The sequence below is a fragment of the Streptomyces sp. AK02-01A genome (genome assembly GCF_033795305.1).
Taxonomy (GTDB): domain Bacteria; phylum Actinomycetota; class Actinomycetes; order Streptomycetales; family Streptomycetaceae; genus Streptomyces.
Genome location: NZ_JARBAE010000003.1, coordinates 1 through 226,672, shown reverse-complemented (window position 1 = coordinate 226,672; position 226,672 = coordinate 1). Strand labels below are relative to the sequence as shown.

Annotated in this window: 206 protein-coding genes and 4 pseudogenes; 78 read left to right on the top strand and 132 right to left on the bottom strand. The window is 70.3% G+C overall.

Annotated features, from left to right (window positions below):
* Positions 1–15: 15 nt before the first annotated feature.
* From PV679_RS05870 to yicI, 7 genes are all read left to right on the top strand, one after another.
* Positions 16–894, top strand: a complete 879-nt coding sequence (locus PV679_RS05870; protein WP_319678948.1) for a polysaccharide deacetylase — start codon at positions 16–18, stop codon at positions 892–894.
* Positions 895–1,135: 241 nt separating this feature from the next.
* Entirely contained in the window at positions 1,136–2,209 is a 1,074-nt protein-coding gene (locus PV679_RS05865) for a LacI family DNA-binding transcriptional regulator (RefSeq protein WP_319678947.1), read from the top strand.
* A gap of 416 nt (positions 2,210–2,625) precedes the next feature.
* On the top strand, positions 2,626–3,855 hold the full coding sequence (locus tag PV679_RS05860) for an extracellular solute-binding protein (RefSeq protein WP_319678946.1): 1,230 nt from the start codon (positions 2,626–2,628) through the stop codon (positions 3,853–3,855).
* Between the two features lie 10 nt (positions 3,856–3,865).
* A complete protein-coding gene (locus PV679_RS05855) occupies positions 3,866–4,819 on the top strand; it encodes a sugar ABC transporter permease (protein ID WP_319678945.1) in 954 nt (317 codons plus the stop codon).
* A 5-nt stretch (positions 4,820–4,824) separates the two neighbouring features.
* Complete coding sequence (locus PV679_RS05850; protein ID WP_319678944.1) at positions 4,825–5,640, top strand: carbohydrate ABC transporter permease; 816 nt, start codon at positions 4,825–4,827, stop codon at positions 5,638–5,640.
* Between the two features lie 48 nt (positions 5,641–5,688).
* Positions 5,689–7,107, top strand: coding sequence for a GH1 family beta-glucosidase (locus PV679_RS05845; RefSeq protein ID WP_319678943.1), 1,419 nt, complete (start codon positions 5,689–5,691; stop codon positions 7,105–7,107).
* On the top strand, positions 7,107–9,419 hold the full coding sequence (gene yicI, locus PV679_RS05840; RefSeq protein WP_319678942.1) for an alpha-xylosidase: 2,313 nt from the start codon (positions 7,107–7,109) through the stop codon (positions 9,417–9,419). The genes PV679_RS05845 and yicI overlap by 1 nt, the downstream gene beginning before the upstream one ends.
* Positions 9,420–9,521: 102 nt before the next feature.
* On the opposite strand, the gene PV679_RS05835 is transcribed toward yicI, so the two are convergent.
* From PV679_RS05835 to PV679_RS05780, 12 genes are all read right to left on the bottom strand, one after another.
* Positions 9,522–10,238 carry a TetR/AcrR family transcriptional regulator gene (locus tag PV679_RS05835; protein ID WP_319678941.1) on the bottom strand — a complete coding sequence of 239 codons (717 nt, stop codon included), beginning with the start codon at positions 10,236–10,238 and terminating at the stop codon, positions 9,522–9,524.
* Between the two features lie 93 nt (positions 10,239–10,331).
* Positions 10,332–11,195, bottom strand: a complete 864-nt coding sequence (locus tag PV679_RS05830) for an oxidoreductase (protein ID WP_319678940.1) — start codon at positions 11,193–11,195, stop codon at positions 10,332–10,334.
* A gap of 288 nt (positions 11,196–11,483) precedes the next feature.
* Positions 11,484–12,311, bottom strand: a complete 828-nt coding sequence (locus PV679_RS05825; RefSeq protein ID WP_319678939.1) for an alpha-L-glutamate ligase — start codon at positions 12,309–12,311, stop codon at positions 11,484–11,486.
* On the bottom strand, positions 12,308–13,198 hold the full coding sequence (locus PV679_RS05820) for a hypothetical protein (RefSeq protein WP_319678938.1): 891 nt from the start codon (positions 13,196–13,198) through the stop codon (positions 12,308–12,310). Before PV679_RS05820 ends, PV679_RS05825 begins: the two co-directional genes overlap by 4 nt.
* A 243-nt stretch (positions 13,199–13,441) precedes the next feature.
* Positions 13,442–14,710, bottom strand: coding sequence for an ATP-binding protein (locus PV679_RS05815; RefSeq protein WP_319678937.1), 1,269 nt, complete (start codon positions 14,708–14,710; stop codon positions 13,442–13,444).
* A gap of 126 nt (positions 14,711–14,836) precedes the next feature.
* Positions 14,837–15,979 (bottom strand): SGNH/GDSL hydrolase family protein, encoded by a 1,143-nt coding sequence (locus PV679_RS05810; RefSeq protein WP_319679022.1) that lies wholly within the window; start codon positions 15,977–15,979, stop codon positions 14,837–14,839.
* A 104-nt stretch (positions 15,980–16,083) separates the two neighbouring features.
* A complete protein-coding gene (locus PV679_RS05805; RefSeq protein WP_416069659.1) occupies positions 16,084–18,513 on the bottom strand; it encodes a glycosyl hydrolase family 95 catalytic domain-containing protein in 2,430 nt (809 codons plus the stop codon).
* Between the two features lie 82 nt (positions 18,514–18,595).
* Positions 18,596–20,422: a carbohydrate-binding protein gene (locus tag PV679_RS05800; protein WP_319678935.1), complete on the bottom strand. Its 1,827-nt coding sequence runs from the start codon at positions 20,420–20,422 to the stop codon at positions 18,596–18,598.
* A gap of 99 nt (positions 20,423–20,521) precedes the next feature.
* Positions 20,522–21,448, bottom strand: coding sequence for a carbohydrate ABC transporter permease (locus tag PV679_RS05795; protein WP_416069658.1), 927 nt, complete (start codon positions 21,446–21,448; stop codon positions 20,522–20,524).
* Positions 21,445–22,386 (bottom strand): sugar ABC transporter permease, encoded by a 942-nt coding sequence (locus PV679_RS05790; RefSeq protein ID WP_319678934.1) that lies wholly within the window; start codon positions 22,384–22,386, stop codon positions 21,445–21,447. Before PV679_RS05790 ends, PV679_RS05795 begins: the two co-directional genes overlap by 4 nt.
* Before the next feature lie 21 nt (positions 22,387–22,407).
* Entirely contained in the window at positions 22,408–23,721 is a 1,314-nt protein-coding gene (locus tag PV679_RS05785; RefSeq protein ID WP_319678933.1) for an ABC transporter substrate-binding protein, read from the bottom strand.
* An 8-nt stretch (positions 23,722–23,729) separates the two neighbouring features.
* Entirely contained in the window at positions 23,730–24,905 is a 1,176-nt protein-coding gene (locus PV679_RS05780; protein WP_319678932.1) for an ROK family transcriptional regulator, read from the bottom strand.
* Between the two features lie 179 nt (positions 24,906–25,084).
* Between PV679_RS05780 and PV679_RS05775 the strand changes: the two genes are divergently transcribed.
* Positions 25,085–27,226 (top strand): alpha-galactosidase, encoded by a 2,142-nt coding sequence (locus tag PV679_RS05775; RefSeq protein WP_319678931.1) that lies wholly within the window; start codon positions 25,085–25,087, stop codon positions 27,224–27,226.
* Between the two features lie 90 nt (positions 27,227–27,316).
* Here the strand turns inward: PV679_RS05775 and PV679_RS05770 are convergent, their stop codons facing one another.
* Positions 27,317–28,186 carry an aldo/keto reductase gene (locus PV679_RS05770; RefSeq protein ID WP_319678930.1) on the bottom strand — a complete coding sequence of 290 codons (870 nt, stop codon included), beginning with the start codon at positions 28,184–28,186 and terminating at the stop codon, positions 27,317–27,319.
* A gap of 310 nt (positions 28,187–28,496) precedes the next feature.
* Complete coding sequence (locus PV679_RS05765) at positions 28,497–29,846, bottom strand: FAD-dependent oxidoreductase (RefSeq protein WP_319678929.1); 1,350 nt, start codon at positions 29,844–29,846, stop codon at positions 28,497–28,499.
* Between the two features lie 116 nt (positions 29,847–29,962).
* Between PV679_RS05765 and PV679_RS05760 the strand changes: the two genes are divergently transcribed.
* On the top strand, positions 29,963–32,011 hold the full coding sequence (locus PV679_RS05760; protein WP_319678928.1) for an ATP-binding protein: 2,049 nt from the start codon (positions 29,963–29,965) through the stop codon (positions 32,009–32,011).
* Between the two features lie 174 nt (positions 32,012–32,185).
* Here the strand turns inward: PV679_RS05760 and PV679_RS05755 are convergent, their stop codons facing one another.
* Entirely contained in the window at positions 32,186–32,893 is a 708-nt protein-coding gene (locus PV679_RS05755; RefSeq protein ID WP_319678927.1) for a DUF4232 domain-containing protein, read from the bottom strand.
* Between the two features lie 162 nt (positions 32,894–33,055).
* Here PV679_RS05755 and PV679_RS05750 point away from each other — a divergent pair, with 162 nt between their 5' ends.
* On the top strand, positions 33,056–34,279 hold the full coding sequence (locus PV679_RS05750) for a PP2C family protein-serine/threonine phosphatase (RefSeq protein WP_319678926.1): 1,224 nt from the start codon (positions 33,056–33,058) through the stop codon (positions 34,277–34,279).
* Between the two features lie 9 nt (positions 34,280–34,288).
* On the opposite strand, the gene PV679_RS05745 is transcribed toward PV679_RS05750, so the two are convergent.
* The 7 genes from PV679_RS05745 to PV679_RS05715 form a co-directional block, all read right to left on the bottom strand.
* The gene (locus PV679_RS05745; protein ID WP_319678925.1) at positions 34,289–35,557 is read right to left on the bottom strand and encodes a glycosyltransferase 87 family protein; all 1,269 of its coding nucleotides are present in this window, start codon (positions 35,555–35,557) and stop codon (positions 34,289–34,291) included.
* A complete protein-coding gene (gene mptB, locus PV679_RS05740; RefSeq protein ID WP_319678924.1) occupies positions 35,554–36,981 on the bottom strand; it encodes a polyprenol phosphomannose-dependent alpha 1,6 mannosyltransferase MptB in 1,428 nt (475 codons plus the stop codon). The genes PV679_RS05745 and mptB overlap by 4 nt, the downstream gene beginning before the upstream one ends.
* A 131-nt stretch (positions 36,982–37,112) precedes the next feature.
* Positions 37,113–37,490: a fic family toxin-antitoxin system, toxin component gene (locus PV679_RS05735; RefSeq protein ID WP_319678923.1), complete on the bottom strand. Its 378-nt coding sequence runs from the start codon at positions 37,488–37,490 to the stop codon at positions 37,113–37,115.
* Entirely contained in the window at positions 37,490–37,729 is a 240-nt protein-coding gene (locus PV679_RS05730) for a hypothetical protein (protein ID WP_319678922.1), read from the bottom strand. Before PV679_RS05730 ends, PV679_RS05735 begins: the two co-directional genes overlap by 1 nt.
* 168 nt (positions 37,730–37,897) lie before the next feature.
* A complete protein-coding gene (locus PV679_RS05725) occupies positions 37,898–39,625 on the bottom strand; it encodes a ThuA domain-containing protein (RefSeq protein WP_319678921.1) in 1,728 nt (575 codons plus the stop codon).
* Positions 39,626–39,645: 20 nt separating this feature from the next.
* Positions 39,646–42,492: a carbohydrate-binding protein gene (locus PV679_RS05720; RefSeq protein WP_319678920.1), complete on the bottom strand. Its 2,847-nt coding sequence runs from the start codon at positions 42,490–42,492 to the stop codon at positions 39,646–39,648.
* A gap of 822 nt (positions 42,493–43,314) precedes the next feature.
* A complete protein-coding gene (locus PV679_RS05715) occupies positions 43,315–44,082 on the bottom strand; it encodes an SDR family oxidoreductase (protein ID WP_319678919.1) in 768 nt (255 codons plus the stop codon).
* A 116-nt stretch (positions 44,083–44,198) separates the two neighbouring features.
* Between PV679_RS05715 and PV679_RS05710 the strand changes: the two genes are divergently transcribed.
* The 11 genes and pseudogenes from PV679_RS05710 (at position 44,199) to PV679_RS36140 (ending at position 54,323) form a co-directional block, all read left to right on the top strand.
* Positions 44,199–44,813 (top strand): TetR/AcrR family transcriptional regulator, encoded by a 615-nt coding sequence (locus PV679_RS05710; protein WP_319678918.1) that lies wholly within the window; start codon positions 44,199–44,201, stop codon positions 44,811–44,813.
* A 158-nt stretch (positions 44,814–44,971) separates the two neighbouring features.
* Entirely contained in the window at positions 44,972–46,117 is a 1,146-nt protein-coding gene (locus PV679_RS05705) for an inorganic phosphate transporter (protein ID WP_319678917.1), read from the top strand.
* 14 nt (positions 46,118–46,131) lie between these two features.
* Complete coding sequence (locus PV679_RS05700; protein ID WP_319678916.1) at positions 46,132–46,383, top strand: hypothetical protein; 252 nt, start codon at positions 46,132–46,134, stop codon at positions 46,381–46,383.
* A 160-nt stretch (positions 46,384–46,543) separates the two neighbouring features.
* Positions 46,544–47,632: a hydrogenase expression protein HypE gene (locus tag PV679_RS05695; RefSeq protein ID WP_319678915.1), complete on the top strand. Its 1,089-nt coding sequence runs from the start codon at positions 46,544–46,546 to the stop codon at positions 47,630–47,632.
* A 122-nt stretch (positions 47,633–47,754) separates the two neighbouring features.
* Positions 47,755–49,539, top strand: a complete 1,785-nt coding sequence (locus PV679_RS05690; protein ID WP_319678914.1) for a nickel-dependent hydrogenase large subunit — start codon at positions 47,755–47,757, stop codon at positions 49,537–49,539.
* A gap of 87 nt (positions 49,540–49,626) precedes the next feature.
* Positions 49,627–50,559: a NifU family protein gene (locus tag PV679_RS05685; RefSeq protein WP_319678913.1), complete on the top strand. Its 933-nt coding sequence runs from the start codon at positions 49,627–49,629 to the stop codon at positions 50,557–50,559.
* Positions 50,556–51,299, top strand: a complete 744-nt coding sequence (locus tag PV679_RS05680; RefSeq protein WP_416069657.1) for a DUF5947 family protein — start codon at positions 50,556–50,558, stop codon at positions 51,297–51,299. The genes PV679_RS05685 and PV679_RS05680 overlap by 4 nt, the downstream gene beginning before the upstream one ends.
* Positions 51,296–52,009 carry a DUF6084 family protein gene (locus tag PV679_RS05675; RefSeq protein ID WP_319678912.1) on the top strand — a complete coding sequence of 238 codons (714 nt, stop codon included), beginning with the start codon at positions 51,296–51,298 and terminating at the stop codon, positions 52,007–52,009. Before PV679_RS05680 ends, PV679_RS05675 begins: the two co-directional genes overlap by 4 nt.
* A complete protein-coding gene (locus PV679_RS05670; RefSeq protein ID WP_319678911.1) occupies positions 52,006–53,562 on the top strand; it encodes a hypothetical protein in 1,557 nt (518 codons plus the stop codon). The genes PV679_RS05675 and PV679_RS05670 overlap by 4 nt, the downstream gene beginning before the upstream one ends.
* Before the next feature lies 1 nt (position 53,563).
* Positions 53,564–54,082 (top strand): annotated as a pseudogene (locus PV679_RS36145) (hydrogenase maturation protease); the annotation flags it as partial.
* 82 nt (positions 54,083–54,164) lie between these two features.
* Positions 54,165–54,323, top strand: a complete 159-nt coding sequence (locus PV679_RS36140) for a DUF6893 family small protein (RefSeq protein WP_416069662.1) — start codon at positions 54,165–54,167, stop codon at positions 54,321–54,323.
* A gap of 109 nt (positions 54,324–54,432) precedes the next feature.
* Here PV679_RS36140 and PV679_RS05660 read toward each other — a convergent pair whose 3' ends face one another.
* Positions 54,433–54,828 (bottom strand): helix-turn-helix transcriptional regulator, encoded by a 396-nt coding sequence (locus tag PV679_RS05660; protein WP_319678909.1) that lies wholly within the window; start codon positions 54,826–54,828, stop codon positions 54,433–54,435.
* Between the two features lie 161 nt (positions 54,829–54,989).
* On the opposite strand from PV679_RS05660, the gene PV679_RS05655 reads away from it, so the two are divergent.
* From PV679_RS05655 to hypE, 6 genes are all read left to right on the top strand, one after another.
* On the top strand, positions 54,990–55,412 hold the full coding sequence (locus PV679_RS05655; RefSeq protein ID WP_319678908.1) for a hydrogenase maturation nickel metallochaperone HypA: 423 nt from the start codon (positions 54,990–54,992) through the stop codon (positions 55,410–55,412).
* Entirely contained in the window at positions 55,396–56,193 is a 798-nt protein-coding gene (gene hypB / locus PV679_RS05650; RefSeq protein ID WP_319678907.1) for a hydrogenase nickel incorporation protein HypB, read from the top strand. Before PV679_RS05655 ends, hypB begins: the two co-directional genes overlap by 17 nt.
* Entirely contained in the window at positions 56,190–58,721 is a 2,532-nt protein-coding gene (gene hypF / locus PV679_RS05645; protein WP_319678906.1) for a carbamoyltransferase HypF, read from the top strand. Before hypB ends, hypF begins: the two co-directional genes overlap by 4 nt.
* Before the next feature lie 30 nt (positions 58,722–58,751).
* A complete protein-coding gene (locus PV679_RS05640; RefSeq protein ID WP_319678905.1) occupies positions 58,752–59,159 on the top strand; it encodes a HypC/HybG/HupF family hydrogenase formation chaperone in 408 nt (135 codons plus the stop codon).
* On the top strand, positions 59,156–60,298 hold the full coding sequence (gene hypD / locus PV679_RS05635; RefSeq protein ID WP_319678904.1) for a hydrogenase formation protein HypD: 1,143 nt from the start codon (positions 59,156–59,158) through the stop codon (positions 60,296–60,298). Before PV679_RS05640 ends, hypD begins: the two co-directional genes overlap by 4 nt.
* A 112-nt stretch (positions 60,299–60,410) precedes the next feature.
* Positions 60,411–61,400: a hydrogenase expression/formation protein HypE gene (hypE, locus tag PV679_RS05630; protein WP_319679018.1), complete on the top strand. Its 990-nt coding sequence runs from the start codon at positions 60,411–60,413 to the stop codon at positions 61,398–61,400.
* Between the two features lie 65 nt (positions 61,401–61,465).
* On the opposite strand, the gene PV679_RS05625 is transcribed toward hypE, so the two are convergent.
* The 6 genes from PV679_RS05625 to PV679_RS05600 all read right to left on the bottom strand — a co-directional run bounded on the left by PV679_RS05625 (position 61,466) and on the right by PV679_RS05600 (position 68,797).
* A complete protein-coding gene (locus tag PV679_RS05625) occupies positions 61,466–62,725 on the bottom strand; it encodes an NAD(P)/FAD-dependent oxidoreductase (RefSeq protein WP_319678903.1) in 1,260 nt (419 codons plus the stop codon).
* A 147-nt stretch (positions 62,726–62,872) separates the two neighbouring features.
* Positions 62,873–63,601 (bottom strand): SGNH/GDSL hydrolase family protein, encoded by a 729-nt coding sequence (locus PV679_RS05620; protein ID WP_319678902.1) that lies wholly within the window; start codon positions 63,599–63,601, stop codon positions 62,873–62,875.
* A gap of 230 nt (positions 63,602–63,831) precedes the next feature.
* Complete coding sequence (locus tag PV679_RS05615; protein WP_319678901.1) at positions 63,832–65,280, bottom strand: GH1 family beta-glucosidase; 1,449 nt, start codon at positions 65,278–65,280, stop codon at positions 63,832–63,834.
* 69 nt (positions 65,281–65,349) lie between these two features.
* Positions 65,350–66,276, bottom strand: a complete 927-nt coding sequence (locus PV679_RS05610; RefSeq protein WP_319678900.1) for a carbohydrate ABC transporter permease — start codon at positions 66,274–66,276, stop codon at positions 65,350–65,352.
* A gap of 17 nt (positions 66,277–66,293) precedes the next feature.
* A complete protein-coding gene (locus tag PV679_RS05605; protein ID WP_319678899.1) occupies positions 66,294–67,310 on the bottom strand; it encodes a sugar ABC transporter permease in 1,017 nt (338 codons plus the stop codon).
* 176 nt (positions 67,311–67,486) lie between these two features.
* Positions 67,487–68,797, bottom strand: coding sequence for an ABC transporter substrate-binding protein (locus tag PV679_RS05600; RefSeq protein ID WP_319678898.1), 1,311 nt, complete (start codon positions 68,795–68,797; stop codon positions 67,487–67,489).
* Positions 68,798–69,068: 271 nt separating this feature from the next.
* On the opposite strand from PV679_RS05600, the gene PV679_RS05595 reads away from it, so the two are divergent.
* Entirely contained in the window at positions 69,069–70,097 is a 1,029-nt protein-coding gene (locus PV679_RS05595; protein WP_319678897.1) for a LacI family DNA-binding transcriptional regulator, read from the top strand.
* 83 nt (positions 70,098–70,180) lie between these two features.
* Here the strand turns inward: PV679_RS05595 and PV679_RS05590 are convergent, their stop codons facing one another.
* The gene (locus PV679_RS05590) at positions 70,181–71,146 is read right to left on the bottom strand and encodes an SDR family NAD(P)-dependent oxidoreductase (protein ID WP_319678896.1); all 966 of its coding nucleotides are present in this window, start codon (positions 71,144–71,146) and stop codon (positions 70,181–70,183) included.
* Positions 71,147–71,278: 132 nt separating this feature from the next.
* On the opposite strand from PV679_RS05590, the gene PV679_RS05585 reads away from it, so the two are divergent.
* Positions 71,279–72,064 carry a hypothetical protein gene (locus PV679_RS05585; RefSeq protein WP_319678895.1) on the top strand — a complete coding sequence of 262 codons (786 nt, stop codon included), beginning with the start codon at positions 71,279–71,281 and terminating at the stop codon, positions 72,062–72,064.
* Positions 72,065–72,322: 258 nt separating this feature from the next.
* Positions 72,323–73,318, top strand: coding sequence for an alpha/beta hydrolase (locus PV679_RS05580; protein WP_319678894.1), 996 nt, complete (start codon positions 72,323–72,325; stop codon positions 73,316–73,318).
* Positions 73,319–73,478: 160 nt separating this feature from the next.
* Here PV679_RS05580 and PV679_RS05575 read toward each other — a convergent pair whose 3' ends face one another.
* From PV679_RS05575 to PV679_RS05500, 16 genes and pseudogenes are all read right to left on the bottom strand, one after another.
* Positions 73,479–74,192 carry a DUF305 domain-containing protein gene (locus PV679_RS05575; protein ID WP_319678893.1) on the bottom strand — a complete coding sequence of 238 codons (714 nt, stop codon included), beginning with the start codon at positions 74,190–74,192 and terminating at the stop codon, positions 73,479–73,481.
* Positions 74,168–75,118 carry a DUF1996 domain-containing protein gene (locus tag PV679_RS05570; RefSeq protein WP_319678892.1) on the bottom strand — a complete coding sequence of 317 codons (951 nt, stop codon included), beginning with the start codon at positions 75,116–75,118 and terminating at the stop codon, positions 74,168–74,170. The genes PV679_RS05575 and PV679_RS05570 overlap by 25 nt, the downstream gene beginning before the upstream one ends.
* Before the next feature lie 494 nt (positions 75,119–75,612).
* A complete protein-coding gene (locus PV679_RS05565; protein ID WP_319678891.1) occupies positions 75,613–77,412 on the bottom strand; it encodes a SpoIIE family protein phosphatase in 1,800 nt (599 codons plus the stop codon).
* A 230-nt stretch (positions 77,413–77,642) separates the two neighbouring features.
* Positions 77,643–78,398: pseudogene (locus PV679_RS05560) on the bottom strand (YqjF family protein).
* A 53-nt stretch (positions 78,399–78,451) separates the two neighbouring features.
* On the bottom strand, positions 78,452–78,988 hold the full coding sequence (locus PV679_RS05555) for a flavin reductase family protein (RefSeq protein ID WP_319678890.1): 537 nt from the start codon (positions 78,986–78,988) through the stop codon (positions 78,452–78,454).
* A gap of 105 nt (positions 78,989–79,093) precedes the next feature.
* Entirely contained in the window at positions 79,094–79,873 is a 780-nt protein-coding gene (locus tag PV679_RS05550; protein ID WP_319678889.1) for an alpha/beta hydrolase, read from the bottom strand.
* Positions 79,870–81,036 carry an LLM class flavin-dependent oxidoreductase gene (locus PV679_RS05545; RefSeq protein ID WP_319678888.1) on the bottom strand — a complete coding sequence of 389 codons (1,167 nt, stop codon included), beginning with the start codon at positions 81,034–81,036 and terminating at the stop codon, positions 79,870–79,872. The genes PV679_RS05550 and PV679_RS05545 overlap by 4 nt, the downstream gene beginning before the upstream one ends.
* A 1-nt stretch (position 81,037) precedes the next feature.
* Positions 81,038–82,243 (bottom strand): acyl-CoA dehydrogenase family protein, encoded by a 1,206-nt coding sequence (locus PV679_RS05540; RefSeq protein WP_319678887.1) that lies wholly within the window; start codon positions 82,241–82,243, stop codon positions 81,038–81,040.
* Entirely contained in the window at positions 82,240–83,379 is a 1,140-nt protein-coding gene (locus tag PV679_RS05535) for an LLM class flavin-dependent oxidoreductase (RefSeq protein ID WP_319678886.1), read from the bottom strand. The genes PV679_RS05540 and PV679_RS05535 overlap by 4 nt, the downstream gene beginning before the upstream one ends.
* Before the next feature lie 18 nt (positions 83,380–83,397).
* On the bottom strand, positions 83,398–84,438 hold the full coding sequence (locus tag PV679_RS05530) for an ABC transporter ATP-binding protein (RefSeq protein ID WP_319678885.1): 1,041 nt from the start codon (positions 84,436–84,438) through the stop codon (positions 83,398–83,400).
* Entirely contained in the window at positions 84,435–85,469 is a 1,035-nt protein-coding gene (locus tag PV679_RS05525; RefSeq protein ID WP_319678884.1) for an ABC transporter ATP-binding protein, read from the bottom strand. The genes PV679_RS05530 and PV679_RS05525 overlap by 4 nt, the downstream gene beginning before the upstream one ends.
* Positions 85,453–86,424 carry an ABC transporter permease gene (locus tag PV679_RS05520; protein WP_319678883.1) on the bottom strand — a complete coding sequence of 324 codons (972 nt, stop codon included), beginning with the start codon at positions 86,422–86,424 and terminating at the stop codon, positions 85,453–85,455. The genes PV679_RS05525 and PV679_RS05520 overlap by 17 nt, the downstream gene beginning before the upstream one ends.
* Positions 86,421–87,482: an ABC transporter permease gene (locus PV679_RS05515; RefSeq protein WP_319678882.1), complete on the bottom strand. Its 1,062-nt coding sequence runs from the start codon at positions 87,480–87,482 to the stop codon at positions 86,421–86,423. The genes PV679_RS05520 and PV679_RS05515 overlap by 4 nt, the downstream gene beginning before the upstream one ends.
* Positions 87,479–89,080: an ABC transporter substrate-binding protein gene (locus PV679_RS05510; RefSeq protein ID WP_319678881.1), complete on the bottom strand. Its 1,602-nt coding sequence runs from the start codon at positions 89,078–89,080 to the stop codon at positions 87,479–87,481. The genes PV679_RS05515 and PV679_RS05510 overlap by 4 nt, the downstream gene beginning before the upstream one ends.
* Before the next feature lie 634 nt (positions 89,081–89,714).
* The gene (locus PV679_RS05505) at positions 89,715–90,668 is read right to left on the bottom strand and encodes a DsbA family protein (RefSeq protein ID WP_319678880.1); all 954 of its coding nucleotides are present in this window, start codon (positions 90,666–90,668) and stop codon (positions 89,715–89,717) included.
* On the bottom strand, positions 90,665–91,144 hold the full coding sequence (locus tag PV679_RS05500) for an Rrf2 family transcriptional regulator (RefSeq protein WP_319678879.1): 480 nt from the start codon (positions 91,142–91,144) through the stop codon (positions 90,665–90,667). Before PV679_RS05500 ends, PV679_RS05505 begins: the two co-directional genes overlap by 4 nt.
* Positions 91,145–91,316: 172 nt before the next feature.
* On the opposite strand from PV679_RS05500, the gene PV679_RS05495 reads away from it, so the two are divergent.
* Positions 91,317–91,889, top strand: coding sequence for a cupin domain-containing protein (locus tag PV679_RS05495; RefSeq protein WP_319678878.1), 573 nt, complete (start codon positions 91,317–91,319; stop codon positions 91,887–91,889).
* 34 nt (positions 91,890–91,923) lie between these two features.
* Here the strand turns inward: PV679_RS05495 and PV679_RS05490 are convergent, their stop codons facing one another.
* The 7 genes and pseudogenes from PV679_RS05490 to rpmG form a co-directional block, all read right to left on the bottom strand.
* Complete coding sequence (locus PV679_RS05490) at positions 91,924–93,417, bottom strand: UDP-N-acetylmuramoyl-L-alanyl-D-glutamate--2,6-diaminopimelate ligase (protein WP_319678877.1); 1,494 nt, start codon at positions 93,415–93,417, stop codon at positions 91,924–91,926.
* A gap of 542 nt (positions 93,418–93,959) precedes the next feature.
* A complete protein-coding gene (locus tag PV679_RS05485) occupies positions 93,960–94,922 on the bottom strand; it encodes a DUF2510 domain-containing protein (RefSeq protein WP_319678876.1) in 963 nt (320 codons plus the stop codon).
* Positions 94,923–94,974: 52 nt separating this feature from the next.
* Positions 94,975–96,390, bottom strand: coding sequence for a carboxyl transferase domain-containing protein (locus PV679_RS05480; protein WP_319678875.1), 1,416 nt, complete (start codon positions 96,388–96,390; stop codon positions 94,975–94,977).
* A complete protein-coding gene (locus tag PV679_RS05475) occupies positions 96,383–97,849 on the bottom strand; it encodes an acyl-CoA synthetase (protein WP_319678874.1) in 1,467 nt (488 codons plus the stop codon). Before PV679_RS05475 ends, PV679_RS05480 begins: the two co-directional genes overlap by 8 nt.
* Positions 97,850–98,342: 493 nt before the next feature.
* Positions 98,343–99,167: pseudogene (locus PV679_RS05470) on the bottom strand (aldo/keto reductase).
* A gap of 252 nt (positions 99,168–99,419) precedes the next feature.
* On the bottom strand, positions 99,420–99,683 hold the full coding sequence (locus PV679_RS05465; RefSeq protein WP_319678873.1) for a type B 50S ribosomal protein L31: 264 nt from the start codon (positions 99,681–99,683) through the stop codon (positions 99,420–99,422).
* A gap of 62 nt (positions 99,684–99,745) precedes the next feature.
* Positions 99,746–99,910, bottom strand: a complete 165-nt coding sequence (rpmG, locus tag PV679_RS05460; protein WP_319678872.1) for a 50S ribosomal protein L33 — start codon at positions 99,908–99,910, stop codon at positions 99,746–99,748.
* A 285-nt stretch (positions 99,911–100,195) separates the two neighbouring features.
* Here rpmG and PV679_RS05455 point away from each other — a divergent pair, with 285 nt between their 5' ends.
* A complete protein-coding gene (locus PV679_RS05455) occupies positions 100,196–100,837 on the top strand; it encodes a histidine phosphatase family protein (RefSeq protein WP_319678871.1) in 642 nt (213 codons plus the stop codon).
* Between the two features lie 103 nt (positions 100,838–100,940).
* Here the strand turns inward: PV679_RS05455 and PV679_RS05450 are convergent, their stop codons facing one another.
* Positions 100,941–101,366 (bottom strand): pyridoxamine 5'-phosphate oxidase family protein, encoded by a 426-nt coding sequence (locus tag PV679_RS05450; RefSeq protein WP_319678870.1) that lies wholly within the window; start codon positions 101,364–101,366, stop codon positions 100,941–100,943.
* Positions 101,367–101,575: 209 nt separating this feature from the next.
* Between PV679_RS05450 and PV679_RS05445 the strand changes: the two genes are divergently transcribed.
* Positions 101,576–103,066 (top strand): MFS transporter, encoded by a 1,491-nt coding sequence (locus PV679_RS05445; RefSeq protein WP_319678869.1) that lies wholly within the window; start codon positions 101,576–101,578, stop codon positions 103,064–103,066.
* A gap of 132 nt (positions 103,067–103,198) precedes the next feature.
* Here PV679_RS05445 and PV679_RS05440 read toward each other — a convergent pair whose 3' ends face one another.
* Positions 103,199–103,402, bottom strand: a complete 204-nt coding sequence (locus PV679_RS05440; protein ID WP_167022364.1) for a cold-shock protein — start codon at positions 103,400–103,402, stop codon at positions 103,199–103,201.
* A gap of 290 nt (positions 103,403–103,692) precedes the next feature.
* Between PV679_RS05440 and PV679_RS05435 the strand changes: the two genes are divergently transcribed.
* Positions 103,693–104,247 carry a MarR family winged helix-turn-helix transcriptional regulator gene (locus PV679_RS05435; RefSeq protein WP_319678868.1) on the top strand — a complete coding sequence of 185 codons (555 nt, stop codon included), beginning with the start codon at positions 103,693–103,695 and terminating at the stop codon, positions 104,245–104,247.
* A gap of 87 nt (positions 104,248–104,334) precedes the next feature.
* On the opposite strand, the gene PV679_RS05430 is transcribed toward PV679_RS05435, so the two are convergent.
* Positions 104,335–105,318, bottom strand: a complete 984-nt coding sequence (locus PV679_RS05430; protein ID WP_319678867.1) for an aldo/keto reductase — start codon at positions 105,316–105,318, stop codon at positions 104,335–104,337.
* A 64-nt stretch (positions 105,319–105,382) separates the two neighbouring features.
* Here PV679_RS05430 and PV679_RS05425 point away from each other — a divergent pair, with 64 nt between their 5' ends.
* The gene (locus PV679_RS05425) at positions 105,383–106,033 is read left to right on the top strand and encodes a TetR/AcrR family transcriptional regulator (protein ID WP_319679017.1); all 651 of its coding nucleotides are present in this window, start codon (positions 105,383–105,385) and stop codon (positions 106,031–106,033) included.
* 87 nt (positions 106,034–106,120) lie between these two features.
* Complete coding sequence (locus tag PV679_RS05420; RefSeq protein ID WP_416069661.1) at positions 106,121–107,695, top strand: MDR family MFS transporter; 1,575 nt, start codon at positions 106,121–106,123, stop codon at positions 107,693–107,695.
* A 103-nt stretch (positions 107,696–107,798) separates the two neighbouring features.
* Here the strand turns inward: PV679_RS05420 and PV679_RS05415 are convergent, their stop codons facing one another.
* The 15 genes from PV679_RS05415 to PV679_RS05345 form a co-directional block, all read right to left on the bottom strand.
* Entirely contained in the window at positions 107,799–108,095 is a 297-nt protein-coding gene (locus PV679_RS05415; RefSeq protein WP_319678865.1) for a hypothetical protein, read from the bottom strand.
* A 216-nt stretch (positions 108,096–108,311) separates the two neighbouring features.
* Complete coding sequence (locus tag PV679_RS05410) at positions 108,312–108,926, bottom strand: DUF1772 domain-containing protein (RefSeq protein ID WP_319678864.1); 615 nt, start codon at positions 108,924–108,926, stop codon at positions 108,312–108,314.
* 505 nt (positions 108,927–109,431) lie between these two features.
* Complete coding sequence (gene metF / locus PV679_RS05405; protein WP_319678863.1) at positions 109,432–110,376, bottom strand: methylenetetrahydrofolate reductase [NAD(P)H]; 945 nt, start codon at positions 110,374–110,376, stop codon at positions 109,432–109,434.
* A gap of 146 nt (positions 110,377–110,522) precedes the next feature.
* Positions 110,523–111,410: an alpha/beta hydrolase gene (locus tag PV679_RS05400; protein ID WP_319678862.1), complete on the bottom strand. Its 888-nt coding sequence runs from the start codon at positions 111,408–111,410 to the stop codon at positions 110,523–110,525.
* Positions 111,407–112,132, bottom strand: a complete 726-nt coding sequence (locus tag PV679_RS05395; protein WP_319678861.1) for an indole-3-glycerol-phosphate synthase — start codon at positions 112,130–112,132, stop codon at positions 111,407–111,409. Before PV679_RS05395 ends, PV679_RS05400 begins: the two co-directional genes overlap by 4 nt.
* Positions 112,129–112,872 (bottom strand): N-(5'-phosphoribosyl)anthranilate isomerase, encoded by a 744-nt coding sequence (locus PV679_RS05390; RefSeq protein ID WP_319678860.1) that lies wholly within the window; start codon positions 112,870–112,872, stop codon positions 112,129–112,131. Before PV679_RS05390 ends, PV679_RS05395 begins: the two co-directional genes overlap by 4 nt.
* Positions 112,869–114,014: an acyl-CoA dehydrogenase family protein gene (locus tag PV679_RS05385; RefSeq protein ID WP_319678859.1), complete on the bottom strand. Its 1,146-nt coding sequence runs from the start codon at positions 114,012–114,014 to the stop codon at positions 112,869–112,871. Before PV679_RS05385 ends, PV679_RS05390 begins: the two co-directional genes overlap by 4 nt.
* Before the next feature lie 67 nt (positions 114,015–114,081).
* A complete protein-coding gene (locus PV679_RS05380; protein ID WP_319678858.1) occupies positions 114,082–114,456 on the bottom strand; it encodes an ectoine synthase in 375 nt (124 codons plus the stop codon).
* Positions 114,457–114,458: 2 nt separating this feature from the next.
* A complete protein-coding gene (gene trpA, locus PV679_RS05375) occupies positions 114,459–115,283 on the bottom strand; it encodes a tryptophan synthase subunit alpha (RefSeq protein WP_319678857.1) in 825 nt (274 codons plus the stop codon).
* Between the two features lie 44 nt (positions 115,284–115,327).
* Positions 115,328–116,377 (bottom strand): hypothetical protein, encoded by a 1,050-nt coding sequence (locus PV679_RS05370; RefSeq protein WP_319678856.1) that lies wholly within the window; start codon positions 116,375–116,377, stop codon positions 115,328–115,330.
* A gap of 56 nt (positions 116,378–116,433) precedes the next feature.
* Positions 116,434–116,697, bottom strand: coding sequence for an acyl carrier protein (locus tag PV679_RS05365; RefSeq protein WP_319678855.1), 264 nt, complete (start codon positions 116,695–116,697; stop codon positions 116,434–116,436).
* Positions 116,694–118,199, bottom strand: coding sequence for an AMP-binding protein (locus PV679_RS05360; RefSeq protein ID WP_319678854.1), 1,506 nt, complete (start codon positions 118,197–118,199; stop codon positions 116,694–116,696). Before PV679_RS05360 ends, PV679_RS05365 begins: the two co-directional genes overlap by 4 nt.
* The gene (locus tag PV679_RS05355; protein WP_319678853.1) at positions 118,189–119,067 is read right to left on the bottom strand and encodes a MaoC/PaaZ C-terminal domain-containing protein; all 879 of its coding nucleotides are present in this window, start codon (positions 119,065–119,067) and stop codon (positions 118,189–118,191) included. Before PV679_RS05355 ends, PV679_RS05360 begins: the two co-directional genes overlap by 11 nt.
* On the bottom strand, positions 119,064–120,287 hold the full coding sequence (locus tag PV679_RS05350; protein WP_319678852.1) for a beta-ketoacyl-[acyl-carrier-protein] synthase family protein: 1,224 nt from the start codon (positions 120,285–120,287) through the stop codon (positions 119,064–119,066). The genes PV679_RS05355 and PV679_RS05350 overlap by 4 nt, the downstream gene beginning before the upstream one ends.
* Before the next feature lie 104 nt (positions 120,288–120,391).
* On the bottom strand, positions 120,392–121,609 hold the full coding sequence (locus PV679_RS05345; protein WP_319678851.1) for an aminotransferase class I/II-fold pyridoxal phosphate-dependent enzyme: 1,218 nt from the start codon (positions 121,607–121,609) through the stop codon (positions 120,392–120,394).
* Between the two features lie 390 nt (positions 121,610–121,999).
* On the opposite strand from PV679_RS05345, the gene PV679_RS05340 reads away from it, so the two are divergent.
* Positions 122,000–122,929: a bacterial transcriptional activator domain-containing protein gene (locus tag PV679_RS05340; protein WP_319678850.1), complete on the top strand. Its 930-nt coding sequence runs from the start codon at positions 122,000–122,002 to the stop codon at positions 122,927–122,929.
* A gap of 168 nt (positions 122,930–123,097) precedes the next feature.
* On the opposite strand, the gene PV679_RS05335 is transcribed toward PV679_RS05340, so the two are convergent.
* Genes PV679_RS05335 through PV679_RS05325 form a run of 3 tightly spaced genes read right to left on the bottom strand, consistent with a single transcriptional unit; the run spans position 123,098 to position 125,106 of the window.
* A complete protein-coding gene (locus tag PV679_RS05335; RefSeq protein ID WP_319678849.1) occupies positions 123,098–123,853 on the bottom strand; it encodes an SDR family NAD(P)-dependent oxidoreductase in 756 nt (251 codons plus the stop codon).
* Positions 123,850–124,836 carry a ketoacyl-ACP synthase III gene (locus PV679_RS05330; RefSeq protein WP_319678848.1) on the bottom strand — a complete coding sequence of 329 codons (987 nt, stop codon included), beginning with the start codon at positions 124,834–124,836 and terminating at the stop codon, positions 123,850–123,852. Before PV679_RS05330 ends, PV679_RS05335 begins: the two co-directional genes overlap by 4 nt.
* A 9-nt stretch (positions 124,837–124,845) precedes the next feature.
* Positions 124,846–125,106: a hypothetical protein gene (locus PV679_RS05325; protein ID WP_046502425.1), complete on the bottom strand. Its 261-nt coding sequence runs from the start codon at positions 125,104–125,106 to the stop codon at positions 124,846–124,848.
* Between the two features lie 189 nt (positions 125,107–125,295).
* On the opposite strand from PV679_RS05325, the gene PV679_RS05320 reads away from it, so the two are divergent.
* The 6 genes from PV679_RS05320 (at position 125,296) to PV679_RS05295 (ending at position 131,453) form a co-directional block, all read left to right on the top strand.
* Positions 125,296–126,180 carry a class I SAM-dependent methyltransferase gene (locus PV679_RS05320; protein WP_319678847.1) on the top strand — a complete coding sequence of 295 codons (885 nt, stop codon included), beginning with the start codon at positions 125,296–125,298 and terminating at the stop codon, positions 126,178–126,180.
* A gap of 10 nt (positions 126,181–126,190) precedes the next feature.
* Positions 126,191–127,753, top strand: a complete 1,563-nt coding sequence (locus tag PV679_RS05315) for a flavin-containing monooxygenase (RefSeq protein ID WP_416069656.1) — start codon at positions 126,191–126,193, stop codon at positions 127,751–127,753.
* A complete protein-coding gene (locus tag PV679_RS05310) occupies positions 127,750–129,303 on the top strand; it encodes an FAD-binding protein (RefSeq protein WP_319678845.1) in 1,554 nt (517 codons plus the stop codon). Before PV679_RS05315 ends, PV679_RS05310 begins: the two co-directional genes overlap by 4 nt.
* A gap of 124 nt (positions 129,304–129,427) precedes the next feature.
* Positions 129,428–129,910 carry an SRPBCC family protein gene (locus PV679_RS05305; protein ID WP_319678844.1) on the top strand — a complete coding sequence of 161 codons (483 nt, stop codon included), beginning with the start codon at positions 129,428–129,430 and terminating at the stop codon, positions 129,908–129,910.
* Complete coding sequence (locus PV679_RS05300; RefSeq protein ID WP_319678843.1) at positions 129,907–130,782, top strand: alpha/beta hydrolase; 876 nt, start codon at positions 129,907–129,909, stop codon at positions 130,780–130,782. The genes PV679_RS05305 and PV679_RS05300 overlap by 4 nt, the downstream gene beginning before the upstream one ends.
* Positions 130,779–131,453, top strand: a complete 675-nt coding sequence (locus PV679_RS05295) for a 4'-phosphopantetheinyl transferase family protein (protein WP_319678842.1) — start codon at positions 130,779–130,781, stop codon at positions 131,451–131,453. Before PV679_RS05300 ends, PV679_RS05295 begins: the two co-directional genes overlap by 4 nt.
* A 98-nt stretch (positions 131,454–131,551) precedes the next feature.
* On the opposite strand, the gene PV679_RS05290 is transcribed toward PV679_RS05295, so the two are convergent.
* The 8 genes from PV679_RS05290 to PV679_RS05255 form a co-directional block, all read right to left on the bottom strand.
* Positions 131,552–132,544: an AraC family transcriptional regulator gene (locus tag PV679_RS05290; protein WP_319678841.1), complete on the bottom strand. Its 993-nt coding sequence runs from the start codon at positions 132,542–132,544 to the stop codon at positions 131,552–131,554.
* Between the two features lie 175 nt (positions 132,545–132,719).
* Positions 132,720–133,283: a DUF1772 domain-containing protein gene (locus PV679_RS05285; protein WP_319678840.1), complete on the bottom strand. Its 564-nt coding sequence runs from the start codon at positions 133,281–133,283 to the stop codon at positions 132,720–132,722.
* 64 nt (positions 133,284–133,347) lie between these two features.
* Complete coding sequence (locus tag PV679_RS05280) at positions 133,348–133,992, bottom strand: hemerythrin domain-containing protein (RefSeq protein WP_319678839.1); 645 nt, start codon at positions 133,990–133,992, stop codon at positions 133,348–133,350.
* 100 nt (positions 133,993–134,092) lie between these two features.
* Complete coding sequence (locus PV679_RS05275) at positions 134,093–134,932, bottom strand: NAD(P)H-binding protein (protein WP_319678838.1); 840 nt, start codon at positions 134,930–134,932, stop codon at positions 134,093–134,095.
* A gap of 139 nt (positions 134,933–135,071) precedes the next feature.
* Positions 135,072–135,857 carry a 3-oxoacyl-ACP reductase FabG gene (fabG, locus tag PV679_RS05270; RefSeq protein WP_319678837.1) on the bottom strand — a complete coding sequence of 262 codons (786 nt, stop codon included), beginning with the start codon at positions 135,855–135,857 and terminating at the stop codon, positions 135,072–135,074.
* 514 nt (positions 135,858–136,371) lie between these two features.
* Positions 136,372–137,202: an AfsR/SARP family transcriptional regulator gene (locus PV679_RS05265; protein ID WP_319678836.1), complete on the bottom strand. Its 831-nt coding sequence runs from the start codon at positions 137,200–137,202 to the stop codon at positions 136,372–136,374.
* A gap of 196 nt (positions 137,203–137,398) precedes the next feature.
* Positions 137,399–138,058, bottom strand: coding sequence for a ScbR family autoregulator-binding transcription factor (locus tag PV679_RS05260; RefSeq protein WP_319678835.1), 660 nt, complete (start codon positions 138,056–138,058; stop codon positions 137,399–137,401).
* 303 nt (positions 138,059–138,361) lie between these two features.
* Entirely contained in the window at positions 138,362–139,066 is a 705-nt protein-coding gene (locus PV679_RS05255; RefSeq protein ID WP_319678834.1) for a ScbR family autoregulator-binding transcription factor, read from the bottom strand.
* A gap of 167 nt (positions 139,067–139,233) precedes the next feature.
* Between PV679_RS05255 and PV679_RS05250 the strand changes: the two genes are divergently transcribed.
* Positions 139,234–140,220, top strand: coding sequence for a ScbA/BarX family gamma-butyrolactone biosynthesis protein (locus tag PV679_RS05250; protein ID WP_319678833.1), 987 nt, complete (start codon positions 139,234–139,236; stop codon positions 140,218–140,220).
* Between the two features lie 83 nt (positions 140,221–140,303).
* Here the strand turns inward: PV679_RS05250 and PV679_RS05245 are convergent, their stop codons facing one another.
* The 5 genes from PV679_RS05245 to PV679_RS05225 all read right to left on the bottom strand — a co-directional run bounded on the left by PV679_RS05245 (position 140,304) and on the right by PV679_RS05225 (position 144,716).
* The gene (locus tag PV679_RS05245) at positions 140,304–141,077 is read right to left on the bottom strand and encodes a glucose 1-dehydrogenase (protein WP_319678832.1); all 774 of its coding nucleotides are present in this window, start codon (positions 141,075–141,077) and stop codon (positions 140,304–140,306) included.
* Between the two features lie 141 nt (positions 141,078–141,218).
* On the bottom strand, positions 141,219–142,265 hold the full coding sequence (locus PV679_RS05240; RefSeq protein ID WP_319678831.1) for a PrsW family intramembrane metalloprotease: 1,047 nt from the start codon (positions 142,263–142,265) through the stop codon (positions 141,219–141,221).
* The gene (locus PV679_RS05235; protein WP_319678830.1) at positions 142,262–142,864 is read right to left on the bottom strand and encodes a hypothetical protein; all 603 of its coding nucleotides are present in this window, start codon (positions 142,862–142,864) and stop codon (positions 142,262–142,264) included. Before PV679_RS05235 ends, PV679_RS05240 begins: the two co-directional genes overlap by 4 nt.
* 84 nt (positions 142,865–142,948) lie before the next feature.
* Entirely contained in the window at positions 142,949–143,491 is a 543-nt protein-coding gene (locus PV679_RS05230) for a cupin domain-containing protein (protein WP_319678829.1), read from the bottom strand.
* Positions 143,492–143,567: 76 nt separating this feature from the next.
* Positions 143,568–144,716 (bottom strand): type III polyketide synthase, encoded by a 1,149-nt coding sequence (locus PV679_RS05225; protein WP_319678828.1) that lies wholly within the window; start codon positions 144,714–144,716, stop codon positions 143,568–143,570.
* Positions 144,717–145,263: 547 nt separating this feature from the next.
* On the opposite strand from PV679_RS05225, the gene PV679_RS05220 reads away from it, so the two are divergent.
* Both PV679_RS05220 and PV679_RS05215 read left to right on the top strand, forming a co-directional pair.
* A complete protein-coding gene (locus PV679_RS05220) occupies positions 145,264–145,905 on the top strand; it encodes a ScbR family autoregulator-binding transcription factor (protein ID WP_319678827.1) in 642 nt (213 codons plus the stop codon).
* A 3-nt stretch (positions 145,906–145,908) separates the two neighbouring features.
* Positions 145,909–146,763 (top strand): NAD(P)H-binding protein, encoded by an 855-nt coding sequence (locus tag PV679_RS05215; protein WP_319678826.1) that lies wholly within the window; start codon positions 145,909–145,911, stop codon positions 146,761–146,763.
* Positions 146,764–146,781: 18 nt separating this feature from the next.
* Here PV679_RS05215 and PV679_RS05210 read toward each other — a convergent pair whose 3' ends face one another.
* From PV679_RS05210 to PV679_RS05195, 4 genes are all read right to left on the bottom strand, one after another.
* Positions 146,782–147,948 carry an ROK family transcriptional regulator gene (locus PV679_RS05210; protein ID WP_416069655.1) on the bottom strand — a complete coding sequence of 389 codons (1,167 nt, stop codon included), beginning with the start codon at positions 147,946–147,948 and terminating at the stop codon, positions 146,782–146,784.
* A 240-nt stretch (positions 147,949–148,188) separates the two neighbouring features.
* Positions 148,189–151,488, bottom strand: a complete 3,300-nt coding sequence (locus PV679_RS05205; protein ID WP_319678825.1) for a PQQ-dependent sugar dehydrogenase — start codon at positions 151,486–151,488, stop codon at positions 148,189–148,191.
* Between the two features lie 173 nt (positions 151,489–151,661).
* Positions 151,662–152,627 carry a sugar phosphate isomerase/epimerase gene (locus PV679_RS05200; RefSeq protein ID WP_319678824.1) on the bottom strand — a complete coding sequence of 322 codons (966 nt, stop codon included), beginning with the start codon at positions 152,625–152,627 and terminating at the stop codon, positions 151,662–151,664.
* Between the two features lie 236 nt (positions 152,628–152,863).
* Complete coding sequence (locus tag PV679_RS05195) at positions 152,864–153,814, bottom strand: hypothetical protein (protein WP_319678823.1); 951 nt, start codon at positions 153,812–153,814, stop codon at positions 152,864–152,866.
* Positions 153,815–154,330: 516 nt separating this feature from the next.
* On the opposite strand from PV679_RS05195, the gene PV679_RS05190 reads away from it, so the two are divergent.
* Together PV679_RS05190 and PV679_RS05185 are read left to right on the top strand one after the other, a co-directional pair.
* Entirely contained in the window at positions 154,331–154,708 is a 378-nt protein-coding gene (locus PV679_RS05190; RefSeq protein WP_319678822.1) for a nuclear transport factor 2 family protein, read from the top strand.
* A 130-nt stretch (positions 154,709–154,838) separates the two neighbouring features.
* Entirely contained in the window at positions 154,839–155,483 is a 645-nt protein-coding gene (locus PV679_RS05185; protein ID WP_416069654.1) for a GNAT family N-acetyltransferase, read from the top strand.
* A gap of 20 nt (positions 155,484–155,503) precedes the next feature.
* Here the strand turns inward: PV679_RS05185 and PV679_RS05180 are convergent, their stop codons facing one another.
* Together PV679_RS05180 and PV679_RS05175 are read right to left on the bottom strand one after the other, a co-directional pair.
* Positions 155,504–156,472, bottom strand: coding sequence for an aldo/keto reductase (locus tag PV679_RS05180; RefSeq protein ID WP_319678820.1), 969 nt, complete (start codon positions 156,470–156,472; stop codon positions 155,504–155,506).
* The gene (locus tag PV679_RS05175; protein WP_319678819.1) at positions 156,469–156,882 is read right to left on the bottom strand and encodes a MerR family transcriptional regulator; all 414 of its coding nucleotides are present in this window, start codon (positions 156,880–156,882) and stop codon (positions 156,469–156,471) included. Before PV679_RS05175 ends, PV679_RS05180 begins: the two co-directional genes overlap by 4 nt.
* 229 nt (positions 156,883–157,111) lie before the next feature.
* Between PV679_RS05175 and PV679_RS05170 the strand changes: the two genes are divergently transcribed.
* Positions 157,112–157,705, top strand: a complete 594-nt coding sequence (locus PV679_RS05170; RefSeq protein WP_319678818.1) for a DUF1349 domain-containing protein — start codon at positions 157,112–157,114, stop codon at positions 157,703–157,705.
* Positions 157,706–157,844: 139 nt separating this feature from the next.
* Here the strand turns inward: PV679_RS05170 and PV679_RS05165 are convergent, their stop codons facing one another.
* On the bottom strand, positions 157,845–161,324 hold the full coding sequence (locus PV679_RS05165; RefSeq protein ID WP_319678817.1) for a phosphodiester glycosidase family protein: 3,480 nt from the start codon (positions 161,322–161,324) through the stop codon (positions 157,845–157,847).
* A 295-nt stretch (positions 161,325–161,619) separates the two neighbouring features.
* Here PV679_RS05165 and PV679_RS05160 point away from each other — a divergent pair, with 295 nt between their 5' ends.
* A complete protein-coding gene (locus PV679_RS05160; protein WP_319678816.1) occupies positions 161,620–163,407 on the top strand; it encodes an ABC transporter ATP-binding protein in 1,788 nt (595 codons plus the stop codon).
* Here PV679_RS05160 and PV679_RS05155 read toward each other — a convergent pair.
* Positions 163,404–163,910, bottom strand: coding sequence for an Lrp/AsnC family transcriptional regulator (locus PV679_RS05155; protein ID WP_319678815.1), 507 nt, complete (start codon positions 163,908–163,910; stop codon positions 163,404–163,406). The two genes, PV679_RS05160 and PV679_RS05155, sit on opposite strands and share 4 nt — an antisense overlap.
* A gap of 94 nt (positions 163,911–164,004) precedes the next feature.
* Here PV679_RS05155 and PV679_RS05150 point away from each other — a divergent pair, with 94 nt between their 5' ends.
* Both PV679_RS05150 and PV679_RS05145 read left to right on the top strand, forming a co-directional pair.
* Positions 164,005–164,469, top strand: a complete 465-nt coding sequence (locus tag PV679_RS05150; protein WP_319678814.1) for a DUF2000 domain-containing protein — start codon at positions 164,005–164,007, stop codon at positions 164,467–164,469.
* 138 nt (positions 164,470–164,607) lie between these two features.
* Positions 164,608–164,898 carry a chaplin gene (locus PV679_RS05145; RefSeq protein WP_319678813.1) on the top strand — a complete coding sequence of 97 codons (291 nt, stop codon included), beginning with the start codon at positions 164,608–164,610 and terminating at the stop codon, positions 164,896–164,898.
* A 165-nt stretch (positions 164,899–165,063) separates the two neighbouring features.
* Here the strand turns inward: PV679_RS05145 and PV679_RS05140 are convergent, their stop codons facing one another.
* The 5 genes from PV679_RS05140 to PV679_RS05120 all read right to left on the bottom strand — a co-directional run bounded on the left by PV679_RS05140 (position 165,064) and on the right by PV679_RS05120 (position 168,436).
* Entirely contained in the window at positions 165,064–165,924 is an 861-nt protein-coding gene (locus PV679_RS05140; protein WP_319679014.1) for a tyrosinase family protein, read from the bottom strand.
* Between the two features lie 19 nt (positions 165,925–165,943).
* Entirely contained in the window at positions 165,944–166,519 is a 576-nt protein-coding gene (locus tag PV679_RS05135; RefSeq protein WP_319678812.1) for a tyrosinase family oxidase copper chaperone, read from the bottom strand.
* A gap of 206 nt (positions 166,520–166,725) precedes the next feature.
* Entirely contained in the window at positions 166,726–167,094 is a 369-nt protein-coding gene (locus tag PV679_RS05130; RefSeq protein WP_319678811.1) for an Asp23/Gls24 family envelope stress response protein, read from the bottom strand.
* On the bottom strand, positions 167,091–167,816 hold the full coding sequence (locus PV679_RS05125) for a hypothetical protein (RefSeq protein ID WP_319678810.1): 726 nt from the start codon (positions 167,814–167,816) through the stop codon (positions 167,091–167,093). The genes PV679_RS05130 and PV679_RS05125 overlap by 4 nt, the downstream gene beginning before the upstream one ends.
* Positions 167,807–168,436: an RNA polymerase sigma factor gene (locus tag PV679_RS05120; RefSeq protein ID WP_319678809.1), complete on the bottom strand. Its 630-nt coding sequence runs from the start codon at positions 168,434–168,436 to the stop codon at positions 167,807–167,809. Before PV679_RS05120 ends, PV679_RS05125 begins: the two co-directional genes overlap by 10 nt.
* A gap of 247 nt (positions 168,437–168,683) precedes the next feature.
* Here PV679_RS05120 and PV679_RS05115 point away from each other — a divergent pair, with 247 nt between their 5' ends.
* From PV679_RS05115 to PV679_RS05105, 3 genes are all read left to right on the top strand, one after another.
* Positions 168,684–169,190: an Asp23/Gls24 family envelope stress response protein gene (locus tag PV679_RS05115; RefSeq protein ID WP_319678808.1), complete on the top strand. Its 507-nt coding sequence runs from the start codon at positions 168,684–168,686 to the stop codon at positions 169,188–169,190.
* Between the two features lie 20 nt (positions 169,191–169,210).
* Positions 169,211–169,393 (top strand): hypothetical protein, encoded by a 183-nt coding sequence (locus PV679_RS05110; protein WP_319678807.1) that lies wholly within the window; start codon positions 169,211–169,213, stop codon positions 169,391–169,393.
* A 186-nt stretch (positions 169,394–169,579) separates the two neighbouring features.
* Positions 169,580–170,608 (top strand): YihY/virulence factor BrkB family protein, encoded by a 1,029-nt coding sequence (locus PV679_RS05105; protein WP_319678806.1) that lies wholly within the window; start codon positions 169,580–169,582, stop codon positions 170,606–170,608.
* Between the two features lie 30 nt (positions 170,609–170,638).
* Here the strand turns inward: PV679_RS05105 and PV679_RS05100 are convergent, their stop codons facing one another.
* From PV679_RS05100 to PV679_RS05070, 7 genes are all read right to left on the bottom strand, one after another.
* Positions 170,639–171,712 (bottom strand): glycoside hydrolase family 19 protein, encoded by a 1,074-nt coding sequence (locus PV679_RS05100; protein WP_319678805.1) that lies wholly within the window; start codon positions 171,710–171,712, stop codon positions 170,639–170,641.
* Positions 171,713–171,872: 160 nt separating this feature from the next.
* Complete coding sequence (locus PV679_RS05095; RefSeq protein WP_319678804.1) at positions 171,873–172,898, bottom strand: LacI family DNA-binding transcriptional regulator; 1,026 nt, start codon at positions 172,896–172,898, stop codon at positions 171,873–171,875.
* The gene (locus tag PV679_RS05090) at positions 172,898–174,322 is read right to left on the bottom strand and encodes an L-fucose/L-arabinose isomerase family protein (RefSeq protein WP_319678803.1); all 1,425 of its coding nucleotides are present in this window, start codon (positions 174,320–174,322) and stop codon (positions 172,898–172,900) included. The genes PV679_RS05095 and PV679_RS05090 overlap by 1 nt, the downstream gene beginning before the upstream one ends.
* 49 nt (positions 174,323–174,371) lie before the next feature.
* Positions 174,372–175,457 (bottom strand): rhamnose ABC transporter substrate-binding protein, encoded by a 1,086-nt coding sequence (rhaS, locus tag PV679_RS05085; RefSeq protein ID WP_319678802.1) that lies wholly within the window; start codon positions 175,455–175,457, stop codon positions 174,372–174,374.
* Positions 175,458–175,483: 26 nt separating this feature from the next.
* Positions 175,484–176,566, bottom strand: a complete 1,083-nt coding sequence (locus PV679_RS05080; protein ID WP_319678801.1) for an ABC transporter permease — start codon at positions 176,564–176,566, stop codon at positions 175,484–175,486.
* A complete protein-coding gene (locus PV679_RS05075) occupies positions 176,550–177,599 on the bottom strand; it encodes an ABC transporter permease (protein WP_319678800.1) in 1,050 nt (349 codons plus the stop codon). Before PV679_RS05075 ends, PV679_RS05080 begins: the two co-directional genes overlap by 17 nt.
* A complete protein-coding gene (locus PV679_RS05070) occupies positions 177,596–179,143 on the bottom strand; it encodes a sugar ABC transporter ATP-binding protein (RefSeq protein WP_319678799.1) in 1,548 nt (515 codons plus the stop codon). Before PV679_RS05070 ends, PV679_RS05075 begins: the two co-directional genes overlap by 4 nt.
* 275 nt (positions 179,144–179,418) lie before the next feature.
* Between PV679_RS05070 and rhaI the strand changes: the two genes are divergently transcribed.
* The 5 genes from rhaI to PV679_RS05045 all read left to right on the top strand — a co-directional run bounded on the left by rhaI (position 179,419) and on the right by PV679_RS05045 (position 186,574).
* A complete protein-coding gene (rhaI, locus tag PV679_RS05065; RefSeq protein ID WP_319678798.1) occupies positions 179,419–180,588 on the top strand; it encodes an L-rhamnose isomerase in 1,170 nt (389 codons plus the stop codon).
* Positions 180,589–180,645: 57 nt separating this feature from the next.
* Positions 180,646–182,709: a bifunctional aldolase/short-chain dehydrogenase gene (locus tag PV679_RS05060; RefSeq protein ID WP_319678797.1), complete on the top strand. Its 2,064-nt coding sequence runs from the start codon at positions 180,646–180,648 to the stop codon at positions 182,707–182,709.
* A gap of 319 nt (positions 182,710–183,028) precedes the next feature.
* Positions 183,029–184,555, top strand: a complete 1,527-nt coding sequence (locus PV679_RS05055) for a rhamnulokinase (protein ID WP_416069660.1) — start codon at positions 183,029–183,031, stop codon at positions 184,553–184,555.
* 132 nt (positions 184,556–184,687) lie between these two features.
* Positions 184,688–185,704 carry a LacI family DNA-binding transcriptional regulator gene (locus PV679_RS05050; protein WP_319678795.1) on the top strand — a complete coding sequence of 339 codons (1,017 nt, stop codon included), beginning with the start codon at positions 184,688–184,690 and terminating at the stop codon, positions 185,702–185,704.
* 123 nt (positions 185,705–185,827) lie between these two features.
* A complete protein-coding gene (locus PV679_RS05045) occupies positions 185,828–186,574 on the top strand; it encodes a carbonic anhydrase (protein ID WP_319678794.1) in 747 nt (248 codons plus the stop codon).
* Between the two features lie 156 nt (positions 186,575–186,730).
* On the opposite strand, the gene PV679_RS05040 is transcribed toward PV679_RS05045, so the two are convergent.
* Positions 186,731–187,525: an SDR family oxidoreductase gene (locus PV679_RS05040; protein ID WP_319678793.1), complete on the bottom strand. Its 795-nt coding sequence runs from the start codon at positions 187,523–187,525 to the stop codon at positions 186,731–186,733.
* A 291-nt stretch (positions 187,526–187,816) separates the two neighbouring features.
* Here PV679_RS05040 and PV679_RS05035 point away from each other — a divergent pair, with 291 nt between their 5' ends.
* Positions 187,817–188,788, top strand: coding sequence for a fibronectin type III domain-containing protein (locus PV679_RS05035; protein WP_319678792.1), 972 nt, complete (start codon positions 187,817–187,819; stop codon positions 188,786–188,788).
* Between the two features lie 11 nt (positions 188,789–188,799).
* Positions 188,800–188,934 (top strand): annotated as a pseudogene (locus PV679_RS05030) (NADP-dependent oxidoreductase); the annotation flags it as partial.
* A gap of 44 nt (positions 188,935–188,978) precedes the next feature.
* Here the strand turns inward: PV679_RS05030 and PV679_RS05025 are convergent.
* The 3 genes from PV679_RS05025 to PV679_RS05015 all read right to left on the bottom strand — a co-directional run bounded on the left by PV679_RS05025 (position 188,979) and on the right by PV679_RS05015 (position 191,138).
* Positions 188,979–189,362, bottom strand: coding sequence for a hypothetical protein (locus tag PV679_RS05025; protein ID WP_319678791.1), 384 nt, complete (start codon positions 189,360–189,362; stop codon positions 188,979–188,981).
* A 159-nt stretch (positions 189,363–189,521) separates the two neighbouring features.
* Positions 189,522–190,433 carry a DUF6397 family protein gene (locus tag PV679_RS05020; protein WP_319678790.1) on the bottom strand — a complete coding sequence of 304 codons (912 nt, stop codon included), beginning with the start codon at positions 190,431–190,433 and terminating at the stop codon, positions 189,522–189,524.
* A 303-nt stretch (positions 190,434–190,736) separates the two neighbouring features.
* Positions 190,737–191,138 carry a roadblock/LC7 domain-containing protein gene (locus PV679_RS05015; RefSeq protein WP_319678789.1) on the bottom strand — a complete coding sequence of 134 codons (402 nt, stop codon included), beginning with the start codon at positions 191,136–191,138 and terminating at the stop codon, positions 190,737–190,739.
* Between the two features lie 140 nt (positions 191,139–191,278).
* Here PV679_RS05015 and PV679_RS05010 point away from each other — a divergent pair, with 140 nt between their 5' ends.
* Positions 191,279–191,707, top strand: a complete 429-nt coding sequence (locus PV679_RS05010) for a PPOX class F420-dependent oxidoreductase (RefSeq protein ID WP_319678788.1) — start codon at positions 191,279–191,281, stop codon at positions 191,705–191,707.
* Positions 191,708–191,791: 84 nt separating this feature from the next.
* Here the strand turns inward: PV679_RS05010 and PV679_RS05005 are convergent, their stop codons facing one another.
* From PV679_RS05005 to PV679_RS04995, 3 genes are all read right to left on the bottom strand, one after another.
* Positions 191,792–192,457, bottom strand: coding sequence for a 4'-phosphopantetheinyl transferase family protein (locus PV679_RS05005; protein ID WP_319678787.1), 666 nt, complete (start codon positions 192,455–192,457; stop codon positions 191,792–191,794).
* A gap of 169 nt (positions 192,458–192,626) precedes the next feature.
* Positions 192,627–193,949 (bottom strand): RNA polymerase sigma factor, encoded by a 1,323-nt coding sequence (locus tag PV679_RS05000; protein WP_319678786.1) that lies wholly within the window; start codon positions 193,947–193,949, stop codon positions 192,627–192,629.
* 56 nt (positions 193,950–194,005) lie between these two features.
* Positions 194,006–194,407, bottom strand: a complete 402-nt coding sequence (locus tag PV679_RS04995) for a YciI family protein (protein ID WP_319678785.1) — start codon at positions 194,405–194,407, stop codon at positions 194,006–194,008.
* A 158-nt stretch (positions 194,408–194,565) separates the two neighbouring features.
* Here PV679_RS04995 and PV679_RS04990 point away from each other — a divergent pair, with 158 nt between their 5' ends.
* The 4 genes from PV679_RS04990 to PV679_RS04975 all read left to right on the top strand — a co-directional run bounded on the left by PV679_RS04990 (position 194,566) and on the right by PV679_RS04975 (position 198,315).
* Complete coding sequence (locus PV679_RS04990; protein WP_319678784.1) at positions 194,566–195,165, top strand: class I SAM-dependent methyltransferase; 600 nt, start codon at positions 194,566–194,568, stop codon at positions 195,163–195,165.
* 214 nt (positions 195,166–195,379) lie between these two features.
* Positions 195,380–195,670, top strand: coding sequence for a hypothetical protein (locus PV679_RS04985; protein WP_416069653.1), 291 nt, complete (start codon positions 195,380–195,382; stop codon positions 195,668–195,670).
* A gap of 118 nt (positions 195,671–195,788) precedes the next feature.
* The gene (locus tag PV679_RS04980) at positions 195,789–196,694 is read left to right on the top strand and encodes a hypothetical protein (protein WP_319678783.1); all 906 of its coding nucleotides are present in this window, start codon (positions 195,789–195,791) and stop codon (positions 196,692–196,694) included.
* Positions 196,695–196,932: 238 nt separating this feature from the next.
* Complete coding sequence (locus PV679_RS04975) at positions 196,933–198,315, top strand: tannase/feruloyl esterase family alpha/beta hydrolase (protein WP_319678782.1); 1,383 nt, start codon at positions 196,933–196,935, stop codon at positions 198,313–198,315.
* A 127-nt stretch (positions 198,316–198,442) separates the two neighbouring features.
* Here the strand turns inward: PV679_RS04975 and PV679_RS04970 are convergent, their stop codons facing one another.
* Positions 198,443–198,625 (bottom strand): hypothetical protein, encoded by a 183-nt coding sequence (locus PV679_RS04970; RefSeq protein WP_319678781.1) that lies wholly within the window; start codon positions 198,623–198,625, stop codon positions 198,443–198,445.
* A gap of 69 nt (positions 198,626–198,694) precedes the next feature.
* Entirely contained in the window at positions 198,695–199,768 is a 1,074-nt protein-coding gene (locus PV679_RS04965) for an acyl-CoA desaturase (RefSeq protein ID WP_319678780.1), read from the bottom strand.
* 274 nt (positions 199,769–200,042) lie between these two features.
* Here PV679_RS04965 and PV679_RS04960 point away from each other — a divergent pair, with 274 nt between their 5' ends.
* The 3 genes from PV679_RS04960 (at position 200,043) to PV679_RS04950 (ending at position 205,252) form a co-directional block, all read left to right on the top strand.
* The gene (locus PV679_RS04960; RefSeq protein WP_319678779.1) at positions 200,043–202,973 is read left to right on the top strand and encodes a DEAD/DEAH box helicase; all 2,931 of its coding nucleotides are present in this window, start codon (positions 200,043–200,045) and stop codon (positions 202,971–202,973) included.
* Entirely contained in the window at positions 202,970–204,256 is a 1,287-nt protein-coding gene (locus PV679_RS04955) for an SWF or SNF family helicase (protein ID WP_319678778.1), read from the top strand. Before PV679_RS04960 ends, PV679_RS04955 begins: the two co-directional genes overlap by 4 nt.
* Before the next feature lie 240 nt (positions 204,257–204,496).
* Positions 204,497–205,252: an SDR family oxidoreductase gene (locus PV679_RS04950; RefSeq protein WP_319678777.1), complete on the top strand. Its 756-nt coding sequence runs from the start codon at positions 204,497–204,499 to the stop codon at positions 205,250–205,252.
* Between the two features lie 185 nt (positions 205,253–205,437).
* On the opposite strand, the gene PV679_RS04945 is transcribed toward PV679_RS04950, so the two are convergent.
* The 9 genes from PV679_RS04945 to PV679_RS04905 form a co-directional block, all read right to left on the bottom strand.
* Positions 205,438–205,788 carry a helix-turn-helix domain-containing protein gene (locus tag PV679_RS04945; RefSeq protein ID WP_319678776.1) on the bottom strand — a complete coding sequence of 117 codons (351 nt, stop codon included), beginning with the start codon at positions 205,786–205,788 and terminating at the stop codon, positions 205,438–205,440.
* 328 nt (positions 205,789–206,116) lie between these two features.
* Positions 206,117–206,842, bottom strand: coding sequence for an alpha/beta hydrolase (locus tag PV679_RS04940; protein ID WP_319678775.1), 726 nt, complete (start codon positions 206,840–206,842; stop codon positions 206,117–206,119).
* Between the two features lie 888 nt (positions 206,843–207,730).
* Complete coding sequence (locus PV679_RS04935) at positions 207,731–208,135, bottom strand: response regulator transcription factor (protein WP_319678774.1); 405 nt, start codon at positions 208,133–208,135, stop codon at positions 207,731–207,733.
* On the bottom strand, positions 208,132–209,241 hold the full coding sequence (locus PV679_RS04930; RefSeq protein WP_319678773.1) for a PAS domain S-box protein: 1,110 nt from the start codon (positions 209,239–209,241) through the stop codon (positions 208,132–208,134). The genes PV679_RS04935 and PV679_RS04930 overlap by 4 nt, the downstream gene beginning before the upstream one ends.
* Positions 209,238–209,894 carry a response regulator transcription factor gene (locus PV679_RS04925; RefSeq protein WP_319678772.1) on the bottom strand — a complete coding sequence of 219 codons (657 nt, stop codon included), beginning with the start codon at positions 209,892–209,894 and terminating at the stop codon, positions 209,238–209,240. The genes PV679_RS04930 and PV679_RS04925 overlap by 4 nt, the downstream gene beginning before the upstream one ends.
* Before the next feature lie 79 nt (positions 209,895–209,973).
* Positions 209,974–210,333 (bottom strand): STAS domain-containing protein, encoded by a 360-nt coding sequence (locus PV679_RS04920; RefSeq protein ID WP_319678771.1) that lies wholly within the window; start codon positions 210,331–210,333, stop codon positions 209,974–209,976.
* A gap of 358 nt (positions 210,334–210,691) precedes the next feature.
* Positions 210,692–211,675 (bottom strand): zinc-binding dehydrogenase, encoded by a 984-nt coding sequence (locus PV679_RS04915; RefSeq protein WP_319678770.1) that lies wholly within the window; start codon positions 211,673–211,675, stop codon positions 210,692–210,694.
* A 20-nt stretch (positions 211,676–211,695) separates the two neighbouring features.
* Positions 211,696–212,412 (bottom strand): SDR family oxidoreductase, encoded by a 717-nt coding sequence (locus PV679_RS04910; protein ID WP_319678769.1) that lies wholly within the window; start codon positions 212,410–212,412, stop codon positions 211,696–211,698.
* Positions 212,413–212,627: 215 nt separating this feature from the next.
* Complete coding sequence (locus PV679_RS04905; RefSeq protein ID WP_319678768.1) at positions 212,628–213,488, bottom strand: DUF427 domain-containing protein; 861 nt, start codon at positions 213,486–213,488, stop codon at positions 212,628–212,630.
* Between the two features lie 211 nt (positions 213,489–213,699).
* Between PV679_RS04905 and PV679_RS04900 the strand changes: the two genes are divergently transcribed.
* Together PV679_RS04900 and PV679_RS04895 are read left to right on the top strand one after the other, a co-directional pair.
* On the top strand, positions 213,700–214,299 hold the full coding sequence (locus PV679_RS04900; protein ID WP_319678767.1) for a CGNR zinc finger domain-containing protein: 600 nt from the start codon (positions 213,700–213,702) through the stop codon (positions 214,297–214,299).
* Between the two features lie 73 nt (positions 214,300–214,372).
* Positions 214,373–215,296: a pyridoxamine 5'-phosphate oxidase family protein gene (locus PV679_RS04895; protein ID WP_319678766.1), complete on the top strand. Its 924-nt coding sequence runs from the start codon at positions 214,373–214,375 to the stop codon at positions 215,294–215,296.
* Positions 215,297–215,385: 89 nt separating this feature from the next.
* Here PV679_RS04895 and PV679_RS04890 read toward each other — a convergent pair whose 3' ends face one another.
* Together PV679_RS04890 and PV679_RS04885 are read right to left on the bottom strand one after the other, a co-directional pair.
* The gene (locus tag PV679_RS04890; protein ID WP_319678765.1) at positions 215,386–216,459 is read right to left on the bottom strand and encodes a FecCD family ABC transporter permease; all 1,074 of its coding nucleotides are present in this window, start codon (positions 216,457–216,459) and stop codon (positions 215,386–215,388) included.
* Positions 216,456–217,526 carry an iron ABC transporter permease gene (locus tag PV679_RS04885; RefSeq protein ID WP_319678764.1) on the bottom strand — a complete coding sequence of 357 codons (1,071 nt, stop codon included), beginning with the start codon at positions 217,524–217,526 and terminating at the stop codon, positions 216,456–216,458. Before PV679_RS04885 ends, PV679_RS04890 begins: the two co-directional genes overlap by 4 nt.
* A 54-nt stretch (positions 217,527–217,580) precedes the next feature.
* Between PV679_RS04885 and PV679_RS04880 the strand changes: the two genes are divergently transcribed.
* Both PV679_RS04880 and PV679_RS04875 read left to right on the top strand, forming a co-directional pair.
* Positions 217,581–218,630 (top strand): iron-siderophore ABC transporter substrate-binding protein, encoded by a 1,050-nt coding sequence (locus PV679_RS04880; RefSeq protein ID WP_319678763.1) that lies wholly within the window; start codon positions 217,581–217,583, stop codon positions 218,628–218,630.
* Between the two features lie 69 nt (positions 218,631–218,699).
* A complete protein-coding gene (locus tag PV679_RS04875) occupies positions 218,700–219,509 on the top strand; it encodes an ABC transporter permease (RefSeq protein WP_319678762.1) in 810 nt (269 codons plus the stop codon).
* A gap of 97 nt (positions 219,510–219,606) precedes the next feature.
* Here the strand turns inward: PV679_RS04875 and PV679_RS04870 are convergent, their stop codons facing one another.
* Genes PV679_RS04870 through PV679_RS04855 form a run of 4 tightly spaced genes read right to left on the bottom strand, consistent with a single transcriptional unit; the run spans position 219,607 to position 221,993 of the window.
* Positions 219,607–220,338: a 2OG-Fe(II) oxygenase gene (locus tag PV679_RS04870; protein WP_319678761.1), complete on the bottom strand. Its 732-nt coding sequence runs from the start codon at positions 220,336–220,338 to the stop codon at positions 219,607–219,609.
* Positions 220,335–220,955, bottom strand: coding sequence for a methylated-DNA--[protein]-cysteine S-methyltransferase (locus PV679_RS04865; protein WP_319678760.1), 621 nt, complete (start codon positions 220,953–220,955; stop codon positions 220,335–220,337). The genes PV679_RS04870 and PV679_RS04865 overlap by 4 nt, the downstream gene beginning before the upstream one ends.
* A complete protein-coding gene (locus PV679_RS04860) occupies positions 220,952–221,452 on the bottom strand; it encodes a sigma-70 family RNA polymerase sigma factor (protein WP_319678759.1) in 501 nt (166 codons plus the stop codon). The genes PV679_RS04865 and PV679_RS04860 overlap by 4 nt, the downstream gene beginning before the upstream one ends.
* Positions 221,453–221,495: 43 nt before the next feature.
* Positions 221,496–221,993, bottom strand: coding sequence for a methylated-DNA--[protein]-cysteine S-methyltransferase (locus tag PV679_RS04855; RefSeq protein ID WP_319678758.1), 498 nt, complete (start codon positions 221,991–221,993; stop codon positions 221,496–221,498).
* Between the two features lie 933 nt (positions 221,994–222,926).
* Here PV679_RS04855 and PV679_RS04850 point away from each other — a divergent pair.
* The 3 genes from PV679_RS04850 (at position 222,927) to PV679_RS04840 (ending at position 224,342) form a co-directional block, all read left to right on the top strand.
* A complete protein-coding gene (locus tag PV679_RS04850; protein WP_319678757.1) occupies positions 222,927–223,331 on the top strand; it encodes a hypothetical protein in 405 nt (134 codons plus the stop codon).
* A 530-nt stretch (positions 223,332–223,861) separates the two neighbouring features.
* Positions 223,862–224,113: a DUF6400 family protein gene (locus PV679_RS04845; RefSeq protein ID WP_319678756.1), complete on the top strand. Its 252-nt coding sequence runs from the start codon at positions 223,862–223,864 to the stop codon at positions 224,111–224,113.
* Positions 224,097–224,342, top strand: a complete 246-nt coding sequence (locus PV679_RS04840) for a hypothetical protein (protein ID WP_319678755.1) — start codon at positions 224,097–224,099, stop codon at positions 224,340–224,342. Before PV679_RS04845 ends, PV679_RS04840 begins: the two co-directional genes overlap by 17 nt.
* An 82-nt stretch (positions 224,343–224,424) precedes the next feature.
* Here the strand turns inward: PV679_RS04840 and PV679_RS04835 are convergent, their stop codons facing one another.
* Positions 224,425–225,396, bottom strand: a complete 972-nt coding sequence (locus tag PV679_RS04835; RefSeq protein WP_319678754.1) for an SDR family NAD(P)-dependent oxidoreductase — start codon at positions 225,394–225,396, stop codon at positions 224,425–224,427.
* A gap of 119 nt (positions 225,397–225,515) precedes the next feature.
* Between PV679_RS04835 and PV679_RS04830 the strand changes: the two genes are divergently transcribed.
* Complete coding sequence (locus PV679_RS04830) at positions 225,516–226,433, top strand: AraC family transcriptional regulator (protein ID WP_319678753.1); 918 nt, start codon at positions 225,516–225,518, stop codon at positions 226,431–226,433.
* Positions 226,434–226,672 lie beyond the last annotated feature (239 nt).

Sequence of the window (226,672 nt, the reverse complement as noted above, 5' to 3'; positions counted from 1 at the left end):
GCAGGGGAGCCCGGAATGACACAAGAGATCCTGGTGGCCTACGGGGTCGATGTCGACGCGGTCGGCGGCTGGCTCGGCTCGTACGGAGGAGCCGACTCGCCCTGCGACATCTCCCGGGGCCTGTTCGCGGGCGAGGTGGGTGTGCCGCGGATGCTGGAACTGTTCCGGCGCCGCGGGCTGGTCGCCACCTGGTTCTGGCCCGGTCACTCGGTGGAGACTTTCCCGGAGCAGTTCGAGGCGTGCGTGGCCGCCGGGCACGAGATCGGAGTGCACGGCTACAGCCACGAGAATCCGATCGCGATGAGCCGGGCCCAGGAGTCCGATGTCCTCGACCACTGTGTCGGTCTCATCAGCAGCCGCGCCGGGCGGCGTCCCACCGGTTATGTCGCACCCTGGTGGGAGTTTTCCACGGTCACCAACGAACTGCTGCTGGAGCGCGGGATCACCTATGACCACTCCCTGATGCACCGTGACTTCGAGCCCTACTACGTACGGGTCGGCGACACCTGGACAAAGATCGATTACGACCGTCCGGCGCGGGAGTGGATGAAGCCGCTGGAGCGCGGCGAGGAGACCGGCCTGGTGGAGATCCCGGCGAACTGGTATCTCGACGATCTGCCTCCGATGATGTTCATCAAGGCCAGCGCCAACAGCCATGGCTTCGTCAGCCCCAGGGACATCGAGCGGATGTGGCGCGACCAGTTCGACTGGGTCTACCGCGAGCACGAGTACGCCGTCTTCACCATGACCGTCCATCCCGATGTCTCCGGCCGGCCGCAGAACCTGCTGATGCACGAACGGCTGATCGACCACATCAGCGGTCATCCGGGAGTGCGCTGGGCCACCTTCGACGAGATCGCCACCGATTTCGTCCGCCGCCGCCCGCGCGCCTGACGCGCCGTCATCTCCGCTCCCCCGGTACTCCGCTCCGGCCGGTGACATCACCGGCCCGGACTGAACGGACTAACCGCCTATATCATCCCAAAAATTACCACATCGGACCAAATAGCCTTTCGCTGTGGTCCGTTCACCGGTCAGGGTGCTCCGGACCATCGCACGGAGCCGTTCGATACGATGACGAATCGCCGCTTCAGCACGTTCGCCGGCGTCGCGCCCGCATCACCGAAGAGGTCGAATGGCTACCATCAGGGACGTCGCCCAGCGGGCAGGGGTCGCGCCCAGCACCGTCTCCTATGTGTTCAACGGATCCCGGAGCATCTCCGAGGAGACGCGTGTGCGCGTACAGGAGGCCGTCGACGCCCTCGGCTATCACCCGCGCGCGAGCGCGCGGACCCTGCGCAGCAGCCGTACCCATGTGCTCGCCCTCGCCCTGCCGCGCGCCGCCGGTCTGCAGCACTCCGTGGACGGCCGGTTCGCGATAGACGTCAGCGACGCCGCCAACAGCCTCGGATACGACCTGCTGCTCACCACCTCCCGGGACAAGGCCGAGGGTCTGCGGCGGGTCGCACTCAGCGGTCTGGCGGACGCGGCCGTCCTGATGGCCGTCGACATGGAGGACGCGCGCATCGATGTCGTGCGGGAACTCGCCTTCCCGGCGGCTCTCATCGGGCGGCCCGCCGACGAGGACGCCCTGCCGTGGACCGACCTGGACTGGGAGGAGGCCGCCGTCCTGGCGGTGCGCGAACTGGCCGCGGCGGGACACCACGACGTGGTGTATCTCGCTCCCGCCGAATCCGAGGTGCTGGGCCGGCGCAGTTACGCGCTCCGCGGCATCGCCGGCGCCCACCGGGGCGCCCGTGCCACCGGCACCGCCGTCCAGGTGGTCCATTCGGTCAACGACGCGGCCGGACTCGCCCGCCGGCTCCACACCCTGCTCGCGGACCGCGCACACCGCGGCGTCCGGAAGCCGCCGACCGCCCTTGTCGTGCAGCATCCCTCCGCGCACCACCACATCCTGACCTCGGTGGCCGCGGCCGGACTCCGCGTGCCGGAGGACCTCACCGTCGTCGTCATCGGCGCCCTTCCCGGCGACCCGTCCAGCCAGCGGCTGTCCCGCGTCGAACTGCCGGTGGAGACGCTGGCCTCCGGAGTCACCAGCCTCGCCGTGTCCGCCGCGGCGGCGCTGCGTGAGTCGACGGCGAAGAACGCGGAACCCGGTACGGGCCTGCTGGCCGAGTCCGTCGGCCATCTGCTGATCGCACCGGTGCTGCTGCCGGGCACCGCGCCCCTCGCCCCGCCGCGGGACTGACCGCGCGGCCGGTCCTCGCCGAGGGCCTTCGCGCTGTCCTCTTTCTCACTCCGCTCCAACCCTTGTCGCCGTCTTGATGAACACCTAGCATCACTGCAGCACGCCGTCGAATCGATTCGACACGTCGATTCGACACCAAAAGCCGGGAGCCAAGTTGAGTACAAAATTGGGCATCGCGCACAAAGCGACCCGGCTTACCGGCGCACCGTACGGCCCCGCCCCGCCCGTGGGCCGGTATGGCGGCTGACAGTCATCCGCCCGTTCCCACGGCGTGCCGGGCACACGCCTCGCCGCTCTTTTCCCGGCTGTTCACCGACACCGGCGCCGACGGCACACCACCTGTGTCCGCCGCCGCGCTGTCCTCGCACGACCTCCGTCTCCTTACAGAGCCGTAGACCGAACGGAGAGCAACCTCCATGCAATCGCCTCGCCGCCGCCTCCGGGCGCCGGCCATGATCCTGACCGCTCTGCTGCCCGCGATCACCCTCGCGGGGTGTGCGAACGAGCCCGATCCCAACACCGTCACGGTGCTGAACTCGGCCACGGACACCCTTGAGCACGAAGCGCAGCAGAAGTACTTCGACAGGTGCGCCAAGCCTCTGGGAGTGAAGGTCGAGCAGACCAGCGTCCCCGCCAGCCAGGTGGTGTCCAAGGCACTCCGGATGGCCTCGTCCCACTCACTGACGGACATCCTGGAGCTGGACGGCTCCGAGCTGGCCCAGTTCGCCGACACCGGTGGCCTTGTCCCGCTGAAGACCGCGGGCGTGGATGTGTCCGGAATGTCCACTGGGGCCGTGAGCCTGGGCACCTTCAAGGGAACCCAGTACGGCATCGCCCGGTCGGTCAACTCGCTGGCCCTGATCTACAACAAGGATCTGTTGCGGCAGGCCGGGGTCACGCCGCCCACCACCTGGGACGAGCTCAAGACGACGGCCGCGAAGCTCACCCGGGGCAGGACGTACGGGATGGCCTTCAGCGCGACGCCCGACGCGGACGGGGTCTACCAGTTCCTGCCGTTCTTCTGGTCCGGCGGCGGCGACGAGGCCCATCTCGACAACGGCAAGGGCGCCGCCGCCCTCCAGCTCTGGAAGGATCTGATCGACAGCAAGTCCGCCTCCAGCGCCGCGGTCACCTGGAACCAGCAGGACGTCAACGACCAGTTCATCGCCGGGCGGGCCGCGATGATGATCAACGGCCCCTGGCAGGTTCCTGTCCTCAGCGAGCACAAGGATCTGAACTGGGCGGTCGCCTCCATACCGGTACCCGTGGCAGGCAAGCCCCCGGTGCCGCCGATCGGCGGCACCGTCATGGCCCTGCCTCGCACCGAGGACACCGGACGCCAGGGAACGGCCGCGAAGATCCTCAACTGTCTCAACGAGCAGCGGAACCAGGTCGCGTGGGGCGAGTCCGTCAACAACGTACCCACCCGTGCCACGGCCGCGGCCGAGTACAAGGCGGAGAACCCGAAGCTCGCCGCGTTCGCCGATGTGGTGGCCACAGCCCGTTCGCGCACCGCGCGCGTCGGCTCCCGGTGGCCGGTCATCTCCGATGCGCTGTCCGGCGCCTTCCAGTCCGTTCTGACCGGCGGCTCCACACCCGAAGCAGCCCTGAAGCAGGCCCAGTCACGGGCCACGGCCGGCGAGTGAGGAGACCGACATGACTGTCACCGCCACCCTTCCGGCACCCTCCGCGGAAGCCACCAGGAACACCCACCGCACACGCGGCCGGCGCGCCTCGCTGGCGCGCTGGTTCTTTGTCGCGCCCGCGGTCCTCTACATGCTGGCGTTCTTCGGCTATCCGCTCATACGCAATGTCGTCATGAGCTTCCAGCACTACACACCGCGCACCTTCTTCACCGGCGAGGCGCCCTTCAACGGCTTCGACAACTGGCGCGGTGTGTTCGACAATCCGCTGTTCACCAGCTCGCTCTGGCACACGCTCGTCTTCACGCTCGGCTCACTGCTCGGCCAGTTCGTCCTGGGTCTGGCGCTCGCCGTGTTCTTCTCCCGCACGTTCCGGCTGTCCGGTCTCGCCCGCGCGGTGCTGCTGCTGCCGTGGCTCGTGCCCATGGTGGTCTCGGCCGTCGTCTGGCGAAAGCTTCTCGACCAGGACACCGGGGTGCTCAACACCCTGCTGATGAATCTGCACCTCACCTCCTCCCCGGTGCCCTGGCTCAGCAGTCCGAGCGCGGCCCTGTTCTCCGCCGTCCTGGTCAACATCTGGGTCGGCATCCCGTTCAACATGGTGATCCTGTACGGCGGGCTGCAGGAGATCCCGCGTGATCTGTACGAGGCCGCCTCACTCGACGGCGCGGGTCCGTGGCGTACGTTCCGAAGCGTCACACTGCCGCTGCTGCGCCCGGTCATCACCGTGGTGCTGGTGCTCGGATTCATGTCGACGGTGAAGATCCTCGACCTGATCCTCGCGCTGACCGGCGGCGGGCCCGCCGACTCCACCCAGACCCTCGGCACCGTCACGTATCAGCTCTCCTTCCAGCAGCTCGACTTCGGACAGGGCGCCGTCGTCGGCAACATCCTCATCCTCGTCAGCGCGGTGTTCGCCGTGTTCTATCTCCGGGCCAACCGGTCCGACTTCGGCCAGGGGAAGTGATCGCCATGTCCACCCGCAACCTGCGCCGGGGCGGCAACACCGTCATCGCTCTGATCATTCTGCTCGTCCTGCTCTTTCCGCTGTACTGGATGCTCAACATCGCTCTCCAGCCCGGCGAGAGCCTCGCCTCGACAAGCTGGCTGCCGACCTCGCCGGGCTGGGACAACTTCAGCCGCGCGCTGAGCAGCCAGGGCGGCTCGCTGGGGACCAGCCTGCTGGTCGCGCTCGGCGCCGTCGTGGTCTGTCTGGCGCTCGCGGCCCCGGCGGCGTACGGGCTGGCCCAGCTCGGCCTGCACGGCAGCCGCACGATGGTGTTCGGCACACTGATCACACAGATGGTGCCCGGCATCGTCATCGCCAACGCTCTCTACAGCGCCTACGTCGATCTGAACCTGGTCAATTCCCTGCCGGGACTGATCCTGGCGGACGCCTCGCTCGGACTGCCGTTCTCCATCGTGCTGCTGCGGGCGTTCATGGTGTCGATCCCGAAAGAGGTCGTGGAGGCGGCGATGGTGGACGGCGCGAACCGCTTCACCGCGTTCGTCCGGATCGTGCTGCCGATGAGCCGCAACGCACTGATCACTGCGGGGCTGTTCACCTTCCTCTTCGCCTGGTCGGACTTCATGTTCGCGCTGACCCTGAACACCACGGACGACGTCAAGCCGATCACTCTCAGCATGTACGAGTACATCGGCGCCCACGTCAGCGACTGGGGCGCGGTCATGGCGACCGCCGTCGTCTCCGCCATTCCCGCCGCGATCCTGCTGGTGCTGGCCCAGAAGTATGTCGCCGCCGGGATCACCGGCGGCTCCATCAAGTAGCCCGGCAGACCGTACAGACCCGCACAGACCCGAAAGGGCCGCAACACAATGAGCACCACTTCTCCCGCCCCCTCAGCCTCCGCTGCTTTTCCGGTCTTTCCGCCGGGCTTCACCTTCGGCACCGCGACCGCCAGTTACCAGATCGAGGGCGCGCACGACGAGGACGGCCGCGGGCCGTCCATCTGGGACACCTTCAGCCACACTCCCGGCCGCACCCTCGGCGGCGCGACGGGCGATGTCGCATGCGACCACTACCACCGGTATCCGGAGGACGTGGAGCTGCTGCGCCGCCTCGGAGTGGACTCGTACCGCTTCTCCGTCGCCTGGCCGCGCATCCAGCCACAGGGCACAGGCCCCGTCAACGAGAAGGGACTGGACTTCTACGACCGGCTCACCGACTCGCTGCTCGCCGCCGGTGTCTCTCCCGCCGTCACCCTCTACCACTGGGATCTGCCGCAGGCACTGGAGGACCGCGGCGGCTGGCGTGTCCGGGAGACCGCCGAGCACTTCGCCGAGTACACCCGGGCCGTGGTGGCACGCCTCGGTGACCGCGTCGGACGCTGGATCACCCTCAACGAGCCGTTCTGCACCGCCTTCGTCGGGTACGCGGAGGGCCGTCACGCGCCGGGCGCCCGTGAGGGCACTCCCGCCCTGGCCGCCGCACACCATCTGCTGCTCGGCCACGGCTACGCGGTACGGGCCCTGCGCGAGGCGGGCGCCCGGGAGATCGGCATCACACTGAATCTCGACCGGATCGAGGCGGCCGGCTCCGCTCCGGCGGACCTGGCCGCGCTGCGCCGCGCCGAGACGCTGCACAACGAGGTGTGGACGGAGCCGCTGTTCGCCGGGCGCTACCCGGTCGCGGAGGCCGAGACCTGGGGCGCCCTGGCCGACGGTTCGTACCGCCGGGACGGCGACCTCGATGTGATCGGCGCTCCGCTGGACTTCGTGGGTCTGAACTTCTACCGCCCGCTGACCGTCGCCGACGCGCCGCACGCCGAGGCCGATCCCGGCCTGCGCACCGCCACGGACATCGGCGTCGTCGAGACCGATCCGTACGGCACCCGGCACACCACCATGGGCTGGCCCGTCGTACCCGAGTCCTTCACCGACCTGCTTGTCGCTCTGCACGAGCGTTATCCGGGCCTGCCTCCGATCCACATCACCGAGAACGGCTCCGCCGAGGCCGACACGCTCTCCGCGGACGGGGCCGTGCACGACGCGGACCGGGTGAGCTATCTGCGCGACCATCTCCGGGCGCTGTCGGCGGCGATCGACGCCGGAGTGGACGTGCGCGGCTACTACGTGTGGTCGCTGCTCGACAATTTCGAATGGGCCCGCGGCTACGACCAGCGCTTCGGCATCGTGCGTGTCGACTACGACACCCTGGAACGCACACCGAAGGACAGTTACCTCTGGTTCCGCGATCTGATCGCCGCCCACCGCGCACAAGAGCAGGAGCACTGATGAAATTCACCGACGGCTACTGGCTGATGCGCCCGGGTGTCACCGCGCGCTACGCGGCCGCCGTGGCCGACGCCGTTGTCGCCGACGACCGGATCACGCTCTACGCGCCGGTCAAGGAGGTGAAACGGCGAGGCGACACACTCAACAGTCCTCTGCTGACCGTGGAGTGCTGGTCGCCCGCCGAGGGAGTGATCGGCGTGCGCACCACTCATCACGCCGGCGGCGTCCCTCGCCGACCGGAGTTCGCGCTCACGTCCGGCCCGGAGGAAACGCGGGCCACGGTGTCCCGGGAAGGCTCGGCGATCGAGCTGACGTCCGGTGAGCTGTCTCTACGGGTCGACACCGCCGCCCCGTGGGCGCTGGACTTCTCCGCCGGCGGACAGCTCCTGACCTCCGTCGGCAAGCGCGGTACCGGCTTCGCCACCGACGCCGAGAACCGGCATTTCATGGTCGCGCAGTTGCCGTTGGGCGTCGGCGAGGGTGTGTACGGGCTCGGTGAACGCTTCACTCCGTATGTGAAGAACGGCCAGACCGTCGACATCTGGCAGGCGGACGGCGGGACGAGCAGCGAGCAGGCGTACAAGAACGTCCCGTTCCATCTCACCGACCGGGGATACGGCGTCTTCGTCAACCACCCGGGCCGGGTGTCCTACGAGGTGGGCTCGGAGTCGGTCGGGCGTGTGCAGTTCAGCGTCGAGGACCAGTCCCTGGAGTACTTCATCATCCACGGCCCCACTCCGAAGGAGATCCTCGCCCGGTACACCGCGCTCACCGGCCGTCCCGCGCTGCCGCCGGACTGGTCCTTCGGTCTGTGGCTGTCCACCTCCTTCACCACGTCGTACGACGAGGCGACGGTCACGCGCTTCGTGAAGGGCATGGCGGACGCGGAGATCCCGCTGAGCGTCTTCCACTTCGACTGCTTCTGGATGCGCGAGTACCAGTGGAGCGACTTCGTCTGGGATCCGGACGTGTTTCCGGACCCGGAAGGAATGCTCGCCCGGCTGAAGCGGCAGGGGCTGCGCGTCTGCGTCTGGATCAATCCGTACATCGCCCAGAAGTCACCGCTGTTCGCGGAGGGCATGGCCGAGGGCTATCTGCTCAGGAAGCCGGACGGCGCTGTCTGGCAGTGGGACCAGTGGCAGGCCGGTATGGCACTGGTCGACTTCACCAACCCCGCCGCCCGCGAGTGGTACGCGAGCAAGCTGCGCGTCCTGCTCGACCAGGGCGTGGACTGCTTCAAGACCGACTTCGGCGAGCGCGTGCCCGTCGATGTGGCGTGGCACGACGGCTCCGACCCGGAGCGGATGCACAACTACTACACGCAGCTCTACAACGAGACCGTCTTCGACCTGCTGCGGGAGGAACGCGGCGAGGGTGAGGCGGTCCTCTTCGCCCGGTCGGCGACGGCCGGCGGGCAGCGCCTTCCCGTGCACTGGGGCGGCGACTGCGAATCGTCGTTCGGAGCGATGGCCGAGTCACTGCGCGGCGGGCTGTCGCTGGGGCTCTCCGGCTTCGGCTTCTGGAGTCATGACATCGGCGGCTTCGAAGGCACTCCGGCGCCGGCGGTCTTCAAGCGCTGGGTGCAGTTCGGGCTGCTGTCGTCGCACAGCAGGCTGCACGGCAGCAAGTCCTACCGGGTGCCGTGGGACTACGGTGACGAGGCGGTCGAGGTCACCCGCGCCTTCACTCGGCTCAAGCACCGGCTGATGCCGTATCTCTACGGTGCGGCGGTGGGGGCCAGGGACTTCGGCACGCCGATGATGCGCGCCATGCTGCTGGAGTTCCCCGGCGATCCCGCCTGCCGGCCGCTCGACCGGCAGTACATGCTCGGCGGCGATCTGCTGGTGGCGCCGGTCTTCACCGAGGACGGCACGGTCGAGTACTACGTACCCGAGGGCACCTGGACCAATGTGCTCACCGGTGCGCGGGTCTCAGGACCCGGCTGGCAGCGTGAGACACACGGTTTCCACACGCTGCCGCTGCTGGCCCGGCCCGGCTCGGTCATTCCGTTCGGCGCCGTGAGCGACCGGCCCGGATACGGCTGGGCGGACGGTGTGACCCTGCGCGTGTACGCGCCGGCCGAGGACTCGGAAACGGTCACGGCCATCCCCACCCGGGACGGCTCGGGCACCGCGGCGGTCTTCACCACGCGGCGGACGGGCGAGGAGATCGTCGTCGAGACGGAGAGCGAGCTGCCGTGGCAGGTGCTGCTCGTCGGAGCCACCGCCGACGAGGACGGTGTCCAGGACCCGCTCGGCGCGCTGTACACCTGCCCGGCCGGCACACACCGGCTGACGGCCCGTTGGTCATGATCCCCGCGATTACCGGGAACTGAGCCCTCGTCAGCATGGGAGCGGGGCGGCGCCGCCGCCCCGCTCCCGGCTTCTCCTCGCGCCGCACGCGCCGACGCCGTGTCAGTACGGCCCAGCGCCGCGTCCGTGCTTCTCCCGGCCGGGATCGGCGAGCAGCCCGGTGATGGTCAGGAGCATGGCGCGGCCCAGTCTCTCGGCGAAGTCGACGCGGGAACGGGCCAGGCGCGGGTCCTGGACGGCCTCGGTGACGGAGGGCGAGGGGTTGGCGAAGGGCCACAGGCCCGCGATGAGGAGCACGGAGATCGCGACGAGTTCTCGCGCGGCGTCCTGGTCGAGCTCCGGAACACGCTCGCTGACCAGGCGGGCCAGCCGTTGCTGCTGCTCCGCGTTGGCCAGCTTGAACGCCCGGACGGACTCGGCGGAGATATTGCGTTCGAGCACCGTGCCGAGTGAACTCCACAGTTCGCAGATGAGCGGCCGGCCGGCCACGGAGCGGGCCCAGGTGTCGACCAGGAGCGCGGGAGGCACGGGGCGGCCGGTCGTGGCGGCCGGCGGAGGCAGCTCTTCTTCCAGCTCTTCCAGCCATTCGTGGAGAAGCTGGTTGAGCAGTTCGAAGAAGACGGCCTCGCGGGTCTCGAAGTAGCGGACCACATTGGATTTCGACAGCCCGACTCTGCGGCTCAGTTCGCGCAGACTCACCTCCGCCACCGGCATCTCGCCGAGCAGGGTCTCCGCGGCGTCGAGGATCGCCCGTCTGCGCGCCTCGCGCTGTTCGGGCCGCCGGGCCCGCTGGAACGCCGGTTCCTGGTCGTCGGTCACGGGCCGCCTCCTTCATGAGCGGCATGATTTTAGCAGGCCAGTGGCCTCTTGCCCGGTTCCGGCGGTCCGTTCGCCCCGGGCACGCCTGCGTCGTCAGCCGCGCGCGCCGCCGGCTTCGGCGACGTGGCCGGTGGCGAAGTCGATGGACTCGCTCACCTCTCGCCACGTGGCGTCCGAGGAGGCCAGGCCCTCCGCCATGGCGGCGGCCACCCGGACGGCGTCGCTGCCGAGCAGCAGACGCACCGGCGGATCGTCGACCTCGGTGATACGGATGATGACCTGGGCGGCGCGGGCCGGGTCGCCCGACTGCGCTCCGTCGGCCTTGCGCATGCGTTCGACCACGGGCTCGATCACGGGCTTGTAGGCGTCGCTGATCGGCGGTGTGTTCATCGAGGAGCCGGCCCAGTTGGTGCGCAGGCCGCCTGGCTCGATGACCGTGACCTTGACGCCGAAGGCGGCGACTTCCTTGGCGAGGACTTCGGAGAAGCCTCCGACGGCCCATTTGGCGGCCTGGTAGGCGCCCAGCCCGGCGCCGCCGACGCGGCCGCCGACGGAGGAGATCTGGACGATATGGCCGCCGCCCTGCGCGCGCAGGATCGGCAGCGCCGCCCTGGAGACATGGACGACACCATAGAAATTGGCGTCTATCTGAGCGCGGAAGTCCGCCTCGGCGAAGTCCTCGATGGAGGCGACGTCCGCGTAGCCGGCGTTGTTGACGACGACGTCCAGGCTTCCGAAGGCGTCGACCGCGGACCGGACGGCGGCCCTGGCGGCCGCGGCGTCGGTGACATCGAGGGCGACGGCGCGCACCCGCTCGCCGTACCGCTCGACCAGGTCGTCGAGCTGATCGGGTCGGCGGGCGGTGGCCACCAGGCGGTGACCGGCGGCCAGCACGGCCTCGGCGAGTTCACGGCCCAGGCCGCGGGAGCTTCCAGTGATGAGCCAGGTCTTGGACACGGTGGTGCCTCTCTGTTCTTTCGGTGTTCCGGGACGAGCGGGGCGCCGGCGGTCTCGTACGGCGCGCCGCCCGCGGCGGCCACACTTAGCGGACCGCTGGAACTTTATGGCTCCAACGTAACAGGCCAGTGGTCCGCTATCAACAGACCACTGGCCTTTTGTTAGCCGGATCACCGGTCGCCGATGGCGCCGATGCACGAAAGCCCGTCCTGTCGGCCGGCGGACAGCGCCCTCCCTCGTCCCCGGCTCACCGCGCCGCCGGCTCGGGAACGCATGAGCCGGCGGAACTCAGCGAGCCGCGGCGGCGCCCCGTTCGGCCGAGCGCAACGCCAGTGCCGCCAGCGCCTCCGGCGCGCCCGCCTGTCCGCGCACTCCGGGAAAGGCGTTGATGTCCACGATCAGCGGTACGCCGTCGCCCGCGTCGATCAGGTCCACTCCGTACACCTCCAGCGCGAAGACCGACCCCACCCGGCGTACCAGATCCGGCCAGCCGCCGGGCAGATCACCGAGCGCGAGCGGCAGCGTCGGCCCCCGGCCGCCGTCCGCCAGCTCGGAGCGGCGCAGCGCGCAGAAGACCTGATCCGCGATCACCCACAGTTTGTGGTCCCAGCCGCTGTTCGCCGTGTACGGCTGCACCACCACCGGCTCGTCCGGCCATGCCTCCGCCAGGGCGCCCAGGCGCCCGGCGTCGTCGACCCGGGCGACAAGGTCGTGCCGCCTGCTGTGTCTGCTCTTGACCACGAACGGAAAGACGGACTCCGTCTCCGCCGTGAGCCGCCGGAGCTCCGGCACGGTACGAGTGCTCGCGAACGGCAGCCCGGCGGAGCGGGCCAGCGCGGCCATCGCTGTCCGGTCCTGGCACAGCGCGGTCGCCGCGGCCGAGTTCACCACGGGAGCACCGCGCTTCTCCAGCGACCGGGCCAGGGCCAGCGAGCGCGGTGTCCGCGCCTTCAGCAGATAGACATCGGCGAGCGCGCCGGATGCGACCAGGTCCTCCGGCGGGCCGTCGGCCGCGTCCGGCGCCAGCGACTCCACCTGGTGGCGCGGCGTCAGCAGCGCGGCGGTGGCGGAGAGCAGCGGATGATCGGGCCTGGGCGTGATCAGACAGATCCTCATCTGCCGTCGCCGGCCGCCGCGGGAATCTGCGCGGGGACCCGCCGTGGCTCCGGCCGAGGCGGCGCGGGCTGCGCGCCGCCCGTACGGGCCAGCTCCAGAATGGCCCGCGCCACCCGGCCCGCCGCGTCCGGCACCTGCCGGAAGCTCGGGAAGTCGTTCACATCGACGACCACAGGACCGTCGGGACCGAGCAGCACATCGACCCCGTACAGATCCAGTCCGTAGACGACACCGACCTCGGCGACGATCCCGGCCACCTCTGCGGAGAGCGGCACAGGCCGCTCCCGCGTCGGCCGGTCCGGATGGAGCGGCGAGCTCCGCTCAGTGGCGTACAACTCGCCGCCGACGCAGTAGACCTTGAGGTCCAGTCCCGAGTTCGGCACGTACGGCTGGGCTATCAGCATCCCCTCCCCCGCGAGTTCGGGCTGGAGCTCGGCCAGCCGGTCCGGTGACGGCACCAGCCGCACCGCCCGCCCGGAGCTGCCGTCGGCCGGCTTGACCACCAGTGGGAACTCCGCGTCCGGTATCTCCGCCAAGGACTCCGGACGGGCCGCCGCGTAGGTCAGCGGCACCGGCAGGCCCCGGCTGCGGCCGATCGCCGCCGCCAGCGACTTGTCCCGTACGCCACGGATCGACCGGGCGTCATTGACCGTTGTCAGGCCGACCGCCGCGGCGGCCTCCAGAAGCGCCAGCCCCGGGCCACCGGACACCGTCTTGAGCACCCAGGCGTCGTGACTGCCGGCCCGTATCTCCTCGGACACCCGTATCAGCGAACTGCCGGGCCGGAGCACGTCCACCCGGTGGCCCCAGGCGGTGAGCCGGCTGATCACCTCTACGGGCATGCCGTCGTAGCGGTACTGCTCCTCCACCAGAAAGCAGAGTCTCATCGACCTTCCCCGTAACTCCGGACGCCCGAGGCTCTGTCCGGCGAGCTGTGACACCTCAGCGGTCATGATCCGCCCATCCGACAAGTGTCCCTCTACCGACCCCCCGTCAACTGCTCTGCCGAGACCGACGACCGGGCCGGGCAGGCTGGTTGCGGCGGAGGAGGTTCCGGCCGGAACGGTCTCCGCCGCAACCAGCCTGCCCACCGGTGGCTCGCGGACGCGCCGTGCGAGGCGATCGGTCGTTCAGGTGCGGCCGTAGCGGATCGTGTGGTCGGCGAACTCCAGCGCCATGTCATTGGTGACGGTGGGCCGAGTCCGGCGGATCGTGCGGAGATAGTCCTCAGTGGTGGGCCTGTCCTGCTCACCACTGTCAAGCGTGCGCTCGAAGACGGCCTGGGCGACCGTACGGGCGGCCTGCTTGATGTCGGCGGGAGTGAACCCGTCGCTGGCGTCGGCGAGTACCGCGGTGTCGGCCTCGGCGCCGGCCTTGGCTATGTAACTCGTCCACAGGGCGTTGCGGGCCTCGTGGTCGGGCGGGCCCACGGGCAGGACGTAGTCGAAGCGGCCGTGGCGCAGAAACGCCGGGTCGAGCGCGGCGACGGCGTTGGTGGCGCAGATGAGGAGTCTGCCCCCGCGATCGCGGAACCGTACGATCGATTTCAGGAGTTCGTTGACCACGCCGACGGAGACCGGATCGGCGAGGTTACGGGTGCCCGCGACCTCTTCGACCTCGTCGATGAAGACGAGCACATGCTCCAGTTGCGCGATCTCCTCGAAGCGGCGGCTCAGTCCGTTCGCCAGGCCGTCCTCCAGCGCGATCCGGGACGGGAAGAGCTCGACGAACGGCCAGCCGAGCCGGCTGGCCACCGCCTTGGCGAAGGTGCTTTTGCCGGTGCCCGGCGGGCCGAACAACACAACGGCCTGTGGTGGTTCCACACCGTGCTGGTCCGCGAGTTCCGGTTTGGCCAGCGGCAGCACCAGGCGTCGTTCGATGAGCTGCTTCTCGTCGGCCATCCCGGTGAGCTGGTCCCAGAGTCCGGCCGCGGGCACCATCGCGCCGAGCGAGGACAGAACCGCGTTGTCCTGGGCGGTCACGGACCGTGCCTTCTCGAAATACGTGAGTCCCCGGTGCGGGTGGAAGCCGGAGTTGCCGAGCGCGGTGGCACCCGGCTCGTCCTCGTGCTGCACCGCGGCCATCGTCTTGGCCCCGGCGCTCTGCAGGCGGTGTTCCAGCGCGGAGAGCAGCGCGGTGCCCAGACCGAGATTGCGCCAGGCCGGATGCAGTCCGATACGGAGCACCCAGGCCCGGTCGCCGTCGACCCGGCCGACCGCCGCGCCCACCAGATGACCGTCCGCGATCGCGACGACGCAGGGATGCTGCGCCTGGAGCGCGGCGACGACCTCGGAGAGGCGGAAGACGGCGGGCCGGTCGCTGGTGGTGCTCTCGGTGTCCAGTCGCACCACCGCTTCCAGATCGTCCGGGGCGAAATCACGTACGTGCCACACGGCCATGGCCCAGCCTCACGTTGCTTACCTGGCGCTTCCATCATGGGGCAGGCTCAGCCGGGTCGCCTGTTCAGGTGACAGCGCCGGCCCGGGACACCCGCCGTACGCGGCGGACGTCCCGGGCCGGACCGCTCAGCCGGCGTCGTCGCAGCGCAGAGCGGCCAGATCGACCGAATCGGCCATCGCCTGCATGCCCTTGTCGTTGGGATGCACATGGTCGCCGCCGTCGAAGACGGGCAGCATCCGCTCCTGGTCGTACGGGCTGCGTACGACCTTGTCGAAGTCGGTGACGGCGTCGAACTCACCGCTGTCGCGGATGAAGTCGTTCACACCCCGGCGCACGGCCTCACCTTCGGCGTCCCATTCTGACCAGCCCTTGTACGGCATCACGGTCGCGCCGACCACACACTTCCCCGCCGCGTGCGCCCGGTCGACGATCTCCCGGTAGCCGGCGATCAGATCGTCCACCGTGACACCGGTGTGCGCCTTGATGTCGTTGATGCCCTCGAACAGGAACACCGTACGGACCCCGGGCTGGGAGAGCACATCGCGCTGGAGGCGGTTCAGCGCGCTCTGCCCGGCACCGTCCGCCAGCACCTTGTTGCCCGAGATCCCTTCGTTGGCGATCCCCTTGACGCCGGTCCCGCTCGCGCTCTGGAGACGCCGCGAGAGATAGTCGGGCCACCGGCGGTTCTTGTCGGTGCTGGACTGCCAGCCGTCGGTGATGGAGTCGCCCAGGGTGACCACGGCGCCCGTGCCGGCCGGTGTCTCCACGCTGACCGCGTCGAGGTAGTACCAGGAGCTGGTCCGGTCGGTCCAGCTCGCGGCTCCTTCCTCGGCCGCGTGGTCGCCGGCGGTCGCGTAGGACGTCTGCATGGCCATGCCGTGGCCGGTCGTCGGGCCGGCCGAGTCGGCCACATGGAAGCTGACGACCAGATCGCTCTGGGCCGCCAGCCGTCCGGACAGCGGATCGCTCGTCACGGCAACGCCCGGCGCGACCGTGACGGACCGCGCACCGCCGAAGGTCAGCGGACGGTTGCTGCCGCGGACGAGCTCCGCGCCCTCCTTCCGCTGTCCGGCGTAGACACTGTCGAAGGTCACCGGGTGGTCACCGAACGCGTTGGTCAGCCGGATGCGGGCATGGGCGCCGCCGACACTGGTGCGGACGACCATCCGGTAGCTGCGGTCGGTGGGTCCCTCGCCCTGCCGGTCGGCGCTCGCGCCCCAGGTGACCACCTGGTGTGTGCCTGGCCGCGTCGTCGTCGGCCCGGGCATCGGCGCCTGTGCCCGCACCGTCGTGGCCGGCGCGCACAGCGTGATCAGCAGCGCGCCGGCCACACCGGCCGCTCCGCCACCGGAGCACCACCGGCGGAGCCTGCTCACGCGAGGTCCCGCAGAGTGACCGAGCCGCCCGGCTTGAGGCTGACCTTCCGGGTGGTTCCTCCGAAGGACACCGTGGTGGTGCGGCCGCCGACGCTGCGCAGCCGCGCCTCGGTGACCTTTCCGGCCCGCCAGCTCAGATCGACGACGAATCCGCCGCGTACTCCGACACCGGCGATCGCACCGGCGCGTGCCCAGGCCTCGGGCAGCGCGGGCAGCAGCTCGACATGGCCCGGCCGGGAGTAGACGAGCATCTCGACCATCGCCGCCGCGGTGCCGAAGTTGGACTCGATCTGGAAGATCCCGCGGCCCTTCTCGACCTCGTAGATGTCGAAGAGGTTCATCGCGGATCCGTTGGTGCCGCCGACGGACGGCCGCAGGTTCCGTACGACGAGTTCGTACGCCTTGTCCGCGTTCTTCAGCCGGGCCCAGCACAGGCTCCGCCAGGCGTTCGCCCAGCCGAAGCTGTCCATGCCACGCGCGGTCAGCAGCGCGGTGGCGCCGTCGACGATCTCCTTCGGAGTGGATGCGTCGGGGCGGACGCGGTCGCCGGGAAAGAGCCCGATCAGCGGCGAGAGATGGCGGTGCGTGGTCTCGCCGAGGTTGTCGGGCGACATCCACTCCTCCAGCCAGCCCGACACCGGGCTCACGCGGGGAAGGTACAGGCGCTCCCGCAGCGCGTCCACGGTCCTGCCATGGGCGGTGTCCTTGCCCAGCACCGTGCACGCCGTGCGGTAGTTGGCGAAGAGCGCCCAGACCAGTTCCTGCGCGTAGGTCATCCCCTTCGCGTCCTGCGGGCCGTGCTCCGGCGACCAGTCGCTGTCGTCGATGAGCACCTCGCGGGACGCGCCGGTCGCCGGATCGGTCACGGTCGTGGTGATCAGCCGTGCCTCCCAGAACTCGACGGCTCCCTTGAGCAGCGGCTGGATCCTGGCGAGATACGCCTTGTCCTGGGTGTACTCGTAGTGCTCGAAGAGGGTGTTGGCCAGCCAGGCGTTGCCGGCCGGGTGCCACCACCAGCCGCTGCCGCCATGGACATTGGTGGAGAACGCGACGGCCCAGCCCGCCACCTTGCCGGTGGAGTTCCGGAAGCGGTTGCGCGGGTCCTGGAAGAGGTCACGGGTGAGCTTGGTCCAGGAGGGAAACTGCGCCAGGCAGTAGTCGGCGTAGGCGTCGAAGCTGCCGGAGAGACCCGCCCGGTCGGCCATCCAGTAGTTCATCTGGATGTTGATGTCGGTGTGGTAGTCGCCCATCCAGTCCGGGTCGTTGCCGTCCAGCCACAGCCCCTGAAGGTTGAGAGGAAGGCTGTCCCGGGATCCGGCGATCATCAGATAGCGGCCGAACTGGAGGTACGCGGCTTCGAGTTCGGGGTCGGCCTCGCCGTCCGTGTAGCGCGCCTGGAGCCGCTCCCAGGTGTCGAGACCACGCTGGTACGAGGACGATTCGCCGAGGGTGAGATCGAGCTGTTCGTAGAGTTTCCTGTGATCGGCCACATGCGTGTGCAGCAGTGAGGTGGCGGAGTGGCGGGCGGCGGCCTGGACCTTGGTCCTGGCGAGCCGCTGCGGGTCGAGGGCGGGATCGCGGTAGCCGGCGGCCTCGTCGGGCGCGTAGTTGGTGCCGCCGCTGACGACGACCGTGAGTTCCCGGCAGCCGCTGAAGGAGATGGCGGAGCCGTCGACTCTCACCGTGCCGGTGGAGCTGTACGCGGTCACCGCGGCGCCGTAGCGCAGCCCGCCGTCCGGGAAGGCGGCGCCGAACGAGGCGTAGCCGTGCCGGGGATCCGCCGCGGTGGTCTCGTTGTGCGTGCCGTCCAGCGAGACGGTACCGGTGTAACGTCCGCCGCCCCGCTGGGAGAAGTGCAGGACGATGGCGTCGTCGGGATGGCTGGCGAAGATCTGCCGCTCGTAGGTGACACCAGCGACGCGGTACGAGGAGCTGACCACTCCCTGGCTGATGTCGAGGTCACGGCGGTAGCCGGAGACCGCCGACAGGTCGTGGTCCGGGATCTCGACGGTGAGGCGCGCGAGCAGGGTGAAGGAGCCGAAGTTCTCCCGGGCGTAGGGGAACTGGCCGTCCGCGTCGAGTTCGCCGTTGAGCCCGCCGGTCCACATGGTGGCGTCGGTGATCAGGAGCAGTTCGCGTGCGGGGTCATTGCTGGTGAGCGCGCCGAGGCGGCCGTTGCCCACCGGCAGGCCCTGCTCGATCATCGTGGTGTCGCCGGCCGGCGCCTGGTACCAGAAGCGGGTCGTCGAGGATTCGGACAGCATCGGAGAGGCGGCCGGCCGTCGCGGCGGCGCGGAGGCGGCGAAGGCGGGCAGCCCGCCGAGCGCGGTGAAGGTGCCCGTCGCGGCGGCGAGGGAGAGTACGTCCCGCCGGCTCGGCCGGCGGGCGGATGAGGCGGTGTGCTGGTCGTCCACGGAGCACTCCATTCCGGAGGGCCGGTGCGGGGCTCGGGACTTCAGGGCCCCGCACCGGTGTTCAGGAGGGTTCGGAAGAGATTCTGAGAACGGATCAGAGCTTCGGCACGGCGATCCGGTCGATGTCCGGTGCGTAGTCGTCACCGCTGTCGACGGTGATGGTGTTGGCACCCGCCTTGAGCGTCACGGGCACACCGACGGTCTCGACGGTCCCCCAGTCGGCGGTGGCCGGGAACCTGAGCGCGGTGGGCCCACCGCCGTTGGCGGAGAGCTTCGCCGGGCGCGCGTCACCGCTGATGTACGACACGTCGATCACATACCGGCCGGCCTTCTTCACCACGATGTCGTTGAACTGGACCTTGCCGCCCTGGTAGAGGTTGCCGGCCTTCTTGCCGCCCGAGCACGCGCCGCAGTCGCTCACCGAGGCGTTGCCGCTGAGCGTGTTGGCCGGGGACTCCGCCTCGTACGCCGTCCGCTGGAAGGCGGTGCCGCGCGGGGTGACGGTGAACAGGCGCGAGCCGTGGGCCGGCAGGGCCTGCGTCACCTTGTCCTTGTAGGTGCCGAGGTCTTCCTTGTTCCAGAGGTCGCGGACCGTGGCCTGGCCGGTGAAGCCGAGGGACTGCCAGTCGGCGGTCACGGCGGCGGGCCCGTCGGCCAGGTTGAACAGGGCCACGGTGTAGGTGCCGTCGGTGTTCTTCGTCGTCCAGACCTGCTGGTCGCCGGCGGCGGTCACCGGACGGGCCGGCGGCGCGCTGCCCTGGTTGATCGCGAGGACATCGCGGTTGGTCAGCAGCGAGACGCCGTAGTCGTCGAGGCGGGTGAGGTCGTCACCGGTGTAGAGAGGCGACTTGGCGATGGCCCACAGCGTCATATAGCTCTGCCGCTCGGCCTTGGTGAGGCCGTCCATCTCGCCGTTGCCGACATCGATGGAGTCGAGGTCGTTCCAGCCGCCGGGGCCGGCGTGCCGGGTCCACTTGGGCGTGTCGTCCCACCGGTCGTCGACCGAGTTCTCCCACGACACGAGTGTGTTGCAGTAGCACTCGACGTCGGTGTCGATCCGCCAGCCGTTGGAGTACTTCTTCCAGTCCTCGGCGTGGCCGATGTCGAGCGACCAGGAGATTTCGAGGTGGATCGGGCGGCCCGCGGTGGCGATGGCCTGCTGCCAGGCGGCGACGTCGGCGACATTGTCGTAATTATCACCGCCCTTGCCCGAGCCCGGCCCGACGCCGTCCAGCTTGAGGAAGTCGTAGCCCCAGTCGGCGAACATCCGCGCCTGCGAGTCGACGTACTTCTGCGCGCAGGGACGGGAGAAGTCGAGCTTGTAGGCGCTGTCCCAGCCGTTGGTGGTGCGCAGGTCGGGATGGACGATGTCGGCGGTGGTGCACTCCGGCGCGTCGAAGACCGGGACCTTGCCCTCGCCGTACGCCTCCTTCTCCAGACCGACCGGCAGATAGATACCGGCCTTGAGACCCTTGGCATGGATGTCGTCCGCGACCGGCTTCATCCCGCGCGGAAACCGGCCGGGGTCGGGTGCCTGCCGGGCGTACGCGTCGAACTCCGGCTTCCACGCCAGGTCACGCCACCAGCCGGCGTCTATGTTGACGTATTCGTAGCCGTACTTCTTGAGTCTGGACGCCAGCGCGGCGGTCTGCTTGAGCACGTTCTTCTCGGTCAGATAGCTGTAGTCGCCGTCCGGGTTGAGGCCCGGATACTTCGAGGACTGCATGCTCCAGCTCGTCCAGCCCATGTACGGCTTCGAGGCGGGACCGGCCGGGGCCGGCGCCTCGGTGACAGTGGGCGCGGCGGCGGGCGCGGCGGCGGCCGTGGGAGCGGCCGCCATCGCGGTGGGCACGGCCGTGGTGAGACCGGCGGCGAGGGCGAGGACAAGAACGGCTCTGAGGGGGTGCGAGGGTGACCGCATGGGTCGGGACCTCCTGTTGTCGGAGCATGGACGTGCACGGGGTGTTGCGGTGGTGCGAGGGGACGGCGGTACGGACCTGACAGCCGTACGGCCGCCGGTTCAGCCCTTGCCGGAACCGATGGTCAAGCCGCTGATGAACTGGCGCTGGAGCGCGAAGTACACCAGCAGCGTCGGGATCGCGGTCATGAGCGCGCCGGCCGCGATGAGATTGGGGTTGGTGAAGTACTGGCCCTGGAGGTTGGCCAGCGCCGAGGTGATCGGGCGTTTGTCACCGGTCTCGATCAGCGCGAGCGACCAGAAGAAGTCGTTGTAGATCCAGATCGATTCGAGGGTCGCGAGCGCCGCGAAGGCGGGCCGGCACAGCGGGAGCACGATCTGGAAGAACTGCCGCCACACGGGAGCGCCGTCGACCAGCGCCGCCTCGGAGATCTCCTTCGGGATCGTCCTCATGTAGTTGCTGAGTACGAAGGTGCAGAAACCGCACTGGTAGGCGATGTGGATGGCGATGATGCCCCACATCGAGTTGTAGAGCAGAAACGAGTCGCTCATCCAGCCCGGCAGCGGAATCAGCAGGTAGAGCCGGTACAGCGGCGTGATGAGCACCTGGGCCGGCAGCAGATTGCCCGCGGTGAACAGCATCAGCAGCACGACGTTCCAGCGGAAGTCGAAGCGCGATACGAAGAAGGCGACGGCGGCGGAGAAGAGCAGGGTGCCGAGGACGGCCGGAATCGTGATGAGGACGGAGTTCCAGAAGAAGTGCGGCATCCCGGATCCGGTCCAGGCGTCCGAGAAGTTCTCCAGGCTGAGGCCGCGCGGCCACGAGAGATAGCCGTTTCTGCTGGTGTCCGAGTACGGCCGCAGCGAGGTGTAGACCGCCCAGAGCAGCGGGACGAGCCAGAGCAGGGCGATACCGCCGAGGAGTATGTGCCGGCCGGCCTGGCTCTTCGGGCGTGAGGGGCCGCCGCCGGCGGGCGGTACGCGACGGATGCGTGAGCCGGCGGCCGGCGGTGTGACGGTCGCGGTCACTGGTCCTCCTTGCGGAAGGTCTGGACGAGGAAGGTCCCGATGGCGGCCAGCGAGACGACGAGGAGGACGACCGCGAGGGCGGAGCCGTAACCGATGTGGCTGGTCTCGCCGATGATGTTGTCGGTGATCAGGAGCGAGAGGAGTTCCATGCCGGGTTTGCTGCCGACGCCGCCGCCGAGCACATAGACGATGTCGAACGCCCGCAGCGACTCCATGACGGTCACGACGAGGATGATGATGTTGACCGGCTTGAGCGCGGGGAAGACCACGCGCAGGAAGGTCTGGCGTCCGTTGGCGCCGTCGAGTGCCGCCGCCTCCTTGAGCGCGGGGTCGAAGCCCTTCAGGCCGGCCAGGTAGAGGATCATGATGTAGCCGGTGTGCCGCCAGGCCGAAGCGACCAGCACGGCCCAGAGGTTGAGGTCCGGATCGCCCAGCCAGTCGATGTGGTGACCGGGCGCCATCGCGTTCAGGGCTCCGTTGAGAAGCCCGTTGTCGGGGTTGTAGATGATCTCCCAGATGAAGCCGACGACCGCGAGCGAGAGCACCATGGGCAGGAAGATCGCGGTCTGGTAGATCCTGGTGAAGCGGATCTTCCGGTCGAGCTGGTAGGCGAGGAAGATACCGAACGGTGTCGGCAGCAGCGCCGTGAAGAGCAGCCACACCACGTTGTGCCGCACGGCCGGCCAGAACGGCGGGTAGTTGGTGAGGATCTCGTGGTAGTTGTCCAGTCCGGTCCAGTGGATGTCGGACAGATAGATGCCGTCCCAGCTCGTGAAGGACAGCCCGACGGAGGCCAGCGCCGGCAGCCAGACGAAGACCAGCAGGGCGAGGAGCGGAATCCCGACGATGACCGTGAGGAAGAGGCGGTCACCACGGCCGAGCCGCCGGGGGCGCGGGACGCGCGACGTGGAGGGCGCTGCGGAGCGCACGGAGGACATGGTGAACCTTCCCGGTCCTGATCAGGCCGTGAAGAAGCGTGAGCGCTGGGACTCGATCTTCTTCAGCAGGGCCGAGCCGTCGTCGGGATGGCCCAGCCACTGGGTCAGTCCCGGCAGCACGACCGTGGAGATGAAGCCCGGGTCGCTGTCGCGGTCGCCGAACTGGGTGATGTGCTTGGCCGACGCGATGAGTTCGGCGGACTTCTTCTGCAGGGCGTTGTAGGAGCTGGTGTCCGCCTGCGCGTTGACCGCCACATTGCTCGGGTCGACACCCATGTACAGGTTCTCGGCCTTCGCGCCGGCGAGGAACTCCAGCAGCCGGTTGGCGCCGTCCGGGTTCTTCGGCCGGCGGCTGAGCATGAAGCCGTCGGTGGGCGCCTCGACGGTGTCCTGGCCCTGGGCCGGGTCGATCTCCGGGAACGGGAAGAAGTCGATGTCGTCACGGAGCGCGTCGTCGGTGATCTGCTGGCCGAGAAAGAGGCCGATGACCGCCATCCCGGACTTCTTGTCGAGCAGTGACTGCGCCGCGTCCTGCCAGGAGCGGCCGCCCGCGCCCTGCTGGTAGTACGGGCTCAGCTCGCGCCAGAGGTCGAGTGTCGCGGTGGTACGCCGGTCGGTCCAGGAGACCTCGCCGCGCATCAGCGACATGTGGAAGTCGTAGCCGTTGGCGCGGAGGTTCAGATAGTCGAAGGCGCCGAGGATGGACCAACTGTCGCCGCCGCCGTACCCGGAGGCGATCGGTGACAGGCCGTCCTTCTTCATCCGCTTGGCCAGCGCGGTGAACTCGCTCCAGGTACGCGGCGTCTGGTAGCCGCGCTCCTTGAACAGGCTCTTGCGGTAGAAGACCGCCCACGGATAGTTGTACAGCGGGACGAAGTAGTACTTCCCGTCCTCGCCGCGGGAGAGCTGCTTGGCCGCCTCGCTGAAGCCGGAGCCTATTTTCTCCCACACGTCGTCGACGGGGTGGGCCAGGCCCTTCTTGGCGAAGTACTGCATGCGGTAGCCGGCGAACCAGGTGAAGACGTCGTCCGGCGTGCCCTGGAGGTAGTTGGAGATGCTCTTCTGGAAGGTGTCGTGGTCCACGGTGTTGGTCTTCACCTTGAGACCGGTGTCCGCGGTGAAGCCCTTGGTCACCGCGGCGTAGGCGGCCTTGGGTGTGGCGTCGGCGCCGTTCGACCCGAAGGTCACCGTCTTCGGATCGCCGGACGGTCCTCCGCCGCACGCGGAGAGTGCGGGTGCGGCCAGCGCGGCGGCGCCGAATCCGAACAGTCCGTTGACGACCTTTCTGCGGCTGGGTCCGCCCGCGGGCGGGAAGGTGCGGCTCTGCGGCGTCATCGCTACTCCTAATACGTGTCGGTTCCGATGAACGACTGGATCGAGGTGGCCGCGGCCCCGCGCGCCCATTCCTCGAAGGGCAGCGGACGTGTCATCACGTCGCACTGCGCGGCGGTACCGAAGGCGGAGGCGGCGAACGCGTCGCGGATCTGCTCGGCGAACAGGTCGTACGCCGCCAGGCCCTCGCCGGAGATGATCACCCGCTGCGGTCCCAGGACATTGACCACCGCACCGATGGCACGGCCGATCGCCTCCCCGGCCCGCGCGTACGCCTCCTTGGCGCCGGGATCGCCCCGGTGCGCGAGCTCCAGAGCACCCGCGGAGTCGGTGACCGGCAGGCCGGTCACCTCCCGGACCCGGCGGACGATCGCCGAGTCGCCGGCGATCGCCTCCACACAGCCGGTGTTGCCGCAGTGGCACGGCGGCCCCAGCGGATCGATGGGCAGATGCCCGATCTCACCGGCCACACCGTGCGCGCCGGAGACCACCCGGCCGTGGACCACCAGACCGCAGCCGATGCCGGCGCCCACGGTCACCAGGGCGAAGTCGGACAGGCCCACCCCGGCCCCGAACCACTGCTCGGCGACGGTCAGCGCGCGTACGTCGTTGTCGACCGTGACCGGCAACCCGGTGACCGTCGCGGCCAGTTCGGCGAGCGGGACATCGCGCCAGTCCAGGAACGGCGAGTAACGCACCACTCCGGCCGCGCGGTCCACATCACCGGAGACGGCGAGGCCGAGTCCGCGGACCTGGACGCCGAAGCCGTCCGCCTCCGTGAGCAGCTCCTGCACCAGGCCGGTGATCGAGGCGAGTACGGGCCCGGGACGGCGGTCCTTCAGCGGCAGATGGCGTGCCACCCGGACGCGGCAGCAGAGATCGGTCAGGACGGCGATGATCTCGTCGCCGGTCACCTTGACCCCGATGAACAGGGCCCGGCCGCCGTCGACCCGTACGAGATTGGCGGGACGGCCGAGGGCCGGACGCGCGTCCTCGGCCACGCCTTCGATCAGGTATCCGGCCTCCATCAGTGGGCGTACGGCCTTGGTGACCGCGGCCGAGGAGAGCACGGTCCGCCGGGCTATCTCCAGCCGGGTGAGCGGGCCGTGGGACAGCACGGTGGTGAAGACCAGGGAAGCGGCCGGTGTGGGAGCCGGGACAGCTTCGGCACGAGGGGTCGAGCGCATGGCCGAAACGTAGGGGGTGTTCTTTTCCGCTGTCAATGAAAGAAGCAGAGTCCTTTCGAAGTGCCAACTCGATGGAGCCAAAGCTTGCAAATAAGCGATACCGCACGGGTATTGACAGGTGATCGAAGGAAGGGTTGGCTGCCGACTGCTCCCGTGGCGCTACCCGAACGTGAGGATCAATGCCTGTGATCTCCTTCGCTCCGGACTCCGGGGTCTGGCTGCTCTCCACTCCACGCACGTCGTACGCGCTACGGATCGACGAGACGGGAGCGCCCTGCCATCTCGCCTGGGGTCCTCGGCTGACGCTCGCGGAGGCCGAGGAGTTCGCCACTCCGCCGGTCCCGGCGGACAGCAGTTTCGAAGGAAGACCTCCGAGCGGGGAGGAGCTGCCCGTCGACGGCGGAACCCGCTACGGACCTCCCTCGCTCCAGGTGCGGTTCGCCGACGGCACCCGGGCCTTCGAGTGGGAGACCACCGGTCATCGCGTGCTGGAACCGGCGCCGGGAGAGAGCGAGCTGGTCCTGGAATTCCGTGACCGCCACTACCCTCTGGCCGTCTCACTCCACTACCGCGTCCATGACCACTGCGATGTCATCGAACGCTGGACCGTCCTGCGCAACACCGGTGCCGAGACCGTGGTCCTCCAGCGCGCCGACTCCGCGGCCTGGACGCTTCCGCCGAGGGACGACTACCGGCTCAGCCATGTGACGGGTCAGTGGGCCGCGGAGTCCCAACTGCACCGGGAGCGGCTGGCGTTCGGCGAGACGGTCCTCACCAGCCGGCGGGGCGTCACCAGCCATCACACGAATCCATGGGTGATGCTGGACGCGGGCGACGCGACCGAGGACCACGGCCAGGTGTGGAGTGCGGCCCTGGCCTGGAGCGGGAGCTGGCGCGTCACGGTGCAGCGCACCCCCGACGGCCGCGCGGGCCTGACCGGCGGAGCCGGACACGAGGGAACGGCCCTGCCACTCGCGCCGGGCGAGGAGTTCACCGCCCCGCGCTTCGCCGGTCTTCACACCGACGGCGGCTTCGGAGCCGCGAGCCGTGCCTGGCACGCCCATGTGCTGGCCCATGTGCTGCCGCACCCGGACGAGCTGCGGCCGGTGCTCTACAACTCGTGGGAGGCGACCGGCTTCGATGTCGACGAGCCGGGCCAGAGGGCTCTCGCGGGACGAGCGGCGGCGCTCGGCGTGGAGCTGTACGTCATGGACGACGGCTGGTTCGGCGCGCGCCGCAGCGACCGGGCCGGCCTCGGCGACTGGACGCCGTCCCCGGACCGCTTTCCCGACGGCCTCACCCCGCTCGTGCGCGAGGTGCACCGGCTCGGCATGCGCTTCGGTCTGTGGGTGGAGCCGGAGATGGTCAATCCGGACAGCGATCTGTACCGGCTGCATCCGGACTGGGTGCTGCATTTCCCGCACCGTGCCCGCACCGAGCTGCGCCATCAGCTCGTCCTCAACTTCGCCCGGCGTGAGGTCGCGGACTGGGCGTACGACTGGCTGACCGCGCTGGTGGCCGACCACGGCATCGATTTCCTGAAGTGGGACATGAACCGCGCGTTCAGCGAAGCCGGCTGGCCGGACCGGACGGACGGCTCGGACCGGCTGTGGACGGAGTACACGCGCAATCTCTACGCGGTCATCGACCGGCTGCGCGCCGACCATCCCGGGCTGCGGATCGAGACATGCAGCGGCGGTGGCGGCCGGGTGGATCTGGGCATCCTGTCCCGCACCGACCAGGCGTGGGCCTCGGACAACACCGACGCGGCGGACCGTATCTCCATCCAGCACGGCTACGGCCAGATCTATCCGGCGCGGACCATGGCGGCCTGGGTGACCGACGTCCCCAACCAGTTCACCGCCCGGTCGGTGCCGCTGCGCTTCCGGTTCCATGTCGCGATGGCCGGGGTGCTGGGCATCGGCGGCGACCTCGGCCGCTGGTCGGACGGCGAACTCGCGGAGGGCGCGGCCCTGGTGGCCGAGTACAAGCGGGTGCGCCATCTCGTACAGCACGGTGTCCTGCACCGGCCGCGCGGTCCGGTCGACGACGGTCCGACCGCGGTGCAGTACACCGCGCCGGACCGGAGCGAGGCCCTGCTGCTGGTCTGGCGACGCGCGCCCCATCGCGGACGCCCGCGGCTCCCGGTCAGACTGGCCGGCCTCGACCCCGCCGCCCGCTACCGCGACGCCAGGACCGGGAAGGTCCATCACGCGAAGGTGCTGACCGGGTACGGGCTGCTGCCCGAGCTGCCGCCCGGCGACTGGTCGAGCGCGGCGGTGCACCTGGTCCGGGAGCCGGAGAGGAGAACAGCACCGTAGGCGCCGGTACGGAGGCACATACAAGAAGGCGCGGTGTGCCTCTTCCGGGCCTTATCGGCGCGGGAAGAGGCGACACCGCTCCGGCGTCCGTCAGCCGGCCGCGTGGGAGAGCGTCTCGAACTCCTCGTCGGTCAGTTCGATGGTCGCGCCCTCCACGTTCTCCTCCAGATGGGCCACCGAGGAGGTGCCGGGGATCGGGATCATCACCGGCGACCGCCGCAGCAGCCAGGCCAGCGCGAGCTGCGACGGTGCCACGCCCCGGTCGGCGGCGATCTTCGACAGCACGCTTCCCTCGGCGACGAGCGCTCCGGTCGCCAGCGGGAACCACGGAATGAACGCCTTGTCGTTGGCCTCCGCGTAATCCAGTACGTCCTCGGAGGCACGGTCGGCGAGGTTGAAGCGGTTCTGCACCGACACGATATGGGCGGTCTTCTCGGCCTCCGCCATCTCGGCGACGGAGACCTCGCTCAGTCCGATGTGCCGGATCTTGCCTTCGCTCCGCAGCGCCGCCAGCTCGCCGAGCTGCTCCGCGAGCGGCACCTTCGGGTCGATGCGGTGGAGCTGGAGCAGGTCGATCCGTTCCAGGCCGAGATGGCGCAGGCTCAGCTCGACCTGCTGACGCAGATACTCGGGGCGCCCGACCGGCACCCAGGCGTCGGGCCCGGTACGCGCGAAGCCGGCCTTGGTGGCGATCACCAGGTCGTCCGGGTACGGGTGGAGCGCCTTCTTCACCAGGAGTTCGGCGACGAAGGGGCCGTACGAGTCGGCGGTGTCGATGAAGTTGATCCCCAGCTCGATGGCTCGGCGCAGGACCCGTACGGCTTCCTCCGGATCCTTCGGGTCTCCCCAGACGCCGGGACCGGTGAGCTGCATGGTTCCGTAGCCGAGCCGGGTGACGGGCAGGTCGCCGCCGAGGAGGAAGGTGCCTGCCGCGCGGGCGGGCTGCTGGGTAACGGTCATGATCGGGCTCCTAAGTGAACTGCACGTTCAGTTTACGGAGTGGAGAACACGAGGCCGCGGCTGGATGTTCCCCGCGCCTGGTGACGGCTTTCCCGGGCGCACCGGGAGGCTCGGGACCGGCCGAGCGCCGCCGTCGAGGAACCGAACCGCGCGGCCGACGGCGGGCGCGTACGGCCTCGTGTCCGGCCTCGCGCGTCCTCATGGCCGCTCACCGTCGGCGGCCATGGCTTCATGCCCGTTCGAGTGTATCGGCTCGGTGTGACGTACTCCACGTGAAGCGATCCCGCCGCCTTTCGCCGCGACGGCCTTCCTACCGTCCGGCGGGCGAGTCCGTCGGCGCCGCCGCCATGACCCGCTGGACGAAGGCCGGATCCATCAGGGCCTCAGGACCTTCCAGAAGACTGATCAGTCGTACGACGACCCGTCCGACCTCAGGGTCCCGGGACGCGGCGGCGTGCACCTGGGCCATGAAGGCATGGACCTGTTCAAGCTGTTCGGTACGGGGGCCCTCGACCTCGGGATAGCGCAGGTCGCCGCCGACCACCACGTCCCACAGGGCGTCGCTGATGCGGGCGGCCTGCTCGAAGAACCGGGGCGCCAGCTTCGCGGTCCCGTCGCGCAGGCAGTCGCGCAACAGGACCGCTTCCAGCGCCGCGACCGTCATGCCCTGGGCGTAGACGGGGTTGAAGCTGCACATCGCGTCACCGACGACGAGGTAGCCCTCGGGAAACCGCTCCAGCCGCTCGTAGTGATGGCGCGTGCCGGCGGGAAACCTGAAGGCGACGGCCTCACCGATCGGCTCGGCGTCGCGGATCACCTCGTGGATGTCGGGTACCGCCAGGCGTGCGGCGAAGTCCCTGAAGCCTTCGAGGTCGAGAGGCGGCTCCTCGTCCAGATAGCCGTGCACGGTGACCAGCCAGCGGTCGTTCTCCTGCGCGAGCATGACGCCGCCGCGCCGGATGTCGTCGGTGACCGCGACGATGACACCCAGGTCGCCGTCGACGTCTTCCGGCCGGCGGCGGAAGTGACGCGTGGCGTAGCGCAGTCCGATCCGTACGCTGTCCCGCTCCGGTACCGGGTAGCCGAGCTCCGCGAGCCAGACCGGTCCCCGGGCGCCACGGCCGGTGGCGTCCACGACCAGATCGGCGGAGACGGACCGCTCCTCGCTTCCGGGCTCTCCGGACACGACACGCAGCCCGGTCACCCGCTCGCCGTCCTGGCCGGCGATCAGACCGACCGCCTCGCAGCCGTCGGTGAACCGGATGTTGTCCATGGCACGCAGCCGGTCCCGGACCAGGCTCTCCAGCAGCGGGCGGCTGCCGAGCAGGGCGTCCAGACCGATCGGCGCCTGCCGCAGCAGCAGCCCCTCGTTGTACCAGCGGGTCTGGCCCTGCAGATCGGCACGCAGTCCGCCGCGAGCGGTCATCTCGTCCGAGAAGCCGGGAAACAGCTCCTCCAGGACCTCGATGCCACGCGCCAGCAGCGAGTGTCCGTGCCGGCCCTGCGACACACCGCGCCGGTGCCCGGCGGACGGCGGGAGGATGTCCCGTTCGATCACCGTGACCAGGCCGTACCGGTCGGCCAGGACACGGGCCGCGAGCAGACCGGCCATACCGGCCCCGAGGACGACGGCGTGCTGCTGCCCGGACTGTGACTGCATGGTGTTTCTCCTGATGTTCCGGAAGCGAAAGTGCTGCCGCAGATCCTGCGGCCGGCGACTGCTCACTTCCCAGACCACTCGCTGTCCACGGCTGCTCACCTGGGTAAAGTCGCCGCATGCGCCACGACGACCAGTTGCCCGCTCCCCGGCTCGCCGAACGGCTGCGATCGGCCCGGGAGGAGACGTTCGTCGGCCGCCGCGCGGAGCTGGAATCGTTCCGCGAGGCACTGGCCGCGAGCGCGGGAAGCTGGGCCGTGCTGTACGCGCACGGTGCCGGCGGGATCGGCAAGTCGGCGCTGCTGCGACGTTTCGCCGACCAGGCGCGGGCCGCCGGACGCCCGGTGTACGAGATCGACGGGCACACCGTGGATCCGGACCCGGCGGCGTTCGAATCCGAGGCGGCCGGCGCGCTCACCGATGAGCGTCCGGTGCTCCTGGTCGACGGTTTCGACCGGTGCCAGGGACTCGAAGCATGGCTGCGGGAACGATTTCTCCCTCGTCTGCCCGGAGACGCGCTGGTCGTCGTCGCGAGCCGCCGGCCGCCGGATCCGGAATGGACCTCGGACCCCGGCTGGGCGGGCGTGCTGCGGGTCACCGCGCTGGGCCGCCTGGAGCCGCGCGACGCGACCGCTCTGCTATGCGTCCTCGGAGTGGGCCCGGCCCTGCACGAATCCGTACTCGGATACGCGGACGGGCACCCGCTGGCGCTGTGCCTGGCCGCCGAGGTCGCGCTGCGGGACCGGGCCTGGGCGGCGCCCTCGCACGATCTGATCGCGGCCCTGCTCAGCCGGCTGGTCGGCGAGCTGCCCTCGGCCGTTCACCGGCACGCCCTGGAGGTGTGCGCGCACGCCCGCACCACCACCGAGGACCTGCTGAGGGCCGCTCTGCCCGGCGAAGACACGGGAAGCCTGTTCGCGTGGCTGCGCGCCCAGCCGTATGTCGGGACCGGGCGCCATGGCGTGTTCCCGCACGAGGTCGTACGGGACGCGCTCGACGCCGATCTGCGCTGGCGGGATCCACGTGGCTACGAATCCATGCACCGGCGCATGCGGGTCCATCTGCTGGAGCGGGCCCGGGCCGCGTCCGGGCGCGCACTGCTGCCGGCCGTCGAAGCCGTCAAATACCTGCACCGCAGCGGCAATGTCACGCCTGCCTTCTTCACCTTCAGCGGCGACGGCGAGGTGTCCGAGGACATCTTCCGGCCGGAGGACCGTCCGGATCTTCTGGCGCTGGCGGCGCGGGCCGAGGGCGAGGAGTCGGCGGCCCTCGTGGACTTCTGGCTCGACCGCCGGCCCCAGGACTTCCGGGTCCACCGCCGATCCGACTCCGGCCGGCCGGCCGCCTTCATGGCCTGGCTGCGGCTCACCGCGCCGGACGAGGCGGAGCTCGCGGCCGACCCGGTGGTGGCGGCCGTGTGGAAGCACTGCCGCGGCGCGGGTCCACTGCGCGGCGGTGAGCACCTCGCTGTCGCCCGCTTCATGGTGGATCCGGCCGCCTACCAGCGGCCGTCGGCCGTCATGGATCTGATGCTCCACCGGATCGTCGCCGAGTTCCTGCACCAGGAACGGCTCGCCTGGACCTATGTCACCTGGACCCGGGCGACGTTCTGGGAGCCGCTCATGACGTACTCGGACCACCATCCGGTAGCGGATCCGCCCGTCGCCGGCGGCTCTCCGCGAGCCCTCTACGCCCACGACTGGCGGGTCATGCCGCTGGCCGACTGGCTGGACTTCACCGGCGCCGAGGAACTCTTCGGCCCGCCCGCCGGATCCGGCGCCGAGGAGCGCCCGGCTCCGTTCGAGGTGCTCTCCCGGCCCGGCTTCGACGCGGCGGTGCGCGACGCGCTGCGTATGTGGCGGCGACCCGACGCTCTGGCGGCGAACCCGCTGATCCGCGGCAGGCTGATCGCGCACAGTGATCCCACCGACCCGGCCGGCCCGGCCGAGACGCTGCGAGAGGTGCTGACGGACGCCGTGGACGCCCTGCGTGACGATCCTCACCGGGCCGTCCTCCACCGGGTCGTGGCGGTCACCTATTTCCACGGCACGCCGACCCAGGAGGCGGCCGCCGCGCAGCTCGGTATGGCCTTCAGCACCTACCGCCGGCGCCTCGGCCGGGCTCTGGAGCACATCAGTGACCGGCTGTGGGTCTTGGAGACGGGCTGACGCGGACGGCCGAACCGAAGGCGTCCCGTGGCGCGGAAGAGCCGCCGCACTCGCCCGCACCAGGAGGGCGGAACCGTCGCGCGGGCCCGTGACGTTCTTGACGTTCCCGTGACGTTCTTGACGTTCTCCGGGCGGCGCCACCGGAAGCGGCGCCTCCGCCGTGGTGTGTTCTCCTCAGCCCGGCCGCATCGCCGTCACGGTGAAGGTGTCACCGCAGACGACGGGTGCGGAGGCACGCAGGGTCAGTGCGTCCTTGGAGCCGGGCGGATAGATCTTGAGCAGGCTGGGCGCGGGCCGGCAGGCCGAGCCCTTGATGCCTTTGTTCAGGGTGTGCAGCGTGGCGTGCGCGCCGGCGCCCGGGGCCAGCTTCACCGCCTTGAGCTGCCGGCCCTCGCGGGTGGCCGGCTCGCCGATCGTGGCGCCGTCGCCCGCGAGCAGCGAGACACCGGGGAAGCCCAGCAGTGTGCAGGTGCCCGGCCCCTTGTTGGTGAGCCGCAGGTCGTAGCGGATATTTCCGGCGCCCGCGTCCGGAGCGCCGAGGCTCAGGCCCAGCCGGTCCGCCGTACACCGAGGTGACGCGGAGGACACCGGCCGTCCGCCGTCGGACCCGGACGAGGGATCCGACTTCACCGGGGCCGCCGAGGACGGCGCGCCGGGCGTACCGCTATTCCCGTCACCGCCGGTCGCGGAGGAGGAGCCGGCGAGAGAGGAACTCCCGGGACCGGGCACGGCGGAGCCGCCGCTTCCGCACGCGGCGGTGGCGGCGAGCAGGGCCACCGCGGCGGCCATGGTGGCCGCGCGCCGTGTCCTGCGCGCCTTCAAGGACCGTGTCCCGTCCGCGCCGCGGGCCGACATCCTGGAGGTCCGGCAGATATCGGACATGTGTTCCACCCACCCATCCGCATTGGTCGTATGCCCGTCGTACGTATACCCGGAAGGGCATTGATCCCTCCTGGCTCCGCAGAAGGAGCCGGGCCCGGTCTCCGGTCCGGCCGGGCGGAACGCGACGGGCGGTGTGAGACTGCCGTTGAGGAGGTGACCACCATGGGGAAAGAGTCACCTGAAGCCCACCTCGGATCCGGCCCCGGCCCCGGGCCCGGCGAATGCCTCCTCGAAGGATTCCTCGCCGAGGCACACGCGGCGGCGCCGATGGACCTTCCGGCGCTGGTGAACCGGTGCGCCACCGCGATCGGCACCGAGCACGTCGTGGTCTGTCTCGTCGACCTCCAGCAGCGCCATCTGGTCCCGCTCACCGACGGGCAGCCCATCCTCGGCGTGGACTCCTCCACCGCGGGTCTGGCCTACCGTGCCCTCGCGCTGCGTATCGAGGAGTCCGGGGACGGACGGCTCATCGCCTGGCTGCCCATGGTCGACGGAGCCGAGCGGCTCGGCGTCATCGGCGTGCGGACGACATCACTCGACGCCACCCGGCTGCGGCGCTGCCGCATGCTCGCCTCCGTCCTCGCCATGGCGATCACGTCCAAACGCTCGTACAGCGACAGCTTCGCGCGGCTCACCCGCACCGAACTGATGGAGCTGCCCGCGGAGATGCTCCGGGCCTTTCTGCCGCCGCGGACCGTCGGCAACGCCCGGGCCCTCTCGACCGCGGTGCTGGAACCGGCGTACAAGATCGGCGGCGACGCCTTCGACCACTCGCTGACCCAGTCGACGCTGCATGCCGAGATCTTCGACGCCATGGGCCACGACCTGGCCTCGGGGCTGACCATCGCGGTCGTCACGGCGGGATGCCGTAACGCCCGCCGCTCCGGCGCCGACCTGCCCGAGCTCGTCGGCACGATCGACCGTGCGCTCGCGCAGTGGCTGCCCGACAAGTACTGCACCGGTGTCGTCACTCAGCTCGACGTGGCCGACGGCACCTTCCGTTGGTGCAATTGCGGACATCCGCCACCGCTGCTCATCCGTGACCAGCGCGTGCTCGACAAGGCGCTGGAGCGTCCGGCACAGCCGCCGATGGGTCTGCCGGCACTGCTCTCCGACACGCCTCGCGAGGCGTACGAGGCCGAGCTGCGCCCCGGTGACCGGGTGCTGCTCTACACGGACGGCGTGACCGAGGCGCGTATGGAGGGCGGCGCGGAGTTCGGGCTCGGACGTTTCACCGACACCATCATCCGGGCGACCGCGGCCGGTGAACCGGCTCCCGAGGCACTGCGCCTGCTGATCCACTCGCTTCTCGACCGCCAGAGCGACCGGCTGCGCGACGACGCCACGATGCTGCTCGTCGAGTGGCGGCCGCCCTGTACGGAATGACGCGAGCGGTCACGGCTCGGCGTCGGCGGCCACCTGTTCACGGCCGCCGCCGACGACACGGGCCGCGCGGGTGGTACGGACCGGGGCGGTGTCCTCGGACAGTCGCCGGGAGCGCGGTCCCGGTCGGACGACCAGCAGCCCGAGAGTGATCCAGACATAGGTGTTCGCGCCGAGGAAGGCGTCCGGACCGGTCGAGTCCCAGCGCCACAGCCAGACGACACTGCTGCACAGGACGACATACAGCGCGGCGCAGACCGCCAGCAGCACCCGGCGGTCCCGGTCACCATGTCGACGGCTCAGAGAGGTGTCCGTCAGTACGACGAGAGCCGGGATCACCCAGACCAGATGGTGAACCCAGGTCACGGGGCTGACCAGGCAGGCGGCGAGGCCGGTGAGCGCGAACCCGGCCCGGTCGTCGCCGTCGCGGACGGCCGCGCGGGTCCGGTACGCCCAGACCGCGAGGACGGCGAGAACACACACCAGCCATACCGCGCCGCCCGGATGGTCCGGCCGCAGCCGGGCCAGGACTCCTTGCAGTGACTGGTTGGAGACATAGCTGAGCGATCCGACCCGGTCGGTGTTCCACAGCGCCTCGGTCCAGAAGGCCCGGGAGGCTCCGGGGTCGACCAGTGCGGCGAGCAGTGTGGCGGCGCCGGCCGTGCCGGCCGCGAGACCGGCCTGCCGGCGGCGGCCGGTGATCAGCAGATAGCCGATGAAGAGCGCGGGCGTGAGCTTGATCGCGGTCGCCAGGCCGATGCCGATGCCCGCGTACCGGCCGCGGCCGGTCGCCAGCAGCCGCGCGTCGGCGAAGACCAGCGCGACGAGCAGCAGGTTGACCTGTCCGAAGCTGAAGGTGTCACGGACCGGTTCGAACAGCGCGAACAGACAGCCGGCCACGACGAAGGCGAACCACCGGTGCCGGGCCTCGCGTTCGATGACCGGACTCGCCAGCCAGCGCAGCAGCAGCGCCGACGCCACAACGCCCAGTCCGACGCTGATCCCGACGGCCACGGGCCAGGAGACGAGCGCCATCGGCAGCATGGACACCGCGGCGAAGGGCGGATAGGTGAAGCCGTACTGGGTGCCGGGGCTGAGGTAGTCGTAGATCCGCCCGTCGTGGTGGACCCAGTCGTTGACCGTGCCGTAGTAGACGCCGACGTCGAAGAAGTCCCGGTGCAGCGGGACGGTCGCGAGGAACACCGCGGTGGCCACGACCAGGCACACGGCCGCGGTCGTCCGGCGCGCGGGCGTGGCGACGGCGCGTCGCGGCCACCTCATGACGCGGTCCGCGGCCGGGCGGCGACGGCGCTCGGATCCGACATCTCGAACATCCACCACAGCGCGAGCAGCGCGAGCGCGCCGCCGCCCACCGCCAGCGTGAGCTGCATGCCGTCCGGCGGCGATCCGCTGGGCAGCAGGCCCAGCGCGAGTATCCCGCTGCCGGCCGCCGCCCAGCGCCGTACGCGACCGTCTGGCGCGGCGGCGGCGATCAGGAACAGTCCCCACAGCGCGTACCACGGCCGGAACGCCGGGCCGAGCGCGAAGACCGCCAGCAGACTCAGCGCCAGCGCGTAGACGGGTCCCAGGCGCACCCGTCTCAGCCAGAGCACCGCCACGGCCACGGCGGTGGCCGCGAGGCCGAACCACCGCCACACCGGTACGGCCAGGTCGGCCAGGCCGCTGCCCACGCTCTCCAGCAGCGCTCCGCTGAGCCGGCCGAGACCGCTGGTCAGCGACCAGTTGTCGGGCGAGACGGGGGTGGAGAGCGTACCGAGCCAGCCGTAGCCCGTGCCGGTGGCGGCCGTCACCAGTGCCGTGGTGGCCAGAGCGACGGCCCAGGTCAGCGCGGCGGCTCTGACCGTACGGGCCCGGCCGGTGAAGCGGGCCGACCAGAGTCCGGCCACCGCCAGCAGGCCCAGCGCGGCGGGCGCCTTCACCAGCGCGGCCAGCGCCACGAGGACCGCGGCCCTGGCCGGCCAGCCGCCGAGGGCCGCCACGAGCCCGGCCCCGAGCAGCCCGAGCATCAGTGCGTCGTTGTGGGCTCCCGCGACGAGATGGAGCAGCACCAGCGGGTTGAGCGCGCCGAGCCAGAGAGCGGCGGACGGTTCGACACCGCAGCGGCGGGCGAGCCTGGGCAGAAAGGCGATCATCAGTCCGACACCGAGCAGGGCGACGAGCCGCATGCCGAGAATTCCGGTGGGCGTGTCGATACGGGCCAGATAGGCGGCCTTCGAGGCGAGCGCGAGGAAGACCGGGCCGTACGGCGCCGGAGTGTGCCGCCAGACGGGCGCCACCTCGGTCGCGAGAGGGCCGCCGAGGTGCGAGGGACCGTACGCGTACACGTCGATCCGCGCGTCGACCATGGCTCCCTGCGCCAGATAGCTGTACACGTCCCGGCTGAACAGCGGCGGTCCGAGCAGCAGCGGCGCCGCCCATGTCCCGAGGGTCAGCAGGAGTTCCCGCGGAGCCGGCGGGCGCGGGCCGCGCACCGCGCGGCCCAGCCACCACCAGGCCGCGACGAGCAGGACGAGGCCGAAGTACGCGCAGACCACGCCCAGTGCGGCCCGCCCCGACGAGGGCAGGAGTGCCTCCCGCACCGGCAGTGCGCCCGCGGTCAGCCCGCCGCCCATGAGAGCGACGGATCCCACGAGCCCCAGTACTCGGCACCGGTCCGGGTTCACATCAGCGTTCAGGGCGAGCATCTGTGGAGGTTCGCAGGAGGTGGTGGCCGGGAGGCGACCACCGGCCCACGGTCCGGTGGCATGAGCGTAGCCACCGTCTTACGGAGAGCGGTTCCGGCAGCCTCGCGCGGCCTCTTTCCGCGCGGGGCAGGTCAGGTGACGGTGGGCCAGGTGCGCAGCAGCGCGGCGACCGCGGCGGCCGTGCAGGCCGGGTCCAGCAGCAGATCGCGGAGCGCGACGGCCTCGTCCCTGCCGGGCTTGACCGAGACGCCGGACGCTTCCAGATACATCACGCCGGTGGCGGCGGCGACGGAGAGATTGGACCGCTCCAGCCACCGGCAGCGTCCGAGAGTGTGCACGAGCGCCGCGGCGCGGGCGTACGGGCCCCGGTAGACGGGTTCACCGAGAATCTCGGCCTGGTGCCGGGCACAGGCCGCGACGGGAACCCCGTAGTCGTCGGGCGCGGGATCCTGGGCGCCGGCGAGCTGGGCCACCTCAAGGATCCACGCGACATCGATATGCGTCTCCATTACGCGGCGCGCACTCCCGGAGCGGACCGCTGCGCGTCCTCCGCCTCGTCGAAGACCGACCCGTGCTCCTCCAGGAACCGGGCGGCGGCGGCGAGTGAGCGCCGGCGGATGCCGTCGGCGTCCTCACGTACGAGCTGCGCCAGATAGTCACCGAGCGACATCCCGCGGTCCGCCGCTCTGCTCCGGGCGAGTTTCGCCACGTCTTCGTCCACTCGGGCACCGAGCTGTTCTTTGGCCATGACCGAGAGGGTAACACGTGTTACCAGTCGGCCGGACCGGGAGCTCCGTCGCCGGACGACACGGCGGAGGCGGGCCCCGGCGCTTCCCGGGACCCGCCCCTTTCACGAGCGGCCGATCCGATGTCCGAGGCGCCGGCGCGCGGTTCGCGCGCCGGCGTCTGGGACCGGCTACCTCCCCAGCGTGAAGGTGTCGATGTCGAACAGCGAGCCCGCACCGCCGGTGAAGGTGAGGAACACCGGTCCGGTCGGTGTGCCCGTCAAGGGCGTGGAGACGGTCTGGAAGGTTTCCCAGCCTCCCGTGTTGCTGACGCCGACCGAGCCGATCACCGGTCCGGTGGCCGAGCCGGAGCGCACCTGGATGGTGCCGCCGGCCCCGGCCGACGAGACCTTGGCGCTGAAGGTCCTGGCTCCCGCGAGCTGCGCCTGGGAGTATCCGGCCCAGTCGCCGTTCTCGATGTAGCCGAGGGTCCTGCCGCCGCTGGCCGGTCCGTGGTCGGCGGGCTGGACACCCTGGGACGAGGTGTAGGACTCGCCCTCGTAGGTCGACGACTGCGGTGGGGTGGTGCCGCCCAGTTCCTTGATCCGGATGTTGCGGAAGGACACGTCGTCACCGGTGCCGTGGTTCTGGATGCCGATGTATCCCTGCGCGAGCGACCGGACCGGGTCGGTGTTCGTGAAGTCGTTGATCTTCACACCGTTGAGGAAGACCTGGAGCCGCTCCCCCTCCACCCGGATCTCGTAGCCGTTCCACTGCCCCGGCGGATTGAGCGCGCCGTCCCGCGCGGCGATGTCGGCCGACTTGAAGCCGTAGACGGAGCCCGTGGTCTTGTCCGCCGTGTCCGTGGCGTCGATCTGGATCTCATAGCCCTGGTTGACCGCGGAGTTGGGATCGTCGGAGGACGGGAAGCCCACGAAGACACCGGAGTTGTCGTCTCCCGGCATCCGCCAGTCCAGCTTCAGCGAGTACGAGGCGTACTCCTTCGTCCGGTACCAGTAGAGGCCCATACCGCCCTGCGAGGTCAGGGTGGCGTCGGTGTTGGTGAAGCTGCCGGGGCCCGCCTGCGACCAGCCGGTGGTCGAGCCGTTGTAGAGACTGGTGTAGCCGGTCTCCGCGCGGCAGTCGGCCTTGGCGAAGCCCGCCGCGTACCGGATGCCGCCGAGCAGCAGCGTACGGAACGCGGGGTCGGCGTAGGACTCCTGAGTGTGGCCGAGTCCGGTGTAGAACGCGCGGCCGTTGCCCTGCGGGTGGCACCAGGTGATCGGGTGGTCGCCGCTCATCTCCCCGCCGCTGTAGCTGCCTTCGTCGAGGCTCTGCAGCACTCGAACGTTGGCCCGGGGGTTGGTGCGGTAGTTGTACCACTCGTCGGTACGGGACCAGGTCTGGCCGAGATGCGAGGTGGCCGCGTTGGCCCGGTCCTCGGTCCGCACCGTGGCCTGCTGGATCGCCGGGTGGCTCTTGAACCAGGCACCCGCGATCTGTTCGTACTGCGGCCAGTCGTACTCGGTGTCGGCCGCCGCGTGTACGCCGAAGTAGCCGCCGCCGCCGTCGAGGTACGACTGGAGGGCCGACTGCTGGGTGGCGTTGAGGACGTCGCCGGTGGTGCTCAGGAACACCACCGCCTTGAACTGCGCCAGATTGGCTGTGGTGAAGGCGGTGCTGTCCTCGGTGGCCGTGACCGTGAAGTTGTTGGCCGCGCCCAGGTCACGGATGGTCTGAGTGCCGACCGGGATGGAGTCGTGCCGGAAGCCCGCCGTCTTGGAGAAGACGAGCACCTTGTAGGCGGGATCCGCCGCCCGCGCGCTCTCGGCCGGCGCCAGGAACGCGCCGGCGAGGGCGAGCGTGACGACCACGGCCGAGGCCGCGGCCTTCGGGATCCGCCGTAGCTGATGAAGCATCACTGTCCCTTTCCCGCGCTTCACTTGGTGAGGGTGAGGGTGTCGATGTCGAACAGGGATCCGGCGCCACCGGTGAAGGTGAGGAACAGCGCTCCGGACGAGGCCGTACCGGTGAGAGCGGTGGAGACATTGGCGAAGGTCTCCCAGCCGCCGGTGGACTGGACGGCGACGGATCCGAGCACGGCGCCGGTCGCCGAGCCCGAGCGGATCTGGATGGTGCCGCCGGCCCCGGCGGAGGAGACCTTCGCGCTGAAGGTCTTGGTCCCGGCCGTCGGGACGGAGGCGTAGCCCGCCCAGTCGCCGTTCTCGATGTAGCCGAGTGTCTTGCCTCCACTGGCCGGTGCGTGGTCGGCGGCCTGGACACCCTGGGACGAGGTGAACGACTCACCTTCCACCGTCTGGCTGGAGGCTCCGTTGCCGGTGGTGAAGGTGAAGGCGTCGAGGTCGAAGAGGTTGCCCTGGCCCGTCGGTCCCTTGAAGACGAGGAACAGCTCCGTGGACCCCGAAGGCGCGTTGGTCAGGTTGGCGGACACATCGACGAAGTTCTCCCAGCCGCCGGTCGGTGCCACGGTCGCGGTACCGAGCAGGGTGCCGGTGGCCGAGCCGGCCCGTACCTCGATCGTGCCGCCGACGCCTCCGGAGGAGACCCGGGCGGTGATCCTGTTGGCGTTGCCGAGGACGTACGGCTTGAAGGAGATCCAGTCGCCGTTGTCGGTGAACCCGACGGTGTTGCCGCCCTCCGCGGTGCCGTGCGCGGCGACCTGGATGCCGGACTGGGCCGCGAAGTGCTCGCCCTGCCGGTGGCGGGGCTGGAGGATGCGCGCGCTGTGCGTGGTCAGGCCGGCGGCGTCGGTGTACTCGGCGTCGAAGACCCCGTAGATGTTGGCCGCGCTGTCGTGCTCACCGTCGGCCGGCACGGAGAGATTGCCCGAGCAGCCGGTGGCCTGGGTGATCTGGTGGCGGTGTTCGTCATGGCCGAGGAGGTAGGTGACCTTGACCTTCGAGCAGTCGATGGCACCGTCCTCGGGGTCGCTGACGGACACCTGGAAGGGCACGGTGTCACCGAAGGAGAAGAGCTGGCCGTCACCGGGGCTCTGGAGGTTGACCGTCGGGGCGGTGTTGCCCGCCGTCACGACGAGACTCGCGCTGCCGGTCAGGCCCTCCGGGTCCCTGACCGTCAGGGTGGGCCGGAACGTGCCCTGGGCGGTGTAGGTGTGGCTCGGGTTGGCGGCGGTGGAGCTGGTGCCGTCACCGAAGTCCCAGGCATAGGTGAGGGCCTTGCCCTCGGGGTCGGAGCTGCCCGCCGAGGAGAACGCGACCGTCAGCGGCGTCGGACCCGACACCTTGTCGGCGGCGGCCTTGGCGACCGGGTTGCGGTTGCTGCCGCCGATGTACTCGATGCGGTAGAGCGCCTGGTTGTTGGCGCCGGTGCCGTAGTCGAGGACGTACAGCGCGCCGTCGGGGCCGAACGCCTGGTCCATGACCTGCGTACCGGTCCACGGGAAGGTCTCGATGACGCCGGGGCTGCCGTCGGCCTTGACCTCGATCGGCTTGATCCACTTGCGGCCGTACTCGGCGGCGAAGAAACGGCCGTCGAGGGACTGCGGGAACTTCACGTTCGAGTTCAGCCCGGCGTCGTAGCGGTAGACCGGGCCGCCCATGGGCGACTCGGAGCCGCCGCCGAACTCGGGCGGGGAGCCGGCGTCACCGCCGTACTTGATCCAACTGGCCTTGACCGGAGGCAGGGTGGTCTGCCCGGTGTTGCGGAACGAGTTGTTGGCCGGGCCGCCGGCGCAGTTGTACTTGCCCGCGGAGGGGCCGTTCGGGAAGGCGTACTCGCCGTATGTCTCCGTGGCCGTGTTGGTGCCGGTGCAGTACGGCCAGCCGTAGTTGCCGGGCCCGGTGATGCGGTTGAACTCGACCTGGCCGCTGGGGCCGCGGCTGCCGTCGGTGACTCCGGCGTCCGGGCCGTAGTCGCCGAGGTAGACGATGCCGGTGGGCTTGTCCACGGACATGCGGAAGGGGTTGCGGAAGCCCATCGCGTAGATCTCGGGACGGGTGTTGGCCGTGCCGGGAGCGAAGAGGTTGCCGGCCGGGACGGTGTAACCGCCGGCCGCCGTCGGCTTGATCCGCAGGACCTTGCCGCGCAGGTCGTTGGTGTTGCCGGAGGACCGCTGGGCGTCGAACTGCGGGTTGCGGTCGGTCCGTTCGTCGATCGGCGAGTAACCGCTCGACTCGAAGGGGTTGGTGTCGTCGCCGGTGGTCAGGTAGAGGTTCCCGGCGGCGTCGAAGTCGATGTCACCACCGACGTGGCAGCACTGGCCGCGGTCGTTCGCCACTTCGAGGACGACCTTCTCGCTGGCCATGTCGAGCGTGCCGTCGGTCTTCAGCGTGAAGCGGGAAAGGTTGAGGTGGCCCTTCCACGGCTCGAAGGCGGCGGCGTTTCCGGTCACGGGCGCGTCTCCGCCCGGGGTGTTCAGCTTGGGCGAGTAGTACAGGTAGAGGTAGCGGTTCGTGGCGAAGGCCGGGTCGGCGGCCACGCCCTGAAGGCCCTCCTCGTCATGCGTGTAGACGTCCAGCTTGCCGGCCGTCTTGGTGTTGCCGGCGGCGTCCGTGTAGCGGAGCGTGCCGTCACGAGCCGTGTGGACGACCGCGCGGTCCGGGAGGACCGCGAGAGACATCGCCTCGCCCAACTCGGCGCCGCCGAGAGCGAGTTGTACCTGCTGGTAATCACTCGCCGGAATCGCGGCCGGGGCGGCACTGGCCGCCGGTCCGACGACGACGCCGCCGGCCAGTACCAGCGCCAGCGCGGTGAGCCATCTCAACCACGTCTGTCTCTGCCTTGGGAGTACTGAGAGTCCTGACATGGAGCTTCCTTCCTTGCGGGCGGGGGTGAGTCAGGCATGGGCACGCGGAACCGCGCTGCCGTGTCACTGGGGTGTCGCTGGAAGTGCCGGGGGAGGAGCCTGCCGCCCGGGTGATGTCCCGTCACCCGGGGAGCAGCCGTACCGTTCTGGCGGAGAAGTTCCGATGCGGCATCAAGGTATTTGCAGAAACTCGCGAGAGTTTTGCATGTTGGCAACGGCGCCTTAATTTGTCAAGGCCGTGTCAAAATTGCCGGAACCCTCTCCGGACTCGTGCATGAGGCAACGAGACGGCCATCGCGAGAGCGGGCGATGACGGCTTCGGAAGTTATTGCGACCGCACACGGAGCACATCGGTCCGGCCGCCGGAACACCCGTTACGGCGACGGCTCTCGCACCGCGCGGCCGACGGCCCGGTGAGCGTCCCGCGCGTGCGGCGCGCGGGGCCGATGGTCCCGGCCGGCCGGAGCCGGGAGAGGGACGCGGCGGACCTGCCGGAGGTACCGACCACCCCGAGCCCGGCACTCCTTCTCCCCCGGCTCTCTTCCGGTTGCAGACGCACAGGAGGCCGGTGCGCGCTCGCTCGCCGCCGGCTCGATCCGCGCTCTCCGGCCCGCCTCGGGCCGAGGTCACCGGGCCCGGAGACGCGGCCTCGACGATCATCAGACGTACGGTCCCGCACGCCGCCGTCCGGCCTCCGGCGACCGAGCGGGCCGGCCTGCGCGCCATGGCCCGGAGGCCCATGGATGCCACGCACATGTATACGACTTCACGGCGCGCGGTGGCGGTGCCCGTCCGTCGCCGCCACCGCGCGCGGGCCGGACCTCAGTTCAGCTTGGGGCCGGGCCGGGTCGCCAGCACACCGCCGTCCACGACCAGCGTCGTGCCGTGCACATAACCCGCCTCGTCACTCGCCAGATAGGCCGCCGCGTGGGCGATGTCCTCGACGCTCCCGGCGTGCCCGGCCGGCGAGTTCTCCACCATCCGGTGCCGCCGGGCGGCTTCCGGCGCCTCGGGGTCGGAGACGATGACCCCGGGCGCGATGGCATTGACGCGGATCCCCCGGCTGCCGAACTCGGAGGCCCAGCCGCGAGTGAGCTGTTCGAGCGTCGCCTTGCTCGCCGAGTAGAGCGCTCCGCCTATGAAGCCCACCTGGGCCACCCAGGAGCCCATGTTGATGATGACGCCGTCACCGCGGTCGAGCATCGAGGGCAGCAGGGCCTGGGTCAGAAAGATAGGACCCCGGACATTGACATCCATCACCTTGGCGTACGTCGCCTCGTCGAGGCCGAGGGTCGATGTCGCGGGAAAGACGCCGGCGTTGTTCACCAGGATGTCCACCCGCCCGTCGGCGAGGCCGAGCGCGGTGTCCGCCAGCGCCCGCGCGTCCCGCGCCGTGGCCAGATCGGCCGCGGCGAAGTCGGCCCGACCACCCGTGGCACGGATCGCGGACACCACGGCCTGCCCCCGGCCGGTATCGCGACCGCTCACGATGACATGTGCGCCCTCGGCCGCGAGCCGCACCGCGATGGCGCGCCCGATCCCGCTGGTGGAGCCGGTCACCAGCGCTGTCCTGCCGTCCAGATTTCCCATGGTCACGGACCTTCTCACTCATTTTATGGACTGACGGGTTCAATGTAAGTCTCCTGGACCCACCAGTCCACTCTCCGGCCACGGCCCTGGACCTTACGGTCCAGTAGGCTTGCCTCATGGAGCAGAGAGCGGCCGGACGGAAGCTGACGGAGAAGGGGCTCGCGACCCGTGGCCGGATCATCGAGGGCGCCGTCCGCGAGGTACGCGCCCGTGGCGTGGCGGCCACCACGCTCGATGACGTCCGGAACGCGACCAGGACGAGCAAGAGCCAGCTCTTCCACTACTTCCCGGAGGGCAAGTCCGGGCTGCTGCTCGCGGTCGCCCGCTGGGAGGCGGACCTCGTCCTGTCCGATCAGCAGCCGTATCTGGACGAACTCACCTCGTGGGATGCCTGGAAGTCGTGGCGCGACGTAGTGGTGCGGCGCTATCGGGAGCAGGGGCAGCAGTGTCCTCTGAGTACGCTGCTGTCGGGGATCGGCCGAAGTGAGCCGGAGAGCCGCGACATCGTCGTCGGTCTGCTGTCGAGCTGGCAGGAGCGGCTCGCCACGGGCATTCGCCGTATGCGCGATCAGGGCGAGGTCGGAGCCGGCGTCGACGCCGACAGGTCGGCGGCCGCGCTGCTGGCCGGACTTCAGGGCGGGGTCGTGGTCATGCTCGCGACGGGCAGCGTGACCCATCTCGAAATAGCGATCGATTCGGCGATCGAACAACTGCGCGCGAGCGCGGACTGAGGGCTGTCCGCCGGTCCGCCGTCGAGGGGAGCCAACTGAGGCCGCGCTCCGGTCGGACACCGCTGTCGTTACCTCCTCTAAGCCTTTGGGAGGAAGCGCCTGGGTGTCTCCACACCGCCTTTCCCGAGCTCACGCGTGGCTGCGCTTGGATGAAGTCAATGGACCACATGACCTTTCTTGTGGGAGTGGTGATCGTAACCGCTCTGGCATTCGACTTCACCAACGGATTCCATGACACCGCGAATGCGATGGCGACGTCGATCGCCACCGGGGCGCTCCGCCCCAGGATTGCCGTCCTCATCAGCGGTGTACTCAATGTGGCGGGTGCTTTCCTGTCCACCGCGGTCGCGAAAACCATTTCCGGCGGGATCGTGGACGACAAGCTGGTCACGCCGGGTATGATCTTCGCCGGTCTTATCGGTGCCATCCTGTGGAATTTGACGACATGGCTGCTGGGGCTGCCCTCCAGCTCCTCGCACGCCCTGTTCGGCGGGCTGATCGGGGCCGTATGGGTGGGTGCGGGCCAGCACGGTGTGAATTTCGAGAAGGTGATCGAGAAGGTCATCGTCCCGGCGTTCGCTTCCCCGGTGGTGGCGGGGATCGCCGCGCTGGCCGCCACATATCTCGCCTACCGGCTGACCGCGGGTGGCCGGAAATCCTCGGTCGACCGGGGCTTCCGCTTCGGACAGATCGCCTCCGCCTCGCTGGTCTCCCTGGCGCACGGCACCAATGACGCCCAGAAGACCATGGGCGTCATCACGCTCACCCTGGTCTCCGTGGGCGCGCTCGGACAGGACACGGGTCCGCCGCTGTGGGTCATCGGCTCCTCCGGCCTGGCCATCGGTCTCGGGACCTATCTCGGCGGCTGGCGGATCATCAGAACCATGGGCAGGGGCCTCACCGATATCCGCCCGCCACAGGGCTTCGCCGCGGAATCCGCCGCGGCGACCGTCATTCTGACCTCCGCGCATCTCGGCTTCGCCCTTTCCACCACGCAGGTCTGCTCCGGCAGCATCATCGGCGCGGGCCTCGGCCGGAAACCGGCGCGAGTGCGCTGGCGCACCGCCGGCCGGATGACCGTCGCCTGGTGTGTCACCCTTCCCGCCGCCGGATGCGTCGGCGCACTCGCCTCGGTCGTGGTGAGGTACGGCGGCACCATCGGCACCGCCGCCATCGCCGTGGCGGCCGCCACGGCGGCGGCCTTCATCATCTTCCTCTCCCGTCGGAATCCGGTCACCTCCCGCAATGTCAACAACGACCGCGCCGTGACGATCCGCACCACCACGATCAAGGCGAACGTCTGAAGGGAGCGGGCGGAATGCACCTGAACTGGAGCTCCCTGGGCGAGGTGGTCGCCGTCAGTATCGGCGCCACCCTGGGCATCGTGATCGTCTTCGCGCTGGGTGTGCGCGCCCTCGCGTCGGCCGGAAGGACAAAGGTCCGCGCGCGCGGCGGCGCGGGCGCCAAGGGCCTTGCCGCGCTCTCCAGGGCCTTCGCCGGACTGTGTTTTCTCGCCTGCGCGGCCGCCGTCGGCTACGGGCTGTATCTGATCGTCTCGCAGGTCCGCTGAGCGCCGGCGCCCGCGCGCCGCCGGCTCCGGAACACGGTTCATAGGTCCATCCCGCACTTACCGGACGCGCCCGGGTCGGATATCCAGGTAGAGAAGCTCCTCATACGTGTGCGTACTCCTCCCAGGAGGGCTCGCCGCAATCCTCGACGAGGAGGGGATGATGGATACCGCTGCACCAGTCTCCGAAGGACGATCGACTCCCGGCGGAGAAAGCGAGGAAGAAACCCCCACGGTCCATATCCTCTGGATCAACGCGGGCCTGAGCTGTGACGGCGATTCGGTGTCCCTCACCGCCGCCACTCAGCCGAGCATCGAGGAGATCGCTCTGGGCGCCCTGCCGGGACTGCCCAAAGTGGCCGTTCACTGGCCTCTGATCGACTTCGAGTGCGGTCCCGTACAGGGCGCCGACAATTTCATCGAATGGTTCTTCAAGGCCGACCGCGGGGAGATCGAGCCCTTCGTTCTGGTCATCGAGGGATCCATTCCGAACGAGGCGATCAAGAACGAGGGCTACTGGTCGGGGTTCGGCGACAATCCCGAGACCGGTCAGCCGATCACCACCAGCGAGTGGATCGACCGCCTCGCGCCCAAGGCGCTGGCCGTCGTGGCCATCGGCACCTGTGCGGCATACGGCGGAATCCACGCCATGGCGGGCAATCCCACCGGAGCGATGGGCGTGCCCGACTATCTGGGCTGGGACTGGAAGTCCGGGGCCGGCATCCCGATCGTCTGCATCCCCGGCTGCCCGGTCCATCCGGACAACGCGTCGGAGACTCTGCTGTATCTGCTCTACCAGGCCGCCGGATCGGCGCCGATGATCCCGCTCGACGAACAGCTCCGTCCCACCTGGCTGTTCGGCGCGACCGTGCACGAGGGATGCGACCGGGCCGGCTACTACGAGCAGGGCCAGTTCGCGACCGAGTACGACTCACCGCAGTGTCTGGTGAAGCTGGGCTGCTGGGGTCCGGTGGTCAAGTGCAATGTCCCCAAGCGGGGCTGGATCAACGGCGTCGGCGGCTGTCCCAATGTCGGCGGCATCTGCATCGCCTGCACGATGCCGGGCTTCCCGGACAAGTTCATGCCCTTCATGGACGAACCACCGGGCGGTCATGTCTCGGCCGCCGCCAGCGGCGCGTACGGGAAGGTCATCCGGGGGCTGCGCGCCGTCACGGCCAGGACCGTCGACAAGGAACCGAAGTGGCGGCGCAAGGGCGACAAGGTCCTGACCGGCTACCACCCTCCGTGGTGAGTCACGGTTCGCCGACGCGGTGATGGTCCGCCGCACAGCTTCCGACCGGCACAGCGCGGAACACGACGGCAGAGCACGACGGCAGAGCAAGCCCCCACACCGTTGAGGAAGGTGCGCACGCCATGGCGCCGACGACGAGGCAAACCGAGGACGGCAGCGGCCTGATGGAGATGTCCTGGGATCCGATCACCCGGATCGTGGGCAGTCTCGGCATCCACACGAAGATCGACTTCAAGCAGAAGCGGGTGGCCGAGTGCTACAGCACGTCGTCCGTCTTCCGCGGCTACAGCGTCTTCATGCGGGGCAAGGACCCGCGGGACGCGCACTTCATCACCAGCCGCATCTGCGGTATCTGCGGTGACAACCACGCGACATGCTCGGTGTACGCGCAGAACATGGCGTACGGCGTGAAGCCGCCGCACCTCGGCGAGTGGATCATCAACCTCGGCGAGGCCGCGGAGTTCATGTTCGACCACAACATCTTCCAGGAGAACCTGGTCGGCGTGGACTACTGCGAGAAGATGGTCCGCGAGACCAATCCCGGCGTGCTGGAACTGGCCGAACGCACCGCGGCGCCGCACGCGGGCGACCACGGCTACCGCACCATCGCCGACATCATGCGCTCGCTCAACCCGCTGGAAGGCGAGTTCTACCGGGAGGCGCTCCAGGTCAGCCGCAGCACCCGGGAGATGTTCTGCCTGATGGAGGGACGCCATGTGCACCCCTCCACGCTCTACCCCGGCGGGGTCGGGACCGTGGCCACCATCCAGCTCTTCACGGACTATCTGACGCGGCTCATGCGCTACGTCGAGTTCATGAAGCGTGTCGTGCCGCTCCACGACGACCTGTTCGACTTCTTCTACGAGGCGCAGCCCGGGTACGAGGAGGTCGGCCGGCGCCGCATCCTGCTCGGCTGCTGGGGCGCGCTCAACGACCCGGAGTACTGCGACTTCACCTACCGGAACATGTCCGAGTGGGGCCGGCGCATGTTCGTCACACCCGGCGTCATCGTCGACGGCAAGCTGATCACCAACGATCTCGTCGACATCAACCTCGGCATCCGCATCCTGCTCGGCAGCTCGTACTACGACGACTGGGCGGGCCAGGAGATGTTCGTCGAGCGTGACCCGCTGGGCAATCCGATCGACCCACGCCATCCGTGGAACCAGCACACCATCCCCGCCCCGCAGAAGCGCGACTTCGCGGACAAGTACAGCTGGGTGATGTCCCCGCGCTGGTTCGACGGTACGGACCATCTCGCGCTGGACACCGGCGGCGGCCCGCTCGCACGCCTGTGGTCCACCGCGCTGTCCGGGCTGGTCGACATCGGCTATGTGCAGGCCACCGGGCACAGCGTCAAGATCAATCTGCCGCGCACGATGACCAAGCCGGAGGCCACCTTCGAGTGGCGGATCCCGCGGTGGAGCAACACCCTGGAGCGCAATCGCGCACGCACCTACTTCCAGGCGTACGTGGCCGCCGCCGCCCTGCACTTCGCCGAGCGTGCGATGGAGGAGATCCGCTCCGGGAACACCAGGACCTGGGAGAGCTTCGAGGTGCCCGACGAGGGTCTCGGGGTCGGCTTCACCGAGGCGGTGCGGGGCGTGCTGTCGCACCACATGGTGATCAGGGACGGCAAGATCGCCAACTACCATCCGTACCCGCCCACTCCGTGGAACGCGAGCGTGCGCGATTCCTACGGCACGCCGGGACCGTACGAGGACGCGGTGCAGAACACGCCGATCTTCGAGGAGAACGCCCCGGAGGACTTCAAGGGCATCGACATCATGCGCACCGTGCGCAGCTTCGACCCGTGTCTGCCCTGTGGCGTCCATATGTACGTCGGCGGCGGCCGGACCATCCAGGAGACCCATCTGCCCACCGGGCTCAGCGGGCTGGCGGGCTGATCCGCGCAGAGCTCCGCGAAGGTCCCACCGAGGAGCGGGACGGCCGCCGTGCCGGGGCCGTCCCCACCGGAGGAAAGGCATCCTGACATGGCAGCAACGGCCAAGGAGCAACAGGCCGGTGAGCGCATCACCGCGCTCCTCGACGAGCTCGGCAGGTCGACGGGACCGGCGGGACGCGATCTCGCGGACGAACTCGTGCGCAGCATCGTGGAGTTCTACGGAACCGGCCTGGCCCGTGTCGTCGAGCTGCTGGACGGCGCGCCGGACGGTACCGACCCGCTGGAGCTGCTCGGCGCCGATGAACTCGTCGGCGGACTGCTGGTGCTGCACGATCTCCATCCCGAGGACACCATGACCCGGGTGGGCCGGGCGCTGGACGAGGTCCGGCCGTATCTCGGGTCGCACGCGGGCGATGTGGACGTCGCCGGAATCGTGCCGGACGAGGAGGCGGACGGAGCCGGCGGGCAGATCCTGCGGCTGCGGCTGCGCGGTAGCTGCGACGGCTGTCCGTCCTCCGCGCAGACCGTGCGGTGGACGATCGAGGAGGCGGTGGCACGGCGCGCTCCCGAGATCTCGCGGGTGGAGGTCGAGGGTGTGGCGGAGGAGAAGCCGGGGCCGAAGCTGCTGCAGATCATGTCCCGGCCACCGGACGACGCCACGGGAGCACGGCCCGCCGGGCCGGCCGAGGACGCTCCGGCCGAGTGGCATCCGCTGCCGGCGTTCTCTTCCCTGGCCGACGGCGAGAGCACGGTGTGCGAGGTGGCGGGCACGCCGCTGGTGCTGGTCCGGCTGCCCGGCGATCTCTACGCGTACCGCGACCACTGCCCGGCCTGCGCGGGCCGGCTGGGCGCGGCGGCGGTGGACGGCGGCCGGCTGCGCTGCCCGTCCTGTGCGGCTGAGTACGACATCCGAGGCGCCGGACAGGGTGACCGGGGCCGTCTGGGGCCCGTACCTCTGCTGGAGGAGAACGGCTCCGTACGTGTGGCGCTGCCGGGCGTCCTGCTGGCGGCGAGGCCGTGAACGCCCGCCCCGCCGAGGTCCCGGCCGCCTCCTCGCCGCTCGCGGGACTGCGCGGATTCACCCGCCGCCCGCCGCCCGCGCGGGAACGGTGCGAGCTGTGCACCGAGCCACTGACCGGCGAACACCGGCATCTCGTGGACACCGGGAAGCGGTCGCTGATGTGCGCGTGCACCGGCTGCTATCTGCTCTTCACCCGTCCGGGCGCGGGTTCGGGCCGCTTCCGCGCGGTGCCGGACCGGTATCTGGCCGATCCTGGCTTCACGCTGGACGAGGAGAGCTGGAACCGGCTCCAGATCCCCGTCGGGCTCGCGTTCTTCTTCCGCAACTCCGAACTGGACCGGCTGGCCGCGTTCTATCCCAGCCCGGCGGGCGCCACGGAGAGCGAGCTCGACCCGGAGACCTGGCGCGATGTGCTCGGCCACAGCCGGCTGGCCGGTCTGCTGCGGCCCGACACCGAGGCGCTGCTGATACGGCGGGAACGCGACGGCGGGACCGGCTCCGGCGAGTGCTGTCTGGTGCCGGTGGACGCCTGTTATGAGCTGGTGGGCCGGATGCGGCTGCACTGGCAGGGATTCGACGGCGGCGCGGAGGCCCGTGCCGATCTGACGGAGTTCTTCGCGCGGGTCCGTGCGGCGGCCCGGCCACCGACGGACGAGGACCTCGCGGAGGCCGCCGACGCCCGAGGCGCGGATCAGGACACGGGCCGGGCCGGGAACGGCAGTGGAGAGGAGGCGTCATGACCGATCTGGCGTTCTCCTGCACCGGCGTACGACCGGAGCCGTACGGCGCGGGCCCGACACTGCTGTTCCGGCTGCGGATCGAGGCGGCCGACGGCGCGCGGATCCACGCGGTCGCGCTGCGCTGCCAGATCCGGATCGAGCCCGTCCAGCGCCGCTACGCACCGGCCGAGGTGGAGATGCTCGGTGACCTCTTCGGCGAGCCCGACCGCTGGAGCACCACCCTCAAGCCCCTCCAGTTCGCCCATGCTTCGGTGACCCTGCCGGGCTTCACGGGCTCGACGGAGATCGAGCTGCCGGTGACCTGCACATACGACATGGAGGTGGCCTCGGCCAAGTACTTCCGCGCTCTCGCCGACGGCGAGGTGCCGCTGCTCATGCTGTTCTCCGGCACCGTCTTCACCGGCGACCGCGGCTTTGTGGCGGAGCCGGTTCCCTGGCACAAGGAGACCGCCTTCCGGATGCCGGTCAAGGTCTGGCAGGACATGATCGACCAGTACTTTCCCGGCTCCGGCTGGCTTCGGATCAGCGACGACTGCCTGGACTCCCTGCGCCGTTACCGCTCGGAGCGGGCCCTGCCGTCCTGGGAACGGGCCTTCGAGGAACTGCTGCGTACCGCCGGGCCGCCGGCTCCGGACGGCACCGGCCGACCGGCCGACCGGATCGGCGGCCGGCACTCGGGCGGACACTCCGGCCGAGGAGAGCGGCCATGACCGAGGACTCCATGGACCGCGTGAGCGCGGGCTTCAACGAGGCACGCCGGGTCGCCGACGCCCTGCTGTTCGAGGGCTATGTGCTGTATCCGTACCGGGCCTCCGCGCGGAAGAACCAACTGCGCTGGCAGTTCGGGGTGTTGGTGCCACCGGCCTGGCAGGAGGCACACGGCGAGCACGCCGGGCAGCGTACGGAGTGTCTTCTGGAACCTCGCCGCGCCGACCGGATCCTGGTCGAGCTGCGCTTTCTGCAGGTGCGCCGCCGGACGGTCGAGTGCCCCTCGCCGGACGGTGAGGGATGGACCGAGGTGCCGGAACTCGACCTCGCCGACCGGGTGCTGGTCCCGTGGGACGAGGGCGAGGAGGAGCGGATCGAGTTCCAGGTGCCGCTCGACCGGCTCGCCGGCGAAGGGCACACACTGCGGTTCGACCGTCCGGGCGGAGTCGGGCGCGAGCCGGTGCACGACGACGCGGGACGCGTGGTGGGTCGTCTGGTACGGCGCAGCCGGCCGCTGGCCGGTGAGATCCTGCTGGCCACCGAACCGCTGCCCGGCCCGTTCGGAGCGCTGCGGCTGACCGCGACGGTCCGGAACGTGTCGGGCTGGGCACCGGACCGGCGGGAGCACGGCGACCGTGAAGCCGCTCTGCCGCACAGCCTGATCGGAGCGCATCTGCTGCTCGGACTGCCCGGTGGACGGTTCCTGTCGATGACGGATCCGCCGGAGTGGGCGAAACCCGCCGCGCGCCTCTGCCGCAACGAGCACACCTGGCCGGTGCTGGCCTGTGGCGAGGGCCGTGATGACGTACTGCTGTCGTCGCCGATCATTCTCGACGACCATCCGGCGGTCGCCGCGGAGAGCCCCGGCCCGCTCTACGACGCCACCGAGATCGACGAGATCCTGTCACTGCGGACCGCCGCGCTCACCGACCGGGAGAAACGTGAGGCGCGCGGTACGGACGCCCGCGCCGCCGAGGTGATCGATCTGGTGGACGGGATGCCGGCCGAGGTCATGGAGCGCCTGCACGGAGCCATTCGCGGTCTGCGCGAGGTGACGGGCGAGGCGACCGGCGAGAGCGCGCGGCGGCCGGATCCGGACGCGGCCGCCACGACGCCGTCCACCGGTCTCACGCTGCCGACCGGCCCCGGGCTGCCGTGGTGGGACCCGGCACAGGACGGCGGGCAAAGTCCCGGCCAGGACACCGTGACCGTCGACGGGCAGCGGCTCGGGGTGGGCAGCAGGGTCGTACTGCGGCCCGGACTGCGCCGGTCCGACGCCCAGGACATCTTTCTGGCGGGACGCGCGGCGACGGTCGAGGCGGTGCTCCAGGACTTCGACGGCGAGACCCATATCGCGGTGACGGTCGACGGTGACCCCGGCATCGATGTGCGGCGTCAGCAGGGCCGGTTCCTGTACTTCCGTCCCGACGAGGTCGATCCGGCGGAGGTATCCACGCACGAACCGGAAACGCACGAACCGGAAACGCACAAGCCGGAAGCGCACGAACCGGAAACGCACAAGCCGGAAGCGCACAAGCCGGAAGGAAGGAGCTGACATGGACGCCGTTCCGCTGCCCGACAGCGCGCCCGACGCCGCACTCGTCGGCGCACCGGGCAGCGCGCCCGGCCGGACCCTGGTCGCGGGCATCGGCAATATCTTCCTCGGCGACGACGGATTCGGCGTGGAGGCCGTGCGGCTGCTGACCGGACGGCCGCTGCCGTCCGGCGTGGACCTGATGGACGCGGGCATCCGAGGGATCCATCTCGCCTACCGGCTCCTCGACGGCTACCGCAGGCTCGTACTGGTCGACACGGTCGACCGCGGCGTTCCGCCGGGCACGGTCTGTGTGATCGACGTCGACCCGCTCCAGTCGGGACCGGCGTCGACCGCCCGGCTGGACGGACACGGCATGGACCCGGCGGCGGTGCTCTGCCTCGTCCGGGAGTTGCACGCCCAGGCCGGCGGCACGCTCCCGGAGCAGGTCCTGGTCGTGGGCTGCCAGCCGCTCACCGCGGAGGAGGGCATCGGGCTGAGCGAGCCGGTGGCCGCCGCCGTCGGACCGGCGGCGGAGCTGGTCCTCGATCTGGTACGTCGTCCGCCGGGCACGGCGCTCCCCACGGACGGGAGCGCGACCGCGCGGGACGAAGACGAAGGAGATGAGCTGGATGAACTGGATGAAGACGGCGCATCCCGCCAAGGAACCGGATCTGACATGGCTGTGGGTCTGCGCCGGAGTGGCCGCGGCCGGGATGGCGTACGGAACGGCGAAGTCCGTACCGGACCTGCGCCGCTATCTGCGGATGCGCCGGATGTGACGGCGGAACCCGGTGACGGCGCGCGGAGGACCGGCCGATGACATCGGCCCTCCGCCGTGTTCCGGTTGCGCCGTCCGGCGCACGGACGGCGCCGCCTGTGGAGCGCGCCCTATCTGCCCGTGGCCGGCGGATGCCCGGACAGCGGCCGAGGTACGTCGCTGGAGCCCGTCCCGGTGAGCTGGATATAGCGCTCCAGGAAGAGATGGAGCGTGCTGTGCAGCTCGCCCAGCCGGACGAACGACAGCGCGAGACTCATCGAGCCGGCCGGCGTGATCTTGTACTCGCGGCGAGCCGGTCCGGAGGCCGAGGCCCGCCACTGGGAGGTGATCTGACCGCATTTCTCCATGCCGCGCAGCAGCCGGTACACATGCGCGGACTCCGCCTCGGCCCAGCCGAAGGCTCCCAGACGCTGCGTCAGTTCGTAGCCGTGGCCGGGACGCTCGGCGAGCAGCAGCAGGATGACCGGGGTCAGCAGCGCGCGTCGTTCGCTGTCGTGCGTCGTCATGGCTGCGCTCTCCTGACGTGGCCGTGCGACCGGGCCGTGCATCCGTCCCACGTTCCACGCTAACCATGCCCGACCCGGCGGGCCAGCCGTCGGGCGCCGTCCGCGCCGGGTACGGCCGGGCTCGCGGCCGGCGCCGCGCACATCGCAGCGAGGTGAGATCCGTGCATGAACTGTCCATCGCCATGGCCGTGGTGACCCAGGTGGAGGAGGCCGTCCACGCCCATGGCGGCGGGCGGGTCGCGTCATTGCGGCTGAGGATCGGCGAACTGGCCGGTGTGGTGCCGGAGGCGCTCCGCTTCTCCTTCGGTCTGGCGAGCGAGGGCACCGTCCTCGCCGGTGCCCGCCTGGACATCGACACCGTCCCCGGCCGGGCCCGCTGCACCGGCTGCGGCCGGGAGAGTGATGTCGGCATGCCGCCCGTGCTGTGGTGCGACGGCTGCGCACGGCCGCTGGAGGAGCTGCTGTCGGGGCGGGAACTGGAGATCGCCGGTGTCGTCCTGCACGGTCCTTCGGATGCGCCTCACGCGGTCAACGGAGACGATCGGGATACGCCCGAGGAGGCAACTCATGTGCCGAGTCGTTGATCTGCGCCAGGCGGTACTGGCCAAGAATGACGCGAGTGCCCTGGAACTGCGCGAGTATCTCGCCGCACAGGGCACAGCGGAGGTGAATCTGCTGTCCAGTCCGGGCAGCGGCAAGACGGCCCTGCTGGAGCTGCTGCTCGCCGGAGCGGTCGCGGCCGGCGTCCCGGTCGCGGCGGTGACCGCCGATCTGGCCACCGAGAACGACGCGCGGCGTCTGGCGCGCGCCGGAGCGCCGGTCAAGCAGGTACTCACCGACGGGCTCTGCCATCTGGAGGCCGGGATGCTCAGCGGCCATCTGGACGGGTGGCTCCCGGCGGACACCCAGGTGCTCTTCGTGGAGAACGTCGGCAATCTGGTCTGTCCCGCCTCCTACGACCTCGGCGAGAGCCTGCGGATCGTGCTGTGCTCGGTGACCGAGGGCGAGGACAAGCCGCTGAAGTACCCGACGGCGTTCGGCTCTGCCCAGCTCGTGGTGATCACCAAGACCGATATCGCCGAGGCCGTCGAGTTCGACGGAGCGGCGTTCCGCCGGAATGTGCGTCAGGTGAACCCGGGCGTACCGGTGGTGGAGACCTCGGCGCGCACCGGTGGCGGTGTCGGTGAGCTGCTGGCCCTCGTCATCGGATGCGCCGACGGTGTTCCCGTCCACCAGCCGGTGCTGGCCGCTCAGCACGGGCGGTCCAAGCACCACCAGCACGGCGACGACGACCATGGATCTGACGGCAACAGCGGTCACGAGCACCCCGCCTCCGCCGAGCGAGGAGCGACAGAGGCACGATGAGCCGACCTCTCGCCGCTCCCGCTTCCCGCCCCGCTCCTTCCGCCTTCTCCGACTCGTCCGGCGTCGCGTGCGAACGCCGCCGCGTCCAGGTGCGCGGCGTGGTCCAGGGCGTCGGCTTCCGTCCGTTCGTGTACGCGCTCGCCAGTGAACTCGGCCTGGCGGGCTGGGTCAGCAACAACGCCGACGGTGTCGAGACGGAGGTGGAGGGTCCGGGCCGGCAGGTGGCGGCGTTCTGCGCGCGGGTGGCCACCGACGCACCGCCGCTCGCCGTCGTGGAGTCCGTACGGCACCGTGGCGTCCCGGCCACCGGAGGCAGCGGATTCACGATCCGCGCGTCCGCCGGAGGCGCCGGGCGCACGCTGGTCGCTCCCGACACGGCGACCTGCGACGCCTGTCTGAGCGAGCTGGCCGACCCGGCCGACCGCCGCCACCGGCATCCCTTCATCACCTGCACTCACTGCGGCCCACGGTTCAGCGTGGTCACCGGAGTGCCGTACGACCGGGCGCTGACCACCATGGCCGGCTTTCCGCTCTGCGCCGACTGCGCGCGGGAGTACGCGGATCCGGCCGACCGGCGCTTCCACGCCCAGCCGATCGCCTGCCATGCCTGTGGTCCACGGCTCAGCCTGGTCACCGGCCCGCCGGGACTCGCCTCGGCCGCCCGGCGTACGGGCGAGGACGCGCTGGCCGAGGCCCGTCGGCTGCTCGCCGCTGGTGCGGTGGTCGCGGTCAAGGGACTGGGCGGCTACCACCTCGCCTGCGACGCCTCCGATCCCGCCGCCGTGCGGACCCTGCGCGCACGCAAGAACCGTGGCGCGAAACCGTTCGCCGTGATGGCGGACTCGCCGGAGACGGTGGAACGCCTCGTCCTCACGGACGCCGACGAGCGCGGTCTGCTGCTCGGCCGGCGCCGGCCGGTCGTCCTGCTCCGGCGCCGCGACGGCGGTGAGCGGTTCGTCTCGGACGGCGTGGCGCCCGGCAGCCCGGATCTCGGCGTCGTACTGCCGTACACCCCGCTGCATCACCTGCTGTTGGGCCTGCCCGGCGATCCGGCCGGTCCGCCTGTCCTCGTGATGACCAGTGGCAATCGTGCCGGAGAGCCCATCGTCACCGACGACGAGGAGGCCCTGAGCCGGCTCGGCGCTCTCGCGGACGCGTGGCTGGCACACGACCGGCCGGTGCGGGTGCCGTGCGACGACTCGGTGGTACGGATCTGCGCCGGCCTGGAGCTTCCCGTGCGACGCTCGCGCGGTTACGCCCCGCTGCCGGTGGCGCTGCCACTGCCGGTGGAGCCGGCGCTCGCCGTCGGCGGAGATCTGAAGAACACCTTCTGTCTCGCGGAAGGCGGTTACGCGTGGCTGTCCGCGCATGTCGGTGACATGGACGACCTCGCGACACTCACCGCCTTCGAGGCGGCCGTCGGCCATCTCGCGGAGCTGACCTCGGTCACGCCTCGGCTGCTGATCGCGGACCGGCATCCCGGCTACCGCTCCGGCCAGTGGGCCGACCGCCACGCGGAGGGCCGGCCGGTGCGCCGCGTACAGCACCATCACGCGCATGTGGCTTCCACGATGGCCGAGCACGGCCTGGACGGCTCGACGCCGGTGATCGGTGTGGCCTTCGACGGCACGGGCTACGGCGACGACGGCGCGGTGTGGGGCGGCGAGGTGCTGCTCGCGGACTATGACGGCTTCCGCCGGTTCGCACGGCTGGCCTATGTCCCGTTGCCCGGTGGTGACGCGGCCGTACGGAATCCGCGTCGGATGGCGCTGTCGCATCTGCGGGCGGCCGGTCTGCCCTGGTCCGAGGACCTGCCGTGCGTCGCCGCGTGCGACCCGGAGGAACTGCGGCTGCTGGAGCGCCAGCTCGACCGGGGCGTCAACTGCGTGCCCACCTCCAGCATGGGACGGCTGTTCGACGCCGTCGCGTCGCTCGCCGGAGTGTGCCATCGCGTCGAATACGAGGCGCAGGCTGCGGCGGAGCTGGAGAACGCGGCGACGGCGGCCAGGAGAAGACAGCCGGACGGGCGGTGGGAGGGCTACCGGTTCGCACTGGTGCCCGCCGGATCCGCTGTCGCCGCGTCCGGGAGCGACGCCACCTCGGCAGGCGGTTCGGCGGACGGCGTCGCTCCCGATCGCGTCGCGGCGGACGGCTTTTCCACGGACGGTGGCCGTGGCGCCGCGCTCGTGGCCGACCCGGCCCCGGTACTGGCGGCCGCCGTCGGCGACCTACGCGCCGGCGCGGACGCCTCGACGGTGGCAGCTCGTTTCCACGGCGCGGTCGTCGGCCTGGTGCACGACGTGTGCCGGGCGGCCCGCGACCGTACGGGGCTCGGCGCCGTCGCTCTGACCGGCGGAGTGTTCTGCAACGCGCTGCTGACCACCGGCTGTGCGGAGCGGCTGGCGGACGACGGATTCACCGTACTGCGGCATCACAAGGTGCCGCCCAACGACGGCGGGCTGGCACTGGGCCAGTTGATGATCGCGGCCCGGGCCGTGCCCGGAGCCGGGCCGGCGGCCGGCCGATGACAAGCGGGACGACCAGCTCAAGGAGGAACCATGTGCCTTGCTGTGCCCGGCAGAGTGCTGGACATCGAGGAGCGCGACGGGACCCGGATGGCACACGTCGACTTCGGCGGCGTCGTCAAGGACGTCTGTCTGGAGTATGTGCCGGAGATGGAGGTCGGGGACTACGCGATCGTGCATGTCGGCTTCGCACTGCAGCGCCTGGACGAGGAGTCCGCGAAGCAGACGCTGGAGCTGTTCGAGAATCTGGGCGTCCTGGAGGAGGAGTTCGGCGACGCCTGGGGCCGGGCCGCGAAGGAGGCGGGTGCCGACCGTCCCGGCGGCACCGGGACCGGCGGTGAGCCGGTGACCGGTCCGCCGCGAGCCGCGTCGGCCGGCACCGAAGCCACGAAGACCGGCACCGGGAAGAAGCCCGGCACTCCGAAGGAGGCCCAACGATGAAGTATCTCGACGAATTCAGCGATCCCGCTCTGGCCGCACGGCTCCTCGACGACATCCGGACCACGGTCACCCGGCCCTGGGCTCTGATGGAGGTCTGCGGCGGGCAGACCCACTCGATCATCCGCCATGGCATCGACCAACTGCTCCCGGAGGCCGTCGAACTCATCCACGGTCCCGGCTGCCCGGTCTGCGTGACCCCGCTGGAGATCATCGACAAGGCGCTGGAGATCGCCTCCCGCCCGGACGTGATCTTCTGTTCCTTCGGCGACATGCTCCGGGTGCCGGGCAGCGGCCGGGATCTGTTCAAGGTCAAGAGCGACGGCGCGGACGTACGGGTGGTCTACTCGCCGCTCGACGCGCTCAAGATCGCCCGGGAGCATCCGGACCGTCAAGTGGTGTTCTTCGGCATCGGATTCGAGACGACGGCCCCGCCGAACGCGATGACCGTGTACCAGGCCAAGAAGCTCGGCATCGAGAACTTCAGCCTGCTGGTGTCGCACGTGCGCGTCCCACCGGCGATCGACGCCATCATGAACTCGCCCGACTGCCGGGTCCAGGCGTTCCTCGCCGCGGGCCATGTCTGCACCGTGATGGGCATCAGCGAGTATCCCGAACTCGCCGAACGCCACCGGGTTCCCATCGTCGTCACCGGCTTCGAGCCCCTGGACATCCTGGAGGGCATCCGTCGCGCCGTCCGCCAGTTGGAGGCCGGTGAGCACATCGTGGAGAACGCCTATCCGAGGGCGGTCCAGGCGGAGGGCAGCCCGGCCGCGATGGCCATGCTCGACGATGTCTTCGAGGTCACCGACCGCGCCTGGCGCGGTATCGGCATGATCCCGGCCAGCGGCTGGCGGCTGTCCCGCGCGTACCGGCAGTACGACGCCGAGTACCGCTTCTCGGTGACCGGCATCCGTACGGAGGAGTCCACGGTCTGCCGCAGCGGTGAGGTGCTCCAGGGGCTGATCAAGCCGCACGAGTGCGAGGCGTTCGGTACGGCCTGCACACCGCGCAATCCGCTCGGCGCCACCATGGTGTCGAGCGAGGGCGCCTGCGCCGCGTACTACCTGTACCGCCGGCTGGCCGCACCGGACCCGGCGGGCCCCGCCGGCGGCCGGGAGGAGGTGACCTCCGTTGGCTGAGCCGACCGGGATCCGGGTCGCGGACGGCGTCCCGCCGGATCCGGGGCCCGCCGCGCCGGACTTCTCCGGATGGACCTGTCCCGCCCCGCTCCGTGACCATCTCAAGGTCGTCATGGGCCACGGCGGCGGCGGTCAGCTCTCCGCCGAACTCGTCGAGCATCTCTTCGCACCGGCCTTCGGCGGCGAGATCCTCGCGGAGCTCGGCGACTCCGCGACGGTCACCCTCGGCGGAGCGAGGCTGGCCTTCTCCACCGACTCGTACGTCGTGCGTCCGCTGTTCTTTCCCGGCGGCAGCATCGGCGATCTCGCGGTCAACGGAACGGTCAACGACCTGGCGATGGCCGGTGCCCGTCCCGCCTATCTGTCCTGCGGTTTCATTCTGGAGGAGGGCGTCGAGATCGCCACGGTCGGGCGGGTGGCGCAAGCCCTCGGAGCCGCCGCCAGAGCGGCCGACGTGATCGTCGTGACCGGCGACACCAAGGTCGTGGACGCCGGTCACGGCGACGGCATCTTCATCAACACGGCCGGCATCGGACTGATCCCCGACGGCGTCGACATCCGGCCGCGCCGCGCCGCGCCGGGCGATGTGGTCATCGTCAGCGGTCCGATCGGCGAGCACGGCGTGGCCATCATGAGCGTCCGCGAGGGTCTGGAGTTCGGTGTCGAGATCGTCAGCGACACCGCGCCACTGGCCTCGCTCGTCCAGACCATGCTGGCCGCCTGCGCCGACCTGCATGTGCTGCGGGATCCGACCCGCGGCGGCCTGGCGACCTCGCTCAACGAGATCGCGTCGGCGGCCCGGGTCGGCGTCACTCTGCGGGAGCGGGCGCTGCCGGTGCCGGAGGCGGTCGCCAACGCGTGCGCCTTCCTCGGTCTCGATCCGCTGTACGTGGCCAACGAGGGCAAGCTCGTGGCGTTCGTACCGCCGGAGCACGCCGACGCGGTGCTCGCCGCGATGCGCGCGCATCCACGCGGCGCCGGAGCGGTGGCGATCGGCACCTGTACGGCGGACCATCCTGGCATGGTCGTGGCGAGTACGGGACTGGGCGGCACCCGGGTGGTGGACGTCCCGCTGGGTGAGCAACTGCCGCGTATCTGCTGACCGTGGGCCCGCCGGAAGGACAACGCGGCGAGGCGCCGTAGCCGACGTCGCGCGCCCGCCGGGGATTACGGCGCGGCCCTTGGGCGGGCGGTCTCCGCCAGCACTTCGCGGGCCGCGCGCGTCCCCGAGGCGAGCGCTCCCTGTACGGAGCCGGTGGCGCGGTGGTCGCCGCACACATAGCGCCTCGGCGCGAACCGGGTCGGCCTGGACAGCGGCCAGGGAGCGGGCATGGCCGGCAAGGCGCCCTCGACGGTGTAGGTGGCGAGCCGCTCCCATCTCCTGGTGTCGGCGCCGTAGGCGTCGGCCAGCGCCGCGCGGACCGCCGTCTCTCGCAGCGGCCGGTCGCGGCCCAGCACGGAGGTCGCGACCAGGGCCCGGCCGGCGGGCGCGCGGCCGGGCACGACCTCGCTGATCACACAGGTGTGGAGAAACCGGCGACGGGCGTCCGTGAGAAGGGTCGGCTCGCGCAGCGGAGAGCCGGCGGCGGCGTGGTAGTACGTCGTCACCGTGCGGGTGTCGGGGATGTCCAGGCCGGGCAGGAGTCCGGCCGCCGCGCGTGGTCCGGTCGCCACCACGACGGTTCCGGCCTCCCATTCCGTACCGTCCTCGGCCAGGGCTCCCGATTCCGTGAGTGAGCGGACAGGGGTCTCCAGACTGACGATTCCGCGCGGCAGCCGGTCCGCGAGCTGGGCGGGCACGGCTCCGATGCCCGTCGAGGGCAGACAGAGGGTGCCGCGCAGCATGCTGCGCCAGACGAGATGGAAGAAGCGGGAGGAGGTCTCCAGTTCGTCCTCCAGGAACACGCCCGCGAGGAAGGGCCGGAAGAATGTCTCGACCAGCTCGGGCGAGATGCCGGCGTCGGCGAGCGCGGTCAGGGTCGTCCGGTCCGCGCGGCGCTTCAGCGCGGCCACCGGGCCGAACATGTCGCGCGCGGTCAGCAGCCCCAGCGCCAGCAGGTCGCGGCTTCCGGCGAGCCGTCCGGGAAGCAGATCGGCGGCGGCGCGCGGACGCCGGGTGGGATCCGTGAACCGCAGCCGGCCGCGATCGGTGTGGACCAGTGCGCCGGGCGTGAAGGGCCGCAGGCGCAGGGCGCGCAGCTTCAGCCGCCGTCTGACCTGAGGATAGGAGGTGTTGAAGACCTGGAAGCCGCGGTCCAGCAGGAAGCCCTGGTGCCGGTCGGTCCTCATCCGGCCGCCGACGGCGTCGGAGGATTCCAGGACGCGCACCGAGAGTCCGGCCCGGCTCAAGTCGGTGGCACAGGCCAGGCCGGCCAGACCGGCGCCGATGACAAGGACGTCCGACCGGCGTACCTGACTGTCGGCCACCTGTGCCCAGCCTTTCCTGTACGACGTCCCGACCGGCGGTGACCCCGCTGCCGTCCGGCTGAGTGAGGGCCGGGCGGCAGCGGGGCCGTTCTCCTCCGATGGTGGCAGGCGGGAACGCATCGCGCAGTGTGGGAGGGTTACGGTCCGTCAGATCCAGGGGCCGGTGCGCAGGGTCTCGTACCACCGGTCGGCCATCTTGGCGTAACCGCCGGCGTTGGGATGGACGCCGTCCGCGAGGTCACCGGCGCCGAGCGCGCTGTGCATGTCGATGAAGTGGACCTTGCGTCCCTGCTCCGCCCACTGGTCGACGACTCCGGGTACGGCCGCGTTGTACGGCCGGGCCCGCTCCTCCAGAGTGGCGTCGCCGAACGGGATGATGTTCGTGACGAAGACGTCGGCGTTGGGCGCCGCGGTGGTGATGTGGCCGATCAGCGTGGACAGGCGCCCGGGCGCGCCGGCCACGTCGTAGTTCTGCGAGATGTCGTTGGTGCCGATGTGCAGCAGTACGGTGCGCGGGTCGGTGGCCTGGACCCAGCCGGTGACCTGCGCGTCGATCTGCTCGATGCGCCATCCGGAGTGGCCTTCGTGGTCGTGGTCGCCCAGTTCGGCCGGTCCGTTGAACTGGGACCCCACGAAGTCGTCCACTCTCTGGTCGGCCGCGGCCCGCTGCCACAGCCGGACGCGGTAGCCGCCGGGAACGTTGAAGCCGTCGGTGATCGAGTCGCCGAGCGGCATGATCCGCAGACCGCCGTTGGACTCGGCCATCGCGGAGGAGGGTGACACCAGCGCCAGGACGAAGGCCACAACGGCCATGGCGCATACGAGGGCGGGCCTGAACCGGCGCGCTGCCGGTCCGGCCGGGTGGGAGATTCGCATCCGGACTCCTCTTGCTCAAGGGGAGGTGGGGGGACGGAACGCGGAATTAACCACGCGGAAATGCTTGGCATGTGCAGAACAGCACAGCACCGGCACGCTGTCCAGCCCCGCCGTAACCGCCTTCTGGCGTCCGCGCGGCCGTCGTGAGTCGCACTCGGTGTCACGGGCCGCAGACGGGCCACGGCCCCCGAGTCACGCTCGGAGGCCGTGGCCGCTGCTCGTCCCGTCGGTCAGTCCGCCGCGGGCAGGCTCCCGTCGCGGATCAGCCGCGCGTACCATTTGGCGCTGGACTTGGGAATCCGGCGCTGGGTCGCGTAGTCCACGTACACCATGCCGAAGCGCTTGCCATAGCCGTAGGACCACTCGAAGTTGTCGAGCAGCGACCACAGGAAGTAGCCCCGGACGTCCACGCCCGACTCGATGGCCCGGTGCACGGCCGCGAGGTGCGCGCGCAGATAGGCGATCCGCTCCGGGTCGCGGACCTCGCCGTCGGGTGCGGCGTAGTCGTCGAAGGCCGCGCCGTTCTCGGTGATCATCACCGGCAGGTCCGGATGGTCCCGCCGTACGCGCGTCAGCAGCTCGTACAGACCGCTCGGGTCGATGGTCCAGCCCATGGCCGTCCGGTCGCCGGGCGTCTGGTGGAAGGCCACACCGTCCGCTCCGGGCCAGGGGCTGTGGTCGCTGGCGCCATGGCCGTCCGAGCCGTGCACGGCGGGGCCCGAGTGGTGGGAGACGAGGGTCGGCGAGTAGTAGTTGACGCCGAGGAAGTCGAGCGGCTGGTGGATCAGCGCGGTGTCACCGTCCTGGACGAACGACCAGTCCGTGATCCCGGAGGTGTCCTCGATGACATCGGCCGGGTAGGCGCCGTCCAGCATCGGACCGGTGAAGACCCGGTTCGCCGTGCCGTCGATCCGGCGGGCCGCGTCGACGTCCGCCGGATCCTCGGTCAGCGGTCGCACAAGGTGCAGATTGAGGGTGACGGACACCTTCGCGTCGGCGGGCAGCCGGTCGCGCAGCTCACGCACGGCGAGGCCATGGCCGAGGTTGAGGTGGTGTGCCGCCCGCAGGGAGTCCGCCGGGTCGGTACGGCCAGGAGCGTGCACACCGGAGCCATAGCCGAGAAACGCGCTGCACCACGGCTCGTTGAGGGTGGTCCAGGTCTTCACCCGGTCACCCAGCGCGTCGGCGACGATGCCCGCGTACTCGGCGAAGCGGTAGCTGGTGTCGCGCTCGGGCCAGCCGCCGGCGTCCTCCAGCTCCTGGGGCAGGTCCCAGTGGTACAGGGTGACGACCGGCTGGATTCCCTTCTCCAGCAGCCCGTCGGTCAGACGCCGGTAGAAGTCCAGGCCCTTCTCCGCCACGGGGCCGCTGCCGGTGGGCTGGACGCGGGGCCAGGACACCGAGAAGCGGTACGCGCCGACGCCCAGGTCGGACATGATCGCGATGTCCTCGGGCCAGCGGTGGAAGTGGTCCGTGGCGATGTCACCGGTGTCGCCGTTGCGTACCCTGCCCGGGGTGTGGGAGTAGACGTCCCAGATGGAAGCGGTACGCCCGTCCTCCCTGGCGGCGCCTTCGATCTGGTACGCGGCGGTCGCCGTGCCCCAGAGAAAGCCGGGCGGGAAGCTCAGGGCCGCCGCGGGGGCCGGGGCTTGACCGGTGTTGGGTGCTGAGGTGGCCACAAGGGTCCTTCCGCAAGTGTCGAACTGTGTGCGTGGAGAGATGAAGCCGGCGCGCGCCGTGACGGCCCGTCAGCCCTTGACGGCGCCCTGCATGATGCCGCCGACTATCTGCCGGCCGAAGACGATGAACATCGCCAGCAGCGGCAGCGTGCCGAGCAGCGCTCCGGCCATGATCACCGACTGGTCCCGGACATAGCCCGCGCTGAGCTGGGTGAGGGCCACCGGAACGGTGGGGTTCGTCATGTCCAGAGCGATGAAGGGCCAGAAGAAGTCGTTCCAGGCGTGCACGAAAGTGATCATGAAGAGCACGGCCATCGGCGGCCGGGCGATCGGCAGGACGATGCTCCAGAAGATCCGCAGAGAGTGCGCCCCGTCCAGCCGGCCCGCCTCGATCAGCTCGTCGGGGAGAGCCTCCGTCAGATACTGGCGCATGAAGAACACGCCGACCGCGCTGACGAGCGTCGGGAAGATGACGGAGGGCAGCGACTGACCCCAGCCGAGGTCGGCCATCATCATGAACAACGGGACGACTCCGAGCTGCGGCGGCACCATCATCGTGCCGATGACCAGCAGCAGCAGGATGTTACGGCCCTTGAAGCGGAGTTTGGCGAAGGCGAAGCCGGCGAGGGTCGCGAAGAAGACCGTGGAGAGCGCGATCACGCCCGCGACGATCAGGCTGTTCACCATCGCCTGGCCCATCGCGGCGTCCTGCCACGCCTTGGCGAGGTTCTTGAACAGATTGGGACCCGGCAGGAACGGCGGCGGGGTCTGGGACACCCGGGTGTTGTCCGTCGACGCCGCCACCATCGTCCAGTACAGCGGGAAGAGGGAAACCAGCGCGGCGAGGCCGAGCAGGACATAGGCGACGGGTCCCGCGTGGTGCTGACGGCCCGCGCCGGGACGCAGTACGCGGCCGAACCGGCGCTGAACGGGCGGCGTGGCGCGGGGAGTCCGGTCGACCGCGTCCGCCCGGACCTGTGCGATATCGGTGGTCATGGGGCTGCTGCTCCCTGTCAGGACTTACGGGACTTGAGGCGCGCGACGAGGCGCTGAAGGACGAAGATGAGGATGAGGATGAGGAACATGGCCCAGGCGATCGCCGACGCCCGGCCCATCTGGTAGTTCTTCCAGCCTTCTTCGTAGAGCAGCAGCCCCAGCGTCTGGTACTGGTTGTCGGCGCCGCCGCTGATGCCGTTGGGACCCTGGCCGAAGATCAGCGGCTCACCGAAGAGCTGGGTCGCGCCGATCGTGGACAGCACGATCGTGAAGACGATCGTCGCGCTGATTCCCGGCACGGTGACCGTGCGGAACTGCTGCCAGCGGGAGGCGCCGTCGATGGCCGCGGCCTCGTAGAGATCCCTGGGAATGGCCTGCATGGCGGCCAGATAGAGCAGGGCGTTGTAGCCGGTCCAGCGCCAGATCACGATGGTGGAGATGGCGAACTGGGCCGGCCACTTCTGGCTCTCCCAGTCGAGGTTGTCCACGCCGAAGAAGCCGAGCACCCAGTTGATCATGCCGAAGTCACGCTCGAAGAGCATCGTGAAGACAAGGGCGGCGGCCGCTATGGAGGTCGCGTACGGAGTCAGGACGGCGACCCGGAAGAAGACCGAGCCGCGCAGCCGGTAGTTCAGCAGATGCGCCAGTCCCAGTGCCATCAGAAGCTGCGGGACGGTGGAGATGACACCGATGGTGAAGGTGTTGCCGAGCGCGTTCCAGAACCGGTCGTCCTCGAAGAGTTCCGTGAAGTTGGCGAGCCCCCGCCACTCCATCATGTCCATCGAGGAGAGCTCGACGCGGTGCAGCGAGATCCAGAAGGTGTAGAGCAGTGGATAGAAACCGAAGGCGCCGAAGATCAGGAAGAACGGGGCGATGAAGGCGTACGGCACCGCTCCCAGATCCAGTCGGTGGAGGATGTTGCGCCGCGACTGCCGGGGGTCTCCGCCGCGGCCGGCGCCGCCCTTCCCGGGGAGTCCGGCTGAAGCAGGGTGCGGCTGCCCGCCCGTGGGGGCTGCCGGGGTGGAGGTGGCCACGCGGGCTTCCTTCCGTGGAGTCGTCGTGAGGCGGTGAAGGTGGGCTGGTCGGAGGACCGCCCGGGCGGCCGGGCCGGGTTGGGGCGCCGGCCGCCGGTACGGCTCCGGCCGGCCGGCCCGGCCGGGCCGGCCGGTCCGGCGAGCCGGGCCGGGATCGGAGGAGCGAGCCGGTCCGGTCAGCGAGCCAGCTTCTGGATACGCTCGTCCGTCGTCTTCCACGCCTCCTCCGGGCTCTTGCCCTGCGCCTCGATGAGCTGCAGACCGGCCGAGAAGGTGTCCTTGATGGTGCCGTCCTTGCGTCCCAGGACCTGCTCGTCCGGGATCTCCTTCGCCGCGTCGCCGAAGATCTGGCCGATCGGCGCGTCACTGAAGTACTCGGACGTGCCGTTGGCGACCTCCGGCATGTCGAGCGCCGTCTTCGAGGAGGGGAAGTTGCCGAGCTTCTCGAAGATGTACGCCTGCTGTTCGGGTGCGCTCAGCCAGGCGATAAGCTTCTCGGCCTCCTTCTTGACCGGGCTGTTGTCCATCACACCGAGGAACGAGCCGCCCCAGTTGGCACCCTTCGGGGCCTTGGCGACGTCCCACTTGCCCTTGTTCGCCGGACCGGCCTTCTCGCTGATGTGCGCGAGCATCCAGGCCGGACAGACGGTGGTGGCGAAGGTGCCGTTGGACAGTCCCGGGTCCCAGCCCGGCTGGAACTGGCGGAGCTTGGCGGTCAGTCCGGACTTCGCGGCGTCCGACGCCAGCGCCCAGGCGTCCTTGACGACCGGGTTGTCCTGGTAGATGAGCTTGCCGTCCTTGTCGTAGAACTGCTTCTCATCGCCGTAGATCATCGCGTTGAACAGACCGCTGGAGCTGTCCATGTAGGACACCTCGCTGTCCTTGGACTTCTGCTTGAAGGTCCGGCCGACCTCGACGTACTTCGACCAGTCTCCCTCCCACAGCTTCGCCACCTCGGCGCGGTCGGTGGGCAGGCCGGCCTGCTCGAAGAGGTCCTTGCGGTAGCACACCGCCATCGGGCCGATGTCCGTGCCCAGACCGATCAGCTTGCCGTCCTTGGTGGTGACCTGGTTCGACTTCCACGGGAGGAAGTGGTCGAGGTTCCCGGTCTTGGACAGGTCCGCGAACTTGTCGGCCTGGGTGTCGACGAGCTCCTTGGCCCGGCCGATCTCTATGCCCTGAATGTCCTTCAGACCGCTGCCGGCGGCGAGATGCGTCTGCAGCGCGGTGTAGTAGGTCTGTTCGTCGCCGGACACATCGGCCTCGATCAGGATGTCCGGGTTCTCCTTCATGTAACGGTCCAGGAGGTCCGTCTCCTTGAACCCCATGACCCCGAACAGGCCCATGCTGATGACGGTCTTGCCGTCCTTGGTACGCGCCTTGCCCGCGTCGTCGCCGCTTCCGCAGCCGGCGACGAGAACGAGGGACACTGCAGCCGCGGTAACGGATGCGAGGGTGGAACCGAAGCGATTACGGGCAGTGCCCATGTGCTTCCTCCTAGCAGCGGCGCTCAGGCGCGCGCCTGCTGCGGCTCACGATCGACTGGATGAGACCCGTTCAAACCAAACTGGGAGCGCTCCCAACGGGTTGTGGAAGACTCTCCGGGGACACAGGGTCGTGTCAAGAGCCGAAGTCGGTTCCGTTGCGTGAATGTGTCCGGCCGCCGGTCCCCAGCACTGCCACGCACGCCGGCCACCTAGCAGAATCCGCCTGGTGGGCACTTGGGGTCAGCACCGGGGACTGGAGTCAGGAGAAGCAATGAGCAGCCGCAGACGGCCGGGGCAGAGGCCAACTCTTGAAGCCGTGGCGCGACTCGCGGGCGTGGGAAGAGGTACGGTCTCCCGCGTCGTCAATGGCGCTCCCGGGGTGAGCGCGAAGGCCCGGGCCGCCGTCGAGGCGGCCGTCGCGGAGCTCAACTACGTGCCCAATCCGGCCGCCCGCAGTCTGGTCACCAGCCGGACCGACAGCATCGCGCTGGTGATTCCCGAGTCGGAGAGCCGGCTCGCGGCGGAGCCGTACTTCTCCGCCGTCATCCGCGGCGTGAGTACCGAACTCGCCGGAACCGACATGCAGTTGCTGCTCATCCTGGTACGTAATCAGCGCGAACTGGACCGGTTGACACGGTTCGTGGAGGCGCACCGCGTCGACGGCGTACTGCTGGTCTCGGTCCATCGCGACGACCCGCTGCCCGCGTTCCTGGAGAAGGCGCAGATACCGACCGTCCTCGCGGGACGCCGCTCGGCCGACGAGCCGCTCAGCCATGTCCACTCCGACAATGTCGGCGGCGCGGCGCTGGCCGTACGGCATCTGCTGGACCAGGGACGCAGGACCGTCGCCACCATCACAGGACCGCTCGACATGGACGTCGGCCACAGCCGCCTTCAGGGATGGCGCGACGCGCACAGGGACCACGGCGGCGAGCCGCTCGAATCACTGGTCGCGCCGGCCGACTTCACCGAGGAGGGCGGCCGCGCCGCCATGCGTGAACTCCTCGGCCGGCACCCGGACATCGACGCCGTCTTCGCCGCGTCGGACGTCATGGCGGCGGGCGCGATGACCGAACTGCGCGAACACGGACGGCGTGTTCCCGAGGACGTGGCGGTGATCGGATTCGACGACTCGATCATCGCGCGCCATACTGTGCCTCCGCTGACCAGTGTCAGTCAGCCGTCCGAGGACATCGGACGCACCATCACGCGTCTTCTGCTCGACGAGATCAACGACCCCAACCGGCCACGCCACCGTCTTATGCTGCCCACGACCCTCACCCACCGCCAGACCACCTGACCGGCCGCGCTCCGCCACGACGGACGGGCGCCGCCGCACCGGCCGGGCGGTGCGGCGGCATGGTCTGCGGCCCGAGTGAGCTCTCAGGCCTCCGGTGCGAAGGCGTCGACGCCGGTCAGCTCGGCGGAGAGCGTCCACAGCCGCGCCGCCTGGCCGGGGTCGGTCGCGTAGGGGCGTACGCCACCGGCCGAGCCGTCGGCCGCCGCGGGCTCTGCGATGTCGCAGTCCTCGCAGTAGACGCCGCCCATGCCCGCGAGCTGAGGCGAGGTCGCCGCCCACACCTGGGTCGCCGCGCCCTGCTCCGGCGTCTTGAACGACGGGTTGAGCAGATTGCCTTCCTCGTCGATCCAGCCGGCGGCGACCATCTCCTCCTTGGGAAGGTGGCGCTGCAACGGTGTGAGGATGCCGCCGGGGTGCAGCGAGAACGCCCGCACACCGGCGTCGCGGCCGAGCGCGTCGAGCCGCACGGCGAACAGCGCGTTGGCGGTCTTCGCCTGGCCGTATGCCTGCCACTTGTCGTAGCCGCGCTCGAACCACATGTCGTCCCAGCGGATGGGTGAGTTGCGGTGGCCGGACGAGGACACCGAGATGACCCGCGCGCCGCCGTGCGCGATCGCCGGCCAGAGCCGGTTGACGAGTGCGAAGTGGCCGAGGTGGTTGGTCGCGAACTGGGCCTCCCAGCCGGGGCCGACCCGTGTCTCCGGGGTGGCCATGACCGCGGCGTTGTTGATGATGAAGTCGATGTCGCGGCCCGAGGCGAGGAAGCGTCCGGCGAACGCGCGCACACTGTCGAGGTCGGAGAGGTCGAGTTCGTCGATCTCCGCCCCGTCGATGCCGTCGAGCGCCTCCTCGGCGGTCGCGCGCCGGCGGGCGGGCACCACGACATGGGCACCGGCGCCGGCGAGCGCGCGCGTCGTCTCCAGACCGAGGCCCGAATACCCTCCGGTGACGACGGCGAGCTTTCCGCTGAGGTCGATCCCGCGCAGCACGTCCTCCGCGGTGCTCCGGGCTCCGAACCCTGATCCGATCTTGTGCTGAGGAGTTGTCATGACGTGAAGGCTACGAATTGGAGCGCGCTCGAAGTCAAGCGCACCGATCAGTCCTTCGCATGTTCACTCCGCCGAGGGGTTTGTCCGGAGAACGGCGGGTGAGGCCGCCGAGGACGGCCCTACGGTGCGGGCATGGTGACTGCCGATGACATGGCCCGACAAGTCGGTGACCAACTCGCCGGGGAATTCCGGACGAGAATGCGGACCGTACTCCTCCAGCAACCGAAGGAGTGGCTGGCCGAGCAGTTGCTCGCCCGGCTCCCCAGTCCATACGCACCGCCCGCCGAGGCGGCGTCCGGCCGCGCCGCCGGTGCCGAGGCGGCCGCGGACGGCGGACGGGCGGCGGACACCGAGAGCGACGCCGACCGCGCGCGGCGCCGGGAGCGCGTCAGGGCCTGGAAGCTCTGCCAGGACGGTCTCCATGAGCGGGTCCCGCGCCTGCGGTCCTGGACCAGAGGACGGCTGGAGGCCGAGGGCCTGCTGCTGGACCCGCCGCCCAAGGGCGGTGCGCTGATCGGGCCGGGACACCGCTCTCCCGCCGGTGAGGCGCTGCTGACCGAGGCGAAGGACCTGCTGTACGCGCTGCTTTTCGGTGACGCCGACGACGCGGTGGATCTGCTCCGCGCGGAGCGCGAACTCCTCACCCTCACGATGCCCCGCGCCAAGTGCCACGCGGTCGGGTTCATCCTGCGGGCGGCCACGGAGATCGGCGCGGTCGGCACCTGGCAGGACCCGGCGGGCCGCGCTCATGACGAACGCGCCGCGAATCTGCTGGTGCAGGTGGAGTACGGCGAGACCGGCGACGAACTCGTGGGCAGCGGCATCGCCGCCTCGCTCAAGCTGATCAACGACCTGGAGGTCAATGAGCGGGTGCTCTACGCCCGGATGGAGAATGTCGAGGAGAGCACGCTCGACTGAGCGGACGGCGACGGAGCCCTCCGGGTACGGGACGGCCGGCGCGGCACGGTACAACGACGAGGGTCCGGTCCGCGCCCGCCGGTCCCGCTCAGCCGTCCCCGCCGTGCGCGGGAATCCGCCGTCCTGCTGAGCGACTGTCGAATCCACCAGCGGATCACGGGCCGCGAACCGCCCACGATCGGGTAAGCGATGTCCGGTCGCGCCGCGCCGGCTGCTAGGCAGGGACGTTGTTGTCCGTTCCAGAGCCTGGAGTCATCCATGTCCCTCGACACCGTCCTCGCCCAGGACCAGGAATCGCCCGGCGCCGGCCCGACGATCCCGGGCCAGACGACCGATGAGAGCGGGAGCGGTGCGGCCCGGCGGGTCGAGGAACGGGACCTCACGTTCGACGGTTTCCGCTACACCTGCCGCGTCGTCGACCACGGCGATCCGCTGACCGAGCCGATTCTCGTGCTGGGCGGCTCCTCGCAGGACCGCAACTCCTGGGTCCGGCACGAGAAATGGCTGAGTCCGCTGGGACAGGTGATCACGGTGGACCTGCCGGGCTACGGCACCGCGGACTTCCTGCCCGCGGCATACGGAGTGGATTTCCTCGCCGCCGCCGTCCGGCATCTGCTCATCGAGCTCGCGGTGGAGCGGGTCAATCTGGTCGCCGCCTGCTACGGCGGCGCCGTAGGGCTCCGCTTCGCCCAGCACTGTCCGGGGATGCTGGCCCGGCTGATGCTGGTCGGCATGACCACGCGCATCCCGGCGGACTACGCGGCGGCGATGGAGCGCTGGTCCGTCATGATCGATCGCGGCGAGACGGAGACCATCGCCCGGGAGCTGGCCGACCGTTTCATGTCGCCGCCCGGCACGGGACATGTCCGTAAGCACGCCGCCGTGTCCCGGCTCGTCTATCAGCAGATCGCCGGCCAGAACCCCGAGCAGTTGAGGAAGTCGGCGGAGCACAACACCCGGCTGATGCGCCACGAGTGGTACCGGCCGGAGCCGGTGCCTGCCGTGCCGAGTCTGGTGGTCACCGGCGAGCACGACACCCTGTGCACTCCGGAGATGGGACGCGAGGTGGCCGCGCGACTGCCCGAGGCGCGGTTTCTCACCATCGACGAGACCGACCATCTCGCGCCGGTGGAGCGGATCGCCGATTTCGCGGATCTTGTCGCGCGCTTCTGCACGGACCGTCCGCTGGCCGGGCTGTCGTACTGCGGCAGTCCCGAGACACTGGGATTCGCCGTCGCGTCCCTGGCACCGTGACGCGCCGTCGCCGTCGGCCTCCGCCGGCGGCGCGGTACAGCTCCCGGAGAGACTCAGCCACTCCCGGTCCCGGGCGGGCGGGGGGATTCAGGCCCGGGACCAGGAGCGGCGCTCCGGTGCGGCTTCCGCGGCTCGGCGGTGTGTGCCCGCGGAGCCTCTCTCAGCCGCCCAGCCGCCGTAGCTCTTCGAGCTGCTGGGCACGTCGTTTCTCCAGCTCAGCGGCGAGACCCGTCGCGGTCGGTTCGGCGCCCGAGTGCTCTTCGCCGCGCGACACCAGGATGGTCTGTTCCAGATGTTCGCGGAAATAGGTCATGGAGATGTCGTCGAAGGCCGCGCCCCGGCTCGCGGCGACGGTCCGCAGTTCCGCGTCGGTGACCATTCCCTTCATGTCATGGCCCTCGTGGGGATTGGTCCCTTCCGCTCCCGACTTCTTCAGGACCGTGCGGAGCCGGGTCAGCTCGGCCCGGTGGGTCACCGTCGTACGCCGGGCGAGATCGGACAGCCCGGAGTCGCTCGCGCGGTCGGAGATCAGATCGAGCAGCAGCAGGGTCCGTTCGTTCATGGGCACCATGAGCTGGGCCCAGCCCCGGTCGGTGGCGTTGAAGCCTCCGGTCCCGGTGGCCGGTGCGGACGGCCCGGGACCGGCTGCCGGGTCTTCCGCCCGGCCCGCGGCGGCCGTCCGCGACGGCGCGTCGCCCGGAGGCGTCGACGAGTCGGCGCAGCCTCCCGTCCCGAGGAGGATCAGCGCCATCAGCAGCACGGGCAGTGCGGTCCCGCCGCGCCCGTCCCGCCGGAGGCGGGTACGGGGCGGCGGCCCACCGTTGTGCGGCCGACCGCCGCCCCACGCCATCACGGACGCCCGTTGGCGCCGCATTTGATGATCGGGTTGATGCAGTCGCGGACGCGGCGCTCCATCTCACCGACCGGCCAGGCGTTGAAGAAGTCACCGTGCATCGTGTATCCGGGTCCCGAGGCGAGCCTGAATCCGGCCGGGTTCCCGTTGACCGGGTACCGCAGGACCTGGCGCAGCTTGGGTACCGGAACGGGGTGGGACGCCGGGCAGGCGTTGTTCACCGGGTAGGACATGTGGCTCTTGTGGTCGGCCGAGTCGAGGTCCCTGCCGTTCCAGCACTGCGGGAAGTCGAGGTACGACTCCAGCATGGTGCCGGCCGGACAGTTGACGAAGTCCTTCGACGGGTTGACCTGGCCGGCGTGCAGGCACGACCAGCGCGCCCGGGTGTCACCGTCGTTCGGCCCGGTCGCCTTGGCGTTGCCCGCGACGATCTTCAGGCCCTCGGGTATCGGCTGGGTGCGGGCGATGATGTCGTCCGACACACCCTCACCCAGGTAGTAGAACGTCGTCCCGGTGGGCTCGACCGGCTGGTCGTTCACGAAGAGGGTCGGTACCCAGTACGAGGAAAGGTCGACCACCGGGTCACAGGTGGTTTCGGCTCCCTTCAGGTCTCCGAGGTTGGTGTACGCGTTGGTGGCATGGCTGCCGAAGAAGCTGTGCATGTGCGAGGCGCCGGGCATGCCGGGCAGAACGATCGGGTCGTCCGGCAGCCGGTGGCTGAACTTGCACTCGGCCAGGAACTCGGCCACGCGTACGACATCGGCCGCCGCACCCGCCTTCGCCGGCGCGGCCTGCTGGGTGGTCGCGCTGTCCGGCTGAGCGACGGCTCCCGTGGAGCCTAGGACGAGCTGGGCGGCGACGGCACACACCGCCACTAACCCGGCGAGAAATGCCCGCCTGCGTCCCTTGTGGACGCGGCGGCCGTTCTCGGACCGCGATGATCTCATGGGCGCTCCATGGGGATCGAGGATCCGCGCACGGCTCGTCCCTGCCAGGGGCAGGGGCGCGGACGGTACGAGGGATCCGTTGGTGGGGGGTAAGGGAGTTCCGTCTGGGGCTCCCTTGAGTGCCGGACGTTAGAGCGGGGTCAAGAGGTCGTCAAGGTGTCGCGTCAAGTTCCGGAACTGACGACACGTCAGATCCCTTTCGGAAACAGGGCGTTAACCGACCTGATGAGGTGTATGAGAGCTGCGCGCGGCCGGCCGGGACGCCTCGGGCGGAGATCGTCGTACGGGCTTCACCGCAGGTGAGCGCCGTGACGTCGCGGCTGTCACGGTCCGGGAAAGCGGCCGTCGGCCGCCGTCGGACGGTCCTCGCGGCACGCCGGAGGCTTACGGACGAGCTTGGTTCAGCCTTCAGTTGATGAACGTTTCCCGCCATCACCGCGTACAGGTTCTTCGACAAGCGAATCACACCGGCCCGCCAGTACCTACGGACGGAGTCATTCCGGTTTTGACCGGGCGGTTCCGGTTTCACACGGACCGAGGTGCTCCGGGCCTGACGAGGCGGGCGGGATGCGGGCGGCGATAAGGGTGATGTCGTCACGCGTGTCGCCGAGCGTTCCGACCAGGTCGACGCAGAGCCGGTCCAGCGGGTCGGTGTGATGGGCGGCGGCGTACCGGCGCAGTCTGGTCAGGCCGGTGTCGATGTCCTGGGTGCGGGACTCGATCAGCCCGTCCGTGTACAGCAGGAGGGTCGCTCCCGGCGGCAGCTCGGTGGTGGCCGTGGGCCGGGAGACGTGCGGGCGCAGCCCTATCAGCATCGCGTGCGCCTCGGTGAGATAGCGGGCCCTGCCGTCGGCGGTGATCAGCAGAGGCGGCGGATGACCGGCCGTGGACCAGCTCAGCCACCGGCCGCCGTCCTCCGCCGTGTGCAGCCGCGCCAGTACGGCGGTGGCCGAATCGGCGAGCTCAAGGTGCGCCTGAGCGCGGTCCAGCCGCTCCAGGATGCCGCCCGGATCCTCTTCTGGGCGGTCGACGGCCAACGCCCGTAGCATATTGCGCAATTCACTCATCCGGGCCGCGGCCTGGATGTCGTGCCCTGTGACATCACCGACCACCAGGGCCAGGTCACCGCCGGGCAGCCGGAAGGCGTCGTACCAGTCGCCGCCGACTTCGGCGGTACGCTCCGCGGGCCGGTAGTGGGCCGCCAGCTCCACTGCCCGTACCAGTGGCAGATCGGTGAGCAGGGCGCGCTGCAAGGTGGCCGCGATGTCGGACTGCTGCGCGTGCAGCCTCGCGTTGTCGAGCCCGAGCGCGGTGCGGCGGGCGACCTCTTCGGCCAGGACCCGGTCGGCGTCGCTGAACGGCGGACCGGCCGCGCCACGGGTCAGAGTGAGCGCCCCGAACGTACTGCTCCGCAGTCGAAGCGGCACGATCAGTGCCCGCGCGGCCTCCAGGCCGGTCAGCATCGCCGTCGTGGCGAGCCCGAGCGCGTCGGCCTCCTCCGGTCGCGGTCCGGACGCGCGCCGGGCCGGTGCCGCACCGAACGGCGCGGAGAGCTGCTGGGTGGGCCCGCCTCGCAGGACCTGCGCCAGGGCGGCGGCCGAGGTGTCGTCGTACACCGGCGGGTCGGCCTCCAGCACTGCGGCCGGGACGCGGTCCGGATCGCGGTGGGTCCAGGCGGTGCGCCGGACGCGGCCGCGGTCGACGATCAGATCGATCACCGCGGCGTCGGCGAGCCGGGGCACCAGCAGCCGCACCAGTCGCGCCAGCCCCTCCTCCGCCTCCAGCGTGCTCACCAGCGCCAGCGTCAACTCGCTGAGCCAGGTGGCTTCGGCAAGGCCGAATTCGGCCTGTTCACGGGCGATCTCGCTGTGCGCGTAGCGATCGGAACGCCGTTCGTCGCGTGCCCGCTCCGCACCGGTGTCGTGGAAGACCACCACCACACCCGGGTCCCGGTGCTCTCCTCGGGGCAGCGGCGCCGCCGCCCACCAGACGGGCAGCGGGCTGCCGTCGGCGCGCAGCAGCACATCCTGGTCACCGTTCGTCCCGCGTCCCGGGACCACGTCGTGCTGGAGCGTTTGCCGGGCCTCGCCCCGCGCGGGGCGCAGTACGTCGCGCGCGTCCAGCCCGGTCAAGCCACCGGGCTCATAACCGAGCACGCGCTCCGCCCAGGGGTTGCAGGCGATCACCAGCCCCGCGCCGTCGACGGCGTACATGCCCGCGGCGGCATGGTCGAACAGCGCCGACAGCAGGTCACCGCCCGCTTCCCCAGTCAGTGCCGCTCCCTCTTCAGACATGTTCTCCACCCGCCCGGTGCCGGTATGCGCCGCGCCACCGGGTCCGGTCGCCCGACGGGCTCGCCGGCGTCTCGTACCTCTCCGGCACGTATCGGTCCGGCAGCCCTGTCCCGGCCCCGCCGGCCGGAGACGGCGGTGGCTGCCTCACCGTACGCGATCACGCGCGCGCCACGCCCGTGATCGCCGACCTGCGACGGACCGTGACAGCCGGGCGGCTCGGAGCCGGTGCGTCAGCGGGCCGGGGGCCCGCCGATCCGGACGGGGCGCCCGGAGCGGACCGGCACACCGGGTGAGTACAGCACGCTCACCGGCTCACCGGCCGGCGCCGGCAGTCCCGCCGCGGCCACCGGGTCCTCGGTGCGGTCGATCAGCTCGGCACGCCGCAGCGGTCAGCGCGGATGTGCGTTCGGCAGATATATCGTGCGTCCGAAAACCGTGCTGTGCGTTCCCCAGCGCGCGGTCACGAAATGTTCCAGCGCGCCGGGCTCCGCGACACGCTCCCCTATCCGCACCCTGATCCGGCTGTGCGCGCCCCGGGGTCCCGGCAGCCGTCGCCGGCCGGAGGAGGTGAGGATGTCGCCGTCCCGCTCGACGGTCATACGGGACCAGGCGTACGGCAGCCGGAAGGCCGCCCGGCCGACCGCCACCGGGATGAGACGCGAGGCGTCCAGCGAGCGGAAGACGACTCCTCCGCGTCCCTGTCCGTCCACCGAGGAGAGGCGGACATTGGTCTCGGGAAAGGTGCCCAGAAAAGGGAGGCCGGGAAGACGGAACCAGCCGATCCGGTGCCTACGGAAGGCGGCCAGTCCCACCTGGGCCGCTCCGTCGAGGGTGTCGGGGACGGTTCCCGGCGGCAGCGGCGGCGCCACCGCCGCAGGATCGACCGGCCAGTGAAGAAAGGGCACATCCAGCCATGACTGGGTGAGCAACGGCTTCGGCTCGTCCCGGGGCGGGTCGGGCGTGACCGGCTCCGGGAGTGCGGAGATGGGCGGCACTCCGCCGGCATCGCAGAGTGCCGCTCCGGCATCGCCTCTCCCGGTCACTCTCCCGCGTGCGGAGGCAGGCGTACGGGTGTGGCGAACGCGCCGTCGTGATGGACCAGGGCGTCGCCCTCACCGTGGCCACCGCCGGACTCGACCTCGCCGACCACGAGGACATGGTCGCCGACGCGCTGACGCAAGGTCACCCGCGCGGTGAGCCACGCCGGGACGCCGTCCAGCACGGGCAGACCGTCCTGGTCCTCCGTCCACGGGATCCCGGCGAAGCGGTCGATGCCGCTGCGCGCGAACTGCCGGGCGAGCGTGGTGTTCCCGGCGCCCAGCACATGGACGGCGAAGCGGTCGGCGCTCTGCACGGCGGCGAGCGTCGAAGCCGTCAGACCGAGGCAGAAGGAGACCAGAGCGGGTTCCAGCGAGACCGAGGTGAACGAGGTCGCGGTGAAACCGGCCGGGCCCGGGACCGTGATCACGGTGACCCCGGCCGCGTGCCGCCGCAAGGTGCGGCGGAGTATCTCGTCGCTGGTGGCGGAGGTGTCGCCAGGAGTGGTGACAGCGGTGCGTTCGGTGGACACGGTCATGCCGCTTCCCTTCGTCTGGAGTGGTGTGTCTCGTCCGGGCGGGCGTGCCGGAGGCTTCTCGGGGCCAGGAGATCTCTCAGGGCCATGGGCCGGGCGCGGCGTGGCTCACAGGGCCGCGCCCCGCTCGACGGTCAGCAGCGGGCTCAGTCCCGGGTCCGCGCGCAGCCGTTCCAGCCACAGGACGATCACCGCGGCCGTGGTCCGGTGCGAGGCGTCGTTGAGCACGTCGTGCAGTCCGTCGTGCACTACCGCGAGAGTGGCGCGCGGCAGCCGCGCGGCCAGTTCGCGGGCCTGGTCCACGGAGGTGACCGGGTCGGCCTCGCCGTGCAGAATCAGTGCGGGGCAGCCGGGACGCGCGTCGGCGAGGAGACCGGCCGGCACGGGACCGGTGAGCCGGCCCCGCTCGAAGCCCTCGTCCTCGGAGAGCCGCCTGCGGTGCGCCGGGCACGCGGTACGGGCCGCCAGTTCATCGTCCCAGGTGCTGGTTCCGCCTTCCGCCCGCGCACCGGCGCCGGTCGGTGCGGCGCCGGCGACAACGACGCCCTCCACGGGCAGTCGTGGGTCGGCGGACGCGGCGGTGCCCAGGGCCTGGAGGGCTCCCGTGTCGCTGCCGACCAGGACGACGGGCGCGGCGGGATCGGGGCCCGCCGCGTCGGCCGCCCGTGCCAGCACGTCCTCGGCCGGGTCGTCAGGAGCCGTACCGAGCGCCTGGACGACATATCCGTCGGCGGCCAGTCGGCGCCCGAACCGCTCGTACACCAGCGGGTGTTCGCCCCGGCCCGGCAGAAGGATCAGGGTGCCGCGCGGCGCGATACCGGCCGGTGGCCACCAGCCGTGTACGGAAGCGGGCGCGCTGACGACAGGCGCGCCGTACGGAGCGGTCATCGCGCGCTCCCGGTGGCGGTGAGGGCCTGACCGGTGACGGAGGTGGCCGCGCGGTGGGCGAGTTCCTGGTGGACGAGCGGAATCAGCCGGCGGCCGTAGTCGATGGCGTCGTCCAGCGGGTCGTAGCCCCGGATCAGCAGCGTGGTCACGCCGATGTCGACATAGTCCAGCAGCGCCCGCGCGACGGTCTCCGGAGTGCCGACCAGTGCGGTGGTGTTGCCTCCCGCGCCGGTGGCGGTCGCGGTCGGCGTCCACAGCGCGCGGTCGTGCAGATCGCCCTTGGCGGCCGCGGCGAGCAGCCGCTGGGAGCCGGTGTTCTGCGGGCCGTGCTGCCCCTGGTGGCGGCGTGCCTGGTCGAAGAAGGGCTTCCCGGCGCCGGACTTGATGGTGTCCAGAACGCGATGGGCACGTTCCCAGGCCAGTTCCTCGGTGGCGCCGAGGATGGGACGGAAGGACACGCTGATACCGGGCGGTTCGGCGCGGCCCGCGGCCTTGGCGGCGGCGCGTACGGAGGCGATCTGCTCGGCGGTCTCGGCGAGCGGCTCGCCCCACAGCGCGAAGGTGTCGGCGTGCTTGCCGCCCACCCGGTACGCGGCCTCGGAGGAGCCTCCGAAGTAGAGCGGGATGCCCCGCTCACGGACGGGCAGGACCTCGGAGCCGTAGTCCTCGAAGCGGTAGTGGCGGCCCTCGTGGCTGAATGGCTCGCCGGACGACCAGGCGCGCCGCAGGACGGTCAGATACTCGTCGGTGCGGTCGTAGCGTTCCTCCTTGTCCAGGTAGTCGCCGTCCCTGCGCTGCTCGGTGTCGTTGCCGCCGGTGATGATGTGTACGGCGACGCGGCCGCCGGTGAACTGGTCGAGCGTGGCGAAGGAGCGTGCCGCCAGTGTCGGCGCGATGAAGCCGGGACGGTGCGCGACCAGCAGGCCGAGCCGCTCGGTGTGCGCGGCGGCATAGGCGGCCACCTGGACACCGTCGGGCCTGCTGGAGCTGTAGCCGATGAGGATCCGGTCGAATCCTGCGTCCTCGTGGGCGCGGGCGAAGCGTGCCGTGTAGTCGGCGTCGATCACGGGACCGCTGGGCGGCCTGGTCTCGGAGGCGTCCTGGGTACCGATCATGCCGATGAATTCGACGGACGGCGCGGCCGGGGCGGTCGGAGCGCTCATGTCAGTTGCCTTTCGGTGCGGGCCGGTGGCCGGAGCGGGCGAGGGCCGCGCGGCCGGTGGTGAGGAGTACGGAGTCGTCCTGCGGGGTGTGCACCCGGCCGCACAGCACGTCGCGGTAGTGGCGCTGAAGCGGATTGGCCCGGGTCAGGCCGTGGTTGCCGGTGAGTGCGAGGGCCCCCTCGACGGAGCTGACGGCGGCGCGGACGGCGAGCACCTTGACGGCGCCGGCCTGCTCGGCGGCCGCCAGGTCGCCGCTGTCGACACGCGCGGCGACGGTGTCGACCAGGGTGTTCGCGCCGAAGAGAGCGGTCTCGATCTCGCCGACGGCGGTCTGGAACCGGGGCAGCGTGGCCAGTGGCGCGCCGAGTGCGGTGGGGACACGTTCGTGCAGAAAGCCGGTGAGCCAGTCGCGGGCGGCGCCCGCGACGCCGAGATACAGGGCGCTCAGGCCGAGGGCGCTCCAGGCGCCGGTCTCCGGATCGGGCCGGGCGCCGGGGGTGTCGCCCGCCTCGGCGAGGCCGATCACGTCGGCGAGCGGTACGCGTACGGAGTCGAGGACGACATCGTCACTGCGGCTGGCACGCAGCCCGAGATGGTCCCAGGTCGGCTCGACGGTCAGGCCCGGACTGCCGGCGCGGACGATGAAGGAGCCGACGCGTACGGGGTTCTCGTCGGTCCGTGCGAAGACCAGCATGCGGCTGAGACCGACGGCTCCGGTGGAGTAGATCTTCCGTCCCGTCAGCAGCCAGTGAGCGCCGTCGCGCCGGGCGGTGGTGGCGGGCAGTCCGCCGCGCACCGGGCTGCCCAGCTCGGGCTCCACGCGCAGGAAGTTGAGCAGGACCGGCGCCGCGGCCGCCTCGTCGAGGAGACGGCCGTACGCGGCGGCCGGCCAGCCGGCGGTCCTGGCCTCGGCCGCGTGGGTGAACAGCGTCATGGCCGTGACCAGCGCGACGGCGGGGTCTCCGGCGCCGAGGGCGCGCAGGATCCGCGCGGTGTCCGCGAGACCGGCTCCCGGTCCGCCGTGCCGTGCCGCGACGGTGGCGGTGAGCAGCCCGGCTTCCTGCGCGAGGGTGAAGCCCTCGGCCGGAAAGGAGGCATCGCGGTCGTGTTCGGCCGCGCGGGCGGCGAGCGCCTCGGTGACGGCGGGAAGCCGGCCGAGGTCGAGCGGCGGCAGCGTGGCGGATCGGGCCGCGGCCGGCGAGCTCATGCGGGCACCTTCGCGCGGCCGGCCCCGGTGTGCTCGGCCCCGGCGCGGACCAGGTCGACGAGAGTGCCGTAGTCACGGGCGTCGGACAGTGGTGAGAAGCCGCGGATCAGCAGGGTGCTCACACCGAGGGAGACATAGTCGAGGAGCGATTCGGCGACCTGCTCGTAGCTGCCGACCAGTGCGGTGGAGTTGCCCGCGGCGCCGGTCGTCCTGGCGATGGCGGTCCACAGCCGCTTGTCGTGCACGTCGCCCTGGGCCGCGTACTCCAACAGCCGCTGGGAGCCGCGCTGTTCGGAGTGGTCGAGGTTGAAGGCCCGGCGGGTCTCGCTCAGCCGCTCCTCGGTCAGCCGCAGGATCTCCCCGGCGCGCTTCCAGGCCTCGGCCTCGGTGGCGGCGGGAATGGGACGCAGGCTGACGCTGAAGCGTGGGTCGCGGCCGTAGGGCGTGGCGGCGGCCCGCACCTCGCGGACGCGCTCGGCGATCCCGGCGAGCGGTTCGCCCCAGAAGGCGTAGACGTCGGCGTGCTTGCCGCCGACGCGTACGGCGTCCGCGGAGGCGCCGCCGAAGTAGACGGGGATCGGTTCGGCGGGACGCACGGCCGAGTAGCCGCCCCGGACGCGGTAGAACTCGCCTTCGTGGTCGAAGGGTTCGGTGGAGGTCCACTCCTTGCGGACCACTTCGAGGAAGTCGTCGGTGCGGCGGTAGCGGGTGGGCTTGTCGCTGAAGTCGCCGTCGCGGGCCTGGTCGGCGTCGTCGCCGCCGGTGATGACGTGCAGCGCGATCCGGCCGGGATGGAAGGCGTCGAGCGTGGCGTACTTGCGTGCGGCGAGGGTGGGCGAGACAAAGCCGGGGCGATGGGCGAGGAGGACGCCGAGCCGGTCGGTGTGAGTGAGGATCTGGTCGGCGACGGTGAAGCCGTCGGGGCTGGCGGAGGAGTGGGCGACCAGGACCCGGTCGAAGCCGGACTCCTCGTGGGCGCGGGCCAGTTCACGCAGATAGGCGGGCTGGACGACCGGACCGACGGCCTGTGCGGTCTCGGTCTGCGCGGAGACGCCGTCGCGGCCCGCGACGGGGGTCCCGGAGCCGCTCTCGCTGGTCTCCTGGGTGGCGGCGATACCGATGAACTCGATGGCCATGGTGGGTGGTTCTCCTGTTCAGGCGAGACGGCCGCGCCAGGTGGCGGCGTGATGGCAGGCGGCGGTGTGGGACTGCCCGGCGCGCTCCGGCGCGACGGCGGCCGGGCGGGGTTCGTCCCGGCACTCCGGTCCGGCGAACCGGCAGCGCGGTGCGAAGACACAGCCCTCGTCGTCCGCCCAGGGCTCGCGGTCCGCGTCCGGCCGCAACTGGGCCGGGAGCAGCCGGTGTTCGCGTCGCACACTCGGCGCGGAGGCGGTGAGCAGCGCGGTGTACGGGTGCCTGGGGTGTTCGAGGACCTCTCCGATGGGGCCCTGTTCGACGAGCCGTCCGCGGTAGAGGACGGCGACCCGGTCGGCGATGCCGGCCAGTGAGCTGAGGTCGTGGGAGATGACGACGACGGCGAGGCCGAGTTCGCGGCGCAGCCGGTCGAGCAGGGACAGTACGAGATTGCGGTTGGAGGCGTCCAGGGCGCTGACCGGCTCGTCGCTGAGCAGCAGCCGGGGCCTGGTGACGATGGCGCGGGCCAGCGAGACGCGCTGCCGCTGTCCGCCGGAGAGCTGTCCCGGGGTGCGCGGTCCGAGCGCCTCGGCGTCGAGGCCCACCAGGGTCAGCGCCTCGTCGGCCCGCCGGAGCCGCTCCTGCCTGTTCGGCGCGCCGACCGCCGCGAGTGGCTCGGCGACTATCTGACGCACCGTCAGCTCGGGGTCCTGGGAGCGCAGCGGGTCCTGGAACATGTACTGCACACGCCCGCTGCGCCGGAAGTCCCGCAGGTCACGACGGTGCAGCCGGGTGAGGTCGCGGCCCTCGAAGCCGATCTCTCCGGTGTCGGGCCGCACCAGGCCGACCGTGGCGCGGGCCAGCGTGGTTTTGCCGGAGCCGGTCTCACCGATGATCCCGAGGATCTCTCCGGCCCGTACGGTGAGGTCGACGCCGGAGAGCACGCGGGTGTCACCGGCACGCCGCAGCGACGTGGCCCGGCGGCCGTACGACACGGACAGTCCGGTGATCTCCAACAGCGCGGCCGGGTCCGGCCGCCCGGGCGCGAGAGCGGTGGTCATACGGCGGCTCCTGATCCGGCGGGGCGCAGGCAGCGGGCACGGCGGCCGGCGTCGAGCGCGCGGAGGGCGACGGGCCCGGCGGTGCACTCCGGGGCGGCGTGGGCGCAGCGGTCGGCGAACCGGCAGCCGGGCAGTTCGGCGCCGGTCTCCGGCGGCCGGCCGGGGATGATGTCGAGTGCGCGCCGTCCCCAGGTGCCGATCGACGCCACGCGGAGCAGCGCCTCGGTGTACGGGTGGGCGGGCGCGGCGAGCACCTCGGCGGTGGGGCCGTCCTCGATGATCTCACCCGCGTACATCACGAGGACGCGGTCGCAGCTCTCGGCGACGACGGCGAGGTCATGGGTGACAAGGAGCAGGGCCAGTCCGCGCTCGGTCCTCAGCCGGCCGAGGAGTTCGAGGATCTCGGCCTGGATGACGACGTCGAGTGCGGTGGTGGCCTCGTCCGCGATGAGCAGTTCGGGCTCGCACGAGACGGCGACGGCGATGAGGACCCGCTGGAGCATGCCTCCGGACAGCTCGTGCGGGTACTGGTGGAAGACCTCGTCGGCCCGGCGCAGTCCGACGGCTCCGAACAGCGCGACGGCGCGGGTGTGCGCCTCGGTCCGCGACAGCCTCCGGCCGACGCGTAGCTGCTCGGCGAGCTGACGGCCCACGGTGAGCGAGGGGTTGAGATACGAGGCGGGATCCTGGAACACGGCGCCGACGCGACTGCCGCGTACGGTGTTCCACTGCTTGCGGGTGAAGGCGGTGAGTTCGGCGTCCTCGCCGTCGCCGGCGCGCGCGGCGCCGAGGGTGATCCGGCCGTCGGAGACCTCGCATCCCGCGGGCAGCACGCCCAGAGCCGACCGGCAGGTCAGGCTCTTGCCGCTGCCGGACTCGCCGACCAGGCCCACCGCCTCGCCGCGGCCGAGGGTGAACGTCACTCCGCGTACCGCGCGTGCGCCGCCGGACACGGTGACGTCGAGCCCGTCGACGGTCAGCACGGGATCGGCGGCGGACGGCCGCTCGATGGTCTCAGCCGGTTGTGACACGGTGCTCAGCCTCCTTGGTGTGTTCGGTCGCCGGGACGGGCGCGGCGGGGCCGGTGTGTACGGCCGGCGTCCGCGTCACCGCCGGGGCCTGTCCCGGTGCCGGGGACACGGCGGCGCCTCGGGCCGCCCGTACCGGCGCGTACGCGGCGCCGCTGTCACGTATCGCGTCGGCGACGACGTTCAGGGCGCCGACCGTGATCATGATCGCGGCGCCGGGGATCAGCGGCGCCCAGGGCTGCTGGGAGAGATATCCGAGGTCCGAGGCGAGCATCCCGCCCCAGGTCGGGGCCGGCGGCTGGACGCCCAGGCCCAGGAAGGTGAGGGACGCGACCACCAGCAGCGCCTGGCCGACCGCCTGAGCCGTCGTCACCGCGACCGTCGGCAGGATCTTGCCCCACACATGGATCCGCAGGATCCACCACCGGGACGCGCCCATCAGTTCGGCCGCCTCCACGTACTGCGCCTGCTTCAGACCCAGCGCGGCCGCTCGTGTCACCCGGAAGTACAGCGGGGCGAAGAGCACACCGAGGGCCAGCATCGCCTGGTGCATGCCATTGCCCAGCGCTCCGACCACCGCGATGGCGAAGACGGTGAACGGCATGATCATCAAGGTGTCCGCGGCCCGTTGCGCGGTCCATTCCACGGTCGGTCCGAGCCACACGGAGGCGATGCCCGGCACGATGCCGAGCAGCATCGCCGCGCCGACGGCCTCCAGCGCGCCGACGACCGACCGACCGGTGCCGGCCAGCAGCCGGCTGAGGACGTCGCGTCCCAGATAGTCGGTGCCGAGCGGATGCCCGGCGCTCGGACCGTGCAGCATGTCCGAGGGGTTCTGGGCCAGCGGATCGTGCGGGGCGAGGGCGCCGCCGGCGACCGCCAGCAGCGCGACCACGGCGAGCACGGCCAGTGCGATCCGGGCCGACGGCAGCCGCCAGGTACGGCGCAGGGTCCTCATGCCTCGCTCCTCTCGGCGCCGGCGGCCGGGCCGCGACCGCCGCCACGCTGTCTGCGCGCCGCCGGATTCAGCGCCGCGAGCGCCGCGTTGACCCCGATGTTGGCGACCAGCACCACCGCCACCGTGACCAGCAGCGTCCCCTGGATGACGGGGATGTCGTGCTGTTCCGCGGACTGCAGCGAGAGCTGCGCGATGCCCGGCAGATTGAAGATCTTCTCCGTGACGACGGCGCCGCCGAGGATCACCGGCACACTCAGCCCGAGGACGGTGAGCGCGGGACCGGCGGCGTTGCGCAGGACATGTCCGAACAGCACCCGCCGCGCGGAGAAGCCGCGCATCTCCGCGCCCGTCACGTAGTTCTCCCGCAGAGCACCCACCAGCGAGGTCCGCAACTGCCGTGCGATGGAGGCGGCGGCGTCCAGGCTGAGGGCGAAGGCGGGCAGGATCGCGTACCGCAGCCACTCCCCCGGGCTCGCGCCGAACGGGACGTAACCGCCGGTCGGCAGCGCGCGGAGCTGCACCGCGAAGACCACGATCAGCACGATGCCGATGAGGAACGGCGGCAGTGTGGCCAGGACGGAGCAGACGAGTGTGACCGCCCGGTCGAGCCGTCCGCCGTTGTCGAGAGCGGCGGCGACCCCGGCCCCGCCGCCGATCAGTACGGCGAGCAGCAGGGCGAGTCCGGCGATGGACAGATCCACCGGCAGTCCCTGCGCGATGCTGTCGGCGACCGGCACTCCGGTGAACCAGGAGACACCGAGATCGCCGGTGAGCGCGTGGCCGAGCCAGCTCAGATACTGCGCGTACAGCGGCCGGTCGAGGCCGAACTCCGCCCGCATACGGGCGATGTCGGCCGGTGTGGCCTGGTCACCGAGCACGGCGGCGGCCGGGTTGGCGCCGGACAGCGCGCCGAGTGCGAAGGTCAGCAGCGAGGCCAGCACGAAGACCGTGGCGGTGACGGCGAGCACCCGGCCCAGCGGACGCGGCGCCCCGGCCAGCCGGCGCCGTGCGGGCGACAGCCAGGACGGCCGGGACCGCGTCAGTACGGGAGCGGTCATGAGACGGTGACCTCCTCGAACCGCTGGACGACGGTGTACGCGGGGATCTCGGACACCTTGGGGTTGCGGGCCAGGATCCGCGGCACGGTGTAGAGGAAGACATTGGGCATGGTCCGTACGGCGATCCCAGTGGCCTTCTTGAGCGCGGCCGGATACTCCGGCGCGTCGAGCGGGGTACGGCGTACGGCATCCAGCGCCTTCTCCAGCTCGGGCGAGGTGGTGCGGCCCGGGTTCATCAGTCCTTCCTTGCCGAAGAGCACCTGGAAGGCCTGGGTCGCGGAGTCACGGCCGGCGAACTGGTCGACGAAGAGGGCCCTGCTCCGCTGGATGTAGACGAGCTGAGTGGCGCGCGCCTGCGGGATCGTCTCGATCGTGACGGTGATGCCGACCTTCTTGAGCTGGGCCTGGATCAGCTCCGGTACGCCTTCGGCCTTCGCGGTGGAGAGCGTGAGCTTCAGGCCGTCGGCGTGACCGGCCTTGGCCAGCAGCTCCTTGGCCTTCTCCGGGTCGTACGGGAAGAGCTTGTCCAGCGCGTCGTCATGGCCCTCGTAGCCTCGCGGGAAGGGCTGGCTGGTGACTTCGCCGTGGCCGAAGGCGGCGGTCTTGAGGAGTTCCTCGCGGTCGATGGCGTACTTGAGCGCGAGGGCCACGTCCGGATCGTCGGTGAACGGCGCCTTGCCGAGGTTGAGGTCGAGGACGGCGACCACCATCGAGGGAATGACCTGGACCTCCAGGCCCGCGGCCTTGGCCGCCTCGACCTGACTGCCCGGGATCTGGGCGACGTTGTACTGGCCGGAGGCGAGCGAGGCGACGACCGTCGACGGCTCCGGGAGCGGATAGAGCTCGAAGTTCTCGACCTTGATCCGGCCGGCGTCCCAGTAGCCGGGGTTGCGGCGCAGGACGGCTTTCGCGTTCTGGACGTACGAGACGAGGGTGTACGGGCCCGAGCCCGCGGGCCTGGTGGCGAGGCTCGCGGCGTTCGCCTCGAAGACCTTCGGGTTGACGACCATGCCGGTCTTGCCGGCGAGCAGCGCGGGAATCTGGAAGTCGGCTGCGGCGAGGGTGAGTTCGAGGGTGTGGGCGTCGACGGCCGTGACGTCCTTGACGCCGATGAGCTGGGAGGCGATCAGCGATTTCTCGTAGTCGCGACCGCGTTCGATGCTCTTCTTCACGGCGGTGGCGTCTATCGGCGTCCCGTCACTGAATTTCTGTCCCTGCCGGAGGGTGAAGGTGACGACCGTGCCCTCGGAGTTGTATGTCCAGGAGGTGGCGAGGGCCGGTACGGCCTTGCCGGTCGGGTCGAGTTTGGTGAGCCCCGCGTAGACGAGCGAGAGGGAGTGCACGTCCCAGCCGGCGGAGGAGGTGACCGGGTCCCATGAAGTCGGCAGGTCCCAGCCCCATTTGAGAGTGGCCGCGCCGCCGCCGGCCGCCGAGGTGGCCTCTCCTCCGCAGGCGGTGAGGGCGAGCGCGGCCCCGGCACCGAGCGAGAGCCCGAGGAAGGAACGCCGGCCGAGGCCCGGGCGGGACGGGGACGCGTACTGCGGGGCGGCCGGGCGGTCCGCGCCGGCGGTGGTGGTGGAGGTGCGGAGGATCGGCATGGGTGCGCCACCTTTCTCGGCCGTGCCGGTGCGTTCGGGTACGCGGGCGGGCCTGAGGACGCCCGGTCGGGCGGCCCGGGCGAAACGGGACAGGGACAGAACGAACGGGGACAGAGGAGAAGGGACGTGCCTGCGAGAGGTACGCCTGGACGGCGCCGCGGGCGCGGGTCGTCCTCTGGCCGGGCCGGTGCGTGCCGTCATGAACGGCGCTGGAGAGCGCGACGACGCCCGGCGCCGTCCGCCGCGGCATTGGGGCGGGACAGCACCGGAACCGCCCGGGGCGGATCGGCGGATGAGGGAGAATCGCTCTCGGGCCGGAGGCCCGGACGCGATGCGGATGACGCGGTACGCGCCGGTCGGCCGGGACCCGGCGCGGGTCCCCGGATCACCGCCGTCGCGGGCGGGACCGGGCGGAGCCGGAGTGCCGAGGGCCTCAGTCAGCGGGCCTCTTCGGCGGTCGGGTCAGCGACAGAGGGCGCTGGAGGTGCGCCGGTAATCCACGTAGCGGCAGACCACACCGGGGTGCGTCGAATGCATGCCCGTATCCTCACGGCCCGCTGCCGCACTGTCAATGGACACCTCTTGGTGTCTCATTGGCCGAGACCCTGACGACCTGCGCTTTCGCCTTTCGTCTTCAACTCGCTTCAGGGACAGGCTCGTCGGGATGCCGCCACAGCGGGCCGTTTCCCGTGTCGGTCCGCACGGCTTCCGAAGGCGGTTTCCTCTCCTCGGTGAGCAGGGCGAGTTCGGGCCCGGTCAGGCTCCGCCAGCGCTCCAGCGCCGCCGTCGCGGACAGCCGTACGGAGGTGAGTGGCAGGGGCCCGCCCGCCGCCGTGCGGGCCGCGTCGAGACAGGTCTCGACGGACCGCCAGCCCGGTACGCACACCCGGCCGCCAGGACCGTCGAACAGCAGAGTCGGCAGGGCGTACCGCCGGCAGTCGCCGACTTCCTTCGCCCGGCCCGGGTGCGGTCCCGGCTCGTCGAGATCCAGCACCGCGGCGACCGGCCGCCGGGTCTCCGCCCAGTCGGCGCGGACCGCCTCCCGGGTCGCCGGTGCGGCCAGCTCACTCAGCAGCCGGCCGGTGTCGAGGCCGGGTACACCGCGTACGGCGGCGAGGACGCCGTCCGCCGTGTCGGCCGGAGTACCGAGCACGAATGTGCTCTCGCGCAGGCGCCGCAGGACCTGTTCGGCGATCTCGGGCCCTTGCGACTGGGCCGCCTTGGCGGCGAGGGACGCGGGCCAGCTACTGCGTGTCAGCCAGCGCAACCGCCGCGCGTACGGAGCCTTGGTGTGCGCCGTCACCTCGCGGATGAACTGCTCGTACCACCGGGCCTCGGCGTCGGGATCCGGAGCGGGATCGTCGTCCTCGTCGAAGAGGATGCCGAAGACCCGGCGCCATCGCGCGCTCGGCCCGAGCGTGTGTCTGAGCAGCCGGAAGGACGGCTCGGAGCCCCAGGCCCAGGGACAGGCCGGATCGGTGAACTCGGTGACGCTGAGCAGCGGTCGCGCCGCGGCCGGCTCGGAACCGGCCGGCGGCCCGGAGCCGTCCACGGCCGCGCGCTTCCCGGCCGCAGGCTCGCCGGTCATGCGTGAACGGCCGGTGCGGAGCCGTGTGCCGGGACTCCGCCCGGCGCGGGCCCTGGGCCGCCGCCGTCGCTCCGAGCGCCCTCCGCGGCCAGTGCGGCGATGGTGGTACGGCCGAGTACGGACTGCGCCGCCGCCTCGACCGCGCGCCACAGATCCGGCAGTCCCTGGGCCGCGCCCGGATACCGGAGTGTGTCCGGCCGCTCGCCGCGCAGGGTCAGGAACTCGCCGTCGACCGCCGTCATCACGTCGGCCACACTGATCGCGGTCGCGTCGCGGCCGATCCAGTAACCGCCCTCGCAGCCCCGCTGACTGCGGACGAGTCCGGCCTGCCGCAGATCGCGGAAGACCGATTTGAGGAAGCGGAACGGAATGTCCTGGGACGACGCGATGCCCTCACAGGTCAGGGGCCGGCCGCTGTCGGCGGCGAGTTCGACCAGCGCCCGAACCGCGTAGTCCGCCTTCGCCGAGATCTGCATCTGCACCGTCTCCCCGAGGTTTCCGTATCTGTCCCATGCCCGCCGCGAGCCGGGAACGACCAGCTCGGCGGTAATGGATACATCTTGACATCCATTCGCCGCGCTCTCTACGGTCGATGACAGGACCTCGCGCCCGCAGTCCGCGCGGGCAGCCCCGACGAGCAGGATTCCCATGGCCACGCACACTCCGTCCGCGCCCAGGCCCGACGAAGCCGGCTCCGCACCGTCCTGTCCGCCCGCCGGACACGACGCGTTCCATCCCGACCTCCCGGACCATGATCACGGCCGCGCGGCCGAGGACAGCGCGCTGCCTCTGCGGGCCCGTCTCCATCACATCCGTGCCGACGCGCTGGACGGCGACACCGCGCAGAGCGGCGGAATGCGGCGCTTCGCCGCGATCAGCGGGAACAGCGTCGGCTCGGAGCGCATCTGGATGGGCCAGACGCATGTCGCTCCTCGCACCGCGTCCTCCAACCACCACCACGGCGCGTCGGAGACAGCGATCCATGTGGTGAAGGGCCATCCGGAGTTCGTGTTCCTCGACGACTCCGGCGGTGCGCCCGAGGAGATCCGGATCCGCACCTCGCCCGGCGACTACATCTTCGTACCGCCCTATGTCCCGCACCGCGAGGAGAATCCCAGCCCGGACGACGAGGCGGTCGTGGTGATCGCCCGCAGCACGCAGGAGGCGATCGTGGTCAACCTCGCCGAGCTGTACGTCCTCGGCGAGGCCGACGCAGGCTGACGCGCGCCCGCGCCACCTCAAACAGCCGTCTCGATCAGCCGCCGGTGCCCCGCCCGGAGAGCTCACGGACCGTCGCCATGTCGCTGAACGGCAGCAGTTTCTCGCCGACGATCTGATACGGCTCGCTGCCCTTGCCCGCGATCAGCACGATGTCCTCCGGCTCCGCCGCCGACAGGGCGAAGCCGATCGCCCGACGGCGGTCGGCCAGCCGCTCGAACGGAGTGCCGGTGGCCGTGATACCCGGGGTGATCTGGTCGAGGATCGCGCCGGGATCCTCATCGCGCGGGTTGTCGGAGGTGAGTACGCACAGATCGGAGTGCGTCCCCGCGATCTCGCCCATCCTGGCGCGCTTGGTGATGTCCCGGTCGCCGCCGCAGCCGAAGACCGTGATGATCCGGCCCCGGGCGAAGCCGCGGATGGTGGAGAGCACCTTGTCCAGCGAGTCCGGGGAGTGCGCGTAGTCCACGATGACGGAGGTGCCCCGCGGTGTCTCGAAACGCTCGAACCGGCCCGGGACGGGCGGCATCCGGTCGAGTGCGCCGACCAGTCCGCGCAGATCGTGCCCCAGCAGATGGCAGGCGGCCACCGTGGCAAGGGCGTTGGCCACCGAGAACCGGCCGGGCACGGGGATCGCCGCCGGGTATTTGCGGCCTTCGTGGTGCAGGGTGAACCGGGTACCGAAGGCGTCCATGGTGAGGTCCGTCGCCCGGTAGTCCGCCTCGGCGTCGAGGGCGTACGTCGTCACGGCCCCGGGCATCAGCGCGCCGATTCCGGCGCCGACCGGATCGTCCACGTTGACCACCGCGCGCCGGCAGAGCCCCTGGAACAGCCGGAGTTTGGCGTCCCGGTAGTTCTCCATCGTTCCGTGGTCGTCGAGATGATCCTGCGTCAGATTGGTGAAGATACCGATGTCGATGTACGAGTGGTCCACCCGGTGCGTCAACAGGCCCATCGAGGTGGCCTCCAGGACCACGGTGCCCACGTCACGGTCCCGCATGTACCCGAGCAGATACTGGAGGTCCGGCGACTCGGGCGTGGTCAGCACCGAGCGCGGCATGGGGATCAGTTCGTCGCCGATCCGGCTGCCGGCCGTCCCGATGACTCCGACCGTGGCGCGCTCGGCGATCCGCAGTACGGACTCGACCATGTACGACACCGAGGTCTTCCCGTTGGTGCCGGTGACGGCCACCATGTCCATGCCCCGCCCGGGCTCTCCGTAGTACCGGGAGGCGACGACCGCCGCCGTCGTACGCGTGTCCCGTACGCGGACCACGCACACGTCCGTGTCGGTCCACACCGACGCGGGAAGGTCCGGCGCGCCGGCATCGACCAGCACCGCCACCGCGCCGCGCGCGAGCGCCGGCCCCGCGGCCCCGGGACCGCCCTCGCGGTGGCCGGGCACCGCGATGAACAGCGAGCCCGGTGCGACCCGGTGGGCGTCGAAGCAGATGCCCGCGGTGATCGCCGTCTCCGGATCGCCCCGCAGGATCTCGTGGTCGTGCCCGGCGAGCAACTCACTCAGTTTCACAGGGATCCTCTCAAGGACGCGGCGGCGGCCGGTCTCCGGACGGATGCCGGAAGGCGCCGGCCGCGCGCTGTGGCGTCGCGGGACATGGTGGGGTGCTGGTGGTGCGAACAGCCGCGGACAGGTACGGCGGGCGGCGTTCCGCGGTGTTCCGCGCGGTGTCCCGGGAAGGAACGGGCGGGAGAAGTCCACGAGTGCGGCCGGGCCGCGCCTTCGACGACGAGAAGCGTCAGCCGTGGCCGTGCAGCGCGCGGCAGCCGGTCTCCGGAGCGGATTCCGGTCCTGGGCACGCGGCGGTCGCGGCCCCGGCGACGGAGCACAGCGCGGAGGAGGCCTCTCGCGGGCACTGCCTCGTCGCACGGGTGCAAGCCATGTGGTGAGTGTACGGGCAGCCGGGCGCTCCGGGTTCCGTACGGGAGCCGGTGAGAAACCGGGCGCGGAGGCACGGAGTGGGCCGAGGACGCCGGTTCCGGCCGCCGGAACGCGCTCGCCGGGCGGGCCGCGCACGGCGGCCCGCCCGGCGAGCGGCGGTGAATCGGCCGGTGTCAGACTCCCTGGCCGGAGCCGGTGCCCGCGGCCGCCTTGATGCCACGGGTGATGTCGTCCATCACGGACAGCTTGGGCGCCTTGTCATTGACGTCGAATCCGGAGCGCACGATGACCAGCATGTCCGGGGATGTGGGCGACGGGAAGGCGAGCGACTGCACATAGCCGTCGTCGCCCTTGCTCGTGACGACCTTCCAGCGCACCAGGTAGCCCTTCTGCCCGGCGACGGTGACCGCTTCGGACTTGAGCTGCTGGTGCGAGGAGATCTCGCCGTAGATCTTGCCGCCGTAGGACTCCTTGGCGTTGGCCTCGATGTCCTTCTCGGCGGACGCCTTGGCCGAGGCGCCGCCGATCTTGAGCACGGCGGCGGGAGAGGAGAAGACTCCGCCTCGCACACAGATCTCGGACGGATCCCCGGGGCAGGCGTAGTTCCCGGTCGTCACTCCGGCGCCGATGGGCCCGGACTCGCCGGTCCAGCCGTCCGGTACCGGAATGCTGATCCCGCTCGCCGCGTCGGTGGCGTAGCCGTCCTCGGTTCCCGGCTGGCGGGGCGCGCCGCTCTCGCCGTCGCCGGGGCGCCGCGGCCCGTCGGGCTCCGGATTCTGCGGGCCGGGCCGCGAAGGGGCCGCGGAGGGAACCGTCGCGTCGCGGCCGGCCGCGCTGTTGTCGTCGCTGCCGCGGCCGAGCAGATAGAAGCCACCCGCGATGGCCAGCACGACGACCACGGCGGTGATACCGACGGCTGTCCGCCGGCCCCGGCCGCGCGCGCCGGGCGGCGGAGCCATGGGATAGGGCGGCGCGCCCACGGGAAGGGGCGGCGCGGCCGGCTGCCCCCAGGCCGGCGCGGAACCGGCACGGACCTCGTCGGTCCAGGCCGAGCCGTCCCACCATCGTTCCTGACGGGGACCGTCACCTGAGTGCCCTGGATCGGGATACCAGCCGGGCGGAGTCGTATACGTCACGGCTCTCACCTTAAGCACATTGTCTGAACGCCTGCTGAGAGCCCCATGAGAATCAGCGCGACGGTCGGTCCGGCGGAGCCGGGCGGGACCGCTCATCCACGCCCTGCTGTGCTGGGCCGGGCACGATGCCGCGTACGACACCGAGGGACAGCAGATCCTGTGGGCGCAGCCGGAGCTGGTCGGCCGTCGAGCGGGTCTGGTCCGGGGTTCGTTTGAGGATGGCCGTGGCGAGTTCGGGTGCGATGACGGAGAAGTAACTGTCGTTGGTGGCCCAGGTGTTGCCGGGCGCCGACAGGGCGAGCGCGCCGCCCGAACCGCCTTCTCCGATCAGCAGCGAGGTGATCGGCACCCGCGCGGTGGCCACCGCCGCGAAGAGGTCCGCGATGGCGCTGCCCGCTCCCGCGCGCTCGGCCTCGGCGTCATTGGCCGCTCCGGGTGTGTCCACGAGGGTCAGCACGGGAATGCCCAGCCGGTCGGCGAGACGGATCAGCCGGGCGGCGGTGCGATAACCGGCCGGGAGGGTGGCGGTGCCGAGCTGGGCCGCGTATGCGACGGTACGGCCTTCGCGCAGGCCGAAGCCGCACAGCATGCCGGGATCCGTACCGCCGCAGCGGTCGCCGCTGATCGACTCGCGCCGGCTGAAGTAGGCGTCCAAATAAGCTCCGGCGTGCGGCCGTTCGGGCGAACGCGTCCGGAGGACCGCGTCCCAGCCGGTGGCGGGCAGCCCGGCGCCGCCGAGGCCGTCGGGAGGCTGCACCGGGCCCGCGCCGTCTCGTGTGCCTCGTGTCAGCAGTGTCAGCCAGCGGCCGACGGTGGCACGCAGCTCGTCCTGGCGCACCACCGCGTCGATATGGCCGGCGGCGAGCTGTGCCTCCGCCGTGTAGGCGTACGGATCGGCGTCCGGCGGGCGCACCCGCGACCCGGCGAAGCCGATCTGGGCGCCGGGCAGCGCCAGCACGATGTCCGCGCCCGCGCCCAGCGTGGCCCAGCCGCCGCCGGCCGTCGGATCGCGCACCACCGCGAGCTGAGGCAGCCCGGCGGCCCGCGTCAGCGCGGACTGCCGCGCCACCCGCTGGAGTTGGAGCAGCGCGCGCATACCTTCCTGCATCCGGCTGCCGCCGGTCGCGATCAACGAGACGACCGGCAGGCCCTCCTCGCGCGCGTGGATGTACGCGGCCTCCAGCCGGTCGCCCGTACGCTCGCCCAGCGATCCGCCGAGAAAGCCGAACTCGAACGAGATCAGTACCGCGTCGGTGGTGCCGATCCGCCCGGTGCCGCAGACAACGGACTCGCTCTCGCCGGTGCGCTCCGCGGCCCGTGCGCGCGAGGCGTCGTAACCCTCCCAGCCGAGAGGCCCGTCCGGTCCGGAGGACCGGCCCGCCGGTTCCTCCGGCGCGGGCAGTTCCGTGAAGGCGGCGGGCCCGGTCACGGCGGTGATCGCCGCACGCGCGCTCATCCGCTCAGTCATGGAGCGCCCGCTTCATGATCTTGCCCATGTCATTGCGGGGCAGTGCGTCCAGATAGCGCACGGCGCGCGGCCGTTTGTGCGCGGCGAGCTGCGCCGCCACATGGTCGGCCAACTCCTCTGCGGACGGCGGGTCGTCGGGACGCGCCGGGACGATCCAGGCGACGATCCGCTCGCCCAGGTCCGCGTCGGGCTCGCCGGTCACGGCCGCCTCCCGTACTCCGGGATGGTCCAGCAGCGCGTTCTCGATCTCGCCGGCGCCGATCTTGTATCCGCCGCTCTTGATCAGGTCGGTGGCCTTGCGGCCGACGATACGGAGGTAGCCATCCGGGTCGCGGATCGCCATGTCGCCCGTCCGGAACCAGCCCTCGGTGAAGGCCGCCTCGGTCGCGTCGGGCCGGTTCAGATACTCCGTGAACAGGTTCGGGCCGCGGACCTGGATCTCGCCGGCCGTCTCACCGTCGTACGCCTCGATCGGATCGCCCGACTCGTCGACCAGCCGCAGCTCGACGCCTCGGAGCGGTACGCCGACCGTACCGGCGCGTGGTTCACCGTCCGCGCGGACGCTGGTGTTCATCAGGGTCTCCGTCATGCCGTAGCGCTCGATGACGCGGCGGCCGGTGGCCGCGGCGATCCGCCGGTGGTCGCGCACGGGCAGCGCGGCGGATCCGGAGACCAGCAGCCGCGCACCGGCCAGGGCCTTGGCGAGCCCGGGGTCGTCGGCGACCGCCTCGGCGACGCGGTGGTACATCGTCGGCACTCCGAAGAACATGGTGGCGCCCGAGGAGAGCTCACGGGCGACGCCCTCGATGTCGAACCGGCCGAGATGGCGCACCGATCCGCCACGGCGCAGCGGACCGAGAATGCCCAGGATCAGGCCGTGGACATGGAAGAGGGGCAGGGCGTGGACGAGTACGTCGTCGGCCGTCCACTGCCAGGCGTCCTCCAGCGCGTCCAGGGTGGCGGTGAGGGCGCGGCGCGGCAGGACCGCGCCCTTCGGCGGGCCGGTGGTGCCGGAGGTGTAGACGATCAGCGCGGGAGACTCCGGGGAAGGCTCGGGCGGAAGGCCGGTCCGGTGCCCGGCGGGCAGTTGGGCCGGAAGCGCCGCCGACGGACCGAGCGCGTCCAGGCGTTCCAGCGCGGCCAGGGCCGGCGGCAGTACGGCATCCTGTCCGGCCACGACGAGTGTGGGCGCGCTGTCGGCCACGACATGGGCCAGTTCCCGCTCACCGCTTCTGGGATTGACCGGTACGACGGGCACGCCGGCCAGCAGCGCGGCCACGACAGCCACCGCCGTGTCGAGGGTCGGCGTGGCCCAGACGGCGACGCGACGCGCGCCGGCGATCCTGGCGGCCAGGGAACCGGCGGCGTCCGCCAGTTCGGCGTGGGTGAGAGTGCGGTCGCCGAACCGGAGGGCCGGCCGGTCCGCGCGGGCGGCGAGGGCCGGGAAGAAGGGGGACACGCGTCGTTCTCCTTGCTGTCGACGAGTCAGGCCGGTCAACCCGAAGCCTGGCACGACCAGTACAAGCCGGCCGGCGGCGGGTGCCAACGCCACCACGGCGCCTCCGGGCACCGAACGCGGACCGGTTCCGTGCCGCGCGACGATCGCCACGGCCGCCGGAGAGACGGCGCCAATGGCCGTCGGTGCTTCCTCGGGGCGTCCTCGGAGTTGTCCTCGGGCGCACAAGAGAGCCCCGGCTGGTTCGGGGGATGCCAGCCGGGGCCGATCAGGTGTGGTCGCGAAGGGTGGTCGCCTCGCGGCGAAAGGCTCCATGGGGCTTCAGCCGAACGATCGTCCCCATGGGCCACGGTTGAGGCCCGGGGACACTGTCCCCTTCGCGACCACGTATGGATGAACGCTCAACCACGGCTCGCTGTTCCACGCCTCCACGGCCGCACCGTGTGAACTGCGCCACCGCCGAGGCCGGCGTCCGGCGGGCCGGATTCCGCGGCCGTCAGTTCAGGATGTCGGGGTCCGGGCCGGTGCGCAGGCCGCGGTCGAGCGAGGCCAGCGCGTCCATGTCTCCGGATGAGAGCTCGAAGTCGAAGATGTCGATGTTCTCGCGGATGCGGGAAGGCCTGACGGACTTGGGGATCACGATGTTCCCGAGCTGGAGGTGCCAGCGCAGCACCGTCTGCGCGGGCGTTTTCTGGTGCCGGCGCGCCACTTCGACGAGCGCCTCCTCCTGGAGCAGCGCGCCCTGGGCCAGCGGGCTCCACGCCTCGGTCGCGATGCCGTGCCGGGCCTGGAAGGCCCGCAGCTCGGCCTGCTGGAGAGCGGGATGCAGCTCGACCTGGTTGACGGCCGGCACCACGTCGGTCTTGTCCAGCAGGCGCCGGAGATGGGCGGGCTAGAAGTTGGACACACCGATGGCCCGGGTCCGGCCGTCCGCCAGCAGCTTCTCCATCGCCCGCCAGGTGTCGACGTAGAGGCCGCGCGCCGGAAGGGGCCAGTGAATGAGGTAGAGGTCCACCTGGTCCAGGCCGAGTCTGGCCAGGCTGGTGTCGAACGCGGCCAGCGCCGACTCGTAGCCCTGGTTGTCGTTCCACAGCTTGGTGGTGATGAAGAGCTCGTCGCGCGGCAGGCCCGAGGACGCGACGGCGCGGCCGACGCCCGCCTCGTTGCCGTACGCGGCGGCGGTGTCGATGCTGCGGTAGCCCGCCTCCAGCGCGGCCAGGACCGCGTCGGTGGTCTGATCGTCGTCGATCTGGAAGACGCCGAAGCCGAGCTGCGGGATACGCACGCCGTTGTTGAGTGTGACGTCGGGGACGGAAGTCATGATGTTCCCTTCTTTCGCTGGGATCGGCGGACGCGGCGGCTACCACGTTTCCATGCCGTCCTCAGGCGCGCTCTCCGGAAACGCCCGGTGACGGACGGCGCTGGGACACCACGGCGAGGCGGAGCGCGGGCCCGGTCGGCGGAGTCGGCGGCTGATCTGCTCGTACACGCGAAAGGGCCGGGCAGCACCCTCTCGGGGTGCTGCCCGGCCCGGTGGCTCGGAGCGGCTCGGCTCAGCCGGCGGCCGCGCCGGTCAGCTCCGTGTCTCCGTACGACGTGTGCCATAGCGGCGCTCGAAGCGCTCTATCCGGCCGGCGGTGTCCACCACACGGGTGTTGCCGGTGTAGAAGGGGTGGCTCGCGGAGGAGATCTCCACGTCGATGACGGGATACGTGTTGCCGTCCTCCCACTCGACACTCCGCGTCGAGTCCGCGGTGGAGCGGGTCAGGAAGGCGGTTCCCGCGGCGCGGTCCCTGAAGACGACCGGACGGGAAACGGGGTGGATACGAGGCTTCATGCGAATTTCCTTCCTCGGTGCGGAGCGGGACGGCCGGGCCGTTGCGTTCGGCCGGACTCGGGTCAGCGTTCCTCGCGGAACAGCACGTGCTGGCCGATCGTGGGGTCGTACTTGCGCAGCACCATGCGATCGGGGTCGTTCCGGCGGCTCTTACGGGTCACATAGGCGTGGCCCGTGCCCGCTGTGGAACGGAGCGTGATGACCGGGCGGGCCTCACTGCGTGCCATGAGGTTCTCCAGACGTTGTATCCGGACATCGCCTTCGAACCGGAGCCGATGTCGTTACCGTCAAGCTGTACGAGGGGGTAACGCGACCGTCCTCGGTGGCATTCCCGCCAGGTCTCCACTCCAGGAACAAGGGACACTGGGCTTGTCGCGCCCCTCGCGGTCCGCCGCGGAATGAGCCCGCGGCTGCGCGAGTTCTTCCCTTCGGACCTGGCGGGACGCGGGCCCGAAGGCCACTGGGAACGTCCTCGTCGGCAGGACGCAGAGAGCAGGAAGCAGGCGGCACTCATGGGTGAGTTGATCCTGGTACGGCACGGAGAGACCGCCTGGTCCCGGTCCGGCCGGCACACCAGTTATACGGATCTTCCCTTGACGGAGTACGGCGAGCGCGAGGCGCGCTCCGTGGCGCCTCTGCTGGCCGACCGCCGGATAGGGCTCGCTCTGGTCAGCCCGATGGCTCGCGCGCGGCGTACGGCCGAGCTGGCCGGCCTGGGCGATCTCCGTATCACCGCGGATCTGCACGAGTGGGACTACGGCGGGTACGAGGGCATCACGACCGCCGAGATCCGGCGCACTCGCCCGGACTGGGATCTCTGGACCGACGGGGCCGTCCCCGGGCCGGACGGCCATGCCGGAGAGGCTCCCGCGGAGGTCGGTGAGCGCGCGGACCGGGTCCTGAGCGAGGCCATGGACGCTCTTCGTTCGAGCGACGACGATGTCGCACTGGTCGCGCACGCGCACTTCCTCCGCGTGCTCACCGCGCGCTATCTCGGGCTGTCGCCCGCCGCCGGATCCCTGTTCCAGCTCGCCACCGGAACCCTCTCGCGCCTCGGCACCGAGCACGACCGACCGGTGGTCACCGCATGGAATGTGGCGATTCCGGAGAGCGTTCTGCGCGCGGCGTCACGGGAGAGGGAAACCGCGGTCTGAGCCGCCGTGACTGCCTGAGCCACCCGAAGTGCCCGGCGCGGCTCCGGCTTTCCGAGTGACGCACGACGGTGGCGCCCGACGCCCATGGGCCGGGCTTGCCGCCTCAGAATCGCCCGAGGTCGGACGAGAACCAGTGCTCGGGCCGCATATGGATGATGACCTGCTCGCCGTGCTCGCGCCAGGCCACATCGACATAGGCGTCGACCTTGTCGGCCGGAAGATAGCGCGCCGACATCTCGTGGAGCCGCTCCCGGGTGCCGGTGTCCGTGGCGGCGACGGGTCCCTCGACGGACACATACCGGACGGTGGGCTCGACGCGGTCGACCAGCAGGGAGAACCGGCCCGCCTCGCCGATCAGCCGGCTCTTGCGCGAGTGCCGTCCGGTGAGGATCCAGACGCCTCCGCCGGGCTCGTACTGGTACCAGATGGGGACCGTGAGCGGAGCCCGTCCGTCCGGTGCGTTCACCGCCAGCGCGGCGACATGTGGTTCGGCCAGGAACCGCTCGCGCTCTTCTCTGGTCAGGGCCACCGAGATCTCCTCCGTCGATCCGATCTGTCACATCCGCCTCATCCGTCCCATAGAAGACGGCTCCCCCAGCATGGCCAGCCGTTCCCGTCCCGGTCCCGCGACGCGCCCGTCAACAGGCGCGGAAGCGCCGTTTATCCAGTTTGATCATGGGTAACCGCAGCCAGCGCCACGGCGCCGATGGAGCCGTTGTCAGGCAGGAGGCAGACACCATGAGCCACTCGGGAGATACGAGTACCGGGACCATCACCACGAAGGTCCCCGCGAGACTCGACCGTCTTCCCTGGTCACGATGGCATTGGATGATCGTGATCGGTCTGGGGACGGTATGGATCCTCGACGGTCTGGAAGTGACCGTCGTCGGCAATATCGCGAGCCGCCTCTCGGAGGACGGCAGCGGGCTGCCGATCTCGGACGCCCAGGTCACGGGCATGGCCGCCGCTCTCTATGTGGCCGGAGCCTGCTCCGGCGCGCTGTTCTTCGGCTGGCTCACCGACCGGTACGGCCGCAAGAAGCTCTTCCTCATCACGCTCGCCGTCTATCTGGCGGCGACCGCGGCGACCGCGCTGTCCTTCTCGGTCTGGTGGTTCTTCCTCTTCCGCTTCCTCACCGGTTTCGGCATCGGCGGTGAGTACGCGGCCATCAACTCGGCCATCGACGAACTGATTCCCAGCAAGTACCGCGGCCGCGTCGACCTCATCATCAACGGCAGCTACTGGCTGGGCGCCGTGGGCGGCGCGCTGCTGTCGGTCCTGGCCCTCAACACCGACATCTTCCCCAAGGATCTCGGCTGGCGGCTCACCTTCGCCCTGGGCGTCGTCCTCGGTCTGGTCATCCTGCTGGTCCGCCGCCATGTGCCGGAAAGCCCGCGGTGGATGTTCATCCACGGCCGCTCGGAGGGCGCGGACGAACTCGTCAGCCAGGTGGAGCGGGAGATCGAGGCGGAGACCGGCAGCAGACTGCCCGAGCCCAAGAGCGCCCTCACCATCGAGCAGCGGCGCTCCATCGGCTTTGTCGAGATCGCCAGGACGCTGTTCCACGACTATCCCAAGCGGGCGGTCCTCGGGCTCTCGCTCTTCGTCGGCCAGGCGTTCCTCTACAACGCCATCACCTTCGGCTTCGGTTCGATCCTGGTGAAGTTCTTCGACATCTCCAGCGGCTCCACCGGCTATTTCTTCGCCGCCATCGCGTTCGGCAACTTCCTCGGACCACTGCTGCTCGGCCGCTTCTTCGACACAGTGGGCCGCAAGCCGATGATCGCGGGCACCTATATCGTCTCCGGGCTGCTGCTCTTCCTCACCGCGTGGTTCTTCAACAACGGCTGGCTCAACGCGACCACCATGACCGTCTGCTGGGGCGTGGTCCTCTTCTTCGCCTCGGCCGGTGCGAGTTCCGCGTATCTCACGGTCAGCGAGATCTTCCCGATGGAGACCCGCGCGATGGCGATCGCCTTCTTCTACGCCATCGGTACGGCGGCGGGCGGTATTTCCGGGCCGCTGCTCTTCGCCGGTCTCACGGAGAGCGGAGTCGTCGGCGACGCGGTGATCGCGTTCTGTGTCGGCGCCTCGCTGATGGTGCTCGCCGGTCTGGTGGCCGTCTTCTTCGCCGTCGCCGCCGAGGGCAAGTCCCTTGAGGACATCGCCGAGCCGCTGTCCGCGCGGCGAGCGGCGGACGGGGACAAACCGAGCACGCGGGCGGTCTGACCCGGCAGGACGGACCGGTCGGGCCTGACGGACCGGACAGCTCGGACAAGACGGCGGGCGCCGGTCCGGTGGAAGGGAATTCCACCGGACCGGCGCCCTGTTGTCCGCGCCTTCGCGGGACGGCGCTCCGCCCTAGGCGGGGAGGATGTTCTCCGCCTGCGGGCCCTTCTGGCCCTGCGTGACGTCGAAGGTGACCTTCTGGCCCTCCTGCAGCTCACGGAAGCCGGACGTCGCGATGTTCGAGTAGTGCGCGAACACGTCGGGGCCGCCGCCGTCCTGCGCGATAAAGCCGAAGCCCTTTTCCGAGTTGAACCACTTCACTGTTCCACTGGCCATGACAAGTCTCCGTTTCAAGGGACGCGTGGTTCCCGCACGGCGCGGGAACCGGAGGTGATCGCCCTGGTCCGCAGAGACGCTGAACAGCACAAACGCCCGTGACGGCACGTCACGGGCGAGCGGTACTTCGGAACCACGACAGCTGATCAAGACGCTACATGGCCCGAAGCGATACAGCCACAGGAACGGCCAACTCTTGCCTCTGTGCCGCCTATCGGACCGCGATTGGCGCACTGTCAGCCGTTCTCATCTTCAGGCTACCTGTCCAGTTGGTCTGTATGATGGCGGCCATGCCCCCGGAATCCACATCAGAGTCGGCAGCGGCGCCGGACGAGAACCACGCGTCCGCCTCGGCGGTCGATCTCGCCCTCGCCGTCGACCGGCTGCGCGGCCGGCTGCGCCAGGAGTCCGGTCTCGCCTCCTCCCCGTGGAGCCGGAGCCAGTTGGCCGCCCTCAAGCGCGTGGTGTCCGGGCCGCCGTGTACGACGAGCGATCTGGCCGCTTCCGAGTACATGCGGCCGCAGTCGATGGCACAGATCGTGTCGGCGCTGGAGGACGGCGGCCTGGTGACACGCCACCAGGACCCTCGGGACGGCCGCAGAATGCTGATCTCCGCGACCGAGAGGGGCCGCGAGGTCGTACGGTCCGCGCTGGCGACGCGGGAGGCGTGGCTGTCCCGGGCCGTCGCGGAGGGCCTGGACGACCTGGACCGCGACGCGCTTCCGGAGGTCGTACGGATCCTTGAACGCCTCGCCGACTGGGCCGTACCGCCCGTAACCCACCGAGCGCCCGCCTCGGCGCCGTCCGGCCGACCCGGTCACTCGCCGGGGCCCGCGCCCCACTGACCGGCTCCGTGCGTGCGGGCCCGTGGCCACGGTACGCGTACCGTGGCCACGGGCCCGAGTGAAGCAGGTGTCCGACGCTCGCCGGTCCTACCAGCGGTGGTGGACCGAGGCGCGAAGGCGGCGGTCGTACAGCTCCTGTACGGCGTCCAGAGTCGGCTGCGGCAGCGGCGCGAGAGCGGCGGCCGCCGCGTTGGCGCGGGCCTGCTCCACGGAGCGGGCACCGGGAATGACACTGCTGACACCGGGCTGCTGAATGATCCAGCGCAGCGCGGTCTGGGCCGGAGTGGCTCCTTCGGGAGCCAGCTCGGCGAACTCGACGGCCGCCGCCAGTCCCGTCTCGTAGTCGATGCCGGAGAAGGTCTCGCCCTGGTCGAAGGCCTCACCGTGACGGTTGTACGAACGGTGGTCGTCGGCTGCGAAGACCGTGTCCTTGGTGTACTTCCCGGACAGCAGACCGGAGGCGAGCGGCACGCGCGCGATGATGCCGACGCCCGCCTCACGGGCGGCGGGCAGCACCTCTTCCAGCGGCTTCAGCCGGAACGGATTGAGGATGATCTGCACACTGGCGACACCGGGACGCGCGATGGCGGCGAGCGCCTCGGCACAGGTCTCGACGCTCACCGCGTAGGCCGCGATCCGCCGCTCCGCCACCAGCGTGTCGAGCGCGTCGAAGACCGCGTCGGACGAGTACACGCTCGTCGGCGGGCAGTGGAGCTGTACGAGGTCAAGGGTGTCCACGCCCAGATTGGCCCGCGAACGGTCGTTCCAGGCACGGAAGTTGTCCAGAACGTAGTTCTCCGGCACCTGGTCGGCGCGCCGGCCCATCTTCGTCGCGACGAACACACCGGCGTCCGGACGGTCCTTCAGATACCGGCCGATGAGCTGCTCGCTGCGGCCGTCCCCGTACACGTCCGCCGTGTCGAAGAAGGTGACACCCGACTCGACCGCCGCGTCCAGGACGGCGAACGCGTCCGACTCGGCCACATCGCCCCAGTCGGCTCCGAGCTGCCATGTCCCCAGTCCGACGACGGAGACTTCTTGTCCCGTCCTGCCCAATACACGCTGTTCCATACGGATGATATTACGTCGGCGCCCGCCCGTAATTAATTTTGCAGATCATGCACTTTTGCATAGTCTGCAAGATGTGACGAATGAAGGTGCCGCGCCCGGCCTCCGGGAGCGCAAGAAGCAGGCCACTCGCGCGGCGCTGGCCGAGGCGGCCGTGCGGCTGGCCGCCGAGCACGGCGCCGAGCACGTCACCGTCGAGGCGATCAGCGAGGCGGCCGGTGTTTCACCGCGTACGTTCTTCAACTACTTCGAGAGCCACGACGACGCCTTCGTCATGATCGACCGCGAGGTCGGTGAGCGAGTGCGGCGCGCCGTGCGCGAGGCACCGGCCGGTCTGCCGCCGCTCGACGTCCTGCGCGAGGCGCTCGCCACCGAACTCGCCGATGTGGAGGAGCGCCAGGAGCTCTGGAGCCTGCGGGCCAAGGTGTTCCAGCGCTCACCGCATCTGCTGGTCCGCGGCCTGGGCGCGCACATGGCCGAGGAGCTCGAACTGGCCGAGGCCCTCGCCGACCGGCTCGGTTCAGGCGCGACGCCAGGCTCCGGGCCGGCACATCTCGATCTCTACCCACGGCTGCTCGCCGCCGTGGCCGGGACCGCCGCACGGGTCGCCATCGAGCACTGGTGCGCCCAGGCTCCGGCCGTCTCCTTCCCGGATGTGTTCCGGCGCGTCTTCACCCATCTCGCGGCGGGGCTTCCCGAACCGCCGGCCGACCGCTGACTTCTGTTTCCCACCCAGCCGATCCCACGGATTTCCAAGAAGGACACCTTGAGTACAATCGAGGCGCCTGAGCAGGCGCCGACCTCCATGTCCAACCGGCAGATACTCCAGGCCATGTCCGGGCTGATGGCCGGGATGTTCGTCGCCATCCTGGCCGGCACGGTGGTGGCCAACGCCCTGCCTCGCATCATCGCCGACCTCGGCGCCAGCCAGTCCTCCTACACCTGGGTCGTCACCGCCGAGCTGCTCGCCATGACGGCGACCGTGCCGCTCTGGGGCAAGCTGTCCGACCTCTACAACAAGAAGCTGCTGCTTCAGCTCTCGCTGGCCATGTTCGTGGTCGGATCCCTGCTCGCCGGCTTCTCGCAGGGTGTCGGTCTGCTCATCTTCAGCCGGGTCGTCCAGGGCATCGGAGCCGGCGGTCTGACCGCGCTCGCCCAGGTCGTCATGGCCGCGGTCATCCCGCCTCGGCGACTGGGCAAGTACGCCGGTATCTTCGGCGCCGTCTTCGCCGTCGGTACGGTCGCCGGTCCGCTGGTCGGAGGTGTTCTGGTGGACACCTCGTGGCTGGGCTGGCGCTGGTGCTTCTTCATCGGAGTGCCGTTCGCGCTGGCCGCGATCCTGCTGTTGCAGCGCACACTCAAACTGCCGACGATCCGCCGTGATGTGAAGATCGACTTCCTGGGCGCCTTCCTGCTTGTCGCGGGCGTCTGCGCGCTGCTGGTCTGGACCTCGCTGGCGGGCAACCGGTTCGACTGGGCGTCCTGGCAGACGGCGGCGCTGACCGGTACGGGTGTCGTCCTGCTGGTGGCCGCGGTCTTCGTGGAGTCCCGCGTCCCCGAACCGATCATCCCGCTGACCATCTTCCGCAACCGGACCGTCTCACTGACCACCATCGCCAGCCTGCTGGTCGGTGTGGCGATGTTCGGCGGCACGGTCTTCCTCTCGCAGTACTTCCAGATCGCGCTCGGCAAGTCTCCGACCGTCGCCGGGCTGATGAGCCTCCCGATGATCCTCGGTCTGCTGGTGTCCTCCACCGTGGCCGGCCAGATCATCAGCGCCACCGGCAAGTGGAAGGTCTATCTGGTGGCCGGCGGCGTCATCATGACGGCGGGTCTCGGCCTGCTGGCCACCATTGACGCCGACACGGGCTTCGGTCTGCTCAGCCTCTACATGGCCGTGCTCGGCATCGGCGTCGGCCTGCTGATGCAGAACCTGGTCCTCGCGGCACAGAACGACGTGCCGGCCACCGAGCTGGGCGCCGCCACGTCCGTCCTGTCGTTCTTCCGCAGCATGGGCGGCACGATCGGCACCAGCGTGCTCGGCGCGGTGCTGGCCAACCGGGTGGCGGACGAGATGTCCAAGAGCCTGGGCGAGAGCGGTCAGGCGGCATCCGGCTCGGGCGAGACGACCGTACCGGACATGTCCACCCTGCCCGCGCCCATGAGGGAGATCGTGGAGAACGCCTATGGCCTCGCCACGGCGGAACTGTTCCTGGTGGCCGCGCCGTTCGCCGCTCTGGCGCTGGTCGCGGTGCTCTTCATCAAGGAGAAGCCGCTCAAGACGACAAGCGGCCTGGAGCGGCTCGCCGAGGAGAGCAAGCAGCCCGACGCCGGCGACGGCGACGGCGCCAAGGCCGCGCCCCCCGCTCCGGTGGGCTGATCCGGAGTCCTGGTCCGGCACGCTCCACATCGCCGGCCCCGGCCGCGCCCTCATGGGTGCGGCCGGGGCCGGCGCCGTACGGTGAGCCGCGCGAGTCTCCGGCTCAGTGCTCGTCCCAGTGGCCCTCGTGTTCGGCGTGCCGGTGGCCGTCGTGCACGTAGTCGACATGGCCCCGGTGAGGCACCGCGGCGTGCCCGCATCCATCGCCGTGCTCATGCGTGTGACCGCTGTGCGGCGTGTGGCCGTGGGCGTCGCACTCGTCCACATGGTCCTCGTGGATCTGATGCAGATGGCCGTCGTGCGCGTAGTCCACATGATCGCCGTGCGGAACGGCCACATGGCCGCAGCCGGCCCCGTGCTGATGGGTGTGGTCCGGGTGAGGGGCGTGTGCAGTCGTCATGGCTCTCTCCGGGTCGCTCTTCGAAGGCCGGCCGCGCCCGGTCCGCCGGCGCCACTGGCCTGATTCGCCACCCCAACGAGCCGTACGACGCCGCGTCACCCCAGGCGTGGCATTCGGGTGTGTGAACCAGCCTCGCAATCGTGAGCGGGCGCGGCAGAGCGCCCGCCTTCCCCGGAGCCACTCGGGGAGGGCGGGCGCGCGTCCGGCCGCCGGAGCTCAGACGCCGTACGGGCGCACCGTGGCGGCGGGGCCGGAGCCGGTACCACGGCCGTGCAGGACCAGGGCGCGGGCGAGGAAGCCCAGCGCCGCCGTGCAGACCAGGGTCCGCATGATGTTGGTCGCCACCCAGGTGTCCTTGAACTTGTCGACGATGGAGAAGTCCGTCATCTTGGCGGGGTCGCCGGCGCCGGCCAGCTCGTTGTTGAGCGGGATGTTGACGCTGAACGTGATGATCAGGGCCACCAGGTAGAGCACGGCCGCCGCCCCGATCCACAGCGCGGCGGCGCGCCGGCCCTGCCGGTGTTCCAGGATCACCGCGACGCCCGTCGCCAGCAGCGCTCCGACGAAGACCATGCCGAACAGACCACTGCCGTCGATCAGCGCGTTGAAGTTCTGCATCGCGGCCACGTAGGTACGGTCGTCGGTCTTCGCCAGACCCGGCATGACCGAGATGTCGAACGCGAAGAAGAGGCCCGCCATGAGCCCCATCGTGACGGTGGCGATCATCAGCAGCGGTCCGGCCGCCTTGCTGCGGCGCACGGGCGGCGCGGCCGCGGGTGCCGGCGGGTAGGCCGCGTAGGGGTTGGGGGTTCCGGTCGGGTTGAAGCTCATGGGACTTCCTTGTCTGGTGGTCGAAGCCGTCCGATGCGAGGTGATCCGGCGGCCGCCACGGTGTCGTCGCCGACGCCGCCGCCGAGGTGTGACACGGCGATGGGTCTTCCCCGTAGGTGGCCCGACGGCCCCGGCCACCGCGATCCGCTCGCGCCGGACACGGATCGTCGACGCCCGCCGGTGTCAGAGCGTCCGCGCGGCCCCTGGTCCGCTTCCCCGGGCAATTCTCATGTTCTGCGTCATGAGACCAGTCAAGTCCAGTGCGGTGAGACGGTACATAGCCATGAAGCTCAGGTCCATGTTTCTGCGTCCAAGCCGTTGTCGGTGCGCTCCGCCGGCTCGGAGCCGGGCCAGGGAGCCGGGCCCAGCGATGATGGCAGGCCGGGTGACGGCCTGCCAGATCGCCTGGACTCGTCCTCGACCGGGTCTCCAGTGCGGCGGGAAGCCGTCCGGAGGGAGAGCGGAACGGTGTGCGGCCAGAGGCAGTCGAGCCGCTCGCCGGCCGTCAGCGCGGCGTGGCGGCCAGCGCCGGACCGCGCCGCCCGGTGACGCCCAGGTTCTGGTGGATCTCCATCGTCGCCGTGGAGCGGTTGAGAGTGATGTAGTGCAGGCCGGGAGCGCCTTCGGCGAGGAGTCGTTCGGCCATGGCCGTGGCGTACTCGACACCGATGCGGTGACCGTCCGCCGGACGGTCGCGGGCCGCCTCCAGCCGCTGGGCCAGGGCCTGCGGGAACCGGGCGTCGCTGAGTTCGGCGAAGCGGCGGATCTGCCGTACATCGGTGGCCGGCATGATCTCCGGGATGATCGGCGTCGTGCAGCCCGCTGCCGCGAGCCGGTCACGCAGCCGCAGATAGTCGTCCACGTCGAAGAACATCTGGGTGATGGCGTAGTCGGCGCCCGCCCGGCATTTCGCGACGAAGTGGCGGATGTCGCTGTCCCAGTCGGGCGAGCGCGGATGGCGCTCGGGGAAGGCGGCCACGCCGACGGTGAAGTCTCCCAGTTCCCTGATCAGACCGACCAGTTCACTCGCCTGGGCGAAGCCCTCCGGATGGCGGACCCACTCACCGCGCGGGTCACCGGGCGGATCGCCGCGCAGGGCGAGCACGTCCCGGATCCCGGCGTCCGCGTACTGGCCGATGATGTGCCGCAGTTCGGCGACGGAGTGGCCGACCGCGGTGAGGTGGGCGACCGGACGCAGCGTGGTTTCGGCGGCGATGCGCTTGGTGACCTCGATCGTCCGGTCGCGCGACGAGCCGCCGGCGCCGTATGTGACGGAGACGAAGGACGGCGCGAGCGCCTCGATACGCCGGATCGCGTTCCAGAGCGTGCGCTCACCCGCCTCGGTCTTCGGCGGGAAGAACTCGAAGGAGTACGAGCGCCGGCCGTCGGCCGGCAGGCCGCGCGGGCCGGGCCGGGGATGCTGGGGACGGTCTGCGGTCTCTCCCGCCATGGCAGGGTCCTTCCTGGAGTCGCTCAGTGCGTGGGTGGGCACGGTCCGCACACAGTAGCCGTGCTGCGACGCGCTTCCGGAGGCATGACCACGGATTGATCACCGGGACGGCGACGTCCGGCAACCGGCCTTTCGGCAAGGGGAGTTCAGGTCCGCGCCGCGGTGTCCGGCGCGCGCAGCAGACACTCCTCCAGAAAGGCGAGCGCCCGCAGATGGTAGGTGCGGGCCGCCCGGCCGATGCTGATGTTGTGTCCGGCGGCGGGCAGCCGTTCCACCGTGACGAGCGGTGCGGCGGTCAGCCGCCGCGTCATCGCGGCCAGAGCGTCGTCGTCCAGCTCCCACCACAGCTCGTGCTCGGCGAAGGTGAGCCTGACCGGGTTTCCGACCCGGCCCGCCAGGCGCGGGTACTGGGCGGGCCAGGCCGCCGTCTGGGCCGCCTCGCGGCGTGGCACCGGCATCAGCAGGGAGCGGCTCGCCCGGAACGTACCGGGCGGATACAGCCGCAGCGGGCCCCAGTTGAGCTGGGACGCGCCGCCGCCGAGGGTGTCGGGAAAGTGCCGTGCGCCGGGAGCGTACTGCCAGCCGCAGCCGTTGATGTCGAGGCCGATCAGCGCGCCGCCCGCGTCGTCCGCCGCCATGTGCAGCGCGACCTTGCCGCCGTCGGAGTGCGCGACCAGGAAGAAGCCCGCTCCGGTGGAACGCGTACGGGCGAAGCCGGCGAGCGCCGTGTGCAGCGTCGTCGCCTGCTCGTCGAGCGGCTGGCCGTCCGGGAGCCGGCTCGCGGAGGCGCCGTAGCCCGGACGGTCCAGCGCCAGCACGGTGTGACCGAGCCGCGCGCCGAGTGTGAGCAGCGAATTGCCCGGGTCGGTCAGCCCGTTGAAGTAGTCGGCGCACATGCCGCGGCCGTGGACGGCGACGATCACGGCACGCGGCTCGGCGCCGTACGGTTCGGCGAGCAGGCCCGATATCTCTGTGCCGTCGGCGTCGAGGGTCACGGCCCGGACGGCGGGCGCGGCGGGAGCGGGGGCTGTCATGGCCGGGAATTCTCCTGGGGAGCGGGGACGGGACGGGTCCTGGCGCGGTCCAGGCCCTCCAGCCAGGCGGTCGCGCTGTCGGCGCGCAGCAACGAGGTGCCGACCAGCAGCCCCGCGAAGCCCGCGTCGAGCAGCTTGGCGGCGGCGAGCGGGCTGTCGATCGCGCTGGCGCTGACCGGACAGCGGGTTCCCGTCGCCCGGACCGCCGGCAGCAGGGCGAGGCTTCTGTCGAGGCCGCCGCGGTCGCTCTCACGGGCCTTGATGTCCTTGTTGTTGACGGCGACGACGCATTCGTCGGCGTGCGGCAGATCAACGAGTTCGGCCGCCTCCGTCACCTCGACGAAAGGAGTGAGACCGATGGACAGACAGGCGATGACCAGGGTGCGCATGCTGGACCTCGGCAGCAGCGCGGCGGTGAGCAGCACGGCGGAGGCACCGAGTTCCTTCGCGGTCCGCAACTGGTCCCGGCGGGTGATGAAGTCCTTCTGGAGCAGAGGCAGGTCGGTGAGGGCGGCGACATCGCGCAGCAGCGCGGTGGTGCCGCCGAACCAGCGGCCGGTGACCACCGAGACACAGGGAGCGCCGGCGGCCTCGTAGGACTCGACGATGGCGGCCGGAGTACGTCCGCCGAGCAGGTCGTAGCCGTGCGCGTCGCGCCGTTTGACCTCCATGACCAGCGGTCGTTCGGCGGCCAGCAGGGCTTCCAGGAAACGGGCGCTCATATGCTCTCCTCGGAGGATGTCGCGGTCCGCCAGGCGCGGGCCAGTGCGGTGACCGCGGGCGCCGAGATGCGTCCGTGGCCGTCGCGGGCCGCCGTGTCGACATCGATGCCGCGGAAGCCCGGGTGTCCGGCGACGGCTTCGAAGTCGGTGCGGTTGTACGGCGAGATGCCTCCCGCGAGCAGGAACGGCCGGCCGAGGCCGGGCAGCAGCGTCAGCACGTCCCGCTCGGACAGCGGACGGCCCGTGCTGCCGATACGGCCGTCCTCGGTCGCCGTGTCGAGCAGGTACATGTCCGTGCCGGCCCGTTCGTAGGCGCCGATCAGCGGGCGTTCGAGGCAGCCGCCGCCGCGCAGATGGAGGACCTTGACCAGGACCGCGTCCGGCAGTGCGGCGCGCAGCGCTCTGACCACGGCGGGCGGTTGGTACGCGTGCAGTTGCAGCCAGCGCAGGCCGGTGCGGCGGGCCAGGCGGCTGAGGGCTTCGGGGTCGGCCAGAAAGGTGACCAGGACCGGTTCGAGGCCGGTGCCGAGGGCGGCCTCGGCCAGTTCGGTCAGGCGCAGCTCCGGCAGCTCGGCGTGGCCGCCGGGTATGCCGTGCCACAGGCCGACACAGTCCGCTCCCGCTCCGGCCAGTGTCGTGATGTCGTCAGGGGCCGTGGCTCCGCAGACTTTCAGAACCCGGCGGGCCTCGGGTGCGGCCGAGCGCCCCGCCGGGAGCCTGGAGCCGGACTCAGGGCTCATTTGCCCAGACCCAGCATCGAGGCGATGCGGTTGTACTGGATTTCGCTGGTGCCCGAGTAGATCGTGCCGGCCACGGCGTTGCGCACGTCCTTCTCAAGCCCGTACTCGGTCATATAGCCGTGCCCGCCGAAGATCTGCACGGCGGTCAGGCTGGTCGCCACATTGCTCTCGCTCGTCACCAGTTTGGCGATGGCCAGATCCACCGTGACGTTCTCGCCGGCCGCGAGGCGTTCACCGGTGTCGTACAGCCATTTCCTGGCCGTCTCCAGTCGGATCTTCGTATCGACGATCTTGTTGGCGACGGACTGGTAGGAGCCGATCGGCCTGCCGAAGGAACGGCGGCTCTTCGCGTAGTCGACGCAGCGGTCGAGCCGGTGCTGCATCTCCCCCACGTTGACGATGAAGGAGAAGAGGATCTCCCGCTTCATCACATGGTCGAGCACGATGAACCCACCGCCGACACGGCCCAGCACCTGGGTCGCGGGGACTCGGCACTCGTCGAAGTACAGCTCGCTCAGCGGCGAGGTGCGCAGTCCCATCTTCTTGGTCGGACGCCCGATCGTGAGCCCCGGGGTGTCCCGGTCCACCAGGAACGCGGTGACCCCGAGCGGACCGCCGTCCGGATGCGTACGCGCGTAGACGACGAACACATCGGCGACCGGGCCGTTGCTGACGAAGATCTTGCCGCCGGTCAGGACGAACCGGTCGCCGTCCCGTACCGCCCGCGTGGTCATCGCCATGGCGTCCGAGCCGCCCTCGGCCTCGGTGATGGCATGTGCGCCGATCATCTCGCCCGAGCAGATCCGCCGCAGGTAGGTGTCCTTCTGCGCGTCCGTACCGAACTTCTCCAGAGGGACGCCGGTGCTTGCCATGGTGGTGGTGACCGAGAAGCTCAGCCCGGAGTCGCGGCAGTGCTCGCCCAGTCCTTCGAGCAGATACATGGTGGTGAGCAGGGACTGGCCCAGCCCGCCCCACCGTTCGTCGAAGGGCAGACCGAGGATGCCGGTCTCCCGGATCAGTTTCCACTTGTCCCAGGAGAACGTGGCCTGTTCGTCCTGTTCGATGTGGCCGGCGCTGAGCGCCTCACCCCACTGGGCCAGGCCCTCGCGCAGTGCGGCCTGGTCGGCGTTCCAGCGGATCACGGCGAGCCTTTCCTTGTGCGGATCAGTGGCGGTTCTGTGGTGTTCCGGCCGGCCGGCCGGAGACGGATCAGTACGCGGAGGAGACGTGCTCGTCGAGCTGGTGGATCTCGTCGCCCCGGAGCGCCGGAGAGAAGACGCACACCAGACGCAGGTCCTCGTGCGGACTGGCGACCAGGTAGTGGGCGTCGTGCTCGTTGAGCGAGTAGAGACGGCCCGGCACGATCGGGTGCGAGGTGCCGTCGAGCTCGATCACCTCTCCTGAGCCCTCGATGCAGTAGCAGGATTCGATGTGATTGCGGTACTCCAGACGGGACTTGGTGCCCGCGCGCACGGTAGTGTCGGTGATGCTGTAGTCGAGCCCGTCGGCGGCCACGATGAAGCGCCGGCTCAGGCCATTGCCCCATTCGACCGTCTTGACGCTCTCCAGGTCGCGGATGATCATGTTCAACTCCCGGTTCTCTCAGGCGTGTTGACTGGGATGGGCGATACGGACCTGACGAAGGCGCGGAAGCCGTCGATGACGTCGCCCGCGCGGTCGAGCGACTGCTCGATCCGGGCGACACCTGCGGAGCCGATGATTACGGCATCGGCTCCGCAGGCACCCACGGTCTCCACGTCCTCCCTGGTCCTGACCCCGAAGCCGATGGCTATCGGGGACGCTGTGTGCGCCCGGAGCGCGCTGACCGTGCCCGCCAGCCCGGCGTGGCCGCCGGCCGGGGCGGTGCCGCTGCGTCCGTAGTGGGCGACGAGATACAGATAGGCGGTGGCCTCGGCCGCCGCCTCCGCCATGGTCGGCGGAGAGCTCCGCTGGTAGCAGGTGGTGACGACGGGCAGTCCCGCGTCACGGGCCGCCGCGTGGTGGGCCGCGCGCAGCCGGGGCGGCAGCGCGTGGACGAGCAGCCCGTCCGCGCCCGAGGCCGCGATGGTACGGAGCGTCCCGGCCGGGTCCCGGTGCTTGAGCGAGTGGCTCCAGTCGGCGAGCAGCGCGATCCGCAGCCGGCGCAGCCGTGGACGTACGGCGGCGATGAAGGCGAGGACCTCGTCGAGCCCGACACCGCGATCGAGAGCCCGGCGGGCCGAGCGGCGGATCACCGGCCCGTCGGTGACCGAGTCCGGGAACGGGACGGCCAGTTCGAGGCAGTCGACGCCTTCCTCGTCGAGCATGAGCACCAGGTCGGCGAGGACGTCGAGCGGTGGGTCCCCGGCGTTGAGGAAGAGCGCGAGGCCGGGGCCCTCACCGGGACGCCGGTGTGCGAAGAAGTCAGCCATGGGTCGTCGCCTCGGGTCGGTCCGTGGTGCGTGGTCGGGCGGCGTCACGCACCGGACACCTCTCTCGTACGGGCCGGCGGCCGGGCTCCTTCGGCCCGTATCCGCTCGGCGAGGTCGCGGGCCGCTCCGTCGCGTACCGCCTCCTCGGCGGCGTCGACGGCCTTGGCCCAGTCGGTGATGTGGCCGCTCGCCACGGCCAGCGCCGCGGCGTTGAGGCAGACCGTGCGCGTGGCGACCGCACCGGCGGCGCCGCTGAGGACGGACAGGAAGTGCTCGGGCGCCGCGGCGGGCTCCACGGCCGGCAGGAGGTCGCCGAAGCCGCCGTCCGCCGGGACCAGTCGCCCGGCCGGCAGGCGCAGTTCGCGTCCGTCGTTGCCGTGGATGGTGTTGTCGGCGAAGGCGAGCAGTTCGTCCGCTCCCCGGTCGTTGGCGGTGAGCCACAGAGTGCGTCCGGTGACGGTCGCCGCGAGGGCGCGCAGTCCGGCCAGCGGTGCGGTCGCCGAGACACCGGTGACCTGCGCGGTGACGGGCAGATCGGCGAGGAAGGGTCCGAGCGCGTTGAGGAAGCGGCCGAAGGGCTTCATGCTCGTCGGCACGATGGTCCTGGCCAGCCGGGTGAGCTGCGCCGGGTAGACGAACGGCCCGGCGAAGGCGATGCCGTACCGGTCCAGCGTCTCGGCGGTCTGCTCGTACGAGGAGGTCAGCGGGACACCGAGCCGTTCCAGCAGGTCGACGGAGCCGAGAGCGCTGGTGTAGGCGCGTGAGCCGGTCTTGACGACCCGTACTCCGGCCGCGGCGGCGACGAACGCCGACGCGGTCGAGATGTTGAAGGTCCTCGGTCCGCCGCCGGTGCCCACCACATTGACCGTGCCGGCCCAGCGGCCCGCCGGTCGGGCGGGCCGCCGCTCGGCGAGCGAGTCCAGCAGATGCCGCAGTGTCTCGTGGTCGGGGAACGCGGTGGCCAGCGAGGCCAGCAGGGCGAGGGCCTGCGCTCTGTCGAGGCGTCCGTCGCCGAGCTGGTCCCACAGCGACCGCCAGGTCTCGCGCCCGACCGGCGCGCGCCGGTCCAGCAGGCCGATGAGTGCGTCATGCATCGCCAGGGCCTGTCTGACACATGGCGCTCGGCCGGGCGGGATGTGTCAGACAGGGCCTAGCCACCTGCCACCTCGGGACGGCGCGCACCGGCGATGAACGCGTCGATCGCCGCGACACTGCGGAAGTTGTTCGGATCGAGGTCGGCATCGCCGATCGCGACCTCGAAGCGGTCCTCGACCCAGGCGATCAGCTTGAGCACGCCGAGGCTGTCGATGACGCCGTCCGAGAGCAGGTCGTGATCGTCCGCCAGCTCCTGGGCGCTGACGTCCGGCAGGAACTCCTCGATGACGAACTGTTTGATGGTGCCGACGTGACTCATGACGTCCTTTCTTTGGCTGTTGACAAGTCCTGCGGACGGTCGAGCGCCTTGCGGTCGACCTTTCCTGTGGCGGTCTTCGGCAGCGGCTCGTCGAGGATCCGCAGCTTCGAGGGAACGGCCGCCCTCGGCAGGCTCCGCGCACAGTGCCGGCGCAGTGTGAGACTGCTGAGCGCGCTGCCGGGCGCGCACTGGACGGCGGCGACGAGCCGGCGGCCCTCGGCCGCGTCGGGTACGGCGGCCACGCCCGCTTCGAGCACATCGGGATGGTCCAGCAGGACCCGTTCGATCTCGGCCGTGTTCACCGCGACACCGCGGACCTTGACCTGGTGGTCGCCGCGTCCGGTGAGGTGGAGCCGGCCGTCGGAGTCGCGCCGTACGAGATCGCCGGTGCGGAACCAGCGGCGGTCGTCGAGTCCCAGCGGATGGCCGGTGAACTTGTCCGTGTGGCGGGTCCGGTCGAGATAGCCGGCGGCCTGGAAGGGCGTGGACACATACAGCTCGCCGGTGCCGGGGCCTTCCACGGCCGCGCCCTCCGCGTCGAGGACCAGGGCCCGGACGCCCGGCAGCGGGACGCCGATCGGTACCGGCGTGAACGCGGTGACGCCGGTGTCGACCTCGTGGATGAAGCTGTCGTTGGTCTCGGTACAGCCGTAGATGTTGTGGATCCGCGCCTTGGGAAACAGCTCGGGCAGTGCGGCCAGGGTGTGGTCGGGGATGACATCGCCGCTGAACATCACATGCTGGACACCGGGCAGGGTGTCGCCGCCGCGCCGGGCGGCGTCGAGCAGCAGGCCGTAGAACATCGGTACCGCCTGGACTACGTCCACGTCATGGCGTACGAGAAGGTCCAGCAGATGCCCGCCGCGCACCGCCAGTGCCGGGTCGACGAGGACAACACGGCCGCCGTGCGCCAAGGTCGTCCAGATGTCCAGCAGGCACAGGTCGAAGTTGAGCGGCGCGTAGTTGAGCACCGTGCTGCCGGGGCCGATCGAGAAGGCCGGACCGGCCCAGGTGATGAAGCGGTTCACGGCGTCCCGGCCCAGCGGGACGATCTTGGGCAGGCTGGTGGAGCCGGAGGTCGTGAGCATGAACGACACCTCGGCGGCCTCACGCGGCGACAGCGGCTGCGGAGTGATCCCGGGGTTCGGCACCACGCCGGCGTCCTCGCCGTCCGGAGTGATCACACTGCGGCAGCCGGCCTGCGCGAAGAGGTCCGCGAGCAGGGAGCCGGCGAGAGCGGGCGACGGCAGCAGGAAGGGACGCCGCGCCAGCAGGCAGGCGAGCACCAGGGCGATGGCCGTCGGCGACTTGGTGGCCAGCACACCGACGGCTTCGCCGGGCCCGAGTGACAGCCGGGCCAGCCGGTCGCGTTCGCGTCCGGCCCGCTCGTACAGCTCGCGGTAGGTGACCTCCTCGCCGTTCCAGACCAGGGCCGGCTCGTCGGGCCGTTCACGGACCTGGGAGAGGAATCCGCCCACCAGGCCGAGGCCGTCAGTCGTCATCGCCGCCTCCGTCTCTGTCGCGGTCGCCGGCGCTGTCGGCGGACGACACGGACGACGCCAGCTCGATCCAGCCGCTCTTGACGGCCGGTCCCGCCGGGGTCCGGCAGCCGAAGCGCACCACGCGGCGCCCCGTGTCCGGCTGGAGGTCGAACCTGAGCGGCTCGCCGGGCGCCACGGGCGCCGAGAAGCGGCCGCCGACACCGCGCACCCGGGACGCGTCGCCGTCGGCGTACCGGTCGACGGCCTCCTCGACGGCCAGGGCCAGCACGCTCATGCCATGGGCGATGACCGAGCCGAATCCGGCGGCGCGGGCGGCCTCGGGGTCGAGATGGATCGGGTTCTCGTCGCCGGAGGCACGGGCGTAGCGGCGGATCCACTCCGCGGTCGGTTCATGCACGGCGGTGGCCGGTTCGCCGGCCCCGGAGGGAGCCGGAGCGGGGGCGCCCGCCGTGATCTCACCGAAGGGTTCGAGAGCGGTGGCGCCGGCCAGCAGGGCGCTGGTGAGGAGTTCGGCGAAGGGCTCCGCTCCGTCGCCGGTGAGCCGGGAGCGCAGCGCGACCCGTGTCCCGCGTGCCTCACGGCGGGCGCCGAGCACATCGAGGCGTACGGTGACCTGTTCGCCGGGCCGTACGAGCCGCCGGCAGCGGATGTCCTGGCCGAGGTGGACGACCGAGACGGGCCCGGACTCGTCCGCGGTCAGCGCGGACACCGTCCGCTCGGCGAGCGTGTGCGCGAGGACGAACGCGTGGACGGGCGAGGCCTGGTGGTCCGGTGCGGCGGGCAGTGTGGAGCGGACGGCGGCGCGGTAGGCGTCGATCTCCTCCGCGGTGACGGTGCGCGTCGCCGCCGGGGCGGGAGCGGTGGTCATACCGGCGCCACCACCAGGCTGGAGTTGTGGCCGCCGAAACCGAAGGAGTTGGACAGCGCCGGACCGGATGCGACGGCGCGCGGCGCGCCGTGTACCACGTCGATTTCCATGCCTGGCTCCAGCTTTTCGTGGTTGGCGGTGGGCGGGACCTCGCACTGGCGCATCGCCTGCACCGTGGCGATCAGTTCGACGGTGCCCGCGGCCCCGATGAGATGGCCGATGACGCTCTTGTTGGCGGTCACCGGCGGTCCGCCGGGGCCGAACACCTTGGTCAGGGCGTTCGCCTCGGCGCGGTCGTTGTGCTGGGTCGAGGTGCCGTGCGCGTTGATGTGGACGATGTCCGAAGGGACCAGGCCGGCGTCGGCGATGGCTCCCTCCATGGCGCCGACGGCGGCGGCGCCGTCCGGCAGCGGCATGGCGAGGTGGAACGCGTCGGCGGTGGCGGCGTAGCCGGCGACGGTCGCGTATGTCCGCGCGCCGCGCGCCCGGGCGTCGTCGAGGCGTTCCAGTACGACGAAGCCGGCGCCCTCGCCCATCACAAAGCCGTCGCGGTCGGTGTCGAACGGCCTGGAGGCGTGTTCCGGGTCGTCGTTGCGCAGTGACACGGCGTTGAGGTTGCCGAATCCGGCGAGGGTGACGGGCGTGAGGGTGGACTCGCAGCCGCCGGCCAGGACGACATCGGCCCGGTGTGTCTGAAGCAGCATCAGGGCGTGTCCGATGGCGTCGGCCCCGCTGGCGCAGGTGGTGGCGATGGTCAGGGCGGGGCCCTGCCAGCCGAGCCGTATCGCGATCTGGGCCGCCGCCGCGTTGGGCATCGTCATCAGCGGCATCAGCGGATTGACGCGGTGCGGTCCCGATTCGGTGAAGTGCCGGGACTCCTGGTCGCTGGTGGCCCGGCCGCCGACGGCGTTGCCGACGACGATGGCGGTACGGCCGGGGTCGGCGGCGGGTGCGCCCGCGTCCCGGTGCGCGGCGAGGGCCGCGGTCGTCCCGTAGAAGGCGAACGGGTCCATCCGGCGGGCTTCCTTGGCGGGCACCAGGCCGATGTCGTCGAGGCCGCGGACCCGGCAGCCGATGCGTACCCGGTGGCGTTCCAGGTCGAGATGGGTGAGTGCGGCGGCGGTGGACCTTCCGGCGCGCAGTGTGGTCCACAGGTCGTCGAGGGTGGAGCCGGCCGGGCTGACGACGCCCATGCCGGTGATCGCGACAGGCGCTTTCAACTGTGCGTGCCTCGGTGAGGTTGGCATCTCGGATCCCGAATCCCGTGTGCGTACGGCAGAGGGCAGAGGGCTGACAGCGGCCCGCGAGGGGCCGGCACGGAGGGTCAGGCCGGGATCAGACCGCACTCGTGGGCGGCCTTGAGGAAGGCTTCCGCGGCGAAGTCGATGTCGGCCTTGGTGTGGCGGGCGGTGACGGCGATGCGCAGCCGCGCGAGGTCGTTGGGGACGGCGGGAGTGACCACGGGCAGTCCGATCACGCCCGCTCCGCGGCAGGCGGTGGCGTAGTCGTAGGCGGCGTCGTCGGAGCCCGCGATGACAGGGACGACCGCGGTCTCGCTGTCTCCTGTCCGCATGCCCGCGTCGTTGAGCGTCCGGCGGAACCGGGCGGACTCCTGCTGGATATGGGTGACGCGCTCGGGCTCGCGCTCCAGGATGCGCAGCGACTCCAGGGCCGCGGCGGACTGGGCGGGGCCGAGCGCGGCGGAGAAGAGGAAGGGCCTGGCCGCGTACTTGAGATGGCCGATCAGTTCGCTCGGTCCGGCCACCCAGCCGCCCATGGAGGGGATGGCCTTCGACAGGGTGCCCAGCTTGACGTCGACCTTCGCGGTGTACTCGAAGTGTTCCTCGATGCCCTTGCCGGTGGCGCCGATGACGCCCAGCGCGTGCGCCTCGTCGACCATCAGCAGGGCGTTGTGCGCGTCGCACACCCGGCGCAGCTCGGGCAGCGGAGCGATGTCGCCGTCCATGGAGTAGACGCTGTCGACGATGACGAGGCGGATTCCGTCGGGACTCGTGGCGGCGAGCCGCCGGTCGAGGTGGTCGACGTCGTTGTGGCGGAAGCGGGTGACGGTGGCGCCGCTGAGCCGGCAGCCGTCGACGATGCTGGCGTGGTCGTACTTGTCGATCAGTACGGTGTCGCCGGCGCCGACCAGGGCGCCGACCGTGCCGACGTTGGCGGCGTAGCCGGAGCCGAAGACCAGTGCCTCCTGCCGGCCGGCGAACCGGGCGACCTCCGCCTCCAGTTCCTCGTGCAGCGGGATGGATCCCGCGAGCGCCCGCACGCCGTGGTTGCCGGTGCCGTAGAGGTCGACCGCGGCCTTGGCCGCGGCGACCACCCGCTCGTCGCCGGCCAGGCCCAGGTAGCTGTAGCCCGACATCATCAGGAGGCGTTCGCCGTCGAGGTCGGCGTAGGCGGAGTCGCGCTCGACCGTGTACGCCACGAAGCTGTTGCGGCGGGCGGGCTCCCACTCCAGGGACCGCACGCGGCGGCGCGTCGCGTCCAGTTTGGGCGCGAGACGTTCCCATCCTCCAGATGTGTTCACGTGCGTCTCCTCATCCATGTTTCGGACAATTACCGGAGTCCCCTCAACCTGGACTCAAAGTGCGACGCAATTCAACGACAGCCGCGCAAGGCGCGCGCAACACGGCCGTGAAATGGGGAAATCAGGCAACGCAACAGGAACGCGACACGGCCGGTAAAGCGGAACCCAACTCTCCGATCAATTACCGGGGAATGTTCCCCGGCCACTGTTGACATACCGAGAAGGCCGGGCGGTATCGTCCAATTCTTGTGCAGGGGGCGTGCACCGCGTGTCCCGATCTCCTTCACAAGGACGATCTGACGGACCCCCTGGTGCAATTCCGACACTCTCGCCGGCGGCAGCCGCCGCCGGTGCGACCCGCAGACACCCGACCGCTCCGGGGAGTACAGCGTGCTCATCAGACTTGCTGGTCTCGTCACGATCGAGCCCGAAGGGGCTCCGCCACAGCATCTGTCCAGCGCTCAGGCGCAAGTCGCGTTCGCCCGGCTCATCCTTGAACGGACCGGCGGTACGAGCCGGGACCAACTGGCCGACACCGTCTGGCCCGACGGGCTGCCCGACACCTGGGCCTCGGCCCTGCGCAGTGTCGTCAGCCGGGTCCGTACCTTTGTCACCTTCCCTCGGCAGCAGCCGGGCGTCACACCGCTCGTCGCGCAGGGCGGCCGGTACCTGCTCCGCCTCCCGGAGGAGGCCGCCGTCGATGTCGAGTGCGCCGAGGAGGCGGCGACGGAGGCGGCCGAGGCGTACGCGACCGGCTCCTACGCCGTCGCGCAGCAGCTCGCGGCCGCCGCTGTGGCGAATCTACGCGGGTCATTCCTCCCGGCCCACGAGGGCGAGTGGGTCAACAGTGTGCGGGAGCACCTCGACGAGCTCCGGCTGTCCGCGCTGGAGACGGCGAGCCTGGCCTCGGCCGCTCTCGGCGACGAGCACCACGCGCTGCGGTACGCCGAAGAGGCCGTGCGGCGCGCGCCGTTCAGGGAGAGCGCCTACCGCTGCCGGATGGCCGCGCACCGTACGGCGGGCAACCGCGCCGAGGCGCTGCGTACGTATCAGCAGCTCAGGGAGGTTCTCGCGGAGGAGCTGGGGATCGATCCGGCGCCGGAGAGCCAGGCGGCCTATCTGGAGCTGCTGCGCAGCCCTGATCCACGGCCGCGGCCCGAGCCCAGGGCCGTCACCCGGCTGGATCCGGTGCTGATGGGCATGTTCGAAGCCCTCGATCCGGGGCCCAACGCGCCGCGGCCGTGCTCGCTGACGGCCGACGGCTGTCTCACCCATCCGGCGGGCCGGTCCCGGCCGGCGCCTGACCGGCGTGTGGCCTGACGGAGTGCGGCGGAACATCCGCGGGCGGCCCGGCAGTTGTGCCGGGCCGCCGCTGGTTTTCGCCTGCCGGCCGGTCGGGGCACGGTGTCCTGCCGTACGGCCGGGGCATGCCGGACGGCCGGAGCGCTGTGGGACGCACCGGCCGCACGGGTTCCGAGGACAGCGGTCTCAGGTGATCGAGACCCCGCTGTCGATACTGATGACCTGGCCCGTCATACAGTCCTGGTCCAGGAAGAGGGCCGCGCTGCGGGCCACCTCCTCGACCGTCACGAAGCGCGGGATGGGGGCCTTGTCCTCCATTCCCTCGATCACCCGGCCGGGCAGGTCCTTCGTCATACCGGTGATCATGAACCCCGGGGACAGCGCGTTCACGGTCACTCCGCGCCGGCCGCACTCGGCGGCCAGGGTGCGGGTGAGGCCGATGAGACCGGCCTTGGAGGCGGAGTACGCCGTCTGGCCGGCCGTGGCGATGAGGCCGGAGGGCGACACCACATTGATGATCCGTCCCCACCGCCGGCGGAGCATGTACGGCACGGACACCCGCGCGGTGTGGAACGAACCGACGAGATTGGTCTGGATCACCTGCTGCCAGTCCGCCGGGGACTGCATCGCCATCAGCGCGTCCTTGCGGATGGCGCCGTTGTTGACGAGTACGTCGACGGGACCGAGCCGCTCGCTGATCCGCGCGTACATCGCGGTGACGGCGTCCCAGGATCCGATATCACCGGTGACGACGACCGAGTCGTTGCCGAGCTTCTCCTGGACGGCCCGGGCCTGGGCTTCCGAGCTGTTGTAGTGGACGGCGACCCGGCAGCCGAGCGCGTCGAGTTCCAGTGCCAGTGCCTGCCCGAGCCCGCCGGACGCCCCGGTGACCAGGGCCACCGGCTGTTCGGGACGGCTGCCCGGCTCGCTGTTACGGCTCATTTCCTCTCCCCGCCCCACTCCAGGAGCATCGATCCCCAGGTCATCCCGGCGCCGAAGCCCGCCAGCAGGACCAGGTCGCCGTGCTGGATCCGGCCGTCCTCCAGCGCCTCGGTGAGCGCGATCGGGATGGACGCGGAGGCCGTGTTGCCGTACCGCTCCAGATTGGTGACCAGGGCCTCGGACCGCAGACCGGTGTGGCTGAGGATCGAGTTGATGATCCGGATGTTGGCCTGGTGCGGGATGACGTGGTCCACGTCGGCCGCGTCGACCTTGGCGCTCTCCAGCGTTTCGCGGACGGTACGGACCGTGTAGCGAACGGCGTTGAGATAGATCTCATTGCCGTTGATCTTGGCGAAGTGCAGTCCCTCGCGGACCGTCTCCTCGGTGGTCGGCATCCGGCTGCCGCCCGCCAGCACCTTCAGACTGCCGGTGCAGGATCCGTCCGCGCCGAGATTCCATGCCTTGACCCGGTTCTCGGGCCCCGGCCGCAGCACGACCGCGCCGGCGCCGTCGCCGACGAGGATGGACAGGTCCCGGTCGGCGGGGTTGGCCGTCAGCGTGTGCGTGTCGGAGCCGATCAGCAGGATCGGCCGGGGGTCGATGGCGATCAGCGCCATCGCCGACACCAGTCCGTAGACGAAGCCCGCGCACTCGGAGTTGACGTCGTGCGCGCTGCCGGCGATGCCCAGGTCGTGATGGACGAACGCGGACGTCGCCGGCGACGGCTGCTCGGGCGTGGCGGTGGCGACAATGAGATGCGCGATGTCGCCACCGGTCAGGCCGGCCTTCTCCAGTGCGCGCCGGCCGGCCTCGACGGCCAGGGAGGCGGTCGTCTGTCCCGGTCCCACGGCCCGGCGCTCCCGGATACCGCAGCGGCTGACGATCCAGTTCTCGTCGACACCGAAACGCTCCGCGAGCTCCACGCTGGTGACCTTGCGCTCGGGTACGGCCATGCCCCACCCGGTGATGTCGAAGCCGTTCACGGGCGCTCGCTACGCCTGCGCCGGCTGCGGGACGAGCGCGAGGATCCGCTCGTACACATGCCGCAGCGTGGTCGTGTCGTCGAGGTCCGCGAACAGCGACTCGTCGGCGGGGATGTCCGGGTACTGGTTCTGGAACCCGTACAGCCACTCCATCAGATCCAGCGAGTCGACGTCCGCGATGTGCTGCAGCGGAGCATCGGGGCTGACCTCCTGGGCGCCCGACACGGCCTCAAGCTGGCTCGCCAGTTCTTCGATGGTGGGCAGCGTCATGAGCTTCGGTCCTCTCTCGCGGTGCATCCGGTTTCGAGAGGCATGGAAGCGCGGCTCGCGCAACCGGGGCGCAACATGGCCGGTCCGTCGCCGTCTTGCACATCTGTTGCGAGCGACGCGCTTTCCTCGTGACCGGATCAACGGCCGGAACGAGCGGATCGCCGAACAACGCCAGGAAAGAGGTCGAGGATGACAACGGTCGCCCCCAGATCCGTGGACCCCGAGGTCGACGCGGTCAGGCACCACTACGAGGTGAGCAACGATTTCTACCGGCTTCTGCTGGGCCCGACCATGATGTACTCCGGCGGCTACTGGGAGCAGGGCGAGGACCTCGTCGGGACGCTGGACGAGGCGCAGGAGCGCAAGCTCGACGTGTTCGCCGAGCTCGCCGGCGCCGCGGGCACCCGGCGCGTCCTGGACATCGGCTGCGGCTGGGGCACCATGCTGAACCGCCTCACCACCGTCCACGGCGTGGAGCGGGCGGTCGGTCTCACACTGAGCCGTACCCAGGAGTCGTTCATCGCCGGCCTGGACAACCCGCGCGTCACCACACGGGTGGAGAGCTGGGCGGACCACGAGACGGACGACAAGTACGACGCGGCGTTCTGCATCAACGCGCTGGAGCACTTCGTCTCCTCCAACCTGGCGCCGCGCGAGCGCACCAGGCGCTACCGCTTCTTCTTCAACCAGGTCCACAAGGCGCTGAACCCGGGTGCGAGGTTCGTCCTGCACACCATGACCGCCGAGGCGCAACCGATGAACCGGACGCTCCTCGCCGACCTGAAGTTCCTTCAGCGCTCCGAGTTCGAGGGGATGCACATCCCGCACCTCCACGAGCTGACCGCGGCCGCGGAGGGGCTCTTCGAGGTCGTGGAGATCGTCAACGAGCGGGAGTCCTTCGCGCTGGCGTGCCGTGCCTGGCTGAAGCGGCTGGCCGCGGACCGCGAGAGCGCCGTCGCGCTGGAGGGCGAGGAGGTCGTGGCCCGCTTCGAGCGCTATCTCGACATCTTCGCGTACACGCTTGAGGACAAGTTCTTCAACAACTTCCGCGTCACCATCGCGCGCAGGGGCTGAGGAGGCCGCCGTGACGAGCATTCTCGAACCCGCCCGCGGTGACGGGCTGAGCAACGGGACGGAGCAGCCGGCCGGCCGGGGCCCGACCCGTCATCTGCGGGTCGCGGTGATCGGCACCGGCTTCTCCGGTCTGGGGACGGCCATCCGGCTGCTCCAGAAGGGCACCGACGACTTCCTGGTCTTCGAACGGGCCGACGAGGTGGGCGGCACCTGGCGCGACAACACCTATCCGGGGTGCGCCTGTGACGTCATGTCCCATCTCTACTCCTTCTCGTTCGCCCAGAACCCGAACTGGAAGAGCACCTTCGGCAAGCAGGACGAGTTGTACGCGTATCTGCGCGACTGCGCCGACCGCTTCGGGGTCCGCCCGCACATCCGGTTCAACCACGAGCTGATCGCCGCCCGTTGGGACGACCACACCCGGTACTGGCACATCGAGACCTCGGGCGGCGAGTACACCGCTCAGGTCCTGGTCACGGGCACCGGCTATCTCAGTGAGCCGGCCGTGCCCGATGTGCCGGGACTCGCGGACTTCGAGGGAACGGTGTTCCACTCGTCCCGCTGGAACCACGACCACGATCTGGCCGGCAGGCGCGTCGCCGTCATCGGTACGGGCGCCTCCGCCATCCAGTTCGTACCGAAGATCCAGCCCGAGGTGGGACAGCTCGACCTCTACCAGCGCACGCCTCCGTGGATCGGCCCCAAGAGCGACAAGCCCACCAGCCCGCTCCAGGCCAGACTGCTGCGCGGCCTGCCCGGCTACCAGAATTTCCGGCGCAACTTCAATATGTGGGGCCGGGAGATCCTGGCCTTCGTCATGGCCCGTCCCAAGGTCGCCGGGAAGATGCAGAAGATGGCCTCCGACCATCTCAGGAAGAGCGTCAAGGACCCGGCGCTGCGGGAGCGGCTCACGCCCGACTATGTGATGGCGTGCAAGCGGCTGTTGTTCTCGAACACGTACTACCCGGCGATCCAGCAGCCCAACGTGGAGGTCGTCACCGACGGCATCGACCATGTCCGGGCCAAGTCCGTCGTCACCAAGGACGGCCGGGAGCGCGAGGTCGACACGATCATCCTGGGCACCGGGTTCCGCGCCGTGGACCGTCCGGTCGCCCAGCGGATCTGGGGCCGGGACGGGGTCCAGCTCCGGGAGGCGTGGAGCGAGGGCATGTCCGCGCACCGCGGTACGACCGTCGCCGGATTCCCGAATCTGTTCATGCTGCTCGGCCCGAACACGACGCTCGGCCACTCCTCGCAGGTCGTGATGATCGAGGCGCAGATCGCCTATGTGCTCGACGCGCTGAAGCAGATGGACCGGCGCGGTCTGTCCAGCGTCGAGGTGCGCGAGGAGGCGCAGAAGGCGTACAACGCGCGGCTCGACAAGCGGCTCGACGGCACGGTCTGGAACGCCGGCAACTGCAAGAGCTGGTACCTGGACAGCAGCGGCCGCAACCCGTCGATCTGGCCCACCTACACCTGGCGGTTCCGCGCTCAGACCAAGCACTTCGACCTGGGCGAGTACCGGCTCGCCACCACTGTCGGCGCCGGGCGACCGGCCGTGAACCACGTATGACGAACGGGAGAACGGACCAGATGAACACCCATACGCCTTCTCGGCGAAGAGTCCTCGGCGCGATCGGCGCCACCGCCGCGACAGTGGTGGGCTGGAACGCGGCCACACAGACCTGGGCCACGGCGGCCGAGTCCGGCCGGGGCCACGGCGGCGGTCACGGAGGCGGGCACGGCGGCGGTCATGTGACGCCCGTGCCTCCGCTGGACGGCACGCTGAAGACCTCCGGAGCCGACCTCGCGCCGTTCAGCAAGGACTTCGGCAATCTGGTGACGAACACCGTGCCGTGGGCCGTGCTGGTGCCCGGCTCGGTGAACGACGTCGTCAAGATGGTCGACTTCGCCCGGACGAACGATCTCAAGATCGCCGCGAACGGGCGCAGCGGCACCGGTGACGACCTCGAATCGCACTCCAACTACGGCCAGGCGGCGGTCCCTGGCGGCATCTCGATCGACTCCCGCGGTCTGTCGAAGGTCGTCAGCGTCGGTTCCACCACGGCCGTCGTGGAGGCGGGTGCCACCTGGGCGCAGCTCACCGACGCGGCCATGGCGAAGGGCAGGACGCCGCCGGCCATGCCGGACTACATGCATCTGTCGGTGGGCGGCACGCTGAGCGTCGGCGGCATCGGCGGCACCGTCGGCAAGTACGGTCTGGCGGTCGACACGATCGAGTCGCTCGACATCGTCACCGGCGCCGGACAGCTCCTCACCGCCTCCGCGACGGTGCGCCCGGATCTGTTCAACGCCGCGCTGGTCGGCGGCGGCCAGGTGGGCATCATCGTCCGCGTCACCATCAAGATCGTCCCGGTCAAGGAGCGGATCGTCGTCTTCAGCCTCGTCTACGACGACGCCGCGGCGTATCTCGCCGACGCGGAGAAGGTGCTGGCCGGCGGGCGGTTCGAAGTGCAGGCCGGCGAGATGCTCCGTACCGCGGACGACTCGGGCTGGCGTTTCAAGCTGGAGCTCGGGGCCGTCTACACCGGCACCGCTCCGGCCCGGGAGCCGCTGATCGCGGGGCTGCGGGACGTCCGCGCCGAGGCCGTCATCGACGACATGACGTTCCGCGACTACATCTTCCGTTTCGACGCGTACGTGGACTACCTCAAGGAGGCGGGCTACTGGGACCAGCCGAAGCCCTGGCTGAGCCTGTTCCTTCCGGCCTCCAAGGCCAAGCGGTTCCTCGACATCGCGCAGGCCGAGCTGACCTCGAACGACCTCGGCGGCGGCTTCCTGCTCACCTATCCCTACCGGACGTCGAAGCTGAAGCGGCCGCTGGCCGTGCAGCCGAATGAGCCGGTGGCCTACCTCTTCGACCTGCTGCGCTTTCCTCACCCGGGCGAACCGGACATCCAGGGGATGCTGGAGCAGAACCGGCGGCTGTACGACAAGGCCGTCGCGCTGGGCGCCAAGCGCTATCTCGTCGGTGCCGTCCCCGGGATGACCCCGGCGGAGTGGAAGAGGCACTTCGGCAACCGCTACAGCGGCCTCCGCGACGCGAAGCGGCGCTACGACCCGGCCGGCGTCCTCACTCCCGGCCAGGGCTTCTTCGACTGACCCGGGCCTCCCCGCCCGGCCGGGTCCGGCCGCACCGGCCGGACCGCACGGGAGCGGGGCCTCTCCACGGGCCCTGCTCCCGCCTCTCCGTATCAACTCCGCCGCCCCACCCAGGGAGACTGGCATGAACGGCTACGACATCATCGACGAGGCGGTGGTCGACGCCCCCACGGACGTCGTCTGGAACGCGCTCGTCGCCGAGTTCCGCGGTGCCGCCGCCTGGTGGGTCCCGCACAACACCTTCGAGACCGTGACCGGCGCGCCCGACGTGGTGGGCGGCGAGGTCGCGGTGACGGTTCACACCAAGGGCGTGGACAACGGTGGCCTCAAGCTCCGCTTCACCGCGCGTACGCGGTCGGTCGAACCGGGCCGCAGGCTCAGCGTCGAGTATGTCGACGGTGTCTTCCGCGGCCCGAGCGACTTCATCCTGGAGCCGCTGGACGACGGCCGCCGTACCCGGGTCAGCATGCACTTCCGGGGCCGGCCGCACGGCAAGCTGAAGCTGATCTCCAAGGTCGCCGACATCGGCGCGGAGCATTCGAAGGCGACGCTCGCGGCCTTCGCCGCGCTCGACAAGCGGCTCGCGAAAGGCGTGAGGGCGCGATGAGCCGCACCACAGCGGCCACCACGGCCGCCGCCGTCTCCCTCGCCGGGGAGACCACGGTACGTACGGACGACGGCGCGGCTCTCGCCGTCACCGTCCTCGCTCCGCTGTGCGCCGGTGCCGGCAGCGGTACGACGGTCGTGCTCGCGCACGGCTGGGCGGCCGGCCGGCGGGTCTGGAGCACGGTCACCGACCGGCTGATCCGGTCCGGTCACCGGGTGGTGCTGTACGACCAGCGCGGGCACGGCGCGTCGAGTCTGGGCAAGGAGCCGATCGCCGTACGGCGGTTCGGTGAGGACCTGGCCGCCGTGCTGGGCGAGACCGGTTCCCGGGACGCGGTGCTCGTCGGGCACTCCGGTGGTGGTTTCGCCGCCATGGCGTACGCCACCGCCGACCCGGCCGCCGCGCGGCGGCTGCGCGGGCTGGTGCTGCTGGGCACCGCCGCGCACGACCAGGAGACACCGGACAGCGAGGTACGGATGATGGGCAGCGCGCTGTTCTCGCGGGCCCTGAGGCGGCCGGCGCTGGGCCGGCGGCTGCTCGGCCAGACGATGGGCAAGAAGGCCGATCCGTACGCTCTGGAAGTCAACCGGCAGATGTTCGCGGCGCTCTCGCCGCGGGTGCGCGCCGACTGCTTCCGTTCGTCGCGCGGTATGGATCTGCGCGCGGGACTGGCGGCGGTGCGGGTGCCCGCCGTGGTGCTCGCGGGTGAGCACGACCGGGTCGTCGGGCCGGAGCTGGGCCGCGCGGTCGCCGACGCGCTGCCGGACGCGCGGTTCGACCTGCTCCCGGGCGCCGGCCACATGCTGCCGCTGGAGCGGCCGGCCGAGATCGTACGCGCGGTCGCCGGGCTGGTCGCCCGGTCGCGCGCGTGACCCGCACGGTGATCGAGGAGATTCTGCCTCCGGGCGTCAGGTCGGCCGAAGCGTTCGACGATCTGGCGCCCGCTCCGCTGTTTCCCGAGGAGGCGGCCCTGATGGCGGGCCGACGGCCGCGGCGGCAGCGGCAATTCGCCACGGCACGCGCCTGCGCGCGACGCTCTCTCGCCGAACTCGGCCTGGCGCCCGCTCCGTTGCTGCCGGGGCCCGGCGGCGCTCCGCTGTGGCCGGCCGGGGTGGTGGGCAGCATCACGCACTGCGACGGCTACCGCGCGGCGGTCGTGGCCAGGTCGGCGGAGGTGACCGCACTCGGTATCGACGCGGAGCCGGCTCTTCCGCTGCCGCGCGGTGTGCTCGCGCTCGTCGCCTCGGGTCCGGAACGGGAGGCGCTGGAACGGCTCTCGCGCGAGCGTCCCGGGCCGTCCTGGGACCGGCTGCTGTTCTCGGCGAAGGAAGCGGTCTACAAGGCGTGGTTCCCGTCGGCGGGACGCTGGCTGGGCTTCGCCGACGCCGAGGTGCGGCTCGGCCCGGCCGGTACGTTCACCGCGCGGCTGCACCCGGCCGACCCGCCTCCGCGCGCGTACACCCGGTTCGCCGGCCGGTGGCTGATACGCGGAGAACTGCTGGTGACGGCGGCGGTGGGAGTGCGGACGCCGGAGGCTCGGTAAGCATCCGCCGGGACCGCGTGATACCTCGACCGCGTGCGGTACGGCGCCGACGGCGACCCGCGAACCGGCCTCGCCGAGGCGGCCGGGCCCCGGCGGAATCAGCGGTCCAGCACCACCGTCCGGGCCGGCGCGCCGGGCCGCCCGGCGGACTCGGCCCGGCCGCCTCTGCGAAACTCCTGAGGGCTCACGCCGCGTACGCGCTTGAAGGCGGCGCTCAGCGCGAAGGCCCCGCTGTAGCCGACCCGGCGGGCCACCGTCGCCACGGTCGCGTCCGGCTCACGCAGCAGGTCCGCGGCGAGTGTGAGGCGCCAGCCCGTCAGATACGCCATCGGCGGTTCCCCGACGAGCTGCGTGAAGTGGCGGGCGAGTCCAGCCCGGGAGACTCCGACGGTGTCCGCGAGCGACGCCACCGTCCAGGCCTTTCCCGGCTGTTCGTGCAGCAGCCGCAGCGCCGGACCGACCACCGGGTCGCTCTGGGCGCGGTACCAGGCGGGAGCGCCGGACTCGGGCGCCGCGAGCCAGGTGCGCAGCACACTGACGAGCAGCAGGTCCAGCAGCCGGTCCAGGACCAGTTCCTGGCCGATCTCGTCCTTGCCGATCTCCGCGGCGAGGATGTGTACGAGCGGGTTGTCGCCGGCTTCGGCGGGGCGGACGAGCAGTACGGGCAGCGCGGCCAGCAGCCGCCGGCCGATCTCGCTGGGCGCCTGGTAGGTGCCGCTGAGCATCACCGCGGAGCCGACCCGGGTGTCGTCGCCCCAGGTGCGTACTCCGAGCGCCATGGTCTCGGTGACGTCCTCGCCGTCGGTGGTGTTGCAGCGCTGTTCGGGCCCGACGACGATCTGGACGGCCGTCTCGGGCCGGTCGGAGATGGTGTAGGCGTCGGGGCCGCGCATCACCGCGACGTCTCCGGGCCGCAGTTGGACGGGACGCCCGTTGTCGGGAAGCACCCACGCGTCGCCGCGCACCATCGTCACCACGGAGATGGGCGCGCGGTCCTCCACCCGGAGGGACCACGGCGGATTGAAGACCGACTTGAGCAGGAACGCGCCGCGGGCCTTCGGACCTTCGAGCAGACCGGTCAGTGTGTCCATGTCATCACCTTAGACGTCTCCGTATGAATGGTCACCGGATTCGACAGATCCGTCTCAGGAGGAGCGATGTCACAGCGGGCGCGATGAGGCGCGCCCGCCCTCCCCGCGGGGGAACGATTAGGAGGGCGGGCGCGGTCCGGGGCGGACGCCGGCGGCCGGCCGGTCATCCGGTGGGTCAGGGCCGGGCGGCCGCGCCTCGGCCGTGCAGGACGAGAGCGCGTCCGAGGGCACCGAGGGCCGCCGTACAGGCCAGCGTGCGGACGATGTTGGCAGCGGCCCAGGGCCGCTCGAAGCTGCCGCGCAGCGCGCCGAAATCGGTGTTTCCTGGCGACGGACCGGGCCGGGCCAGCATCCTGTTGAGCGGGATGTTGACGCACATCGTGATCACGACGGACAGCGCGTAGAGGGCGAAGGCGGCCCGGGTCCAGCGCGCGGCGTCCGGATGCCCGAGGCGCCGCTGGAGAGCGGCGGCGATCCCCGTGGCGAGGAACACGCCGACGAACAGCAGGCCGAACAGGGCGCTGTTGTCGATGACCTCGTTGATGCTCCGCATCACGGTCACGAAGGTGTGGTCGTCGGCTCCGGCGAGGCCGGGCATGACCGACACGTCGAAGGCGAAATAGAGCCCCGCCATCAGTCCGGTGCCGACAGCGGCGGCGACGAGCACGGGGCGGGCGGCCGCGTCACGGCGGCCGAGGGTCACCGGCGAGGCGCCGGGTGCGGCTGGAACGGTGTGCATCGGGCTTCCTCATCCGGTCGGTCGTCGGGGCCGGGGCGCGGCGCCATGAGAGTGGACGGTGCGGTCAGGACGGCCTGGTCACACCGGCGAGGGTGCGTTCGTAGCGCCGCCGCAGCACGGTGTTGCCGATCAGCCGGACGGGCGGCGGGATGGTCGCGGCCACCTGGGCCACGGAACGCCGGTCCGCGCCGTCGAACATCCAGGGCTGCAGCGAGCTCATCACCTTCAGTGGCGCGCTGGCGATCACCTTCCGCTCGACCGCGAGGTACTCGTCCGGCGAGAGCCGGGCGAAGACGGGGAAGGACACCGCCTCCTCGTCCCTGAGGTGGTCGCGGAGGACGGAGCCGAAGCGGGTGGCGGCGGTGACGACCGGCGCGTCGCCCCGGAGTGCGGACGTGACCGCGTCCATGGCCCGGTCGAGGACCGCGTGGTCCTCGCCGAGGAGCCGCGCCTCGGCGGCGAACTCCGGCGCCGTCCTGAGCAGTCCGGGCCAGAGCACATCGTCCTCGCTGCGGTGGTGCCAGTCGATGATGTCGCGCAGTTGCTGCCACCAGACACCGGCCGGGCCGAGCCCGGCACTGGTGAGGACGGGCGCGGCGGCGAGCAGCCGCTGGGCGTCACGGCGCATCGCGATGTGCATCAGCGCGAATCCGTGGAAGTGACCGGGCAGGGAACGGAGTCCGTGCTCGCTGGACATGGGGGTACTCATGGCCGCCTCCTCATGGTGCTGCGTCGTTCTCTCAGGGCCCCGGCGGTGGTACCGGCCGCGGAAGTCCTCCGCGGCCGGCGCCACCGGCCGTACTACGTGGTCAGACGTTCCAGACGCCGCTCGCGGCGGCGTCGCGGGCGAACTCGGAGAAGTCGCGGGGCTTACGGCCCAGGGCTTCCTCCACACCGTGCACCAGGTGCGCGTTGCGCCCGTCGAGAACCATGCCGAACAGATCCGCGAATTCGACCGGCAGGCCGTTCTCCGCCAGCACGGCGCGGTACGCGTCCTTGGTGACCGGGATGTAGGCGATCGTCCGGCCGGTGGCCTTGGACAGCTCGTCGGCAACATCGCCGTAGCTCAGCAGCCGCGGACCGGACAGCTCGTAGGTCTTGCCGATGTGCTTGGGATCGGTCAGCGCGGCGACGGCCACATCGGCGATGTCGTCGGCGTCCAGGAACGCCTCAACGGAGTCGCCGGTCGGAAGGGCCAGCTCACCGGCGAGGACGGGCTCCAGGAAGAAGCTCTCGCTGAAGTTCTGGTTGAACCAGCTCGCCCGCACGACCGTCCAGTCCGCGCCGGACTCCTTCAGCTTGTCCTCGCTGATCCGCGCGCCCTCCTCGCCTCGGCCGGAGAGCAGCACAAGGCGGCGCGCGCCGCCGGCGACGGCGGCCTTCGCGAACGCTCCGACGGCCTCGGCGGCGCCGGGGAAGGCGAGGTCCGGATAGTAAGTGACGTATACGGCTCCGACACCTTCGAGCGCGCCCTCCCAGGTGGCGGGATCTTCCCACACGAAGGGCACATCGGCGTTGCGCGAGCCGATCCGTACGGGCAGGCCCCGTGCGGCGAGCCGCTCCGCGACCCTGCGGCCCGTCTTGCCGGTGCCACCGATGACAAGGGTCGTCTTCGTCTCTGTCCGGGCGTTCTGCGTGGTCTGAGTCATGAGTACAGTCAAGTCCACTCCCGTGAGACGCGACATAGCCACAAAGCTCAGTTCCATACGCGTGCGTCCAGGGTCTCTCCGCGGAGGCGCTCGCCGGACACCGGTGCCCTCTCCGGACCGGGCCGGTTCCGGCCGGAGTTCAGGAGTTGCCCATGCCGCCGCAGACGTTGATCGCCTGAGCGGTGATGGAAGCGGCGCTCTCCGACGTGAGATAGCCGACCAGGCCGGCGACCTCCTCCGTGGTGGAGTACCGGCCGAGCGGGATCTTCGCCTCGAACTGCTCCTGCACGAAGTCCTCGGTGGTGTCCCACGCGGCGGCATACCCCTGCCGGACCTGCTCGGCGATCGGGGTCTCCACATATCCCGGGCAGATCGCGTTCACCGTGACGCCGACCGGTGCCAGCTCCTTGCCGAGCGCCCGGGTGAAGCCGACGACGCCGTGTTTGGACGCGGTGTACGGGGCTCCCATCAGAACGCCCTGCTTCCCGGCGATCGAGGCGATGTTGATGATGCGGCCGTAACCGGCCTCCACCAGGCCGCCGTTCAGCAGCACCTCGCGGGTCAGCAGGAACACACCATTGAGATTGGTGTCGATGACGTCGTACCAGAGTTCGTCGGTTATCTCGGCGGTGGGCCCGCCGCCGCCCCGGCCCGCGTTGTTCACCAGGACGTTGACCGGGCCGAACTGTCCGACGACGGCGGCCACCAGAGCGCGGACCGACGCCCGGTCCCGTACGTCGGCCACCGTGCCCTCGGCCTCCAGTCCCTCCGCGCGTAGATCCTCGACGGTCTGCTTCACCTCTTGGGCCGTCCGCGAGCAGATGAACACACGATGACCTCGCCGGCCCAGTTCCCGTGCGACGCCGAGACCTATCCCGCGTGTCGCGCCCGTGATCAGGGCCACCGGGTTTCTTGGCGCCCTCACCGGATTTCCCCGGCACTCGGCCGACCTGGAATGTGAATCTCCACGGTTTTCCTCCGTACCTCGTCGAATCCCCGTCGAATCGCACCTCTTCGACGCCGGGTACGTTAGTCGCGCGCGTACTTTGGTCCTTGAATTCTTGAGCACCCGTCAAGTCCGTCTCCAAGACCCTTATTCGCCACACGCGGCAGGGCACCTGAAGGCCACCGGACGGTTCCGGCGGAATTTCTTTTCCATTCGCCCAAACGGCCCTGACACCGGAAAGCGACCCGGCCGGAAAGCGCGGAAGGCCGATTCCACGGCCGCCCGGCTGAGGGCTGTCCCGTAATCCCTGGTGGATCAGCGCGCGGCGTCGGACGCGGTGGATCGCGAGGCGGAGGGGCGCTCGCACACGGGATGTATTCGAGCGTTCCGGCGACGCGGCGAGGCGACGCGGCTGCCGTCGCGCGCCCGCCGGGGATCACGGGACAGCACTCGGCAGCGGACGGCGGCATTACGGTGTGTGCTCGTCCGGGCTTCAGCTCACGCGCACGAGGGGCTCGCGAGGCGTCTCCGCCGCCGGAGGCGCGGACTCCGGTCCCGCCATGAGAATCGATCGCTGCAGCCGTCGCAGCCCCGCGGACGGTTCGAGACCCAGCTCCCTCACCAGCGTGCCGCGCAACCGCTGATACACGTTCAGCGCCTCACCGCGGCGCCCCGAGCGGTACAGCGCCAGCATGAACTGGCCGTGCAGATTCTCGTGGGTGCGGTAACGGCTGACGAGCACGGTCAGTTCGGCGAGCAGCTCGCGATGGCGGCCCAGCCGGAGATCGGCTTCGATCCGCTGGTCGAGCGCGCACAGCCGGCTCTCCTCCAGCCTCTTGATCTCCATGTCGAGCTGGGCCCCGCCCTGCACATCGGCGAAGGCCGGCCCGCTCCACAGCGCGAGCGCCTCCCTCAACTGCCGGGCCGCGCGCGGATGGTCGCCGGCGTCCATCGCCCGGTAGCCGAGACCGGCGAGCCGGTCGAACTCCCTGACATCACTCGTCCCGCCGCCGCTGTCGAGGCGGTAGCCGCCCGGCAGGGTGACCAGTACATCCTTGGCGGTCCGCTCCTCGCCTTCGTCGGCCCCGTGTGTCAGAGCCGTCGCGATGAGGGACCGGAGTTGCAGCACGTAGGTCTGGAGCGTGGTCCGGGCGCTGCGCGGCGGCCCGCCGGCCCACAGCTCCTCGATCAGCGCGGTCACGGGCACCACTTGGTCGGCGTGGAGCGCCAGTAACGCGAGCACCTGCCGCGGCTTGGGTGCCGTCGGTGTGATCGATTTCCCGTTCTGTCTCACAGCCAATGCGCCCAGTACGTCGATGTCCACGCGTCTCCCCAATCCCTGCAGGTGAAGTCAGTACCGTTCGAGGCCGCTCACGGGGTGCGATTGCTGCGCATGGATTCAAAAACAGGACAGACGGTTTGTCAATACCAAACCGTCCAGACTGTTTTTTGTTAACTCTCCGTACATCGATCTCACTCTTCGATCATGACCCGGGCTCGATTCGGGCACTTCGGACCGGTCAGGCGGGCTTCTCGACACAGGGGCCCGGCACGGTCATCGGTGAGCAGGACCCGCAGGTCACCACGGTATCCAGAGCGCGCCGCGCGGCGATTCTCGGTAGTATCAGCTCCCAGAACCGGGTCAGCGTACGCCGCGAGATCCACTCCTTGTCGTCCCGTGCTCCCAACACCTCAAAACCGACCGTTGCCGCCATGACGGCACACACCACATCGTCCGGCGACACTCCGTCCGCCAAGTTGCCCTCGGACGCGGCGCGCTGCAGCACGCTCTCGATCCAGCGCCGCCACTGCCGTCTCAGGTCGAGGCCGCCGGTACGCGAGATATCGCCGCTCAGCTCGAAGCCGGCCCGTACGACGACGCTCTCGTCGAGGCCGCGCATCAGCGCGTGCGTGGCGTCGACAAGCAGTTGCAGCGCCTCCGTCCCCTCCGCCCGGCAGCGCTCCGTGAGCAGCCGCACCTCCTGGCCGGCTTCCTCCTCAACAGCCCTGGCCAGGGCTTCCTTGGTGTCGAAGTGAAAGTGCAGCGCACCGTTGCTCACTCCGGCCCGCCGACTGATCGTGGTGAGCGACGCCGGCACGAACCCCTCGCGTGCGAATACCTCCGCGGCGGCCCGGATCAGCGATCGACGCGTACGGGCGGCACGCTCCTGCTTGACCATCAACGTCTCCAGATGTCGGGAAGACCGGAAGGCGATGCGCGGTACGCGGCCCGACATTAACAAACCGTCGACGCGGTTTGTATAAGGAATACGCGACTCTGGACCGCCGGCCCCTCTCCGAGGGACCCCGCGACTCAAGAGCGACTCAAGACACACTGGAGCGCGGCTGGAGAGCGGCTTGATCGAATGAACCTCGTCGGAGCGGTGACCGGACGGTGGGATCGGCGAATCGGCGGAGCCGCTCGGTCACATCCCGTCAGCCGACCGGTCACGGCCCGTCAGTGGAGCGACGTCGGGGGCGCCTCAGCCGTCGGCCGGCTCCCGGCCGTCCGCCCGGTCGGCCGCGTCAGCCGTCTCCGTGGTCTCCGCCGCGGCGAGTATCCGGGCCGCTTCGACCCGGGCGCCGCGGTCGTGCGCCACATCCAGTCCGAGCAGCAGACGCGGCATCACCATGCTGGGCAGAAGGTGTTCCCACATCACCGAGACCCGGCGCTCGACGTCCTGACGGCCGGCCATGACCCGCGAGTAGACATGGATCCCCGTCCAGGCACCGACGAGCAGCTCGGCGGTCTCCCTCGGATTCACATACGGCAGGAGCTCTCCGCGCTCCTTGGCCTGGACCAGCAGGTCCTCGCTCAGCCGGGACCACACCGGGAAGGGGCCGTCGTCGGAGAAGTCGACCGATCCCTGCTCCACGGCCAGGCGCGTACCGGCCCGCAGGATCATGTCGTGCAGCGAGCGGTGCGCCACGACCATCGTCACATCGATCAGCTCCTGGACCTTCCAGTCCGCCGGGCCCACGACAAGATCTCTGGTCTGGGCGCGCAGCACGCCCCGGGCCAGATCCTCCTTGGACGGGAAGTGGAAATAGAGAGCGCCCTTGGTCACCGCTGACCGTGCGAGAATCTCCGCGATCGTGGCGGCGTCATAGCCGTACTGGTCGAAGACCGAGGCCGCCGCCTCCAGGATCGCAGCGCGCGTTCTGATCGCTCGCTGTTGCTGCGCCATGCGGTGGCTCCCGTCGTGCTGTACGAGAGGTCTTCGCGCCGCCCGCACACGAGACCTCTGCCGTTCCACGTCAAGCCTACCGACTAAACCGGGCGGTCTGTATATTCCCCGGCTCCGGGAGAGCTCGATCCCTCCCGTCCCGCATCCGTGCTCCACGGGGAGACTTCATGTCCGACATGGCATTCCGGATGGACGGCCCTTCGCGCACCGAGACTCCGGCCCGGCCGGCCGGCACCGAAGGCCGGGTCCCGGCAGGGCCACGACTCACCACCACGGTGCCCAGAGAATTCGTGCACCGCGCCGCGGTGGCGGAGGTGCTGCTCACCGGCTGGCACAGGACCGACGAGGCCCGCTTCGCGGTGACGGCCCAATGGCCGCGGCTGCACAGCTTCTTCAGCCCGGTCCAGGGCCGCCACGATCCGCTGCTGGCCGCGGAAACAATCCGCCAGGTCGGTTCCCTGCTGGCGCACACCGAGTTCGGTACACCCCTGGGACACCATTTCCTCATGCGGGACCTGTCCCTCACCGTCGAGCCGCGGCATCTCGCGATCGGTGAGGTCCCCGCCGGCCTCGAACTCGACGTCACCTGTTCGCGGATACGGCGGCGCGGCGCCGAACTCGCCGGGCTGCGCTACGAGGCCGTCGTCCACCGCGACGGGCAGACCGTCGCCACCGGCGGCGCCTCCTTCGACTGCGTCGCTCCCGCCGTCTACCGCCGACTGCGCGGAGAGCGCGCCGTCTCCTCCGGCGTACGGAGACCGCCGCTGGGAACGCCTGTCCCGCCGGGCAGCGTCGGCCGCTCCACACCGCTGGACGTGGTGCTGTCCCCGACCGGCGACGCCCAGGTCTGGCAGCTCCGTGCCGATCCCGGGCACCCCATCCTCTTCGACCACCCGGTCGACCACATCCCGGGCATGGTCCTGCTCGAAGCGGCCCGCCAGGCCGCCAACTCGCTGATGCGTGCCGGTCATTGCGTACTGACCAGCTTCTCCGCCGAGTTCCCGCGCTTCGCCGAGCTGGACCTGCCGTGCCGGATCGAGGCGCGGAACATGCCCGGCGACTTCGCCGGACTCCCGTCGGTCCTGGTGACCGGCCACCAGGAGGACGAAGAGGTGTTCCGCTGCGTCGTCAGCGCGCCGCTCTCCGACTCCTGAGGACGGAGCGGGTCCCGCCGGTGCGGGCCCGGCCCGCACCGGCGCGCGCCGGCCGACTCGGCCCGGGGCGGTGGGAAGCCGTCTCACAGCACGGTGAAACCTCCGTCCACCGGAAGGACCGCGCCGGTGACGAACGAGGCCCGCTCACTGCACAGCCAGGCCGCGGCCTCGGCCACCTCCACCGGATCCGCCGTGCGCGGCTGCGGGGTCGACCGGTGAAGTAACTTCTCCGCCTCGGGATATCTGTCGAACCACTCCTTCACCACCTCGCTGCCCGCCATGCCCGGCGCGATCGCGTTGACGCGTATCCGCCGGGCTCCGTACTCCGCGGCGGCCGCCCGGCTCAGGCCGATCACGGCATGCTTGGCCGCCACATACGCGGCGGAGACGGGTGTCGCCACCAGCCCGGCCACACTGCTGCTGTTGACGATCGAACCACCTCTGCCGCTCTCCAGCATCACGGCGATCTGATGGCGCAGACCGTTCCACACACCACGGACATTGGTGTCCATGATCGTTTCGTATTCGTCGTCGCCCGTCAGATGCAGCGGTGTCTGCTGGGCGCCCAGGCCCGCGTTGTTGAAGGCCGCGTCCAGTCCTCCGAAACACTCCACCGCCGTCCTCACCGCGCGGGCCACATCGCTCGACCTGGCCACATCACCCACCACGTATTCCGCCTTCCCACCCGCCTCTCTCACTTTCTCCGCGACGGCCGCGAGCCGCTCCTCCCGCCGTGCCAACAGCACCACCGAAGCCCCTTCGCGCGCGAAGACCGCAGCGGCGGCGGCACCGACGCCGCTGCTCGCGCCGGTGATGAGAGCGGTTTTCCCGGTCAGCATGAGTGAGTTGGTCGACATGGCCGGAGTGTGCCAGTGGGCCGCCCGTCGCGGAGCACTTTGAGATTTTTCCAAGCCGGACAACCGGCCAGGGCGCGTCGCGAACGTCCCACCTGGCCGGCGACGCCCTCCGGGCGGACGGCGCCACATGCGCGGCACGACCTAATACGCTTGTCCGGTGCTGTCCGCCGCGTGTTCCTCGACCACGTCGAGATACGCGGAGGTCCGGGCCCGCGAGGCCGGACGCCATGTCGGCGGGACCCTCCGCAGCGCGCGCCGCCGGGAGCGGCGGGTGAGCAGGTCGACGGAGAGAGCGGTCCTCGGTGACAGCAGAAAGGCACGGGCCCGCCGCCGCACCCGGTGCCGCAGGGTCAGATAAAATCCCAGGGCCACAAGGAAGTTGACGGCCACTTTGCCGACGATGCCCCAGACCGAGTTCAGCAGTGGCGAGTCGAAGAACCAGTGCATGGCCATGGCGGTCAGTACGCAGAGCACCGCCGGAATGATCCGGCGGCGCGCGGGCCGGTCGTCATGGGCGAGCAGGATCCCGATCCCGGTTCCGGCGACGGCGCTCATCGCCCAGTGCGAGCCCAGACCGGTCAGCAGGACCCGGGTGGCGAAGGACTGCGTGACATCGGTGCTCCCGTTCACTCCTCCACTCGCCAGAATGGAGTTCATCGCGTACGTCCAGTTCTCCACGACCTGGAAGCCCAGCCCGGTGAACGCGCCGAGGAAGAACCCGTCGAGCGGCCCCCGGACCAGCCGCCGCGCGCCCAGGGCGATCAGCGCGACCCCGGAGAGTTTGAGGAGTTCCTCGTTCAGCGGTGCGGTGAGGGCCGCCGCCCACCGGGATCCGAAGTCGATACCGGCCTCCTTGAACCAGATGCCCTGCAGCCCCGTATTGGCCACGATGGCGCAGCCGGTCGCCGCGGTGGCTCCCCAGGCGACGGCGCTCCAGGTCCACACGCGCCGCGGTGGCTGGATGGGCCGTAGCCGCCTCAGCACCGCCACGCCGATACCGAGAGTGATCACGAGCAGCGCCAGCGCCAGCAGCCCCAGGCCGGGAAAGACGCGGATGACGGCGGCGAACTCGAAGATGATCAGTGCCGCGCCCAGAAGGCACAGAGCGGCGCAGAGCCAGCCGACCGGCCGCCGTCGCAGGTGACGGCGCACGGACGCGTACGCCGCGGAGGCGACGTCCGTCGTCACAGCCTCTCCCCCGGAAAGGAGACGCTGCGGGCCGTGGCCGTGGCGTCGGCCAGCGGGCCCGGTCCGGTCCCCGGCTCCGCCAGTACGATGACCTCCACCGCGTAACTCCGCCCGGGCGGCAGCCACACGGTGGCCGAACCGGCCCGGCCGTCCCGGATCAGTGCCCCGGTCCGGCCCACCGCTCCCCCGGCGCTGATGACCGGCCGGGGACTGCCCAGGCGGCTGTCGCCGTCCGCGACGGACTGGACCTTGCGCAGCCCCGTCCACAGCTCTGCGACTCCGCCGGTGCCGGGGAAATCGACATAGTCGGCGACGAGCTCGACGCCGTCCCGGGACAGTGTGTACGCCGAGTCGGGATCGCTCGCCGACTTGCTCAGCACCCAGCCCGGGCCCACCACTCGCAGCGTGGCGATGTCGTCCGCCGGTCCCAGTTCCAGGATCGTGCCGTCCCGCAGGCCCTCGCCGTTGTCGAGGGTCTGGTCGATCAGCGGCCAGCCGGCCGTCAGAGCGGCCATGACAAGCAGGACGCCGACGACCGGCCACCGTGCGGACCGGAAGGACCGAGGAGGTGAGTGCCGGGTGGCCGATGCGGAGTCCATTCACCCACCGTCGGCCAGGCGCGGCTCCTACGCAGCGTCAGTGACTCATACGGGTGGTCGACGAGCCTGTGCGGATCCTCCCGCTCAGAGGACGGCCCGGGCGTCGTGACGCAGAGGTGTCAGTTGTTCGATGTCATAGCGCAGCCGCAGCTCGGCGATCGCTTCCGGATCGGGCGGCCCGCCGTCCTTGAGGATGCCGAGCAGCTCCTCGAAGTACCGCTCGTGGTCGGACGGCGGTGACGCCTGGAAGAACACGGTCGCCGGTCCGTCGCTCCGGTTGGCGAACGCGTGCGGGCAGCCCGACGGTACGACGATGACCGTGCCCGGTGTCGCGCGCACCGCCTTGAGGCCCGACGGGGACTCCCAGTGCCGCCAGTCGCCGGTCAGTACACGCGGTTCGAAGGCGAGGACGTCCAGCTCACCGTCGAGTACGTAGAACAGCTCCTCGCTGTGCGCGTGCCGGTGGGCGCCGACGTCGAAGCCGGGCGGGACGACGACCTCGAAGCTGGAGGCGACCCGCGAGTGCTCTCCGGTGACCTTGAACGTCACCTGCTGGGCCGCGGTGCGGATGGTGGTGCCTCCGCCCGGTGGGACGATCAGGCCCTCGCTCTGCCTCAGCCGGGTCATGCGGTGCTCCAAGACGGTGGGATGCGGTCGTACGGCCGGGCGCGGCGGCCGGCGGTCGTGCTCGTCGCGTTCGCCGTCACAGCCGGCTCACCGGTTCGCCGGTGGGCGGGCGCTTGGTCTTTCCCGGCGAGGTGCCCAGTACCTGGCGTTCCGCCGTGTCGTGTCCGGTGCCGGTCCCGGTGGTGGTCCAGCGTCCCAGGCACATCTCGGCCGTGATGCCGGGCCCGAAGCCCGCGATGATGCCCCGGGCGCCGTCGGCCGCGCCGCCCTCGTCGAAGAGCCTGCGCACGGCGTCGAGGACGACGGCGCTGGCGATGTTGCCGTACTCCGTGAGCGTGCCCCGGCTGAACCGGAACGCCTCGGCCGGCACTTCCAGGAAATGGCTGAGGTCGTCCAGGATGCGCGGCCCGCCGGCGTGGATGATGTAGAAGTCGAGGCCGCCGGCGTCCCAGCCGTGTTCCGCGGCCATCGTCCTGAGCGCCGGTGCCAGCGGTTCCATCGTGGTGGGCACCCGCTTGTCCAGCAGGAAGTGGAATCCGGTCGCCCGGACGCTGTAGGCGATCCAGTCGGTCGTGTCGGGCACCAGGTGCGAGCCGTTCCGCTCCAGCACGACGCCTATGCCGCCCTTGCCGCGTACGACGGCGGCGGCGACCGCGTCGCCGAACAGGCCGTTGGACAGCAGCGAGCCGACTCCCAGGTCGGTCGGCTGGTAGCACAGCGAGCAGAACTCACACGCGATGATCAGCACGTTGGCTTCCGGGTACGCCTTGCAGAAGTCGTGCGCCCGGTTGATGGCCGCACCGCCGGCGGCGCAGCCGAGCTGCGCGATCGGGAGCTGCCGGGTGTAGCTGTTGAAGCCCATGGTGTTGATCAGCCAGGCCGTCAGTGAGGGCATCATGAAGCCCGTGCACGAGACGTAGACGATCATGTCGATGTCCGCGGCGCGCAGGTCGGCGTGGTCGAGAGCGCGGCGTATCACGTCCGGCACCCGTGCCTTGGCCTCGGCCTCGTACAGCTTGTTCCGGTCCTCGAAGCCGGGATGGCGAAGTGTCTGCTCGATGGGCTGGACGATATGGCGTTGGGCGACTCCGGTGTTCTCGATCAGACGAAGCGCCAGCGCCAGTTGCGGATGGTCCGCGTGCAGCGAGCGAGCGAGAGCGAGGGTGTCCTCCATCGTGATCACGTGCTCAGGGACCGAGACCGCGGGTTTGCACAGAGTCGCCACGACGCTCTCCTTCACTCGTGTTCGCAGTGAACTGCGGCCCACACTCATGGGTGTTCCGCCACCCCGCAACCCGGGAAACACGGGCGAAACGGGTGGTAGCAGGGCCCCTCGGGGAGGGACAGGCGCCCGATCAGAAGGACCTTCGCGGGCTCCATCCGGGTGAATTACGGAAGGTACGAGCGGGATGGCGGATCCGGCCGCACCGCCGGCTCCCGGGGCCGGATCCGGTGACGGCCGCCGCCCGAGCGGCACGGGACGGCCTGCCGAAGAAAACCGACTGCCCTGATCCCTTCACGCGCGGGCTGTCCGATGCCGGCGTCCCGCCGGAACGGACCTGACGCGGGCGGACTTCCTCGGAGCGACGGCGCGCCGGACCTCGGCCGCGCCAATTATTGTGCGCGCGGGAGGTGTGACAAATCTCGTTGAGCACTATAGTACGGGGTGGGCGGTTTGTTTTCCGCCGCGGCCAAGGCCGGGCCCATGGGCTCCCGTCCCGGCCGCGGCGACAGATGGTTCGGCGCGACCCGGGTCCGTAGAAAGGCTTCTCATGGCAACACAGGAGCGCGCCATCAGGACGCGCCTGGCGATCCTGGAGGCGGCGGGCGCGGTCTTCGACGAGTACGGCTACGCGTCGACGACACTCACCATGGTCCTGGAGCGGGCTCAGGTCACCAAGGGCGCCCTCTACTTCCATTTCCAGTCGAAGGAAGCCCTGGCCCAGGCGGTACTGGACGAGCAGGTGCAACTGGGCAGTGTGCCGCCGCAGGCATGCAAGCTGCAGGAGGTCATCGACATCACCTTCGCCGTGGCCCATCGGCTCCTGGAGAACGCCCTGCTCAGGGGAAGCGTCCGGCTCACCGTGGACCAGGGCGCGCCTCCCGGTGTCGACCACAGCGGGCCCTTCCGCCAGTGGCCGGAGCATCTGATCGCACTGATGGAACAGGCCCGTGAGCAGGGCGAGTTGCTGCCCAGTGTGCAGCCGCGTGACACGGTGGAGCTCCTGGTCGGCGCGTTCGCCGGAATCCAGTTGATGTCCCGCGCGCTCACCCATCGTGAGGATCTGGGCCGCCGCGTCTCCCTGCTGTGGGAGCACATCCTGCCCAGCATCGCGGTCCCCGGGCTGATGTCCGGCATCGACACCGCGCCCGACCGGGGCGCGCGTGTGACGGCGGCGAGTCTCTCCGTCTGACCGATGATTCTGCTGACCGGAGTCACCGGCACCGTAGGACGGCTGGTGGCGGAGCGGCTGCGCACCGACGAACCCGTCCGTATTCTCTCCCGCGATCCCCGTCGTATCGCCGCGCTCACGGGCCCCGGAACCGAGGTCGTGGGCGGCGACTTCGCCGATCCGGCGAGCCTGACAGCGGCGCTGCGCGGCGTCAGAGCCGCCTTCCTCGTCACCTCCGACCCGCTGACCCACGCGCATGACGAGCACTTCGTCGCGGCGGCCCGCGTCGCCGGCGTACGCCGCGTGGTGAAGCTCTCCGCGCTGGCGGTGGCCGAGCCGGACGCGACCGATCTGATCACCCGCTGGCAGCGGGACAACGAGGAACTCGTCCGGGCCTCGGGCGTCGAGTGGACCTTCCTGCGGCCCCGGGCCTTCATGTCCAACACACTGGGCTGGGCGCGTTCCGTCCGGGACGACGGCGTGGTGCGCGTATTCAACGGCACCTCACCCCATGCCACCGTCGATCCCCGCGACATCGCCGACACCGCCGTGCTGTCCCTCACCGGCACCGGACACGGAGGCCGGGCCCATCCGCTGACCGGACCCGCCGCGATCAGCGCGGTCGAGCAGGTCGGAGTCCTGGCGGAGCTGCTGGAACGCCCCCTTGAATGTGTGGAATTGACGCCGCATCAGGCGCGCGAGAGGCTGCTTGCCCGCTATCCGGCCGCCGTGGCCGACGCGCTCATGGAAGGCGCCGTACGACAGCGGTCCGGTGCCAAGAGCCGGGTGGAGCCCACGGTGGAGGCCCTGTTGGGCCGGGCGGCCGGGACGTATCGCGCCTGGGCGGAAGACCATGTCCGGGCCTTCCTGCCCGTCTGAAGAACCCTGCCCGGCTCCTCAGGACTCTCCTCCGTAGGAGAGTTCGCTGGCCAGGAGGGCGGCGCCGACGACCCCGGCCCGGGAGCCGAGTTCGGACATGACGATCGGCAGATTCCCGGTGGCGAGCGGAAGCGAGCGTTTGTACACCACGCTGCGGATCTCGGCGAGCAGGACATAGCCGAGACCCGACAGACCGCCGCCGATCACTATCATCGACGGGTTCATAAAGCTGACCAGGGTGGCGAGGACCTGTCCGACCCGGTGTCCGCCGGTCCTGATGAGATTGACAGAGGCGTTGTCGCCGCCGGAGGCGCACTCTCCGACGTCCACCGCGGTCAGTGTGCCCTGGACGGCGAGCCGCTCGGCCAGCGCTCCCGACTGGCCGGAGCGGGCCGCCTCGGTGGCGTCCCGGGCGAGCGCGACGCCACCGAAGTACGCCTCCAGACAGCCGGTGTTGCCGCAGGAACAGACGGGCCCGTCGGCCTCGACCTGGATATGGCCGATGTCCCCGGCGCATCCCTCCGCGCCGCGGTAGATGCGTCCGTCGTGCTGCACACCGGAGCCGATGCCACTGCCGATCTTGACAAAGAGCAGATGGTCGACGGCCCTCGCGACCCCGCTGTGTTTCTCACCGAGGGCCATCACATTGACGTCGTTGTCGACGACCACCGGGCAGCCGTGTTCACGGGCGAGTGTGTCGCGCACCGGGTAGCGGTTCCAGCCCACCATGATCGGCGGCGAGACGGGGACGCCCTCCCGGAAGCTGACCGGTCCGGGAAGGCCGATGCCGATGGCGTCGAGACGGCTGTAGTGGCCCTGGGCGCGCATCGTGTGCAGGAGTTCGCTGACCCGGTCCAGTACGGCGACCGGTCCCGAGCGGATGTCGGCGGCCTCGGAGCAGGAGGCCACCGGTTCGAGGCCGCCGTCGGTGATCTCGATGTCGATCGAGCTGGCGCCGAGGTCGACGGCGGCGAACCGGAGACCGGGATCGAGCTGGACGAGGGTGGAGCGACGGCCGCCGCGCGAGGCGGCAGGCCCTGCCTCCAGGACCTTTCCGGTGGCGAGCATGCGATCGAGTTCGGCGAGCAGTCGCGGGCGCGGCACTTCCAGCTTGTCCGAAAGCTGGGCACGGGACAGTGGGCCGTTGTCACGCAGCAGGCTCAAAACGCGGTACTGGATGCTCACGGGCTCACTTCCTCGGAACACCATCAGGATCGGCATCCGGAACGATAGTGGAGTCGTGCCGGGCGTCAGGCCGCCGCTGTGCGGCCGCTCGCAACTTTCACACATATTGCCAGAAGTTTTTTCCAGTTCGACGAAACTCTGTAAAGAAGCACCGCTCACGGAGACACGGGAGGGCAGGGGTTGGAGCCCCTGCCCCGTGGTGGAGCGCCACCTCGCCGGTGCGAGGCGGCGCTCCCCGGTTCAGCCGGTCAGGCCCTCCTTCACGGCCAGCGCGTCACGTGCCAGCGCGGCCCGGACGGCCGCGTCGGGCACCAGTGCGGCATCGCCGGCGGACTCGGCGAACGCGTCCAGGACGGTCGCCGCTCTGCCGGCCCGCCCGGCCTCTGCATGAGCACGTGCCTGGTCGAGCCGGACCGTCAGCCGCTGCTCGCCCTGCGCCGTGATCAGGCCGTCGGCGCGCAGTCTCGGGATCAGCGTGCCGAGGTCCTCGAAGGACGCGCGCGTGGTGAAGTGCACGGTCTTCGTGGTGGTGTTGCCGGCCGCGTCGCGGGCCGTGACCGTGAGGTCATGGCCTCCGAGCGGCAGCCGCCACAGTTGCAGCGGCTGTCCCGAGGTGATGGCCGTCCCGTCCAGGCTGGTGGTCGCGGTGGCTCCGCCGGACACCGCGTCGGTGACCGTGACCGCCGGTGTCGGGCGTCCGGCGTCGCCGTAGACGCCGTCGGCGTCGAGGCCGGTGACCGTCACCGCGGGACCGGTCCGGTCGATCCGTACGGTGAGCACGCCGACCGCGGAGACATTGCCGCCGCTGTCGGTCGCCCGGTAGCGGACGGTGGTGTTGCCCTCCGTGGACAGGGTGACGGCGGCGTTCGCCGACAGCCAGGTGGTGCCGCCGTTCACCGAGTACTGGCGGCTGCTGACCGTGCCGTTGTCGGTGGCGGCGACGGTCAGCGACACATTGCCGGTGTACCAGCCGTTGCCGCCGGTGGGCTGCGCCGGATTGAGCGTCGCGGTCACCTTCGGCGGCGTCTTGTCGGCGACGCCCGCGCCCTGGAAGGTCAGTGCGTCCAGCTCGACACCGCCGGAGGAGGTGACGTACAGCCGCCCGCTGCCCGAAGGCGCGTCAGCCAGCGCGGTGTCGACGGTCTGCCAGCCCTCACCGGCCGGGACGGACACCGTGGCGAACGGCTCGGCGTCGGCGGACTTCCAGCGCAGGGCCAGGGTGCCGGCGCCGCCGGCGCGGGTCCGCACTCCGGTGATACCGGCGAACGAGACCGGGTCATAGGCGATCCAGTCTCCGGCGTCGAAGGACGTCAGCTTGCGCTGTCCGGACGCACCGGCGTCGTCGGCGATCGTGACCCCTTCCGCCGCGTCGTAGTGCTCGCCCTGCATCAGAGCGGGGTTGAGCACCACCTGGGCGTCGCCGGTGGCCGGCGGCACACCGCCCGCGCCCTTGTCGGTGTAGGCGATCCCGAGGACACCGAAGACGTTCTCGGTCTCTCCATGTCCGGCGTCGGCCGGTGTGACGACCGCTCCGGAGCAGCCCGTCCCGCTGTTGACCGGATGTCCGTGCTGGTTGTGTCCGAGGCCGAAGGTCCAGGCGACCTTGGCGCAGTCGACGGCGGCACCGTCCTCCGGGTCCACGATGTCGACCCCGTACGGCACGGCGTCACCCCAGTTGAAGAAACCGCCGTTGGGCGGTGAGGTGATCTCGATGGTCGGAGCGGTGTTGCCGACCGTGATCTGACGACTCGTCAATCCCGTTTTGCCCTGGGGATCGGTCACCTTGAGCCGGGCCTGGAACTGACCGTTGGCGGGATAGGTACGAGTGGCCGTGGGTCCGGTGGCGTCGAAGGTGCCGTCGCCGTCGAGGTCCCACTGATAGGTGAGGTCTCCGCCCTCCGGGTCGGTGGAGGAGCCGGCGTCGAAGGAGACCGCGAGCGGCGCGTGCCCGGAGGTGGGATCGGCCTCGATCACCGCGGTGGGAGCCTTGTTGCCCTCCGCGTAGTCGATCCGGTAGAGGCCCGCGTCGGGGTTCTGCCGGAAGAAACCGTCGCCGTAGTCCAGCACATAGAGCGCGCCGTCGGGGCCGAACTCCAGGTCCATCGGATTGTCCCACGGCGGGATGCCGTTTTCGGAGCGCTCGCTGTTGGGAAGCACGTTCTCCAGCTTGCTGACGGGGCCGTCCGGTCCTTCGAGGGTGAGGGCCGCGACGTAGTCCTGGGAGAACTCGCCGAGGAACGCCTTGCCGTCCCAGTACTCCGGGAACTTCCCCGGGGAGGGGTTGTCCGCGTCGTAGTGGTAGACCGGGCCGCCCATCGGGGCCTGGCCGCCAGGACCGCCGGGGCCCCGGAACGCGGTCAGTTCCGGCCAGGGCTGGTCGGTGTCCCTGTCCCCGTACCACAGTGTGGCCGGAGCGGCCGGCGGCAGCTCGGTCAGGCCGGTGTTCCAGCGCGAGTCGTTGACCGGCGCGGCGCAGTCGAAGGCCGGGCCCGGGGTCAGGGTGGCGAAGTCGAAGTCCCGGTAGGGATGGGTGTTGTCACCGGTGCAGAACGGCCAGCCGCTGTTCAGCGGCTTGGTGGTGGTGTTCCACTCGACGTATCCCATGGGCCCGCGGTTCGGGTCGGCGTTTCCGGCGTCGGGGCCGTAGTCGCCCCACATCACCGCGCCGGTCTCCTGGTCCACCGTCATCCGGTAGGGATTGCGCAGGCCCATCACGAAGATCTCGGGACGGGTCTTGGCCGTGCCGACCGGGAACAGGTTCCCGTCGGGGATGGTGTAACTGCCGTCCTCCTGGACGTCGATCCGCAGGATCTTGCCCTTGAGGTCATTGGTGTTGCCGGAGCCGCGGCGCTCGTCGAGGCCCGGGTTGTAGGTGGCCGCGTCGTTGATCGGTGTGTAGCCGCTGACATTGGGGCCGGACGCCGGAGTGTTGCCGCCGGTGGACAGATAGAGGTTGCCGTCCGCGTCGAAGTCCACGTCTCCCGCGACGTGGCAGCACTGGCCGCGGTTGGTGTCGACGCGGATGATCTCCTGAGCGGTGGAGAGGTCCAGCTTGTCGCCGGTCCACTTGTAGCGGGTGAGGCTGTCGTATCCCTCCCACTGCTTCCAGTACGAGTCGTTCTGCCCGGCGGGCAGTCGCTCCGGTGCCGAACCGGCCGGAGTGTCGAGCGGCGGCGAATAGTAGAGATACACCCAGTGGTTGGTGGCGAAGTCCGGGTCCAGCGTGACGGTCTGGAGACCCATCTCGGAGTTCTGGTACACATCGATGTGGTTGGCGACCTTGGTCACACCACTGCCGGGGTCGGTGAGCCGCAGATCGCCGTTGCGGGCGGTGTGCAGCACCCGGCTGTCGGGAAGCACGGCGAGGTCGATCGGTTCGCCGGTGTCCTTGGTCAGAGTGACTTTCTCGTAGTTCGCCCAGTCCAGGGCGTGTTCGTCGCCGGGATGCGCCTGTGCGGTGGGCGCGACGGCCACCCCGCCCAGCGCGGGCAATGCCGCGAGCAGGACCCCTGTGATCAGGCGTCTCAGGGTACGGTGCACGATGATGCGTCTCCTTGGTCGCTGGCGGTCAGGGATTGCGCGGCCGGGCCCGTCCCGCCGGCCGGACCGTGGCAGCGGTGCGGCGCTCCGGCGGGTGCGGGCCCGTCCGTGTGCGTGTGCGAGAGGCCGCGGCGCATGGTCGCGCGCGCCGCGGCCTCACCATGTGCGCAGCGTCAGGCGAGCAGTTCCGTCAGGCCGTTGAAGCTGCGCTCGGCGGCACCGAGCGAACCGGGCGGGTTCGGGAGGGCGTTGGGCCCGCCGTCGTGCTCCCAGATGCCGACATGCGTGTCCCGCGGCCCGATGTCCCGGACGAACTTCTCGTACGGCATGTTTCCGGCGCCGAAGTCGACCATGTCATAGCCGTCGCCACGCGCCGGGTTCGCGATGCCGTCCTTCATGTGGAACAGCGGGTAACGGTACGGCTGGTTGCGGACATAGTCCGCCGGCTCGAAGCCCGGGAAGCGGAACTGCCCGGCGAACGCCCAGTAGACGTCCATCTCCAGGTACACATAGCGCGGATCGGTGTTCTTGAGGAAGACGTCGTACAGCCGTACCGAGGGCTGGTCGGTGGCGAAGGCGAACTCGCCGGCGTGGTTGTGCTGGTAGAGCTTGATACCACGGGCGGTCGCCGCACGGCCCCAGGTGTTGAACTCCTCGGCCGCCGCGAGGTACGCCGAGACGGTGTTGGTGTTCGACGGCGCGCTGGCGGTTCCGAGATACGGCATGCCGAGGATTTCCGCCGCGTCCAGCTCCGCCTGGAGACTTCCACGCAGATTGCCGAGGCCGACATGGCTGCCGACGGCGCGGAGCCCGTTGTCGTCGAGCAGTCCCCGGATCTCCTGGAGAGTGATCTGCCGGCCCAGGATCGAGGTGTTCTGGGTGTATCCGGCGAATTCGATCTCCTGGTAGCCGATCCTGGCCAGCTCCGCCAGGACGACGGCGAAGCCGAGCGAGGTGACTTTGTCACGGACGCTGTAGAGCTGGATCGCGATGCGGTCCTTGGGGATGGACAGACGAGTCGCGGCGGAGGCGGAGGTCGCCGCCGCACCGGTGACCGAGGCGGCGGCGAGCGCCACGGTGGTGCCCGCGGTGGCCCGCAGGAAGTCTCTGCGGTCGAAGGACTTGTGCAGATTGCCCACTGTCACTCCTGGGTGATGGAGCCGGAAAAGGTCGGGGGTGCGCTGCTCTTGTGCCGCCGGGCCCGCCGGCCGCTGAGGCCACCGGGCGGCGGGCGGAACGGCCGGGGCGGAGTCCGCGGGAACACGGAGGGGCCGGCGAGTCCGGGCCCGGACCGGCGGCTCCATGGCGCGCCGGTACGCGGAAGGACGGGATGTGCGGGGCCGGCCGGGCGGCCGCGAGGGCCGCTCCGGGAGCGTTACAGGCCGGAGTCGCCCGCCTCGTGGGCGTCGGCGCGTGCCTCTTCGGCGCGGTGTGCGGCCTTCTTGGCGAGATCGCCGCCACGGTCCTGCGGGGCCGCCTTGGCGGAGCGCGCGGCCGACGCGGCGGCAGTGGTCTCTCCGGTGATCGCGCCGCGGACCCGGGCCAGCGGGCCCACTCGCAGCGCGGGGGTGTTCCCGGTGGCGGTGAGTCCGCCCCGGACGATGGCGTTGTCGAGCACGACGGTCGCGGTGTTGTCGGTGACCGCGACATCGCCGCCGAAGTAGGTGGCCCCGGCGCAGGACCCGAGCAGGCCGTCACCGCCGAGCTGGAGCGTGTCGGAGTTGTTCTTGTATACCGCCTTGCCTTCGACCTCGCTGGCGCAGAGGACACCGCCGAGGGAGTTCCCGCTCACGGTGAGCGCCCCCTTGACGGTGCTGTCGTAGACATCGGTGTAGAGGTTTCTCTCCCCGGTGAGGGCTCCGCTGAGGGAGCTTCCGGAGACGTAGAGTTCGCCCGTCGTGGCTCTGACCGTGCCGCCGAGTGTGGAGTCGACGGCGTACACGAACCCGTCCGTCGCGGTGATCCCCGCCTTGACGCTGCTGTTCTGCAGGTGCGCGCCGAAGGCGGCCTGGGTGGTCAGAGCGCCCTTGACGGCGGTGTCGGTGAGGTCCAGATAACCGTCCTGGCCGACATTGACCGCACCGTTGAAAGTGGCGTCGGCGGCGACGAGATCGGCTCCGGCCTGCACCGTCACGCTGCCCTTGACCTTGGTGCCGGTCAGTGTGCACGACTCCCCCGCCGGTACGACCAGGTCGCCGTTGACGGTGACGGCCCCGCCGTCACCCACGCAGACGGTGTAGAGCGCCGCCTGCGCCGAGCCGGCGAATGCCACCAGCCCTCCGGAGGCCACCAATGAGGCCGTGGCAATGAATACGCGGATCTTCATATCGCTTCCCCTTCTGCTGCGATCACGACCGCGTCGGTGGCGCGGCCGGGGTCCCCGTGGGTGACGGGGGTGCTGCGGGTTGCGCGAGCGTGCGACCGCCGCGAGGGCGGTCGCAGCGTCTCGGGACGGGCGACGGCCCGACCGTGGGGGGAGACGTAAAAAGCCTGGCGTTCCGTACTGTCCGGTGTCCGAGTGGCGCCGAACGGCTCCGGCGTTACTGCGACGAAACACTTGCCCGGTGGCCCGAGACACTAAGGCGACCGGTGAGGACTGTCCAGAGGTTTGGAACGAATCTCTGAAACTTCCTCATGATCGGTCAAAAGTTGGGCCGCGCTGGAGAATTGACCGTGCCGATGCCTCATCGCGGCTCCGGCGGGAGCGCCTCGTCATTACCTCGCGGGTCATCGACCTTCTGCCGGACGCCGGGCATCGTTGTGGTCACCGGGACTCGGGCGGCGCACTCCGGCCGAGTCCCGGCCCACCCCGACCGCACCACTCCGATGGAGGCTGATCGCCATGTCCGCGAACCGCTACGAGACCGCCGTCACCCGTTACTTCGAGGCATGGAACGCGACCTCCGACGAGGCGCGGGCCAAGGCCGTCGCCGCCGCGTGGACCGAGGACGGCAGTTACACCGACCCGCTGGCGGACGTCGCGGGCCATGAGGCGCTCGCGGCCGTCATCGCGGGAGCCCGGGAGCAGTTCCCCGGTTTCGCGTTCACATCCGCCGGCGCGGTCGACGGACATCACGACACCGCGCGCTTCGGCTGGGAGCTGGTCTCCGTCGCCGACGGCTCGGCGCCCGTCGCGGGTTTCGATGTCATCACCCTGGCGGAGGACGGCCGGATCAGCAGCGTGCGGGGTTTCCTCGACCGGGTGCCCGCCGGGGCCTGACCGAGCGGGCGGGCCCGGACGTCCTGGATGTCCGGGCCCGCCGTCGGGCCGGCCCGCTGTTCCTCAGGTCACACGGCCCGGCCGATCACATGGCTTGTGGGAGCGCTCCCGCGAGGGCAGCATGCTTGCCATGCCGCTCGCACCCGTCACGGTCCGCGCCTACCGTCCCGAGGACCGCTCCGCCCTGTTCGACATCTGCGTACGTACCGCGTACGAAGGCCAGGACTCCCGGCACATCTACCCGGACCCCGAGCTGATGCCGAACATTTTCGCCGCGCCCTACGCCGCGCTGGAGCCGGACCTGGCCTTTGTCCTCGACGACGGCGAGGGCCGGGCGGTCGGCTATGTCCTCGGCACCGCCGACACTCGCGCCTTCGCCAAGGCGTTCCGCGATGTCTGGCTGCCGTCAGTGACAGACCGTTATCCGGAACCGGCCGGCCCGGCCCGTACTCCGAGCGAGGAAATGATCGCTCTGCTGCACCGGCCCGAGCGGATGGTGCTGCCCGAGCTGGCCGGCCATCCCGCGCATCTGCATATCGATCTTCTCCCCGACTGGCAGCGCAAGGGACACGGCCGGGCGCTGATGCACGCGTTTCTGCGCGCGCTGCACGGCAAGGGAGTGAATGCGGTGCACCTGTCGATGGTCACCGCCAACACTCCCGCCCGCGCCTTCTACGACCGTCTCGGCTTCCACGAGATCCCGGTACCGGACCCGGGCCCGCTCACCTTTCTCGGACGCTCGACGACGGTACAGCCCCTGTGTACCGGCCCATGAGGCCGGGGACAAGGCCGGTGTCACGTCCGGGGCACGACGTCCCGCCCGCCCGCGGCGACGCCGTGCGGCGCCACGGCGTCGACGGCCGCCAGCTCGTCGGCGGTCAGTTCGATGGCGGCGGCCTCGGCGTTCTGTTCCAGATAGGCGCGCCGCTTCGTGCCAGGAATCGGCACGACCTGCCGGGCCATCAGCCAGGCCAGCGCCAGTTGCGTGGGAGTGATGTTCCTGGCCTCGGCGAGCCGGGTGATCCGGCCCACGACCGCCAGGTTGGCGGCGATGTTCTCCGCCGAGAACCTGGGCAGACCGTGGCGGGCGTCGTCCGGGGCCAGATCCTCGGGACGCGTGATCTTCCCGGACAGAAAGCCGCGGCCGAGCGGCGAGAACGCGACGAATCCAATGCCCAGTTCGCGCACGGTCTCCAGCACGCCGTTGTGCTCCACGTCCCGGCTGAACAGCGAGTATTCCGACTGGAGCGCGGTCAGCGGATGGACCGCGTGAGCCCGGCGGATGAGATCGGCGCTCGCTTCGGAGACACCGAGGTAGCGGACCTTGCCGGCCTGGACCATCTCGCTCATGGCGCCGATACTCTCCTCGACCGGCACCTTCGGATCGACACGGTGCAGGTAATACAGGTCGATGACGTCCGTGCCGAGGTGCTTCAGCGAACGGTCCACGGCCCTGTGGGCGTACGCGGCACTGCCGTTGTGCCCGTGGGACGTACCGTCGTCGTCGAACTCGGTGGCGAATTTGGTCGCGATCGTGATCTCGTCGCGGCGCTTCCCGAGAGCGCGTCCGATCAGCTTCTCGTTCTCGAACGGACCGTACGCCTCGGCCGTGTCGATATGGGTCACTCCGATGTCGACGGCCCGGTTGAGCGTCGCGACGGCTTCCCGCTCGTCCCGCGGGCCGTACCAGACACTCATCCCCATGGCGCCCAGGCCCTCGGCGGAGACGGAGAGGCCCTGTGACCCCAGTTTCACGGTTTTCATGAAGGCCGAATGCCCTTTCGATAGAAGTTGATCTTCCGTTCAATGGCAGCCAGATGACCTCGGGTCTCGGCAAGCTGTTCGAGAACGTGTTCCCGGTGCTGCTCCAGCACGGCCAGCCGCTCCGCCTCGTTGCCCTCGCGCCGGCAGAGCTCGGTGAACTCCCGGATGTCGCGGATCGGCATCCCGGTGCCACGGAGCATGATGATCCCCGCGAGCCAGCCGAGGTCCCGTGCGAAGTACCGCCGCTGGCCCGAGGGCGCCCGGTCGGCGGGCGATGCCGTCAGACCCTCGCGCTCGTAGTAACGCAGGGTGTCGACGGAGAGACCGCAGGCCGCGGCGGCCTCGCCGATGGTCAGCCCGCCGCGCGGGATCTCCGTGTCCGGCTCCGGCCGGGGTGCCACAGAACTCATGCGTCCAGCCTCCACCCTGGAGCGCGCTCCAGGGCAAATGGAAACGCGCGGAATCAGGCCCGGGACGGCAGCGGACCGGCGGGCCTGTCCGGTGCGGGCCCGCCGGTCCCGGAAGGAACGCGCCGGATCCCGCCATGGCCCGGTACGGCGATCCGAGCGACCCTCGGCGTACCGGCCCGCGCCGGACCGTGACAGTCTGTGTGCCGACCGCTGACGCGAGGAGGCACTCATGGGCGCGAGCCCCACCGGCACGGAGTCATGTCTCGGCTTCACCGACTGGACGTGGCTCAATCCGCCCGCCCACTGGACCCCGTACGACGACGCGCTGGAGGTCACCACCGATCCTGACACGGATTTCTGGGTGACCACCCACTACGGCTTCGTCCGCGACACGGGGCACGCACTCCTGCGGCCCGTGCCCGGCAGCTTCCGGCTGCGTGTCACCTTCGCCGGTGACTATCGCGAACAGTACGACCAGGCCGGGCTGTTGCTGCGACTCGACGAGAAGAACTGGATCAAGACCGGCATCGAGTACGTCGACGGCCAGCGGCAGCTCAGCGCCGTCGTCACCCGCGAGGTGTCCGACTGGAACGTCGTACCACTCGGCGGGCCGGCCGACGCTCCGGCTCCGGTGACCGTGGAGATCCAGCGCGAGGGCGACACCGTCACGATCCGCTACGGCATCGGTGAGGAACCGGCGACGCTGCTGCGGCTCGCGTACTTTCCGCCCGGTGTGACGGCCCAGGCCGGTCCGATGTGCGCCTCTCCGGACGGGAAGGGCTTTTCGACCCGGTTCACGGAGCTGCGTCTCGAACTGCCGTGACCCGACCGGCCGCTGACACGGCGGATGGACCCTGATACGGCCGGATGGATTGTGTCGCTCACGTGCCACCCCTGACTCACCGACACGGGCACCGGCGGCCCCGCACCTCGCCGGGTACGGGGCCGCCGTGCTCACCGGCTCACGCCGCCGGCCGGGACGCCTCCGGCGACGCGTACGCGGACGCGATCCGGATTTCCGCCCGCCGCGTCACACCGCTGACCGTCACCGCGAGCGTGACCGTCCCCGGACGCAGCGCGGTGAGGGTGCCCGTCACCGGATCGAAGACAGCCGCATGGCGGGGCCCGGCTCCGTCGCCGCCGATCCGGAGGTTCGCCGAGCCGGTCCAGTCGGCGCTCAGCGGGAAGCCGACCGGCACCGTCCTGCTCCCCTGTGTGACGGTGGCCGTGACCTTCGCGCTCCGGCCGGGAGCCAGCGTCGCCGGCGCGTCCAGCGCCAGCGCGTCGGTGTGCGCGCGGGTCGCCACCGAGACCCAGTCGGGGCCGCCTCGCCAGGGCCTCAGCCGTCCGGCCCACTGCTTGTCCGGCGAGACCCGGTCCACACCGACGAGGGACCAGCCGGTGAAACCGCCCTGGTCCACCGGGGCCGAAGGTGCCTTGCCGGAGTTCCCGTTGATCAGATAAGGCACGCCGTCCACACGCGAGGCGTCGAAGACACCGACATGGCTGCCGATGAGCCCGGCGCCCTTTCCGGTCGTACGGCGGAAGTCGGCGAGCCACTGTTCGACGAGCGCCGCCTCCTTGCGGTCACCCAGCTCGCTGGCCCGCTGGACGGTCGGGTCGCGCGGCGGTACATGCTCGATCAGCATCACCGAACCGACTCCGTTGTCCCGCGCCGCCCTGTCCAGTTGTTCGCGCACCTCCTCGATCTGGGCGAAGCCGCCGCCGCGCAGCGTCAGACTGGAGGTGTCGAGGGTGATGAAGCGTGTCCCGCGGTGGTTGAACGTCCTTCGCGCGGCGCCGAATTGAGCGACGAAGTTGTCGATGGAGCCGCCCATCACCTCATGGTTGCCCGGCACGTAGTACCAGGGCACGGTGTCACCCAGTTCCTCGGTGAGGACGCGGCGGGCGAAGGAGAGATCCTCGGGAGAACCCTCGTCGACCAAGTCGCCGTTGACGACCAGGAAGTCCGGCTTCGCCGCCTTGATCTCGCGCAGCGTGCGGCGGGCCTGGACGACGATCGCGCTCTCCGGGTCCCGGGCGACGAACTGCGCGTCCGACATGACCGCGAACCGCCAGTCCCTGCCCTCGGCCCCGGCCACCGGATCGATCAGCGGATCGGCCTGGCGCGGCTGTTCGGGCAGTTCCACGGCGGGCGGGAGCTGCACCGTCAGATCGTCGATCCGGACCTCGCCCGTGTACTGCGCCGTGGCCGCGGTCTCCGCGAGATAGAAGCGGTACACGCTGAGCGGCGTCGGTGCACCGGCCGGGACGGTGAACGTCACCTGCTGCCAGCCGGTCCAGGTGACGTACGGGCCGCGCAGCAACTGGTCGGAGCCCGCCGCGTCCTTGAGGTGCAGCGTGGGCCAGGCGCCGTTGCCGTCTCCCTTGATCCAGAGTTTGAAGGACCCCGGCCGGCCGGGCACCGCGATCGGCCGTGGCGGGCTGGCGTAGGCCGCGCGGGTGGCGGTCGACTGCGTGAAGTCGTACGAGAGCGCGAGCCCGGTGCCGGTGTGGCCGTCGGAGGTCGCCGCGACCGAGCCGCTCGCCCGCGCCTGGCTGAAGGTCCAGGACGCGGCGTCGTCGAAGCCGGAGACCTGCTGCTCGTCGAGTCCGACGCCGACCGCGAGGACGGCCGTGGCGCCGCCGGCCTTCGCCGTGATCCGTCCGGCGCCGCTGCCCGTCAGGGACTTCACGGTGAAGGAGCCCACGCCGTCGTCGGTGACCTCGAAGAGCGAGCGGTCGTAGTCCAGTCTCACGTCCTGTGGCTCGATCGGCGCGCTGGTCCCGTGGGAGTCGAGTCCGACGATGCCGAAGGTGCCGGTCGCCGCCGCGTCCGCGAGTCCGATCCGCCACGTGGTGGGCTGGATCCTGGCGAGCCGGTCGAGCACGGTCAGCTCCGTGCCGCCCTCGGCGTGTCCGCGCTCGGCGCGCACCGTGGTGGTGCCGCCGGCGCGCGCGGTGAAGACGCCGTGGCCGTCGACCCGGCCCACCGAGGGCTCTTCGGACCGCCAGCGCGGAGCACCGGCCGCCGGGCCGTACGTCTCGTCATAACCGGCGGCGGCGAGCCGGCGGGTCAGTCCGGGAAAGACCCGCTCCGGATGGCCGCCTCTGACGGGATCGGCGGTCGGCGCGCCGCCGGCGGGCGTGCGGGGCTCGACCCAGAAGCCCTTCAGCCGTCCGCTGCCGTCCGGCGCGGTGAGAGCGAGCCCGTTGGGAACCGCGCGCTCGGCGCCGTCGGAAGGGCTGTTCTCCACTCGCAGGCGGTCGCTGCCCGGCACCCGGGCGACCAGCGTGGAGGAGCCGCCGCCGTCGAGGTTGAGCGCGCTGTACGCACCGGCCCGCTTCATCATCAGACCGAGTTCGGTGAGGGTGACTCCGCCGCTGTCGGCCTGCCGGCCGTCGACGGTGATCACCTGCATGGTGCCGCCGTCCCGGGAGAAGCCGACCGCGGTGCGCGGCGCGGCGGTGTTGTTGCCCTCGCCCTCGTGGTCCTGCGCCACTCCGTCGACGACGAGCAGTTCGCGGCCGCCGACGGCCGTGCGCGGCACCGGACCGCTGTCGGTGCGCGGCCGGTATTCCACGGTCACCGGGTCGCCGGGCCGCAGCGCCGCGATCGCCACGGCGCCGGCCTCCCGGCCGACCAGCGTCGTGGTGCCCTCAGGTACCGGTCCGGTGCCCGGACGGTCCGTCACGGAGACGACTCTGCCGTCCCGTACGGCGGCCTCCGCGACCGGAGTCGCGCGGTCGACGGTGAGGCCGCGGTCGGCCTGACCCCAGCCCGGTGTGTAGACGCCGATGCCGCCGGCCGGGACGTTCGCCGCGTTGTAGGCGTCCAGCGCTCGTGGCCCGGAGGGAAGGGTCACGGTGCCGTCGAAGTACAGCCGCAGCACGCGTCCGGCGTTCCCGGGACCGAGGCCGATGGCCTGGTTGGCGCCGGCCGCCGGTGACTGGGTGATCTCACCGTTCGCGATGCCGGGACCCTGAGGAGCGCCGGTCTCGTTGATGTCGAAGAAGTCGGCGTTGATCGCGGCGACGGTACGGCGGCCCGGACCCGCGTTGTGCCCGGCGGCCAGCTCGGAGACCGTACGCCGGTCGGCGACCTTGCCCGAGGAGAGATAGCCGGCCTCGGCGCCGCTGCCGTCGAGATCGACGGAAAGGGCGTCGACGCGCAGCCACTTGTCGGCTTCCAGCCGGTCGTACGAGGTCAGCCGGATGCCGGGCGCGATCGGGCGGGACCCGCGTGCCGTCTCGATACCGTCGGCGTCCGTGCCGGATCCGCCGGTTCCGGTGACCGCGCTCGCGGGCGGTGGCGCGACCGGCCGCAGTATCTCCGCCGGAGTGAGGGGACGAGGGTCGGGGTCGGTGTCCGCGAAGGACGGTGATACCGCCCCCGCCGTCAGAGCCGTGACCGCCGCGAACAGCACAGCGGTACGCCTCATGGTGCCTGGGCCCACAAGTTCTCCTGAAGGACGGTGGATTCGCGTCTGGTAAGCGCTGTCGGCCGCCAGCATCCTCATGTACGCACCAATGATCCAGGGGCACACAGGAACGACGGGGAGAACACGCGGTGAAGCGCGCCGCCGGACCCGGGCCGGAGGACCACGGCCGGGAGCTCCCGAGCGGAGTCACCGTCTCGCGCTACGGGAAGCGCTTCCGGTGGCGGCCAGGTCGGAGGAGACTGCGTGTCTGCACGTCGAGCGCGTGTCACACCGCAGAAAGAGGACTTCGCTCTCCATGCAGAAACCCGAATCCGCCCCACGTCCCAGTCCGCTGGACCACCACTACTCCGGGGAGCATCCGCTCCGCACCCTCGCCTATCTCTTCCGCCCCGACCGCCGCAGGCTGGTGCTCTCTGTCGCGGTGTTCGCCGTCAAACACATCCCGGTCTGGCTGCTCCCGCTGATCACGGCCAACATCATCGATGTGGTGGTGGACCACAAGCCCGTCGCCGAACTCTGGTACAACACCGGGGCCGTTGTCTTCGTCCTTGTTCTCAATTTCCCGTTGGCGCTCCTGTACGCGCGCCTGATGAGTTCGAGCATCCGCCGGATGGGCCGGGAACTGCGGTCCTCGCTGTGCCGCCGGATGCAGCATCTCTCCATCGGCTATCACGCCCGGGTCAGCGCCGGTGTCCTGCAGACCAAGGTCGTACGGGACGTCGAGGCGGTGGAGCAGATGACCCAGCAGAGTGCCGACATGGGTCTCGGCGCCATCATGACGCTGCTCGGCGGACTGGTGGTGATCGGGTTCCGTACGCCTGTGGTGCTGCCGGTGTTCCTGGTCGTCGTCCCGCTGGCCGCGCTGCTGGTACGCCGGCTGCGCTCCCGTATCCGTACCAACAACGAGCAGTTCCGGCTGGAGGTCGAACGGCTGTCGACCCGGGTCGGCGAGATGACCACGCTCATCCCGATCACCCGCGCCCACGGTCTGGAACGGACCGCGCTGCATCGCGTCGACGGCACGCTGGAGCGTGTGCTCACGGCCGGATTCCGGCTCGACGTGCTCAACGGCCGCTTCGGTTCGCTCTCCTGGATCCTGCTCAACACCATGGCGGTCGGCTGTCTGTCGGGCTCGGCGGTCGTCGCGTACTACGGCTGGATGGGCATCTCGGCGGGCGACGTCGTCATGATCAGCACCTTCTTCACCGCGCTGACCGCCTCGCTGACGACGCTGATGAATCTGACGCCCATCATCTCCAAGGGCCTGGAGTCCGTACGTTCGATCGGTGAGGTGCTCCAGGCTCCCGACCTGGAGAGCAACGAGGGCAAGACGTCCGTCGACCGTGTCGAGGGTCGCATCGACTTCGAGCGGACGGGCTTCAGCTACCCGGAGGCGACCGAGCCCTCGGTGCGGGGCTTCGATCTGTCGGTGCGGCCCGGCGAGACCGTCGCTCTGGTCGGGGCCTCGGGCGCGGGCAAGTCCACGATCCTGAATCTGCTGATCGGCTTCATCCGGCCCACCGAGGGCCGCATTCTCCTCGACGGTACGGACATGGCGTCGCTGGACCTGCGCACCTATCGGCGTTTCCTGTCGGTCGTACCGCAGGAGTCGATCCTCTTCGAAGGGACCATCCGGGAGAATGTGACGTACGGTCTGGACGGCGGCGCCGATGAGGCCGCTCTGCGGCGGGCTCTGCACGCCGCCAACGCCATGGAGTTCGTCGAGCGGCTGCCCGACGGTCTCGACACGGTGGTGGGACAGCGCGGCGCGCGGCTGTCGGGCGGTCAGAAACAGCGGCTCGCGATCGCCCGGGCGCTGATCAGGGACCCACGGATCCTGGTGCTCGACGAGGCGACCTCCGCGCTCGACAACACCTCGGAGGGGCTGATCCAGGACGCGCTGTCCCGTCTTGTCCAGGGCCGGACGGTGTTCGTCGTCGCGCACCGGCTGTCCACCATCCAGAACGCGGACCGCATCATCGTGATGGAACACGGCCAAGTGGTCGAGGCGGGCAGCCATCATGAGCTGCTGGCGCGGGGCGGGACGTACGCCACGACGCTGCAGCCCCGGCGGCTGGGCTAAGGGCTGTCCTGGCGAGATGTGCGCGGCGAGGCCGGCCGCGCCTCGCCCGCCGGGTCGATACGGCGGGGGCGGACGTGCTCGTACGCCATCGTCGTCTGTACGTCGGCGACTTCACGCCGCTCGGTGAGACGGTCGATGACGAAGGCGTAGACGCCGTTGACGTCCGGCACGGCGATGTGCAGCAGGAAGTCATGGGTGCCGGAGGTGACGAACAGACCGATCACCTCCGGCAGCCGCGCCGCCCACTCCCGGAATCCCTCGATGACCGGGCGGGCCGGCGGCCGGATACGGACCGAGATCAGCGCCTGCACGGGCCGTCCCACCGCGTCGAGATCGACGGCCGCGTGGTAGCCGGTGATGACGCCGTGCTCGCGCAGCAGCCTGACGCGCTCCAGCGAGGTGGACGGCGAGACGCCGGTCTTGGCCGCGAGTTCGCGGTTGGTCTGCCGTGCGTCGTTCTGCAGTTCTCGCAGCAGAGCTTGATCGACCGCATCAAATTTCATGAGACACCTCTAATGCCGCACGATGTACGGCAGCCAGCGACAGTTCCGGGACGTCTGCCTAGCGTATCGGGATATCCGTACACGAAGGAGCACCATGTCCCTCCCCCAGTTGACCGAAGCGGACGTCACCACTCATCAGCCGACCCGCCGGGCCCGGCTGAAATGGGTGATCGTCGTCGACGAGAACCTCCCGGCCGGACAGGCGACGAACGCCGCGGCCTGTATGGCCGCCGCCGTCGGCAAGGCCCTGCCCGATCTGCTCGGTCCCGACGGCAAGGACGCCTCCGGCGTGGCGCACCCGGGACTGCCCTGGGCCGGCTGCTCCGTCCTGGCCGCCGATGCGACTACTCTGCGTGAAATCAGAGTAAAGGCCACCACGAAGGACGATGTACTGATCGTGGATATGCCCGAAGCGGCCCAGACATCCCGGGTGTACGACGAGTACCTCGGCGAGCTCGCCGGCACCGCCCACGATGAGCTGGACTATCGCGCCGTCAGTCTGGTCGGTCCGCGGAACCGGATCGACCGGCTGGTCGGCAGGCTGGGTCTGCTCCGCTGATCGGGCGAGATCCGGCGAGATCGAGGCGATCGGGCATCGGTTGCCGCAATCTCCGTTACCGAGCGTGAGTCGCGGCGTTGAAAGGGATGAAGGCCGCACATCGTGCGGCTGTGCTCAAAACGTTCAAGGAGAAACTTGATGTCGCGTATCGCAAAGGCAGCCGCTGTTCTCGTCGGCACGGGTGCCGTGCTGGCCGCTGGCGCCGGTATGGCTGCCGCCGACGCCGGAGCCGGGGCCGCCGCCATCGGTTCGCCCGGTGTTCTGTCCGGCAATGTGCTCCAGGCGCCGCTGCACCTTCCGCTCAATGTGTGTGGCAACACGACCAATGCGACCGGTCTGCTCAACCCGGCGTTCGGAAACAGGTGCGCCAATATCTCGACGCAGGTCCAGAGGCCGGTGCAGCCGGTGCACAGCGGCTACGGCCGCTGACGGAGGAGCTGAGGTGCGCGGTCCCCGGGCCGCGCGTTTCCGCTGATCCGCTGAGTGACGGCCTCCCGCGTCCGCGCGGGAGGCCGTCACGCGTGTCCGGGCCCGACCCCTGCTCACCGCCGCGCCCGTACCGGGCGGACGCCGAGGTCGCCGGTGAGCGGCGGCTCAGGCGTAGCGGTACAGCTTCCGGTGGTCCAGGACCTGGGACGGCTGGACGTTCCACGGCGGCATGGGTTCCCGCAGGCTGATCGCCCGGCCGCGCTGCGGATCACCGGCGCGCAGCTTGTTCCGCGGCACATAGCCCGCCTTCGGGTGCTTGCGCTGCCAGCGGTCCCAGATCAGGTCGATGAAGGCGTGATGGAGCCAGAAGACCGGATCGTTCGGAGAAGCGGCGCCCAGCATGTGCCCGCCGACCCAGCGGTGCACCCTGTTGTGATTGCGCCAGCCCTCGCCGCGGCCGGTCGTCCAGCCTTCGATCCGGTTGCGGAAACCGACGGTGACGGTCGAGTCCCAAGGAGCCGCGTCATACACCTTCTCCCGCAGCGCCGCCGCCAGTTCGGCCTTGCTGGGAAGCCTGACCGGCGAGGACGGACGGCCGAAGTTGCGTGTGAGGTAGGAGTCCTCCGTCACACCGCTCTCGATGGTCCAGTTTCCCGTCTGATAGGCGAACGGCCCGGTCATGACCTGCTGGTCGGACGACCGGCCGTTGCCGCCGAGGAAGTCCTCGGCCCACATCGACGAGGCGGGCGAGTTGTCCGTCGTCCAGTCCCAGTAAGGAACGGTCACCGCCGGGTCGACGCGCTGGAGCGCGCGCTCGAAGTCCAGCAGGAATCGCCGGTGCCAGGGCAGGAACGACGGAGCCATGTGCCCGGCGCGCCGGCCGCCCTCCCCGTCGGCGACGTAGTACTGGGTGTGCAGACCGACGAAGTCCTCGTACTCACCGCGGCGTTTCAGCTCCAGGACAGCGCTGACGAACCTCCTCTTCTCGGCACTGGTGAGATTCCGCTGGTTCTTTCTGGTGTGCACCATGAGGGCCTTCCCGCCGTCAGATGTGGTGGATCGGTCCGAGGAGCGACAGCCGGGCTCCGCCCAGGTCGTCGACTGCCGCGCGGGCCGCTTCGAGCAGCGTGGGGAACGACTCGTAGTGGTTGACCACACTGAGATAGCTGCCGTCCGCACGGCGCATCACATGCAGCGGACGGCCGTCGATCAGGATGTCGAGGGCCGACCCGGAAGAGGACGAGGCGGACGAGGAGGCGCGCGCGGGGTTTCCGAGGAGTCCGCCGCGGCGGTACTGGATGTGCCGCCCGCGGTACATCTCGTCGATGGCCGCCTCCACGCCGGCGCCGCCTCCACCGGCCGCCTCGCTGCCGGCTTCCGCGCCCGATTTGCCGTCCACTCCTCCGGTCTTCCCACTGCCCGCCCTGAGGACGGGCGTCAGCGCTCCCGTGGTGCCCGCGACCACGCCGAGCGTGAAGACGGTTCGCAGAAGACGTCGCCTGGAGCGCTCGCTGCGGGGCGTCGGCGCGGCTCCGGCACGGTCCGCGTCCGCGGCCGCCGCGGCCGGCTCCGGACGCCGTACCTCTGAGGAGTCCGGCGCCGCCTGGTTCCTGTCTGGCATGAAAGACCTCCGCTCGTCGGTGAAGCCCACGCCGTGCGTACGGGACCTGGCGGACCCGGGGCAGGGTGCGGGCGTTGTGCTGGGCGGGGCAGCTCCGGTGCTCGGGTGAGGACGCGGAAGACCGTCCGCTGCCCCGGTCGGGACAACGAGACGCCGGCCGAACGGTTGTCTGCCGTTGGGCCGACTGCCGCCGCCAATAAGGCGATTCAGATGATTCCGGTGACGGTGACGGTCACCGTGGTCCGCGCCTGGTGGTCCGAACCCGACAGGACACCGGCGGCCGCGGCTTCGACCGCCTCGCGTATGACGCGGGTGACATCGACGGTGCGGTAGGCGGCCCTCGCGACCAGTTGGACGTCGATGTGCCAGGCCGGGCCGGCGGTCGGCCGGACATGTACGCCCGGGGTCCGGCCGGTCCGGCCGGCGGGCCGGATACGCGGGCGCCCGGTGCGCGAGGCCGCGGAGGCCCGGAGCAGATCGACGAGTCCCGGCCGCAGGAACGCCACGCCAGGGGTCCGGCGCGCGGCGTCGGCGGCGGCCAGGGCGAGCTCTTCCTGAATCTCGTGCGCTGTCACCGGTCGCTCCCGTTCACGTACGCGCCGCCTCCGTGCCCGTGTCCTGCCTCGTCCTCGACCGCCACCTCGTCCTCGCCCTCGTCGAGGAGATCGACGACGGTCACATCGATGCCGCTCACCTCGATGCCGAGGGCGTCCCGGGCCGCCTCGGCCACGCGTGCGCGGACCGCTTCGGCGAGTTCCGGCAGCCGCCAGTGGAGTCCGGCCACCACTTCCAGCCGGACCCGGACCGGGCCACGGACCGCCGGTCCGACCGGGGCCGTGGACGGGTCGCTCCGGCCTGCCGGATCCGGCGCACCGATCCGGCAGCTTCCCGCCCGTACACCGGGAAGGGACTCGGCGGCGGCGCGGAAGGTGCGGGCCGCGGCGGCCTCCACGATCCAGGTGTCCTCGTCGGCCGCGCCGAGCGGCAGCGTCCGGCCGGGACGCAGCTCCAGCCGGACGACGTCCATGATGCGGGCGGTCAGAGCGGTCAGGACGGCCGGGTCAGGGTCGGCGGCGTCGCGCGCGTGGCGTACGGCGTCCTCCAGCGCGGCGAGGCCCGCCAGCGCGGCCGCGCAGTGCGGGCACTCGGACAGATGCGGATCCCCGGCGGTCCGTCCCGCTTCCCACGCTTCCCGGACGGTGCTCGGCTCGCGGCCACAGGGCAGCGGTTCACCGCCGGTCCTCGTTTCGCCTCCGGGTGTCTCGCCGGAGCGGCCGGGATATGAGTTCAGCGCCATGCGCTCATCGCCTCCGTCAGAGAACGGCGTGCTCGGAACACCCGGCCGCGGACCGCCTGAAGGCTGATTCCGACCACCTCCGCGATGTTCTCGTACGGCAGTCCGTACAGCTCCCGCAGTACCCAGCAGGCGCGCTGTTCGGGCGAGAGTCCCGCCATCGCGCCCGCCAGTGCGTGGGTGGCGGCATGCGACTCGGCCACGCGCGCGGGTGAGGACTGGGGATCGGGCGTGGCCGGTTCCGGGACGGAGTCCAGGTCGGTGGCCAGATGGCGGGCTCGTAGCTGGTTGAGGCAGCGGTTGGTGACGATGCGGTACATCCAGGTGCTGAAGGCGGATTCACCGCGGAACTCGGGCAGTTTGCGCCAGGCGTTCACAAAGGCGTCCTGCACGGCGTCCTCGGCCTCGGTACGGCTGCCGAGCAGCCGGGTCGCCAGCCGGAGCATGGCAGGACCGTGCCGGCGCACCAGCGTCTCGAACGCTTCCTCGTCGCCTTCGCCGGCCCGCACGGCCAGCAGGCCGTCATCGGGAAATCCCAGGTCCCGGCTGTGATGCCGCCGCGGCTCCGGGCCGCGGTCGCGGTCAGGCGCGCGTGCTGACAGCTTGTTCCCGTCGCCGCGCACTCTCACCGACTCCTCTCGACGCTCGCTGTCGGGCTCCGCCGGCCCGCCCCTCGGTCACTTATTGGACAACTCGGGACGTTCCATCGTCACGTACGAATCACGCTCCGGCGGTTTGCGGCGCGCGCTCCAAGGGATCGGGCACTCAAAAAATATGACGAACCCTGCGTGACGAATGCCTGCTCACCGGGTCCAAGCAAGTGAGAGTCACCCGAAAGCCGGGCGACCGGACGAGTCAGGAGGTTCTGCCATGACAGCGACCCAGGATGTGTCTCCCGCCGCCGGGCGGGCCGGGACACGGCGGAACGACGGCTCGGCGCATGCCACCACCCTCGGCGCCGGATCCGCCGGCGCCGGTGAGCCGGCCGCGACGCGCGGCAGGACATCCGTCGCGGATGTGGTGGTCGTGAAGATCGCCGGCACGGCGGCGCGGGAGATACCCGGTGTGTACGACATGGGCGGCGGGCTGTCCCGCACCATGGGCGCCGTACGCGGCCGTGTCCCCGGCAGCCGTCCCAATGCCGGACGTGGCGTCAAGGTCGAGGTCGGCGAGCGTCAGACCGCCATCGATCTGGATCTGGTGGTGGAGTACGGCGTGCCGATCACCGACATGGCCCGCGAGGTACGGGAGAACGTCATCTCCGCGGTCGAGCGGACCACCGGGCTGGAGGTCGTCGAGGTCAACATCAGCACCAACGATGTGCATCTGCCCGAGGACGACGAGGAGCCGAGCGGCGGAGAGGCGCGCGTCGAATAGCCGATACGACGAGGTGAGTGATGAACGCAGCCGTGGTGGGCCTGGTGGCCGGTATGGCACTGGCCTTCGCAGGATGGTTCGGCGGCTTCGGAGCCTTCGTGCTGGTGGCGGTGCTCGGCGCCGTCGGCTGGGCGGTGGGCTGGTTCGCCGAGAACGGCCGTCCGCGCGATTTCTTCGAGCGGAGCGAACGGAGGCGCCGGTGACCGGTGATCCGCGTCGCCACGACCGGCCTTCTCCTCTCAGGACGGGGTAGACGGCCGGTGCGGGCCGGCGTTGCCGGCCGTCCACTCCGTCGCGGCGGTGTGAGGTCGTGTCCGGCCGGCGTGATAGGGCAGGGTATGCCGAGGCCGGCAGGCCACCGACCGCACAGGTGAAAAGCAGGAGGCAGCGTGTCCGCCGAGGAACCAGGACGCTCGGACCGGTCGCAGCGCGCTGGTGCGGACCCACGCGGTGGTACGGAACCGGAGGCGCGGAGCGAGGCGGGCGTGACGCGCCGGGGCCGGCTCACCGGCGCGTTGCGCCGTACACCGGTCGCGGTATGGCGCGACGACGCCACGGACCGGGCCGCCGCGCTCACCTACTACGCCGTTCTGGCGATCTTCCCGGCGCTGCTTGTCACCGTCTGTTCCATCGGGCTCGCCGGGCCGGACGCCAGCGGAAAGCTGGCCGACCAGATCACGGCGCTCGTACCGGCGCAGTCCCGGCCACTGGTCCACGGCGCTCTGCGGGAGATGGCGGAACAGCGGTCCGCGGCCTGGCTGCTGGCGTCGCTCGGCACGGTCGGCGCGCTGTGGTCGGCCTCCAGCTATCTCGGAGTGTTCCGCCGGGCCCTGCACACCATGCACGGTGTCGTCGACCACCGGCCGCCGTGGCGTACGGCGCCGCGTATCGCGGTCACCGCCTGCGCCCTGCTCGCGCTGCTGGTCACCAGCGCCTTCACGCTGGTGCTGACCGGCGAGGCGGCGGGCGCGCTGGGCCGGATGCTGGGCATGGACAGCGCGGTGAGTCTGGTGTGGAACGCGCTGAAGTGGCCGCTTCTGCTGGCACTCGCCGCGGTCCTGGTGCTGATCGTGTTCCGTACCGGTCCGCCCGGCACGCGCCGGCTGCGCCGCGCCCTGCCCGGTGGGATGCTCGCGGTCGCTCTCTGGCTGCTGACGTCCGCCGGATTCACGGTCTACACGGCGCACGCGGGCACCTACAACCGGCTCTACGGCTCACTCGCCGGCGCCATCGTGTTCCTCGTCTGGCTCTGGGTCACCAATCTCTCGCTGCTGGCCGGTGCCCATTTCAACGCGGAACTCTCCCGGGGTGACACGGACAGAAGCGGTGACCAGGTGTCCGTGTCGCCGTCGCTGCCGGCGGCGGGGCGGCCGGCCACGGATTCGCGGCCGGCCGCCGTCGGCCATCGGTCCGGCTGAATCGGATACGGGCCGGTCCGGCGAGGTGTATCAGCAGCTCAGATTGGAGCCTGGGGTGGTCCCGAGGATCTGGGTGAAGCTCTGATAGCTGTTGATCCGGCTCTGTACCTGTCCGGGGTTGCCGCCGTTGCACTCGATGCTGCCGTTGATGCTGCGGATGGTCTCGCCGAAGCCGCGGCCGTTGACCATCGCGTTGTGCGGAGTCATGGTGCCGGGACCGCTCTGGGTGTTCCAGTACCAGAGGGCCGTCTTCCAGGCCACGGCCGAGTCGTTCTGCACGAGGTTGGGATTGCGCAGCAGGTCGATGCCGAGGGCGTCGCCCGCCGCCTTGTAGTTGAAGTTCCAACTGAGCTGGATGGGCCCGCGGCCGTAGTACGCGGCCTGGCCGGCGGGACAGCCGTAGGACTGCGTCGCGTCGCAGTAGTGCGGGTAGTTGGCGGTGTTCTGCTCGACGATATGGACCAGTCCGCCGGTCTCATGGCTGACATTGGCCAGGAAGGCGGCGGCCTCCTGGCGCTTGACCGTGTCGCTGCCGGTGTTCGCGAAGCCCGGATAGGCGCTCAGCGCGGCGGTCAGTCCGCCGTAGGAGTAGAAGGAGTTCCGGCCCGGGAACATCTGGTTGAACTGGCTCTCGCTGACCACGAAGCCGCCCTGCGACGGCGGCGGGTCGGTGGGCGGCGTCCCGGTGCAGGTGTACGGCTCCCAGTACCAGGTGCTCACGACCGGGTCGTAGCCGGGATTGTCGTGTTCGGCCCGGTAGAGCCTGCCGTCGGTGTACTTGACGATGTCGCCGGTGACATACGACCGGCCCGCGGCCCAGGCCGGATAGTCACAGCTTCCGCCGGAGCCGCCGCCGGGGCTGGTGCCGTCGCAGCCTCCCTGGTCGGCCCAGACATCGGTGGTGCCGGGGGTCTCTCCCTGGGTCCACCACTTGGCCGACCAGTTGTGACCGTTGTACGAGGCCGTGTTGCCGCCGGTGTAGACGGCGGACGCGCTCCAGCCCGGGGCGCAGGTCGCGGCGGAGGCGGAAGAGGCCGGCAGGAAAATCGCCAGGGCGAGGGCCGAAACCATCGCCGTGAGCAGTGCCAGGACACGCTGTCTCAAACGACTCACTCCTTCGCGCGGCCAACGGGAAGCCGATGGCCGACATGGGGGGTGAGGGAACCAAACCGGAATCCCGTTCACGTGTCAAGGTCTAGACCAAAGCACGGAGTTGGGTGCCGGACGCTACAGCGCGATACCGGCCACCGGTGCCCCGGAGCCGTCAGAGACGCGGACGGCGGAGCGTGGAGGCCCGTACCACCAGCTCGGGCTGGAGCACGATCCGCCGGTGTTCGTGTCCGGCGCCGGCGTCTCCGGTCTCCTCGATGAGCAGCTCGGCCGCGGCGCCGCCGAGCTGGAAGGCGGGCCGGCGCACCGATGTCAGCGGTACCGCGGCGGCGGAGGCGAATCCGATGTCGTCGTAACCGACGAGCGCGACCTCCTCGGGCACGCGTACACCCGCGTGGAAGAGCGCCTGCAACACACCGAGCGCGAGCAGGTCGTTGGCGCAGAACACCGCGTCGGGCCGGGACGCCATGCCGAGCAGCCGCGCCCCGGCGTCCCGGCCCGCGGCGACATCGAGGCGCGCGGCCTCGACATGGCGCAGCGCGCCCGGCGGCAGGCCCGCCTCCGTAAGAGCGAGAAGCGCGCCCGCACGCCGGTCCTGGCACTGCGCCAGATACATCGGGCCGCTGACATACGCGATGTCGCGGCAGCCGTGTCCCAGAAGATGGCGTACGGCCAGGGCGCCGCCGGCCACATCGTCGACGGAGACCGAGCAGCCGTGTGCGCTGGGCACCACGCGGTCGACGAAGACGAACGGGATGCCGTGGCGCCGGAAGGCGTCAAGATTGCGGCCGCTCATGTCGGCCGGGGTGACAAGCACGCCGCGTACCTGCTGCTCGGAGAACATCGTCAGATAGGCGGCCTCCTCCGCCGGGCTCTCCGCGCTGTTGCAGAGCATCACGCCGAGCCCGGCCGCGCGCGCCGAGCGCTCCGCGCCGGAGGCGACGTCCACGAAGAAGGGGTTGGCCATGTCGAGGACGAGCATGGCCAGAATGCGGCTGCGGCCCGCGCGCAACTGGCGCGCGGACTCGCTGCGCACATAGCCGAGCCGTTCGATGGCGGACAGGACGCGCCGGCGGGTCTCCTCCGTGACGGACTCGGGGCGGTTGATCACATTCGAGACGGTGCCCACCGAGACACCGGCCGCGCCGGCCACATCCTTGATCCCCACCGGACGACGCATCAGACGGAGACTTCCACGAGCTCCAGACCGGTCAGTCCGGCCACGGCTCGCAGCTCCGGCATGAGCGCGCCGGTGGCGAGCACCCAGTGATGGCCGACGCCGCTCGCGCTCCACGCGTCGGTCCACTCTCCTGGGTCGTGGCCGAAGTCGACGCGGGAGGTGGTGTTGCCGATCTTCAGCAGAGGACCCGCCACGACTTGGCCCTCCGCGGCGACCAGACGGTACCGGCCGTCGCGGCTCTGGCCGAGTCCGACCAGAGTGACGGGCCCGTGCCGTACGTCGAACTCGACCGAGACACCCCAGCCGCGTTTACCGTGGTAGACGCCGAGTCCGCGCAGCAGCGGCTTGCCTTCGCTGATGGCCGGATGACCGGGGCCGTCATGGCCCATCTCGACGACACCGGCCGTGAAGTCCAGCGCCTGGAACTCGGTGAAGGAGCCGCCGGCGCCGAGCCGGTCGGTGATCAGCATGGCCAGTGAGGTGCGGAGCTCGTACTCACCGCAGGCCGGGACACCGCGGGCGGTGAGCAGCGAGGAGCCCAGGATCATGCCCGCGCCGAGCCGTTCATGGATCTCGGCGTCCAGTCCTCGGTGGTAGTACGCGAGCGAATCGAGGTCGAAGTCGGCGACGAGCCGGTCGAGCCCGGCCGCGACCCGCGCGGCCCACTGGAGGTCGTCCTCCACCACGGAGTCGGCGAGCTCGAACACCTCACGGGTCTCGTCGAGTTTCGCGCGCAGTTCGCTCTCCCCGACCCGCTCCACCCGCACCCGCAGATCGTCGAATTCGACGATCTCCACATGGCCGCCGAGGTTGCCGGGCACCATGGTGAGATCCGTGGAGACGTCGTACATCCCGGGATAGAGGTGTCCCATCAGGCCGTGCCGTCCACTCCGCAGCACCGCGCGGACCCCGGCGGCGCGGATCCAGCGGCCGATGCGCTCCCAGGCGCGGTCGTCCTCCAGATGCCCGGAGACGGAGCGGAACGGCACACCGACGCGTTCGAAGGCGTTGGCCATCTCCGGCAGCGGACAGGCGCCGCAGTACGCCAGCCACTGTCCGGTGTCGAAGGACGCGTGATCCATCGACGGCGTGGGCTGGAGGTTGATCAGCAGCACGGGCGCGTCGCCGCGCCGGGCGACAGGGACGAGCATGGTGGCCGTCATATAGGTCGTGAGGAAGCCGACGATCAGATCGCAGCCGGCGGCGCGGAGCTTCTCGGCCGCCGCCGCGCCCTCCTGGGCGTCGGAGATGAAACCGGCGTCGACGACCTCGGCGTCGAACTCCCTCATCCGTTCGGTGACCCGCGCCGCCGACCTCCGGAGCTGTGGAAGCAGCTCGGGGAACTGCGGCCAGTAGGCGCCCAGTCCGCCGGCCACCAGCCCGATCCTGGGCCTGCGGGCGACGGCGGGGGTACGGGCGGTCATGGCGGCTCCATCAGTCGCTGGGCGGCCCGGGAGGACCGGAGTGGCACGCTCAGAAGTCGAACTTGTCGATGTTGTCCTTGTCGAAGACGGTCGGCTCGCCGAGGATGACCTCGCCGTCCTTGCCGACGGTGTACTCGCCGAGCTTGCCCGCCTTGAACTTCTCGCCCTGCGCGCCGGTGATCTGGCCGGAGGCCAGGGCGGCGGCCGCGTACGAGCCCAGGTAGCCGAGTTCCTCCGGGTTCCACAGGGAGAACTGTTCGACGGTGCCGTCCTTGACGTACTCGCGCATCTGGTTCGGAGTGCCGAGACCGTTGAGGACGATCTTGCCCTTGTACGAGGAGTCGCTGAGGTAGCGGGCGGCCGCCGCGATACCGACGGTGGTGGGCGAGATGATGCCCTTCAGGTCGGGATACGCCTGGAGCAGGCCCTGGGTCTGCTGGAAGGACTTCTGGTCGGCGTCGTCGCCGTACGCGACCTTCACAAGCCGCATGTTCTTGTACTTGGGCTGCTTCAGCTCGTCCTTCATGAACTCGATCCAGGTGTTCTGGTTCGTCGCGTTCTGCGTGGCCGAGAGAATGGCGATCTTGCCCTGATAGCCGATCTGCGCGCCGAGATGCTGGACGAGGCTGCGGCCGATCTCCTCGGAGCTGGCCTGGTTGATGAAGAGCTGACGGCAGTCCTTGGCGGTGTCGGAGTCGTACGCGACGACCTTGATGTCCTTCTTCATGGCCTGCTTGAGCGGGCCGCACACCGCGTTGGGATCGTTGGCCGCGATCAGGATGGCGTCCTGGCGCTGCTGGATGAGGGTGTTGATGTACGAGACCTGCGAGGAGGCGCTGGCGTCGGAGGGGCCGACCTCCTTGCCCGTGCCGCCGTATTCCCTGGCCGCCGCGATGCCGGCCTCGTCGACGATCTTCTCGTACGGGTTGTTGATCTGCTTGGGCAGGAAAGCGAGTTTGAGGTCCTTCTTCAGCGGCGCGGACGGATCCGCCTTGGCGGCCGCTCCTCCCTTCGAGGTGTCCTTCTTCGCGCTGTCCTTGGTGGTGCCGGAGCAGGCGGTGAGTGCGACGGCGAGTGCGCAGACGGTGGCGGCGGTGGCTGCCGCGCGGCGCCGGGCGGCGGTACGGATCATCATGGCGGGGCGTGGACCTTTCGGGAGTCTCAGCGGTGCTCGGGTGATTCGGGACGCGAGGTGGCGCCGGCCGCGCGTCGATGCCTGCGTCCGGCCACGGTCGTGACGATCCGCGGGGTCAGGACGGAGGCGACGAGCAGCAGGCCGGTGACGATGACCTGGACCTCGTTCGGCACGTCGTTCAGCGTGAGCAGGTTCTTGAGGACCCCGATGAGCAGGACACCGGCGACCGCGCCGAAGAGCGTGCCCTTGCCGCCGTCGAAGTCGACGCCGCCGAGCAGTACGGAGGCGATGACAAGCATTTCGAATCCGAGACCGTTGTCGGCGCGCGCGCTGCCGTACCGGAGGGTGAAGACGATGCCGGCGAACGCGGAGACCAGTCCGGTGACCACGAAGAGGATCAGCTTGAAGCGCTTGACCCTGATCCCGGCGAAGTGGGCGGCCTCCTCCTGCGCGCCGATGGCGTACAACGACCGGCCGAAGACGGTGGAGTGCAGCAGCACACCGGTGGCCACGGCCAGTACGGCGAACAGCGCGACCGGGTAGGTGATGAAGGTGCCCGGGACCGTGGTGGTGTCGACGGCCCAGTCGGCGTATGCCGCCGGGAAGTCGGTGACGGCGTCGCTGCCGAGCGCGACCGAGGCGAGACCCCGGTAGAGGGCGAGGGTGCCGATGGTGACGGCGAGCGAGGGCAGGCCGACGCGGGTGACCAGCCAGCCGTTGAGCAGACCGCCGGCGACGCCCACCAGCAGCACCACGGGCACGATCAGTTCGAAGGCCCAGCCGGCGTTCCACAGCGCGCCGGTCAGGGCGCTGCCCAGGCCCAGCATGGAGGCGACGGACAGATCGACCTGACCGGCCACCACCAGCAGGGTCATGGGCAGGGCGATGAGCGCGACTTCGGCGATGTCGTTGAACGCGAAGGCGAGGTTCTCGCCGGACCCGAAGCCGTCGGTGGTGCCCAGGCCGGCGACAAAGACCGCCACCAGCAGCGCACCGACCGCGGTGTCCCAGCGCAGAGCCGCGGTCCTGGCGAACGCGCCGGTCCGGGACGGCCCGCCGCTCCGCGCGGGAGGCCGCGGCGCGGTCCGTGTGTCAGGCGCCGTCGCCATGCCGGACGCTCCTCTTCCTCAGTGCGGCTGTCATCCGCAGGGTGACGATCCGGTCGGCGCTGATGGCCGCGAGAAGCAGCGCGCCGGTGATGGCTCCCTGCCAGAAGGCATCGACCTTCAGGACGACCAGCGCGCTGCCGATGGTGGTGAGCAGCAGCGCGCCGAGCGCCGCGCCCCACACCGTGCCGGTGCCGCCCGTGATGGCGACACCGCCGACGACCACGGCGCTGACGACGGTGAGTTCCCAGCCGTGGGCGTTGTCCGCGACGACGGTGCCGAAGCGGGCGAGCCAGAGGGCGCCCGCGAAACCGGCCACGGCGCCGGAGAAGGCGTACGCGCCGAGGATTCTGCGGCGGATCGGCACGCCCGCGAGCCGGGCCGCCTCCGGGTTGGAGCCGATCGCGTACAGCTCGCGTCCCGAGCGGTAGCCGCGCAGGAAGTACGCGGTAACGGCGAGCAGACCCACGGCGATGAGCGGCAGAAAAGGAACGCCGAGGACGCTTCCGCTGCCCAGGTCGAGAATCGGATCGGGCACGTCGGCGGCGCCGATCTGGTCGCCCTGCGCCCACCAGTAGTCGAGTCCCTGGATGATGTAGAGCATGCCGAGGGTGACCACGAGCGCCGGGACTCCGCCGAAGCTGACAAGGGCGCCGCTCACCAGCCCGCAGGCCACACCGAGCGCGATGCCCAGCAGCATGACCGTGAGTACGCCGTGGTCGGTCCCGGCGACGAACTTTCCGCAGGCGAAGGCGGAAAGGCCGACGACCGAGCCGACCGAGAGATCGATATTGCGGGTGACGACGACCACGGACTGACCGACGGCCAGCAGCACCAGGATGGAGGCGTTGAGCAGAAGGTCCTTGACGCCCTGGTCGTCGAGGAAGCGCGGGTTGGAGATCCAGGTGCCGAGGATGAGCAGCGCCAGCGCTCCGCCGATGCTGATCTCGCGGGCCCGGAACACGGTGTCGACGAGCGACCGGGCCGAGCCGTCGTCCTTCGTCGTCGTGGTGGGCTCGTCCAGCAGCGTGGTCATGCGGCCGGCCTTTCGACGCGTCCGGTCGCGGCGGCCATCACCGTTTCCTCGGTGGCCTCGGCGCGGGGAATCTCGGCGGTGAGCCGGCCCTCGCGCATGACGAGTACCCGGTCGGCCATGCCCAGGACCTCGGGAAGGTCGGAGGAGATCATGAGGACGGCGAGGCCCTCGGCGGCGAGGGAGGACAGCAGACGGTGCACCTCGGCCTTGGTGCCGACGTCGATGCCACGGGTGGGCTCGTCGACGATGAGCACGGACGGTTCGGTGGCCAGCCACTTGGCGAGGACGACCTTCTGCTGATTGCCGCCGGACAGCACCTCGACGGGATCGGCGAGACGGTTGTACTTGAGCTGGAGGCGTACGGCCCAGTCCGCGGCCAGGCCGCTCTCCAGGGCCCGGCGCACCATGCCTCCTCTGCCGAGCCGGCCGAGGCCGGTGAGCGCGATGTTCCGCTCGACGGACATCTCCATGACCAGTCCGCGCCGCCGGCGGTCCTCGGGGACGAGCGCGAGTCCGGCGTCCATGGCGGCCGTCGGTGAACCGGCGCGCAGTGCACGGCCGTTGACCTCGACCTCACCGGCGTCGGCCCGGTCGACACCGAAGAGGGCCTGTGCCACCTCGCTGCGTCCCGCGCCGACGAGCCCGGCGAGGGCGACGATCTCGCCTCGCCGTACGTCGAACGAAACGTCCCGGAACACGCCCTCCCTGGTCAGCCTGCGTACCGACAGGGCCGTCTCGCCCACGGCCGCGTTCTGTTTGGGATACAGCTCGCCGAGATCGCGGCCGACCATCCCGCGGACCAGATCGTCCTCGGTGAGACCGGCCAGCGGCCGCGAGGAGATGAGCCGGCCGTCGCGCAGGACGGTGACCCGCAGACAGAGTTCGAAGATCTCCTCCAGCCGGTGGGAGATGAACAGGACGGCGACGCCTTCGGCCAGCAGGGTCCGTACGACGGAGAACAGCCGGGCGGTCTCACTGCCCGTCAGGGCCGCGGTCGGCTCGTCCATGATGAGCACGCGGGCGTCGAAGGAGAGCGCCTTGGCGATCTCGACGATCTGCTGGTCGGCGATGGAGAGTCCGCGGGCCGGCCGGCGAGGGTCGAGCGCCACGCCGAGCCGTTTCATGAGCGCGGCGGTGGACTCGCGTACGGCCCGGTGGTCGATACGGCCCAGACTCCGCCGTGGCTGACGTCCCATGAAGATGTTCTCGGCGATGGACAGATCGGGGAAGAGCGTCGGCTCCTGGTAGATGACGGCGATACCGGCGTCGCGTGCGCCGGCCGGGCCGTGGAAGACGACCGGCTCGCCGTCGAGCAGCACCTCGCCCGCGTCCGGCCGGTGCACTCCGGCGAGCGTCTTGATCAGCGTGGACTTGCCCGCGCCGTTCTCTCCCGCGAGGGCGTGCGCCTCACCGGGGAACAGACGCAGGGTGACGTCCCGCAAGGCCCGGACGGCGCCGAAGGACTTGCTCACGTCCTTCAGGGCCAGGACCGGGGCTGGGCCCCTGGCGGCCGGGGCGGCGGGGCCCGTGGCGGGCTGGTTCATGAGGGCTCCTCGGCGACGGAAGGCTCGTGTCGCCGTCCGCCGTGAAAGGTTTCAATGAGGTTGCTCGGAAGCTAAACGGCGATCGTCGGCGGCGTCAATGGGCCGTGCGCGACATTTTCCGTTGAATTCACAGGGTCCGCTCCGGACAATTACGGCCGCCGCGCGAAGGGTTGACACCTCTTCATAAGTCCCATAACTTCGCCGCGATGAAACGATTCATGAAGAATCGTGTCACTGACTCGCACCGCGGGTCCGCACCACGGGAGCGCTGAGAGATGACCGGTCGATCCGCCGTGTCCGCCGTGAAGGCGGCGCTGAAGTCACAGGCTGTCGAGACACCGTCGTGGGCGTTCGGGAATTCGGGCACACGGTTCAAGGTGTTCGCGCAGCCGGGTGTGCCGCGGACACCGGGCGAGAAGCTGGCGGACGCCGCGCGAGTGCACGCGCACACGGGCGTGGCACCGTCGGTGGCCCTGCACATCCCGTGGGACCGCGTCGACGACTACGGCGCGCTCGCGGCCGAGGCCCGGGCAGCGGGGCTGCGTATCGGGGCGATCAACGCGAATGTGTTCCAGGACGACGACTACAAGCTGGGGTCCGTCACCCATCCGGACGCCGCTGTGCGGCGCAAGGCGCTCGGTCATCTGCTGGAGTGCGTGGACGTCATGGACGCCACGGGGTCGCGCGATCTGAAGCTGTGGTTCTCCGACGGGATCAACTATCCCGGGCAGGACGACATCTCGGCACGTCAGGGCCGGCTCGCCGAGGCGCTGTCCGCGGTGTACGAGCGGCTGGGCGAGGGCCGGCGCATGCTGCTGGAGTACAAGCTGTTCGAGCCCGCCTTCTACGCCATGGACGTACCGGACTGGGGCACGGCGTACGCGCACTGTCTGCGGCTGGGGCCGAAGGCACAAGTGGTCGTCGACACGGGACACCACGCGCCGGGCACCAACATCGAGTTCATCGTCGCGCTGCTGCTGCGCGAGAAGAAGCTCGGCGGATTCGACTTCAACTCCCGCTTCTACGCGGACGACGATCTGATGGCCGGGGCCGCCGATCCCTTCCAGCTCTTCCGGATCATGTACGAGGTGATCAGAGGCGGCGGATTCACGGCGGAGACGGCCTTCATGCTCGACCAGTGCCACAACATCGAGGAGAAGATCCCCGCGATCATCCGTTCGGTGATGAATGTGCAGGAGGCCACGGCCAAGGCGCTGCTGGTGGACGCGGAGGCGCTGGACACGGCCCAGCGCGCCGGAGATGTGCTGGCGGCCAACGCGGTCCTGATGGACGCGTTCAACACCGACGTACGTCCGCTGGTGGCCGAGGTCCGCGCGGAACTCGGCGCGGACGCCGACCCCGTCGCCGCCTATCACGCCTCCGGCTATGGCAAGAAGATCATCGCCGACCGGGTCGGCGGCACTCCCGCCGGCTGGGGAGCCTGAGCCGCCGCCTCAGGCCCGCCCGTCCGGCGCGAAGTCCGCACCTCACAGAGGGACATGATGACCGACCAGCACGAAGCACCTCCCGTCGTCCATCCCGTGGCGGAGCAGCTCCTCGCCCGCTCCCACCGGCTCGGCGCCGATCCGCGCAACACCAACTACGCCGGTGGCAACACCTCCGCGAAGGGATCCGCGCCCGATCCCGTGACCGGTGACGAGATCGAGCTGATGTGGGTCAAGGGATCGGGCGGCGATCTGGGCACCCTCACGGCCGGCGGACTGGCCGCGCTGCGCGTCGACCGGCTGCGGGCGCTGACCGCGGTCTATCCCGGAGTGGCGCGCGAGGACGAGATGGCCGCCGCCTTCGACTACTGCCTGCACGGCAGGGGCGGAGCGGCTCCGTCCATCGACACCGCCATGCACGGACTGGTCGGCGCACCTCATGTGGACCATCTCCACCCGGACTCGGGTATCGCGCTGGCCTGCGCGGCCGACGGCGAGAAGCTCACGACGGAGTGCTTCGGCGACACGGTGGTCTGGGTCCCCTGGCGCCGTCCCGGCTTCCAGCTCGGCCTGGACATCGCCGCGGTCAAGGAGGCCAACCCGCGGGCGATCGGATGTGTCCTCGGCGGTCATGGAATCACGGCCTGGGGCGCCACGTCGGACGAGTGTGAGCGCAACTCCCTGCACATCATCCGCACCGCCGAGGCGTTTCTGGCGGAGCGCGGCAGACCAGAGCCCTTCGGCCCGCTGCTCTCCGGGTACGAGCCGCTGCCCGAGACCGAGCGGCGGGCCAGGGCCGCCGCGCTCGCACCGCTGATCCGCGGTCTCGCCTCCACCGACCGGCCGCAGGTCGGCCACTACACCGCCACCGGCCCGGTCCTCGACTTCCTCTCGCGCGCCGAACATCCGCGGCTGGCCGCCCTCGGCACTTCCTGCCCGGACCACTTCCTGCGCACCAAGGTCCGTCCTCTTGTTCTCGATCTGCCGGCCGGCGCGCCGCTGGAGCGGGTGCGGGCCCGGCTGGCCGAGCTGCACACCGCCTATCGCGAGGAGTACCGCGCGTACTACGAGCGGCACGCGGTGCCGGGCTCGCCGCCGATGCGCGGCGCGGACCCGGCGATCGTGCTGGTGCCGGGCGTGGGCATGTTCTCCTTCGGCAGGGACAAGCAGACCGCCCGGGTCGCCGGCGAGTTCTATCTCAACGCCGTCAATGTGATGCGCGGCGCCGAGGCCGTCTCCTCGTACGCGCCCATCGAGGAGGCCGAGAAGTTCCGTATCGAGTACTGGGAGCTGGAGGAGGCCAAGCTGCGCCGTATGCCCGCGCCCAAGCCGCTGGCCACACGGGTCGCCCTGGTGACGGGAGCGGGCTCGGGCATCGGCAGGGCCGTCGCGCACCGGCTGGTGGCCGAAGGCGCCTGTGTGGTGGTCGCGGACCTCAACACCGACAGCGCGACAACGGTCGCCGAGGAGCTGGGCGGCCCGGACAAGGCGGTCGCGGTCACCGTCGACGTGACCGACGAGGAGCAGATCAAGGCGGCGTTCGACCTGGCCGCCCTCGCCTTCGGCGGAGTCGATCTGGTCGTCAACAACGCGGGCATCTCGATCTCCAAGCCCTTGCTGGAGACCACCGCCAGGGACTGGAACCTCCAGCACAACATCATGGCGCGCGGCTCGTTCCTGGTCTCCCGCGAGGCCGCGCGGATCATGACCGATCAGGACCTCGGCGGCGACATCGTCTACATCGTCTCCAAGAATTCGGTCTTCGCGGGTCCCAACAACATCGCCTACTCCGCGACCAAGGCCGACCAGGCCCATCAGGTGCGGCTGCTGGCCGCCGAGTTGGGCGGGCTCGGCATCAGGGTCAATGGCGTCAACCCGGACGGTGTGGTGCGGGGTTCCGGGATCTTCGCCGGCGGCTGGGGCGCCGAACGGGCCGCGGTGTACGGGGTGGAGGAGGAGAAGCTCGGTGAGTTCTACGCGCAGCGGACGCTCCTCAAGCGCGAGGTGCTGCCCGAGCATGTGGCCAACGCGGTGTTCGCGCTGACGGGTGGCGACCTCAGCCACACCACGGGGCTGCATGTCCCGGTCGACGCCGGTGTGGCGGCGGCCTTTCTGCGCTAAGGGCTGTCCCGTAATCCCCGGCGGGCGCGCGACGACAGCTACGGCGCCTCGCCGCGTTGTCGGAACGCCCGGATACATCCAGTATGCGAGCGTCCCTCCGCCTCGCGATCCACCGCATCTGACGCCGCGCGCTGATCCACCAGGGATGACGGGACAGCCCTTAGGCCCTGTCTGACAAATAGCGCCGTCCGCCCGGAGGGCGGGGCCCGCGACGTCTGGTGCGTGCGATCGCCAAGGCGGAGGAGCGGGCTCGTACTGGACATACGTGGCTGGCTCCGTCGGCGGAGCCGTCCGCCCGCCGCGTCCGCCGGCCAACGAGATCCGCCGATCCACGAGGTTTCCCGTGTCAGACACCGAACCGCTCCTCTTCGCCGCTGTCGATCTCGGCGCGTCCAGTGGCCGCGTCATGGCCGGACATGTCTCGGGCCACGGCGCCGGAACGCTGCGCCTCCGGGAGGCCCACCGGTTCACCAACCGACCCGTACGGACCGGCGGCACACTGCACTGGGACATCCTGTCCCTGTACGCGGGAGTGCTGGACGGGCTGCGGGCCGTCGGCGCCGCAGCGGGCATGCCGCCCTTGAGCGTCGGGATCGACGGCTGGGCCGTCGACTACGGCCTGCTCGACGCGTCCGGCGCGCTGCTGGGAAATCCGGTGCACTACCGCGACACGCGCACCGACGGTGAGGCCGCCAAGGTGGCGTCGGTGCTCGCGCCGACCGTGCTGTACGAGGCGACGGGCCTGCAGTACCTGCCCTTCAACACGCTGTACCAGCTCACAGCCGCACAGGGCAGTCCGGCGCTCGGCGCCGCGAGCCGGCTGCTGCTGATCCCCGATCTCATCGCGTACTGGCTCACCGGCGAGGCCGGGACAGAACTCACCAATGCCTCCACCACCCAGCTCATCGACCCTCGTACCCGCGACTGGTCCCGGTCAGTCGCCGACGCGCTCGGCATCGACCTCGCGCTGTTCGCGCCGCTGCGTGAGCCGGGCGATCAGGCGGGACGGCTGCTGTCCGGTGTGCTGGCCGAGACCGGTCTGACGGGCCCGGTCCGAGTGACGACTGTCGGTTCCCACGACACGGCCTCCGCCGTCGCGGCGGTTCCCGCGGCCGGCGACCGGTTCGCCTATGTCGCCACCGGCACCTGGTCTCTCGCCGGACTCGAACTGGACGCGCCGGTGCTCACCGAGGAGAGCCGTCGGGCCAACTTCACGAACGAGCTGGGCGTCGACGGCACCGTCCGCTATCTGCGCAACATCATGGGACTGTGGCTGCTTCAGGGATGCCTGCGCACCTGGGAGGCCGCCGGGACGCCTCAGCGGCTGGACCGGCTTCTGCGCGAGGCCGCCGATGTGCCGGGACTGCGGTCGTTCGTCGACGCGGACGACCCGGCGTTTCTGCCGCCCGGGAACATGCCGCGGCGCATCGTGGACGCCTGCCGTCGCTCCGGCAGGCCGGCGCCGGAAGGACCGGCCGAGATCACCCGCTGTGTGCTCGATTCGCTGGCCCTCGCCCATCGGCGCGCGATCGAGGACGCGCGGCGTCTGTCCGGCCGTGCCGTGGACATCGTGCATCTCGTCGGCGGCGGCGCCCACAACGAACTGCTGTGCCGCCTCACGGCCGACGCCTGTGGCCTGCCGGTCGTGGCCGGACCGGCCGAGGCTGCGGCCCTGGGCAACGTACTCGTCCAGGCACGCGCGGCGGGTGCGGTCCGTGGCGACCTCTCGGATCTGCGTGCCCTGCTCCGCGGCACAGCGGAGTTCCGCCGGTACGAGCCCGCACCCGGCGGCGCTGACTGGGACCGGGCGGCGGCGCTGATCGCCGCCGAGGGCGCGCGGATGTGATCTGAGGGGCCGGACGCCAACCACTCCGGCAGTGCGCGCCGCTTATATGATGGTCGATCCGGTCGGGTGTCGCCGAGAAGGACCTCCGACGGCATGGGGTCCCGATGACAAGTGACAGGGCAGGCAGCACGCGTGGCGCAGACGGTCGGCATCAAGGACGTGGCCCGGCTGGCCGGTGTCTCGGTCGGAACCGTCTCGAATGTGCTCAACCGGCCCGAGAAGGTCTCGGAGCACACGCGTCTGCGCGTGCGGGCGGTGATCGAAGAGCTCGGTTTCGTACGGAGCGAGACGGCCCGGCAGCTCCGGGTCGGCACCAGTCGCATCCTGGCCATCCTGGTGCTCGACATGGCGAATCCGTTCTTCGTCGCCGTGGCCAAGGGCGCCGAGCGCGCGGCGCGCGAGGACGGCCTCGGTGTGATGCTCTGCAACAGCGCGGGGAGCAGGACGGAGGAGGCGGAGTATCTGTCGCTCTTCGCCGAACAGCGGGTCCGCGGTGTGCTGCTCACTCCGGCCGACACGACCGGCGGCAATGTGCGGGAGTTCGCGCGCCGTGGCATTCCGTTCATCCATGTCGACCGGGCCGTGCCCACCGCCGAAGGCTGCTCCGTCTCCGTCGACGATGTGGCGGGCGGCGCGCTCGCGGTCAGGCATCTGCTGGCCGCCGGGCACCGCTCGGTGACCTATATCAGCGGCCCGATGTCCCTTCCTCAGTGCCGGGACCGCCGTACCGGCGCGCTGGCCGCTCTGCGTGAGGCCGGTCTGCCCGAACAGGCGCTGCGACAGGTGGAGTCCGCGCGGCTGGATGTGGCGTCCGGTATCGACGCGGGCGCGCGGCTGCTGGGCCTGGCGGAGCGTCCGACGGCCGTGTTCTGCGCCAATGATCTGCTCGCGCTGGGCGTCCTGCAGGCGATGTACGGGGCCGGGGTCGATGTCCCTGGCGACATGTCGATCGTCGGCTATGACGACATCGAGTTCGCGGCCGCGGCTGTCGTACCACTCACCTCGGTACGGCAGCCGGCGGACCGGATGGGCCGTACGGCGGCGGAGATGCTGATGGAAGAGACGGGGCCGGACGCGGAGCACCACACGCATCGCTCCGTCGTCCTCCAGCCCGAGCTGGTGGTACGCAGTTCAACACGGCAGCTGTGAGGGCCGGACTGCGGTCGGACGCACGCCGAACGCCCTTCTTCCGAAGGGGAATTGCTTCAAGAAAGGGTCAACAAGACGCCATCACCAACCCATGGCCAAGGCTGTCACGGATAGTCTCCGGCCGTGATATCGACCAGACAGGCGAATACGCCTCCGGCTTCCACCGACACACCACGCCGCACGCTGCTCCGCGCGGCTCTCGCGGGAACCGCCGCCACCGCCGGAGTGGCCCTCGCCGCACCTTCCGCCGGCGCGGCCACCCACTCCCGTCCGGCCCGTCCCCGGCCCGCCACGCCGGACGAGGCACTCAGAGAACTCGCCGAGGGCAACCGGCGCTGGCGGACCTTCCGGGAGCAGCACCCGCACGAGACGGAGACCGTACGGCGGACTCTCGTATCGGGCCAGCACCCGTTCGCGATCGTCCTCGGATGCGTCGACTCCCGGGTGCCGCCGGAGCTCGCTTTCGACCAGGGGCTCGGCGATCTGCTGACCGTGCGGTCGGCGGGTGAGGTTCTGGACGAGGCCGTGCTCGGCAGCATCTGCTACGGCGTACTGGAACTGGACATACCGCTGGTCCTGGTCCTTGGACACCAGTCGTGCGGCGCCGTCGCCGCGGCCGTCCAGGCGGACGGGACGGGCGCGGAACTCCCGGCTCACATTCAGTACTTGGCCGATCAGATACGCCCCGCGATCGACCACAGCCAGCAGGGCGACGCGCGTACCGACGCCACCATCAGCGCCAATGTCCGGCGGATCACCGAGCGCCTGGCGGCGGAGCCCGACCTCGCGGCCAAGGTGGCCGAGGGCAAGCTGGCCATCGTCGGAGCCCGATACGAACTCACCACTCAGCTCGTCCACCGGATCGACTGACCACCGCTTCCGCCGGGCCCCGCCGGCACGGACGCGGTCCGCCCGGAGGGGCCCGGCGCCGGCCACCACCGCCCGGCTCCGGCCGGGCAGGCGGCGCTCAGTCAGGTCAGGTCAGGTCAGGTCAGGTCAGGTCAGGTCAGGTCAGGTCAGGTCAGGTCAGGGAAGGATCGAGTCGATGTAACCGCCGTCGACGCGGACGGCCGCACCGGTGGTGGCCGACGCGAGAGGCGAGCTCAGATAGACCACCATATGGGCGATCTCCTCGGGCTCGATAAGACGCTGGAGCAGCGACTGCGGGCGGTGTTCGCGCATAAAGGCGCGCTGCGCCTCTTCCCAGGGCAGCGAGGAATCCACCAGCTCGTAGACGAAGTCCTCGACGCCACCGGTGTGTGTCGGGCCCGCGAGGACGGAGTTGACGGTCACTCCGCTGCCCGCCGCCGCCTTGGCGAAACCGCGGGAGACCGCGAGCAGCGAGGTCTTGGACATGCCGTAGTGGATCATCTCGGCGGGAATGACCACCGCGGAATCGCTGGCAATGTATTGGATACGGCCCCAGGACCGCTCGGTCATCCCGCCCAGATAGGCCCGGGTGAGCCGGATCGCGGACAGCACATTGACCTCGAAATAGCGGCGCCACTCCTCGTCGCCGATCTCCAGCGGCGGCCTCGCACCGAAGATGCCCAGGTTGTTGACGAGGATGTCCACCTGAGGCAGCCCGTCGACCACCTGCCCGGTACCGTCCTCCGACGCGACATCACCGGGCGCGGCCAGGAATTCGCCGTCAGGCACCTCCGAGCGCTGTCGCTCCAGGGCCGCGTTGACGGACTCGGCCGTACGCCCGTTGACCGCGACACGGGCTCCGGCGCGAGCGAGACCGGTCGCGATGGCCGCGCCGATTCCCTGGGTGGAGCCCGTCACCAGAGCGGTCTTTCCGGCAAGGTCGATACGCACGATTCAGATCCTTCCCTGTGCCCTTGTTGAGCCACGACATTGTGCGCCAGGGCGACGCCGCGGCCCGGCCGGAGGAATCCCGGCGGTGTGTCGCGTCAAGAGTCCCTGGCCGGCAAGCGACACCTCAACGACGCTACCCCTCAACACCCGACGGATGCCTATGGAACCGGGCGGTCGGGATGGCGGCGGAACCATGATGATCCGTCATGCGACAAGCCCTGCCCTCTTGATGTGGACCCGACACCTGTGTCATATATGTCTAGACCATTGCCCCGGATGGAGGACAAGGCCATGAAAAGGATCTCCAGCCTCGCCGCGCTCGTGTCCGCCGCCGTTCTCACCTTGGCCGCTTGCGGTTCCGACGATGACGGCGCGAAGCCGCTTTCGGCGCCGGCCGGGGTCAGCGTCCAGGCCGGGAGCGCCAGCTCCGTCCATGTGATGTGGAACCAGGCCGACGGCAAGGCCGGAATCAGCGGGTACGAGGTGTACCGGGGCAAGACGAAGGTCAAGGATGTCCCGGCCGCGCAGAACATGATCGATGTCAGCGGGCTGAAGCCTTCGACCACTTACTCCTTCACGGTCCGCGCCCGGGACGCCGATGGCACACTCTCGCCGCACAGCGGCGCGAAGTCCGTCACCACACCGGCCGCGGTCGCCGAGGACAGGGACGCTCCCGCCCGGCCCGCAGGGCTTGCGGGAAAGAGCGACGGAGCACGGGCCGCGCGGCTGAGCTGGGTCAGGGCGGCGGCCGGCCAGGGCATCACCTCGTACGACATCTACCAGGGCGGCTCCAAGATCCATAGCGTCGGAGGCGAGACCAGCACGGCACGGATCACCCGGCTGCGGCCTGGGACGCACTACAGCTTCACGGTCACCGCCCGGGACGCCGCGGACAACTCCTCGCCCGCCAGCCGAGCCGTCGAGATCACCACTCCGCACGGACCCGGTGACGATCCCGATACCGCGCCGATCGACTTCCGGGCCACGACGCACACCGCCGACGGCGCGCACTATGTCGATCTGTCCTGGCTCGCTCCGAGGACCGGCGCCGATGTCCCGTCGTACCAGATCTATCTCGACGGGGCGTTCGCCACGACTCTGACCTGGGGCGACGAGGCTCCGCGGGGCCGGGCCACATACAGCGTGTATGTGAGCAAGAAGGCCGGCGAGACCTATCGGGTGAAGCTCCGCGCCAAACTGCCCGACGGCAACTGGGGCACATTCTCGGCGGAGCGGACCGTCGTCACCGGCGGCCGGTCCTGACGGTCCTGTCGATCGGCCACGACCGGGCCGCCGCGCTGCCGCCGGCCGCGCTCACCGCGTGGCGGTCGCTCATCGACGCCGCACAAGTCGAGCCCGGACAGCGCGTCCTGATCCACTCCGCCGCCTGCGGTGGTGGTGTGGGCCACTCTGTCCCGTCTGGCCAACCGGAGTGCTGAATCCGGAAGCCTGGTCACAGGGCCGCCTCGCGGAAGAGGACCAGGAGGGTCTGGGCCGACGGAGCATCCGCGTCGAAAAACTGTGTGGCGAGCGCGGGTGGCACAGCCGTTCCATGCATCCGGACCTCGTGGCACCGGAAGCAAAATGCCGCCTCGAACAACACCAGGTCGAGGGTGTCCTCGTATGCCCGGATACTCCAGCCTGGTGAGAAACCGCAGCGGTGCTGCTCGCTGCCGGGCAGGGTCTCGATCAAGGCCAAGGCGTCGGCGGCCTCGCTCCCGGCCCAGTGGGCGATCACCTCGCCGGGATAGGGGGTGCCCAGCTCGGTCGGGAGGAAGGAGATCCTTACGACTTCGATCAGCACGGTGGCCGCAACGGCTTGCGCGGGAAGCTCCATGGCCACAGTCTGCCCGCCAGGTCGAGGGACTCGTCGCTGGAGATCGAGGCCCGGACAGCAGGAACCGGTCCCGTACGGCGCGCAGCGGGGCCTGCCTCGTCCGACACCTCCGGCCGATGTCCTCGGCCCGCCGTGAGTTCCTCACCGTCAGACCCTCCGTCACCGCGAGGCCGTGCGTCCGATGGGCCGGCCCCTGCCGGACTGGCGGACCGTCAGTCCGGACGGCGCGCGCCTGCCGACGGGTGGCGGTTCGGATGGCCTCACCGGCGGCGCCGTTCCGTCACCGCGCGGCGCGGGCTCCGCGGCATACGGAGCGGGATCGTGACGACGCCCGGCGATGCCTCCTGGGCACGCGGCGGGAAGAGCGCGCCTGGCCTCTTCCAGCAGTGCGGTCAGACTGGCCCGGTACCACCGGACCTCGTCCGGCCGGTCCGCCACCAGCAGGCTCCGCACCGTCGCCTGCGCCGCCTCGGACACCGGGTGGGCCTGGGCGAGATCCGGCCGCAGCCGGTGCAGACAGGCGCGTTCAGACGGATCGGCCACCACCCGGGCCAGCTCGACGGGGCCGAGCACACAGCCGACCGCCGCGGCCCGCTCCCAGGGATCTTCTCGCTCGCGCAGCAGAAAGCCCACCCGTCGGCTGCGCCAGTTGCGCGGACGACGGTCTTCTCCCTCGTCGAGGCACGCGCGCAGCGCCGGCGGCAATCGTCCCGCGAGCAGCGCCGGCTCCCCGGCGGCGAACGCCCTGAGCTCTTCGGCCAGATACAGCCAGACGATCGCGCGATAGCGATTGAGAGAGAGCCGGACCGGAGTGACACATCCCGCTCGTGCCAGCCGGGTGAAGCGGCCCGGACTGACGGTCATCAGCTTCGCTGCCTCGGCGGTGCCCACGGTCCTCACCCGTTCGCGCAGCGCGTCCGGGAAACCGTCCGCCGCCCGCACCCGCTCGATCTCCTGCCGGCTGACCTGCCGCCGGCCCGCGCCCGGCCCGGCCGTGGTGCGGATATGCCCGAGCCGCACGGCGAGCGCGAACTCGCCACGCCTCAGCTCCAGTTCCCGCGCGGCCCGCACGGCGCCAACAGCGCCTGGGGCTCTCCCGCCCGTCCCGGTGGCGTGCGTATCCCGGATGTCCTGGGCCCGCGGCCAACGCCGGACCCCGTGCCGTGTGCCGCTCCGCAGCCGGCTCTCGGTCCCTCGCCGTGTCGGTGCCGGTGCCTGCGCTCGAACCTGTTCCTGGCCATCGCTGACGGACATGATGGTCCTCCCCGTGAGGCGTAACTACTCTCGGTGATGACCGTAGCGCGGCAGAGATGTTTTCCGCTCGGCCTGTGGATAACTCCGCCGATCGCTTGGAAGGCCCAGCTCAGAGGCCGTTCAGACGGGTGGCACAGGCTGCCTGGCCGCGACGGCCAAGTGCTCGCCCACCCGGTTCACGAGCAGGGTCATCTCGTAGGCGACCTGGCCGACATCGGCCTCGGCCGTCGTCAGTACGCACAGACAGCTCCCGTCACCCGCCGCGGTGACGAACAGCAGCGCCTCGTCGAATTCGACCATGGTCTGCCGGGCCTTGCCCGCCCGGAAATGGCGTCCGGATCCCCGCGCGAGACTGTGCAGTCCGGAGGAGACCGCGGCGAGATGCTCCGCGTCCTCGCGAGCGAGCCCCGCGCTGGCTCCCGTCACCAGGCCGTCGTTCGACAGCACCAGTGCGTGCTGTATGTGCTCGACCCGTTCGGTCAGGTCGTCCAGCAGCCAGTCGAGTCCCTTTTCCAACGGCATTGTTGTTCCTCCCCGTTCAGGTGTTCCCCACGTCCCGCGACGCCCGTAGCCTTGCGCACCCGCCGCTCGTGGGCAAGCCGTCCTTGAGCTTCCGGGGCGTCGTGGCGCGCCGGGCCTTCCCGACGGCAGAGAATGCGCGCATGGCGACACACATGAGCAAAGAGGAGTGGCACGCCTTCGTCTCCGAAGGCACGCGCACCGGCAAACTGTCCACCGTGCGGGCCGACGGGAGCCCTCATATCGCGCCCGTCTGGTTCGTTCTCGACGGTGACGACCTCGTCTTCAACACCGGCAAGGAGACCGTGAAGGGCCGCAATCTGCTGCGCGACAACCGCGTGGCGCTGTGCGTGGACGACGAGCGGCCGCCGTTCGCCTTCGTGGTGATCCAGGGACGGGCCGAAATCGACGAGGAGCCTGAGCGGTTGCGCGCCTGGGCGACCCGGATCGCCGCCCGGTACATGGGCGCGGAGCAGGCCGAGGAGTTCGGGCTGCGCAACGGTGTGCCGGGCGAGCTGGTGGTGCGCGTACGGATCGACAAGGTCTTGGCCTACGCGGCCGTCGCGGACTGACCCACCGGTCCGGACGGACAAGTCCTCACTTCGCCGCCCGCGGAGTGAGGACGCGTCCTCCGCCCGACCGCGCGGGACGGCCGGTCAGGCAGGAGCGGAAAGATGCCGCACGCGCATGTCCGACGCGGAACCGGATACGGCGCAGGCGGCCGCGTAACCAGGGCCCGCGGGCACATCGGAGACGGTCCAGCCGGACGGCGGTTCGGCCAGACCCGAGGTGCCCAGATAGTCGGCGGCGAGGTCACGTCCCAGACCGGTGCCGAGACCCTTGAGGTATGCCTCCTTGCGTGTCCACAGACGTGTGAAGGCGGTCCCTCGCCGCTCCAGGGGCTCGGCCGACAGCTCGGCCCGCTCGGCGGGGTGCAGGACGCTGCTCAGCTCGGCGACCGTGTCCGGCGCCGACACTGGTTCGATGTCGACGCCGACGGCGGCGTCCGCGACACCGATCAGGACCAGATCACCGCCGTGGGACAGCGAGAAGTGCGGCGCGTGGGAGGGTTCCGTGAGTACCGGCCTGCCGTGCGGCCCCCCGCAGCACGGGCAGACGTCGCGGCCGAAGACGAGGTCCTGCGGAGGAAGCCCCGTGTACCGCCCGAGGATCCGCCGGAGCGCGGTGTGCGCGGAGGCATAGCGGACCCGGTCACGCCCGTGGACGAACGCCTGGGCGCGACGCAGTTCGTCCGTGTCGAGCAGCGAGAGATCCAGCGAGTCCTCCTCGATACCCGTGGTGTCCAGCAGCCAGAGATCCACTGTTCCCGGGCGCGGCCCGGCGACCGGGTCACTTCGGTGGTCGGCGTCGAACAGGGCGGTCTCCTCGCAGCTCTGACATCTCCTGGCGTGCGGACGGGAGGCGTGGTGTCCGTATGCTGCCCGGCGCGCCGACCAGGCTACCGCCGGGTGGACGCCGCGGCCGTCCCGCTTACGGAAGTGGCGGCTCACCCGCTCGGTGACCGAGGCCGGGCCGGGCGGCGGCGAGCCGGGCGGCGCGGATCGTGAGGTAGTGCCGTTCCGGCAGGCCGGCCGTACGGCGGGCCGCCTCCTGGAAGTTTTCCAGCGCGCCCTGCGCGTCGCCGGCCATGTCGAGCAGATGGGCCCGCACCACATGGATCTGGTGATGGCCCGCCAGACGGCCCTCGGCCTCAAGGGTATTGAGGATGTCGAGCCCCGCTGCCGGTCCCTGCACCATGGCGACGGCCACGGCCCGGTTGAGCGAGACGACCGGGTTCGCGGACAGCCGTTCCAGCACTCCGTACAGCGCCAGGATCTGCGGCCAGTCGGTCTCCGCCGCCGTCGCCGCCTCGTCGTGCACGGCGGCGATCGCCGCTTGGACCTGATACGGACCGAGCGGCCCTCGCGGCAGGGCGGCCGTGATGAGCGCGATGCCTTCGGCGACGGCCCCGGCGTCCCACCGGCCACGGTCCTGCTCCGCGAGCGGCACGAGTTCGCCTGCCGGGCCCGTACGCGCGGCGCTCCTGGCGTCGGTGAGCAGCATGAGCGCGAGCAGACCGGCGACCTCGCTGTCGCCGGGAGGCAGTTGGTGGAGGGCCCTGGTCAGCCTGATCGCTTCCCGGGACAGCTCGACCCGCTGCAGGTCCGGCCCTTCGCTCGTGACATACCCCTCGTTGAAGATCAGATAAAGGATGTGCAGCACCGCGTCCAGCCGCCGGGCGCGGTCCTTGTCGTCCGGCAGCCGGAACGGGATGCCGGACGTTCTGATGCGCTGCTTCGCCCGGCTGATCCGCTGTCCCATGGTCGCCTCGGGCACCATGAAGGCCCGGGAGATCTCGCTCGTACTCAGTCCGCCGACACACCGCAGCGTCAGTGCGATCGCCGACGACGGCGAGAGCGCGGGGTGGCAGCAGAGGAACAGCAGGAGCAGCGAGTCGTCCCGGGCGGCCGCGTCGTCGGTGTCGGCGGGCGGTGCCGCCTGCCGGTCGGCGGGCACCTGCCCGGCCGCCAGGTCCTCACGGCGGCGGCGTGCGCGCTCACCGCGAACCCGCTCGGTCATACGGCGGCTCGCGACCTGGATCAGCCAGCCGCGCGGATTGCGCGGCACGCCCTCACCCGGCCACTGGACCGCAGCCGCCAGCAGCGCTTCCTGTACGGCGTCCTCGGCGGCGTCGAAGTCTCCGAACCGCCTGGTGAGTACGCCGACGACCTGCGGCGCCAGCGCGCGCAGCAGGTCCTCGGCCGTCTCCTCGGGACCGGTCACCGGACGGGTTCGCGTTTGATTCCGGGACATGTCGCGGTGAGCGTCTCCGGATTGGCCCCCGGGTGGGTCTCCGGATCAGTCAGGGCTCACATCTCCTCGGCCGGTGCCGCCATCACCTGGCGCACCTCGATCGGCATGTTCAGCGGCTCACCGCCGGGGCCGGGAGCTGTCGACACATGGGCGGCGAGCTCCACCGCCCGCTCGGCGGTGTCGCAGTCGACGATCCAGTAGCCGGCGAGGAACTCCTTGGTCTCAGGGTAGGGGCCGTCGGTGACAACAGGAGCGCCACCGCTGCCGGCCCGGACGGTCTTCGCCTGGCCGGGCCCGGCCAGCCCTTGCGCGTCGACCAGTTCGCCCGCCTCGGCGAGCTTCTTGTTCGTGTCGTGCATAAAGGCGATGTGTGCCTTGATCTCCTCAGGGGTCCAGCTTGTGATCGGCGGGAAGTCCACGGTCTTCTCGCTGAACTGCATCAGCAGCATGTACTTCATGGTGTTCTCCTCATACTGTCGCGCCCTCGTCGGCGCCTCTCATGGAGAGGTAGAAGCACACGACGCGATTTCGACATCGCCGGCGAGGTTTCCGGAAGAAATTTCTGCGAGAGGACCGCGCGACGGCGGCTCGGACGGCACTGGGAGATCATGTCCTCATGGCCGACGACCACACGCATGTGCAGGAATTCTTCGGTTCCCGGGCCGCGCACTGGGACACGCGCTTTCCCGATGACGGTCCGTCCTATGCCGCCGCCGTCGCCGAGCTCGGGCTGCGTCCCGGCGACGCGGTGCTGGACGCGGGATGCGGGACGGGACGCGCGCTGCCTCCGCTGCGAGACGCGGTGGGAACACACGGCACGGTGCTGGGCGCCGATCTGACCCCGGCGATGCTGGACGCCGCCGTACGGGCCGGCCGTCAGCGCAGCGGGCGGTTGCTGCTCGCCGATGTGAGCCGGCTTCCGGTGCGTTCGGAGGCGCTGGACGCGGTGTTCGCGGCGGGGCTGATCGCTCATCTGCCACGGCCCGCCGAGAATCTGCGGGAACTGGCCAGAGTCGTACGTCCTGGCGGCAGGCTGGCGCTGTTCCATCCCATCGGCCGGGCCGCACTCGCCGCCCGGCAGGGCAGACAGCTCACGTCTGACGATCTGCGCGCCGAGCCCAACCTCCGTCCGCTGCTGGCCGGTTCGGGCTGGCAGTTGGAGTCGTACGCCGACGAGGACTCCCGTTTCCTCGCCCTGGCGGTCCGAAGGGACTGAGGTACCGGGGCCGAGTGCCGGAGCGGCGCGGCGCTCGACGACGTCTCCGGCGGGCCGACGCTGTCGGCCACTGCCGGATATCCCTGCCGCGCGGCCGGCGGCGGCCCGTGGACCGGGGCTTCTGCCAGGGCCCGGCCGCCCGTACGTTGGATGAGCGGACCGGGACAGCCCTCCGGTCCGCACCACGTCAGGCAGCAGGGGGAAGGTGGACCCGGTGTTCAGCAGACTGCGCAGGATCCTCGTGTCGGACCGTGCCGCCGCCACGACCACGGAGCGGCCCCGGACACGGCAGCACAACATATTCGAGGCCGCCGCCACCTATGTGTCGGCGTGTGCGGAGGACGACCAGCAGCGGATGGACGAGGCGTCGGGCTGGGTCTCGCCCGAGGCGCTCTCCTTCGGCGTCAGCGAACTCGCCTGCCGGGCGGTCATCGCACTGGCCCGGGAACGGAACGAGTCGCCGCAGGCCGTGGCCCGGGGCCTGCTCGGTCTGCCGGCCGACTGACCACCGTGCGCCACCGGTGCTCCGGGCCGGAGCGGAATCCGGTCCGTGTCACGCTCTCGACGTCCGGGTTACCCACTGGTTAGGGTGCGCCGGACAAGCGACCGGACGAGGAGGTGCCGTGACCGGAACGGACGACTCCACGGACGACGACGCGCTGTATGTGCTGACCGCCGCGCTGCTCACGCCCGCGCAGTTCCCCACCGTGCTCGGTGACGACTACCCGGAGGCATGCGCGGCCCTCGGCATCGCGTCCTGGCCCCGCGGATACGGCCTGGTCATGGGACAGGACAGCGGTGGCGCCCGCTGGACGGTGGTGGTGGACGACGTGTCACTGGTCGCGGTCGCCATCGCGGCCTGGGACTGCGGTATGGAGTACGACCTGTCTCCGGACGAGCGCACCATCGTCTCCGCGCTGCCCGGCTGGCCGGTCGCCCTCGCGGTCACGGCGCCCGGTCTGCCCGCGCCGCACGACCCGGAGCCCGATCCCGGCGGTCCGCCGTCCGCGCACACGGATGGCGGACCGCCGCCGCTCGCACCGCCCGACACGGAGACCTGGGGACCGGCCCAGCGCCGCCTCGGCGCCGACGAGATCGCCCTCCAGTGGACGGCGTGGCGGGAACGGCTCGACGGCGCGGTCCCCGTAAGGCCCGCCGAGACCAGCGAGAATCCGGAGAGCGAGCAGTCCGCAGGAACCACCGGCACCGCCGCCGGCGTGTCGGAGCCCTCTTATCAGGGCGTGCGGCATCAGGACGTGCGGCATCAGGGCGTGCGACGGGTCCTCAAGGAGCTGCGCGCCTATGTCGATACGCCGCCTCCACTCGGCCGGGTCCGTTCCAGCTTCGCGCCGGGCGGGGCACGGACGCTGCGCGCCGACGGTCCCGGCTGGTCCTTTGTCGCCAGGACGGACGACATCGCGTTCGTCCTGATGGACGACGAGCCGGGCGAGGTGCTGCCCGTCGGCCGCGGCACCGAACTGCCCGCGCTGCTCGCGGCGCTCGACGCGATGGCGGTACGTCCCGCCTGAGCCCGGCACCGGCCGCCCGCTACCCGGCGCCGATCACAAGTCACCATCCGCCACCGGTCACCACCCGTGGCCGGTCAACACTCTCCTGTCGCGTCGGCAGAGACGATCTCCCACGCCTGTCCGTGAGACGCACATGCCCGAGCCGTGCGAGATGTGGGCCGGGCCCATGGCCGTACGGGAACGGCCCCAGCACGATATGGCGGCGCACCCGCCCATCCCGACGCTCACCGGAGACCCCATGCGCTTGTCCAGAGGCATTCCGATTCTCGCCGCCCTTGTGATGGGGCTTTCCTCCGTCGGTCCCGCGGGAGCGGCGGGCAGTGCGCCGCCGGACCGGTCGGCGGCGGAGCATTGCGCCAGGCAGCACCGGCTGGATGTGCCGGGCGCCGGGCGCCAGCAGAGCGCGTGTCTCGGAGATCTGACAACAAAGGCGCTCGCGGGCACGCCGTATACCGACACCGCTGACCAGGCCGGACTGTCCGCGGCGGGCACGAGGAATCCGTCCGGCGTGCCCGGGATCCAGATCGACGGATATTTCCCCGATGACTCCCGCTCCAACGCCACGCACGGCTGGCAGCACGATTCCCAGTTCGTGATCAGACTGCCCGACCGGTGGAACGGCGGTCTGGTCGTCACGGGCGCGCCCGGCACCCGTAAGCAGTACTCCACGGATGTGCTGATCTCGGACCAGGTGCTGTCGCAGGGATACGCCTACGCCGCCACGGACAAGGGAAACACCGGAGCCGATTTCTTCACCGACGGCGCACGGCCGGGCGACGCCGTCGCCGAATGGAACCATCGGGTCACCGAGCTGACGCGCGCCGCCAAGAAGGCCGTGGGACAGCGGTACGGACACGGGCCCCGCCACACGTATATGACCGGCATCTCCAATGGCGGCTATCTGACGCGCTGGCAGTTGGAGAACCGTCCGGAGCTCTATGACGGAGGAGTGGACTGGGAGGGCACGCTCTGGACCACTCGCGGGCCCAATCTGCTGACGAGCCTGCCGGTCACCGTGGCCCGGCAGCTCGGCACGGCCGATGACGCGGATCTCCTCGCGGCCGGCTTCGCGGACGGCTCCCAGTTCCTGTGGCCTTACCACGAAGCGGCGTACTGGGGTCTGACCCAGAAGATGTTCCGCGCGGAGTTCGACCCGTCGTACGACGCCAAGTGCCCTGGATCGTCGGCCGGTTCGACGACCGAGGAGATCTTCGCGGCCTGTCCCTCCGATGCGTCCTACGACTACGCCGCACGCCCGGCGTCCGTCCACCGTGCCGTTGAGAAGGTCGCGCTCACCGGGCGGATCGGCAAGCCGATGATCACGCTGCACGGCGATCTGGACTCGCTGCTGCCGATCGCCACCGACTCCGATGTGTACGCGCGGATGATCGACACTCGGGGCCGCGGCCGACTGCACCGCTATTACACGGTGGAGAACGGCTCTCACACCGACGGTCTGTATGACACCTATCCGGAGCGTCTGCGTCCGATCCTGCCGTGCTACCGCTCGGCGTTCACGGCTCTCACGAACTGGGTGGAGGACGGCGCCACCCCGCCCGCGGATCACACGATCCGCAGGCCCGCGGCCGGCGACGTGGTCAATTCCTGCGCGCTGAGCTGAGGCAGACACCCGGACTCCGGCCCGTCCCGGCCGCTGTTGATCCATTCCGCCCCGCCGGATCTCAGGTTGTCCGGCGGGGCGGAGCACTCCCGCGTCCCGTGCCGAGCCGGGCCCACCAGGCCCGGGATCAGCGGCCGAGCTCCTTGCGGTTGATCCGTCGGAGTCTGCGGCGCTGCGACGGGTCAAGCATCAGATACGCCACCGCGGGCACTCCAAGCACCACCAGCAGCGAGAACCAGAATCCGATCAGCGGGATCAGAAGAAGGCCTACGGCCACTCCCCCGATGGTGATCTTCGCTCTTGCCGACATCTCGACGCCTCCTTCGCGGCCACGGCCGCTTCCTGCCACGTGAACGCACGGATGCGTCCGCCAGTTCCACTATGCGCCGACGCGCAGCGGTTCGCCGACGCGGTGCAGATGTCCGAGGGCCTGCCGGTACGAGTCGATCAGCCCGGTCTCGGTATAGGACACTCCCCGCGCGAGGCAGTGCGCGCGCACCAGCGGCTGGGCGAGCCGGAGGTGCGGGCGCGGCATGCTCGGGAAGAGATGGTGCTCGATCTGGTAGTTCAGTCCGCCCAGGAACCAGTCGGTGAACAGGCCGCCGCGGATGTTCCGCGAGGTGAGTACCTGCCTGCGCAGATGCCCCCAGCCCTGGCTGTTCTCCGGGTCCGGCATCTCCATGCCCTTGTGGTTGGGCGCGAAGGCCATGCCCAGATGCAGGCCGAGGAGCATCTGGTGCAGGAGGGCGAAGACGATGGCCTGGCCCACGGTGAGGGTGGTGAGCAGCAGGGTCACGTAGCCGCCGACATGGGCCGCGAGAAGCAGTCCCTCCACCGCGCGCCGGCGGGCCGGCATCCGAGTGTCCTGCCGGGAGAAGACGGCCTGGAAGCCGTAGACCTTGAGGGCTATGCCCTCCAGTGTGGTCAGCGGGAAGAACAGCCAGGCCTGGTGGCGGGTGAGCCGGCGGCGCAGTCCGGTGCGGCCCGCCGTCTGCTGCTGGGTGAAGACAAGGATGTCAGCGGCGACGTCGGGGTCCTTGTCGATGTGGTTGGGGTTGGCGTGGTGCTTGTTGTGTTTGTCGTTCCACCATTCCTGGCTCATACCGAGCAGCAGATTGGCGTGCACGAGCTGGATCAGTCGGCCCTTGCCCCGGTCGGCGGTGATCTGGGAATGTCCCGCGTCGTGGCCCACAAACGCCATCCGCGCCGACAGAATGGCCAGCGGAGGCGCCAGGAGCAGCGTCCACCAGGAAGGTCCGAGCAGCGCCATCCCGGTGACGATCGCCGCGAGAAAGATCAGATTGACGGCGATTCCCCGGGCGTACCAGGCGGCCCGGCGCTCCAGGAGACCCTGTTCCCGGACGGTCCGCAGGAGGGGTGCGAATTCACTGCCGGCGGTGCGGTCGGCCGTGGGATCGGGTTTGGACTCCGCGACGATGGCGGCCTGGGGCATGTCGGTCTCCGGTCTCTGGGCCGAGGTGGCTGGGGGAAGGAACGCGCTGACCGCGCTGGTCCTCCTGAAACGTACGAGGATGTGACCGCCCGCGACCATGAGGCCACCACCCGGAAAAGGTGGGGGCTTCCCGGGGGTCGACGGTGGTGCTGTCCACAGCGGCCGGCATGGCACGAGCCGGGTCACGACGTCGCTGTCTGCGCCCGGGGCCGCGGTGAGGTACCCTCGGCGGCTCCGACCTGAGGTAGTCAAACTTGAGGAATGCGTCTTCGCTGTGCACAGGCTTCCCGTGGCAACGCTCTCCCGGATCTCCGAACTCGCCCGCTGTTCCACGGTCTTTCTCGCCGCGGATCCGGCCCGCACCGGCCGGATCGCCTACTGGCACCCCGACGGCTCGGAACCGCCCTCCGCGCCGGGCTCCGTGGAGGAGCTGGCCGTCGTCGGCGCCGGGGCCCGCCCGCTCACGGTCAGAGCCCTGTTGATGCCCGTACCGGACGCGCTCGCGTTCCTGACCAGGGCACGCGTCACGGTGAACGCCGCACCGTCGGCGGCCTTCTGGGGTGCGGCCGCGCTGCTCGCCCTGCAACTCGCCGCGCGTGGCCGGATGTTGCCCGGTCTCACCGGTACGGATCACGACGCGTGGCGGGCCGGGCCGCTGACGGCCGCCGATCTGGAGCGGATCCGTGTGCTCGCCGCCTCGATGCCGCCCTCGGCGCACGCCGTCCCGCTCGCCACGACCTCGACGGGCGCGCTTCTGCTGCCCGAGCCCGAACGGCTGCTGCGGGACTTCCTCGACGCGGTCGTCGACGGTCTGCCGCGGACACCCGCGGCGCCGGTCGCCGCCGCCTCGGCCGCCTTCGCCGCCGTACCACCGCGACGGTTTCCCGGACTGCGCGACTGGGCCGCCGAGGTGGCCGCCGGGCATGACACCGGCGTACGGCTCTCTCTCCGCGTCGAACTGCGCGGTCTCCCGGACGGCGAACCGCCGGACGGCGAGAGCGGCACGGACGCGGGGCCCGTCTTCCGTGCCGTGCTCCAGATGCACAGCGTCAGCGATCCCACCGTCGTCGCCGACGCCGCCGACGTATGGTCGGACGGCCCCTCCGACTCCGCTCCGGGTGCGGCCTTCGGGCCGCGTGCCCGGCTGGACGCCCTGCTCGCCCTGCGCCGGGCCGCCCGCGCCTGGCCACCGCTCGCTCCGCTGCTCTCCGCCGCCGTGCCGGATGCCGTCGAACTCGCGGACGAGGACATCACCGAGCTGCTGGGCGAGGCGTCCGGAGCGCTCGCGGCCACCGGCGTCCAGGTGCACTGGCCCAGAGAGCTGGCGCGCACACTCACGGCACGCGCGGTCGTCGGGCCGCCGGACACCGCCTCCGGATCCGGGCCCGGCGACAGCGGCGGATCCCACCGGACCCGGGCCGATCCGTCCTCTTTCCTGTCGGCCGACGCGCTCATCAGCTTCAACTGGTGGTTCACGCTGGGCGACCAGCGGCTCACCCGCGCCGAGCTCGACCAACTCGCCAAGGCGAAGCGCCCGCTGGTACGGCTGCGCGACCAATGGGTGCTCATCGACCCGGCGGAGGCCCGGCGAGCCCGCGAGAGCCGGGACCGCGCGCTCACCCCGGTCGACGCGCTCGGAGCCGTACTGACCGGCTCCGCCGAAGTCGACGGCCGCCGCGTCGAGGTGCGGGCTTCTGGCTGGCTCGCCCAGCTTCGCGACCGCCTCGCCGACCCCGAGGGAACCCTGGGCTCCGAGCCCCTGGAGCCGGAGATCGGACAGCCCGCGGCGCTCGACGCGACACTGCGCGACTACCAGCTCCGTGGCCTCAACTGGCTGCACCGCATGACCTCGCTCGGTCTCGGCGGCTGTCTCGCCGACGACATGGGGCTCGGCAAGACCATCACTCTCATCGCTCTCCATCTGCACCGGCAGACCGACGCGTCGGCCGCCGGCCCGACCCTGGTGGTCTGTCCCACCTCGCTGATGGGCAATTGGCAGCGCGAGATCGAGCGGTTCGCGCCCGGTACGCCGGTACGCCGCTTCCACGGCGCCTCCCGTGTCCTGGAGGGCCTGGCGGAGGGAGAGTTCGTCCTCACCACGTACGGCACGATGCGGCTGGACGCGCCGAAGCTCGCCGAGGTGGCCTGGGGCATGGTCGTCGCCGACGAGGCACAGCACGTCAAGAATCCGTACTCGGCCACCGCCGGACAACTGCGCACCATCGGCGCCGGGGCCAGGGTCGCGCTCTCCGGCACGCCCGTCGAGAACAACCTCTCCGAACTGTGGGCGATCCTGGACTGGACGACGCCCGGTCTGCTGGGCCGCCTCGGCACCTTCCGTAACCGCTACGCGCGATCCGTCGAGAGCGGCGAGGACCCGGCGGCGGCCGAGCGGCTGGCCGCGCTGGTCCGTCCGTTCCTGCTGCGCCGCCGCAAGTCCGACCCGGGCATCGCGCCCGAGCTGCCGCCCAAGACCGAGACCGACCGGGCCGTTTCCCTCACCAGGGAGCAGGCCGGCCTGTACGAGGCCGTGGTGCGGGAGACCCTCGCGGCGATCTCGGAGGCGGACGGCATGGAGCGCCGCGGGCTGGTCGTCAAACTGCTGACCGGGCTCAAGCAGATCTGCAACCATCCCGCGCAGTATCTGAAGGAGGAGCGCCCACGCATCGCGGACCGTTCCGGAAAACTGGAATTGCTGGACGAGCTGCTCGACACGATCCTGGCCGAGGGCGCGAGTGTGCTGGTCTTCACCCAGTACGTGCGGATGGCGCGGCTGCTCGAACAGCATCTCGCGGCGCGCGGTGTGCCAACGCAGTTCCTGCACGGCGCCACCCCGATCGCCGAGCGCGAGGCCATGGTGGACCGCTTCCAGCGCGGCGAAACACCGGTGTTCCTGCTGTCGTTGAAGGCCGCCGGCACCGGGCTCAATCTCACCCGCGCCGAGCATGTCGTGCACTTCGACCGCTGGTGGAATCCCGCCGTCGAGGACCAGGCCACGGACCGTGCGTACCGGATCGGGCAGAACAGGCCCGTGCAGGTGCACCGGATCATCACCGAGGGCACCATCGAGGACCGGATCGCCGAGATGCTCGCCCGTAAAAAGCGGCTGGCCGACGCCGTGCTCGGCTCCGGCGAGGCGGCACTGACCGAGCTGACCGACGCCGAGCTGGCGGATCTGGTGGAGCTGCGAGGGAGCGCGCGATGAGCGGTACGGAGGACGACGAGCGGGTCTTCGCCGCTCTGGCACCGACCGGAGGACGGGGTTTCGCCCAGTCCTGGTGGGGCCGGGCCTGGCTGAAGGCACTGGAGGACACCGCGCTCGACGGCGAGCAGCTCAAGCGCGGACGCCGCCATGCCCGCCAGGGCGCCGTCGGTGCCGTGTCCGTACGCCCGGGCCGGATCACCGCGGTCGTACGGGACCGGGACGGCACCGCGCACCGCAGCGATGTGCTGCTGCAACAGCTCAGCGAGGAGGAGTGGGACCGCTTTCTGGAGATGGCCGTCGACCGGGCGGGTCATATCGCGGCGCTGCTGGACCGGGAGATGCCACCGCATCTGGTGGAGGACGCGTCGGGAGCCGGGGTCGAACTGCTGCCCGGCATCGGCGATCTGGAGCCGGAGTGCACCTGCGAGGCCTGGGACCACTGCCCTCATTCGGCGGCGCTCTGCTACCAGGTCGCGAGGCTGCTGGACCAGGATCCGTTTGTCCTGCTGCTGATGCGGGGCCGGACCGAGCGCGGGCTTCTCGACGAGTTGCAGGTACGCAGTGTCTCCCGCGCCGTCCGCACACGGCGGGAGCCGCCGGCCGGCGAGGCACCGGCAGAGGAGAGCGCGGGCGTCCCGGCGGCGGAGGCGTTCGCGGCCCAGGACATCCTGCCGCCGCTGCCCGCTCCGCCGCCACTGCCGCAGGAGGCGGAGCAGCCGCCGGTCCTCGGCACGGCGGCGGAACCGCCCTCGGAGGTCGACGAGGACGCCTTGGAGTTCCTGGCCGGCGACGCGGCGGCGAGGGCCCTGCGGATGCTGTCCGACGCGCTGTCACCCGGTCATGAACGGCAGCCGCTGGAGCCGGAGTTGACGGCCGGGCAGGACGGTGTACGGCTCGCCGCATCGACGTCCGACGCCCGGCTCGTCGAGCGCCTCGCCTCGGGCACCGGCCGGAGCCGCACCGAGCTGGATCTCGCGGTGCGCGCCTGGCGGTTCGGTGGTGCGGCGGCCCTCGCCGTGCTGGAGGAGGAATGGACACCGGAACCAGAGGCACTCCGCCGGGCGGCGGCCGCTCTCGACGCCGCTTGGGACGACGGAGACCGGCCGCCGCTCCGGGCCGGCGGCGCGGGCCGCTGGACGGTGGCGGACGGACCGGCGCAGCTACGGTACGGACGCGACGGGCGCTGGTGGCCGTACCGCGAGGAGGACGGCCGATGGATCCCGGCCGGCCCCGCCGGTCACGATCCCGCGGCGGCTCTGGCGGACGCGCTGAGCGAGGGATGACGGACTGAAACGAGGACTTCCGGGCTGAGGTGGCGCCGGGCCGGGCCGGTGTGCCGACGCGCGGCACACCGGTGTCTCCTCCTGTCGTCGCTGGATCAGCGGTCGTCCACGACGCCCGGCGCGTCGTGGGTCCCGCAGACGTGAGGTCCGCCGAGCCGGGTGGGTTCGCTTTTCGTACTCACAGCTACTAGCGTGGCGAACGCCAAGTAAGTTCGATTTCTGCACCGACAGGAGCAGTCCATGCCTTCCGTCCTGATTACCGGAGCCTCCAAGGGCATCGGCCGGGCCACCGCCGCCGAGTTCGCCGCCCGCGACTACCGCGTCATCGCCACCGCCCGCGATCCCCGTACGCTCGAAGACCTCGATGTGGCGCGGCGGCTGCGCCTCGACGTCACCGACCAGGCGAGCGTCGACGAGGCGGTCGCGGCCGCCGGCGAGGTCGACGTACTGGTGTCCAATGCGGGCGTGATCTTCCTGGGCGCGGTCGAGGCCAGTCCGGTGGCCGAGATCGAGCGGTTGTTCGCACAGAACACCGCCGGCGCCATCCGGGTCGCGCAAGCGGTGCTGCCGCAGATGCGCGAGCGCCGGAGCGGACGGCTGCTGTTCGTCTCCAGCGTGGTGGGCCGCCTCGTCTTTTCCGGGAACGCCGCGTACGCGGCCAGCAAGTGGGCGCTGGAGGCGCTGGCCGAGTCGCTGGCCGTCGAGACCAGTCCGTTCGGGATCCACACCACCCTGCTGGAGCCGGGCTCGGTGAGTTCGGGTGCGCTCGACGCCCCGCTGGTCTACCGGCTGCCCGACGATCCCTACACGGCGCTGGCCACGGACAGCATGGACCGCAGCGGCGCCATCACCCCGGAGCAGGTCGCCCGAGCCATCGCGGACGCCGCGGAACTCGACGCGCCGCCGCTGCGCCTGCCGGTCGGCGACCCGGCCGCCATGATCCTCGCGGCCCGTAAGGCCGCGCCCGAGGACATCCCCTTCATTCCTGGTTCCTGAGCGCACCGGCTCGACGGCACGTCGCCATGGTCACCGGCGGAGCGGCACACCGCGCCGGGGATGGGAAGGTCGTACGGGAAAGCGGACAACGGCTCAGAGACGCATCCGAGAGCAGTCGATATCGCTCTGAGCGCGCCGGTTCACTGGGCGAGCACAGTCAGCGAAGCCGAGCGCGGCCGGGCCGCTCAGGACGTTCGGAGGACTGGCGTGGCATGGCGTTCGCCCCATTGCCGTAGGGAGCGGAGGACCGGTGAGAGGTCCTTGCCGGCGGCGGTGAGCACATACTCGTCGCGGGGCGGGCGCTCTGAATACCGACGGCGCTCGATGAGCCCGGCGTCTTCGAGCTTGCGCAGACGCAGCACGAGGGTCTCTCGCGGGGCGCCGGTGTTGGTCTGGATGTCGTTGAACCGGTGGACGCCAAAGCCCAGCTCTCGGAGCACGAGCAGCGTCCAGCGCTCACCCACGACATCAAGTGCGTCGGCGATGGAGCACACCCGGGGCGCTCCCAGATTCGTTGGTTCGCTTTTTCGACTCACCCTGCTACGGTAACGCAGGAAATGAGTCCATAAATCGAACCCTCCGAAGTAGGCCGTCAGACCCGCCCGCGCGCGGCGGCCTCGCGCACTGTCTTGTGCGGTTACGACCGTCTCACCATGGTCGCGGACGAACTAGTCAATGGCCCTGCCGGGTGGAGGCGCTCCGCGCGAGCGAGGTCGCGCGTCGCTGGGACTGTCAGCGCGTCGCTTGTGGGATGAGCCCTGCGAGTGGCAAGCCGCAGCCCGCCACTCGCAGGGCTCGTCCGACGTGGTGGCCGGTCCCTGACTCCGACTCCGGCTGGACTCCGAGACGGCCCGGAGTCCAGCGTCAGGCCTGCACGCTCTTCGCGGCCTGGCCGATCAGATCCACGACAGACTCAGGGTGGGCCAGCATCACCAGGTGCGAGGAGTCGACCTCGACGGTGGTCATGTGCGCGCGCTCGTAGCCGAAGCGCTCGACGGCGGGGTTGATGGTGTGGTCCGAGGAGGCCACCAAGCCCCAGGAGGGCTTGGTCTTCCATGCTGCGACCGGTGCCGTCTCGGCGAAGGCGAGCGCGGCCAGTGGGCGCTGCGTGACGGCGAGCACGGCCGCCAGGCCCGGGTCGACGTCCGCGGCGAAGACCGACGGGAACGCGTCGGGACGTACCGACACGTCCGTGCCCGGCTCGCTGGAGCCCGGCACGGGGAAGGGCGCGTACTCCAGCGCCGCAGCGAGGTCTGAATCCGGGAAGCGGCCTTGGAGTTCGCCGAGGCTCTCCCCTTCCTCCAGGGCATAACCCGCCAGGTAAACGAGGGCCTTTACGTTCTCCTCCGCGCCGGCGACGGTGATGACGGCGCCACCGTACGAGTGCCCGACCAGGATGACCGGACCGGCAATGCGGCGGACCACGGAGGCGACATACTCGGCGTCGCCGATCAGGCTCCTGTTGGGAACGGCGGGAGCTACCACGCCGTAGCCCTCGGCGAGGAGAGCGGGGATGACCTTCGCGAAGCTGGAAGCATCGGCGAACGCGCCATGGACCAGGACGACCGTGGGCCGGGAGGCATCGGACATTGGGGTGTGTTCCTTTTCATGGGGAGTCCGTTCGACGGGCTGCCGAACGGGACGCGGGAATGGGAAGGTCACGGCGCGCCGAGCGCGTCGCGCACCGTCCCGGCGAGCTGAGGGCTGTCCGTAATTCTTGGTGGATCAGCAATTCTTGGTGGATCGGCACGCGGCGTCAGATGTGGTGCGTCGCAGGGCGGAGGGGCGTCCTCGTACTGAGCGTACGGAGGCGTTCCAACAATGCGGCGAGGTGCCGCGCGCCGGCCGAAGATCGTGACGGACGCGCTGCGATTATTGTGATGTTGATCGGCGAATCCGGAGATGTCTTGCCACTGGTTTCCCGACCCGGCGCGGTCGGCGCCAGGGAGGAGCCGACACCGCCGGTACAGCCGGTGACATTCTCAAGGACATGTGCGGCATCACAGATGACCTGTGACAACGCGATGATGTTCTGCACTGAAACGAAGTCGTGGTGCGACTGCCGGCGACAGCAGCACCGAATAGAGCTTTCCGAGCACAGATTCATCCTTTCTTGTCCTGAGGAATTCACCGGAACACTGGAGGAGTCGGTATTCCAGCGGCTAACGTTACACACCTCATTGTTCCGTCGGCGTACATGACTTTGTCCGTCCGTGCACGTTCTCGGAGGCCGCCGTTACCGGCAGGATGAAACAGAAGATGCGTTGTCAAGCCCTGTGATGGCGGTGCACCTGGGGCGTCCTGCGCGGTGCGGCGGAAATTCGCGCCGGATGGTCCAGACTCAAGGGTCCTGGCGGCGGTATATCCGCCGGTGCGGACAAGGTGAGTTCGCCTCGCTGAGGCTCGTAAGCTCGCCGGACCTGGGCGACGCTTGCCCGGCCCGTCGCAGGGACGAGAGGCGTCAGCGGCGACCCACGCTCAGAGGGCCTCCGTGGAGGTCCCCGCCGCTCGGCGCAGCGCCACCAGGAACTCCCTGTTGGTGACGCCTTTGCGTATGTACTCCGAGACGCCGACGCGCTTCATCCCCTCGACCGAACTCGTGTCGTCGTACGCGGAGAACGCCACAATGCGACTGTCCGGCGAGCATCGTGCGATCTCTCTGGCGACAGTGGGGCCGCCGCCGGGGAAGCGGACGTCCAGGACCACGAGGTCCGGTTCATGGCGGCGAGCGAGTCGAATCGCCTGCTCGGCGTGGAACGCCGTGCCCACGACCTCCAGATCGGGCTGCGCCTCCACGACCTCGCGCAAGGCGTCCAGCAGCATCACGTTGTCGTCGCACAGGAGCACGCTCAGTGACGTGCCGGCGGAGTCGCCGGGTGTCACCGTGATCGCCGCGGCTCATCCGTCGGGGCAGGGGCCGGCCCCGAACTCGGCACCCAGAACTCGACAGTCGTCCCGGTTCCAGGTTCGCCGCGCATGGACCACCACCCTCCCGCCGTCTCGGCTCTCTCCCGCATCTCGATGATCCCGAAATGAGCGTGTGCGGCGTCCCGGGACATCGGCTCGCCGCTGCCGTTGTCGATGACCCTGGTCAGGATGCCTCCGTCTGACGACTCGACACGGAGCGCAATGGTGCTCGCGTGCGCGTGCTTGTGCACGTTCATCAATGCCTCTTGGACGATACGGAAGACGGTGATGGCTGTCTCGGGCGTGGGCTCACGGTCGAGCCGGTGTTCGAACGAAGAGGTCATCCCCCATGAATCCGACACATCGCTCACGTGGTTGGAGAGCGCTTCGACCAAGCCGTGCCGGTCGATTCCAGGCGGATGCAGACGGAATGTCAGGTTACGGAGGCGGCTGATCGCTCCGCGCACCGACGCGTCGAGGCGCTCCAGTTCCGCGGAGGTCGACTCCGGCACCCGCTCCGCCAGCAACTGCAGCCGCATTCCCACCGCGACCATCGCCTGGATGGTGTCGTCGTGGACGTCCCACGCGATGCGGCGCCGCTCCGTCTCCTGGGCCCGGACCAGGTGGTCGAACAACCGACGCCGTTCACTGAGCGCGTGCTCTGCGGCCCGCCGTTCGGTCATGTCGCGGGTGACCTTGCCGAAACCACGCAGCTCGCCCTGGTCGTCCCACAAGGCGGTGATGACGACATTCGCCCAGAACCGCGAGCCGTCGTTGCGGATACGCCAGCCCTCGTCCTCCAGCCTGCCTTCGACCACGGCGGTCTCCAGCTCCCACTGCGGCTTTCCCGACGCCTTGTCCTCGGCCGGGTAGAACACCGAGAAGTGGTGTCCCACGATCTCTGCCGCGCTGTATCCCTTGATCCGCTCCGCGCCCGCGTTCCAACTGATCACATAGCCCTGCGGATCGAGCATGAAGATGCCGTAGTCCAGCACCCCCTGTACCAGCAGGGTGAAAGCCGCCTCCGACAGCGGAGCCGCCTGCTTGCGTGCCAACTCCCGCGGTTGTGGCTTGTGCGTCACTGGAGGAGCCCTTCGCGTCGCGCGATGGTCACGGCCTCCAACTGGGAACGCGCACCCAGCTTCTCCAGCACGCGCTGGACATGGTTGCGTCCCGTGTTGAGAGCGACCCCCAGCCGACCGCTGATCTCCGCCGTGGTGAAGCCCTCTCCCAGCAGATCGAGAGTCTCCCGCTCCCGTGGAGTGAGCTTGGCGCCGGGCGCCGACACCCTGCCGGTCAGCCGCTCCAGTACGTCACCCAGCAGAGCGTGGCTGAATACCACCTCGCCCGCCGCCACGCGACGCACCGCGTCCTCCAGCTCACTCAGCGGGCTGGCCTTGAGGATCATGCCGGCTCCGCCCGCCTCCGCCACGCGTGCCGCCACCGACGCGCCGCCCTCGCCGGTCACGACGAGTACGCGCACATCCGGCACGAGGCTCTCCAGACCGGGGATGAGAGAGACACCGTCGCCGTCCGGCAGCCGCCGGTCCAGCAGTACGACATCCGGCTTGTACCGCCCGGCGTCGACCAGCGCCGAGGCCAGCGACGCGCAACGTCCCACGACTTCCAGACCAGGTGAGCGTTCCAGGGCAAGAGACATCGCCTCGGCCACCATGTCGTGGTCCTCGACCAACAGGATCCGGACCGGCCGGCTGGACGAGGGCGATGAAAGCATGGGTGCATCCTTGCTGGTGGCGGGCCGCACGATCATGACAGACGGAGCCCGGGCCACGGGCCACGGCTGCCGCCGGCCCTCATTCGCCGCGAGCCAGTGTCGTGTCTGCCTTCGTGTGTCTCTCGGTCAGGATGTCACCGGCCCCGATCAGGGACAGCAGCCGCGCCAGTTGCGTGCCGATACCCTCCACTACAAGATCGACACCAGCCAGCAGGACGGAGATCCGCGCGCCCAGCAGGGCATTGACACCAGCGCAGTCACAGAAATAGACGTCGGTCAGATCAAGGCACAGGCTCTTCGGCCGCTCCGCCAGACAGGCGGCGACCGCCTCCCGGACGTATGAGGCGGTGTCGTGATCGAGTTCGCCGGCGACAGTCACTCGCGCGTTGCCCGCTTGAGTGACGGCGTGTGACGACTCGAATGTGCGAGAAGCAGTCACGGCGTGGCGCACCTCCCGCAGACCGCATGCCACGTTCGGCAGCGCTGCTTCATCCCGCGAGCCCGTCCCGCGCTGGATATCCCGCTGTCAGCTGTCGCATTCCTACCTCTGCTTAGTGCGTGGGCACCAGTAGGGAACTAGTGAATCCGCACTAGGCGCGGAAGTCAACGCGCACAAGGCCATGCTCTGACGGCAGCCCCAGGGAGGAGCGAATTTCAGCCCCAGCCGGTGATCACGTGCAAGCACAGCGTGCACCCGGTCTCGGCCGCACCGATTTCCACCAGTTCGCACCGTTGGCACATCATCCACAGGTCCCGGCCCCGAGGACCGACGCGGCATGAGGCCGGCCCTGTGTCCGTCAGACGCCCTTCGTGACGCTCACGACCATCTTGCCGTCGGCTCCGCCGGTCTCCATCAGACGATGCGCTTCCCGTATCGCCTCGAAAGGGAACACACGTGAGGGTTTCGCCTTCAGGCGGCCCGCTGCCACCTGCTCCGCGATCGCCTGGAGAGGGACGTCGGACAGCGGAAAGCCGGGCTTGCCGAACACGAAGCTGCCGAAGAAGGTCAGACAGACGCCGCTCGCCATGTCCAGCAGCGGGTTGAAGTCGGTGATCGGGTCAAGACCGCCGAGCCACCCCGCCAGACAGGCGCGACCGCCTCGGCGCAGCATGGCGAGGGAATCAAGGATGGTGCTGTTTCCCACAAGATCGAGTACCGCGTCGATCTGACCGGCTTCCTTGATCCGTTCAGCGAGGTCCGAGCCTTCCAGTTCGGTTCGTTCCACGCCCAGCCCCTCCAGCGAGGCGAATCGCTCACGGTTGCGGGAGGTGCCGATCACTCGTACGCCGGCGTTGACCGCGAGCCCGATCGCGGCCCGGCCGAAGGCCGAGGTAGCGCCTCGGACGACCAGTGTCCGCCCCGGCGTGATCTCCAGATTACGGAACAGGCACGTCCAGGCGGTCGCGAAGGTTTCCGGGATGGCGGCCAGTTCGGGCCAGGGCAGGTCGGACTCGATGATGGCCACATTCGACACCGGCGACCTGGTGTATTCGGCGTAGCTGCCGTTGACGGTGCGTCCGAGGCCACCCATCAGCGCCGCGACCTTCGCGCCGACCGGAAATTCACCACCAGGGCAGGATTTCACCAGGCCGACGCACTCGATACCGCTGACCCTGGCGGCCTCGGCCCACTCGCCTCTGCGCATATGCAGCTCGGCGTGGTTGAGGCCGAACGCCTTTATCTCGATGACGACATGACCGTCCAGAGGCTCGGGCTCGGGCAGTTCCGTGTAGACCAGACTGTCCGGCCCGCCGAATTCGTCGATGACGATGGCACGCATAATTGTCTCCGCGAGGTGAGTCAGACAAGGGGCTGGCCACCGTCGATGGCCAGTGAGACGCCCGTCATGAAGGTGTTCGTCATCGCGAAGACGACCGCCTGGGCTATGTCTTCTGGTGTGCCGATGCGGCGCGAGGGATTGACTTTCGACAGGCTCGCGAACAGCTCCGCCTTCTTCTGCTCGCCCAGGCTGTCCCAGGCACCGGTGTCGACGGTGCCCGGTGAGATCGCGTTGACCCGGATCGGCGCGAGTTCGACAGCGAGCGAGCGGATGACGGTGTTGACCGAGCCGTTCGTCGCGGCGACCCCGAGGAATCCGGGGTCGGGCTCAAGAGCGGCGACTCCCGAGAACAGCACGAAGGACCCGTCCTCGGGCATCTTCGGCGCGAAATGCTTGGCAAGCATGATCGGCCCGACGACCTTGGTGTGAAAGGAGAGGATGATCGCCTCAGGGCTCAGTTCGCTGAGTTTTCCCCGCGCCCTGGCGGAAGCGACGGAGACCACGTGGTCGACTCTGCCAAGGTCCTCGGCCAGTGCCGTGATGGAGTCCTCGTCGATCAGATCGACGCTTTTGACGATCACGTCGGTGCCTTGGTAGTCCTTTTCGAGGATGGAAAAATGTCGGCCTGCCGCGATCACACGGGCGCCGGCCGCGAGCGCGGCGTCGGAAACCGCTCGGGCGAGTCCACTGCCGCGTCCCACTACGAGCACCCTCTTGTTCCGCAGGGACGCTTCCATGACGGTCTCCTTTTTCTCTTTGTCTTTCTCTTTGTCCAGAGGCAGAAATGCTCTGCCCGTCGCTAAGGACTGTCCCGTAATCCCTGGTGGATCAGGAACGAATTCTTTTCACGCCGACAGCGGGATCTTCCGCATTCCGGCTGGCGTGCGGCCAGGGCCTGGCTACGTGCACCGAAGCCCGCTCGGCCACAGGCGCACCGGCTGCGGATGAGGGATCAGCGGGTACTGGCCTCGGCGGCATCCAGGCCGCGATCGACACCGTGGGCGATGACGTGCTGGCCCGGTTCCGGCTCCAGGCGCTTCCCGTCGAGGTAGACCTCAACCAGGTCCGGCTCGAAGGACACCATGTCGTTGATGCGGCGGACCTCGGTGTAGGCGTCGCGATAGGACCATGCCGCGCGGCGCACGCCGCCGATGTCGTAGTAGTCGCAGAGGCCCTTGTACGGGCAGAACGTCTGCCCTTCCACGGGCTGCGGACGGCTTTCGTCGATGTCCGAACGGGGAACGTACCAGCGCGGCGCGAATCCGGACTCGTACAGCACGATCGGATGCTCGGAGCGGGCCACCGACTCGCCTTCGGAACGGACCTCCAGCACCCGGGACGTGTCGCGGATGTCGATGCGGTGGTATGCGTCGGCGGCGTGGCCCAGGATCCGCTCGTCCTCCTCGTAGAAGGCATCCATCGCCCGCCAGGCGAAAGCGATCCTGCCGGTCAGCTCGCCTGCGTACTCCGGCAGGCCACTGAACTCCCAGGCCGCTCGCTCAGCGGTGCGGTCACCGGCCTGCACGGCGTACCAGGAAGTCTCGCCGAGCTCCTTGTGCCGGGTCATCCGGTCGCTCGCTGTCAGCGCGTCCGCCTTCACGTCGGCACGCGGGAAATACGCCACCGGGTAGCGCCCGGGCTCGTGCAGCAGAACCACGTCCTCGCTGTCGGCGATCCACACGCCGTTGAAGAGCACGCGCATCCGCCTGCGCAACCGCTCGGCGAACAACAGCCGCTCGGGCAACGGATCAGGTGTCAGAAACCGTCCGATCCGACTGGAGGACAGCGGGCCTTGCTGCCATGACAGTCCCATGACCGCTCCTTCCATCGGCGGGTCCGAGGCTGTCCGTTGTCAGGATGCACCCGATGGGCTGCCTGCGCGACCCGGCATGAGCTAATGTATAAGTCGACGCTACAACCGTTAGCTTTCAGAGACAAGGCCACCTCCACCAGCCGAACCATCGGTGAATGGCCGCGCAGGTGGCTCACTGGACGCGACACCGCCTAATGGATAACATCCAATTATGAGCATTAACATCACTGTCGAGGAGCTGCAGGCGGCGGGCTTCCCCATGGGAGGAGAGCCATTGGTCGCCCTGGACCTGGCGGACACGGTGATGACCGTCAAGGACCCGCCGATCGATCTCATCGGCGACCCCGCCGCCGGTGCGGCCTGGTGGAACATCCAGGCGCGTCGCCTGCCGCCCGGCCCAACTCCCGATCCTGCCGCGGCCCGGCGACTGCGCACCGCCATTCGGGATGTGCTCGATGCTCAAGTGCGAGGGCGCACGGCGAGCGCGGCCTCGGTGGAGGACATCAACGCGACGGCGTCGTCGGTCCCGCGCAGCCCGCGCCTGGTCACCACCGAGCAGGGTGTGCGCCAAGAGACCCGATGGCATGTCGAGCACGGCGGGAACGCCGCACTGGCGGCCATCGCCGGCGAGGTGATCGGACTCTTGGCCAGCCCCGAGCGACTGGGGCTGGTGCGGATCTGCGACAACCCGGACTGCTCGATGCTGTTCCTCGCCGAGAACAAGCGCCGTAAGTGGTGCGTGGGCAATATCTGCGGGAACCGTGCCCGAGTCGCCCGCCACTACGGACGCACCCACTCCCAGGACACCTGATCTCGCAAGCCGCCGACCGGCTCAGAGACGCACGGCAGACCGGAAACAGTCACGACATCCGCGAGGAGCAACGATGAGCACCACGGGGTTTCACGAAGGCGAACTGGCGGTCCAGCAGCGGGCCGGAGTCCAGACCGACGCCGCGCGCCTGGAAGGAATGCTCAGACCTGCCCGTCTGAGCGGTGGCGTCGCGACGTTCCTGTCCCAGCGCGATCTGGCCTTCATCACCGGCCGGGACCACACGGGCCGGTTGTGGACCTCACCGCTACTGGGCGCGCCGGGCTTCCTCGACGGCCGCAACAACACGCTGAAGGTCCACATCGCACCGGTGGAGGGTGACCCGCTTTTCGATCTTCCTGCCGGTCAGGAAGTGGGCCTGCTGGCCATCGACTTCGCCCTCCGGCGCCGTGTCCGAGTCAACGGTACGTTGGTACGGTCCGAACGGGACAGCCTGTTGATCGAGGCGGATCAGGCATTCGGCAACTGTCCCTCCTACATCCAGCGCCGCGCGATCCTCGTGGCGGAGAGGAGCGCGGAGGCGGTCGGTGAATGTGCGGCTGCCGCCGGAACAGGCAGGGCGCTCACCGCCGACCAGACGCGTGTGATCACCGAGGCCGACACCTTCCTCCTGGGAACCACGCACCCCACTCGTGGCGCCGACACCTCCCACAAAGGTGGATCTCCCGGCTTCGTCCGGATCGACGGGGACACCCTCTGGTGGCCCGACTACGCCGGCAACAACATGTTCAACAGCATGGGCAACATCGCTGTCGACCCCGCCGCGTCCCTGCTCTTCGTCGACTTCACCAGCGGTAGAGCCGTGTATCTGTCCGGTACGGCGGAACTGCGGTGGACCACCGTCGGCTCCTCTGGCGATGACGGTGGTACGGGCCGTCAGATCCGCTTCCACCCAGAGCGGTCTCTCACCACCGCGCTCGCTCTCCGCGCGGACCACGAAATCGGCCGCTCGCCGGACAATCCGGCACTGAGACGCTGACCGCATCCCTTGGAAACGAGTAGGAGGCCGCGGCCTTACCCCGTTCCTGTCGCTTTTCCTGTCGACCTTTGCCGCGCATCGTCGAAGCGCTACCGCTGCCGTGCCACAAGCCACAGCAGATACAGACCGCCGATCGCGCCGGTCACCAGGCCCACCGGTATCTGGAACGGGGCGAGCAGGTGCTGCGCCAGCACGTCGGCGGCGGAGAGAACCGCCGCACCCGTCAGCATCGCCGACACGATCGGGACACCGGGAACCCGGACAACGCGGCGCGCCAGTTGAGGGGCCGCGAGGGCGAGGAATCCGATGGGGCCCGCAACAGCGATGGCCCATCCGGCCAGAACCACACCGAGCAGGAGGCTCACAGCGCGGACCCGCGCGATGTTGATCCCGAGAGCACTCGCGGTGTCGTCGCCCATCTCGATCTGTGTGAGCGGTCGTGTCAGGGGCACGGCGAGGGCCGCCAGGACCGGCAGGGCAAGGGCCAGCGGGACGACATACGGCCAGGTGATGGCGTTGAGGCTGCCGTAGGTCCATGCCTTGGCCTCCTCCGCCGACTCGATGTCGGCGCGGGTGATGAGGAAGTCGTTGACGGAGGCCAGCATGGCGCCGACCGCGATGCCGGTGAGCAGCAGTCGGTTGCCTGCGACACCGCGGGAGGCCGTGAGGAGATAGACGGCGGTCGCGGTCACAAGCCCGCCGAGCACCGAGCCCGCGCCGATGCCGAGGGTCGCGGACTCGCCGCCGGTGAGGATGACCACGAGGGCGCCGCTGGTGGAACCGGTGGTGAAGCCAATGACGTCCGGACTGCCGAGCGGGTTGCGGGACAGACTCTGGAAGAGCGACCCGGACAACCCCAGCGCCGCGCCCACCAGCAACGCGGCGCATACACGCGGAAGCCGCTGTTCAAGGATGATGAAGCGGTCGGTAGCGGCTCCGTGGCCCAGCAGAACATCGATCACCTGTGATGTCCGGATGGTGTATGGCCCGGTGAAAAGCCCGAGTCCGACCGCCGCACCACAGAGCAGCACGAGGAGAGCGGACACGAGCGCCGCCCTGGGCGCGTAGCGCAAGGAGATCCCACCGGGCAGACGCAGCACCGCGTGCGAACGGGCTGGTACGGCACGGACGTCGGCGAGCGCGCGGCTCTGCCCCGGACTCATGCGTGCACCGCCCTGCGGCGGGCGACGAGCCACAACAGCACCGGGGCTCCGATGAAGGCGATGACGATACCGGCCTCGATCTCCCCCGGTGGCGCGACCACTCGGCCCACGATGTCGCCGACGAGCAGGAGAGCCGCGCCGCCCGGTAGCGCGAAGACCAGCAGCCACCTCAGGTCAGGGCCGAGCATCAGGCGCAGGATGTGCGGTACGACAAGGCCGACGAAGCCGATGGGGCCCGCGGCCGCGGTGGCGGCGCCGCACAGCAGCATGATGGCGAGAAAGCCCGCGGCACGCACCCGGGTGACGCGCAGTCCGAGCGCGGCTCCTGTCTCGTCGCCCAGCGCCAGGGCGTTGAAGGCGGGCCCGAGTGCCAGAGCGATCAGCGTTCCGACCGCGATGAAGGGCGCGATGGCGACCAGGGCCGTCGTACCGCGGTTCTCCAGCGATCCCACCACCCAGAAGCGGTAGGAGTCGAATGCCCGCGTATCGAACATGGTCACGGTGCCGGTGCAGGCGCCGAGTGAGGCCGACAGCGCGGTGCCCGCCAGGACGAGCCGAGTGTGCTGGCCGGCGGCGCCGCTCCGTGACGTCAGTGCGTGGACGAGCAATGCCGCCAGGACGGCTCCCACGAACGAGAAGTAGAGGTAGCCGGAGATCTGAGTGACATGGAAGACGGAAATCGAGACGACCACGGCGAAGGAGGCACCAGCGTTCACGCCCACAAGTCCGGGCTCCGCGAGGGGATTACGAGTGATGGCCTGCATCACCACTCCGGCCACCGCCAGGGCCGAGCCGACCAGGACGGCTAGAACCGTCCGGGGCAGGCGTAGTTGCCACACGATCACCGCGGCGGGGCTTCCGTCGTGGTGCACCAGCACGCGCCACACCTCGGAGAGAGGAACGCTGCGCGCACCCACGCCGAGACTCACAAAAGCCAGAAACGCCGCTCCAGCGCAAGCGATCGCGAGTCCGGCCAACCGGGCCCTGTAGCGGCCGCGTTCGCCTCTGACCTGCGTAGACGGCGCAGTCGCACGATGGAGGCGGGCATCATCCGGAATGTGATCCACCGCATGATGGACCCTCCTGTTTTTCAACACTTAGGTGAGCCTAAGCTAATAAACGTGAACCGAATCAGTGATCTGCCTCTCAACCGCCTTCTCGGTGGATTCGCCCTGGTGGGCGCTCTGCTGCTCACCGGCTGCTCGGGCGACGCGACAACCGCCAAGAACGCCGGCGCCTCGACCGCTGCCGCCGCGGCCAAGGCCACACACACGGCGCCCCGAACTCTCCCCGCCGGTATGGGCAGCGGCAAGCAGGACAGCGTTTTCCCGCGCACGGTCGGGCACTTCGAGGGCAAGACGACACTCAAGGCCGAGCCGAAGAAGGTCGTGGTCATCTCCACCGGCCAGGCAGACAGCCTGCTCACCCTCGGTACCGTTCCGGCCGGTTCGACCCGGGGTGACGGCGCCGACCTCGTCCCGCGATACCTCAAGGACGGCTTCCCTCAGGACGCGGCCCAACTGGCACAGGTCAAGGACGTGGGTACCCGGTTCGAACCGAGTCTGGAAGCCATCGCGAACGTCAAGCCCGATCTGATCCTGATGAACATCGCGGGCAAGAACGCCAAGGCACTGTACGGCTCACTGTCCGCCCTCGCTCCTACCGTCGCCACCCGGGGAACCGGGCTGTACTGGAAGCAGGACTTCCTGCTCGTGGCCGACAGCCTCGGCAAGACCCAGCAGGCACAGAAGATCCTGGACACCTTCCAGAGCGACGCGGCCCAACTGGGCCAGTCTCTCGACAAGCCCGTTTCCGTGTCCTTCCTCCGGCTCAACGGCGACCGTCTACGTGTGTTCGGCGTCCCCTCCTTCACCGGCACCATCGCAGAGGACGCGGGTCTCGGACGGCCGCAGACACAGCGATTCAACGACACCTCACAGGACATCAGCAACGAACAGCTCGACCGGGCGGACGCCGACTGGCTCTTCTACGGAGTCCAGGGCGGAGCGAGCAGGACATCAGCCTTGACCAAGGCACCCCTGTGGCCGAGCCTGACCGCCGTCGCGAACAAGACGGCCGTGGCGGTGGACGATGACGTCTTCTACCTCAATACCGGCCCCACCGCTGCCCGCCAGGTCCTCAAGACACTCCAGGACCGCCTGCGGCCGTGACCGGGCGGCCACAACCATGAACGCACCGACACCCTCACGCACGCGCAGCCGATTACTGGAGTGAGGCCCGTGAATCTCGGCGCCACGTCCCTGGTCCCGGTCAACGCCACCCTGGGGGTGCTGCTGGTGGTGCTCCTGCTCGGAGCGGCGTCCGTCGCCTCCTGCTTCCACCTCGGTCCCGGCTCCGGCACAAAGCGCTCCCGCGAGATCCTCTTCGCGGGAGTTCGCGCCACGGTGCAACTCGGCCTGGTGTCAGTGGTCATCGTGTGGGCCGTCGCACACGTGGCGGCCCTGCTTGGCTTCCTCCTGCTGATGTATCTGGTCGCCGTCCGCACCGCGGGCCGGCGCATCACTGCCAACACCACATGGTGGGTGACCGCCGCTCCGATCGCCGCCGGTGTCCTTCCCGCCGTCCTGCCACTCCTCCTGACCGGCCTTGTCCCGCTCAAAGGCATCACACTCGTCCCCATCACCGGCATCCTCATCGGCGGCGCGCTCACCGCGACCGTACTCGCCGGACGCAGAGCACTCGACGAACTGACACAGCGCCACGGCGAGGTGGAGGCCGCGATGGCCCTCGGCCTGGAGGACCGCGACGCCCGGCTGGAGATCGCCCGACCCGCCGCGTCCGACGCCCTGGTGCCCGGCCTGGACCAGACCCGTACCGTCGGACTGGTCACCCTCCCCGGAGCGTTCGTCGGCATGCTCCTGGGCGGCGCCGGCCCTCTGATGGCGGGCGCCGTCCAACTGTTCGTCCTGGTCGCGCTGATGGCCGTACAGGCCATCGCGGTCGCGACGACTCTCGAACTCATCGCCCGCCACCGTCTTCACCGTGACATCCCGGCGCCGACGCGGACTCAGCGCGGGAAAGCGCACTGAACGCGTGCCTGAGCCCTGGCCCGTGGTCCGCAAGGCGCGGACGTCCGCGACCTGAGCATGGTCTCCGCCGCGAGTGCGGATCCGCGTGTTCATCGGGTCAGGTGGCGTCGTGGAAAACGAGACCGAGGGTGTGGCGACGGCCCGAGCGCACGGCGGACACGCCGTGGCGTACGGGAGCGGCGGACCATCCTCGCTTGGACATCACCGGCCGGTCGCGGGTGGTGAAGATGAGCCCGTGTCCCTGAGGAACAAGGGTGGCCGTCGCCCGGGACTGTGCGCGAGGGCGCTGCTCGACCAGCAGGAATTCGCCGCCGGTGTGGTCCTCACCGGGCGCGTTCAGGTTGATGACGACCTGGAGCGGAAAGACCTTGTCGCCGAAGACATCACGGTGCAGGGCGTTCCAGCCGCCCGTCTCGTAGCGCAGCAGGATCGGTGAGGGCCGTTCCTGGCCGGCCCGGTGGCAGATCTCCAGCCACTCTTCCAGCGAGTCGGGCCATTCGGCGTCGCGGCCGAGCTTGGCGTACCAGTCCCGGGCGATGGGCAGCAGCCGGGGATACAGCTCCTCGCGCAGCCGCCGCACCGCTTCGGGGAAGGGCCGGTCGAAGTAGCGGTACTCCCCGTCGCCGAAGCGGTGGCGCCGCATGTCGATCGTGGCCCGGAACAGATCGGCCCGGTCGTACAGCTCGGCGAGATCCGCGCATTCGGCGGGGGTGAGCAGCCGCGGCAGCAGCGCGCATCCGTAGTCGTTGATCTCGTCCGTGACCGCGGGCCAGTCGGCCCCGCCGATCCGCCGGGCGAAGGTGTCCTTCGCGTTCGTCGTGGTGGTCATGCTGCTGCCTCCAGGGAGAGAAGGATGTTCTTGGCGTCCTTGCCACCGACGTACTGCCCGGCGGTGCCGTCGGAGCGCACCACCCGATGGCAGGGCACGACCAGGGGCAAGGGATTGGTGGCGCAGGCGGTACCGACGGCACGGACTGCTCGGGGGCTGCCGGAGGCACGAGCGACCTGCGCGTAGCTCTGTGTGCTTCCATAGCCGATCTGAGGAAGGTGGCTGAGGACCTCGCGCCGGAAGCCCTTGCTCAGGCGCCAGTCCAGCGGAAGGTCGAACCGTGTGCGGCGGCCGGCGAAGTACGCGTCGATCTGCCGGGTGGCTTCGTCGAGTCGTGCGGGTGCCAGCAGGATGCGCGGGCTGACGGTGTCGGACAGTTGCTGGAGCACTGCCGCGTGGTCCTGGACCGCGTAGGCGATCTTGATCAGGCCCTGCTCGGTGGCTGCCAGGAGGAGGGAGCCGACCGGTGTGTCCACGGTGCGGTAGGCGATGTCGAGGATGCCCTGCTGCTGCGCGTTCGAGGCCAGCGCCGCCTGCAGGCGCGCCATGGCGTCGTCGTCGTATCGGGGCAGCGCCGCGAAAATGCGCTCGTTCTCAAAATCTGGCGCGTTCGTCACCTTCGGGTCGCTCCCATCCGGTCGGTGTCTGTCAGATATCTGCTGCGCAGGGTCTTGATTCCGTCGGCCGCTGCCCGGCGTGCGGCGTCCGTGCTGCCACCGGTCAGGATGGCGATCTCCTTGTAGGGCAGCCCGGCAATGTAGTGGTAGGCGACCGACTGCCGCTGCCGGTCGGGGAGTTCTTTGAGCGCCTGCCACAGGTCACCGTCCCAGTCCTGCGGCCGGCCGGTGCGGCTCGGGTGCTCGGGCAGTTCCTCGACGGGGAGGGGACGGCGGGCATTGGTCCGGGTGACGTCGATCGCCTTGCGGTGGGCGACGGTCACCAGCCATGCCTCCATGTTGATGTCGTCCGGCAGGTCCGGATAGGCCGTCATCGCCGAGAGGAACGTCTCCGACCATGCGTCGTCCGCGTCGTCCGGCCCGAGGACGGCCCGGACGACACGGAGCACCATGGGTCCGTAGTCGGTCACGATCTGTTGGAAGGGTGGCTTCGTCACATCTGGTAAACGACCCAGCGACACCGAACGTGAGACCGGCACCTCAGAAAAGCCGGTCGGCCTTGCCTCCGGCCGGCTCCTCCAGATCCAGCAGTTGCCGCTTGCGGTCGAGCCCGCCGGCGTAGCCCACCAGCTTCCCGTCGGCACCGATCACCCGGTGGCAGGGAATGAGGACACAGAGCGGATTGCGGCCGTTGGCGGCGCCCACGGCCTGAGCGAGCGACGGATCCCCCAACTGACGGGCCAGATCGCCGTAGGAACGTGTCTGGCCGTAGGGAATCTGCCGGAGCAGATCCCATACCCGCTGCTGGAACTCGTCTCCGGCCGGGGCCAGTGGCAGGTCGAAGTCGTGCCGCTCACCGGTGAAATACTGGCCGAGCTGCCGTCGGGTCTCCTCGAAGCGCTCATCGCTTCGTGTGCCCAGCGCTTCCGCTGCGGGGCGCCCGCGGTGACGCTCGAAGTACAGGCCCGTCAGTGCGTCGTTCTCGGCGACCACGGTGAGACCGCCAAGAGGCGAGTCAATGATCGTATGGGTCCTCATGGCAGTGATTCCTTTCCTGGATCCCCGATCCGAGTCGATCGGTGCTCACAGGCCGTAGACGCGTGGGCTGCGCAAAACGTGAGATCGAGCGAGAACGGATGCGCGGCGGCGTCAACGCCGATTCCGTGAGGCAGCGCCGCCGCCCCTTACGCGGCTGAGCGTGGGCTTCTCACCGCCAGGGCACGGCGCGGTGGCCGGCACGCATGGCGCCTTCGGAGCGAACCTCACGACGCTCGGGCTGGACATCAACTCCGCGCTCGGGACCATGCCGCCGGCCGAAGTGGCCGAAGCCGCCCGAGTAGCGTGCACCAAACGAAGACCCCCACCAGATCTCGCTGGTGGGGGCCTTCGGTGCGTTCAGTGTCGCCGTTCGGCTACGCCTGTGGCGGCGGGATTCGTACCCGCGTCGTGTGATCACGATAGCGCGGGGCGCCTACGCGCGGGAGCAGATCCGGCGGGCGTGTCGACGAAACTACGCTCGAACATGCGTCCGATCTGTCATCCCGTCTCGAAGCCGTCGAGCAGGGCGCCCGGCCGTGCCGCCACGCGGACGATCACCACGACGACCGCGAGCCCGTCAGGGCGTACACGATCACGGTGACGACGCCAGCGGCGTTCACCGCGTCACCTGGGGCCGAAGTGGTCGCCGCCGCGATCGTCGACGGTATCCACCGTTGTACGGACGCTCCGCCGCCGCGACACAGAAACACCGTCGTGCCTGGTCAAGGCCCGGTGAGCCCTCGCCGCACCTGAACCGGAGCGACAGTCACGGCGCCCCACTGGTTTCCCCAGATGCAGACGGTCCGGCTTCGGAGGAAAGTTAATGGTCAGGGGCACATTGAGCCACCTGCCGGAGTGCGGTCCAGGCCCCGCCTGACATGTGCTCGGGAGCGGCTTTCTCAGAAGACTCGGCAACCACTACGAGGTGTAGCCATGCTGATCATCGGGCTTCTACTGATGGCGGCGACCGCCGCTTTCACAGCACTGCTCATCGCCTTCAACCTGTCCGGAGGACCCGACTATGCGGTGACGCTGTTCGGCAGCACGCCATTCACGATCAATGCGCTGGGCGCCTTCCTGAGCGGGATCGCGCTGATGCTGATTTTCGGTCTCGGACTGTGGTTCATGCTGGGCGGGGCGGCCCTGATCGTTCGCCGTAGCAAGAAGCGCCGCGCGGCGCGCCACGCGGTGAGCGAGCGCGATGAGCTCAGGGGCCAGCTCCACAACGCTCGTTCGGAGCCGCCCGCGGCGGACTCCTCGGGCAGCGGTGCCGCTCCGCATTCCGCGCCGACCTCGCGCCGCCCACACCGCTTTCATCTCCTACGGCACGGACACTGACTAAGTAGGTACCAGGTGTATTGATCACGAGCGGTCTGGCCCCGGCTGAGGCCCTGGCTTCCGCCCTCACCCGTGCAGGCCTCGCCGACGCCGATGCGCCCGCCGCCTTCCGGGCCGTCATGGCCTTTGTGATGGGCCTCGCTCAGGCCGAACGCGCCGGCCCCATCGCGCCGGAGGCCGCCGCGGCCCAGCGCATCGGCGCGCGCTCCGTGCCACGACCCCGTACACCATCGGCTGCGACTCCCCCAGCGCGCCGGCCACGACCCGCGTGACGGCCGGACAACTGCTGCGCGCGCCGTCCCGCGGGCAGACCATGAAGTGCGTCACAACGCCGTGAGCGGACCATGTCCTCCGTCCGGCTCCGACCCGGGCAACGGCCCATCACCGTCGGTCGGTTCAGGTATGCCCCGTCGACGGACCGGGCAGTGCGCCGCCGCAGGCCGCCTCAGTGCGGCTCAGCCACCCTTCCCTGTCGCTGTGGGCCTCTGGTAGAGCTGAGGGAATTTCGTCAGCACATCGGAAGTTTTGTCATGGACCAGGACCACAGCACCGGCCTCATCCCCTTCACGATCGACCTGACCTTCGAGGAAGCCCGGCGTCGGGCCGAGGTCGTGGCGGCGCTCGGTCCCGACTGGGATCCGATGGCGGCGCTGCAGGCCGAGGACGAGGCATACGCGCTCCTCTACTCGGGTCTGGACGCCGAGCAGCAGCGCACCTATGACCTGCTGGTGGCGGCCGGAGTGCTGCCAGGAGAGGAGCCGGGCCGTGCGGCTGCCCATTGATCCGCGGGCGGATCTCGCCCGCCGCGCCTGGGTGGCCTGCCCCGTCTGCGACGACGCGCGCCACTGCGCGGCGTGCGCGGACCGCCGCAACTGCGCTGAGCACTGGCGCTATCTGATCTCCAACGACGGACCGGTCATCCACGTTCAGTGCCCGCGATGCGCGCACCTGTGGTCACTGAACACCCGGCCCGGCGTCACCTGCCGCGACGGCTCCGGCTCCTGTCCCTGACCGGCGGCCCGCTGTGAACTTGGCCGTCACCCGCCGTCGTACCACCGCACAACGCGGGCCCTCAGGAGTCCGGCATGCGCGATCAGCGAAGGGCCTTGGTGACCGCTTCGGTGGCGTAGTCCCAGAGACGGTCCGCCGCCCGCGGGTCGAGCGCGTGGGCGGCGACTCCGCCGGCCTGCTCCTGCGGTCCCTCGACGGGCCGCACTTCCTGGTTGTCCTCGAAGTAGCGTCCGGTCACACCGTTCAGCAGCGGTGACGCGGCCAGCAGCACGGACGTCGCGGCGCCCTGGGCAGGCTCCTTGTAGTACGGCTGCGGGATGATGTTGCCCTCGTCGTCGATGGCGCCCATGGCCCGCATGGTGTCGTCGTCGATGTGGCGCTGGAGATTCGTGCTGATCCAACCCGGGTTGAGCGCGTTGGCCGTGATCCCGTCCGAGGCCCACCGCCTGGCCCCCACACCGAACAGCACGTCCGCGGTCTTGGACTGGCCGTAAGCCGCCCACCGGTCGTACGGACGTCGCTCGAACTGCGGGTCCTCGAAGTCGAATGCGGCGGTCAGGTGCGCGCCGGAGCTGACGATCACGATGCGGGCCGAGTTCGCCGAGCGCAGATTGCCGTGCAGTGCGGTGGCGAGGGCGAAGTGGCCGAGGTAATTGGTCGCGAGCTGCAGCTCCCAGCCCTGGGCGGTGACCAGGCGCTCCGGGACGGCCATGATCCCGGCATTGGCGACGAGGATGTCGAGAGGACCCTGCCAGGCGCGCGCGAAGGCGTCGACCGACGAGAGGTCCGCCAGGTCGAGTGCTGCCACCCGCACGGATCCGGCCCCGGGCGCGGCCGTAAGGTCACGGACGACCTCCTCGGCAGAGGCCGGGTTGCGTGTGGCGACAGTCACCTCGGCTCCGGCGGCGGCCAGGGCCCGGACGGTCTCGACGCCGATTCCGGAGGCGCCGCCGGTAACGATCGCGCGGCGCCCGGTGAGGTCCACACCGTCGATGACTTCGGTGGTCGTGGCGTGCGAGTGGAACGGTGTGGTCAGGAGGTCCTGGTCGTACATGTGAAGCCTCTTTCAAAGGGAACTGTTGGCGCTTCTCCTTGACGCTACAGACATAGCGGTGGACGATCTATGGCAGAGAGTCCGACAAACTTGCTCGATCGTCCAGAAGGAGCGCGTCGATGGATCCGTTGGAGGATGTGCTGGCGCTGCTGGACACAAGAAGCCATCTCTCCTCAAGCCTGATGGCGGGAGGCCAGTGGGCCATTCGCTTCGACGCGCCGTCCGGAGTGAAGTTCAACGCTGTCCGGCGAGGCTTCTGCTACCTCGAAGTCGAAGGGATAGGCGAACCGATCGCTCTGGAAGCCGGAGACTGCTACCTGCTCACACAGCCGCGGCGGTTCACTCTCCGCAGCGACCCCGAGGCCGTAGCCGTTGACGCCGAGCACATCTACGCGGCGACCGAAAACGGCATCGCGAGGGCGGGCGACGGCGACGACAGCGTCCTGCTCGTGGGCGGCCGTTTCTCCTTCGGCGACCGGGCACGGACGCTGCTGCTGGAGAGCCTTCCGCCAGTCATTCACGTACCTGCGGGAACACCGCAGGCCGAGACCCTGCAATGGGCGCTCGCCCAGATCGACCAGGAGCTGCGGCGCAAGCCGATGGCCTCGACACTGGTGGCCGAGCACCTGGCCGTCGTGATGCTCATCCACATCCTGCGCCTGCACCTCGCCCGTGAGTCGAACGCGGCATCGGGCTGGCTGGCCGGCCTCGCGGATCCGGTGGTGGCCGCGGCCCTGACCTCCATGCACCACCGGCCGGAGCATCCCTGGACCGTGGCCGAGCTGGCGCGGGCCGGTGCGGTATCCCGGTCCACCCTCGCCGCACGCTTCAAGGACACGGTCGGCCGTGGGCCGCTCGACTACCTCGCGCGGTGGCGCGTCGAACTCGCCTCCCGTCAGCTACGGCAAGGCACCGGCACGATCTCCGCCATCGCCCGCGCCGTCGGCTACAGCTCCGAAAGCGCGCTCAGCACCGCCTTCAAGCGAGTCACCGGCACCTCTCCCAGGGACTACCGCAACGCCTGCCAGACATCTTGAGCCCTCCGCACGGCCTGAACGTGCCCGCACGCGGTCGTAGCAGGTCCGGGTAGCCGTACGTCACCTCTCTCCGACCTCCAGGGCCGCACCGGACGCTTCGTGGAAACCTGCCGCGAGAGAGTTCCGCAGTTCCTTTCGACGGGAGTGTCATGAATCAGGTGTGATCTTCCCCGAAGGAGTCACCTGTTGAGTACGACGACGGATCACCGGATCGAGACCTCGGGCAGCGTGTCGCTTGC

What these genes read in the sequence shown, in the direction of transcription:
- PV679_RS05870 (WP_319678948.1), top strand. Translation starts at nt 16, where the DNA reads ATGACACAAGAGATCCTGGTGGCCTACGGGGTCGATGTCGACGCGGTC.
- PV679_RS05865 (WP_319678947.1), top strand. Translation starts at nt 1,136, where the DNA reads ATGGCTACCATCAGGGACGTCGCCCAGCGGGCAGGGGTCGCGCCCAGC.
- PV679_RS05860 (WP_319678946.1), top strand. Translation starts at nt 2,626, where the DNA reads ATGCAATCGCCTCGCCGCCGCCTCCGGGCGCCGGCCATGATCCTGACC.
- PV679_RS05855 (WP_319678945.1), top strand. Translation starts at nt 3,866, where the DNA reads ATGACTGTCACCGCCACCCTTCCGGCACCCTCCGCGGAAGCCACCAGG.
- PV679_RS05850 (WP_319678944.1), top strand. Translation starts at nt 4,825, where the DNA reads ATGTCCACCCGCAACCTGCGCCGGGGCGGCAACACCGTCATCGCTCTG.
- PV679_RS05845 (WP_319678943.1), top strand. Translation starts at nt 5,689, where the DNA reads ATGAGCACCACTTCTCCCGCCCCCTCAGCCTCCGCTGCTTTTCCGGTC.
- yicI (WP_319678942.1), top strand. Translation starts at nt 7,107, where the DNA reads ATGAAATTCACCGACGGCTACTGGCTGATGCGCCCGGGTGTCACCGCG.
- PV679_RS05825 (WP_319678939.1), bottom strand. Translation starts at nt 12,311, where the DNA reads ATGAGGATCTGTCTGATCACGCCCAGGCCCGATCATCCGCTGCTCTCC.
- PV679_RS05820 (WP_319678938.1), bottom strand. Translation starts at nt 13,198, where the DNA reads ATGAGACTCTGCTTTCTGGTGGAGGAGCAGTACCGCTACGACGGCATG.
- PV679_RS05815 (WP_319678937.1), bottom strand. Translation starts at nt 14,710, where the DNA reads ATGGCCGTGTGGCACGTACGTGATTTCGCCCCGGACGATCTGGAAGCG.
- PV679_RS05810 (WP_319679022.1), bottom strand. Translation starts at nt 15,979, where the DNA reads ATGCCCGGGCCGACGACGACGCGGCCAGGCACACACCAGGTGGTCACC.
- PV679_RS05805 (WP_416069659.1), bottom strand. Translation starts at nt 18,513, where the DNA reads ATGGAGTGCTCCGTGGACGACCAGCACACCGCCTCATCCGCCCGCCGG.
- PV679_RS05800 (WP_319678935.1), bottom strand. Translation starts at nt 20,422, where the DNA reads ATGCGGTCACCCTCGCACCCCCTCAGAGCCGTTCTTGTCCTCGCCCTC.
- PV679_RS05790 (WP_319678934.1), bottom strand. Translation starts at nt 22,386, where the DNA reads ATGTCCTCCGTGCGCTCCGCAGCGCCCTCCACGTCGCGCGTCCCGCGC.
- PV679_RS05785 (WP_319678933.1), bottom strand. Translation starts at nt 23,721, where the DNA reads ATGACGCCGCAGAGCCGCACCTTCCCGCCCGCGGGCGGACCCAGCCGC.
- PV679_RS05780 (WP_319678932.1), bottom strand. Translation starts at nt 24,905, where the DNA reads ATGCGCTCGACCCCTCGTGCCGAAGCTGTCCCGGCTCCCACACCGGCC.
- PV679_RS05775 (WP_319678931.1), top strand. Translation starts at nt 25,085, where the DNA reads ATGCCTGTGATCTCCTTCGCTCCGGACTCCGGGGTCTGGCTGCTCTCC.
- PV679_RS05770 (WP_319678930.1), bottom strand. Translation starts at nt 28,186, where the DNA reads ATGACCGTTACCCAGCAGCCCGCCCGCGCGGCAGGCACCTTCCTCCTC.
- PV679_RS05765 (WP_319678929.1), bottom strand. Translation starts at nt 29,846, where the DNA reads ATGCAGTCACAGTCCGGGCAGCAGCACGCCGTCGTCCTCGGGGCCGGT.
- PV679_RS05760 (WP_319678928.1), top strand. Translation starts at nt 29,963, where the DNA reads ATGCGCCACGACGACCAGTTGCCCGCTCCCCGGCTCGCCGAACGGCTG.
- PV679_RS05755 (WP_319678927.1), bottom strand. Translation starts at nt 32,893, where the DNA reads ATGTCCGATATCTGCCGGACCTCCAGGATGTCGGCCCGCGGCGCGGAC.
- PV679_RS05750 (WP_319678926.1), top strand. Translation starts at nt 33,056, where the DNA reads ATGGGGAAAGAGTCACCTGAAGCCCACCTCGGATCCGGCCCCGGCCCC.
- PV679_RS05745 (WP_319678925.1), bottom strand. Translation starts at nt 35,557, where the DNA reads ATGAGGTGGCCGCGACGCGCCGTCGCCACGCCCGCGCGCCGGACGACC.
- mptB (WP_319678924.1), bottom strand. Translation starts at nt 36,981, where the DNA reads ATGCTCGCCCTGAACGCTGATGTGAACCCGGACCGGTGCCGAGTACTG.
- PV679_RS05735 (WP_319678923.1), bottom strand. Translation starts at nt 37,490, where the DNA reads ATGGAGACGCATATCGATGTCGCGTGGATCCTTGAGGTGGCCCAGCTC.
- PV679_RS05730 (WP_319678922.1), bottom strand. Translation starts at nt 37,729, where the DNA reads ATGGCCAAAGAACAGCTCGGTGCCCGAGTGGACGAAGACGTGGCGAAA.
- PV679_RS05725 (WP_319678921.1), bottom strand. Translation starts at nt 39,625, where the DNA reads ATGCTTCATCAGCTACGGCGGATCCCGAAGGCCGCGGCCTCGGCCGTG.
- PV679_RS05720 (WP_319678920.1), bottom strand. Translation starts at nt 42,492, where the DNA reads ATGTCAGGACTCTCAGTACTCCCAAGGCAGAGACAGACGTGGTTGAGA.
- PV679_RS05715 (WP_319678919.1), bottom strand. Translation starts at nt 44,082, where the DNA reads ATGGGAAATCTGGACGGCAGGACAGCGCTGGTGACCGGCTCCACCAGC.
- PV679_RS05710 (WP_319678918.1), top strand. Translation starts at nt 44,199, where the DNA reads ATGGAGCAGAGAGCGGCCGGACGGAAGCTGACGGAGAAGGGGCTCGCG.
- PV679_RS05705 (WP_319678917.1), top strand. Translation starts at nt 44,972, where the DNA reads ATGGACCACATGACCTTTCTTGTGGGAGTGGTGATCGTAACCGCTCTG.
- PV679_RS05700 (WP_319678916.1), top strand. Translation starts at nt 46,132, where the DNA reads ATGCACCTGAACTGGAGCTCCCTGGGCGAGGTGGTCGCCGTCAGTATC.
- PV679_RS05695 (WP_319678915.1), top strand. Translation starts at nt 46,544, where the DNA reads ATGGATACCGCTGCACCAGTCTCCGAAGGACGATCGACTCCCGGCGGA.
- PV679_RS05690 (WP_319678914.1), top strand. Translation starts at nt 47,755, where the DNA reads ATGGCGCCGACGACGAGGCAAACCGAGGACGGCAGCGGCCTGATGGAG.
- PV679_RS05685 (WP_319678913.1), top strand. Translation starts at nt 49,627, where the DNA reads ATGGCAGCAACGGCCAAGGAGCAACAGGCCGGTGAGCGCATCACCGCG.
- PV679_RS05675 (WP_319678912.1), top strand. Translation starts at nt 51,296, where the DNA reads ATGACCGATCTGGCGTTCTCCTGCACCGGCGTACGACCGGAGCCGTAC.
- PV679_RS05670 (WP_319678911.1), top strand. Translation starts at nt 52,006, where the DNA reads ATGACCGAGGACTCCATGGACCGCGTGAGCGCGGGCTTCAACGAGGCA.
- PV679_RS36140 (WP_416069662.1), top strand. Translation starts at nt 54,165, where the DNA reads ATGAGCTGGATGAACTGGATGAAGACGGCGCATCCCGCCAAGGAACCG.
- PV679_RS05660 (WP_319678909.1), bottom strand. Translation starts at nt 54,828, where the DNA reads ATGACGACGCACGACAGCGAACGACGCGCGCTGCTGACCCCGGTCATC.
- hypB (WP_319678907.1), top strand. Translation starts at nt 55,396, where the DNA reads ATGTGCCGAGTCGTTGATCTGCGCCAGGCGGTACTGGCCAAGAATGAC.
- hypF (WP_319678906.1), top strand. Translation starts at nt 56,190, where the DNA reads ATGAGCCGACCTCTCGCCGCTCCCGCTTCCCGCCCCGCTCCTTCCGCC.
- PV679_RS05640 (WP_319678905.1), top strand. Translation starts at nt 58,752, where the DNA reads ATGTGCCTTGCTGTGCCCGGCAGAGTGCTGGACATCGAGGAGCGCGAC.
- hypD (WP_319678904.1), top strand. Translation starts at nt 59,156, where the DNA reads ATGAAGTATCTCGACGAATTCAGCGATCCCGCTCTGGCCGCACGGCTC.
- hypE (WP_319679018.1), top strand. Translation starts at nt 60,411, where the DNA reads ATGGGCCACGGCGGCGGCGGTCAGCTCTCCGCCGAACTCGTCGAGCAT.
- PV679_RS05620 (WP_319678902.1), bottom strand. Translation starts at nt 63,601, where the DNA reads ATGCGAATCTCCCACCCGGCCGGACCGGCAGCGCGCCGGTTCAGGCCC.
- PV679_RS05610 (WP_319678900.1), bottom strand. Translation starts at nt 66,276, where the DNA reads ATGACCACCGATATCGCACAGGTCCGGGCGGACGCGGTCGACCGGACT.
- PV679_RS05600 (WP_319678898.1), bottom strand. Translation starts at nt 68,797, where the DNA reads ATGGGCACTGCCCGTAATCGCTTCGGTTCCACCCTCGCATCCGTTACC.
- PV679_RS05595 (WP_319678897.1), top strand. Translation starts at nt 69,069, where the DNA reads ATGAGCAGCCGCAGACGGCCGGGGCAGAGGCCAACTCTTGAAGCCGTG.
- PV679_RS05590 (WP_319678896.1), bottom strand. Translation starts at nt 71,146, where the DNA reads ATGACAACTCCTCAGCACAAGATCGGATCAGGGTTCGGAGCCCGGAGC.
- PV679_RS05585 (WP_319678895.1), top strand. Translation starts at nt 71,279, where the DNA reads ATGGTGACTGCCGATGACATGGCCCGACAAGTCGGTGACCAACTCGCC.
- PV679_RS05580 (WP_319678894.1), top strand. Translation starts at nt 72,323, where the DNA reads ATGTCCCTCGACACCGTCCTCGCCCAGGACCAGGAATCGCCCGGCGCC.
- PV679_RS05575 (WP_319678893.1), bottom strand. Translation starts at nt 74,192, where the DNA reads ATGCGGCGCCAACGGGCGTCCGTGATGGCGTGGGGCGGCGGTCGGCCG.
- PV679_RS05570 (WP_319678892.1), bottom strand. Translation starts at nt 75,118, where the DNA reads ATGAGATCATCGCGGTCCGAGAACGGCCGCCGCGTCCACAAGGGACGC.
- PV679_RS05565 (WP_319678891.1), bottom strand. Translation starts at nt 77,412, where the DNA reads ATGTCTGAAGAGGGAGCGGCACTGACTGGGGAAGCGGGCGGTGACCTG.
- PV679_RS05555 (WP_319678890.1), bottom strand. Translation starts at nt 78,988, where the DNA reads ATGACCGTGTCCACCGAACGCACCGCTGTCACCACTCCTGGCGACACC.
- PV679_RS05550 (WP_319678889.1), bottom strand. Translation starts at nt 79,873, where the DNA reads ATGACCGCTCCGTACGGCGCGCCTGTCGTCAGCGCGCCCGCTTCCGTA.
- PV679_RS05545 (WP_319678888.1), bottom strand. Translation starts at nt 81,036, where the DNA reads ATGAGCGCTCCGACCGCCCCGGCCGCGCCGTCCGTCGAATTCATCGGC.
- PV679_RS05540 (WP_319678887.1), bottom strand. Translation starts at nt 82,243, where the DNA reads ATGAGCTCGCCGGCCGCGGCCCGATCCGCCACGCTGCCGCCGCTCGAC.
- PV679_RS05535 (WP_319678886.1), bottom strand. Translation starts at nt 83,379, where the DNA reads ATGGCCATCGAGTTCATCGGTATCGCCGCCACCCAGGAGACCAGCGAG.
- PV679_RS05530 (WP_319678885.1), bottom strand. Translation starts at nt 84,438, where the DNA reads ATGACCACCGCTCTCGCGCCCGGGCGGCCGGACCCGGCCGCGCTGTTG.
- PV679_RS05520 (WP_319678883.1), bottom strand. Translation starts at nt 86,424, where the DNA reads ATGAGGACCCTGCGCCGTACCTGGCGGCTGCCGTCGGCCCGGATCGCA.
- PV679_RS05515 (WP_319678882.1), bottom strand. Translation starts at nt 87,482, where the DNA reads ATGACCGCTCCCGTACTGACGCGGTCCCGGCCGTCCTGGCTGTCGCCC.
- PV679_RS05510 (WP_319678881.1), bottom strand. Translation starts at nt 89,080, where the DNA reads ATGCCGATCCTCCGCACCTCCACCACCACCGCCGGCGCGGACCGCCCG.
- PV679_RS05505 (WP_319678880.1), bottom strand. Translation starts at nt 90,668, where the DNA reads ATGACCGGCGAGCCTGCGGCCGGGAAGCGCGCGGCCGTGGACGGCTCC.
- PV679_RS05500 (WP_319678879.1), bottom strand. Translation starts at nt 91,144, where the DNA reads ATGCAGATCTCGGCGAAGGCGGACTACGCGGTTCGGGCGCTGGTCGAA.
- PV679_RS05495 (WP_319678878.1), top strand. Translation starts at nt 91,317, where the DNA reads ATGGCCACGCACACTCCGTCCGCGCCCAGGCCCGACGAAGCCGGCTCC.
- PV679_RS05480 (WP_319678875.1), bottom strand. Translation starts at nt 96,390, where the DNA reads ATGACTGAGCGGATGAGCGCGCGTGCGGCGATCACCGCCGTGACCGGG.
- PV679_RS05465 (WP_319678873.1), bottom strand. Translation starts at nt 99,683, where the DNA reads ATGAAGCCTCGTATCCACCCCGTTTCCCGTCCGGTCGTCTTCAGGGAC.
- rpmG (WP_319678872.1), bottom strand. Translation starts at nt 99,910, where the DNA reads ATGGCACGCAGTGAGGCCCGCCCGGTCATCACGCTCCGTTCCACAGCG.
- PV679_RS05455 (WP_319678871.1), top strand. Translation starts at nt 100,196, where the DNA reads ATGGGTGAGTTGATCCTGGTACGGCACGGAGAGACCGCCTGGTCCCGG.
- PV679_RS05445 (WP_319678869.1), top strand. Translation starts at nt 101,576, where the DNA reads ATGAGCCACTCGGGAGATACGAGTACCGGGACCATCACCACGAAGGTC.
- PV679_RS05440 (WP_167022364.1), bottom strand. Translation starts at nt 103,402, where the DNA reads ATGGCCAGTGGAACAGTGAAGTGGTTCAACTCGGAAAAGGGCTTCGGC.
- PV679_RS05435 (WP_319678868.1), top strand. Translation starts at nt 103,693, where the DNA reads ATGCCCCCGGAATCCACATCAGAGTCGGCAGCGGCGCCGGACGAGAAC.
- PV679_RS05430 (WP_319678867.1), bottom strand. Translation starts at nt 105,318, where the DNA reads ATGGAACAGCGTGTATTGGGCAGGACGGGACAAGAAGTCTCCGTCGTC.
- PV679_RS05420 (WP_416069661.1), top strand. Translation starts at nt 106,121, where the DNA reads ATGTCCAACCGGCAGATACTCCAGGCCATGTCCGGGCTGATGGCCGGG.
- PV679_RS05415 (WP_319678865.1), bottom strand. Translation starts at nt 108,095, where the DNA reads ATGACGACTGCACACGCCCCTCACCCGGACCACACCCATCAGCACGGG.
- PV679_RS05410 (WP_319678864.1), bottom strand. Translation starts at nt 108,926, where the DNA reads ATGAGCTTCAACCCGACCGGAACCCCCAACCCCTACGCGGCCTACCCG.
- metF (WP_319678863.1), bottom strand. Translation starts at nt 110,376, where the DNA reads ATGGCGGGAGAGACCGCAGACCGTCCCCAGCATCCCCGGCCCGGCCCG.
- PV679_RS05400 (WP_319678862.1), bottom strand. Translation starts at nt 111,410, where the DNA reads ATGACAGCCCCCGCTCCCGCCGCGCCCGCCGTCCGGGCCGTGACCCTC.
- PV679_RS05395 (WP_319678861.1), bottom strand. Translation starts at nt 112,132, where the DNA reads ATGAGCGCCCGTTTCCTGGAAGCCCTGCTGGCCGCCGAACGACCGCTG.
- PV679_RS05390 (WP_319678860.1), bottom strand. Translation starts at nt 112,872, where the DNA reads ATGAGCCCTGAGTCCGGCTCCAGGCTCCCGGCGGGGCGCTCGGCCGCA.
- PV679_RS05380 (WP_319678858.1), bottom strand. Translation starts at nt 114,456, where the DNA reads ATGATCATCCGCGACCTGGAGAGCGTCAAGACGGTCGAATGGGGCAAT.
- trpA (WP_319678857.1), bottom strand. Translation starts at nt 115,283, where the DNA reads ATGGCTGACTTCTTCGCACACCGGCGTCCCGGTGAGGGCCCCGGCCTC.
- PV679_RS05370 (WP_319678856.1), bottom strand. Translation starts at nt 116,377, where the DNA reads ATGCATGACGCACTCATCGGCCTGCTGGACCGGCGCGCGCCGGTCGGG.
- PV679_RS05365 (WP_319678855.1), bottom strand. Translation starts at nt 116,697, where the DNA reads ATGAGTCACGTCGGCACCATCAAACAGTTCGTCATCGAGGAGTTCCTG.
- PV679_RS05360 (WP_319678854.1), bottom strand. Translation starts at nt 118,199, where the DNA reads ATGACGACTGACGGCCTCGGCCTGGTGGGCGGATTCCTCTCCCAGGTC.
- PV679_RS05355 (WP_319678853.1), bottom strand. Translation starts at nt 119,067, where the DNA reads ATGACCACCGCTCCCGCCCCGGCGGCGACGCGCACCGTCACCGCGGAG.
- PV679_RS05335 (WP_319678849.1), bottom strand. Translation starts at nt 123,853, where the DNA reads ATGAGCCGTAACAGCGAGCCGGGCAGCCGTCCCGAACAGCCGGTGGCC.
- PV679_RS05325 (WP_046502425.1), bottom strand. Translation starts at nt 125,106, where the DNA reads ATGACGCTGCCCACCATCGAAGAACTGGCGAGCCAGCTTGAGGCCGTG.
- PV679_RS05320 (WP_319678847.1), top strand. Translation starts at nt 125,296, where the DNA reads ATGACAACGGTCGCCCCCAGATCCGTGGACCCCGAGGTCGACGCGGTC.
- PV679_RS05310 (WP_319678845.1), top strand. Translation starts at nt 127,750, where the DNA reads ATGACGAACGGGAGAACGGACCAGATGAACACCCATACGCCTTCTCGG.
- PV679_RS05305 (WP_319678844.1), top strand. Translation starts at nt 129,428, where the DNA reads ATGAACGGCTACGACATCATCGACGAGGCGGTGGTCGACGCCCCCACG.
- PV679_RS05300 (WP_319678843.1), top strand. Translation starts at nt 129,907, where the DNA reads ATGAGCCGCACCACAGCGGCCACCACGGCCGCCGCCGTCTCCCTCGCC.
- PV679_RS05290 (WP_319678841.1), bottom strand. Translation starts at nt 132,544, where the DNA reads ATGGACACACTGACCGGTCTGCTCGAAGGTCCGAAGGCCCGCGGCGCG.
- PV679_RS05285 (WP_319678840.1), bottom strand. Translation starts at nt 133,283, where the DNA reads ATGCACACCGTTCCAGCCGCACCCGGCGCCTCGCCGGTGACCCTCGGC.
- PV679_RS05280 (WP_319678839.1), bottom strand. Translation starts at nt 133,992, where the DNA reads ATGAGTACCCCCATGTCCAGCGAGCACGGACTCCGTTCCCTGCCCGGT.
- PV679_RS05275 (WP_319678838.1), bottom strand. Translation starts at nt 134,932, where the DNA reads ATGACTCAGACCACGCAGAACGCCCGGACAGAGACGAAGACGACCCTT.
- PV679_RS05260 (WP_319678835.1), bottom strand. Translation starts at nt 138,058, where the DNA reads ATGGTCAAGCAGGAGCGTGCCGCCCGTACGCGTCGATCGCTGATCCGG.
- PV679_RS05255 (WP_319678834.1), bottom strand. Translation starts at nt 139,066, where the DNA reads ATGGCGCAGCAACAGCGAGCGATCAGAACGCGCGCTGCGATCCTGGAG.
- PV679_RS05250 (WP_319678833.1), top strand. Translation starts at nt 139,234, where the DNA reads ATGTCCGACATGGCATTCCGGATGGACGGCCCTTCGCGCACCGAGACT.
- PV679_RS05245 (WP_319678832.1), bottom strand. Translation starts at nt 141,077, where the DNA reads ATGTCGACCAACTCACTCATGCTGACCGGGAAAACCGCTCTCATCACC.
- PV679_RS05235 (WP_319678830.1), bottom strand. Translation starts at nt 142,864, where the DNA reads ATGGACTCCGCATCGGCCACCCGGCACTCACCTCCTCGGTCCTTCCGG.
- PV679_RS05230 (WP_319678829.1), bottom strand. Translation starts at nt 143,491, where the DNA reads ATGACCCGGCTGAGGCAGAGCGAGGGCCTGATCGTCCCACCGGGCGGA.
- PV679_RS05220 (WP_319678827.1), top strand. Translation starts at nt 145,264, where the DNA reads ATGGCAACACAGGAGCGCGCCATCAGGACGCGCCTGGCGATCCTGGAG.
- PV679_RS05215 (WP_319678826.1), top strand. Translation starts at nt 145,909, where the DNA reads ATGATTCTGCTGACCGGAGTCACCGGCACCGTAGGACGGCTGGTGGCG.
- PV679_RS05195 (WP_319678823.1), bottom strand. Translation starts at nt 153,814, where the DNA reads ATGAAGATCCGCGTATTCATTGCCACGGCCTCATTGGTGGCCTCCGGA.
- PV679_RS05190 (WP_319678822.1), top strand. Translation starts at nt 154,331, where the DNA reads ATGTCCGCGAACCGCTACGAGACCGCCGTCACCCGTTACTTCGAGGCA.
- PV679_RS05185 (WP_416069654.1), top strand. Translation starts at nt 154,839, where the DNA reads ATGCCGCTCGCACCCGTCACGGTCCGCGCCTACCGTCCCGAGGACCGC.
- PV679_RS05180 (WP_319678820.1), bottom strand. Translation starts at nt 156,472, where the DNA reads ATGAAAACCGTGAAACTGGGGTCACAGGGCCTCTCCGTCTCCGCCGAG.
- PV679_RS05175 (WP_319678819.1), bottom strand. Translation starts at nt 156,882, where the DNA reads ATGAGTTCTGTGGCACCCCGGCCGGAGCCGGACACGGAGATCCCGCGC.
- PV679_RS05170 (WP_319678818.1), top strand. Translation starts at nt 157,112, where the DNA reads ATGGGCGCGAGCCCCACCGGCACGGAGTCATGTCTCGGCTTCACCGAC.
- PV679_RS05165 (WP_319678817.1), bottom strand. Translation starts at nt 161,324, where the DNA reads ATGAGGCGTACCGCTGTGCTGTTCGCGGCGGTCACGGCTCTGACGGCG.
- PV679_RS05160 (WP_319678816.1), top strand. Translation starts at nt 161,620, where the DNA reads ATGCAGAAACCCGAATCCGCCCCACGTCCCAGTCCGCTGGACCACCAC.
- PV679_RS05155 (WP_319678815.1), bottom strand. Translation starts at nt 163,910, where the DNA reads ATGAAATTTGATGCGGTCGATCAAGCTCTGCTGCGAGAACTGCAGAAC.
- PV679_RS05150 (WP_319678814.1), top strand. Translation starts at nt 164,005, where the DNA reads ATGTCCCTCCCCCAGTTGACCGAAGCGGACGTCACCACTCATCAGCCG.
- PV679_RS05145 (WP_319678813.1), top strand. Translation starts at nt 164,608, where the DNA reads ATGTCGCGTATCGCAAAGGCAGCCGCTGTTCTCGTCGGCACGGGTGCC.
- PV679_RS05135 (WP_319678812.1), bottom strand. Translation starts at nt 166,519, where the DNA reads ATGCCAGACAGGAACCAGGCGGCGCCGGACTCCTCAGAGGTACGGCGT.
- PV679_RS05125 (WP_319678810.1), bottom strand. Translation starts at nt 167,816, where the DNA reads ATGGCGCTGAACTCATATCCCGGCCGCTCCGGCGAGACACCCGGAGGC.
- PV679_RS05115 (WP_319678808.1), top strand. Translation starts at nt 168,684, where the DNA reads ATGACAGCGACCCAGGATGTGTCTCCCGCCGCCGGGCGGGCCGGGACA.
- PV679_RS05110 (WP_319678807.1), top strand. Translation starts at nt 169,211, where the DNA reads ATGAACGCAGCCGTGGTGGGCCTGGTGGCCGGTATGGCACTGGCCTTC.
- PV679_RS05095 (WP_319678804.1), bottom strand. Translation starts at nt 172,898, where the DNA reads ATGCGTCGTCCGGTGGGGATCAAGGATGTGGCCGGCGCGGCCGGTGTC.
- PV679_RS05090 (WP_319678803.1), bottom strand. Translation starts at nt 174,322, where the DNA reads ATGACCGCCCGTACCCCCGCCGTCGCCCGCAGGCCCAGGATCGGGCTG.
- rhaS (WP_319678802.1), bottom strand. Translation starts at nt 175,457, where the DNA reads ATGATGATCCGTACCGCCGCCCGGCGCCGCGCGGCAGCCACCGCCGCC.
- PV679_RS05080 (WP_319678801.1), bottom strand. Translation starts at nt 176,566, where the DNA reads ATGGCGACGGCGCCTGACACACGGACCGCGCCGCGGCCTCCCGCGCGG.
- PV679_RS05075 (WP_319678800.1), bottom strand. Translation starts at nt 177,599, where the DNA reads ATGACCACGCTGCTGGACGAGCCCACCACGACGACGAAGGACGACGGC.
- PV679_RS05070 (WP_319678799.1), bottom strand. Translation starts at nt 179,143, where the DNA reads ATGAACCAGCCCGCCACGGGCCCCGCCGCCCCGGCCGCCAGGGGCCCA.
- rhaI (WP_319678798.1), top strand. Translation starts at nt 179,419, where the DNA reads ATGACCGGTCGATCCGCCGTGTCCGCCGTGAAGGCGGCGCTGAAGTCA.
- PV679_RS05060 (WP_319678797.1), top strand. Translation starts at nt 180,646, where the DNA reads ATGACCGACCAGCACGAAGCACCTCCCGTCGTCCATCCCGTGGCGGAG.
- PV679_RS05035 (WP_319678792.1), top strand. Translation starts at nt 187,817, where the DNA reads ATGAAAAGGATCTCCAGCCTCGCCGCGCTCGTGTCCGCCGCCGTTCTC.
- PV679_RS05025 (WP_319678791.1), bottom strand. Translation starts at nt 189,362, where the DNA reads ATGGAGCTTCCCGCGCAAGCCGTTGCGGCCACCGTGCTGATCGAAGTC.
- PV679_RS05015 (WP_319678789.1), bottom strand. Translation starts at nt 191,138, where the DNA reads ATGCCGTTGGAAAAGGGACTCGACTGGCTGCTGGACGACCTGACCGAA.
- PV679_RS05010 (WP_319678788.1), top strand. Translation starts at nt 191,279, where the DNA reads ATGGCGACACACATGAGCAAAGAGGAGTGGCACGCCTTCGTCTCCGAA.
- PV679_RS05000 (WP_319678786.1), bottom strand. Translation starts at nt 193,949, where the DNA reads ATGTCCCGGAATCAAACGCGAACCCGTCCGGTGACCGGTCCCGAGGAG.
- PV679_RS04995 (WP_319678785.1), bottom strand. Translation starts at nt 194,407, where the DNA reads ATGAAGTACATGCTGCTGATGCAGTTCAGCGAGAAGACCGTGGACTTC.
- PV679_RS04990 (WP_319678784.1), top strand. Translation starts at nt 194,566, where the DNA reads ATGGCCGACGACCACACGCATGTGCAGGAATTCTTCGGTTCCCGGGCC.
- PV679_RS04975 (WP_319678782.1), top strand. Translation starts at nt 196,933, where the DNA reads ATGCGCTTGTCCAGAGGCATTCCGATTCTCGCCGCCCTTGTGATGGGG.
- PV679_RS04970 (WP_319678781.1), bottom strand. Translation starts at nt 198,625, where the DNA reads ATGTCGGCAAGAGCGAAGATCACCATCGGGGGAGTGGCCGTAGGCCTT.
- PV679_RS04965 (WP_319678780.1), bottom strand. Translation starts at nt 199,768, where the DNA reads ATGCCCCAGGCCGCCATCGTCGCGGAGTCCAAACCCGATCCCACGGCC.
- PV679_RS04955 (WP_319678778.1), top strand. Translation starts at nt 202,970, where the DNA reads ATGAGCGGTACGGAGGACGACGAGCGGGTCTTCGCCGCTCTGGCACCG.
- PV679_RS04950 (WP_319678777.1), top strand. Translation starts at nt 204,497, where the DNA reads ATGCCTTCCGTCCTGATTACCGGAGCCTCCAAGGGCATCGGCCGGGCC.
- PV679_RS04940 (WP_319678775.1), bottom strand. Translation starts at nt 206,842, where the DNA reads ATGTCCGATGCCTCCCGGCCCACGGTCGTCCTGGTCCATGGCGCGTTC.
- PV679_RS04925 (WP_319678772.1), bottom strand. Translation starts at nt 209,894, where the DNA reads ATGCTTTCATCGCCCTCGTCCAGCCGGCCGGTCCGGATCCTGTTGGTC.
- PV679_RS04915 (WP_319678770.1), bottom strand. Translation starts at nt 211,675, where the DNA reads ATGCGTGCCATCGTCATCGACGAATTCGGCGGGCCGGACAGTCTGGTC.
- PV679_RS04910 (WP_319678769.1), bottom strand. Translation starts at nt 212,412, where the DNA reads ATGGAAGCGTCCCTGCGGAACAAGAGGGTGCTCGTAGTGGGACGCGGC.
- PV679_RS04905 (WP_319678768.1), bottom strand. Translation starts at nt 213,488, where the DNA reads ATGGGACTGTCATGGCAGCAAGGCCCGCTGTCCTCCAGTCGGATCGGA.
- PV679_RS04900 (WP_319678767.1), top strand. Translation starts at nt 213,700, where the DNA reads ATGAGCATTAACATCACTGTCGAGGAGCTGCAGGCGGCGGGCTTCCCC.
- PV679_RS04895 (WP_319678766.1), top strand. Translation starts at nt 214,373, where the DNA reads ATGAGCACCACGGGGTTTCACGAAGGCGAACTGGCGGTCCAGCAGCGG.
- PV679_RS04890 (WP_319678765.1), bottom strand. Translation starts at nt 216,459, where the DNA reads ATGAGTCCGGGGCAGAGCCGCGCGCTCGCCGACGTCCGTGCCGTACCA.
- PV679_RS04870 (WP_319678761.1), bottom strand. Translation starts at nt 220,338, where the DNA reads ATGACCACCACGACGAACGCGAAGGACACCTTCGCCCGGCGGATCGGC.
- PV679_RS04855 (WP_319678758.1), bottom strand. Translation starts at nt 221,993, where the DNA reads ATGAGGACCCATACGATCATTGACTCGCCTCTTGGCGGTCTCACCGTG.
- PV679_RS04850 (WP_319678757.1), top strand. Translation starts at nt 222,927, where the DNA reads ATGCTGATCATCGGGCTTCTACTGATGGCGGCGACCGCCGCTTTCACA.
- PV679_RS04845 (WP_319678756.1), top strand. Translation starts at nt 223,862, where the DNA reads ATGGACCAGGACCACAGCACCGGCCTCATCCCCTTCACGATCGACCTG.
- PV679_RS04835 (WP_319678754.1), bottom strand. Translation starts at nt 225,396, where the DNA reads ATGTACGACCAGGACCTCCTGACCACACCGTTCCACTCGCACGCCACG.
- PV679_RS04830 (WP_319678753.1), top strand. Translation starts at nt 225,516, where the DNA reads ATGGATCCGTTGGAGGATGTGCTGGCGCTGCTGGACACAAGAAGCCAT.